The 230686-nt window shown below is 49.7% G+C and carries 215 protein-coding genes, 1 tRNA gene, 2 rRNA genes, 1 other RNA gene and 4 pseudogenes (2 of these 223 only partly in view); 122 read left to right on the forward strand and 101 right to left on the reverse strand.

What is annotated here, in order from left to right:
- From IPJ88_06225 to IPJ88_06240, 4 genes are all read left to right on the forward strand, one after another.
- A 23S ribosomal RNA gene (locus tag IPJ88_06225) occupies positions 1-549 on the forward strand (it extends 2324 nt beyond the left edge of the window).
- Between the two features lie 137 nt (positions 550-686).
- Positions 687-803 (forward strand): 5S ribosomal RNA (gene rrf / locus IPJ88_06230).
- 54 nt (positions 804-857) lie between these two features.
- Positions 858-1037 (forward strand): hypothetical protein, encoded by a 180-nt coding sequence (locus IPJ88_06235; GenBank protein QQR91320.1) that lies wholly within the window; start codon positions 858-860, stop codon positions 1035-1037.
- Positions 1038-1149: 112 nt separating this feature from the next.
- Entirely contained in the window at positions 1150-1503 is a 354-nt protein-coding gene (locus tag IPJ88_06240) for a four helix bundle protein (protein QQR91321.1), read from the forward strand.
- 27 nt (positions 1504-1530) lie between these two features.
- Here IPJ88_06240 and IPJ88_06245 read toward each other — a convergent pair whose 3' ends face one another.
- Positions 1531-2424: a DUF3800 domain-containing protein gene (locus IPJ88_06245; protein ID QQR91322.1), complete on the reverse strand. Its 894-nt coding sequence runs from the start codon at positions 2422-2424 to the stop codon at positions 1531-1533.
- A gap of 96 nt (positions 2425-2520) precedes the next feature.
- Between IPJ88_06245 and IPJ88_06250 the strand changes: the two genes are divergently transcribed.
- From IPJ88_06250 to IPJ88_06265, 4 genes are all read left to right on the forward strand, one after another.
- Positions 2521-3096 (forward strand): hypothetical protein, encoded by a 576-nt coding sequence (locus tag IPJ88_06250; GenBank protein ID QQR91323.1) that lies wholly within the window; start codon positions 2521-2523, stop codon positions 3094-3096.
- 242 nt (positions 3097-3338) lie between these two features.
- Entirely contained in the window at positions 3339-3629 is a 291-nt protein-coding gene (locus IPJ88_06255; protein ID QQR91324.1) for a type II toxin-antitoxin system RelE/ParE family toxin, read from the forward strand.
- 12 nt (positions 3630-3641) lie between these two features.
- Positions 3642-3905: a HigA family addiction module antidote protein gene (locus tag IPJ88_06260; GenBank protein QQR91325.1), complete on the forward strand. Its 264-nt coding sequence runs from the start codon at positions 3642-3644 to the stop codon at positions 3903-3905.
- Positions 3906-3996: 91 nt separating this feature from the next.
- Positions 3997-4194: a DUF2442 domain-containing protein gene (locus IPJ88_06265; protein ID QQR91978.1), complete on the forward strand. Its 198-nt coding sequence runs from the start codon at positions 3997-3999 to the stop codon at positions 4192-4194.
- Between the two features lie 547 nt (positions 4195-4741).
- Here IPJ88_06265 and IPJ88_06270 read toward each other — a convergent pair.
- The 3 genes from IPJ88_06270 to IPJ88_06280 all read right to left on the reverse strand — a co-directional run bounded on the left by IPJ88_06270 (position 4742) and on the right by IPJ88_06280 (position 5627).
- Positions 4742-4966, reverse strand: coding sequence for a type II toxin-antitoxin system MqsA family antitoxin (locus IPJ88_06270; GenBank protein QQR91326.1), 225 nt, complete (start codon positions 4964-4966; stop codon positions 4742-4744).
- Positions 4963-5244 (reverse strand): DUF4258 domain-containing protein, encoded by a 282-nt coding sequence (locus tag IPJ88_06275; GenBank protein QQR91327.1) that lies wholly within the window; start codon positions 5242-5244, stop codon positions 4963-4965. Before IPJ88_06275 ends, IPJ88_06270 begins: the two co-directional genes overlap by 4 nt.
- A gap of 242 nt (positions 5245-5486) precedes the next feature.
- Entirely contained in the window at positions 5487-5627 is a 141-nt protein-coding gene (locus tag IPJ88_06280) for a hypothetical protein (protein ID QQR91328.1), read from the reverse strand.
- 122 nt (positions 5628-5749) lie between these two features.
- On the opposite strand from IPJ88_06280, the gene IPJ88_06285 reads away from it, so the two are divergent.
- From IPJ88_06285 to IPJ88_06300, 4 genes are all read left to right on the forward strand, one after another.
- Positions 5750-5974 carry an AbrB/MazE/SpoVT family DNA-binding domain-containing protein gene (locus IPJ88_06285; protein QQR91329.1) on the forward strand — a complete coding sequence of 75 codons (225 nt, stop codon included), beginning with the start codon at positions 5750-5752 and terminating at the stop codon, positions 5972-5974.
- Between the two features lie 18 nt (positions 5975-5992).
- Positions 5993-6382, forward strand: a complete 390-nt coding sequence (locus tag IPJ88_06290) for a type II toxin-antitoxin system death-on-curing family toxin (GenBank protein ID QQR91330.1) — start codon at positions 5993-5995, stop codon at positions 6380-6382.
- 1156 nt (positions 6383-7538) lie between these two features.
- A complete protein-coding gene (locus IPJ88_06295) occupies positions 7539-8147 on the forward strand; it encodes a hypothetical protein (protein ID QQR91331.1) in 609 nt (202 codons plus the stop codon).
- The gene (locus IPJ88_06300; GenBank protein QQR91332.1) at positions 8144-8986 is read left to right on the forward strand and encodes a nucleotidyl transferase AbiEii/AbiGii toxin family protein; all 843 of its coding nucleotides are present in this window, start codon (positions 8144-8146) and stop codon (positions 8984-8986) included. The genes IPJ88_06295 and IPJ88_06300 overlap by 4 nt, the downstream gene beginning before the upstream one ends.
- 401 nt (positions 8987-9387) lie before the next feature.
- On the opposite strand, the gene rsgA is transcribed toward IPJ88_06300, so the two are convergent.
- The 4 genes from rsgA to IPJ88_06320 all read right to left on the reverse strand — a co-directional run bounded on the left by rsgA (position 9388) and on the right by IPJ88_06320 (position 13859).
- Positions 9388-10455, reverse strand: a complete 1068-nt coding sequence (rsgA, locus tag IPJ88_06305) for a ribosome small subunit-dependent GTPase A (protein QQR91333.1) — start codon at positions 10453-10455, stop codon at positions 9388-9390.
- Between the two features lie 189 nt (positions 10456-10644).
- On the reverse strand, positions 10645-11886 hold the full coding sequence (locus tag IPJ88_06310; GenBank protein QQR91334.1) for a hypothetical protein: 1242 nt from the start codon (positions 11884-11886) through the stop codon (positions 10645-10647).
- Positions 11887-12231: 345 nt separating this feature from the next.
- Complete coding sequence (locus IPJ88_06315; protein QQR91335.1) at positions 12232-13194, reverse strand: trypsin-like peptidase domain-containing protein; 963 nt, start codon at positions 13192-13194, stop codon at positions 12232-12234.
- Positions 13195-13646: 452 nt separating this feature from the next.
- A complete protein-coding gene (locus tag IPJ88_06320; GenBank protein QQR91336.1) occupies positions 13647-13859 on the reverse strand; it encodes a type II toxin-antitoxin system MqsA family antitoxin in 213 nt (70 codons plus the stop codon).
- 599 nt (positions 13860-14458) lie between these two features.
- Here IPJ88_06320 and IPJ88_06325 point away from each other — a divergent pair.
- Positions 14459-14596, forward strand: coding sequence for a hypothetical protein (locus IPJ88_06325; protein ID QQR91337.1), 138 nt, complete (start codon positions 14459-14461; stop codon positions 14594-14596).
- A gap of 74 nt (positions 14597-14670) precedes the next feature.
- Here IPJ88_06325 and IPJ88_06330 read toward each other — a convergent pair whose 3' ends face one another.
- The 4 genes from IPJ88_06330 to IPJ88_06345 all read right to left on the reverse strand — a co-directional run bounded on the left by IPJ88_06330 (position 14671) and on the right by IPJ88_06345 (position 18993).
- Positions 14671-14988: a hypothetical protein gene (locus IPJ88_06330; GenBank protein ID QQR91338.1), complete on the reverse strand. Its 318-nt coding sequence runs from the start codon at positions 14986-14988 to the stop codon at positions 14671-14673.
- Between the two features lie 272 nt (positions 14989-15260).
- A complete protein-coding gene (locus IPJ88_06335; protein ID QQR91339.1) occupies positions 15261-16853 on the reverse strand; it encodes a hypothetical protein in 1593 nt (530 codons plus the stop codon).
- Between the two features lie 341 nt (positions 16854-17194).
- Positions 17195-18484, reverse strand: a complete 1290-nt coding sequence (locus IPJ88_06340) for a hypothetical protein (protein ID QQR91340.1) — start codon at positions 18482-18484, stop codon at positions 17195-17197.
- Complete coding sequence (locus IPJ88_06345) at positions 18481-18993, reverse strand: hypothetical protein (GenBank protein QQR91341.1); 513 nt, start codon at positions 18991-18993, stop codon at positions 18481-18483. The genes IPJ88_06340 and IPJ88_06345 overlap by 4 nt, the downstream gene beginning before the upstream one ends.
- A 285-nt stretch (positions 18994-19278) precedes the next feature.
- Here IPJ88_06345 and IPJ88_06350 point away from each other — a divergent pair, with 285 nt between their 5' ends.
- Positions 19279-19536, forward strand: a complete 258-nt coding sequence (locus IPJ88_06350; protein ID QQR91342.1) for a hypothetical protein — start codon at positions 19279-19281, stop codon at positions 19534-19536.
- Positions 19537-20654: 1118 nt separating this feature from the next.
- On the opposite strand, the gene IPJ88_06355 is transcribed toward IPJ88_06350, so the two are convergent.
- The 3 genes from IPJ88_06355 to IPJ88_06365 form a co-directional block, all read right to left on the reverse strand.
- Complete coding sequence (locus tag IPJ88_06355; GenBank protein ID QQR91343.1) at positions 20655-20882, reverse strand: hypothetical protein; 228 nt, start codon at positions 20880-20882, stop codon at positions 20655-20657.
- 113 nt (positions 20883-20995) lie between these two features.
- Complete coding sequence (locus tag IPJ88_06360) at positions 20996-21469, reverse strand: threonine/serine exporter family protein (protein ID QQR91979.1); 474 nt, start codon at positions 21467-21469, stop codon at positions 20996-20998.
- Between the two features lie 3 nt (positions 21470-21472).
- A complete protein-coding gene (locus tag IPJ88_06365) occupies positions 21473-22261 on the reverse strand; it encodes a threonine/serine exporter family protein (protein QQR91344.1) in 789 nt (262 codons plus the stop codon).
- Positions 22262-22672: 411 nt separating this feature from the next.
- Between IPJ88_06365 and IPJ88_06370 the strand changes: the two genes are divergently transcribed.
- From IPJ88_06370 to IPJ88_06390, 5 genes are all read left to right on the forward strand, one after another.
- A complete protein-coding gene (locus IPJ88_06370) occupies positions 22673-23980 on the forward strand; it encodes a hypothetical protein (protein QQR91345.1) in 1308 nt (435 codons plus the stop codon).
- Positions 23981-24089: 109 nt separating this feature from the next.
- The gene (locus IPJ88_06375; GenBank protein QQR91346.1) at positions 24090-24263 is read left to right on the forward strand and encodes a hypothetical protein; all 174 of its coding nucleotides are present in this window, start codon (positions 24090-24092) and stop codon (positions 24261-24263) included.
- A gap of 49 nt (positions 24264-24312) precedes the next feature.
- Complete coding sequence (locus IPJ88_06380; GenBank protein ID QQR91347.1) at positions 24313-24489, forward strand: hypothetical protein; 177 nt, start codon at positions 24313-24315, stop codon at positions 24487-24489.
- A 245-nt stretch (positions 24490-24734) separates the two neighbouring features.
- A complete protein-coding gene (locus IPJ88_06385; protein ID QQR91348.1) occupies positions 24735-25094 on the forward strand; it encodes a helix-turn-helix transcriptional regulator in 360 nt (119 codons plus the stop codon).
- Positions 25091-26392 (forward strand): type II toxin-antitoxin system HipA family toxin, encoded by a 1302-nt coding sequence (locus IPJ88_06390; protein QQR91349.1) that lies wholly within the window; start codon positions 25091-25093, stop codon positions 26390-26392. Before IPJ88_06385 ends, IPJ88_06390 begins: the two co-directional genes overlap by 4 nt.
- 62 nt (positions 26393-26454) lie before the next feature.
- On the opposite strand, the gene IPJ88_06395 is transcribed toward IPJ88_06390, so the two are convergent.
- Positions 26455-27264: a hypothetical protein gene (locus tag IPJ88_06395; GenBank protein ID QQR91350.1), complete on the reverse strand. Its 810-nt coding sequence runs from the start codon at positions 27262-27264 to the stop codon at positions 26455-26457.
- Between the two features lie 220 nt (positions 27265-27484).
- On the opposite strand from IPJ88_06395, the gene IPJ88_06400 reads away from it, so the two are divergent.
- Positions 27485-28462, forward strand: a complete 978-nt coding sequence (locus tag IPJ88_06400) for a hypothetical protein (protein ID QQR91351.1) — start codon at positions 27485-27487, stop codon at positions 28460-28462.
- 58 nt (positions 28463-28520) lie between these two features.
- Here IPJ88_06400 and IPJ88_06405 read toward each other — a convergent pair whose 3' ends face one another.
- Together IPJ88_06405 and IPJ88_06410 are read right to left on the reverse strand one after the other, a co-directional pair.
- Positions 28521-28844, reverse strand: coding sequence for a NifB/NifX family molybdenum-iron cluster-binding protein (locus IPJ88_06405; GenBank protein QQR91352.1), 324 nt, complete (start codon positions 28842-28844; stop codon positions 28521-28523).
- 132 nt (positions 28845-28976) lie between these two features.
- A complete protein-coding gene (locus IPJ88_06410) occupies positions 28977-29390 on the reverse strand; it encodes a hypothetical protein (GenBank protein QQR91353.1) in 414 nt (137 codons plus the stop codon).
- Positions 29391-29625: 235 nt separating this feature from the next.
- Here IPJ88_06410 and IPJ88_06415 point away from each other — a divergent pair, with 235 nt between their 5' ends.
- Positions 29626-30456 (forward strand): dienelactone hydrolase family protein, encoded by an 831-nt coding sequence (locus tag IPJ88_06415; GenBank protein QQR91354.1) that lies wholly within the window; start codon positions 29626-29628, stop codon positions 30454-30456.
- Positions 30457-30628: 172 nt separating this feature from the next.
- On the opposite strand, the gene IPJ88_06420 is transcribed toward IPJ88_06415, so the two are convergent.
- Complete coding sequence (locus tag IPJ88_06420; GenBank protein QQR91355.1) at positions 30629-31996, reverse strand: hypothetical protein; 1368 nt, start codon at positions 31994-31996, stop codon at positions 30629-30631.
- A gap of 390 nt (positions 31997-32386) precedes the next feature.
- Here IPJ88_06420 and IPJ88_06425 point away from each other — a divergent pair, with 390 nt between their 5' ends.
- Both IPJ88_06425 and IPJ88_06430 read left to right on the forward strand, forming a co-directional pair.
- Entirely contained in the window at positions 32387-33070 is a 684-nt protein-coding gene (locus IPJ88_06425) for a hypothetical protein (GenBank protein QQR91356.1), read from the forward strand.
- A gap of 482 nt (positions 33071-33552) precedes the next feature.
- The gene (locus IPJ88_06430) at positions 33553-34668 is read left to right on the forward strand and encodes a PD40 domain-containing protein (GenBank protein ID QQR91357.1); all 1116 of its coding nucleotides are present in this window, start codon (positions 33553-33555) and stop codon (positions 34666-34668) included.
- A 5-nt stretch (positions 34669-34673) separates the two neighbouring features.
- On the opposite strand, the gene IPJ88_06435 is transcribed toward IPJ88_06430, so the two are convergent.
- The 7 genes from IPJ88_06435 to IPJ88_06465 all read right to left on the reverse strand — a co-directional run bounded on the left by IPJ88_06435 (position 34674) and on the right by IPJ88_06465 (position 42961).
- Positions 34674-34874 (reverse strand): hypothetical protein, encoded by a 201-nt coding sequence (locus IPJ88_06435; protein QQR91358.1) that lies wholly within the window; start codon positions 34872-34874, stop codon positions 34674-34676.
- Positions 34875-34889: 15 nt separating this feature from the next.
- Positions 34890-35498 (reverse strand): hypothetical protein, encoded by a 609-nt coding sequence (locus IPJ88_06440; GenBank protein ID QQR91359.1) that lies wholly within the window; start codon positions 35496-35498, stop codon positions 34890-34892.
- A gap of 193 nt (positions 35499-35691) precedes the next feature.
- On the reverse strand, positions 35692-37299 hold the full coding sequence (locus IPJ88_06445) for a DUF1592 domain-containing protein (GenBank protein QQR91360.1): 1608 nt from the start codon (positions 37297-37299) through the stop codon (positions 35692-35694).
- 1 nt (position 37300) lies between these two features.
- Entirely contained in the window at positions 37301-38755 is a 1455-nt protein-coding gene (locus IPJ88_06450) for a DUF1552 domain-containing protein (GenBank protein QQR91361.1), read from the reverse strand.
- Positions 38756-38931: 176 nt separating this feature from the next.
- On the reverse strand, positions 38932-40152 hold the full coding sequence (locus tag IPJ88_06455; protein QQR91362.1) for a hypothetical protein: 1221 nt from the start codon (positions 40150-40152) through the stop codon (positions 38932-38934).
- A 139-nt stretch (positions 40153-40291) separates the two neighbouring features.
- Complete coding sequence (locus IPJ88_06460; GenBank protein ID QQR91363.1) at positions 40292-42010, reverse strand: hypothetical protein; 1719 nt, start codon at positions 42008-42010, stop codon at positions 40292-40294.
- A gap of 66 nt (positions 42011-42076) precedes the next feature.
- On the reverse strand, positions 42077-42961 hold the full coding sequence (locus tag IPJ88_06465) for a hypothetical protein (protein QQR91364.1): 885 nt from the start codon (positions 42959-42961) through the stop codon (positions 42077-42079).
- Positions 42962-43378: 417 nt separating this feature from the next.
- On the opposite strand from IPJ88_06465, the gene IPJ88_06470 reads away from it, so the two are divergent.
- Both IPJ88_06470 and IPJ88_06475 read left to right on the forward strand, forming a co-directional pair.
- Positions 43379-44320 carry a hypothetical protein gene (locus tag IPJ88_06470; protein ID QQR91365.1) on the forward strand — a complete coding sequence of 314 codons (942 nt, stop codon included), beginning with the start codon at positions 43379-43381 and terminating at the stop codon, positions 44318-44320.
- 82 nt (positions 44321-44402) lie between these two features.
- Entirely contained in the window at positions 44403-45221 is an 819-nt protein-coding gene (locus tag IPJ88_06475) for a hypothetical protein (GenBank protein QQR91366.1), read from the forward strand.
- Between the two features lie 27 nt (positions 45222-45248).
- Here the strand turns inward: IPJ88_06475 and IPJ88_06480 are convergent, their stop codons facing one another.
- Positions 45249-46637, reverse strand: a complete 1389-nt coding sequence (locus IPJ88_06480; GenBank protein QQR91367.1) for a sugar porter family MFS transporter — start codon at positions 46635-46637, stop codon at positions 45249-45251.
- A 138-nt stretch (positions 46638-46775) separates the two neighbouring features.
- Positions 46776-47627 (reverse strand): hypothetical protein, encoded by an 852-nt coding sequence (locus IPJ88_06485; GenBank protein QQR91368.1) that lies wholly within the window; start codon positions 47625-47627, stop codon positions 46776-46778.
- A 263-nt stretch (positions 47628-47890) separates the two neighbouring features.
- Here IPJ88_06485 and IPJ88_06490 point away from each other — a divergent pair, with 263 nt between their 5' ends.
- The gene (locus tag IPJ88_06490; protein QQR91369.1) at positions 47891-49867 is read left to right on the forward strand and encodes a trehalose-6-phosphate synthase; all 1977 of its coding nucleotides are present in this window, start codon (positions 47891-47893) and stop codon (positions 49865-49867) included.
- A 7-nt stretch (positions 49868-49874) separates the two neighbouring features.
- Positions 49875-51647: a hypothetical protein gene (locus IPJ88_06495; protein QQR91370.1), complete on the forward strand. Its 1773-nt coding sequence runs from the start codon at positions 49875-49877 to the stop codon at positions 51645-51647.
- On the opposite strand, the gene IPJ88_06500 is transcribed toward IPJ88_06495, so the two are convergent.
- Both IPJ88_06500 and IPJ88_06505 read right to left on the reverse strand, forming a co-directional pair.
- On the reverse strand, positions 51644-53347 hold the full coding sequence (locus tag IPJ88_06500; GenBank protein QQR91371.1) for a S8 family peptidase: 1704 nt from the start codon (positions 53345-53347) through the stop codon (positions 51644-51646). The two genes, IPJ88_06495 and IPJ88_06500, sit on opposite strands and share 4 nt — an antisense overlap.
- Positions 53348-53463: 116 nt before the next feature.
- Positions 53464-54690: a threonine ammonia-lyase gene (locus tag IPJ88_06505; GenBank protein QQR91372.1), complete on the reverse strand. Its 1227-nt coding sequence runs from the start codon at positions 54688-54690 to the stop codon at positions 53464-53466.
- 195 nt (positions 54691-54885) lie between these two features.
- Between IPJ88_06505 and IPJ88_06510 the strand changes: the two genes are divergently transcribed.
- The 3 genes from IPJ88_06510 to IPJ88_06520 are packed head-to-tail and all read left to right on the forward strand — an operon-like array spanning position 54886 to position 57735.
- On the forward strand, positions 54886-56262 hold the full coding sequence (locus tag IPJ88_06510) for a DUF1592 domain-containing protein (GenBank protein ID QQR91373.1): 1377 nt from the start codon (positions 54886-54888) through the stop codon (positions 56260-56262).
- Positions 56198-56413, forward strand: coding sequence for a DUF1585 domain-containing protein (locus IPJ88_06515; GenBank protein QQR91374.1), 216 nt, complete (start codon positions 56198-56200; stop codon positions 56411-56413). Before IPJ88_06510 ends, IPJ88_06515 begins: the two co-directional genes overlap by 65 nt.
- Entirely contained in the window at positions 56410-57735 is a 1326-nt protein-coding gene (locus tag IPJ88_06520; GenBank protein ID QQR91375.1) for a DUF1552 domain-containing protein, read from the forward strand. The genes IPJ88_06515 and IPJ88_06520 overlap by 4 nt, the downstream gene beginning before the upstream one ends.
- A 5-nt stretch (positions 57736-57740) precedes the next feature.
- Here IPJ88_06520 and IPJ88_06525 read toward each other — a convergent pair whose 3' ends face one another.
- The 3 genes from IPJ88_06525 to IPJ88_06535 form a co-directional block, all read right to left on the reverse strand.
- A complete protein-coding gene (locus tag IPJ88_06525) occupies positions 57741-58442 on the reverse strand; it encodes a hypothetical protein (GenBank protein QQR91376.1) in 702 nt (233 codons plus the stop codon).
- Positions 58439-58612, reverse strand: coding sequence for a hypothetical protein (locus IPJ88_06530; GenBank protein ID QQR91377.1), 174 nt, complete (start codon positions 58610-58612; stop codon positions 58439-58441). The genes IPJ88_06525 and IPJ88_06530 overlap by 4 nt, the downstream gene beginning before the upstream one ends.
- A gap of 145 nt (positions 58613-58757) precedes the next feature.
- Positions 58758-59618, reverse strand: coding sequence for a hypothetical protein (locus IPJ88_06535; GenBank protein QQR91378.1), 861 nt, complete (start codon positions 59616-59618; stop codon positions 58758-58760).
- 211 nt (positions 59619-59829) lie between these two features.
- On the opposite strand from IPJ88_06535, the gene IPJ88_06540 reads away from it, so the two are divergent.
- The 6 genes from IPJ88_06540 to IPJ88_06565 all read left to right on the forward strand — a co-directional run bounded on the left by IPJ88_06540 (position 59830) and on the right by IPJ88_06565 (position 66052).
- Positions 59830-60270, forward strand: a complete 441-nt coding sequence (locus IPJ88_06540; protein ID QQR91379.1) for an OsmC family protein — start codon at positions 59830-59832, stop codon at positions 60268-60270.
- A gap of 115 nt (positions 60271-60385) precedes the next feature.
- Positions 60386-60910, forward strand: coding sequence for a hypothetical protein (locus IPJ88_06545; GenBank protein ID QQR91380.1), 525 nt, complete (start codon positions 60386-60388; stop codon positions 60908-60910).
- Positions 60911-61007: 97 nt separating this feature from the next.
- On the forward strand, positions 61008-62732 hold the full coding sequence (locus tag IPJ88_06550) for a Na+:solute symporter (protein ID QQR91381.1): 1725 nt from the start codon (positions 61008-61010) through the stop codon (positions 62730-62732).
- 287 nt (positions 62733-63019) lie between these two features.
- Complete coding sequence (locus IPJ88_06555) at positions 63020-64573, forward strand: DUF1592 domain-containing protein (GenBank protein QQR91382.1); 1554 nt, start codon at positions 63020-63022, stop codon at positions 64571-64573.
- Entirely contained in the window at positions 64570-65739 is a 1170-nt protein-coding gene (locus IPJ88_06560; GenBank protein QQR91383.1) for a DUF1552 domain-containing protein, read from the forward strand. The genes IPJ88_06555 and IPJ88_06560 overlap by 4 nt, the downstream gene beginning before the upstream one ends.
- A gap of 40 nt (positions 65740-65779) precedes the next feature.
- Positions 65780-66052 carry a hypothetical protein gene (locus tag IPJ88_06565; protein ID QQR91384.1) on the forward strand — a complete coding sequence of 91 codons (273 nt, stop codon included), beginning with the start codon at positions 65780-65782 and terminating at the stop codon, positions 66050-66052.
- Positions 66053-66150: 98 nt separating this feature from the next.
- Here the strand turns inward: IPJ88_06565 and IPJ88_06570 are convergent, their stop codons facing one another.
- Positions 66151-66588: a hypothetical protein gene (locus IPJ88_06570; protein QQR91385.1), complete on the reverse strand. Its 438-nt coding sequence runs from the start codon at positions 66586-66588 to the stop codon at positions 66151-66153.
- 249 nt (positions 66589-66837) lie between these two features.
- On the opposite strand from IPJ88_06570, the gene IPJ88_06575 reads away from it, so the two are divergent.
- From IPJ88_06575 to IPJ88_06595, 5 genes are all read left to right on the forward strand, one after another.
- Complete coding sequence (locus IPJ88_06575) at positions 66838-67740, forward strand: cation transporter (GenBank protein ID QQR91386.1); 903 nt, start codon at positions 66838-66840, stop codon at positions 67738-67740.
- 118 nt (positions 67741-67858) lie between these two features.
- Positions 67859-69505 carry an alkaline phosphatase family protein gene (locus IPJ88_06580; protein QQR91387.1) on the forward strand — a complete coding sequence of 549 codons (1647 nt, stop codon included), beginning with the start codon at positions 67859-67861 and terminating at the stop codon, positions 69503-69505.
- Between the two features lie 260 nt (positions 69506-69765).
- Positions 69766-70620 carry an MBL fold metallo-hydrolase gene (locus IPJ88_06585; protein ID QQR91388.1) on the forward strand — a complete coding sequence of 285 codons (855 nt, stop codon included), beginning with the start codon at positions 69766-69768 and terminating at the stop codon, positions 70618-70620.
- 122 nt (positions 70621-70742) lie between these two features.
- Positions 70743-71204 carry a hypothetical protein gene (locus IPJ88_06590; GenBank protein QQR91389.1) on the forward strand — a complete coding sequence of 154 codons (462 nt, stop codon included), beginning with the start codon at positions 70743-70745 and terminating at the stop codon, positions 71202-71204.
- A 160-nt stretch (positions 71205-71364) separates the two neighbouring features.
- Positions 71365-72270: a ParA family protein gene (locus IPJ88_06595; GenBank protein QQR91390.1), complete on the forward strand. Its 906-nt coding sequence runs from the start codon at positions 71365-71367 to the stop codon at positions 72268-72270.
- A gap of 3 nt (positions 72271-72273) precedes the next feature.
- On the opposite strand, the gene IPJ88_06600 is transcribed toward IPJ88_06595, so the two are convergent.
- On the reverse strand, positions 72274-73038 hold the full coding sequence (locus tag IPJ88_06600) for an NAD-dependent deacylase (protein ID QQR91391.1): 765 nt from the start codon (positions 73036-73038) through the stop codon (positions 72274-72276).
- A gap of 10 nt (positions 73039-73048) precedes the next feature.
- Entirely contained in the window at positions 73049-73939 is an 891-nt protein-coding gene (locus IPJ88_06605; GenBank protein QQR91392.1) for a hypothetical protein, read from the reverse strand.
- A gap of 31 nt (positions 73940-73970) precedes the next feature.
- Between IPJ88_06605 and hutH the strand changes: the two genes are divergently transcribed.
- Both hutH and IPJ88_06615 read left to right on the forward strand, forming a co-directional pair.
- Positions 73971-75494, forward strand: coding sequence for a histidine ammonia-lyase (hutH, locus tag IPJ88_06610; protein QQR91393.1), 1524 nt, complete (start codon positions 73971-73973; stop codon positions 75492-75494).
- Positions 75495-75701: 207 nt separating this feature from the next.
- Positions 75702-77213 (forward strand): hypothetical protein, encoded by a 1512-nt coding sequence (locus tag IPJ88_06615; GenBank protein ID QQR91394.1) that lies wholly within the window; start codon positions 75702-75704, stop codon positions 77211-77213.
- 122 nt (positions 77214-77335) lie between these two features.
- Here IPJ88_06615 and IPJ88_06620 read toward each other — a convergent pair whose 3' ends face one another.
- Together IPJ88_06620 and IPJ88_06625 are read right to left on the reverse strand one after the other, a co-directional pair.
- Positions 77336-78184 (reverse strand): OmpA family protein, encoded by an 849-nt coding sequence (locus IPJ88_06620; GenBank protein QQR91395.1) that lies wholly within the window; start codon positions 78182-78184, stop codon positions 77336-77338.
- Between the two features lie 12 nt (positions 78185-78196).
- Complete coding sequence (locus IPJ88_06625; protein ID QQR91396.1) at positions 78197-78544, reverse strand: DUF4398 domain-containing protein; 348 nt, start codon at positions 78542-78544, stop codon at positions 78197-78199.
- Between the two features lie 287 nt (positions 78545-78831).
- On the opposite strand from IPJ88_06625, the gene IPJ88_06630 reads away from it, so the two are divergent.
- The 8 genes from IPJ88_06630 (at position 78832) to IPJ88_06665 (ending at position 88730) form a co-directional block, all read left to right on the forward strand.
- The gene (locus tag IPJ88_06630; protein QQR91397.1) at positions 78832-80163 is read left to right on the forward strand and encodes a hypothetical protein; all 1332 of its coding nucleotides are present in this window, start codon (positions 78832-78834) and stop codon (positions 80161-80163) included.
- A 191-nt stretch (positions 80164-80354) separates the two neighbouring features.
- Positions 80355-81248 (forward strand): serine/threonine protein kinase, encoded by an 894-nt coding sequence (locus IPJ88_06635; GenBank protein QQR91398.1) that lies wholly within the window; start codon positions 80355-80357, stop codon positions 81246-81248.
- Between the two features lie 107 nt (positions 81249-81355).
- Positions 81356-81946: a PEGA domain-containing protein gene (locus IPJ88_06640; GenBank protein ID QQR91399.1), complete on the forward strand. Its 591-nt coding sequence runs from the start codon at positions 81356-81358 to the stop codon at positions 81944-81946.
- Between the two features lie 39 nt (positions 81947-81985).
- Positions 81986-82993: a PEGA domain-containing protein gene (locus IPJ88_06645; protein ID QQR91400.1), complete on the forward strand. Its 1008-nt coding sequence runs from the start codon at positions 81986-81988 to the stop codon at positions 82991-82993.
- Entirely contained in the window at positions 82990-84672 is a 1683-nt protein-coding gene (locus IPJ88_06650) for a putative metal-binding motif-containing protein (GenBank protein QQR91401.1), read from the forward strand. The genes IPJ88_06645 and IPJ88_06650 overlap by 4 nt, the downstream gene beginning before the upstream one ends.
- 3 nt (positions 84673-84675) lie before the next feature.
- Positions 84676-85104, forward strand: coding sequence for a cytochrome c (locus IPJ88_06655; GenBank protein QQR91402.1), 429 nt, complete (start codon positions 84676-84678; stop codon positions 85102-85104).
- A gap of 63 nt (positions 85105-85167) precedes the next feature.
- Positions 85168-86967 (forward strand): aryl-sulfate sulfotransferase, encoded by a 1800-nt coding sequence (locus tag IPJ88_06660; protein QQR91403.1) that lies wholly within the window; start codon positions 85168-85170, stop codon positions 86965-86967.
- Positions 86968-86972: 5 nt separating this feature from the next.
- Complete coding sequence (locus IPJ88_06665; protein QQR91404.1) at positions 86973-88730, forward strand: aryl-sulfate sulfotransferase; 1758 nt, start codon at positions 86973-86975, stop codon at positions 88728-88730.
- Here IPJ88_06665 and IPJ88_06670 read toward each other — a convergent pair.
- Positions 88694-89431, reverse strand: coding sequence for a sulfite exporter TauE/SafE family protein (locus IPJ88_06670; GenBank protein ID QQR91405.1), 738 nt, complete (start codon positions 89429-89431; stop codon positions 88694-88696). The two genes, IPJ88_06665 and IPJ88_06670, sit on opposite strands and share 37 nt — an antisense overlap.
- Positions 89432-89583: 152 nt before the next feature.
- Here IPJ88_06670 and IPJ88_06675 point away from each other — a divergent pair, with 152 nt between their 5' ends.
- The 3 genes from IPJ88_06675 (at position 89584) to IPJ88_06685 (ending at position 93194) form a co-directional block, all read left to right on the forward strand.
- Positions 89584-91383 (forward strand): long-chain fatty acid--CoA ligase, encoded by a 1800-nt coding sequence (locus tag IPJ88_06675; protein QQR91406.1) that lies wholly within the window; start codon positions 89584-89586, stop codon positions 91381-91383.
- 129 nt (positions 91384-91512) lie between these two features.
- Positions 91513-92112: a DUF4230 domain-containing protein gene (locus IPJ88_06680; protein QQR91407.1), complete on the forward strand. Its 600-nt coding sequence runs from the start codon at positions 91513-91515 to the stop codon at positions 92110-92112.
- Positions 92109-93194 carry a 3-deoxy-7-phosphoheptulonate synthase gene (locus IPJ88_06685; GenBank protein QQR91408.1) on the forward strand — a complete coding sequence of 362 codons (1086 nt, stop codon included), beginning with the start codon at positions 92109-92111 and terminating at the stop codon, positions 93192-93194. Before IPJ88_06680 ends, IPJ88_06685 begins: the two co-directional genes overlap by 4 nt.
- Positions 93195-93443: 249 nt before the next feature.
- Here the strand turns inward: IPJ88_06685 and truD (IPJ88_06690) are convergent, their stop codons facing one another.
- Both truD (IPJ88_06690) and truD (IPJ88_06695) read right to left on the reverse strand, forming a co-directional pair.
- A complete protein-coding gene (truD, locus tag IPJ88_06690; GenBank protein QQR91409.1) occupies positions 93444-93647 on the reverse strand; it encodes a tRNA pseudouridine(13) synthase TruD in 204 nt (67 codons plus the stop codon).
- A complete protein-coding gene (gene truD / locus IPJ88_06695) occupies positions 93560-94477 on the reverse strand; it encodes a tRNA pseudouridine(13) synthase TruD (protein ID QQR91410.1) in 918 nt (305 codons plus the stop codon). The genes truD (IPJ88_06690) and truD (IPJ88_06695) overlap by 88 nt, the downstream gene beginning before the upstream one ends.
- Positions 94478-94498: 21 nt before the next feature.
- Here truD (IPJ88_06695) and IPJ88_06700 point away from each other — a divergent pair, with 21 nt between their 5' ends.
- The 5 genes from IPJ88_06700 to typA all read left to right on the forward strand — a co-directional run bounded on the left by IPJ88_06700 (position 94499) and on the right by typA (position 100196).
- Complete coding sequence (locus IPJ88_06700) at positions 94499-94786, forward strand: hypothetical protein (GenBank protein ID QQR91411.1); 288 nt, start codon at positions 94499-94501, stop codon at positions 94784-94786.
- Positions 94787-94832: 46 nt separating this feature from the next.
- On the forward strand, positions 94833-96524 hold the full coding sequence (locus tag IPJ88_06705; GenBank protein ID QQR91412.1) for a hypothetical protein: 1692 nt from the start codon (positions 94833-94835) through the stop codon (positions 96522-96524).
- A 32-nt stretch (positions 96525-96556) separates the two neighbouring features.
- Positions 96557-97564, forward strand: coding sequence for an ERAP1-like C-terminal domain-containing protein (locus IPJ88_06710; GenBank protein ID QQR91413.1), 1008 nt, complete (start codon positions 96557-96559; stop codon positions 97562-97564).
- Between the two features lie 38 nt (positions 97565-97602).
- Positions 97603-98250 carry a radical SAM protein gene (locus IPJ88_06715; GenBank protein QQR91980.1) on the forward strand — a complete coding sequence of 216 codons (648 nt, stop codon included), beginning with the start codon at positions 97603-97605 and terminating at the stop codon, positions 98248-98250.
- A 140-nt stretch (positions 98251-98390) separates the two neighbouring features.
- A complete protein-coding gene (gene typA / locus IPJ88_06720) occupies positions 98391-100196 on the forward strand; it encodes a translational GTPase TypA (protein QQR91414.1) in 1806 nt (601 codons plus the stop codon).
- A gap of 7 nt (positions 100197-100203) precedes the next feature.
- On the opposite strand, the gene IPJ88_06725 is transcribed toward typA, so the two are convergent.
- Positions 100204-101022, reverse strand: coding sequence for a tetratricopeptide repeat protein (locus IPJ88_06725; protein ID QQR91415.1), 819 nt, complete (start codon positions 101020-101022; stop codon positions 100204-100206).
- 336 nt (positions 101023-101358) lie between these two features.
- The gene (locus tag IPJ88_06730) at positions 101359-101865 is read right to left on the reverse strand and encodes an OmpA family protein (protein QQR91416.1); all 507 of its coding nucleotides are present in this window, start codon (positions 101863-101865) and stop codon (positions 101359-101361) included.
- Between the two features lie 21 nt (positions 101866-101886).
- Here IPJ88_06730 and mutH point away from each other — a divergent pair, with 21 nt between their 5' ends.
- Entirely contained in the window at positions 101887-102546 is a 660-nt protein-coding gene (gene mutH / locus IPJ88_06735; GenBank protein ID QQR91417.1) for a DNA mismatch repair endonuclease MutH, read from the forward strand.
- Positions 102547-103002: 456 nt separating this feature from the next.
- On the opposite strand, the gene IPJ88_06740 is transcribed toward mutH, so the two are convergent.
- The 4 genes from IPJ88_06740 to IPJ88_06755 all read right to left on the reverse strand — a co-directional run bounded on the left by IPJ88_06740 (position 103003) and on the right by IPJ88_06755 (position 105672).
- Positions 103003-103410 (reverse strand): acyl-CoA thioesterase, encoded by a 408-nt coding sequence (locus IPJ88_06740; protein QQR91418.1) that lies wholly within the window; start codon positions 103408-103410, stop codon positions 103003-103005.
- A 3-nt stretch (positions 103411-103413) separates the two neighbouring features.
- Positions 103414-103656 (reverse strand): acyl carrier protein, encoded by a 243-nt coding sequence (locus tag IPJ88_06745; protein QQR91419.1) that lies wholly within the window; start codon positions 103654-103656, stop codon positions 103414-103416.
- 10 nt (positions 103657-103666) lie between these two features.
- Positions 103667-103921 (reverse strand): acyl carrier protein, encoded by a 255-nt coding sequence (locus IPJ88_06750; GenBank protein ID QQR91420.1) that lies wholly within the window; start codon positions 103919-103921, stop codon positions 103667-103669.
- A gap of 83 nt (positions 103922-104004) precedes the next feature.
- Positions 104005-105672 (reverse strand): fatty acyl-AMP ligase, encoded by a 1668-nt coding sequence (locus tag IPJ88_06755; GenBank protein ID QQR91421.1) that lies wholly within the window; start codon positions 105670-105672, stop codon positions 104005-104007.
- A gap of 145 nt (positions 105673-105817) precedes the next feature.
- Between IPJ88_06755 and IPJ88_06760 the strand changes: the two genes are divergently transcribed.
- From IPJ88_06760 to IPJ88_06770, 3 genes are read left to right on the forward strand one after another with little or no spacing between them, the layout of a single operon-like run.
- The gene (locus tag IPJ88_06760; GenBank protein ID QQR91422.1) at positions 105818-107059 is read left to right on the forward strand and encodes a beta-ketoacyl-[acyl-carrier-protein] synthase family protein; all 1242 of its coding nucleotides are present in this window, start codon (positions 105818-105820) and stop codon (positions 107057-107059) included.
- Complete coding sequence (locus tag IPJ88_06765; GenBank protein QQR91423.1) at positions 107059-108252, forward strand: hypothetical protein; 1194 nt, start codon at positions 107059-107061, stop codon at positions 108250-108252. The genes IPJ88_06760 and IPJ88_06765 overlap by 1 nt, the downstream gene beginning before the upstream one ends.
- Positions 108249-109478 (forward strand): pyridoxal phosphate-dependent aminotransferase family protein, encoded by a 1230-nt coding sequence (locus IPJ88_06770; protein QQR91424.1) that lies wholly within the window; start codon positions 108249-108251, stop codon positions 109476-109478. The genes IPJ88_06765 and IPJ88_06770 overlap by 4 nt, the downstream gene beginning before the upstream one ends.
- A gap of 74 nt (positions 109479-109552) precedes the next feature.
- Here IPJ88_06770 and IPJ88_06775 read toward each other — a convergent pair whose 3' ends face one another.
- Positions 109553-111667: an EAL domain-containing protein gene (locus IPJ88_06775; GenBank protein ID QQR91425.1), complete on the reverse strand. Its 2115-nt coding sequence runs from the start codon at positions 111665-111667 to the stop codon at positions 109553-109555.
- A 338-nt stretch (positions 111668-112005) separates the two neighbouring features.
- On the opposite strand from IPJ88_06775, the gene IPJ88_06780 reads away from it, so the two are divergent.
- Entirely contained in the window at positions 112006-112926 is a 921-nt protein-coding gene (locus IPJ88_06780; protein QQR91426.1) for an enoyl-[acyl-carrier-protein] reductase, read from the forward strand.
- Positions 112927-113052: 126 nt separating this feature from the next.
- On the forward strand, positions 113053-114075 hold the full coding sequence (locus tag IPJ88_06785) for a hypothetical protein (GenBank protein ID QQR91427.1): 1023 nt from the start codon (positions 113053-113055) through the stop codon (positions 114073-114075).
- A gap of 13 nt (positions 114076-114088) precedes the next feature.
- Here IPJ88_06785 and IPJ88_06790 read toward each other — a convergent pair whose 3' ends face one another.
- Both IPJ88_06790 and IPJ88_06795 read right to left on the reverse strand, forming a co-directional pair.
- Complete coding sequence (locus IPJ88_06790) at positions 114089-114889, reverse strand: ABC transporter permease (protein QQR91428.1); 801 nt, start codon at positions 114887-114889, stop codon at positions 114089-114091.
- Positions 114890-114906: 17 nt separating this feature from the next.
- Positions 114907-115398, reverse strand: coding sequence for a hypothetical protein (locus tag IPJ88_06795; GenBank protein QQR91429.1), 492 nt, complete (start codon positions 115396-115398; stop codon positions 114907-114909).
- Between the two features lie 61 nt (positions 115399-115459).
- Here IPJ88_06795 and IPJ88_06800 point away from each other — a divergent pair, with 61 nt between their 5' ends.
- Positions 115460-117511: a DUF4388 domain-containing protein gene (locus IPJ88_06800; protein ID QQR91430.1), complete on the forward strand. Its 2052-nt coding sequence runs from the start codon at positions 115460-115462 to the stop codon at positions 117509-117511.
- Between the two features lie 197 nt (positions 117512-117708).
- Complete coding sequence (locus IPJ88_06805; protein ID QQR91431.1) at positions 117709-120735, forward strand: protein kinase; 3027 nt, start codon at positions 117709-117711, stop codon at positions 120733-120735.
- Positions 120736-120740: 5 nt separating this feature from the next.
- On the opposite strand, the gene IPJ88_06810 is transcribed toward IPJ88_06805, so the two are convergent.
- Both IPJ88_06810 and IPJ88_06815 read right to left on the reverse strand, forming a co-directional pair.
- Complete coding sequence (locus IPJ88_06810) at positions 120741-121598, reverse strand: Hsp33 family molecular chaperone HslO (protein ID QQR91432.1); 858 nt, start codon at positions 121596-121598, stop codon at positions 120741-120743.
- Positions 121591-122610, reverse strand: coding sequence for an NAD(P)-dependent alcohol dehydrogenase (locus IPJ88_06815; GenBank protein ID QQR91433.1), 1020 nt, complete (start codon positions 122608-122610; stop codon positions 121591-121593). The genes IPJ88_06810 and IPJ88_06815 overlap by 8 nt, the downstream gene beginning before the upstream one ends.
- 324 nt (positions 122611-122934) lie before the next feature.
- Here IPJ88_06815 and IPJ88_06820 point away from each other — a divergent pair, with 324 nt between their 5' ends.
- The 5 genes from IPJ88_06820 to IPJ88_06840 all read left to right on the forward strand — a co-directional run bounded on the left by IPJ88_06820 (position 122935) and on the right by IPJ88_06840 (position 126950).
- Positions 122935-123531, forward strand: a complete 597-nt coding sequence (locus tag IPJ88_06820; protein ID QQR91434.1) for a hypothetical protein — start codon at positions 122935-122937, stop codon at positions 123529-123531.
- Positions 123532-123558: 27 nt separating this feature from the next.
- Positions 123559-124194, forward strand: a complete 636-nt coding sequence (tsaD, locus tag IPJ88_06825; GenBank protein QQR91435.1) for a tRNA (adenosine(37)-N6)-threonylcarbamoyltransferase complex transferase subunit TsaD — start codon at positions 123559-123561, stop codon at positions 124192-124194.
- 32 nt (positions 124195-124226) lie between these two features.
- Positions 124227-124589, forward strand: a complete 363-nt coding sequence (locus IPJ88_06830) for a hypothetical protein (GenBank protein ID QQR91436.1) — start codon at positions 124227-124229, stop codon at positions 124587-124589.
- Between the two features lies 1 nt (position 124590).
- Entirely contained in the window at positions 124591-125976 is a 1386-nt protein-coding gene (locus IPJ88_06835; protein QQR91437.1) for a cystathionine beta-synthase, read from the forward strand.
- A 233-nt stretch (positions 125977-126209) separates the two neighbouring features.
- Positions 126210-126950, forward strand: a complete 741-nt coding sequence (locus IPJ88_06840) for a hypothetical protein (protein QQR91438.1) — start codon at positions 126210-126212, stop codon at positions 126948-126950.
- A 15-nt stretch (positions 126951-126965) separates the two neighbouring features.
- On the opposite strand, the gene IPJ88_06845 is transcribed toward IPJ88_06840, so the two are convergent.
- Complete coding sequence (locus tag IPJ88_06845) at positions 126966-128090, reverse strand: pyridoxal phosphate-dependent aminotransferase (protein ID QQR91439.1); 1125 nt, start codon at positions 128088-128090, stop codon at positions 126966-126968.
- A 69-nt stretch (positions 128091-128159) separates the two neighbouring features.
- On the opposite strand from IPJ88_06845, the gene IPJ88_06850 reads away from it, so the two are divergent.
- The 10 genes from IPJ88_06850 (at position 128160) to ssrS (ending at position 138196) form a co-directional block, all read left to right on the forward strand.
- Positions 128160-129074 carry an EscU/YscU/HrcU family type III secretion system export apparatus switch protein gene (locus IPJ88_06850; protein ID QQR91440.1) on the forward strand — a complete coding sequence of 305 codons (915 nt, stop codon included), beginning with the start codon at positions 128160-128162 and terminating at the stop codon, positions 129072-129074.
- An 88-nt stretch (positions 129075-129162) separates the two neighbouring features.
- Positions 129163-131442, forward strand: coding sequence for a primosomal protein N' (gene priA / locus IPJ88_06855; GenBank protein QQR91441.1), 2280 nt, complete (start codon positions 129163-129165; stop codon positions 131440-131442).
- A gap of 181 nt (positions 131443-131623) precedes the next feature.
- Positions 131624-132223 (forward strand): hypothetical protein, encoded by a 600-nt coding sequence (locus IPJ88_06860; GenBank protein QQR91442.1) that lies wholly within the window; start codon positions 131624-131626, stop codon positions 132221-132223.
- Complete coding sequence (locus IPJ88_06865) at positions 132201-132641, forward strand: hypothetical protein (protein ID QQR91443.1); 441 nt, start codon at positions 132201-132203, stop codon at positions 132639-132641. The genes IPJ88_06860 and IPJ88_06865 overlap by 23 nt, the downstream gene beginning before the upstream one ends.
- Positions 132601-134031: a hypothetical protein gene (locus IPJ88_06870; protein QQR91444.1), complete on the forward strand. Its 1431-nt coding sequence runs from the start codon at positions 132601-132603 to the stop codon at positions 134029-134031. Before IPJ88_06865 ends, IPJ88_06870 begins: the two co-directional genes overlap by 41 nt.
- Before the next feature lie 556 nt (positions 134032-134587).
- A complete protein-coding gene (gene dinB / locus IPJ88_06875) occupies positions 134588-135748 on the forward strand; it encodes a DNA polymerase IV (protein ID QQR91445.1) in 1161 nt (386 codons plus the stop codon).
- A 144-nt stretch (positions 135749-135892) separates the two neighbouring features.
- The gene (gene def, locus IPJ88_06880; GenBank protein ID QQR91446.1) at positions 135893-136414 is read left to right on the forward strand and encodes a peptide deformylase; all 522 of its coding nucleotides are present in this window, start codon (positions 135893-135895) and stop codon (positions 136412-136414) included.
- Positions 136415-136419: 5 nt separating this feature from the next.
- Entirely contained in the window at positions 136420-137355 is a 936-nt protein-coding gene (locus IPJ88_06885; GenBank protein ID QQR91447.1) for a methionyl-tRNA formyltransferase, read from the forward strand.
- Positions 137352-137906, forward strand: a complete 555-nt coding sequence (locus IPJ88_06890) for a cob(I)yrinic acid a,c-diamide adenosyltransferase (protein ID QQR91448.1) — start codon at positions 137352-137354, stop codon at positions 137904-137906. Before IPJ88_06885 ends, IPJ88_06890 begins: the two co-directional genes overlap by 4 nt.
- A gap of 103 nt (positions 137907-138009) precedes the next feature.
- A non-coding RNA gene (ssrS, locus tag IPJ88_06895) (6S RNA) lies at positions 138010-138196 on the forward strand.
- A 59-nt stretch (positions 138197-138255) separates the two neighbouring features.
- Here the strand turns inward: ssrS and IPJ88_06900 are convergent.
- From IPJ88_06900 to IPJ88_06925, 6 genes are all read right to left on the reverse strand, one after another.
- Positions 138256-138696, reverse strand: coding sequence for a hypothetical protein (locus IPJ88_06900; GenBank protein QQR91449.1), 441 nt, complete (start codon positions 138694-138696; stop codon positions 138256-138258).
- Positions 138697-138767: 71 nt separating this feature from the next.
- Positions 138768-140021 (reverse strand): hypothetical protein, encoded by a 1254-nt coding sequence (locus IPJ88_06905; GenBank protein ID QQR91450.1) that lies wholly within the window; start codon positions 140019-140021, stop codon positions 138768-138770.
- Between the two features lie 12 nt (positions 140022-140033).
- The gene (locus tag IPJ88_06910; GenBank protein ID QQR91451.1) at positions 140034-140747 is read right to left on the reverse strand and encodes a hypothetical protein; all 714 of its coding nucleotides are present in this window, start codon (positions 140745-140747) and stop codon (positions 140034-140036) included.
- 44 nt (positions 140748-140791) lie between these two features.
- Positions 140792-141796: a ketoacyl-ACP synthase III gene (locus IPJ88_06915; protein QQR91452.1), complete on the reverse strand. Its 1005-nt coding sequence runs from the start codon at positions 141794-141796 to the stop codon at positions 140792-140794.
- 450 nt (positions 141797-142246) lie between these two features.
- A tRNA-Leu gene (locus IPJ88_06920) sits at positions 142247-142330 on the reverse strand.
- Between the two features lie 72 nt (positions 142331-142402).
- Positions 142403-144136: a protein kinase gene (locus tag IPJ88_06925; protein ID QQR91453.1), complete on the reverse strand. Its 1734-nt coding sequence runs from the start codon at positions 144134-144136 to the stop codon at positions 142403-142405.
- A gap of 167 nt (positions 144137-144303) precedes the next feature.
- On the opposite strand from IPJ88_06925, the gene IPJ88_06930 reads away from it, so the two are divergent.
- A complete protein-coding gene (locus IPJ88_06930; protein QQR91454.1) occupies positions 144304-146301 on the forward strand; it encodes a protein kinase in 1998 nt (665 codons plus the stop codon).
- On the opposite strand, the gene IPJ88_06935 is transcribed toward IPJ88_06930, so the two are convergent.
- Both IPJ88_06935 and IPJ88_06940 read right to left on the reverse strand, forming a co-directional pair.
- Positions 146290-146943, reverse strand: a complete 654-nt coding sequence (locus IPJ88_06935; protein QQR91455.1) for an HAD-IA family hydrolase — start codon at positions 146941-146943, stop codon at positions 146290-146292. The two genes, IPJ88_06930 and IPJ88_06935, sit on opposite strands and share 12 nt — an antisense overlap.
- 36 nt (positions 146944-146979) lie before the next feature.
- Positions 146980-147396: a cupin domain-containing protein gene (locus IPJ88_06940; protein QQR91456.1), complete on the reverse strand. Its 417-nt coding sequence runs from the start codon at positions 147394-147396 to the stop codon at positions 146980-146982.
- Positions 147397-147454: 58 nt separating this feature from the next.
- Here IPJ88_06940 and IPJ88_06945 point away from each other — a divergent pair, with 58 nt between their 5' ends.
- Both IPJ88_06945 and IPJ88_06950 read left to right on the forward strand, forming a co-directional pair.
- The gene (locus tag IPJ88_06945) at positions 147455-148321 is read left to right on the forward strand and encodes an N-formylglutamate amidohydrolase (protein QQR91457.1); all 867 of its coding nucleotides are present in this window, start codon (positions 147455-147457) and stop codon (positions 148319-148321) included.
- Positions 148322-148792: 471 nt separating this feature from the next.
- Complete coding sequence (locus IPJ88_06950; GenBank protein ID QQR91981.1) at positions 148793-149398, forward strand: thymidine kinase; 606 nt, start codon at positions 148793-148795, stop codon at positions 149396-149398.
- Here the strand turns inward: IPJ88_06950 and IPJ88_06955 are convergent.
- Positions 149362-149937 carry a hypothetical protein gene (locus IPJ88_06955; GenBank protein ID QQR91458.1) on the reverse strand — a complete coding sequence of 192 codons (576 nt, stop codon included), beginning with the start codon at positions 149935-149937 and terminating at the stop codon, positions 149362-149364. The genes IPJ88_06950 and IPJ88_06955 overlap by 37 nt on opposite strands.
- Positions 149938-150037: 100 nt before the next feature.
- On the opposite strand from IPJ88_06955, the gene IPJ88_06960 reads away from it, so the two are divergent.
- Both IPJ88_06960 and IPJ88_06965 read left to right on the forward strand, forming a co-directional pair.
- Positions 150038-150982 (forward strand): hypothetical protein, encoded by a 945-nt coding sequence (locus IPJ88_06960; GenBank protein ID QQR91459.1) that lies wholly within the window; start codon positions 150038-150040, stop codon positions 150980-150982.
- Between the two features lie 27 nt (positions 150983-151009).
- Complete coding sequence (locus IPJ88_06965; protein ID QQR91982.1) at positions 151010-152875, forward strand: bifunctional homocysteine S-methyltransferase/methylenetetrahydrofolate reductase; 1866 nt, start codon at positions 151010-151012, stop codon at positions 152873-152875.
- 12 nt (positions 152876-152887) lie between these two features.
- Here IPJ88_06965 and IPJ88_06970 read toward each other — a convergent pair whose 3' ends face one another.
- Positions 152888-153373, reverse strand: a complete 486-nt coding sequence (locus IPJ88_06970; protein ID QQR91460.1) for a transposase — start codon at positions 153371-153373, stop codon at positions 152888-152890.
- An 87-nt stretch (positions 153374-153460) separates the two neighbouring features.
- Here IPJ88_06970 and IPJ88_06975 point away from each other — a divergent pair, with 87 nt between their 5' ends.
- The 3 genes from IPJ88_06975 (at position 153461) to IPJ88_06985 (ending at position 155375) form a co-directional block, all read left to right on the forward strand.
- Complete coding sequence (locus tag IPJ88_06975; protein QQR91983.1) at positions 153461-153832, forward strand: transposase family protein; 372 nt, start codon at positions 153461-153463, stop codon at positions 153830-153832.
- A complete protein-coding gene (locus IPJ88_06980; GenBank protein ID QQR91984.1) occupies positions 153825-154235 on the forward strand; it encodes a hypothetical protein in 411 nt (136 codons plus the stop codon). The genes IPJ88_06975 and IPJ88_06980 overlap by 8 nt, the downstream gene beginning before the upstream one ends.
- Positions 154236-154478: 243 nt before the next feature.
- Positions 154479-155375, forward strand: a complete 897-nt coding sequence (locus IPJ88_06985; GenBank protein QQR91461.1) for a trypsin-like serine protease — start codon at positions 154479-154481, stop codon at positions 155373-155375.
- 245 nt (positions 155376-155620) lie between these two features.
- On the opposite strand, the gene IPJ88_06990 is transcribed toward IPJ88_06985, so the two are convergent.
- The 5 genes from IPJ88_06990 to IPJ88_07010 form a co-directional block, all read right to left on the reverse strand.
- Positions 155621-156535, reverse strand: a complete 915-nt coding sequence (locus tag IPJ88_06990) for a metallo-mystery pair system four-Cys motif protein (protein ID QQR91462.1) — start codon at positions 156533-156535, stop codon at positions 155621-155623.
- Positions 156507-157607, reverse strand: a complete 1101-nt coding sequence (locus tag IPJ88_06995) for a hypothetical protein (GenBank protein QQR91463.1) — start codon at positions 157605-157607, stop codon at positions 156507-156509. Before IPJ88_06995 ends, IPJ88_06990 begins: the two co-directional genes overlap by 29 nt.
- A 139-nt stretch (positions 157608-157746) precedes the next feature.
- Positions 157747-157980, reverse strand: a complete 234-nt coding sequence (locus IPJ88_07000) for a hypothetical protein (protein QQR91464.1) — start codon at positions 157978-157980, stop codon at positions 157747-157749.
- A 134-nt stretch (positions 157981-158114) separates the two neighbouring features.
- Positions 158115-158372, reverse strand: a complete 258-nt coding sequence (locus tag IPJ88_07005; protein ID QQR91465.1) for a transposase — start codon at positions 158370-158372, stop codon at positions 158115-158117.
- Between the two features lie 18 nt (positions 158373-158390).
- Positions 158391-158564 (reverse strand): transposase, encoded by a 174-nt coding sequence (locus IPJ88_07010; GenBank protein ID QQR91466.1) that lies wholly within the window; start codon positions 158562-158564, stop codon positions 158391-158393.
- Between the two features lie 423 nt (positions 158565-158987).
- On the opposite strand from IPJ88_07010, the gene IPJ88_07015 reads away from it, so the two are divergent.
- Positions 158988-159656 (forward strand): hypothetical protein, encoded by a 669-nt coding sequence (locus IPJ88_07015; protein ID QQR91467.1) that lies wholly within the window; start codon positions 158988-158990, stop codon positions 159654-159656.
- Positions 159657-159869: 213 nt separating this feature from the next.
- On the opposite strand, the gene IPJ88_07020 is transcribed toward IPJ88_07015, so the two are convergent.
- From IPJ88_07020 to IPJ88_07040, 5 genes are all read right to left on the reverse strand, one after another.
- Positions 159870-160505: a hypothetical protein gene (locus tag IPJ88_07020; GenBank protein QQR91468.1), complete on the reverse strand. Its 636-nt coding sequence runs from the start codon at positions 160503-160505 to the stop codon at positions 159870-159872.
- Between the two features lie 408 nt (positions 160506-160913).
- Entirely contained in the window at positions 160914-161264 is a 351-nt protein-coding gene (locus tag IPJ88_07025) for a hypothetical protein (GenBank protein QQR91469.1), read from the reverse strand.
- Positions 161265-161477: 213 nt separating this feature from the next.
- Positions 161478-162629 (reverse strand): VCBS repeat-containing protein, encoded by a 1152-nt coding sequence (locus tag IPJ88_07030; GenBank protein ID QQR91470.1) that lies wholly within the window; start codon positions 162627-162629, stop codon positions 161478-161480.
- 54 nt (positions 162630-162683) lie between these two features.
- On the reverse strand, positions 162684-162878 hold the full coding sequence (locus tag IPJ88_07035) for a BCCT family transporter (GenBank protein ID QQR91471.1): 195 nt from the start codon (positions 162876-162878) through the stop codon (positions 162684-162686).
- 32 nt (positions 162879-162910) lie between these two features.
- Positions 162911-163213: a hypothetical protein gene (locus IPJ88_07040; GenBank protein QQR91472.1), complete on the reverse strand. Its 303-nt coding sequence runs from the start codon at positions 163211-163213 to the stop codon at positions 162911-162913.
- Positions 163214-163553: 340 nt separating this feature from the next.
- Here IPJ88_07040 and IPJ88_07045 point away from each other — a divergent pair, with 340 nt between their 5' ends.
- Positions 163554-165734 carry a hypothetical protein gene (locus IPJ88_07045; protein ID QQR91473.1) on the forward strand — a complete coding sequence of 727 codons (2181 nt, stop codon included), beginning with the start codon at positions 163554-163556 and terminating at the stop codon, positions 165732-165734.
- Between the two features lie 462 nt (positions 165735-166196).
- The gene (locus tag IPJ88_07050; GenBank protein ID QQR91474.1) at positions 166197-169049 is read left to right on the forward strand and encodes a hypothetical protein; all 2853 of its coding nucleotides are present in this window, start codon (positions 166197-166199) and stop codon (positions 169047-169049) included.
- Between the two features lie 221 nt (positions 169050-169270).
- On the opposite strand, the gene IPJ88_07055 is transcribed toward IPJ88_07050, so the two are convergent.
- Positions 169271-169495 carry a transposase gene (locus tag IPJ88_07055; GenBank protein ID QQR91475.1) on the reverse strand — a complete coding sequence of 75 codons (225 nt, stop codon included), beginning with the start codon at positions 169493-169495 and terminating at the stop codon, positions 169271-169273.
- A gap of 18 nt (positions 169496-169513) precedes the next feature.
- Positions 169514-169717 (reverse strand): transposase, encoded by a 204-nt coding sequence (locus IPJ88_07060; protein ID QQR91476.1) that lies wholly within the window; start codon positions 169715-169717, stop codon positions 169514-169516.
- A 98-nt stretch (positions 169718-169815) separates the two neighbouring features.
- Here IPJ88_07060 and IPJ88_07065 point away from each other — a divergent pair, with 98 nt between their 5' ends.
- Entirely contained in the window at positions 169816-172203 is a 2388-nt protein-coding gene (locus tag IPJ88_07065) for a hypothetical protein (protein QQR91477.1), read from the forward strand.
- Between the two features lie 73 nt (positions 172204-172276).
- Here IPJ88_07065 and IPJ88_07070 read toward each other — a convergent pair whose 3' ends face one another.
- Both IPJ88_07070 and IPJ88_07075 read right to left on the reverse strand, forming a co-directional pair.
- The gene (locus IPJ88_07070; protein QQR91478.1) at positions 172277-172651 is read right to left on the reverse strand and encodes a hypothetical protein; all 375 of its coding nucleotides are present in this window, start codon (positions 172649-172651) and stop codon (positions 172277-172279) included.
- Between the two features lie 179 nt (positions 172652-172830).
- The gene (locus IPJ88_07075) at positions 172831-173178 is read right to left on the reverse strand and encodes a transposase domain-containing protein (GenBank protein QQR91479.1); all 348 of its coding nucleotides are present in this window, start codon (positions 173176-173178) and stop codon (positions 172831-172833) included.
- A gap of 219 nt (positions 173179-173397) precedes the next feature.
- Here IPJ88_07075 and IPJ88_07080 point away from each other — a divergent pair, with 219 nt between their 5' ends.
- From IPJ88_07080 to IPJ88_07100, 5 genes are all read left to right on the forward strand, one after another.
- Positions 173398-174219, forward strand: coding sequence for a DUF4292 domain-containing protein (locus tag IPJ88_07080; GenBank protein ID QQR91480.1), 822 nt, complete (start codon positions 173398-173400; stop codon positions 174217-174219).
- Between the two features lie 55 nt (positions 174220-174274).
- The gene (locus IPJ88_07085; GenBank protein QQR91481.1) at positions 174275-175264 is read left to right on the forward strand and encodes an ABC transporter ATP-binding protein; all 990 of its coding nucleotides are present in this window, start codon (positions 174275-174277) and stop codon (positions 175262-175264) included.
- Positions 175261-176238: an ATP-binding cassette domain-containing protein gene (locus IPJ88_07090; protein QQR91482.1), complete on the forward strand. Its 978-nt coding sequence runs from the start codon at positions 175261-175263 to the stop codon at positions 176236-176238. The genes IPJ88_07085 and IPJ88_07090 overlap by 4 nt, the downstream gene beginning before the upstream one ends.
- Before the next feature lie 6 nt (positions 176239-176244).
- A complete protein-coding gene (locus IPJ88_07095) occupies positions 176245-176898 on the forward strand; it encodes a hypothetical protein (protein ID QQR91483.1) in 654 nt (217 codons plus the stop codon).
- A 419-nt stretch (positions 176899-177317) separates the two neighbouring features.
- Complete coding sequence (locus IPJ88_07100) at positions 177318-177989, forward strand: Crp/Fnr family transcriptional regulator (GenBank protein QQR91484.1); 672 nt, start codon at positions 177318-177320, stop codon at positions 177987-177989.
- 9 nt (positions 177990-177998) lie between these two features.
- Here the strand turns inward: IPJ88_07100 and IPJ88_07105 are convergent, their stop codons facing one another.
- The 5 genes from IPJ88_07105 to IPJ88_07125 form a co-directional block, all read right to left on the reverse strand.
- Complete coding sequence (locus IPJ88_07105) at positions 177999-180485, reverse strand: glycoside hydrolase family 31 protein (GenBank protein ID QQR91485.1); 2487 nt, start codon at positions 180483-180485, stop codon at positions 177999-178001.
- Between the two features lie 54 nt (positions 180486-180539).
- Positions 180540-181646 (reverse strand): heparin lyase I family protein, encoded by a 1107-nt coding sequence (locus tag IPJ88_07110; GenBank protein QQR91486.1) that lies wholly within the window; start codon positions 181644-181646, stop codon positions 180540-180542.
- 163 nt (positions 181647-181809) lie between these two features.
- Positions 181810-182940 (reverse strand): VWA domain-containing protein, encoded by a 1131-nt coding sequence (locus tag IPJ88_07115; protein ID QQR91487.1) that lies wholly within the window; start codon positions 182938-182940, stop codon positions 181810-181812.
- Positions 182941-183065: 125 nt separating this feature from the next.
- Positions 183066-185474: a thrombospondin type 3 repeat-containing protein gene (locus IPJ88_07120; GenBank protein QQR91488.1), complete on the reverse strand. Its 2409-nt coding sequence runs from the start codon at positions 185472-185474 to the stop codon at positions 183066-183068.
- A 195-nt stretch (positions 185475-185669) separates the two neighbouring features.
- Positions 185670-186854, reverse strand: coding sequence for a carboxypeptidase regulatory-like domain-containing protein (locus IPJ88_07125; GenBank protein ID QQR91489.1), 1185 nt, complete (start codon positions 186852-186854; stop codon positions 185670-185672).
- Positions 186855-187095: 241 nt separating this feature from the next.
- On the opposite strand from IPJ88_07125, the gene IPJ88_07130 reads away from it, so the two are divergent.
- From IPJ88_07130 to IPJ88_07165, 8 genes and pseudogenes are all read left to right on the forward strand, one after another.
- On the forward strand, positions 187096-187902 hold the full coding sequence (locus IPJ88_07130; protein QQR91490.1) for a tetratricopeptide repeat protein: 807 nt from the start codon (positions 187096-187098) through the stop codon (positions 187900-187902).
- Positions 187899-188393 (forward strand): helix-turn-helix domain-containing protein, encoded by a 495-nt coding sequence (locus IPJ88_07135; GenBank protein ID QQR91491.1) that lies wholly within the window; start codon positions 187899-187901, stop codon positions 188391-188393. Before IPJ88_07130 ends, IPJ88_07135 begins: the two co-directional genes overlap by 4 nt.
- Positions 188347-189096 (forward strand): DNA repair protein RecO, encoded by a 750-nt coding sequence (recO, locus tag IPJ88_07140; GenBank protein QQR91492.1) that lies wholly within the window; start codon positions 188347-188349, stop codon positions 189094-189096. The genes IPJ88_07135 and recO overlap by 47 nt, the downstream gene beginning before the upstream one ends.
- A complete protein-coding gene (locus tag IPJ88_07145; GenBank protein QQR91493.1) occupies positions 189089-189430 on the forward strand; it encodes a DUF971 domain-containing protein in 342 nt (113 codons plus the stop codon). Before recO ends, IPJ88_07145 begins: the two co-directional genes overlap by 8 nt.
- 14 nt (positions 189431-189444) lie before the next feature.
- A complete protein-coding gene (locus tag IPJ88_07150) occupies positions 189445-190065 on the forward strand; it encodes a phosphoribosylanthranilate isomerase (GenBank protein QQR91494.1) in 621 nt (206 codons plus the stop codon).
- A pseudogene (gene trpB / locus IPJ88_07155) lies at positions 190058-191249 on the forward strand (tryptophan synthase subunit beta). Before IPJ88_07150 ends, trpB begins: the two are co-directional and overlap by 8 nt.
- Positions 191246-192043, forward strand: coding sequence for a tryptophan synthase subunit alpha (locus IPJ88_07160; protein QQR91495.1), 798 nt, complete (start codon positions 191246-191248; stop codon positions 192041-192043). The pseudogene trpB and the gene IPJ88_07160 overlap by 4 nt, the downstream one beginning before the upstream one ends.
- Positions 192044-192222: 179 nt before the next feature.
- Positions 192223-193494, forward strand: coding sequence for a trypsin-like serine protease (locus IPJ88_07165; protein QQR91496.1), 1272 nt, complete (start codon positions 192223-192225; stop codon positions 193492-193494).
- Positions 193495-193547: 53 nt separating this feature from the next.
- On the opposite strand, the gene IPJ88_07170 is transcribed toward IPJ88_07165, so the two are convergent.
- Positions 193548-193922 (reverse strand): DUF721 domain-containing protein, encoded by a 375-nt coding sequence (locus IPJ88_07170; protein ID QQR91497.1) that lies wholly within the window; start codon positions 193920-193922, stop codon positions 193548-193550.
- Between the two features lie 136 nt (positions 193923-194058).
- Between IPJ88_07170 and IPJ88_07175 the strand changes: the two genes are divergently transcribed.
- The gene (locus tag IPJ88_07175; protein ID QQR91498.1) at positions 194059-194427 is read left to right on the forward strand and encodes a helix-turn-helix transcriptional regulator; all 369 of its coding nucleotides are present in this window, start codon (positions 194059-194061) and stop codon (positions 194425-194427) included.
- A 302-nt stretch (positions 194428-194729) separates the two neighbouring features.
- On the opposite strand, the pseudogene IPJ88_07180 reads toward IPJ88_07175, so the two are convergent.
- From IPJ88_07180 to IPJ88_07190, 3 genes and pseudogenes are all read right to left on the reverse strand, one after another.
- Positions 194730-195883: pseudogene (locus IPJ88_07180) on the reverse strand (iron-containing alcohol dehydrogenase).
- A 96-nt stretch (positions 195884-195979) separates the two neighbouring features.
- Positions 195980-197340, reverse strand: a pseudogene (locus tag IPJ88_07185) (glutamine synthetase).
- Between the two features lie 21 nt (positions 197341-197361).
- Complete coding sequence (locus IPJ88_07190) at positions 197362-198831, reverse strand: aldehyde dehydrogenase family protein (protein ID QQR91499.1); 1470 nt, start codon at positions 198829-198831, stop codon at positions 197362-197364.
- A 195-nt stretch (positions 198832-199026) separates the two neighbouring features.
- Between IPJ88_07190 and IPJ88_07195 the strand changes: the two genes are divergently transcribed.
- The 3 genes from IPJ88_07195 (at position 199027) to IPJ88_07205 (ending at position 200814) form a co-directional block, all read left to right on the forward strand.
- On the forward strand, positions 199027-199683 hold the full coding sequence (locus tag IPJ88_07195; GenBank protein QQR91500.1) for a hypothetical protein: 657 nt from the start codon (positions 199027-199029) through the stop codon (positions 199681-199683).
- 133 nt (positions 199684-199816) lie between these two features.
- Positions 199817-200020 carry a hypothetical protein gene (locus tag IPJ88_07200; GenBank protein QQR91501.1) on the forward strand — a complete coding sequence of 68 codons (204 nt, stop codon included), beginning with the start codon at positions 199817-199819 and terminating at the stop codon, positions 200018-200020.
- Positions 200021-200148: 128 nt separating this feature from the next.
- The gene (locus IPJ88_07205; protein ID QQR91502.1) at positions 200149-200814 is read left to right on the forward strand and encodes a hypothetical protein; all 666 of its coding nucleotides are present in this window, start codon (positions 200149-200151) and stop codon (positions 200812-200814) included.
- 161 nt (positions 200815-200975) lie between these two features.
- Here the strand turns inward: IPJ88_07205 and IPJ88_07210 are convergent, their stop codons facing one another.
- From IPJ88_07210 to ligA, 4 genes are all read right to left on the reverse strand, one after another.
- On the reverse strand, positions 200976-205271 hold the full coding sequence (locus IPJ88_07210; protein QQR91985.1) for a DEAD/DEAH box helicase: 4296 nt from the start codon (positions 205269-205271) through the stop codon (positions 200976-200978).
- 219 nt (positions 205272-205490) lie between these two features.
- On the reverse strand, positions 205491-206525 hold the full coding sequence (locus tag IPJ88_07215) for a hypothetical protein (protein QQR91503.1): 1035 nt from the start codon (positions 206523-206525) through the stop codon (positions 205491-205493).
- Between the two features lie 202 nt (positions 206526-206727).
- Complete coding sequence (locus IPJ88_07220; protein ID QQR91504.1) at positions 206728-207324, reverse strand: methyltransferase domain-containing protein; 597 nt, start codon at positions 207322-207324, stop codon at positions 206728-206730.
- 6 nt (positions 207325-207330) lie between these two features.
- Complete coding sequence (gene ligA / locus IPJ88_07225) at positions 207331-209355, reverse strand: NAD-dependent DNA ligase LigA (GenBank protein ID QQR91505.1); 2025 nt, start codon at positions 209353-209355, stop codon at positions 207331-207333.
- Positions 209356-209609: 254 nt separating this feature from the next.
- Here ligA and IPJ88_07230 point away from each other — a divergent pair, with 254 nt between their 5' ends.
- Positions 209610-212186: a sigma 54-interacting transcriptional regulator gene (locus IPJ88_07230; GenBank protein QQR91506.1), complete on the forward strand. Its 2577-nt coding sequence runs from the start codon at positions 209610-209612 to the stop codon at positions 212184-212186.
- Here IPJ88_07230 and IPJ88_07235 read toward each other — a convergent pair.
- The 5 genes from IPJ88_07235 to IPJ88_07255 all read right to left on the reverse strand — a co-directional run bounded on the left by IPJ88_07235 (position 212181) and on the right by IPJ88_07255 (position 217427).
- Positions 212181-213053, reverse strand: coding sequence for a fructosamine kinase family protein (locus IPJ88_07235; GenBank protein ID QQR91507.1), 873 nt, complete (start codon positions 213051-213053; stop codon positions 212181-212183). The two genes, IPJ88_07230 and IPJ88_07235, sit on opposite strands and share 6 nt — an antisense overlap.
- Positions 213043-213543 carry a low molecular weight phosphotyrosine protein phosphatase gene (locus IPJ88_07240; protein QQR91508.1) on the reverse strand — a complete coding sequence of 167 codons (501 nt, stop codon included), beginning with the start codon at positions 213541-213543 and terminating at the stop codon, positions 213043-213045. The genes IPJ88_07235 and IPJ88_07240 overlap by 11 nt, the downstream gene beginning before the upstream one ends.
- Positions 213544-213612: 69 nt before the next feature.
- Positions 213613-215034: a L,D-transpeptidase gene (locus IPJ88_07245; GenBank protein QQR91509.1), complete on the reverse strand. Its 1422-nt coding sequence runs from the start codon at positions 215032-215034 to the stop codon at positions 213613-213615.
- Positions 215035-215144: 110 nt separating this feature from the next.
- Positions 215145-216428 (reverse strand): hypothetical protein, encoded by a 1284-nt coding sequence (locus tag IPJ88_07250; protein ID QQR91986.1) that lies wholly within the window; start codon positions 216426-216428, stop codon positions 215145-215147.
- An 18-nt stretch (positions 216429-216446) separates the two neighbouring features.
- Positions 216447-217427 (reverse strand): hypothetical protein, encoded by a 981-nt coding sequence (locus IPJ88_07255; protein ID QQR91510.1) that lies wholly within the window; start codon positions 217425-217427, stop codon positions 216447-216449.
- 431 nt (positions 217428-217858) lie between these two features.
- Between IPJ88_07255 and IPJ88_07260 the strand changes: the two genes are divergently transcribed.
- The 8 genes and pseudogenes from IPJ88_07260 to IPJ88_07295 all read left to right on the forward strand — a co-directional run bounded on the left by IPJ88_07260 (position 217859) and on the right by IPJ88_07295 (position 223418).
- Positions 217859-218092: a hypothetical protein gene (locus tag IPJ88_07260; protein QQR91511.1), complete on the forward strand. Its 234-nt coding sequence runs from the start codon at positions 217859-217861 to the stop codon at positions 218090-218092.
- Positions 218093-218129: 37 nt separating this feature from the next.
- A complete protein-coding gene (locus tag IPJ88_07265) occupies positions 218130-218627 on the forward strand; it encodes a hypothetical protein (GenBank protein ID QQR91512.1) in 498 nt (165 codons plus the stop codon).
- Positions 218581-219093 carry a DUF4230 domain-containing protein gene (locus tag IPJ88_07270; protein ID QQR91513.1) on the forward strand — a complete coding sequence of 171 codons (513 nt, stop codon included), beginning with the start codon at positions 218581-218583 and terminating at the stop codon, positions 219091-219093. The genes IPJ88_07265 and IPJ88_07270 overlap by 47 nt, the downstream gene beginning before the upstream one ends.
- 78 nt (positions 219094-219171) lie before the next feature.
- The gene (locus IPJ88_07275) at positions 219172-220047 is read left to right on the forward strand and encodes a site-specific DNA-methyltransferase (GenBank protein QQR91514.1); all 876 of its coding nucleotides are present in this window, start codon (positions 219172-219174) and stop codon (positions 220045-220047) included.
- A gap of 93 nt (positions 220048-220140) precedes the next feature.
- Positions 220141-221358, forward strand: a complete 1218-nt coding sequence (locus IPJ88_07280) for an outer membrane protein transport protein (GenBank protein ID QQR91515.1) — start codon at positions 220141-220143, stop codon at positions 221356-221358.
- A 49-nt stretch (positions 221359-221407) separates the two neighbouring features.
- Positions 221408-221698 carry a ferritin gene (locus tag IPJ88_07285; protein QQR91516.1) on the forward strand — a complete coding sequence of 97 codons (291 nt, stop codon included), beginning with the start codon at positions 221408-221410 and terminating at the stop codon, positions 221696-221698.
- Positions 221699-221710: 12 nt separating this feature from the next.
- Positions 221711-222642, forward strand: a pseudogene (locus tag IPJ88_07290) (ABC transporter ATP-binding protein).
- Positions 222643-222656: 14 nt separating this feature from the next.
- Entirely contained in the window at positions 222657-223418 is a 762-nt protein-coding gene (locus IPJ88_07295; GenBank protein ID QQR91987.1) for an ABC transporter permease, read from the forward strand.
- Here IPJ88_07295 and IPJ88_07300 read toward each other — a convergent pair.
- The 6 genes from IPJ88_07300 to IPJ88_07325 form a co-directional block, all read right to left on the reverse strand.
- Positions 223415-224272 carry a thiamine pyrophosphate-binding protein gene (locus IPJ88_07300; GenBank protein QQR91517.1) on the reverse strand — a complete coding sequence of 286 codons (858 nt, stop codon included), beginning with the start codon at positions 224270-224272 and terminating at the stop codon, positions 223415-223417. The two genes, IPJ88_07295 and IPJ88_07300, sit on opposite strands and share 4 nt — an antisense overlap.
- Complete coding sequence (locus tag IPJ88_07305; GenBank protein ID QQR91518.1) at positions 224191-225183, reverse strand: thiamine pyrophosphate-binding protein; 993 nt, start codon at positions 225181-225183, stop codon at positions 224191-224193. Before IPJ88_07305 ends, IPJ88_07300 begins: the two co-directional genes overlap by 82 nt.
- 176 nt (positions 225184-225359) lie before the next feature.
- Entirely contained in the window at positions 225360-226568 is a 1209-nt protein-coding gene (locus IPJ88_07310; GenBank protein QQR91519.1) for a HAMP domain-containing histidine kinase, read from the reverse strand.
- A 271-nt stretch (positions 226569-226839) separates the two neighbouring features.
- Positions 226840-227643, reverse strand: coding sequence for a hypothetical protein (locus IPJ88_07315; protein ID QQR91520.1), 804 nt, complete (start codon positions 227641-227643; stop codon positions 226840-226842).
- A complete protein-coding gene (locus IPJ88_07320) occupies positions 227630-228367 on the reverse strand; it encodes a hypothetical protein (GenBank protein ID QQR91521.1) in 738 nt (245 codons plus the stop codon). Before IPJ88_07320 ends, IPJ88_07315 begins: the two co-directional genes overlap by 14 nt.
- 17 nt (positions 228368-228384) lie before the next feature.
- A complete protein-coding gene (locus IPJ88_07325) occupies positions 228385-228666 on the reverse strand; it encodes a hypothetical protein (protein QQR91522.1) in 282 nt (93 codons plus the stop codon).
- Between the two features lie 281 nt (positions 228667-228947).
- Between IPJ88_07325 and IPJ88_07330 the strand changes: the two genes are divergently transcribed.
- Together IPJ88_07330 and IPJ88_07335 are read left to right on the forward strand one after the other, a co-directional pair.
- The gene (locus tag IPJ88_07330) at positions 228948-230258 is read left to right on the forward strand and encodes a hypothetical protein (GenBank protein QQR91523.1); all 1311 of its coding nucleotides are present in this window, start codon (positions 228948-228950) and stop codon (positions 230256-230258) included.
- A 134-nt stretch (positions 230259-230392) separates the two neighbouring features.
- Positions 230393-230686, forward strand: the 5' portion of a protein-coding gene (locus IPJ88_07335) for a hypothetical protein (GenBank protein QQR91524.1). 63 nt of this gene lie beyond the right edge of the window; the window shows 294 of its 357 coding nt (coding positions 1-294); its start codon is at positions 230393-230395; the stop codon falls past the right edge of the window.

Here is a 230686-nt window from a genome sequence, read left to right on the forward strand (position 1 = left end):
CCGACAGGTCGAACAGGAGCGAAAGCTGGTCTTAGTGATCCGGTGGCACTGTATGGAAGGGCCATCGCTCATCGAATAAAAGGTACTCTGGGGATAACAGGCTGATCGCGCCTGAGAGTTCATATCGGCGGCGCGGTTTGGCACCTCGATGTCGGCTCATCGCATCCTGGGGCTGGAGCAGGTCCCAAGGGTTTGGCTGTTCGCCAATTAAAGCGGTACGCGAGCTGGGTTTAGAACGTCGTGAGACAGTTCGGTCCCTATCTGCCGTGGGCGCAGGATACTTGAGAGGAGCTAACCATAGTACGAGAGGACCTGGTTGGACGTATCTCTGGTGTTCCGGTTGTCCTGCCTAAGGGCATAGCCGGGTAGCTATATACGGAACGGATAACCGCTGAAAGCATCTAAGCGGGAAGCCGGCCTCAAGATAAGGTATCCCTTGCTCTTCGGAGCACTGAAGACCCCTTGTAGACTACAAGGTGATAGGCTGGGTGTGGAAGTGCAGTAATGCATGGAGCTAACCAGTACTAATCGGTCGTGAGGCTTAACCTAAGCCTAAGGTGCGCATTGATACAAAACGCTCGAGACTAGAGTTGGAAGCAAGAGCTTCAAATCTTTCCTCAAGAAAGATTTGAGTGATGTAACTAACTAGTGTGTCATAAACAGCTCGATTTACGCTTTCTAAGATTTCCGGTGGCAATGTCAGAGGGGCCACACCCGATCCCATCCCGAACTCGGAAGTTAAGCCCTCTAGAGCCAATGGTACTGCACGGGAAGCTGTGTGGGAGAGTAGGACGCCGCCGGTTTAATTAACAAAAGCCTCCAAAGATTTTCGTCTTTGGAGGCTTTTTTCTTTTAACTTGGACTACCTCGACTTGGACCTCGACCCCGACCTCGACCTCGACCTCGACCTCGACCTCGACTTCGACCTCGACTTCGACTTCGACTTCGATTTCGATTTCGATTTCGATTTCGATTTCGATTTCGATTTCGATTTCGATTTCGATTTCGATTTCGATTTCGATTTCGATTTCGATTGATGGTGGCGCAACTGGATCTGCGTCTGGCCGATAACCCAGCGAATGGGCAATCGATCAAAGCTGAAGCATTTCCTCAATCTCCTTCCCGCGCGGGTGAAAGGAGATTTCGAAAATGCATGATTCACACGATGACAATCGCCTGCCCATTCAGCGCCTTGAGGTTTACGCCTTGGCGAAAGACTTTGCCCGCATGGTTCACGAAGCCGGTATCAAAGATCGAGAACTTCGCGATCAAGCAACCCGCGCGTCAAAATCAGTCTTCCTTCATCTCTGCGAAGGCTTGCCAAACAAAGGCACCGCCATGCGCCGCAAATATTTCACCGGTGCTCAAAACTCCCTGAATGAGACCGTCGGCGCCATCGACCTCGCCGAAGCCATCGGCTCAACCAGTCCCGAGCACAGCCAAGAACTGCAAAGCCTTGCACTGCGATTGCATCAGATCATCGCTGCTTTGATGAGGAAGTAGTTCGGAATCTTGCAAGTTAATTCAATTCTAGCCAACTTTGTCTATTTTTGCGGGATTTGACAGTTTGTTTGCAATGCTCCGAACGCCGGTAATTTCCTGTTCACTCTCTGAATAGATTGTTTCCACGGCAATATGCTTTTTTGTTTTGTCGCTAACTGTTTGAGGTTTTACGAACAGATTAGTGTAGTCGGTGGTACAGTGTTTTTCTTGAATTTCAGGAAACTTTTTCCAAGCTAGTCGAGTGTAAATCTTTTGGAACGACTTGGCGTAGAAACTCTTGGCTTCTTCGGGCCAGTCATCTCGGTGCCCCATTGCAAGCTCTGCGCACTTTCGGGATATATAGACAATCAAATCAGAAATCTGAACCATAGGATTCCTTCGCGAATCAACATGGTAGCCAAATTCCACTAGCCGCTTGAGGCGAGCATTTTTCGTCCCAAACCTTTTTTCTCTAAGCAGATCATGGATTTCGTGTTCTAAATCCTTTTTTTGGTCGAGTATGACCATTCCTCGAGCTGTGCTTCCTTTCCTATCCCTAATATATTTCTCGAGATATCCTGTGAGGTAGTCCAGTCCCAAAATGTAGGGAGAGCTTCCTTCAGAAAGACCTTTCTTTGGCACTATCGCAATGTGACAGTCGTGATTTAGATCGCTAATTAGATCTAGTACGTCCGTAGCAAACTTATTGCGCGTTTCTCTAGACCATCCTTCGAAATATCCTTCTCCGTCAGGAGAAAGAAGTTGATTAGCATGAAGTTCAAAGTTATCAGGAACGCCTTGGGGTAAGAGTTCCTCCAAAAGGTCATTGAAGTCTTTATTGGTTTTGAACCATCGCTCGTCGCTAACGGTGATCCCTCCTAATACAAAAATTGGTTCTTGATGATCTTTCGCTTGTTTGCCATCACAGCCGGATTCGTCCAAATAACAAAAATGCATCCTACAACTGTAGGTGAGCACTATGCTTCTTCGCAATTCTGCGCGTGTTGTCAGTAAGCTGTGGTGTGGCACTGTGCTTCGATGTCCCGTTCGAAAAGGAAGATTCTTGGGACGGGCCTAGCTTTTTGGTATTTGCAAACCGTTCCCGGAGCAACTGGCCATTCAGGCGAATGTGGGTTTGATCTTACTTCCTACGTCGGTAGCCCACCCAATTTTCCATGTTCAGTTGAGTTACGTCGTCGAGCTTGGCAAGCTTCATATATGGCATCAAAGTTTTTTCTAGTGTTGTTTGTATGTGGATCTGTTTTGTTTTGCGCATCGCAATGCTTTGCGTTGAGGACCGTAGGCGAGGTCTACTCTGATTGTAAAGGCCTCGATAAAATCAAAACAGTTGTCAAAAACAGTGGTATTGGCGATCTTAAGATCACCTTTTGTTTGGGTTACGTCAGAGGTGCTTTCGAAATGCTTGCAACCCTAAATTATGCACATGAACTTCGGTCGCTTTGCGTCCCCCCGAAAGCAGACGTGAGTACGGGAAAAATTGTTCGATTGTGGCAAAAATGGGTTGAGCAACATCCAAAGAGCATGCGTAAACAGCCTTTTAGCGTGAGTTTTATCCGCGCTATGGAAGACGCTTTCCCTTGTGAGAAACAATAGGAAAAGGTGTCAGGTAAGGTTTTTTGTATTTTTGATGTTGAATCCACTTGATCGCTAAGGCGGCCCGGGTAGTGCCCTTTCGAAGTCGAAGTCGAAGTCGAAGTCGAAGTCGAAGTCGAAGTCGAAGTCGAAGTCGAAGTCGAAGTCGAAAATTTACGAGCTAGTTCTGCCATTTGGGCCTGAGGAACAGGTCTTCCCAAAAACTGTTTGACGTGGTTATGGTATTATCGTATGCTGATAAAGTGATAAAAAGCTTTGGAAATCAGCTAGCGGAGGACCTGTACGACGATAAAAGCACAAGGGTGGTAAGGAAGTTCCCTGCAGAACTACGCCGAGTAACTCGACGAAAGCTTCTTTATCTTCACGATGCTGCAGAGCTCACAGATTTACGGGTTCCTCCAGGAAATCGATTGGAAGCATTGAAGGGAGATATGAAAGGCCTACATAGCATACGAGTCAATAAGCAATGGCGGGTAGTGTTTCGCTGGTCTGAAGGCGACGCATATGAAGTGCAAGTGTTGGATTACCACTAAAAGGAGTAAACGATGAGGCAACCGAAAAACCCATTCCATCCCGGCGAAATATTGCTCGAGGAGTTCCTTGAGCCGGCGGGAATTACGCAAACGGCCTTTGCTGAGCAATTGGGCTGGACGAAGGCTCGGCTCAACGAACTCATCAAAGGCAAGCGGGGCATCACCGCCGATGCGGCTTTGGACCTTGCCGAGGCGCTAGGAACGACGGCTAAGCTATGGATGAATCTTCAGGCGACTTACGATTTGGACCAAGCAAAGAAAAAACGGGCGGCATAGTTCGTTTGAGTGAGGTTGATTCGTGAGCACTGGAGCCAACACTTCGGTATTTGAGGCTAAGGCCAAATCAGTATCGTTCGATGCAGATTATATGTGGGTCGATTTGATTGATGGCCGTCGATTGGCGGTTCCATTGTCATTTTTTCCACGTTTACGTTCCGCCACAGAGGAGCAACGAAAAGAGCTTGTGATTAGTGGTGGCGGCGTAGGGCTGCATTGGGAAGTGCTTGACGAAGATATTTCGGTTCCACATCTACTCTCAGGCTTGCCTTCGGTCGAAGCCGCCTAACATCAATAGCTACCCGTGCAAGCTCGTAAACAAACCATCGCACGTGGTGTTTCGCCAGAAAAAGTGCTCCGGAAGATTGCACTGCTGCTTCCTGCGCATTGAAATTCACGAAGGTGTTTTTTCCGATGGTGACTAGCGCTAAAAGCTCACATTCACCTGTCTATTGCTTCCAAGTGTGACCTTTTTTTCTGAGACCGGTTCGCCCAACATAGGCTCTACAATCCGCAACAAAAAAGGTGTCGAAAAAAGGTGTCGGGTCGCTTCATGTAGACAGCTTAACTTTACTTGGACTTCCGGGAACACCTTACTTAATTCTTAGGATATGAATTGCGGAAGCAGAAACCAAAAAGGGGGCGGGCTGGGTTTCTATGTTTTTTGATGACGCGTGCGCTTGACGGATGAGGCGGTCGGGGTAGTTCTTTTTTCGAAGTCGAAGTCGAAGTCGAAGTCGAAGTCGAAGTCGAAGTCGAAGTCGAAGTCGAAGTCGAAGTCGAAGTCGAAGTCGAAGTCGAAGTCGAAGTCGAAGCCGAAGTCGAAAGGAAGTGGCTTAGGCGGCGTATTGCCGGACGTCGAGTTCTACGCCTGATTGGACGGACTGCTCTGCCAGCTTGAGGAGCGCTGCAGCTACTTCTTCATCGACGTACTGCTCGCCGCAGTTATCGCAAATCTGCGCTGGGACATTCTTTACGATCACTGTAACGTCGCCACGCTGTAGGGTTTGTGTCACGTAGCCCGCTGCTGTTTCACCATGGGCGCAAATTGTACATTTCATGTTTCTTTCCTTCTCACGCGAAACCCTGGTTGCCATTTTAGCACACTCGGCTCGTACACGGTAATCACTACTGTTTCCGAGGCTTTTTTGTTTTTTGCAGCGACAACATGAAGCATCCTATCCCCTAAATCTCCGAGATACAGAGCACTCGGAAAGGGTTTGTCATCGGAATAGTTCTCGATTTTATCGTCTTGCTCTAAAACTTGCCTGACGTCTTGCACAGAAACTGCGCGCTCGAACATTCTTTGAAGCGCATGTGCCCGAAACACCAACTTCATCTCGGAATTCTCCTACGGATCCTTTTGTTTACATTGACTAGGAGTCGGTTGAACGGTGATGAACGGACCAAAACACTGATAAACTTGGCCTCTTCGATATTTTGCTCTCGTCGATAGCTCAACAGTGCCTTCATCGCCGTAGAGCATACCATGAAAACAAGAAGACATATTAACTCAGAAACTCCAGCGGAAAAGTTAGTTTTTCGTGTTTGTTATGCTGAATCGCTTGACGAATTGGGTGGCTAGGATAGTTCCCTTTCGAAGTCGAAGTCGAAGTCGAAGTCGAAGTCGAAGTCGAAGTCGAAGTCGAAGTCGAAGTCGAAGTCGAAGTCGAAGTCGAAGTCGAAGTCGAAGTCGAAGTCGAAGTCGAAGTCGAAGTGCATCCCAATTCCGCCAATTTGTTCCTTGAAGGTTGGGACCTGCTTATTAAGTACTTGAAATTATTGTTGAAATAGAAATTCTCCCTAAGTTTTGCGCATGTTATAACATATGTTATACTATTAATATGGCGAAACTTAAAGTCACAGCGATTGGAAACTCTTCGGGGGTTATTCTACCGAATGACCTACTCGCCAAATTGCGAGTTAATCGCGGCGATCATCTCTACCTTATCGAGACACCATCTGGCTTTGAGCTTTCACCTTATGATCCGGACTTCGAAGAACAAATGGAAGCAGCCGAGAAGATCATGCGTCGTGACCGCACTGTGTTAAAGAAGTTGTCGGAGTAACGGTCGTTGTCCCGGAAGATGAACTGGGTATGGATCCGACAGGATGTCTTCTATGCCGTCCACAAAAGACAGCTGGCTGAACATGGTGGCCTAGGTGGTGTACGCGATCATGCGTTACTCGAGTCTGCGATGATCCGACCACAAAACTTGGCTCTGTATGAATCAACCGCGGATTTAGCTGATTTAGCTAGCGCATATGCAACCGGGATCGTGAAGAACCACCCCTTCGTGGATGGCAACAAAAGAGTCGCTCATGTCGTTTACCAGTTATTCCTTGAGCTTAATGGCTACACTAGTGGATGGGCGGAGACCGAAAAATACCAAAGGATGCTCCAGCTTTCAGCCAGTAAGATGACGGAGCAAAAGTTTGCTGAGTTGCTACGTCCCTCGCTGAAACCAAAGCAATAATACAAATCAGGTGATGGAACCCACGTTTGGTAAACCGAGCAGGTTTTATTCGCTACCGTTGCCGTGACGATCTCGGTTGTCGTTGCAGATTCTAAAAAGGTGCCAACGACTTTTGGACGGATTAGAGCAGCTCCGACTGTTTGAAATCGGAAAATCGAAGAAGGGATGTTTTCATTCATCGATCCTCCCGACATCGTCCAAGGTTATTTTTTTGTTTTGCAAGCAACTGCGGACTTGGGCGGGCGATAAGGGGTTCATGTGTACGAAGAAGCAAGGGGAGGAGCGAGACAGTCTAAGCCACTTCGCGCGAGTGAGCCGGATGCTGAAGAAGGAAGACTTACTGATAGTTGCCCTAGCGTTTGCATGTGCAGCAAGTCTAGCAACGCGACTTTTAGCACCCGGTTTAGTGTTGCTTATTTTGGGGCTTGTTTTGGTCGGATTGCCCCTTTTCCTTCACATCGTAGTGCACATGGTCGCGATCATTCGTGCGCAAAGTTTGGGCAAACGTTTGATTCCCAGGGTCCTGCTGTCCCATCTATTGCTGTTTCTTTGTTTCGCTACACAGACAGAATCTCGCGATATTGGCCCATCCTACAGCGGTCTTTCCATCTTATTGTCTCGGGTCGGCGTCGATTACCAGCCATCGTATGGTGAAATCCAATTGTTTGTTTCCGGCGGTTTCGGATTCCTCCTCGTAATTTCTTGGTATTCTATTTTCGCAGGAAGAAAGCGACTGCGAAAAGGCGACACGCACCAATAGGTGCAAAAGGTGTCGGGTCGCTTCATGTAGACAGCTTAACTTTACTTGGACTTCCGGGGACACCTTACTTAGTTCTTAGGATATGAATTGCGGAAGCAGAAACCGAAAAAGGGTCAGGCTAGGTTTCTATGTTTTTTGATGACGCGTGCGCTTGACGGATGAGGCGGCCAGGGTAGTTCTTTTTCGAAGTCGAAGTCGCTCGAATAGGGGACGAGAGGGAAAGGGCTAAGTACGCGGAGGTTAGCAACCTTCTTTATTATAGAATCTATCATTGTATAATAGGTTTTATCAGTAAAATCTGTAAAAAACCGTATTTTATTAGCATTACTATCAAACTATGATAGTATCTGTAATGTAATGCTGCATGCGGTAAAACTGTTGAGGGAGCGGGCTCCCGTGGATGTGTTCACGGAGGAAGATTTGGCGGTGGTGCTACCAGAGCTCCAAGGAGCAGCACGTCACAATAAACTTTCGCGTGAGCTTCGCAAAGGCAATCTGATTCGCTTGCGGCGGGGCGTGTATGCGCTTGGTGACAGTTGGCAGGAAAAAGGGCTGCACCCTTTTGCGGTGGCTAATCGTTTGTATATGCCAAGCTACGTGAGTTTGGAATCGGCGCTTAAACACTACGACTTGATTCCCGAACGTGTAGCGGAGACGAGCAGCGTTTCGCGCAGGGCAAGCTATACTTGCAGCAATGTGCTTGGCGCTTTTTCCTATCATTGGCTGCCCGAGCGGTTGTTTCGGGCAGGCTTTGTGCGTGAAGTCACACAGGGACATGCGTATTTAATTGCATCCCCTCTGAAGGCTTTCTTGGACCTTTGCCATCTGCGCGATAAAGGTTTTGTATCGCTTGATGAAATGGTGGATGATCTGCGCCTGGACACAGGGCGTTTTCGTGAGCTATTGCGTGAGCAGAGCAATCAATCAATTTTGGATCTGGCGGAGGTTTATCGAAGCGAGCGTTTGAGAAAAGTGATTGATGTGCTGCTTTGGGAGCTACGATGAAAGGTTACATTGAACAACGCCTAGAGCAGTACTCTCCGCGCAACAAAGTTGAGGAGAAAAATGCCCTGCAGGAAATCTTTCAAGAGATTGCGCTTTACGCCCTGCAGCGCTCAGGCTTTTTTGAGCATGCGGCTTTTTGCGGAGGTACAGCTCTGCGCATTTTGTATGGCCTGAATCGTTTTTCTGAAGACCTGGATTTCTCCCTAAAAGAAGCAGATGCAGGATTTTTACTCGATCCCTATGTCGATAAGGCCGCGGAGTATGCAAAAGATTTTGGCCTTAGTTTCGAGGCCTCAGGTCGCAATAAAGTAGACAAAGCCGTCAAAGGTCGATTTCTAAAACAAAATTCTCTTGGGCTAATGTTGGATTTGGACTATTTGAATGATCCGCGTGAAAAAATCAAAATCAAGGTCGAGCTCGATGCAAACCCTCCGGAGGGCGCAGGTTTTGAGCGGCACTACCATGATTTCCCCATCGACTTTCCCTTGTTGGCACATGATATGCCGAGTCTTTTTGCAGGAAAGATTCACGCTGTGTTGTGTCGTGAACCGAGCAAAGGCCGCGATTGGTATGACTTGTCCTGGTATCTTTCAAGACAGATTAATCCCAATCTGGGCTTCCTTAAAAATGCGCTCTGGCAACTTGGCCCATGGAAGGAAAAAACAATCAGCGTTGATTCTAAGTGGCTCAAACGCGCGCTTAGTAATTGTATCCACGATGCAGACTTCGAGTCACTTAGGCAGGACGTGCAGCCTTTGCTTGGAGTACAAGAAAGGCAGAGTCTTGAGCATTGGTCCGCTGACCTATTCCTTAGCAAGCTAAACAAGGTGGGCTTTTGACTTGGCACGTGAGGACATAGCTCGTGCTGCGGTCCAGAAATTTCGAGCCGTCTCGCTTGTTCTTGTTTTCGCTCTCTGCGTTGCTCGTCGTCAAAATATCCCCAATATTCTTCCTCCTTGCGCCGTGCGTGCGAAAACAAGCCCTGCGCGATCCGGCTCGAAATTTCTGGACCGCAGCACGAGGGCGAAATTCGCTTTCTTGATAACGGATCCGCTTGACTGATAGTGCGGTCGGGTTAGTGCTCTTTCGAAGTCGAAGTCGAAGTCGAAGTCGAAGTCGAAGTCGAAGTCGAAGTCGAAGTCGAAGTCGAAGTCGAAGGAGACGAGCTAAGCGTTTCCTGATTGCTGGAGTAGCTCCGATACAACACCCACTTGTTTATTTGATTCTTTGGAGTATGAGATTAACGAAATCCAGGTTTGCGTCTGCGTGCGTCTTCTTTGGCGCGTTTGTACATGCGGCCCAGTTCTTTGTCGGCCTGGCGACGTTTATGCTCGCTTTGGCGCTGTTCGACAAAAGCATATTCGCGCCGGAGTTTGAGCCAGCTTTCGTAGCGCTCTGAGGAGAGGGCGCCGTCTTGGAGCGCGGCTTGGATGGCGCACCCAGGCTCAACTTCATGCGAGCAGTCGTGAAAACGGCAGGTGCGAGCAAGCGCTTCGATTTCTGGGAATACGACATCCAGACCCTCATCCGATCCCCACAGACCGAGTTCACGAAGGCCCGGTGTATCGATACACAGTGCTCCATTTGGCAGGAGCCACATCTGGCGATGCGTGGTGGTATGGTGTCCCTTTTCAACGGAACTGCGAAGAGCGCCAGTTTGCATGCGTGTTTGCTCAAGCAGGCTGTTAGTAAGCGTTGATTTTCCTACACCCGAGGATCCAAGCAGAACAAAGGTTTGCTGAGCTTTGAGGTGGGTACGTAGCTCTTCGAGTCCCAAGCCTGTGGTGGCACTTACAGCGCATACGGGCATGTGTGGTGCAACCTGCTCGGTCAAGGTTATTTTGGCAGGTAGGTTGTCACATTGATCTGCTTTGTTTAGAACAATAATTGGTGATGCACCGCTGTTCATGACCAGCGTCAAAGCTCGTTCAATGCGGCGCAGATTGAAATCAGCATCTAGACCGCATACTAAAAGCACTGCATCGATGTTTGCGGCAAGTGCTTGCTCGGCGGTTTGTTCACCAGCTGCTTTGCGTGAAATGCTAGTTTTGCGTGGGAGCCTCGCGTGCATGATACCAAGACCGTTGTGCAGAGTAAGCGCGACCCAATCGCCTACGCAAACGTGGTCTGCGGACGTATCGCGAATTTTGCCGCTGAGCTCGGCTGGAATTTCACCGGATGCGGTCCAGACGCCAAATCGTTCCCGGTCAACCCGTGCGATGCGTCCGGGCGCCCAATCTGGGTGACCAAGCTGTGTGAAGTAGTGGTCTAGCTCAGCTGTCCATCCAAGTTCTTCAAGAGTAGGCATAGGTACGCTGGATTGTACGCGCGAAAGGAGTGAGCTTTCAATGCGGGTTTTAGAAATCGGGTGACGTGCGCTTTGTTTTCGTGATTATAAATTGGCATCCGTCCCTCGATTAATCTGTCGGGCGCAAGGAAATTACGAAATGTATGACTTGCCTGCGACAATAGCTCGCTTCAGTAAAAAAGTTCCGTGCTACGGGATTGTGCAAAAGTTGGTTAACTCGCCGGTAGGTGTGTGCACTATATATTCCGAAGGCTCGCATTCGATGGTTTTGTAACCAAGGTCCCTCAAAATGGCGAGATCAACGACGGATGGCATGTGCCGTTCCAGAGAAATAATTTCGGACATCACGGAATAGTAGTCACGACTATAGGGAAAATGTTGAGATGCACGGTTGAATTCAAGTTGGGTATTGGTTGCCTTGATAGTTTCCGGTCCATGGAAATAGGTACGGTCCCCTCGATCCGTTAGCCATCTTTGAAAGGAAACCCGGTTGTCGGAAATTCCTAGAGCATGTCCGATTTCATGGATGGCTGAGTTAATAAAATCTCGAGTCCCGTCAGGGCGGTATTGATCGAATGGATCTGCAGGAGTGGGATCAATCCACCAATCAACGTCTCTCGCAAATATTATAGTCGCTGCCCAAGGCACGGTTCGTTCCCGACAATACATGCGCTGTGAAACTAGTTCGATGGTTTCATTATTGCTATTGTCCGGATCGACTGCTTTGGATCCATCCGTGACAGCGAGTAAATCGTTTTCGTTTGTTCTGTTATAACTACCTAAAAAGATCCGTATATCGTCGATGTCATTTTCAACTGTGTGATACATCCATGGGTCGTTTCCACCAGTTAGATTGCGCAATTGTATGATTGTATCCTTGGGCCATACGTCGAAATCTGTTTTAATGCGTTTCGCCCATTCGTTTGCTGCGAGTTCAAGAGCGGCTTTCATCGCATCGCTAAAAAAGCCTTCGGTATCGTATCGATAGTCAAATTCGATATTGAATTCACCGTCAGTCGTGTAGTTATTATCATCGCATGTCGCTTCCAAGGTAATAGGCTTCTCTTGGCTGTAACCAAGACAAATGTCGCATTCGAGGTTGCCGTCTACGTAGGTTTCTCCATTAGTAATAAAAGACCATTCGGCGTTTGGTGGTTGTTTCGAATTGTATGTGTCACAAACCCATTTCTCATTTTTTACAACGCCTGTACCGTCGGAAGCTGTTTCCGTTCGCCCATCAACCCACAACGGATCGCATTGGTCGCTGTTTGGATCGGTACGCCGATAGCATCGAAGCTGGTCGTCGACGTACCCAAGCGCTTTTCCCAAGTTTCCGCACGTCTGTGTGCGTGCTTCCTGAGCTTCGTCATTTTTAGAAAGAGGTGGAGCCGAGACGCCACACCCTTGGGAAGCAAAAGCAGTGGTTATCATCCCTACAGATATTGATAATATTGATAAATTTTGGGGTTTGAGATTCATAAAGTCAATTGTATGCAACATTCATTCCATCGCGAAGATGCTCAATTTCGAACTATCTCAATCCGCGAAAGGGGGAAATCAGGTGACGGATACCGCGTTTGGGAACTAGGGTAAAAAGGTGTCGGGTCGTTGCATGATACTTGGGGACATGCTTACCGCGAATAAGAAATGCAATCTCATACAGTTACAAATCCGACCGCGAGACCTTTTTATCTGGATGGTTCCGCGGTTGCCAAGTGGGGAGGTTGTAGGCAGTGCAGTAAATCAGGTCGCAGCCATGCTTTCGTTAGATGGTGTTCACATTGCCTTAAGATGCATGGCTCCGCAATCCAGATTCGATAAGTAGCGATTCCGGTTTGCGGCCCAGTCACAAAGAGCGTTTACGGCGGGCTCAATGGGCATCACCATGGTAGTAAAACCGTTGACCTCGTCGCTTGAAACAAAACGCTGGCAATGGCCCTGTTCTGGACTTGAGGTTAAGGCATACGGAACCGCGCCGGAAAGGTTGCCTACCAGGCGACCCTCCGAATCGATGACGGCTGAACCGGACTCACCCACGAAACTGCGCTTGCTCACGGTATGCCAACTCGCATCTCTGCTAGTCATATGCTGCACGCCGTCATAGATGCCGGCAGAAAGCTTTGCGGGGGTGCCAAGTGGATAAGACGCAAATAACAGCTCGGAGCCCAACGTTGGCATGGGGGCCACGGGCAAGGGCGTGAAGTCTTCGGTGACCGGTCGTTCCAAACGACACACCGCGTAGTCCGCCTGAGCCGTAAACACCGAGACAATGGTCTCTGCCACGGGGTAGAATTGCTCCTGGGGTATAGAAGGCCAAGAGCTGTTTCCATCTTTGTAAAAACCAAAAACCGCACTTGCGCCCTCGCAACGACAGTGCCCAGCAGTGGCAATGAACTCATCGTCGATGAGCACAGCAGAACAACTCCCAAAGTCGGTAATGCTAAAAAACGATGGTTGTGCAAAAGAAGAAAAAGGCTGTTCCCTTTGCTCGGAGCAGAGGTTTTGGTCAAGATGCACGGGGCGGCTCGTCAAAGCATTATAGTCTTGGGTCGAGACCAAGATCGCCGTGGAACGCTGCAACCGTTGCTGCCAGGCGGGTGAATTTTCAAAATACTCCTTGAAGGTATTCTCGGGAATGCTTTGCGCTGCGCTACTTCCTGAAAGCACCGCATCATTCTGAACGGCACACGCAACGCTAAGTGCGGCCAATCCTACAAAAATCAAATTGGCTTGCTTCATGAGAGTCACAACCTTCCTTATCGCTTCTAACCCGTTGGATGCAATTGCCGTTCCACACCCAAGTTGGCTGAAAAGATTGTCTTTTTTATGATCAGGGCCACTGAATGTAAGGCAGTGTTGCCCGCCTCTGTGGCCTTCAGTTCCCACCCTGACCGAAAAAGGTGAAAAGGTGTCGAGTTGCTTCATGTCGACAATTTAACTTTACTTGGAGTTCCGGGGACACCTTAATTGATTCTTAGGATATGAATTGTGGAAACAGAAACCGAGAAAAGGCCAGGCTTGGTTTTTGTGTTTTTTGATGATGTTCGCGCTTGACGGATGAGGCGGCTAGCGTAGTTCTTTTTCGATTTCGATTTCGATTTCGATTTCGATTTCGATTTCGATTTCGATTTCGAAGTTATCCGTTTACAATCAGGACGGAAGAGTGCTACTGGTTATCGCCAAAAGATAGTTTAGGCGGCGTACTGCCGGACGTCGCGCTCTACGCCAGCTTGAACGGACTGCTCCGCGAGCTTCAGCAGCGCTTCATCGATATACTGCTTGCCGCAGTTATCACAAATCCGCGCAGGAACATTCTTGACAATTACTGTAAAGCCGCCGCGTTGCAGGGTCTGTGTGACGTGCCCTTCAGTTGTTTCCCCATGGGCGCAAATCGTGCATTTCATGTTTCTTTCCTTCTTTCACGAAACCCAGGTTGCCATCTTAGCGCACTCGGCTCATACACGGTAATGACGATGAATTCAGAGTCTTTTTCGTTTTTGGCGGCAACAACGTGCAGTTTCCTGGCTGCTGAATCCCCAAGATAAAGCGCGCTAGGGAAAGGGTTGTCATCGTTATAGTTTTAAATCTTGTCGTTCTGCTTCAAGGTTTGTCGAACAGCCTCCACGGAAATTGAGCGCTCGCACATTCGTTGAATGTCCATGAACTCAAAGCACCAATTTCATTCTGATGTTCTCCTATACATCGTTTTGATTCCTTTGGCCTAGTGTCGGCTCCTACACCCTTTTACTCCGAGATCTTGCACGCTTTGATAGGTGACTGGTGTCATCGTCGCCAGTGAACATACCATGAAAATGGATATGGAGTCAGGCTAGGTTCTAGTGTTCTGATGAGGAATCAGTTTGACCGATAAGGTAGGCGGCCTAGTGCCCTTTTCGAAGTCAAAGAAGGTGAATCAACCTTGAATTTGATCATGAGCATGTCCCCGCGTAAGGAGGAAAGCCGCATAGGGCCTGTGTGGCTTTGATATAGTCGAGGGCAAAAAATGACTCATCCACATCCGGTCTGCTCAGTAAAGGTGATTGGCGTTGCGATAGATACTATCGTTTTGCCATCGGTTGTATCGCGCCATAGTACGAACAAAATCATTCGTTATCATTGGTTTGGTCTTACCGCAGGGTAAAGGATTGTGGCCAGCCTCGCTTCTTTGACTTGTGATCAATCATGAGGGGCATTCGTGTTCCCTAGAAGTTTGTTTTATGGGCTGGAAGTGCCGTCGCAAACACATTTGTCATCGGGAACCGTGTCGGTACTGAGAAGCGCGTGCTCCGCCGATACGTCGAAGGTTGCGCAGTACGTCTCGCATGCTGTTTTAGCAATTCCAGTGCCGGCGCCACTGCAGTAGCATTCTACTAGCCCGCCTCCAAAATCCATTTCATCACCGCTATCGAAACCAGCAGTAGTGCACAAACCGGAGCATCCGGAAGCGGAGTCGGGGTTATCGCTTTCACTGTTGCTATTACTGCATGCAAGCAGAGTCAAAATAAAAAACAAGCCACATAGTTTTGCTAACATTCTAAAGGCTCCTGGTGTAATGATTCTTTTCTGATGTACAGTCAGAGACTGAAATTTTAGGTATGCTTTTCGAAGAAGTCAAACTTTTGTGATGAATAGGTCAGGCTGTTTTTCTAACACGAGTCTGGCTTATTTGTCGCTTCGGCATTGGCACTCCTTGAAAAATTAGGAATAGACAGCTCGACTTTTGCAGGTATCCAAACGTGACATACGTTCAAAGTAACTTAGGTATGGCTTGCGTTCCCGAACCTTGAGCTGAGTTGTCCCGAGATTCACTCAGGTGCCATAAAAAAATCATAAATAGCTTTGCCGTAAATGTTTTCTTCAGTGTCGCCAGCGATGGTCGTATGAGACGTATTGAATGCTTCGCAAAACATGAGACGGTTTGGTTCCGAGCAATCATGATAAACGTGGTAGCTCATCAAGTCGGTGTTTTGTTCCGCAGGGTTTTTCTCGCAGGAATACTTTTGAATAACCTCATCGCGTAGCTCTTTTGCACTTGCGTTTATAGTCATATTCTTCTGGGCATTGCCTGAGTTGACGCGGTCACCATCACCCACGCCCACAAAAACTCGGGGTGGAGTGTCACATTCATCGAAGGGCTCTGGCATGTATGGAGCCAAAGGGGCTATCATTGATAGATATCGGCTGTGAGTGTACCCAAGTAAGCTTGCAAAACCACCACCCGCGCTAAACCCACTCACTCCGATGTGGCCGGTGTTGATGCACATGGTGCCTGTAAGCTCTTCAAGTAAGGCATCAAAAAAAGCAAGATTTTGATCTTGGATCGCTTTGCTAGCGCGCCAATGAAAGCCTGCTTCTTGGCCGGGCGCTTCTTGTTCAAGTGCTTGAGGGTGCACGAAAATAACAGCATCCTTTTCTGCTTCACTGATGGCAGGGTCTTCGTAAATATAGCGGCCTTGAGCGCCGCTGACGCCATGGAATGTAAAGAGCAAGGGGTATGCATGTTCTGCATCGTAGTTCTCGGGGACGATCAGCTCATACTCGCGTTCGATATTGCCAACAGTAATGGTTTTTCTAAGCACGCCTGTTTGCACCGAAGCAATCCCGCAACCTTTGCTCGGCTCACCGATCGTTCCAATGTCTGGCAGCTTTTGCCGAACAGCCAAAGCAATCGTGCCGAGGGCAACACCCGGGGCAACACTCGTGTTATCGAGTTCGCTGCTTAATGCGAGAAGTTTTTCAGATACATCAGTCGGGTGCCGGTTTTGGCCGTCTTGTAATAAAACGTGTTGAAAAGTCGTAATGCACCGCGGAGCAGCTGCAGGATCCTCAACGAAAGAAGAGAGCTTAGTGAACAACGCTTGTTCTTGTGAGTTCAAACCCTGTTCTGCTTTGAATGTATGTGTTGGCGCATCGTAGCGGCGAACGTAAATTTCTTTGGATCCTTCTACACCCCGATAGGCTTGGAGCGCCTCAATACGGTCAGCCCACTCTATTCCCCATGAGGAAGAAATTATGATATTTGCTGTGACTGCGATGACTTGTTCGACCCCAATTCCGTTCCTTTTGCACTGACCGACGAGCATTGCTACGAAGTATGGCTTTGCGTGGGCGTCTTCGACTCGGGAAGTCAGTATGGATTGAGGATTTTCTAGATTGAATTCACACCTGCTTTCGGATGAATAAGACTCAATAAGTATCCGCAGCAAGTGGTTTTCTCGAAAAAACTCGGCGGCCTTCTCGTGATTCACTTTATATATAGAAGCCTCACTATTGGTGCTCAGTGGATCTTGCTGGGTAGTGATGCCGCAGGAAGCAAGAACAAAATAGGTTGAAAAACAGATCAATTTTCGGAGCATCGTAAGAAAAGCTTTCAGTGCCAAAGCGGTGTATGTCATCATCCGACATGCCTAGTATGATATAAAAAGAACCCCAAGCAAGCTTGAAAAAACACAAAAGGTATCAATGAATTAGGAATTCGCGGGTTGGGGACGAGTTCAAGTATGGGGATCCGAATTGAGGCCAGGATCAGGTAATATAGCTTGATGAAAGCACAAGAGTTCTGAAACAAGCTGTTACTTGGTACTTGGGGATACTTGGGGACATGCTCTTCGCGAATAAGCGATGCAATTTTAATCAGTTACAATCCAGGCCGCGAGACCTTTTTTATTAGAACGGTTCCGCAGTTGCATTTCTAAAAATTTGTAATCATTGGAAAATTGTAGATCGGGCATTTCCCCGGTTATTCTTCTTCAACAGTGATTCGGTAGACACCGTTTTTTTTGTCAACAACAACGTGAGCCATCGTCATATCCTGCCCTGGTTCCAAGGTTTTGCTGACAAGATGTTCGCGGCCATCGCTGGTCCTTATGTGGAGTAGTGCAGTTCTTGGTCCCTCGCCGTCATAGTATTCAACTCGAACAGAAAAACGGCCAATCATCAACTCGTCGCACGCTAGTGAGTAGTACTCTGACCTGCTACCGTCCTTACTATCACGATGCAAAATGCCTCGTCCTGTTAGGTTGCCCCAGAACACTTCTTCGCCGGTTGGCTCAGAAACATGCAAGTCTAGATCGCCACCGCCTGACCAATCCAGGGACACACTCATTACGCCTGACGACAGGATTGCTTCAGGATGCGAGACACTGGCAAGCTGTGTTTCGATGGCATCGGAAATCAGCGGCCGTGAAACGAGCGTTGGGTCCATGTACGAAGTTATCAGTTCATGATTGAATAAATCGCGATCGTCACCGAATAGCCCTGGGTCGTTATCAACGTTGGGCTTGAGCACCGGCTGAATCAAAGCAAGTGAAGCAATAACCCTATCATCATCCGCCGTAAAATACGCCGTATGTCCAAAAACCCGATCGGCCGGACTCGCAATACCCACCATAGCAAGGTGATCGCCGTAGTCCTGTTGCAAATCGCGCATCGCTAAATTGGAAAATAAGTTTCCTTGGCTGTGCGCGATGATAAGCACTCTGTGGCCAGCCTCAAGCGTTGACTTGACGGTGTACACCAAGTTGTACTCGTCTGCTACTTGGTTGAGCCGCCTGTTGATCGCATGCGCTATAAATCCCGCGATGTAGTCTCGATCATCGAGGAAATTCCAAAAGCCCGGAATGAACCATAATGACTTCGTAAATTCCCGAGTGATCGAATGCATCGTTAGCAAAATGATGAGCCGCCTCGCTTCGGTGCGACTTATCTGCACGCCGATACGTTCCTCGTATTTTTGCCTGAAGACTTCTAATAGATCTTCAACCCAACCGTAGCTGGTATTGTATATCGAAATGAATTCGAAGCTGTCTCCAGAAAATTTATTGTGCAACCGATCGCTAAAATGGTTTTTGATGTAGTCCCTTGAAGCACGTAGATCCGCGCGTGTGTTGAGCATGCCGTTCACAAAGAACACCGTATTCTTTCTTAAAGCATCGGAGCCACAAACTTGGGCGAACGCAATTCCATTTGCACTTGCAAGCACAACCATGACGAGCAGACATTTTATCGCCCAGAACTTGACGCTTTTCATAGCACGCCCTCGCATGGATTTTCATAATCACCAGCGGGCATTGCTTGCCCGGAGTACCACTTTTCCATCTTGGTAAAGGCTTTCTCGCGTGCATCAGTATCGACGAGAAACAGTTCCAAGATTTTGACGTTCTCTCCTGCTTCAATGCCGTCAATCTTATCGAAGAGGCACTGCATCGCTTTTGTTTCAACCTTGCTTGCTTCATCGATATCGGAATATTTTCCATACTCGGCAGCCAAAAGGACTCCTTGTGCAGCTTTCATGTAGTTCATAAACACTGCGCGTTTCACGCTATCGTCTGGATAGCGTTTGTGTGCGATGCGCTCCAAATCGTCGCGCACGCCGTTTTCGTTGCTATCGATGCCTTCGAGGGTGCTCCTTCCAGCCTCACCGGGATCTGGCGGCATTTCCCCACCGAAAGGGGCGCTCCCTTGTTTCGAGCTATGGCAGCCCAATGTAAATACCATCCCTAAAGCCAATAGCCCCTTGATTATGCACTTCGTACTCATTCCTTGCCTCGTATGTGAAATAATCATTGCTTGAGGCAGCTGTGCCTCACGGTAGTGTTATCGGCATGCTCAAACCCGAGTTGCTTTCGTAAAGCTATATTTCGACGAAAGCTCGGTGGCGCAGTGGATAGCCATACCAAGGCTTCCCCGAAAACGACGAGACGACGAAAAATTTTGGGTGCGCACGCAACTCGACCCTGCATGTGATCGATAGAGATAGGCGAAGGCCATGACGAATTCGGTTGGCCAGAACTCTAAAAGAATGCCAGCGAAGGAGACTTTTCCATGCGACCCACTCAAAAACGTTTATTGCGCAATCAGGACGGACTTTCGACTGTCGAGTACATCATCATTCTAGTCCTGATCGCGGTCAGTGGCATTTCCCTTTGGCGTCTATTCGGACAAGAAGTGAGCAAAAAAGTCGGCACATCCTCCGCCAAAATTCAAACCATGGAAGGCAAAGAAAAAAAGCGAAATCAAACCCTAACGATCGGATACCGTCACTGTGTCCGTATCTGTTACTGTTACCGAAGCAGTCTCTGAAACAGAAATCGATACAGTCAGGTTGGGGGTCAGGATTGTGTTATATAGGTTTCTGAAACAAACCGCGGCACCAGTTTTCGGACTTTAGGTTGCGCGGCCTAACTTGCAGCTCGATGAAATCGTATTTACTTGGGGACTTACTTGGGGACATGCTTGTCGCGAATAAGCAATGCAATCTCATGCAGTTACAAACCCGACCGCGAGACTTTTTCCATTTTGAACGGTTCCGCGGTCACATTTCCAAGCTACTGCAATCATTCCTGGATTTGAGCAGGAGCACGTCCCCGCCTATCACTGCCTAATTCTCGTTATAATCCCGAACCATCAGTCCCTGAGTCTGGTGTTTCATAGGACGGGCAACTTGCACAATCGTAGCCTTGTGTACAGCTCCACTTGCCATCAACGCAGTTACAGATCTGCGCTACATCGGAGCCACATTGACAACTGCGAATCAAATAAGAACAACTCTGGGTACTGTCAAATGTACACGCTGTGTCTTTTTCGGGAGCCTCTGAGGGGCAGGCGTCGTTCGAATCCGAGCACCCCCACAAAGAAAAAACAAGTAATGCAATAATCCACTTTCTTTTAAACATTGTACTCCTCCAAAGAAACATTTTGTACTTAGACAAGCAAAAGGCATGCCATTCTTCAGTTGTACGTAAGTGAATCACCAGCATCAAGAAACAGTGCCATGCTGTGCCAGCATGTCTCTTTCTGTACCCATGCTACTCGTCGTCATCGTGAAATAGGTAGGTGGTATAATGGGGCGTCGGGTGCCTGTTTGCTAGCAACTTAGATAGAGCCAAACTGCCCGGTGCACGGGGACATGCTTTAGGCGAATAAATAAAATAATATCAATAACTTAAAAGAAAGACCGCGGAACCGTTATACTTGTCGACGGTTTCGCGGTCGCTACTTGGGGACATGCTCGTCGCGAATAAGCAATGCAATCTCATGCAATTACAAACCCGACCGCGAGACCTTTTTCATTTTAAACGGTTCCGCGGTCGCATTTCTAATACATTGAAATTATTCATGATTTTTGGCAGGAGCATGTCCCCGGATATCCCCGGATAATGGCGGTCGACCTCCACCTTGCCAGTAGCGCATGTGTGGACTCATTCCAGAGTCGCTGCCTTCGGTGACTTGAGCTGAACTAAACTTTTCAGTTCAGCCCAGGCCATCTCTGGATCGAAGTGCCGATAGACGATGGCGTGAAAGCAGGAATCCCATAGCCACTGTTGCTTGTAGACATGTGGCGCGGGTCGGGTGTAGCGAAACCCCTGAGTGCTCATTTCGTTGTTACGCAAAACATCTGCGCAGCGATTTTGCCAAGAACGATCCATGTGTCAGCTAATATGGGGGTCAGAACAGCTTTTTGCTACAGGAATCACAGGCATCAAAGTCAATCGAAATCGAGGCGGGTAGTGTATCTCAGAAACGAGGCACTTGTTGTTGGCTAGGTTTTCTTTACGGATTCTTTTCTGGTTAGCAGCATGGGGATGGCTACACCGAGGGCCAGAGACAGTAAGATAAACGAGGCCGTCAAACCAGCATGGATGGTTTGTGCGATGATCTGATTGTAATTGTCAGTATTGACGCTTTTGGTCAGTCGCATTAGTCCAAGCATCATCCGGTAGATGGCTACACCGGGGACCATCGGGATCACCGCTGGAATTGCAAATACCATGGGTGGTGCGTGTTGAAGATGCGCTGCGTACCTACTTACCATGCCAACAGTCACTGCACCGGCCAATGATGCGATGGTGACGTTGATGCCAAACTTAAGCATTAAGAATTTTATCAGTCCACCCAGTGCACCAATCGCAAAAATTACTTTGAGGGTTCTTCTTGGTACATTAAAGAGTATGGCGAAACCAATGGCGGCCAAGCCGAGCCAGATGCCTTTTTCTAGAAATGTTAAGTATTCCATCATTTATAAATGCCACATCTGAATAGCAAGCAATAGGCCGAATGCGATTGCAAAGGCTATGATTAGGCCGTTCACGCTCCTGACAATTCCGTTCATGATATTGCCGTGTATAAAATCAGAGAAGGAATTGATAAGCGGAACGCCTGGAATGAGATACAAGATCGAAGCTGACAAAGCGTACTCCTGGACATTGTTGCCAAAGCTTACATACGCTCCGGCGATGAGTGATGAAACGAGCGAGGCTAAAAAGATACACAAATAAGGATTGAAGCTTCTTTTAGTCGCTTCCTGCCTGAAGAACAGTCCAACAAAGGTAGCAGCGAAAGCAACGAGCATGTCTTTGTAGTCGCCGCCAAACAGTCTGCAAAATGAAGCATCAGCCAAGCCCACCATGAGCAAAGTCACGATTCTTGGATAATGTGAAAGCGAAAGCAGTCGATTGAGTTCCGCGTTTATCTGCTCGACGCTCCATCCTTGTTGAACAACTTTCCAGCTCATTTTGCTTATGCCGGAAACAATTCTAAAGTTGACTCCGTGCGGAGAAGTTCGTTTTAAACTACTGTGAAACTGCTCGTCCTTTTCGTCACTGATAGTAAGCATCAATGCTCTGTGCATGATAAGCAGTTCGGTGGAGCAGTTGAAAGCCTCTGAAACCCGTTCGATCGTCATACGGATTCGTCGGGTATTAGCGCCACAGCTCATAAGGTGCGAGCCAATCCGCAGAAGGGTGTTGCCTAACTCACGAACATCGACCTCATCGGTACTGTGTGTGGCTGTGCTTTTTTCGCTCATTGGCTTCGATTCCAGGCTGCAACTTACTAAATGCTGTTGATTCCCTGCAACCGCAACCAGGTAGTGATATGTTTCTTTCGCTTAAAAATCTATTTTTCCGATCGTTGGGCATGTCACATGACTTGCTTTGATCATCAGGAGCAGAATTGCAACAGCCTGTTGTTGTGTTTGAACAGTACTTCAGTTCCAAAGCGGGTAAGGGAAAAGCATTATCGACTTGTTTACCCGATTCCCTGTGATTGCATGTCTCCTTGCAGGCTTAGGCAACGGTGTGCGTGGGGTTTAGGCTAGTGGTCTGGGGAGCGGATACCTCAGTTCCTTGCTGCTGATGGGGTCTGCGCTTCCTCAGCGAAAACCGTTTTTTTGTTCTTTTACTCGCCAAAGCCCCGTATTTAGCAGGTGGATTTCGGCATGACTTTTGCAATGCTATCTGTGACTATGAATTTTCTTCGTTCTGGAAGCTATGTCATCTTTGGATATTCGGTTGTTTTAGCGCTGTTTTTTACCAGTGCATGTCTCAGCACCCCTGATCTGCAGCAACAACAGGGCGCTTCAGTCTATGAAAGCATTTCCGTTCTCGATGCTTTGATTACACAAATCGAAACGGCCTATGCGGATGATCCTGAGAAGATCGAGTTGTGCGCACAAGGAGCTCGCGATTTTTTTGAAACTCCCGAAGGGTTTCTCTCGCGCGTCAATATCGACATCTCAAATGCAGCGCATTTTGTAAAGCCAGAATGGTTTGGTGAAGCGAGTGATAGGTGTTTTGTCGAATTTCTAAACGAACAAAGAGAAAGCTCCGATATCGAACTAGGTGACTGGCAAACCCGGAGTCTATCGAATCATCCTGGTGACTTGGCGTACCGCGTTCGTTTAGGATCTTGGTTTTCAAAAAACGCTTCGTCTATTGCCAATGCAAACCTAAGTGCTGAGGCTTTTAACGATTTAAATGTGGCACTCAACGAAAGTGCTGAAGTTGGTTTTTGGGGAGACTGGACCTCACTTGAAAATTGGAAATCAAATCACATTGGCGAAAAGAAAACTCTTGGCAAAAGCGGTCATAGCTCAAAGCGTATCAATGACGGTACGCAAGATCCCATACTAGGTATTGGCGTTGGTAGTTTGTCTGCGGCGGCAGTGGGCTATATTGTAATCGCTACCGTTTTGACCATCGTACTTAGCATTGCTATCTCACGAGCATTGTTAGCTTTGCAGTTTGATTGGGGCTTCCCCTCTGCGACGGTATCTCACGATCCAAACAGAATTGTTTTCATGAACTCTGCTGAACTAGGTGATGAGCTATTGGGAAGTATCGGAGGAGCTTATGATGCCAGCAACGACGAGATTAATTTGGAATCGATCCTTGCTCGTTACACCAACCTGCCTGTTCACCTCTGTTTGGCTTATTGTATCCCCGATGTTAATTCGCCAGGAACTTCACTAAGTGTAATTGGTCCTAACACGGCAGAAATGATTGATCCTGTGTTTTATGGTTTAGGCGTGGGACCAACTCGGGATTGGGCGCAGGCCGAGGCAATGCTTTGGTTGTGGATTGCTATTCAAATGGAGCGGTATTCCGAAGACGCTGCTCAAGCCACTTACAATCGAATCGGAAGGTTACTCACCTCTGCCGATATCGTTGAAGCCGTCAGTGATGAAGCCTTTGGGACATGCAATGACTTTCTCATTGAATGTACGGCAACCTCTGCAGTGAATTAATTCTATGTTGTAAACAAGTTGGGGTCTGTGCCACTTGTTTGGCACGAAGCTCCTCGATCGGTCAAACGAACATGATAGCGCAAAGGCTTATGCTTTGTGGATTTTTGCAGTGATAAAAAATGGACGAGAGATCAATGACGAGTTTGCTCCTGCAGAAGTCATCGCGGCTTATCCCAGCTGGAAAAGAAAACGTGTGCGGCTTGCACGCAACTTTGCCTTCCAGTGGCCGATGAAGCTCATGACAGCACGGTGCGGTCAAAAGGAGGTGCGTGATGGCTCGTAAAAAGAAACACAAAACTTCGCGACATAGGAGAAGTGCACCGCAGTCACAGATGATAACCATCGGAGATCACGACGGTGACTGTCCTATTTGCCAAGCGCTCAAGGCCAACGGGCCTAGCGTGGGAAAAAACTTTGGGCCACAGTTGGACATGGTGTCTGTCTCGCCCGAAGAAGCCGCAGACATGGTGGCTCTCATGGACATGGTCAACAAAAAATACCTGGACTAGCGGTGCTCTTCAAAAGTGCTCCCTAAGAGCCAGACGGTTCAATAAGCGGCTGGGGGTCACGACAATAAACCCATGCATTTGCGATTCAAGAATTTTTTTATCGTCATTTTTGACGCTTAAAGATATATTATTAAATATTATCGTCTATTTTGACGAATTAGAACATGTGTAGTATTTTTATTAACTCGTCTATTATGTCATAATAAATGTATGATCGGACGTTTTATCGTCGAATTAGGCAGTTTATGGGATTTGCTTCAGAAAACAGCGATCAAGCGCTTTTAAAAGAGTTCGGTGAGCGCCTGGCGCACATTCGCTTAGGGCGCAATCAAAGCCAGGCTGAGCTTGCGCGCGAGGCTGGTATCTCCAAACGCACACTTGAGCGCCTCGAAGCCGGGCAAGCATCGCAGTGGCGCAACGTGCTTCGCGTGCTTCGTGTACTTGGTTTACTTGGCAGACTCGATTCGCTTTTTCCGAAACCAGCGCCAAGTCCCATGGCCCAACTTAAGCTTCGCGGCAAGATACGCAAACGCGCCTCTGGCAGCCGAGCGCAAAAACCTGAAACCGAACCCTGGACTTGGGACGATACAGACGAGGGCAGGTGAGCAGCGTTGCGCGCGTTAAGCTCTGGGGACGCACCATCGGCGCTGTGCTGCTTGAAGACGGTAAACGCACCGCAGCCTTTGAGTACGACAAAGATTTTGCACAAAGCGGCATCGAAATCGCGCCACTTACCATGCCCTTGTCGCATCAAATCTACCGTTTTCCTGAACTTGATCATGGCACTTTTTTAGGATTGCCCGGAATGCTTGCCGATGCATTGCCCGACAAGTTTGGCAATGCAGTCATTGACGTGTGGCTCGCGCAGCAAGGACGCAGCAAGGAAAGCTTTAACGCAATAGAGCGCTTGTGTTACACGGGTCGCCGCGGCACTGGAGCGCTTGAATTTGAACCTGCCATCGGCCCTAGCAAGAATGAAGCGCGCACTTTAAAGGTCGATGCTTTGGTAGCGCTCGCAAGTGAGATTCTTAGCAAACGCGAGGCGTTTCGTGTCTCTTTTTCCGAAGACAGCAAAGAGCAGGCTCTTAAGGACATGTTGCTTGTGGGAAGCTCAGCTGGCGGCGCCCGGGCCAAAGCCTTGATTGCCTGGAACCCGCGCACAAATGAAGTGCGCTCAGGACAGTTGCCTGCACAAGGCGGTTTTGAATATTGGATTTTAAAGTTTGATGGGGTTCGCCGCAACCGCGACAAAGAACTCGATGATCCGGTGGGGTTTGGCGCTATCGAATATGCCTATCACCAGATGGCCAAGGCAGCTGGCATTCAGATGAGCCCGTGCAGACTGCTTGAGGAACATGGCCGGCGGCATTTTATGACCAAACGTTTTGATCGCTTGGACTCCGGCGGAAAACTTCACATGCAATCGCTGTGCGCGCTCGCTCACTACGATTTCAATCGCGCCGGCGCTCATTCCTACGAGCAAGTGTTCATGGTGCTAAGGCGTCTTGGGCTTAACATGGACAGCCAGGAAGAGCAGTTTCGCCGCATGTGTTTCAATGTCGTGGCCCGTAACCAGGACGATCACGTCAAAAACATCGCCTTTCTAATGGACAAAACCGGAACGTGGTCCTTGTCTCCTGCCTTCGATCTGACATTTAGCTACGATCCCACCGGCGCCTGGACCGCACAACATCAAATGTCGCTGAACGAAAAACGCGATCATTTCGAGCGTAGCGATTTCAAAGCCATTGGCAATCACGCGGGCCTAAAACGCGGCAGAGCAGAGCAGATTTTGGATGAAGTTATCGATGCTGCGAGCCATTGGCCCAAGTTCGCCAAACAAGCCGACGTCGATTCCGAATGGCAAAAGCACATCCAAAACAGCCTGCGCCTCAAATTTTAAGTCCGGGGACTGCGGTAAATTGCGAACACTCGCAACACTTCTCAAGGAAGCTATTACCGAGATCAACGGGTCGTCTTTTTTGTTTTCATCGAATTATTTAGCGAGGCTCGATTTTTCAGCATTCCGAAATGAAGGTGATGTTGATGCATTCCCTTTTTCAGGTCGGATTTTGTAAGCGCTTGCAACTTCATTGCGCGCTGCGTGCAGTAGCCCGCCCAATCGGACCAGTCTGCTGCTGCGATTTTGGCAAACGATTGGACACAAAAAACATAGGATCCAGCCGCTTGCATAGCATAAGGCCGAATCATGTTGTTTAGGGTCGAGCCATAGACTTGCAGTAGCTCCTCGTCGGATGCAACTTCACTTGGTATGGGCGCTCCGCTCAATCCGCCGAGAGTGTCTTCAAAAAGATAACCGGCTAATGCTGCTGCGACTGCGCCTTCAATCATGATGCGTTCCTCTTGTTTAGCTGCTTTGTCCGATGCGGCTTCGGCAACCTCATCGAGTGCAGCAACAGCCAAGCTCACTGCAACCTTGCGCTGTTCAAACCAATCGGTGAACGGTCCTTGCGCCCACTGCTTTACTGAATCCTGACTTGTGTCTTGGGGTGGCTCTGGCGGGCGAATCGCAATGGCTTTTTCAACCATCGTCCATGCTATTTGCAACATTTCCGTAAGCTCTTCACGCGCAACGGCGGGCTGGGGAACAGGGATAGGTACGGTGGTTCGAATCACCCTTACAGCTGTACTTGGTGAACTTTCTGTTTCTTCATGGCCTGTAGTTTGGGGCGCTGTGGATGAGACTGTATCGCTTTCGTTGCTGCTACACGCGCTCAAAGTAATAAGCAAAAAGAACAAGCATCGTACTGCCATGAAAGCAAGCTAGCAAAACGATCTTTGGACAGCAACAAAGGGCTTTCTGTTTTTGGGGTCGCATACGGTTGCTGAAAAAGTAAATCCAGGGACTTTACTAGACACCTAAGCCCCAGTTTCCTACGTGAACACACCTATCTTCTGTCCACAACTGTCTCCACCATGTGTCGAGATCATTGCCTTAATTAGATGGTACGTTTCTTGCTCTCTATTTGAACTCATGCGCTTTACTTCATGCTTTTGTCTTGGAATCGTTTTATTGGCTGCTTGTGCGAGTGAAATGGTGGACCTTGAAGACCACAAGTCCGCTAGCATTGGCTCCGATGCCGAGTGCAATAGCGCTAAAGAGTGGGGCCACGCGATCCAGTATGCGAACATGCTGATGCTTGAATCCATTCGTGTCAACAACTATGGTCTCGTCGATCGTCCCGGTATCTTCGAAAGCATTCTACGCTTTCATCATCGTCCTTTCACAAAGGCTGCGGGCTATGATCCAGACATCACAGATTTTACGTTGAGCGAAGACTTTGGGTACTTGGAGTCTGCGCCCTGGACTCTTGAAGTTCAATTCAGCGATGAAGTTACTTGGGCATACACCCTTATTCCAAATTTTGGCAAAGTAGACGTTGTTGCAATCGACACATCTCAAGGCGGAGAAGAGTATTGCTATCAAGATCCTGATTTTGAGCTTGACCCAACACAGTGCGCTCAGGATAGATACCACGAGCATGCGGTTTTGCGGGGACCGTTTGACGGAAATCTTTTGATAAATGATAGCCCCGATAAAATTCTTGGTATGCTTGGACCGAATGAGGCGGATACCATTTATGTTTCGATCAATAATCAAAACTGGTGGTGGTTGAGTAGGCTTGCTGTGAAACTGGAAACGCCGCAAGCTGTTCCAGAAAGCTTTGACGTCGACGTCGCTTTTGAATGCGATTCGGATTTTTACGATGACCGTGAAGTGTATAGCGAAATCACCTGTGATGGCACTTATGATCCTGAAAATAAACAGTGTTATGCGTTAGTGAGCGAAAACAAACGCGAGCGAAACGCAAACGTTGCCGCTGATTGCAAAATCGATGAAGGCATTGGAACACCATCTGAAGTGGGTCGCTTCATTGTCACCGTCCGAGCCAGAAAGGGTTTCAACGGCTGTATCCCCTATAAAATCGGTTTTGGTCTCGGCGGCTTTTGACGGATACCAATACGATACTCTTGTTTTTCCATGAACGACCTTTTATTCGTCCTGCTGTTCATCTAAGGGGTCGTAGTTCGTTGCAACTCAGTTTTTCTATGAGGCTTTCAACATCTTCGATGGCGTCGGAGTACCATCCGTGTATTTCAGCGTTATGAAGATGATTTGTTGCGCCTTGTCCTATCGACGCAAAAATAGCATCAGTGCATTGGTTGGTTTTCATAATTTCCACAACAGCTTTTCCATTGAGGCCGCTGTTTCGGAAAAACGCTTTGCTGCCGAGTTCTGTATCGTAGAGTACGACCCACTTTGCTTTACCAAAGTGTTCAGAAATTCGAGGCTTATCTTCTTTTTTTACAACAGGGATTCCAATTTTCGGCATGGCTATGTCCTGGTAGAGAGGCGAAGACATTCTTAGGGTAATGAAAGGTCACGAGCTAAATGATTGGTCGCAAGTCGAGGCCTCCCATCGTGTTTACGATGAGGGGCCGTCGAGATGTTTCGCGAAGTTCTTCTAAGACTGTTCTGCCAGTTTTTCCCTTTGCGCGGCGATGAGCTCTTCCAGCTCTTTGAGTCTATTTGCAATATTTTGTTTGCTCTGCTCTTGAATGGATTCGGCACTTTTTTCAATGGCAGTGAGATCTTGCTCTACTGAGTTTTCTGCTTTCTCAAGTTCCGCGTTTAGTTCTACTTTCTTTAGCTCAGCTTGCGATTCCAATGTTCGAAGGTCTGAGCGCAGGTTGTTTAATTTCTCGCGGCTGGTTTGAATAAACTCATCTTTCATCGCGTTGACTTGCGTTTCAGCCTGCTCTTTCATTTGAGTGGCTTGCTGCTCGAGGCTGGTTTCATTAATGTTTTCTGGCTCTTTCTTCGAGCAACTGAAGATAGAAAGGACCGATGCCGCCACTACCACTAGTGTTTTTTTCATAATGCCTCCTTTTAGGCTTTTTTTGACGCTTGGAACGGTGCCGTGCACAATTTGTTGCACTTTTGCTACCTCAAGCGTTGAGCTCAGCTTATACCACGAGGAGCCAGCCTTGACAAAAGCTGCCCTAGATTGCCCTTGCATGGATTCATGTTTCTCAGGTAGTCCTGCTGGTATGAACAACACAATATGGAGTGACATGTCTTTGCAAATTTATCGATGCGCTACGTTACTTGGAATGATTTTGTTTGTTGGATGTGGCTCTTCTCAAAGCAGACCGTCCAGCCGGCAGGAATCTAGTTCGGGGCAAGAAGCTGCAGTTGAGCAGCAGCCTAAGACAGGTATTCAGGGCGAAGAAGTAAGTTATCAAGCAGATGGCGTGACGCTTAAAGGCTATCTTGCTTACAATGCCGATCAAGCAGATAAGCGTCCTGGGGTGCTCGTCGTGCACGAATGGTGGGGGCACAATGACTATGCGCGTAAGCGTGCTCGCATGCTTGCTGAAATGGGCTATACCGCGCTAGCACTCGACATGTTTGGTGAAGGAAAAAACACTACGCATCCTGAAACTGCAAAACAATTTGTTGGCGAAGTGCTGAAAGATGCCAATGTGGGTGAGGTTCGTTTCAATGCGGCGCTTTCATTGCTTAAGGCACACGATACGGTTGATCCCGACAAGATTGCAGCCATCGGTTATTGTTTTGGTGCTGGCGTAGTGCTTCACATGGCCAGGGTTGGGGCGGATCTCAACGCGGTAGCAAGTTTTCATGGTTCGCTTGATACTAACACACCGGCTAAGCGTGGAACGATTAAAGCCAAACTATTAGTTCAAAACGGCGGAGCAGATCCTTTTGTTCCTCCGGCCCTGGTTAAGAAATTTAAAAATGAAATGAAAAAGGCTAAGGCTGATTTGACCTTCATCAACTATCCGGGTGCTAAACACGCGTTTACTAACCCCGAAGCGACTGAGCTTGGCAAAGAAAACAATCTTCCCTTGGCTTATGATAAAGCAGCCGATGAGAAAAGCTGGCAAGAACTTAAGCTTTTCTTAGAAAAAATATTTCACTGATTTATCGTCACTGAAGTTCGGTAGAATTTTTAGTTAGTTTTCCAGCTTCAGTTTCTCCGCTTTGTCCTGCGCGGTATTTCGATCAATTGTGTTGCAAAAAACACTCTAGTAGTGGGGGTAATGCTGTTGACTGTGTCTAAACTACAGCATGCCGCTATTGTTTTATGAATGCCTAACCGTTAGGGTAAATGCAGTTGATGTATTCTTCTATATTGGCGATGCCATCTCCGTTGCGGTCTGTATCTGCATCATTAGTGTTGGGGTCAAGGCCGATTGCTTCTTCCCATACATCTGGCATGCCATCCTGATCGTTGTCGGTTGGGGCATTTCCTGAGGGGTAACTTGGCCATCCACCAACGTCGGATTGTGAATCGATGATTTGACCCGTTAGCTGTTGGACGTCATCAATGACTCGAATATCCACTGCGTCACGATAAGGATGAATGGCTCCGGCATACGCCAGCACTTCGTCGTAGGCCGATGCTGCTTCACTTTGCGCAACACCGGATGGTTCGAATACCATCATATTCACACTTGGGTTTTGATCGCCGTTAATAAAGGTCCAATTGCTATCGTACTCATCGTTGTTTGGATCGTCACGTATGTTACCAAGGAGGTAGTATTTCGTGTTTGACGCTGGTGTATCGCTAAAGCGAAAAATGTCATGGCGAGAATCTGTCCCTGAACGATAGTAGTTCGCGAAAATATGAAGGGAGTTGGGGTAGCTGCCAGTGACCGTGGGACCATCGCCCCAATTGTAAACCACGTTGTTGATGAACTCTCCGCCAAGTGCACCTTTAAAGTTAGGGTTACGATCGTTGTTGTGAGCAAAAAGGTTGTGATGCACCGAAATGCTTTCTGTTCCTTCGCCGATCAACAACCCCATGCTGTGGGGACCAGGCTGGGTATCTCCTTCATCAATATGGATGCTGTTGTACAGACCTTCAGCGACAATGCTCCACTGAATGGTAACATGATCCAACTGACGAAAGGTTTCGGTGCTCCCGCTCACGGTTTTGGCCCATGTCGATATATTTTCATCGATGCCCCAACTTACCGATGAATGGTCAACGATCACATTGTATATAGGACCTCCGTTGTTGCCAGATGAGATCTTAATGCCATCACGATCAACACCAGGAGGACCGTTTGGGTTATCCCCAATGCGAAAGCGAATCCCTCGAATAATAACATCATGTGTTTTTACTTCGATGCCTGCATTAGCAAGGGCGATGCCTCCACCTGGGGCAGTTTGACCGGCCACGGTGATATAGGGGTTTGTTATCTTGATTGCAGAGTCGAGTTGAATCAGTCCTCCGACGCGAAAAATGACGATACGTGGCCCATCGGATTCTAACGCGTCCCGTAGACTACCAACACCGGCGTTATCGGTATTTGTGACAAATGTAACGCGACCGCCGCGACCACCTAGAGTGTGCTTTCCGAATCCCTCTGCACTGGGAAAGGCCAGTGATGCATCTGAATAGATATTGCAACTGTCGTTAACTTCAGTCTGAAGCGCGGCGGTTGAGGCACTCATTGCGTTGTTTTGTGCTGCTCCTGCAGCATGGCTGCCAGCGGCTGATCCCGATTCCAGTGTTGAGTTTCCGATGATACCGTTTGTGCAGCATACGCTCGTAATAAGCGCGCAGTAACATAACCAGCGCGACTTTGTGCCCAAGCTTTTTTGCCGTAGCGGGCTGGGCTTGGGCATAAAAAAATCGGAGATCAGGGTCATCAATCGTTAGGATTGCAAGGATCGTTCCAGCAAATTAGTCAATGATATTCGATATGGTTTAGAGCAATGCCCGCTCTGAAGTGATCTGGGATACCAAATGCTCCACGAGACCAACTACGCATCGAATTAACTGTTCGTGTTGAAAGTTTCTCTTCGTGTGATACCGCAAAGAAGCAGGAAGGGAGTTGTTGTATGAAGAAGTTGTACGTGCAAACTAAGTCGCTTGGTCTTGGTGTATGTTTGACGGTCTGTATTGCGTGTCAAGCTGATGTAGACCCAACCGTGGAGCGAAATGTTCAAGATGAGACGAGTTGCGATGATGCCGCCGATGTAGTGAATCTTGATAATTACTATACGAATGTCGACCGTTGGAACTGGGTTCACAAAATTAGTTATGATGGCAGAGTTAGTGCTGGTGACGTGGACTCTTATGCGTTGACGATTGAAGATTTAGATGGAGTGGCTGTTTGGGCCCCATACGTTGACCTCGATATTATTGGCGAGGCTGTACAAGATAACGCTAACAATGAAGATGAAAAACGCCTTGGATTAGACAATGCGGATGCAACTCTGAGTCTGAATTATCATTTTGAGTGCGGCGAAGTTGGCTCAATAGGCAAACTTAATTGTGATTCCTGGCCACCCAGAGTAGCGGCTGATGAAGATTGTTCTTTTGTCGGGCGTGCTACGCGCGATACAAGAGAGGTGAGCACTCTTTATTGCGTTGGCCCCAATGGCGATAAACGAAGTGCTAGTGGAATCCTATACCTCGATGTGACTGCGTCTACTGATCTAGTGGGGTGTCAGCCTTATCGTTTGCATATGACTCTAAATTGGGCGGTGGCGCATTCCGAGAATCTAAACAATCCAATGTAAACTAGTTATTGAATGCGAGAGACATTGTATTCCCAATTTTGCCCATCAAAAGGTTGAATATCAAACTCTGCAAGTTGAATGCTATCTAAGCAGCGTAAGTTGACGCTAAAGCCCGCAGGATGTGAGCGAGGGACATAGAAGGATTGCACTCCGCATCGTTTGCAAAAAGATGTTTTGCCGTGTGCGTGTTAAAAGTATAGAGATTTAAACGGTCGTGGCCTGATGTCAGAGTGAACTGTTCTTGTGAAACAATAAGGTGAAGAAAAGCCTTTTTGTGACACAGGGAACAATTGCAAGCATATGCGGTTTTTTCTGTCGTACGAACCTTGAAGCGAACCGCGCCGCAATGACAACCCCCTGCAAATTCGTATGTCGACATGACGGTAAGTTAACACGATTGTGTGATGTAGCGCCATGTATGTTTAGACAGGATACTTTTGGGCTTTCTTATTTCTTGTCGAAATTTGAGCTATACTAGTCTGATGGGGGTACGGAGTTTATTGCTTTGTTTTGTCGTGCTAGGCGCATGCAATTCATTCGATATCGTTGTTAATACGCCGGATGCGGGGACCAACCCGGATGGCAGTCTATCCAGTGATACGAATGGGCCAGGCGATGACTCTGGTAGCTCTACTGGAATGTGTGCCGATGGTGTAAAAAATGGCGATGAATCGGACGTTGATTGTGGCGGAAGTTGTGTTGCTTGCGTGCTAGGGAAATATTGTGGTCTGGCTTCTGATTGCGAGAGCGGCATGTGTCCAGGCGGAGTGTGCGTTTGCAACTACGGGCCTTTTTCTGTGCCAATCAATATCGGTGGAGGCGTTAATACTACAGGTGGAGAGTGGGACCCTGCTCTTAGCTCGGATGGCTTGATCTTGTACTTTGCAGGCGAGCGAAGCGGAACTCTGGGCGATGGTGATCTTTGGATGGCGACTCGACAGACCAGCAGTGGTAGTTTTTCGTCTGTGACGAATCTTACTGCTCTAAACACTGCGAATGCAACGGAAGGAAGTCCCACTTTATGGGGTTCTGGTTTGGAGATTCTGTATGATACATGGCAAACCTGGGGCCTGGAAGGCACGATAGTGCACGCTGCGCGACAGAATCTACAAAGTGATTTTGCTCCAGTAAACGATGCCATTTTTTCAAATATTAACGATGCCAATTCAGTCCAGCTAGCGCCCTGGCTTTCTGAAGATGGACTTTTGCTCGTGTACACCTCCGATGAAGGAGGTGACTTTGAACTGTGGCAGAGCACGCGGAGTAGTACATCTGAAGCATTCCAGACACCCACATCCCTTGATAGCCTCAATGGCATAGCGGGTGGATTTGCTCCAGCGCTTTCAAAAGATGGTCTCACCATCTATTTTGGAAGCAGTCGAGCAGGCGGAGTGGGCGATGACGATATTTGGAGTGCATCACGCAGTAGCGTGAATGGAACTTTCTCGACGCCTAGTTTGGTCCCAAACGTAAACAGTGCAAGCACGGATGGTGTTCCCTATATCAGCGATGATGGGCTCACCCTTCTTTTCACCAGTTTTCGTGCAGGGGGACAAGGTGGCGCCGATATATGGCAGGCTACACGCCAATGTGAGTAGTTATTTCAGGGATAAGGGAAGTTCAGCGGCTCAAGACTTTCCCAGCGTTGATTGAAGCTCAAGTTGAGCTTTACATGTTCTTTTGTATCAATGCTTGTCATTGGGATGTACATAGCGCTGGATTCAATCTTTACAAATTCATTACTGGACATTCCAGGCGCTGGTGGAGCTATTTTGCCTGCAATCACGGTGGCAATTACGCTCACCGTTTGACCTGTTTCTCAGTCGATTCTATAACCATAAGGTATAAACGCCGATATAGCATCTCTTTTTTGCTCTGAACAAAAGACAGCAGGAAGTATTTCTGCTTCGATGTCCCAAGTCCATGACCAAACCCAGCCATAAGGTTTTTCTTCTTGTGTGTAAATGAGGTGATCCTCTAGTTCTATGTGCGAGCTAAATGTAAAGGCGGGCGTCGGCGGCGAGTCGTCGATAGGATTTAGCGTATTTGGATCAATAGCTTGTGCTGAGAATGACAAGTTGTACTTTGCAATCCATGTTTCTACGGTCTGGCTAGTTTCATCTACAACTTCAGTGTGGAGTTGAGGTGTGCCCAGTCCAATGCTTCCGCTAAACTTGGCGTCTAGATACACAGGGGCAACTACTTCGTAGGGAATCGCGTCTTCTGCAGACTTGTAGAAATAGACTCCTCCAAAAGCGTTTGGGTATTCAAAGGATTTAACAACCGCATCCTCTTGAAAAAAGATTGCAGAATCCGAGGACTCAAAATCGTCTTCTGCTGCTACACAGCCCGAGCTGATTTTCAACAAGAGGCTGATAGCGCTAAATAGAACTGCTTTTCCTCGGTACATATCCAGATATACAAGCAAAATATATGCCAGGGCTGATAGTTAGTGCCAATTTTTGAGTTTCTCTTATGGTTTCGATGGCGCGCATGTGTGGTTGGCTAAGATAATGTAGTGGTGTGATCTTGCTAATTTCATGGGGTCTGCTGAACCCACGGTGAGCGATTTATGTTCCACTTGGCGTTGGTTATTCCAGGAAGAAATGCATATTCTGATCCTAGAACTCAGTGGTTCGGAAGCGAAATGCTGTTTGTGAGACCAATTCAAGGATAAGTTGATCGAGGCGTCCGCCTTGAGCGCCCATCGCATCCACAAGTTGCACGTGAGTGCTTTTGTCTTGATCATCAAGTGCACGGCCCAGAGCGAAGCGGCTGAACTGTTCGACTGCGCAACTTGCGAAGTCTGGTGTCTCGGCGAGGAGCTGTCCTAGTTCGGCAGGTCCATTGAAGTTGCCATAGCTCATCAGTTCTCCTTGGCCATCGATGGCGCATTGAGGTTTGCTGGCTTCAGCTTCTCGGTATTGACCGAAACCACCGAACTGCTCAAGTCCATACCCTATAGGATCTATCTGACTGTGGCAGCCAGCGCATCCACCAGTGGCATGAGCCATGAGATGATCTTTCTTACATTCGTTTTCAGCTGGTGGGGGTACGTTATCAACGTCAAAGTTAGGTGGTGGTGGCGGCACCTCGGAACAAAGCAAACGTTCACGTATTTCGATGCCGCGATGCACAATCGATGTATCTTCTCCTCGACCACCTACCGATAGGAAAGTGCCTTGCCCGAGGATGCCTGCACGCTTTGAGCCGGCCGTGGATATCCAAGCTCGCGAATCGCTGCTGTCGTAGGCGAGACCGTAGTGCTCTGCAAGTGGGGCATCGATCCATGTTTCCTGCAGCGTGACCAGGTCGGTCCATGGGCGTTGTTCATCGAAAACAACGCGATTGATGAGGGCGTTGCTTTCTTCGAGCATGCTTTGTTCGAGCTCCGGCATCATCACGGTATCGGCATAACCGAGCCACATGGCATGGAAGTTCTGAAGATTGCGTTTGCTTTTTTCATCGCCAAGCATGCGTTCGGCTTGAGCACGAATTTGATCGGCAGTATCAAGTTTACCCGCTGCGGCTGTTTCCAGAAGTTCGCTGTCCGGTGCCGAGCCCCAGATTAGATAAGAAAGGCGTGTTGCAATCTCAAATCCGTTGAGACGAAAGGTCCCTGGCTTGCTAGAAACGGGTTCGCCGATTTCGACGCGATAAACAAATTCCATTTGTTGAAAAAGTGCTTCCAGGGCGAGATTGACGGCTACATAAAAATCGTTGCTTGAACGTGCATAGTCAAGAAGGACCAAGTACTCTTGAATCTCTGCATCACTTACGGAGCGGCGAAGAACGAGGCTGCCAAAATCAGCTATAAACTGACGGAAACATGTTTCATCGTCTGTTGCCGCTGGCTCGCAACCTACTACCTTTTGCTTGCTGTCCGGGTTATCGAGGATCTGAATGCTAAGTCGTTGCGCCAATATACGTATACCTTCGACTAGTGCTGATGATGCGCGTTGGCTCTCGGCATCGTTGTCGAAGGGATCAAAGGCTTCCGAAGGAAGTAGATCAATGTCTTGGCCAATGTCGATGCCGGTTAGATCTATCAAAGTATTCTTGATCTCGGTGCGTGTTAATCGTCGTAGCGATAGACGTGAATAAGAAATGTCTTGATCTTGAAGTTCTTTGTCCGCGCTGCCGTTGGCATTCGTGTTGCTTAGAATGGAACCTTGGCACGCCGTCAACGCGGCTAGGAGCAATACAAGATGTGCCGTTCGTTTCGTCATATCACTCAAAAAGCTCATCAATGCGGGTTTGTACTTCGTGCAGGCCACCAGTGACCCCGACAGCGTTCATAGCGGATACAATGGGTGCGGAGGCGTGGCGCTGTGCGCCATCGATATGTCTTCCCTGACGCATGCCACCTGCATGTCCTGCTACCAATGCAGCCATGTTTTCAGTCGAATGCGAGCTTCTCTCAGCATCTGCCTCTGGATCGTAGCCATGTCCGCCTTCAAACACTAAGACAAGAGCCGAGTTATCGAGCAAGCTTCCTTCCACATCGGGCGTGTCTTTAAATGTACTTACAAGACGAGTGAAATGCTTTACATGCCAATCAATGACCTGATCATGTTGAGCGAGTGTTCCACCGCTGTGACCAAGCTCATGCATGTCGTTGTTTGCGCCAAATAGTTCACCGCAGTGCAGGTAAGATTGCATATGAGTAAACATCAACGAGCCAACTCGCGTCATATCACAGGCGAAGGCCATGCGAATCAGATCCACCATGACCTCGGCACGGCCTTCTTCGTTTGCATAGCCCATGGCAAGCGTTTCGCCATCGCCGTTGACGCGCGTGTAGGTTTCGATTGGGTCGTCTTGCCCCGGATCATCCAGTTGGTAACAACTCTCCGTGATGTCTGGGATATCTTTGAGACGGTTTTCCAGCGCTCTTATCTCATCAAAATGTTGTTCCATCCTTTGTCGATCATCGGTGCCAAGGTTTGCCATCAAGCGATTTCCTTGAGCGCTCACTAGATCGATGACGGATTGGTCCATGGCCAGCCTTGCTTGCCGTTCAGCTGCAAGAGCGGGATCGTCGGGAATGAATCCAGTAAAGAGACTGTCATACGCTACGCGGGGAGAAGCAATCGGATCGATGCGTGCAATGGAACCATCGGGCGCTTTACCATAAGACATCACGCCGGTAGCGCCGCCACCGCGGTAGTATGAAGCTTGCACTCGGTATTGTAGAGAATGAAAACGCCGGTCACTGCTGATTGCGTCAGCAACAATTTGATCTGAGGTTGGCGCATCTGCTTTGGGTTTTCGCGCTGTCGAAATATCTGCTCCTTGGTTTCGCATGCCGCTAAGGAGCGGTCCAAGCGAACTCTTGTGGAACTGAGCGATGCGTCCTCCAGCTGGAACACTTCCAAGATCTCCCCAAGGTAATTTCAAGTTGGAAACAACGCTGATATAGGGTCGCATATCTCCCGCAGCACCGTTGATGGATGCCATGCAGCCAGTCAGATCGTAGTTCTCTCCGTAAGTGCTTGGGGCAAAAGTAAAATCGTTGTTTCCTTTACCCAAGGAAACACCACCGAAGCAGACCAGATAACGCTTGGGCGTTGTGCTTGTTTGTGCATCGGCTTTGGGGCTGCGCATGATGTCCAAAAAAGGCAGTGCAACCACCGTGCCGCCTACCCCCGCCAGGAACGCTCGGCGCTGAAGCTTTTTCCTCATGCCCCTTAGAGGTAGCAAGAGTTATGCCTGAGCTTTTCATAATGATATCAATAGATATTGGCCGCACTTACACCCAAATTGGGCGCAGTTTGTGTTCAACAAGAACATGGCTCGCGCCGTATTTAAATGGTGACGAGCGCTATCTTGAGCTTAATTGGTCCGACACAGATAGGTGATTACGAGCTTGGTACGCCGTTTTCTGCAAGATCAACAAGAGCATTTAACAAATCGGCCCCTTCTTGCTCAAGGCCGTCGAGATCGGGAATGTCACTGAGCAAAATGCTTTGCTCGCAATCGTTTTCATTTCCTTCAGACGCAATGTCGGTACGATCATTGCTGTCGCTTTGGTTGACGCTCTCAATACCAAAGTAAGTGCGTTCTAAAAGTGTATCCCAACATTCTTGACCTTCAAGAAAGGTGTTGGCACCGTATGCCGCGGTGACGTCATCACCGTACACATCCAATCGACCACGGCCCACACCGTTAGTGGCAAAAGCAGCAAGAATACCAAAGTTTTCTTCCGTGGAGCCTGTTGAGGGATCTTCAAACGGGAATATGTTGCCATTCACATTGACGTTGATAAAAGAAAAGCTCTCACCCGCATCGGTTTTCACGCCACCCCATAGGTATTCGGCGTCAATCGCATCTGGTTTTTGCGCAGAATCTTCCCAATCCTCGGGACCTGGCACGAAATTACGGAAGGCTCCCACCACAATCGTAAGGTCAGCGTTTTCGCTGCTACTTTGTCCTGTGGCTTCCCGTTGTTTGACGTAGGCTACTGCAAAGCGTCCCTCAGCAAGGTTACCATGGCCTGGATTGTACTGATCCTCCCAAGCTAAGTTGGCTTGCAGATCATAGAGAATAGCGCCTTGCCCGTAGTCTTCATTGTTTGGATCAGGCGTGTGTCCTCCCCAAATCACAGGCTCCATGGTGCTAAGATCCCGGCTCATCCCTCGGAGTAAAGCGTATTCATAGCGCAAGTCTTCGTCTTGGAGCCCAATGTCTTCGCCTTTGTCACGTATATACACGGCGATGGTGTCATCCTTGAGCTCGCTATCGTCGTTATTAAACGGCCCCCATAGGTATTCGTTTGTTTCGCTATCGTAAAAGGTAGGCGGCGTATCTGTGATAGTTTTTAAAGAAGACAGAAGTGCAGCCACCTGCGTATTAATATCCGTTGCCACACCAATTGCCACAGGTGGAATAAGTGCATCATCACCCACCAGCGCTCCCGCTTGCGCTGTAGTTTCCGAAGGCACATCGGCTTTGATAGCGTCGATATCAGGAATCGCCCTGCGATGGGCTTCAAGATAGGTCTTGTCGATACCGCTATCGCTAGAACAATAAACGAGGAAAAGCAATACGGCAGCAATGGTAATTTTTTTAACGATTGCCATCTTGTGTTGTCCTTTCTAAAAATGACTTCGGCCAATGCACTAATCAGGTTGCGGTTATAGGCGTACCCAACAACTCTTAGATTGTCTACTCAGTGTGGCCGATGAAGCCATGCATGAAGTGGGCAAAACGAAGGCAAAACTAGTTGAGATAGTAGAAACGCGGATCAGAAATATCTTGCCAAAGCTCCGGAGGCAGCAAACGATTGAAAGCGGCTACTGGATCAGCTTCATCGAGCAAGCTAACAAATACATCAAGATATTTCATGGTGAAGCTCTCTTCCTTCCACCTGTTTTGAACTCGGACAAGAGATAGTCGTTGAACGATCCAATCGTTCGATACAACAGTCTGTCCTCCTTCAAAAAACAACCGATCACCTCGTACTTCTGTAAAAAAATGAATTGCATCAGTATAGAGATCATCGATAGGAATGCCTCGTTGTTGTGCGAGTTCTTCCAAGAAGGTAATAGCATCACCATGAATAAGGGGAGTCTTTACACTTTCGTTGATCCCTTGAATCATAAGGTTAGAGTTCCCCCCGGGGAGATGAAAGTCCAAGTAATGAAGGAGTTCCTCTTGAAACACTGTGGCGCTGCGATCCAAGAACGCATCATATGTTAGTGCACCTCGCGAACCAGCCGTCGTTACTACCTTGTGGGGAGCAACAAATCCTTTTTCTACAGCACTTGGAAGTGTTGAGGGATAGTCATAGGCGTATATTGTGCCTTCTCCAATTTTGCTTACTTCAACGGTACCATCTTGAACATGGTACTCGGTCATCATGTAGTATCCACCGCCCGATTGATAGACAGCATCCCCGTTCTCGGCGAAACGATAGTCTGTTGCAACGAAACCCATCCGTGGAACACCAAACTGTTCAACTGCTTCCAGTAATAATTCTTGAGGTTCCCCTCGAGATGCTAGATGGTGAAATACTTCTGAGCGGGAAAATCCATAAGACGAATTTGCATGAAGCGTTGTGTCCTTGAATTGATGCAGTATTTGGAAGTCAGTTTCATTAAGGGCTTCGAGCTTAGCAAATAAATACTCGCGCTTTTCCAAAGCATACACGGTTTCAGCCCTATAAAAACCAAAGAAACTCCGGATGCGTGTATAGATAGCGTCAAGAACACGTTCAGCATCGATACTCTCATCCAGCACTCCGATGCGTTGACCAAAACGTATAAGCTCGGGCATTGATTGAACCACACCGACAGCGCTAAACAGGACATCGGCCACGGTAGCTATGGCAGTGAGGCGTGCGTTGCTACGCAAACGTATCGCCTCAGAGGGCGGCAGCAGACTGTGCTCGATTCCCACATATGCCAGGGTCTGAGCGATGCCTGCAAGGTGCGCCAGTGCGGCGTATTGAATCGCTCCTACCACTGCTGCACCTGCACACCATGCAGCCGCTGGCCAGGTCTCAGGACCTAGAAAAACACCAAGCAGAATGCAGCCCCCAGCCGCACCCAAACCCACTCCTGGCATGGCAAACTCTTGTTCTTTGGCTTGAGCGAGCAAGGTGTTGTGAATGCTCTGATAGCCTTTGGGCTGGCCCTGCTCATCGTAGCCGCCATAGATGCTCATGAGCCCACTTTGTTCCATGATGAGCGCAAACTGCCAATCCTCGGCGCTTGAATCGTGCCCTGTCATGATTGCCGTGGCCTTTGCGTTGTTTTCCTTGAGGATACTGAGCACCTGTCCTAGGGCATTTTCAAACCACATCAAACGCTCACTTTGATCATACTGCGCAAAATACTGATCGGTGCTTGCAGCGATTTGGGCCCAGCGACCCAGAGGATAGCTGCCTTGCTCGGTTGCGCCTTGCACGGCAATGGCAAGACGAAGATGACCGTACATCTCAGCCGCCTCTAGCTCATCATCGATAAGCGTGTGGTAAATCGAAAGGACCGAGGCGGCCAGCTGTCAAGCGTGGATGTAAATCGCGCCATGGGCTTTGCTGAGGATAGCCGGATTGTCCTGCGTTTCTATGCCCTGATCAATGCTGCGCTGCCACATCAAGGCTTCAGCTTGGCTGCTCAGATACTGGGTCGTATCATAAGCATGGCTTAGCACTGAAGGATCGAGCTTTTCTCTTTTGGCGTTGATGTCCGAGAGTTTGGGCAGCAGATGGAGATACAACCCGAGGCAGTTCACAAGCTCGGCATCCGACAGGTCAATCTGTTCGGCTTCGTTGCTGAAGGGAATGAGACATTCTTCAAGACGCAGTGCCTTTTTCTCTTCCTTTTCAAGGGTGCTGGCAATGGGCGCTAGGATCGCGTCGTGGCGCACAAGGCGATTATATTGATCGGCCATGCCTTGCGCCGTGAGTTGTAGAAAACTAGTGCGGCCTTTAAAATTGGCATCGGCAAGGTCTTGCTCGAATGTATCGATGGCATTTTTTTCTTGAACTAACAAGGGCAGAGCGAAGTGTTGGGCCAGCAGCTTTTTGTAGCTGTCTTTGTGGATGCCTTCGGTGGGCCAGGCCCAATCTTCGGGGCCGTGCGACTGGGTAACCACCGGGTGCAAGGGCTTTGCGGGCATGGACTTGTACCCCGCGATGGGGTTTTTCTCGTAGATAAAAGTCTGCTTTTGGGCATCGACACACTGATGAAGCTCTTGGTCGCAGACGTATTGCACCTCACCGGTGGAACCAATACCATCGCAATCAGAAGGAAGCTCACAGACTTTGCCGAGTTGTCTCGAGCTATCACCTCCAAGCATGTCGCTAAGCGCAGGGATGCAGCCGGAGCTAGCACTCGACAGAAGGAAGAGAACAGCAAAGATTGTACGACGATAAGTTGAGTTCATATTTTCCCGCCAAAGCTAGCGAACGCAAAATCTGTGCCACGCCAAATCCACCAAGAAACGAAATAATCTATTAGAGTTATTGAGGTGATTTAACCTCAGTAAGTGGGATTTGCGGTCCCAATGCAGGTCAGTTAAGGCCTCAGTTGGCGATTGGAATGCTTCCCGGCCGTACAATGTAACTTTACGAATTCCTGACCCATGTGGGATGCACTGTAGCCATTAGATGGGGGCAATAGTCTGGTCTAGCAAGTACTCCTTGTATTGCAATGTGGTCTGTGTCGCTACATATATGTCTTAGTTTTTTTAGGGGATATCGCAGCGGTTTACTTACCCAGTGCTTGAAAATATTGGGGCGGTTTGCCCTTTGTGGGTTGGCCTCTTTTTTGCACAACATTTCTATGTCTCGAGGGGAGATGTATGATGTTTCGATTTAATGTTGCTGTCTTTTTTATTCCTTTGTTTGCGACAATGCAGTTTTGTCAGGTGTCAGTTTTGGACGATCCTGCTTCAGATGGGTCCGCCAGCCAGCTGGTAAGGAACTGTGCGATTACGCCTTTGGCAGACGATGAACCCTGCCCACTAGGTCAAGGAACAGTACTGACCGGCGCGAAAATATGGTCGTTGACAAATACACAGCGCGATACATTAGGTCGACACGACTCTGATACCGCAAACAGCGACGGATACGTCCTTGATGCAGCGGGATATATTCAGGGTGTAACCCTAGAAGCAAGCCTGCTTAAGGAGCAAAAGAACGTCCGTATTTATGGTTACGATGGTACGACTCGACTGGCGCTCATTTCATGGGACGGTGCCGCATCGGTTGAATTTGTTTCGATTGATAGCTTTGCTTCAGAGCCGGCACTAACCGCACCTGAACCATTCATTGCTTCGGACGATGTCAACCACGTTACGACGGCTATCGACAAAACACCAGTCTATGCGTTGAAAAGTAACTCAGAGGGTCAAGTGCAACTGCGCATGATTTATGATGGTTACGGTGCAGGAACGCCTGTGGGAGTATACGGGCACTATGGATCGCTTATTCTCAACTCTCCTTGGATCCAGTTTATGCGCGTGGAGCATATGAATTTGCAGAGCCAAGAAGCTATTGGATTTTTGAAGGACGGTTGTACCGATCCATCCGATCTCGCTTGTATCTGCGTTCCTGGAACCGGAGCAGGTCCTCTGCAAGAAACGGCAGAAACATCCTGCGATTTTCATACGATTGACGCTGAGGGGATTGCTAATCCGGGGCAAGGTTTTGTGCTCAATAGCAATGCTTCAGCGTTGCTGGTTGCACAACCAGCAAATGATGCCATCGCGGTTTCTCGTCTCGCGCCACTTTCTGGATGCTAAGCAGTGTGAGTCTTTCAAGCGTTTTGACTACCTTTGCGGTTAGCGCCAGCCTTGCAATGGAGTTACCACCGCAACCTGCGCCGTGTTTCCTAGTAGTAGCTATTGCGAAGGACTCACCGTTGAAGATCCTTTACAAAAGCGCTTGGCTCAACAGGCTTTTGAAGCGGGCGGTGCTTTGCTTTTTAGTGCTGTGCTTGCAGAGACCATTGAATACGTTCGCACGGAAGTACGCGAAAAACCGAGTCAATATAGTACCTGTGCCCAGCGGGTAAGATTGTTTGCACCCGGAACCAACGTTTTTCGCTTTGATGGTCTTACGGATATGATTGCTGCAACGAATTCACCAATTCCTCTCGTCGTGAGACAGGGTTTGCAGGAAGCTTCTGGCTATGGTGAGGCCATGGCGATGATGCTTTTGGCTTGCAAAGATAAAGCACCAGCTCTACCGCCAATGCTTGGGCCTTCCTTTACAGCGGTTTGGCCAAATCGCTTTGTTCTTGCTGTCGTTCTTAACGTTTCCGATCCTGGCGTGGTCAGCCCAGACCCCATTATGGGGCACGCCATAAGTAATCTCACAGTTAAAGTTCTTAGGCCAGGTAAGGAACCAAGCGTCGTTTCGCCTGGACACGGAGCTAACCACCCTTACATGGCTTGGGGCGCAGCCGCTGGCGAGTCAATTCTTGGCGGCGATGATGCAACTTTTATCACCGAGGGTTTTACGCGCAGATTTACTAACAGCATTGCATTCTCTGAAAATATGACAGGTGGCGCTTTTCAAAGTTTGTTGTTTTACCCACCCTACGCGATGAACCACTACATGCTGGAACCCGTTTTTAACACTCAACCGGGATCCACTGCTCTTGTTTATGGTTTTCAGACCGGTCCGCTTTCTGTAAACTAGGGTAACTCAGCATAAGCATAGCATGCCTCAAAGTTCCAACGGTTTGCGGCCCGAACGCCAATGCTCTTCGATGTCTTCGAGGGAGTGGCCTTTGGTTTCGGGGATGAAGAAGTAGCCCCATACTAAGCCGAGCACGCCAATGGCAGCGTAGAGCCAAAAGGCTCCTGCGACAGAAAAAGCATTAACGAGCTTGAGGAAGGTAAAAGCTACAATCAAGTTAAAGAACCAATTGGAAAGCGAGCCAATACTCATGCCGACCCCGCGAATGCTAAGCGGGTAGATTTCCGAGCATAGCAGCCAACCCAGCGGACCAAGGCTTACTGCAAAAAAGGCAATGTAAAGCAGCATCCCTCCCACGGTGGCGATTTTGATCGCATCGCCAAGGGTGTTTTCGAAGAAAAACCCAGCACCAATCGCCATAAGTGCGATTACCATGCCGCCTAAGCCAACGAGGTAAATGGGACGTCTTCCCACGCGATCAAGAAGAACAATCGATAACACCGTGAACAGTACGTTGACTGTTCCTACGATTACAGCAGGTAAAATTGAGCCAGTATTGCTTGCAAAGCCGGCCATCTTAAAGATCACCGGTGAGTAGTAAATGATGGTGTTGATGCCACTTAGCTGTTGAATGAGCATGATACCAACGCCAATAATCAAGGCTGAGCGCAGCCATGGTTTTAGAATTTCGCTGGAGGAGATGGGGGCTTCGTTTGATTTTTCAGCTTCGAACTTCATCTCTTCAAATACTTTGTCAACTAACGCCGGATCTTCGATTCGCTTTAAAACCGCTAAGCTCTCGGCATAACGGTTCTTACTCATGAGCCAACGGGGTGTAGCGGGAAGAAACAGCATGCCGATGAACAGGACTACCGCTGGGAAAAAACCTATCAAAAACATCCAACGCCAAGACTCTAGGTTGCTATCGTCCGCGATCACGTAGTCGCTAATGTAGGAAGCTAAAATACCGATGGTGATCATGAGCTGGTTCATGGTTACCAAAGCCCCACGGTTTTTTTTAGGTGAAATTTCCGAGATATAAAGGGGTACAGCAAAGGATGCGATACCGATTGCAACGCCAATAACAATACGGCCAACGACAAGCAACTCTACGGTTGGAGCAAGGCCTGTCATAATTGAACCAGCTCCGAAAATGAAAGCGGTAATCAGTATTACTTTCTTTCGTCCCAACATGTCGGTGATGCGGCCGCTGCTTGCTGCTCCGATGACGGCGCCTACCAAAACGGACGATGTAACCCACTCGAGTTGCGAGGGGCTAAGTTGCCAGCCTTCTTGAAGGAAGTTCAGCGCGCCCGATATCACGCCAGTATCAAAACCAAAAAGCAGTCCACCTGTGGCTGCAATCGTTGAAATCATGATGATAAAACTTTTACGCTGCTTCTGCTCTGCATTCATGAGCGAGAGTCTAACTTAAATTGAGGATGTGTTCTGAACGAATAAGTGCAATAAATCCAGTGGTTTGCAAATTCGATCGCGAGATCCCCTCTTGCAGCTTTGGTCGCCTCGATCCTTACGAAGATAGCGTCCCGATGATTAGAGCAACCCTGCTTGGGCGCAACCTTGTCGGTTGGCAGCAAGAGCGCTAGGTTTCGACAGTGTATCGATATTAGCGCATACGTAAGCGGGTACTTGGTGAATGGTTAGCTTCGAGCCGCCTTCTTGAGCAGAGGCTGCCGCGACGCGAGCCGCCGTATCGAGCATCCGGGCACGCACCACTTCTGGACTGGCTGTTTCAGGTCCTGTGCTTGTGCTTAGCGGGCAACCGCAGGATGCTTGTGCAGCTTCAGGGTCGGGGCGTGTTGCTTCGATTTCGGCTATTTCGGGTGCAGCGGCGGCATTCGCTTCTTCGGCAGCCGCTGCGATTTGGTCTTCGCACTCTGCGATACCGCCGTTTCCAAAAGTTAGCCTAAGAGTTAACCCAGCTTCGGTATAGGAAGCCGTGCAGGTAAGATGACCGTTCTTGAAGAAGCCATCACCGAAAAAACAAACTAGACTCTCCCCGCGCTGCGAGTTGGACGCATTAAATACCAAACCTGTTCCTTGCCCAGACTCCCAGATGACGTCGAAATTCATATCGATAGAGCCCCAAGTGTCTTTGAGGTAGTCGAGAGTCGTATTGGTCGTCCAGAATAAGTCGTATCGCTCTTTGAATCCATCCCACCAAGTGCTCAGTTGAAGGCCGCTTCCTTCTGTCGTTAGAAAAAAGGGATTGGCTTCCCACTCTACTTTGCAGGGGCTCTCATCGGTTTGGCCTTCAGCAGTGTAGGCGTTTGCCGTGCTGTCGAGAAAGCCGCCTTCCGCTGCGCCGGAATCTGTTTGCGGCTGACAGCCAACAAAGCAGGGCAAGAGGAATAACAACAAAAGAGGTGTTTTTATGTAGTGCATAACACCCTCATACCTAAGCAAAAACCATGCCGCTTCTTGAAGATTGGAAGGCCGTCACCAGAGTCCATCACCAGAACATCTAGGATGATGAAATCTATATGGTTTCATCAGATCTTGGGCTCCGCCTGTGAGCAATCAACCACAAGGCTGCAGATGCCAGTGAGGTCTCGGCACCTTAGCACTAGGTTCTATTGACCTAGACACGTTGGACTTAGGCGGAAAAATACGCGTTTTTCTCGGGTAAAAAGCGGTCGCTGTTAGGCATGGAAATTGCAGTGCTCCACTGCAGGAGAAGCAATACCATGTTGAAGCTCACACGAAGATTCTTACCACTTTTGGCGCTTTCGCTCGCCACGCTCTGGATCGGTGCCTGTCAGCCGATTAACCGCTTGGGAAACGTGTCCGGGACCGGCCTCGCTCAGGTGCAAAAAGACCATGTTGTCACCGAAGCGGAACTTCAGGCGATTACGACGAGCCTAATGGGTGAGAACAAATCAATCATCATGGCAAGCGATGGTGCTCCCTACGGCATTGTTAACAATGGATCAGGGTTCAGCACTCAAATCGGATCAGGTGGTGTTGTGACCGGTCTTTCCGGTATGCTCAAGTATGCTCCGGTAACGTGGGTGACTCGCGCAAAAGGCGGCTCCGAGGCTGACTATTTGACGACTCAGCAATTTGTCAGTGTTGCTACATCGGGATCAACGTCACCAACGCAAGTTGTTGATCCAGGATATAGCCATCCTCACTCCTTGCGCCTAGCTTACGTACATCCGAGCCCACAAGAGCTCGATTATTACTATGAAAATATTGCGAATCCATTTTTGTGGTTCGTGCAGCATCAAATTCCTCTAGCGGGTGTTCCACAGGATTACAAATGGCAAGACGGATACAAAGCGGTTAACGAAAAATTTGCAACGGCTATTGCGGATCTTGCGACCCGTGATGATACCGCGAAATATATTTTCTTGCACGATTATCAGCTCTACATGCTTCCAGGCATGCTGGAAGAAAAATTGCAGAATACAGGTTGTGCTTGCGTGAAAACCTTGCATTTCACTCATATCCCTTGGCCAGCAGCAACACATTGGCTAACTGTGGCAAACACCTCGTTTTTAAGTAATAGCGGGGGAACTCCGACGGCGAACAATAGCCGCACCTGGTTTCAAGAAATACTCGAATCCATGCTTGCGACTGATGTGCTCGGATTTCAAACTATCGATGACGGATATAATTTTGTAGAAACAGCAAAAATGTTTTTGGGAGCAAACAATGTTTCCTCGGTGCCGGCAGACCAAGGGTTGAAGGTTAGCTATAAAGGGCACATTACACGTGTTGATGCCTTTCCTATCTCAATTGATCCAGACTATATCATTGGCAAGTACGAAGAGGCGCGCGCAAAGCGAGAACTTCCAAAGGATGGTTCGAACGAATCGCTAACCGTCTATAAAAAGAAGATTTCAACGACAGAATACTATCGAAGTATTGTTAATAAACTGATCTTACGCACCGAAAGGCTTGATCCTGCAAAAGGTGTTTATGAAGGCCTTGAAGCCTATCGCGAACTACTCGAAAAAAAGAGAGCGAATGGAACTTTGTATGGCCAAGATGAGAACGACGGCCAATATGCGGTTGGTATGATAGCAATCTTGGTTCCTACGCGTGAAAACGTCGCGGAATACAGAGCCTATAAGGAAGATGTTTTTGCGCTTGTAGAGGAAATCAATCAAGAGTTCGCTGAGGATATAACTCATGCCGAAGGAGATGCCACTTTCTTTGAAGTGGGCCATGGTTGGCGACCAATCCTCTATTACAACTATAACGATTGGCTCTACGCTCTCTACATGATGGGTCTGTCGGATATGTTGATGGCAACGAGCCGTGCGGATGGAATGAACCTTGTAGCCAAAGAGTTTGCTTCTATTTCGCCTTATGCTGCAAAAAATTATTCCAGCTTTCCAGGAACCCTTTTCCTTTCGGACGGTTTGGGTGTTACCAAGGAGTTTTTGAACTCACGGATGAATGGTTTTCAGTTTGTGGGCGCTCCTCCGGACAGAAAAACCTCCCCACCTGCTTATAACCGCTGGGTAAGCAAGGTGGCCAACGACTTGGAAATGGGCCTGAGGCTTAGCATTCCTGATAGGCAAGCAAATGCTGATGAGGCTGCAGATTTCGTTCGAACGAATGATCTAAAGAAGTGGCTTTTCAGGCAGTTGGTTGCGTTTCAGCAGGTCAATTGAGGTGATCATGTTGTTGTTCTCTACTAAAATTACTTTCTTTCCTGCGAAGCTGAGAGCTGGTCTAGTTGCCCTGCTAAGTGTTGTTGTTGGCTGCTCAGTTGCAGCATCGGATGGGACTGGCAGTGATGATGAGTCAGCTTTGTTCTGTAATAGTTTCGAGATCAAAGGAAGCACTTGTCCTAGCGAAGATGCTGAGGTGCGAACACTGTATCCGATCGTGCTTGTGCCGGGTGCTGGTACCGTGGCCGATGATCTGGCTGGGATTGCCAAGCAGTTTGGGGCGAGTTGCGAGCCCTGTGAAAAATATCTTTCAGGTCCTCAGAAAGAGGATGCTCTGTCGCTTCTGAGCGTCTGCACTTCCCGCATAGACCCACTTGGCGGCATTTGTTGCGATGGCTCGAGCGATGCACCTGAGATCTATATTCCTAACACGCCACGCTATGTCCCGGTGGATGAAACTGGTGTATGCCTTAAGGCTCAAGTCGATGTTGCCCGCAGAATATTTGTATCACCATATAACGATCACACTGGTCCGGATGGTGAACCCGATGGCTTTGCAGACAAGGTGCATGGTATTGGTCATTCACAAGGTGGTCTAGACCTAAGAGATCTTGCTGCAACTGAAGCTGGTGGGGATTTGCTTATTTCGGTGACGACCTTGGCTTCGCCACATCAGGGGACAAGCCTTGCACAAGCACCAACTCTGATTGTGGATGGTGTCGTTGATAAGGTTAGTTGTGGGGGTGATGGTATATGCACCGTTGAGATACTACCTGCAGTTGGGGGTGCTACTTTCCCCTTCGATATTGATTTTGCTGGAACCGGTTTTATACCTGATCCCGATCGCTTGGATGAGGTTGAAGCATGGATCAAAGCTCGTGTGGAAACTCTAATGCTACTTGCTGGAGATGTGCATGGCGAAGAGCCAAGTATCGAGCAGGTGAGAGAGTGGCTACAAAGTATTTTGAGCCCACCACCAGCAGAGGTAAACCCAAATGTATTCTATCAAAGTATAGGTACTGTTTCAGCGCCTAGTGATAGTTTTTTGACTGGAATTGAAATTAGAGGCTCAAAATTAACCAACGGAGATCTATCGTTGTTTAACTATGAACGAGAGGCTGGAACTTTGCCGGCTGAGTTACTTAATTCATCTGGAAACCCAAAATGGAATGCTTTTGTCAAGTTTCCTGAAGCTTATCTCACAGGTTATGTCGATGAAGTCGAAGCAATTTGTGAAGGTTCCTACGTATGGCTGCCAGATGATTTAAGTAGTATCTCCGAGTCCAACGATTGGCTTCGATGGCTTCCGCGTTCGCGCTGGGAACTCGATGTGCTGTGGGCGATGGGACACACGCCTGTATTAAGTTTTCTTATGGACGAGAAGGTGCCAAATGACGGTTTGGTCCCGCTAAAAAGTGCGGCTTACGGTGAGGCCTTTGGGGTTCGTTTTGGCGAGGATAGCGCATTTATTGAGCAAGCTGCGCCAGGTCAATGGAACAAACGTTGTGCGCTTGGTGGTGATCACGGAGATATTGTAGGCAGAGAAGGCGCGTTGTTTGAAACCATTGAGAGCAAGCTAGTGCAATTGCTTGGCGGTTCTTGGGGGCTTTTATTTGAGGAGTTTAAGGCTTTCTTTGACAATGCTGGGGATAACATCAAAGGTTTGCTCTGCGGCGAAGTAAGCATTCCTTGCCTCTATCGCAGTATGTTTCACGAGTTGGTATTGCTTGAAAGCAAAGTTGACAGCAACGGCGACTTTTTGATGACTCAGAGTCCCTAGCGGCTAACGATTGGCAAGAAGATGGTTGAAGCTGCTTCAAGCGCTGTGAAATTGAGGATTTTGGGGTCTGTGCAACGGTTGAAGTAGTCGCAGAACGCTGCGCGCAAACGAACTGGGCCAGTCTCAAAGACAAAGGTCCATTGGTTTTGTTCGGTGCTGGAATCGACCAAGGTACGCTTAACTGCGTTGGTGTTTACATCGAGTTCTTCGAGTTTGATGCTGCCAAAGGCACAACTTTGCAGACCAAGGTTGATTGTAATGGGATTAACGACCGCTTGATTCTCAACGGGACTTACGAAAGATAGGGTGGGGCCAGGGGTGCTCGAGTCCTCGCTACTTAGGTCCTCCGTGACGAAATTGTTTATGGAGCTTCCAAAGTGGCGCATGTAAAGCAAGCGATCAGCTGTCTCGGGCGCAAGATTGCTAAGTGCGCCTGATGTGGCGCGGCATTTGACGTGTGCGGCCACAGTTCGGGGACTGATGGCTTGCTGATCAATGGTGAGGGCCCCTTCAAGAAGAAGTGCTGCCGCACCGGCGACATGAGGCGCTGACATGGACGTTCCGCTAAATGCGACGCTTCCCGTGAAGTTGTGGATATCCGCTGAAACGACTTGGTCGCCAGGTGCAAAAACATCGACGCAAGGTCCTTGGGATGAAAAATAAGTCACTGCGTCGTTTATGTCTGAAGCGCCAACGGTAAGTGCGTCCCTTACGCCACTTGGCGATCGATCGCAGGCACTGGTTGAGGAGTCGTTTCCGGCAGCCACAGCCACTGAAATCCCGGCACGAATCATGGATTCGACAGCGGTATCCACGCTTTCGGTACGCGGTCCACCCAAGCTCATATTAGCAACGGCAGGCCCGCCCAGCTGTTCGTGCAGACCAAGGACGTGTTCGATACCAGCCAGTATTAAGGCGACGGTCGGACGTCCAAGGTCGTCAACGTTAATAGGAACGAGAGTGATTTGTTTGGCAACACCATAAGTGAGGCCGCCCAAGATTCCCGAGACATGAGTGCCGTGACCCACGTAGTCGTGTTGGCTTGAATCGGGGAATGCGTGGTCGAGGTCAATGCGGTTTAGGCAATCCTCAGCGATGTAGTCTCTGCAAAACTCCGAATGTGGATTGATGCCAGAATCGATCACATAGGCACGTACGGCGCCTCCAGAAACACCTTCAGGCCAGACATAAGCAGTATCCGGAGCCAAGGAATCCCAAGGTCGCTGATCAATTCGTGCAAGATTCCAAACCGCGGGTTGTTGCATTTGATCGAAAAAGTCGGGGTCGTTTGGAGCGTTGGGACCCTGGGGTTGCTCGGGTATTTCGCTGTACTCAAAATAAAAATTTTGCTGAACGTATTTTACCGACGGATCAGCCGTGATGAAATAAAGCGAACTTTCATTGGCTGCACGTACCAAGATCGCAGGTAGTGCGCGCTGGTAGCTATCAAGTACACTCAATGACTCGTTAGTCGTTTCAGAATTCGCACTGTTGGCCAGACCTCGGTACAGTCCCCCGCTACTGTCCTTGAATACAACGATGTACTCGTTGTTGATGCCTTGACTGCCAGAAGGCAGTGCTCTGAGCTTTTCTTGAAAAGCTTGAGCTGCATTGCCTTGTTCGATATCGCTTGTTTGCAACGAGCAGGCAGCAAAAAGAAGGAGGAATAAAAAGAGGCTGAAAACTGATTTTGTATGCATGAGTGTACTTCCTAGACCGGCCTTGGGTATGACATAGCTTCTAGTGATATTCCAGTCGATTTTTTGCTCAATTAACAGCGAAACCAGATAAATAATCGACGACTGCTTCAGTGGCTTTACTTGCCGGGTTTTCCAAAAAGCGGAACAATATTAGCGTTGTATCCGGCCACATTCAGTTCAGCCAAGATTTCATCCACGTGTTCTGAGCCACGGGTTTGCAAGATAAACTCCACCTGGGTCGACTGTACCGGGAGACCTGAGAAGGCTCTGTGGTGGTGGATTTCTTCGATATTGGCATTCGCATGGGCAATGATGCCGACTACTTTGCTCAGTGCTCCGGGCTGATCGGGCAGACTAAGGTGAATGCGTACAAGACGGTTTTTCCGCACTAAGCCGCGGTTGATCACGCTTGCCAGAGCAATCAAATCGATGTTTCCACCGGACATGATGAGACATATTTTTTTGTTTTTGTAGGCCTTGGGCCGAGCAAGTAGTTCTGCAAGACTTGCGCCGGCTGCACCCTCGATGACTGCTTTTTCAATTTCAAGCATGAGCAAAATGGCTTGTTCAATAAGCTCTTCGCTGACAACCTGTACTTTGTCGACCAAACGCTTAATGATTTCTAAGGTTAGTTTTCCTGGGTGCTTGACGGCAATACCTTCAGCAAGGGTGGCTTTTCCGCAGCTTACTGTTTTTCCGGATAGCATTTGAGCGACCGCTGGGTAGCGTTCGCTTTGAACACCGATGATTTGTGTTTTGGGGCTAATGGCTTTGCTTGCCGTGGCGATGCCTCCAATAAGCCCGCCCCCACCAATGGGAACGATGATCATATCGAGGCCCTGTACTTGCTCAAAAATTTCTAGGGCCAAAGTTCCTTGCCCTGCGATGACATGCCGATCATCGTAAGGATGCACAAAGCTAAGCGCTTTTTCTTTTCCAAGCTTGACGGCGTAGTTGCGTGCTTCGTCAAGGTCGTCACCCACAAGTTCAACGTTGGCACCAAGGATACCTGTGTTTTTGACTTTGACGGTTGGTGTATAGCTCGGCATGACGATGGTCGATGGTATGCCCAGTCGTGTTGCATGATACGCCACAGCTTGTGCATGGTTGCCAGCTGACATGGCAATCACGCCGTGTTTTCTTGTTTTTGCGTCAAGTGTGAGCAGTTTGTTGAGTGCGCCACGTTCCTTGAACGATGCAGTGAAGTGGGCGGTTTCCATCTTCAGATAGACCTTGGCCCCAGTGATCTTTGAAAGAGTGGCTGAGTAGACACAGGGCGTCGGTTGAATCGCGTCACTAATGGCCTTGCGTGCTGCTTCAATGTCTTTGAGCTGGACAGTCACCGCGCGACGCTAGCATGTTGGTGGCTCCCCAATCAAAGAAGATAGACGGCACAAAAAATGAGCCTGATTTGAAGCCAAGAGCATTCGAGGTTCTCGATTGCAAGGGAAGATAGGGGCGCTAGTACAAAAACATGCGTAGTATCAACAAATCGAAAGATGGCGCTGCCGGCATGATTTTTGCTGAACTAGAGGGCCGTGCCCACTCACCTTAGGTATAGCTATGTGCTTTGTTTATGGATAATAGGGGGTTGTGTAGGCGTAATTGGTTCATCGGAGGCAAACAATAATAAGGTCCCATCGGATGCGTTATCGCGAGAGCTTTCTGAGCTCGCTTGGCTAAGGCTCACGAATGCACAGTACGACAATACGCTTCGCGACTTGCTAGGATATGAAGACTCCTTTTCCAAAGCGTTTCCCGACGACGAATACGTTAATGGTTTTGAGCTAGCGGGCAATGTTACAACGTTGAGTGCTGAGCAGCTTTCCTTATCAGCTGAAAAAATTGCTGAGCAGGCCGTGCAAGATATTCCCGGTCTTTTGAAATGCGATCCAACCGAGATTGGCGAACGACAATGTGTTGAACAATTTGTCGATGATTTTGTTATGCGCGCTTTTCGCAGGCCAGTGGAGAGCAGTGAAAAGGAAGCTCTGCTTGCGCTTTATGATGAGACCATACAGGCCTTTGATTTTTCGTCAGCGGTGCAGGTTATGGTGGAAACGGTTTTGCAGTCATCTGCGTTTCTCTATCGGAGTCAACAGGGCGTGTTAGCGGAGAGCGGCGCCCAAAGCAGCAAACTTAACAACTGGGAAATGGCGTCCCGCCTTTCCTATTTTCTTTGGAACACCATGCCGGATGAACCACTTTTTGCTGCGGCTGAAGCCGGCGAATTGCAAAGCCAAGAGCAGGTGGTTTCTCAGGCAGAGCGCATGCTTGATGACCCCAAAGCGAAAGAGGGGGTAGCTGATCTTTTTAGGCAGTGGCTGCATTGGGACAAAATCCAAAGCTTAGCGAAAGATTCAAGTTTGTATCCTGATTTTGACCAAGACTTTGCAAGCATGCTTCAGCAGAGTGTCGTGGCCTATGTGAATGATGTGTTTTTTGATCAAGATGCGCGTCTTGAAACATTGTTCACAAGCCCCGTTGTATTTGCCAACGCACGTCTGGCCGCGAGTTATGAATTTGAAGCGCCCGAGGGTGATGCGTTATCAAAGGTGGAGCTTGATGGACAGACCCGCTTTGGCCTTCTGGGGCAACCCGCTTTGCTTGCCATGCTTAGCAAAACCGATCAAAGCGATCCCATCCATCGTGGAGTGTTCGTCAGACAGCAGATTTTATGTCAGCAACTGCCGCCGCCCCCAAATAATGTTGTCGTTAATATTGAAGCGCCAGCGGAAGGTCTGAGTACGCGTGAGCGTTTTGCCGCGCATTCAACCGACCCAAGTTGCAATGGTTGCCATCGCCTGATTGATCCGGTTGGTTTTGGCTTTGAAGAGTTCGGTCCGATTGGTGAGTCTAGAGGTTGCAGATTGTGTTTCGAGGCGTTGGTTTCGCCAGGCGCTTGGCCGGGTTGAGCAGCAGAGCGATACGGAAATGCTTGATGCGCTAGAAAAAGAATTGGCATCGGAACAAGGCAATCTTCGCTTGTTGTTGATGAGCATTGTTGGCTCAGAGACCTTTCGCAGCCGTATGCTTGATCCATCAGAAACAGGAGTTTCGCCATGAACCGTATAGGCAGACGTGCGTTGTTGGGCGGAATGGGGGCCTCGGCTCTACTTCTTCCTTTTGCTCGAAACTTTCGAATTCATGCTCAAAACGAAATAGCCCCAAAGCGTCTTTTGATTTGGTTCACTCCGAATGGAACGATTCATGATGAATGGGCGTGGGCTGCTGGGAGCAGTTTCGAGCTTGGCCAAATTCTTGAGCCGCTGAGCATATACAAAGAAGATTTGTTGTTGCTGGACGGTGTAAATATTGATCCACAAGGTGGTCCGGGCGATGCGCACCAAAAAGGCATGGGTTGTCTTTTGACGGGGCGCGAGCTTTTGCCGGGAGATGTCGGTGGCGGCTGCGACAGCTGTGCACCTGTGAGCTGGGCATCTGGTATTTCGATTGATCAACGCATTGCTCAGGAGCTGGTCGGTCTTGGTCGTAGTTCTATTGAGTTTGGCCTTGCATGTGGAAGCAATGCCGATATCTGGACTCGGATGTGTTATTCAGGTTCGGGTCAACCCTTACCACCGGAGCAAAACCCCTTTGATCTTTTTGATCGTTTATTCGGTGGAGCGGAGCAGGATCCGGAACAAACCGCTCGGCGAAAGGCCTTGCGAAAAAGTGTGCTGGACTACTTGCAAAGTGATCTCGCCAAAGCACAAAGTCGTCTGGGTCAACAGGATCGGAAAAAGCTAGAAGTCCATGCTGAATCCTTGCGAGAACTTGAGAAACGCCTGGAAAGTGGGCTGGGCTCCGGACAAGCTTGTGCGCCCGTTTCGCCAGGTGATCCCATCGATCTTGGGAATGCAGAAAACTATCCAGTGCTGGGAAAACATCAACTGGATCTCATCGCCATGTCTTTTGCATGCGACATTACTCGGGTTGCGAGCATGCAGTGGAACCGCTCGGTAGGGAATCAGACTTTTGCTTTTGCTGGCGTTTCAGGTCAGCACCATACGCTCTCGCACGAAGCTGTGAGCAACCCCGATGCTCGTGATGATCTTGTTAAGATTAACCGTTGGTACGCTGAGCAGTTGGCCTATCTTGTGGCTAAGCTTAAGGCTATGCCTGAAGGGGACGGAAGCGTGATGGACAACACGCTCATTGTTTGGGTGAACGAACTCAGTGAGGGCGAATCGCACAGCCGCATTAACTTACCCGTGCTCATGGTGGGTAGTGCTGGGGGTTATTTTCAATCTGGGCGTTATCTGACTTTTAACAATCAACCTCAGAATAACCTCTGGGTGTCCGTCGCAAATGCGATGGGCGTAGACATCGATACCTTCGGCGATCCAGCTCATTGCGATGGCCCGCTCACAGGGCTTACTGGCTAAGCAGACTAAAGCGAAGGTATTCCGCCACCAAGGCTTAGACGTGCTGACCACATGTTACTGTCGCCCACGTTGCTTGGATAGGCGTCAAGATTCATCAAGAAATGTGCGGTGGCATAGAGCGGTCCGAGGTTGACTCGCACGAAGGGCTCGATGGCGGAGTAAAAAGAGTCGCCAAGGACTTGGTAGTCGGAAAGAAAGGCAACCGCTTGCAGTCGAAGTCCCGCCCTCAACATCGGTAGGATTTGCACGCCAAGGGCCGCACCGTATTGCAACACAAACTCGACGTCACGTGCGTCGGTATCGGCGGTTGGCACCATGGCAGCAACTTCCAAGTCGCCCGAAAGATAAAGCAAGGAAGGGATCAACGAAATATCGGCCCGCGCAGAGGGCAGGATGATGGACATGGTTTGGGCAGACCATAGCCAAATATCTCGCATGGCTCGTGCTGTTGCGCCGCGAAGTAGGGCAATCGCATCGGTATTCGATGGGGCACCGACGGTCGGCAACACCACGCCACCTCCGATCGACAGCTCGAGGATTTTCAGATCGAGGTTCCAGTAGCCCATGAGCTGAGGATTGGACAGAACTGTTGTGGAGTCCGATACACCGCCTCCTGAAGTATCGGTGTAGCTCATGCCCCATTGGCCTGCGACGGTTAGCATTGGTAAATGAACACTTGCGCGTAGCATGGGTAAGACGGAAGTCACGTTAGTGTTTCCGACGTCACCGGGATGCACGCCAATTTCCCTTCGGCGGCAAGGAGATAATCGCTGAGCATGCTGCCTGGATCTTGGTCGGGTCCTACCTGAGCATAAGCGAGAGTGGATGAAGCAAAAAGTAAACAAAGGCTAAGGCCGATGGTTTTAAAGGCACGCATAAAGGATCTCCTCCGACAAGACAGAGATGAGCAAAGCAGCTTCATGCTTGAATGTAAAGGCAAACCACCCGTGCTGGATAAAGGCATAAAAAAGCCACTGAGAATCTTCTCAGTGGCTGATTTTTGCCTTTATTACTTTGAGTTTTTAGCGACGACGACGCAAAAGCCATCCAAGGCCTATAATTCCAAAGAACAGCGATGAGCTTTGTGCTTCGTCTGAGCTCACAATACTGCAACTGCTGCTTGAGCTAAAACTCGCTTCTGCGCTGGCGCTTGCTTCATACTCAACTTGAAAGTTAGTGATCGCGTCGAGACAGTCTTGCACACCGCTGACTTGAACGTAGCTTCCATCGCAAAATAGCGCACCGGTTGAGCCACCTTCGCAGGAGGCTTCACATTGCACGTTAAGGTCGGCTTCGCATTGAGCTCGAAAATCTGCTTCGACGCTAGCATCGACGTCTAAAACACACTCAAAACTTGCTTCGGCTTTGAGCTGACCGGTGCAAGCAGCTTCACACTTTGCTTCTAAGCTTGCATTGGCAGTGGCTTCACATGACGCGTCACATTCGATGGCACCATTCTGTTCACAGTTGGCTTTGCACTCTGCGCTGTTTGCATCGGCAGAACATTTGGCACTGCAGTCAACCGCAACGTTCCCAATACATTCCGCATTGCAATCGAAAGTTACATCTGCTTCGAATTTTGCTTCGCAGTCCACAGTGCATTGTGGAACTTCAACATCGACATTCACGTCGCATTCAGCGATGACATCGGCGCGAGCTTCGAGCACCCAATCTGCGGTGCATTGCAGTTCAAAGGCACCATCGCAACTTGCCTGACATTCTGGAAGGCTTGGTGGAATGACTTCGCATTGAGCGTCGGTGCTGATACCGATGCCGCCACACGCATCAACTATGCCGGTCTGCGCTTGCGCTGGAGCGGCTGCATAGACTGAAGCTGCTAGTATTCCAACACCTAGAATAATGCTCTGGACCTTGTCTCTCATGCTTTTCCTCGCTTTTGAATGGGATCTGAACCTTATATAGGACTAAAATCCAAATGGAGACAAGGAAACGAAAGGAACTGTTTTGGGCCAGATGGGCTAGCGAGCAGCAAATCAGCGAATACTAGTAGTGCAATTGCACTCAAAATGCTAAAATTCACATCTTCCGGACACCCCGATAAAAATCTTCCCGCCGCCGGTAAAAGGAGAACATATGGAAGCTTTTCCACACCACTATAAAGTAAACACCGTTGCAAAAGCCGAAGGTGAGGTTGCGACGTCTAGCGAAGGCCTTGCGGATATTGCGGTCACTGCACCGGCTGAATTTGGCGGTGATGGAAAACACTGGTCGCCGGAAACGCTGTTGGTGGCAGCCGTGGCTGACTGCTTTGTGCTTTCCTTTAAAGCGATTGCACGGGCGTCACGTTTTGAGTGGCATGCTTTGCGTTGCGAGGTCGAGGGCGTTTTGGATCGCGATGAAAAAATACTGAGATTCGTGCAAATGAAAAGCAAAGCCACGCTGGAGGTCAAACAAGGTGCTGACCTGGATAAAGCACGGCGCCTTTTAGACAAAGCAGAGCATAACTGCTTGATCACAAACTCCTTGAATTCTGAATTTGTTGGAGAATTTGAGGTGCTTGAAATTGATGAATAAAAAAGCTTTTCGAGCCGTCTAAGATCCAGGCCCGTGAAATTGACCTGGCGTTCTTTCGATGCGCGTGCCAAAACAATTGCAGCGTCATCAGGCAGCGCCAGCAAGGAGGCGTGAGATGTTAAAAAGAGTGTTTCTTTTCTCGATGCTAGTCATGGCCGCCACTCTTAGTGGCTGTTACGCTTCGGCTGGTACAGGTCCTTATTATTACTACGCTCGACCGGGATCCTATGTGCAGACTTCGATGTACTACGATGCCTATGGTGCTCCGGTTTATTGGGGAGGTCCGTACGGCTACAATAGCTGGGGCTATTGGTCGGGTGGCTCGAATCGTTACTGGGTTTCGCGTCCAGCTCCAACCCAACATCGACGTGTTGTGGTGAGGCCGGGCTATCGTGGGAATGTTTATGTTTCTCCCAACCGACGCTACGCGACGCCTTCTCGATCGTACCGAGGTCCGAGCTACCGCGCTCGACCAAGTGCGCCGAGCGCTCCGCAAATGCATCGACGTCCCAACTCCTTTGGCACTCGACCCTACCCAGGCGGCAGCCGATCCTACGGCACGCGGCCTCCCATGGGCGGCAGCCGATCCTACGGCACGCGGCCTTCGATGGGTGGTGCTCGCTCCTTTAGAGCTCGCTAGTCGGTTCAGACATCCACTCATAGAGCGGTACCGGTTTTTTTGTAAACGTCCTGTGTTTTGATGGATTCTTTGTGTCCACCAGCTACACATTCTCGCCATGCTTCATACCGTTGATTGGTTTATCATCGTTGTTTATTTGTTGCTGTCTTTAGGTATTGGTCTTTTCTATGCTCGAAAGGCAAGCCATTCCAAAGAAGACTTTTTCCTCTCCGGCCGTACACTTCCTTGGTGGCTCCTCGGGACTTCCATGGCTGCAACCAACTTTGGCGCGGATGCTCCTTTAGCAATTACCGGTCTTGTGGCGAAGCAAGGGATCGCGGGTGTCTGGTTTAATTGGTGCTATGTCATTAGTTGGTCGCTGGCAATTTTTTTCTTTGCAAGACTGTGGCGTCGAGCTCACGTTCTTACCGATGCAGAGATTGTGGAGCTGCGTTACTCCGGAAAAAGTGCGAAAGTTTTACGCCTTTTTAAGGGATTTTATTTTGGCGTGCTGATCAACTGTTTTGTCATGGCATGGATGATGGTTGCCATGGCGAAAATCATGGAAGCAACTGTTGGCTTTCCAAAGCTATGGACGATGTTGGTCTTTTCAAGTGTCGCCATGACCTACACTATTATGTCGGGGTTTTGGGGAGTGGTGGTCACTGATTTTTTTCAATACATCATTGCCATTGTAAGTTCGCTGGCATTTTCGGTTTTGGCAGTAAACCACGTTGGTGGTTTCCCTGGTCTCAAAGAAGGTCTATCTCAACATTATGGAAGCGATCACCAGTTTTTGAATTTCTTGCCCGACTTTTCAAACACCTCAGCTTCGGAACTTGGTTCACTCACGGCATCGACCTTTTTTGTTTATGTCCTTGTTCAGTGGTGGGCACAAAAGTATTCCGACGGTGGTGGCAAACACATTCAACGCATGTCTTCGGCGAAGAATGAAAAGCATGCCATGTTGGGTACACTTTGCTTTGCCACCATGACCTATTGTCTGCAGTTTTGGCCATGGATTGTGACCGCCCTTGTTACCTTGGTTGCGTATCCTCATCTTTTGGATGCTGAGATGGGTTATCCGATGCTCATGATGGATGTGCTTCCTTCTGGTGTGCTTGGGTTAATGTTGGTGTCTTTGATTGCAGCTTTCATGTCGACCATCGACACACATCTCAATCTTGGAGCATCTTATCTTGTCAACGACATGTATGAACGCTTTGTTCATCCAAACGCCAGTCAAAAGCACTACGTGTTGGTTTCGAGGCTTTCCATTGTCTTTTTGCTTGCGCTAGCCTGCGTTGTTGCTTGGCAGATTGATTCTGTAGCTGCCATGTGGAAGTTTGTGATTTCGTTCACTTCCGGAGCTGGGTTAACTTACATCATTCGTTGGCTTTGGTGGCGTGCGAACGCATGGACTGAAATAAGCGGGATGATCGCCTCTGCTATCATTGCCTCGTACCTTAAAATTGCTCATCCGATGATGGACCACGGCAGTAACATGCTGATTGTGACATCGGGTTCTGCGCTTATATGGCTAACTGTTACGTTGTTAACCCCACCGGTTGCGCAAGACGTTTTGGTTGCGTTTTACGAGCGCGTGCAACCTGAAACGCCTTTTTGGTCAAGTATCGCCAAAATCAGTCAAGCTCGTTACCCAAGCTTTCCTTTTAGGTCGATGCTGATTCAATTCATTTCAGGTGCGGTGGGGATGTATGCCATAGCGTTTGGCATTGGCTACTTACTTCTTCGCAATGCGGCGGTTGGCGTACTTAGCGTGTTGGTTGGGGTTTTAATTCTCTATGTTTTAGTGCGAAAAGTTGAGTTGCATTCTAGCTAGCTCTCAACGTTTTTCAAATGGAGCGCTAGCCGCCAAGTCTTCTCTATCCATACTTCTATACTTCCCTGATTTCGCAGACTCTTTAATTTGCCGCAAATAGTGTTCTATGCCGCACAAAGTGCTCCGATTGGAATAGGGCTAAGCTAGGAAAATTGGAAAAATAGCGTGCTTTGTCCTTGGCATGCGACTTGCACTTGCAGACTTTGATGTGGCTAAGAGGGCTTAATTTATCACTTACATTTCCTTACTTTTTGCAGTCGTTGGCAAGCTTGGGTTTGGTTTTTGTTTTGTCGTGTTCGGGTGTCATCAGTAGTGGTGGCGCCAACAACGCTAGCATTCCTAGGAGCCTAACTTGTACCGCAGATGCACACAGTCCTGGACCCGCCCCAATTCGACGCCTAAGCAGAGAAGAGTACCAACAGTCGATTCAAGGAATTTTTGGGATCGATATAACGGCGCAACTTGGGCTACTGCCAAGTGATCCGGTTGTTAACGGGTATGATAATCAGAGCGAAGCCTTAGGCGTTAACCGCTTTCATGTTGAAGGCTATCTCAGTATCGCCGAATATCTTGCTTCTACTTTGATCGTAGATAACAGTTCCGTTGTAGCTATTGCTGGCTGTGATCCAAGTGTTGATATAACATGTCTTGAAGTTTTTTTGGACACTGTCGGAACTCGTGTTTACCGACGGCCTATGAGTACGGAAGAGAAGAGTAAACTCTTGGCCCTCGTGGCATCAGTTGCTGGTACCGATGTACCGATTCATTTCGTGTTGCGATTGAGGGCTCTGCTCCAAACTCCACAATTCTTATTTCGCCCGGAGTTAGGAAATGCAAATGATGAACGTCCTGATCTGTTGAAATTAACGGGTTACGAGATCGCGACACGTCTTTCTTACATGTTGTGGCAGAGCAGCCCCGATCAAACTTTGCTTGATGCAGCAGCATCAGGAAAGCTTGATGCGAAGGAAGGTGTGGCGGAGTTTGTCGGTCAAATGATTGCCGATGATCGATCACTTGGTGCTCGGAAAAAATTCGCTCATCAATGGCTGCATTTGAGTGAACTTGATGAAGTATCTCTAGCAGGACTAAGTGATGCTCTTCGGACCTCGGCGATGGCAGAAATCGATCGTTTGCTGGAAGAGTATTTGAGTGATGGCCAAGATACTCTAGGTGTTTTCACATCTCCTTTTACTTTTCTAGATCAAGAACTTGCTCAGCACTATAGAATAGAAGGAAGTTTTGGAGCTGAGCTTAGTAAGTATGAGTGGCCCGCTGGTTCACAGCGAAAAGGCTATTTTGGTACAGCAGCTTTTGCAATTGGTACCTCCGGTGGTCTTACTGAAACTTCGATTATTCATCGAGGCAAGTTCGTCCGCGAAATGATGTTGTGTGATCCTCTGCCACCACCACCACCTGGCATTATTACGGACGGGGTAGATAGGCTTGAATCAGAAAGTTGCCGAGGCTGCCATGAAAAAATGGATCCCATTGGAAATGGCCTTGAGGCTTTTGATGTTTATGGCGCGGAGCGGGATAGCTACGAAGACGGATCCCCTTTGCCTGCAACGGGCCAAGTGGTTGGCGCAGGCACGGAGAATTTTTCTGGACCCGCAGGTCTTGGAGAGATCGTGGCTAATGAGGCTGGTGCAAATCGCTGCATGGTGACTCAATATTTCCGTTGGGTGTTTGCACGTTCCGAAGAAGAACAGGCGGATTCCTGCACGCTTGATGCACTTGATGCGAACTTTACCCAGCAAGGTCGGAGTTTCGAAGATCTTATGATTGCAATTACTACCAGCGATGCTTTTCGCTTCCGCGTGCCGTTGGAGGATTTATGAATAAATGGAAAAAAATAAATCGTCGAACAGTGTTGCGTGCGATGGGTCTTACGGGAATTGCTATTGGGCTGCCGCCGCTTGAAGTGATGTTTAATGATCGAGGGGAGTACCGTTCGGTAGCCAAGGGTCAAGCTGCTGCTCCACCGAGACGGCTGTTTGCCTATTGGTGGGCCCACGGTGCTCCGATGGCTGATTTTACGCCCGCGCAAATCGGATCGGGTTTTACTCCGTCAGCGATCTTGGAAGGTCTCAATGAGATCTATGCAGGTGATGCTGCTAACCAAGTGAAGCAAAGTTACAGTGGCCTTAGCGACATTGCGGTCATTACCGGAATTAGCAATCGAAACGTACAGCGTAAGAATGTCGATGGAGAGATCATCCAGTCGCATGGCGAATGCATGATTACTTCGATGACCGGTACACAAAGCGATGGTGGAAGTGACCATAACGCCAAGGCTACGGCACCGTCCTTTGATGTCATGGCGGGTGATTTGATTGGAACGGGAACCCTGCGACGCAGCTACCAGATGGCGATGCGCGTGCGAGCACAACCGGGTGCGGGCCGATACTCGTGGAAAGAAGAAAACGGAAGCGTTGTCGGAATCGAGCCAGTGACCGATCCCAGACTATTTTTACGCATCTTTTCAGATGTGCCTAGCGGACCAGAAGCTCAGGCCGAACTAGAAGCTTTGCATGCACGACGACGAAGTATTCTCGACTTTGCTGGCGAGTCAATCCAAGCTTTGCAAGCAAAGCTTGGTAGCGAAGATAAAGCACGCCTTGAGCACCATCTCAGCTCCATACGCGAAGTTGAAGAAGCGATGAATGGTTATGTAACGGATTGCAGTATTCCTACTCAGCCAAGTCAGTCGGGTTCTCTTCCCGAAGATGGAGGCGATGCGCGTGCTCGATCAGAGCTTCTCATCGAGCTTGCTGTCATGGCGTTGCGTTGTGACGTAACTCGCGTGATGAATTTTTCTCTGCAACCTTCCGCCGATGGAACAACGAATTTAAATTTCGTAGGCGTGAGTGATGGTGGGGCAACGGATCACAATTTTTCACATTATTCGAGCGAAAGTGGGGAGCGTAGTGATTACGTGGCTACGACAAAGTGGAAAGTTTTCGCGATTTGGCCGGCTTGTCCAAAAACTTCGAGAGACTTTTGAAGGCGACGGCTCCCTGCTCGATAACACTGTGGTGCTGGGTATGAGTGAAATGAGTTGGGGAGGTGGCCATCACTCCGATAACTTACCGGTGCTTGTAGCAGGTCCAGGTATACAAGGTGCTGAGCACATAGTGGTGCCATACAGCGTACCGGGCGCTGCAGCCGAGTACAATTCTGGGCCGAAGTATGCGAATGGAGGCAACACGGAATTACGGTCGTTGCTTTTAACGGCCATGCAGGCTGCCGGTGTGCCTATCACCGAATATGCAGGGGAAACAACGACGATAGATGGTTTATGGACACCGCCTTCATAGAAGTTATCCTTTGGTAAAAAACGTTCGGCATTTTTTGTTTTGCCGATCATGGGTCGGGCGTGTCTCGAAATTCCTATTCAGTAGGGATGAATCCGCTTCTAGAAGAGTGCTGCTACAGCAAGGCCTAAAAGAAAACCAGCCAATACAAAAGCTCCGATGAGCCAAAATACTTTGTGGCTGGGAGGCGTGCTGATTCCGCAAAACTTAAGGAGTTTCATGGATGTTTGGGTGTGAAGGAGCTTCTTAAGAAAACGTGCGCAGTTTTGTGACACTGAACTCCACAGTCTAAGTATCGTGCTCGAGCCTAGAGCTGAAGGGCGATAATTTTGTGGTGGCTGCGGTATTGGAGTTCCGCGTTTGGGTGGGACCAAAATCTTTCCACCCACCGCTTTGATTCCGGGGGAGTCAGGCGGGGCACTTTCAAGGCGCTTACGGTCGCTGCTACCAAGGGGCTGAATGTCCGCGGCATCAAGTGCTCGCGTCGGGTCGACTTCGCGATCTTTTTTGGTAGCGTAAGGTTTCGTTTCTGACTGCATGTCTTTATCTTTCATGGGATGCAAAAACTATTCCAAGATACAGCGATAAGATCAAAGGGAATTTTCATACCATGCACATAAAAGACGCAAAAATAGTTCCAAATCGACAAAGTGTTTCAAACTCCGCGATGGAGGGGTTCGGAACGTGGTATAGGCGAATTCAAGCTTATGCGAGCGGTTTTGAGAGGATAGCTGACATAGCTGATGTTATCTACGAGCTTTTTCGTGTATCGCTACGAGACAATAGCTATGGAGTCGTCCGGAAAAAGCCCCATCGAGAATGAAGAGCGTCCCGTTTATGATCGGGATAAGGTCGTGCGCCGCGTCTTAATCCTTGAAGGTGGCGCCAACGTACTTGTTTTGTTAATGAAGATAGGCGTTGCTGTTATGACGGGGTCACTGGCGGTTGCAAGTGATGCGCTTCATTCGGTATCGGACATAGCCAATAACGTTGTTGCGTTAATTATCACTACCTATTCTTCACGACCTCCAGATCGCGAACATCCTTACGGCCATCGAAAATTCGAAACCGTGGCCGTGTTTTTTCTTGGTGCGATGTTATCGGTACTCGCGCTTGAAATTATCATGCGTGTGTTTCGAGAAGGTCCAAATCAGGCCGTGCAGAGTAAGTATGGTCTAGGGGTCATGCTACTCGTCTTAGCGATTAATATCGGCGTGGCATGGTGGCAGTCTCGCTGGGCCAAGCGAGTGCGTTCGGATTTGTTGATGGCAGATGCCAAGCATACTTTTTCCGATGTATTTGCGACCATCGCTGTGCTTGTCGGATGGCAATTGTCTTCTAGAGGATACTGGTGGCTCGATTCCCTTATTGCGGTCATTGTAGCGATACTTGTTTTGTATTTGGCATACGGGCTCTTTTCACGAGCACTTCCAGCCTTGGTGGACAAGGCAGCACTTGATCCGGACTCCCTTTACCGTGTGGTTGGTGATGTCGAAGGCGTACAGATGGTAAAGAGGGTTAGGTCGCGGTGGATTGGTCACGAGATTAGTGTCGATATTGTCGCCTCAGTGGATGCTCAACTAAGTGCGCTTGAAGCCCACGAAATTTCAAACCGAATTGAACAAACAGTGGAGCAGCGATTCGAGGCAAAGGACATTACCGTTCACATTGAACCAGCCCAAATACCCTAAAATAGATCGTTTTTTACCGAGCAGAGCTTTTCGCAGCGATGTTTTTGAGGAAGAAGGCCATTTGTCATTCCGAAACTTATGTAGACTTCGTTTGAGCAATGGGGTTAGTGTCTAGGCGATGAAACTATATGTCGTTTTGTCGTTGTGTTTGAGTTTCATAGGTACCGGTTGTGCTTCAACAAATGGCCGTGCTGGTAGCTCGAGCTACGAGTTAAACCAGGATGTTGCCAACGACGCCGGTCGAGCACAGCTTGTCGTTGTTTTGCTAATCGATCAGCTCGGGTCCTGGGTTCTCAAACGATATTTACCTTACCTTCCTAAAAATGGAGCCTTTCACTACGCGCGGCGGCGGGGCCGTGTTGCTTATTTGCATGCAGGCACTTTCACGGCGCCAGGTCATGCTGCGACCTTTACGGGTGCTCCGCCTGCGCACAGCGGAGTGATTGCCAATCTTGTTTGGAACAGGCGCACTCATAGTCTTCAAAATGTAGTCAACCAGCATCAGCATCCTTGGCTTTCAGATCCAAAACGTTTTTCGAGTCCCAAAGTACTGATGGTTCCTACGGTTGGCGATGCGTTATTTGCAGCGAGTGGAGGCAGAAGCCAGATCGTGTCTCTTTCTTTTAAAGATTATGCTGCTGTGCTAGCCGGGGGCCGGAATGCAAACCTCGTGTTGTGGTTTGATTCCAATAAGGTGCATCCCGAATTTACAACTTCAGACTATTATATGAATGAGCTACCTCAGTGGCTTGTGACTTGGCAAGAGCAACATCCTGCAAAGGACTATCTGGATATTTGGCAAGTACAAGATCCAACTTTGGCGCAAACGGTTAACGGGCCAGATGATGCTCCAAGTGAAGATAGTTGGGATGGTTTTGGCCGAACTTTCCCACACGATCCCAAAAACGCTCAGAATCCATATGAAGCCCTTATCGCAACGCCGCGAGGGGTAGACTATCTCTTGGACTTAGCTTTGGCCTCGATAGAAAATCTAGAGCTTGGAGTAGATAAAGCAGCTGATTTTCTTGCGATTTCAATTTCCTCGCCCGATGTCATAAGCCACCATTTTGGTGCAGAGTCGTGGGAATATTTCGAGCTGTTGCGCTATATTGATATGCGGCTCATGGTGTTTATTAAAGAGCTCGAAAAGCGTGGACCTGTTGCGTTTATGCTTACTTCCGATCATGGAATCGCACCGACTCCGGAAAAGCAAACCGAGGATGATCGTAAGGGCCGCATTAATCCAAGAGCCTTGCAGGGGCGTCTCGAGCGCGGTTTGGATGCAGCCTTGGGAGAACGCGATTGGATTGCAGCTTTTCAGCCTCCGTACATTTACTTTAACGATGATGTTCGACAGGGCGGGCTTCGAGATCGAGCTGCCAAGACAGTACTCCGTATCCTTGAGAAAGATCCGTCGATCGAGCAGGTTTTTGATGTGCGGAAGATTTATGGCAGTCGTGACGAAAACTCACTGATTGAGTACGCCGTCGCACTAAGTATTCCAGAGCACACGGATGCCGATATCTATGTGCTTCCAAAGTATGGCCGTGTGTTTAACGATGCAGAGGGAGCCGTTGGTAGCAACCATGGCACACCTTGGGACTATGATCGCGATGTTCCAGTTGTCATGTGGGGGCCGGGCATTTGGTCGATTCATACGACCGAGCGCATGGATCAACGTCGTGTTCCTGCAACCATGGCAGAAATGCTTCATATCCCAGCGCCTTGGTATGTACAAAAACCGCCGCTTGAGGGGGCTCGTTAGTGAGTGCATTGCGCACTACCTTGCTTTGGGCGGCAACGATGATTTGCCTTTCAGCTTTCGTATTGTTGCAGACCTTGGGGCTTGTCCCTCCTTGGGGGGGACAAATCGATTGGCCCATCCTCTTGGTGTTGTTTTTTTTTCTTGGGATTTTTCCCTTGCTAAAAAAAATATTTTCCTTTGGCATTTACCTTGTCTTGGCGAGTGTTGCTGTCTTGGGTACCTTCTGGGTAGTCAATTCGCTTTAGAAGCTGAGGCTCTCGATGAATATCCAAGAATTTTTTGATCCACGAACTTGGACCTTGAGTTACGTGGTGTGGTGTGAACACAGTAAAAAAGCACTGGTGATAGATCCTGTGCTCGACTATGACCCCATAGGATCAAAGATCTGGACAGAATCTGTAACTCAACTGTGTGATTTTGCATGCGAGCAGAAACTCTCAGTGGAATGGATTCTGGAGACCCATGCTCATGCTGACCATTTAAGTGGGTCACAACAAGCCAAGGTATGTTTCCCAGAAGCAAAACTCGCGGTTGGTGAACGCATCGTTGAAGTACAACAATTGTTTAAAAACTTTTTTGATCTTCCTGACGATTTTCCCACGGATGGGCGACAGTTTGATGTATTACTCAAAGATAATCAAACCCTAAAGATCGGCAGTTTGGATCTCAAGGTTTTGTTTACTCCGGGACACACTCCTGCATGCGTGAGCTATCTGATTGAAGATGCTGTCTTCACAGGCGATGCACTTTTTATGCCGGACATGGGAACAGGCCGTTGTGATTTTCCTGCGGGAAGTGCCGAGGATCTTTATCATTCGATTCATGAACTTCTTTATTCTTTAGCTGATAGTACGCGTGTCTTTGTTGGCCATGACTATCAACCTGGAGGAAGGCCCCTTGCTTTTCAGAGCACTATCGGTGAAGAAAAACGAAGTAATATTCAGCTTAACTTTAACAGCAGTAAAGATGAGTTTATTGAGTTTCGTGAAGCACGTGATAAAACGCTGCAAGCACCTCGACTTCTTTATCAAAGTGTCCAAGTCAATGTGGATGCGGGAAAACTTCCTAAACCGCATGCGAATCAAAAAATGTATTTCAATTACCAATTAATCTGAAAACAACTGGGTGATGTATGACTAATAATATTCAGCGCTTTCGCTGCTTTTTTCTTCTATTGCTTCTTTGTTCGAGTGTTTCGTGTGCAAGCTCGAATCATACCCAAAAGGACGTGCAAAGCTTGAACAAAGAAGGGGTAAGCTTTGTTAAGGTTTCGGACGACGTCTATGGTGGAGGTCAGCCTGCGCGGCATGATTTAGAACAAGCCAAAGCCATGGGGATAAAAACCATAATTAATTTACGAGATCCAAATGAAAAAGGTTTTGATCTCGCGGAACAGAACCATGCTGCTGAGCTTGGTCTGCGCTACGTGAGCGTTGTTGTTGATGGCCCAGAGGGGTTGACTGAAGCCTCGTTAGAAGCTTTTGTTGAAATTGCAGCTCAGGATAACCATCTTCCTTTTATGGTTCACTGTCGTACGGGTGAGCGCGCTGGGGCGATGCTTTCTTTGTTTTTTCGGTGCCATCGAGGACTTGGTGTAGACGAGTCGTTGGCGTTGGGACAAAAAGTTGGCCTGGATCGTCTTAGATCTCTTGCTCAAGAGCGCATGGATGAGTTTGTCCCTCGCCCTAATGGTGTTTAGAAGTGCTGCGCAATTCGAGAGAAAATGGAAAAAACACTAAGGAATTCATTTAGGCCTTCGCTAAGCTAGAAATAGATGCGTCATAAATTTGACTTCTCAGGCCGTCAAACCGGAATGCTCTTAACAGGGGAGAAGAGCGACACGTTTCTGGGAGGGGACCATGAAGGTAATCGCGATAGCAACCATCAAAGGTGGTGTAGGTAAGACCATACTTTCTACGCACTTAGCTGCGGCTTTGGCAAGAAATGGTCAAAAGACTTTATTATTGGATTTGGATCCGCAAGGACATGCCACAGCTTTAGCGGGTATTGACGCTCATCCTGAAGCTTTTTGTGTGGGCGATGTTCTTTTACGCGAAAGCAGATTGAAACTTGATGACATTCTTGTTCGTGAGCTTCGGCCTAACTTGGATGTCGCGCCTGCCGTACTTAAAATGGCAGCACAAGAAAGACAGCTCTATGCATGGGCTTTGCGTCTAAAAACTGTGCGACGCGCCTTGGACTCGCTTGAGCGTAAACCGGATGTTGTCGTGATTGACTGTCCTCCGCATATTGGTGGCTTCACAGAAGCTGCGCTTCATGCATCGGACCTTACTTTAGCACCCGTGCCGGCTTTGGCGGGTAGCACTCAGGGCCTGGAAGATCTGCGTTCAACATGGGCAGAAATGCGTGATGGTCGCGTTGGTCATCTAGCTTGTGTGGTGAACCTATGGGATCAGCGTACTTCAGTGACCAACGCGTTGGTTTCCGAGATGCTTGAAGCAAGCGAAGTGCCAGTGCTCGATACCAAGATTCCAAAAAGTGAAGTGGTCAACCAAGCTGCACTCAAACAAAGTCTTGTTTTTGATCATGCTCCAACACATCCTGTGGCCAAAGCCTTCGATAGGCTTGCTCAAGAGACATGGCAACTGCTTTGTGATCATGACGATGCATTGGATGAGCAAGACGGGCTTAGTACGTCTGATCTTGGTCAATGGATCCATGAAGCTTTGGAGCCAAGTCGTTCATGGGCTGTTCCGGCAGAAGCCATGCTGGCTGCTGACGGCTATTCTGTGATCCAAGATTAAGGTCTATCGAAGCGAAAAGAGCCGGGGAATGGCTTCGGTAGCTTTGCCTAGCCTGCATTGGTCGAAGGCGTAGGCATTATCTGGAGGTTCCGGTCCCACGTAGATAGTCGTGGGACCGGAACCTTTGCTGTTTTTGACATGACTAACGAAAGAGGCTGCTGGATAGACAGCACCGGAACTTCCCACGGTAACAAATACGGTAGCTTTGTTTAGAGCTGACATGATCGCATTCATGTGAAAAGGCACTTCGCCAAACCAACAGATATGAGGTAGGATTCGAGCTCCGCATTCGCATCGCGCAATGCTTTGCTTTGTTTCGTAATACCTTTCATCAGAAAAAGGAGCGCGCATGCAATCAGGATCCTCGCATCGGCTCATAAATAACTCGCCATGCATGTGAAGCACGCGTTTATTTCCTGCACGTTCGTGTAAGTTGTCTACGTTTTGTGTGCAAAGTAAAAAACGTTCTTGCAAGGCTTCTTCCATTTGAGCCAGGGCCCGGTGGGCTGCATTGGGCTCGACTTGGGATGCTTGCTTGCGTCTGGCTGAGTAAAAGCGCCAGACCAACTCAGGGTCACGCCGCCATGCCTCGGGCGTAGCCACATCTTCGATGCGGTGTTTTTCCCAAAGTCCATCGCCATCCCGGAAAGTAGCCAAACCACTTTCTACACTGACTCCGGCACCGGACAAAACAAAAACATAGTCATCGTTCTTGAGCGTGAGGGTCTCAAACTCGTTGTAGGGTCCTATGCGATTGTATTGAGCCATCTATTTTCGACTAAGGCTTAACAAAAGCAAACATGGCTTGGTTGCTGCCATCCGGAAATGCGGCACCAAGTGTGCTTAATAGCCGGATCGCGGGGACTGAAGGATCTGCTTTGATGCGTACGGTACATCGCTGTTTTCCGCAGCCTCGGCTGACTACTTCAGTGAGCGCAGAAGCTTCATCCATGACAGTTTTGGGACGGAAGGTAAACCATGCTTCCGTTCCAATATCCTGAGCGGCTTTTTTTGTAACCAATGTCTTAACTTGGCTTTCTTCGTTTGAGTTTGGATCAAAGTCCATCACTTGCACACGCTGAGAACTTTGCTCGGCTGGAGGATCAACTTGTTGAAAATTAACGCGTACACCTTGATGGCTTAGTGACAGCTCGACTTGGAGGCTGCCTTCTTGGGAGGGTTTTTCAAGCTGCGGAGTGCAGTCCTGACTCTCGGCACGGCAAATCTCATAGAGCGATCCCCAATGCTCGGTAAAAGAGGTCCACGGTAGTTTTTGTTCCTCCGCAATAGCAAGCTTAACCGGAACGCTACCCACCACACTAAAATCGCTTATCCTGAGCCAGCCTCGCGTAGGCGGATCCTTGGGGCTACGCACAGCGAAAAAAAGCTGTTGCGTGTGCTGCTTTTGAGTCTGCTCCAAAACGCCGTAAAGATCGGCATAATTGACCAATGGATGAACAGCGATTTTTAGCGCGCTGCCTTTAGGTATTTTGGCCAGATCTGGCGTCTGAGTGACATCCAATTCAGGACTACTTGCCGGGGCCGTGTCCTGGTAGTGTTTGGACGGTGCGAGCTCAAGAAGCCCAAGTTCAGTTTTGGGTTTTTCCGGAGCTTCTTCCTTTTTTTGACACGACAGCAAACACAGAACAATCAAAACTAAAATAGGCATAGATGAACGCCAGTATAACGAGGTTTTATTCATGAGCCAAACACTTGATCTTAACGCGACCTGGACCTTGCAGGACCTTAATGCTGTAGCCAAGCAAAAGGCTGTCCTCCGGCTTCCCTCAGACTGTCTAGAAAAAGTTAGAAGTTCGAGGGCTTTTGTCGAAAAGGTAGCCGCTGACAACGATCATCCAGTGTATGGCATCAACACCGGCTTTGGTGCACTGGCCGAAACAGCGATATCAGCCGGTGACTTAAAAACGCTTCAGCGCAACCTTATTCGAAGCCATGCTTGCGGGGTTGGGCCTCTGCTTTCAGCCGAAGTGGTGCGCGTGATGTTGGCGCTAAGAGCTCATACCCTATGCATGGGTGTATCGGGTGTGCGCGCCAAAGTAATTGAACTTTTGGTGCAGCTCTACGCCAACGATCTGCTGCCTTGCATTCCGGCTCAGGGTTCGGTGGGAGCAAGTGGTGATCTAGCGCCGCTTGCTCATCTTGCTTTAGTACTCATGGGCGAGGGCGAAGCGATGCTCAACGGCAAGCGCTTGTCAGCCAAAGAGGCGCTGGCTCGTACCGGTCTAGAAGCGATCGAGCTACAAGCGAAGGAAGGCCTTGCGCTCATAAACGGCACGCAGATGATGGCTGCATTGGGAGGTCTCGCGCTCGCGGATGCGCTCGTTCTGCTCGATTCTGCAGACGTTGTGGGCGCGATGTCGCTGGAAGCGTATCGCGGATCAAAACGTCCTTTTGATCCACGCTTGCATGACGTAAGGCCGCATCCAGGACAGATATGCTCAGCAGCGCATCTGCGCGCTTTGCTTGAATCAAGTGAAATCATGGAAAGCCATCGCGATTGTGACAAAGTGCAAGACCCTTATTCGTTTCGCTGTATGCCGCAAGTGCACGGTGCAAGCCGTGATGCTTTGAGCTACGCATGTGCTGTGACCGAGCGCGAGATAAACTCTGCCACCGATAACCCCCTTATCTTCATCGACGAGAAAGGACAGGGCGACGCCATCAGCGGCGGAAATTTCCATGGGCAGCCCTTGGCCCTGGCTTTTGATACCGCTTGCATGGCGGTAGCAGAACTTGCCAACATCAGCGAAAGACGCATCGAGCAACTCGTGAATCCTGCCCTCGGCAGCGGGCTGCCGGCTTTTTTGGCCGGCAAGGTAGGACTGGAATCCGGCTTCATGATTGCGCAAGTGGCAGCTGCTTCTCTTGTTAGTGAAAACAAAGTGCTTTGCCATCCAGCCAGTGTCGATTCGATTCCTTCCTCAGCAGGCAAAGAAGATCATGTTTCGATGGGCAGCATTTCTGCACGCAAGTTTGCTCAAGTGCTTGAGCACACGCAAAAAGTGTTGGCGATCGAAGCATTGGTTGCAGCTCAAGGTCTTGATTTGCGCAAACCACTCAAAGCTGGTCGAGGTGTGAGCAAAGCGCATGAATCACTGCGGGAGCATGTACAAGGCTTGAAGGGTGATCGTCCGCTCTATCGCGACATCGAGACAGCAACGCAGTGGCTCCGAAACCATGGCGCAAGTCATGTATTGAGTTAGGGATTGTTGTAAGCTCGGGTAGGAGGGACTCTTTGTCATCCAGCTGGTGTCTGCGGATGACATGGTGAGGGACTTGTACCAGTGCAATGCTCCACCCCTTGCAATTACGGCGTGTTTTTGATGCTTAAGTCAGCGATGTCATTTGGCATGGTTTTCGCAGTTTTTGGGCACTAGCTACCGTTCGTGTAGCGATAGGTGTAGTGAACAATGCGTATAAAAAAACTGATCTTTGCTGCCCTGAATAGCAGTCTTTCAACGACACTTTGTTTCAATGCCGTCCTGCTTTCTGCTTGCTCGGCAGCCCCGGATGATGATTTTGCATCAGCCAGCGGAGCATCCACCGGTTTTGAATACTACACGATTGAAGCCAAGTACGTTGGAGAGGGAAGCTATGAAGAGAATATCGATCAGCTTGCTGAGCCCTATAAAACACGAGTGAAAGATCAGCTCGATCTGTATTTAGCTCAGTCGTTTGATTCACAATCAGTCGGTCAGGCCGTGGCAGGGCCTATGTATCGCGCCTACAGTGATGGCCCCAAAGTTGTTCAATACACAGAATACAAAAAACTTATCGTTGATACTGCCTCCTATGAGATTTCGAATGTGATGATTGGTAGACGATTGGCCCAGACCGATTCATTTATTGACGATGGAAGCGTCGAATCGAGCGAATGCATTCAAGCTAAGCTTTGCAATGTTAGCGACGGTGTGCGTCACGAGTTTGCTAATTTCGCCCTTGGACAAGGTGCTGCCTTAGGCTTGGGAGAGCCCGTAAGCGAGGTGTTTTACAGACCATACTCGGATCCTGAGCAAAGTGCGATCAATCCCCAGACGCAAGTTGAGTATGTTTTAGCGCAATATTTCGACTTCGGACGTTTGGAGTACCGCAATGGCCAAGTGCAACTTGCAAAGTTGGGCTATCAGTTGTGGCTTGAAGACGAGGTTAACAAAGATCCAGAGATGGGTTACATGGATTCGGGTTTTTACTCGATCAATGGGAATACGTTCGCTTCGGGTTATCCGTTGTTTGTGGCGCGTACTTCGGAGTCTGGTTTCTCGCAGACCATAAGCGATCTGATCAAAAGCCCATCGGTAGCTTTTGGTTTGTCCATGCTGACGATTGGTGCTGCTGTGACATCCGTACCGCTCCCCGATCCGGTAACCAAAGCAGGTGGCCCAAGTCTTATGGTCGTAGGTGCGATCATTGTCGTCGGTGGTCTGGTTGGCGGAACGATCTATCTTGTGGGGCGTTCTTTGCGCGATGGTGCATTTGCGGCGGCCACGGCAGCAAACGATACTACTTTTCTACCTGGAAGCGATGGCAGCACGGGCGGGGTTTACGCTGGATCGCGTGAGGCTGCTGCAGCGGTTGCGGTTGATTTGGCGGAAGCACGATTTGCGGTTGAAAAATTGGATGACTGGCCTCATGTATGCATGGCCTGGAATTCAACAACGGATCGCAACGTTGGCGGCAATAATTTACTCGCAGACTATTTTACGCGTCTAACAAATGCGGGCGGTGAAGAGAGCTGGATTTTCGGTGATCCGGAACAGGGTATGCTGTTTGCTTTTGGTTTTGGTCTTAGCGAAATCGACGCAAGACAAAACGCAATCAATAATCTTAGAACGTTGAGGCAAAGGTTAACGATTGGGAGTGTTCAAGACCTTCTAGGCATCCCATGGGAGCAAAACGTTGAATGCTTTACTCCCATACACTAGCCACATTTTCCCAGTGCTCACGGAGTTCCTTAAACGAAAAAGCTGGCATGTTTTTCTAAGAACCATGCCAGCTTTGTCTTCTTTTAAGTGGTTTTAATGCCACTTCTGTCTGCTGATCTGCTTTAGATAGCTTCTTTTTCTTCGCCTAGGATGATCTCAACCCGGCGGTTGTTTGCACGGCCTTCAGCTGTTTTGTTGTCCGCAATTGGACGGGATGCTCCAACGCCTACAGCGCGAATGTCCTCGGGCGGCACGCCTTTACGTACCAAGTAACCAAGTACTGCTTGAGCACGGGCCTCAGATAGCTGTTGGTTGAAGTCAGCCTTACCACGTGAGTCGGTGTGACCTTCCACCACTACTTTGCGATTGGATGCGATGATCGCTTTGGCCACTTCTTCGATTTTATCTTGGGCTGATTCCATCAAGGTCGATTCACCCGATTTGAAAAGCACGCTGCCGCTCAAAGTAATGACTGTGCCGCGCTTTTCCTCTTGGACTTTACCAATGCGAGCTAAGCTTTCTTTGAGACGCTCAATAGCCTCTTTGGCGCGCTGTTCAGCAGCGATGCGGGCTTGCTTTTCTGCTGCAAGCTGCTGGCGCTCTTTGGCAAGCTGTTCACGCGTTTTTTGCAGTTCCCCAATGGTGCGCTTCTGGGCCGTTTCTTGGGCTTGCTCGGAACGATCCGAAGCAATGATGGCGCGTGCCTCGGCATTGGCAAGTTGGGCCTGCCTTAGAGCGACATACGATAAGGTGCGCGTTCGCTCGGTATCGCCGTCGTCTTCAAAAGACCACTCGGCTTGCTTGAGAGCTTGTTCGGCAATGTGCAGTTTTGCTGGATTGTGACGCGCTGCTGGGCCGTTGTTGGCTTCAGTGAGTGCATCGCGTGCATCGACAAGCTCTTTAGGCGGAGTAGCTGCACCACAACCGATGAGGAGAGCGATAAGGGTTATAAGAAGAAGTGTCTTTTTCATAGTGTTTTCCCTCTAGTTGGCAGTCTTGGTTTGGAGGCTACGGATTTGGTCCAAGGCTTCTTCAGCGCGGTTTTTGGCTTCGGTTTCGCGTGCCAGAGCAAGTGCAAGTTGCGCGTCCGCATCGGCGCGCATTAGCATGTATTCGGCCATTTCGTTTTCATCGTCAGCCATGAGAGCCTTTGCTTTTTCCAGTTGTTCCTCAGCCAGCTGCAAATGAAGCCCAGCTTGAGGGTTTTGCTGAACCCCAACTTCGCGCGCAGCACGAATCTGGGCCTCGGAAGACACCATCTTTTCTGTCGGTGCCGGGTAGCTCGCACAGGCCATACAGCCAAGAGCTATTAAGAGTGTGAATGTTTTCATCGTCTAAACCTCGCGGAAAATAACTTCGCAACGTTTTCAGGAAACGAAGCAAACTTCAAGCCCCGTTTGAAAAAAGCCTCAGTAATACTTACCTTTTACCGAGCAGGGCAGGCCCTTTTGAGTCCGCAAGGGGGCAATAAGGCTATGCCACCAAATTTTGCGATGCTTCCGTCCCATTTTGTTGTGCTTTGCGGTTTTGAGCTCTTTGTACCGTTTTTTTTCCCTTCTGCTAAACTCAACCTATGAGACTGCAAAGGTATGGGTGGGTCCTACTCGTAGGACTTTGCATGCGATGCAATTCGTTTGATGCACAATTGCTGGCTTCAAACGATGCCTCAAGCGCAGATGCCGCCGATAGCGATACACTCGATGGATCTTCGACGGACGGTAGTGTGGATGTCGATTCCGATGTCTACAACCCACCTTGCGTGAGCTTTCAAGCCGGGAATGAGTTTCAGATTAATACCACGACTGCGGGCACACAAGATGATGCCGTGGTTGCGGCAAAGGACACTGAGTTCATTGCGCTGTGGGTTGATCGTGACGATCTCGATGGGGCTGGCGATGGAGTCTTTGCCCAGCGTTTTTCTAAAAGTGGGAGCACGATTGGTGGCGAGTTCCAGGTCAATGGTTACACCAACGGAAATCAGTATGCCCCGGGTGTGACTTATGCTGGCAATGGTCGAATTATCAGCGTGATGAAAACCAGCCAGTTTGATAGTGAAGCAAACGATGCAGCCATTGCACAAATGTTTAATAGTTCGGCTCAACTGCTGAGCGAGTTTAAGCTCAATGACTATGCAACAAATATACAAGGCGATCCTGCTGTTGCAAGTTTAGGCGATCGTCTTGCTTTTGTTTGGTATAGCTATGGCCAGGACGGCGACGATCGAGGGATTTATTCCCGTATTATTGCTGATAGTGGCTCACTCATCAAAGACGAGTTTCAGGTTAATACTTACACCACCGATATCCAAAACATCCCTGCAGTCGCGGCGTTGGACAACGGAGGTTATGTGGTGACGTGGCACAGTAATCTGCAGGACTCTTCGGGTTACGGTGTGTACGGCCAGGTCATCAGTGCCGCAGGTGATGCTGTGGGCAGCGAGTTTCGCGCGGCGCAGAGCACTACCTTCCATCAACACTATAGCTCGGTGGTCGGTTTAGAAAATGGTCACTTCATTGTGGCATGGCATTCAGGCACAGATCCGGATACCGATGTCTATCTGCGTGTTTTTAGTAACTCCGGACTAGCAACCAGTGATGAGCTTCGAGTCAACCAAACGCTATCGGGCTACCAAGGCCTAAGCACGCTTCGAGGCGGCGGTCGGCTTGCTTCGTTAGGCGGCACACGCTTTGTCATCGTATGGGAAAGCGATGGACAAGACGGCTCGTCGATGGGTGTTTACTATCGGGTATTCTATCTTAGCGATCCTGCTACGATTGTTCCCGAGACCGATGAAATATTGGTGAACCAAACGACCACCGATAGCCAAAGCAGGCCCAAAGTTGCAGCCTTTGAGGATGGAAGTTTTGTGGTGAGCTGGCAAAGTGAAGACCAAGACGGCGATTCGACGGGAGTGTTTGGACGCATTTATTCAGCCGAGAGCTGTCAATAATCAAACAACTCGCGGCAACACAAACTCAAAATAGCCAAGCCAAAACGTCGTTGCCGGTGTGGATGCTGCGTTCTTGGAGCACACGGGCCTACAAAAAATGGCCTTTTTTCTCGTATACTTAGCTTCAGTGCGTTTTGTTTGGTAAAAAGGGTGTCAGGGACTCCTAGCTTTTGCTAAACTAACTAGCTGTGGTGTCTGAGGCTTCAAATATCAAGCCAGTGATTGATAACGATCCCAAGATTGGAACTATCTTGCAAGACCGCTATCGCATTGTTCGCAAGCTGGGCGAAGGCGGCATGGGCGATGTCTACGAAGCTGAACACACCCTGATCGGGCGTCATGTCGCGGTGAAATGCCTGTTGCCCGAGTTCGCGAAAAACCCAGAGGTTGTGGAGCGTTTCAAGCGTGAGGCTCGCGCCGCGACCATGGTGGGCAACGAGCACATCATTGATGTCACGGACATGGGCCAACTTCCCGATGGCTCCCCTTTTATTGTGATGGAGATGCTCGAAGGTCGTGAGTTTGCAGGCCTCATCGAAGATGAAGGTCCGCTTCCCGTGGGACGTACGGTGCGCATCATTCAGCAGGTGTGCAACGCACTTTCTGCAGCGCATGCCAAGGGCATCGTGCACCGTGATTTAAAACCCGAAAATATCTTCTTGGTAACCAAACACGGCAATCCCGATTTTGTTAAAGTGCTTGATTTTGGCATTTCCAAAGTCAAAGAACATAAAGACAGTGTGCAAAAGAGCCTGACGCGCACGGGTGTGATGATGGGGACGCCTCATTATATGTCTCCGGAGCAAGCTCAAGGCTTAGCGACAACCGATCATCGCACCGATATTTATGCGCTCGGTGTCATTTCCTATCTAGCACTTGCAGGCCGTGTGCCTTTTGACGGGGACACATTGCCATCGCTCATGGTTCAGGTGATGACGACCGAGGCTGAGTTTTTGACCGATCTACGCCAAGACATCCCCGAAGCATTGGATGCTGTCATTCGCAAAGCGCTTACCAAAGATCCTGCCGATCGTTACGCTAGCGCAGCAGATTTGCGCAGGCACTTGTGCCTTTTGCACAGGTGAACGTCGCGCCCAGTGTTTATCCTCAAGCGCCGACTTCTCTGTCGCATCCTATTGTTCCTCGTGAGTCAAAACGCCCCAAAATCAAATCTGGGCTTGGCCTGGAGACGGTGTCTCACATTCGGTCGATTCCAGGATTGGGCGACGCTGGATCAGGCAAAAAGAAAGTCCTTATTGCATCCGTCGTTGTTGCACTGGTTGTAATGGGCGCTGCTGCCTTTTTCCTAAAAGGTGATAAGTCCACAGACGAGCAAAGCTCCATGGGCGCAGATCAAGCGCAGCCCGTAGCGGCCGAGGCTAAGCTTGTTGAGCAATCCGCCGCTGAAGACAAATCCGCCGAAGCTCCTCAGGCCCCAACTCATCCGAGTGAGGTCGAGCTTGAAATACAGGTCAAGCCGAGCTCGGCTCGAATTTTTGTGGCAGGCCGCGAATACAGCAACCCGATGAGCGCATCCTTTCCCTATGCCGACAAAGCAGTCCCTCTGCGCATATCCAAGAGCGGTTACGAGGACATTGTTCGTGATATCTCGTTTAGGGAAAATCAGGTTTTCTCCTTTTCGATGGAACGAAACTCAAAGACGCATTCCAAAAAAGCCGTTCCGGCAGCTCAAAAACTTGAGATCAAGCGTGAAAAATCGACACCGAAGGCTCCATCGGTTATCACTCCAAAGAGTAACGATCGCTTTCGCGACGACTTCTAGACCGCTTTGCTTAGTGGCCTAGATAAAAAGGTAGGGGCTATGCGAAGATTGGTAGGACGTGGGCTATTCAAGTATGGCGTGAGCGTAGTGGTCATGGGACTGCAGGTCTCGTTGGCTTTCGCTCAAAGCGCAGAGACAAGTGATCCTGGCAAAGACGAAGCAAGGACACGCTTCAAGCAAGGTGTCGCCCTTGCGCGCAGTGGAAACTGCGAAGGAGCAACTGCCGAATTTGAAGCCTCTTATGCTCTTTATCAACGTCCCAACACCCTCTACAACATCGCGCAATGCCAAGAAACCTTGTTTCGTTACGATCGCGCAGTGGAGTACTATGAAAAGTTTCTTGCGATTGCAGCGCCAGATGATCCCGATCGTCCCGCAGTGGAAGCAACGATGCGTTCCTTGCAAAACCTGCTCGCCCGAGTCGAAGTTCAGTCCAACCTGCAAGGTGATGTGTGGATTGGCGATCGAAAAATCGGCGTAGCCCCAGGCACAGTGCTACTGCCAGCTGGACGGCATGTGCTCGAAGTCAGGCGTGACGGTTATTTGCCGGCGCGGCGCGAAATTCAAGCTGCTGGACGGCAAACCTTGAGCGTAAGCGTGGAGCTTAAGCAAAGCATAAGCGGCACCCCAGCTCAGTCCGATGAGGCTCCTCGGCATAAGCTTACGACGACAGTGACTCACGAGGAGGACTCTGGCGGGCTTTCGCCAGCCTTTTTCTGGGGAGCCCTGGGCGCGACGTTAATCAGCGCTGGCGTAGGTACTTTTTTTGGGCTTCAAGCGCTGTCTTTAAAAAGCGACGCCGATAATATTGATCCACGCTTGTCACGCACAAACGAAAAATCTGACATTGATAACACGGCTTTGATGGCGGACGTGTTTTTTGTTGGGGCTGCAGCTTTTGCGGCAAGCAGTGTGGTGCTGTTTATTCTTACGGACTGGGAGGGCGGCAGCAAACGAAAAGAACGCATGATGAGCGCCGAGGCCGCTTCAGTGACTCCGTGGTTTTCAGCCCAAAGCGCAGGCCTTAGTCTTAAGGGGGCGTTATGAAAAAGTATCTACTCCTCGCATTGCTACCTTGCCTTAGTGCTTGCAGTTTGATGGGGCTCAGTAATGGTCTTGATCCGCAGGGCTGCCTTGATAAATCACCAGACTTTTGCGACGACCTTAATACGCTCCAGCCTACAGGAGATGACTGCAGCGCATGGGCTTGCGATCCGAACGCTGGCGTTTGTGCGATTCTTCCTCTGGATGCCGATAAAGATGGCGCTCCAGCGGCGGAGTGTGCTCCTGAAGGCGTTGAAGGCGATTGCGACGATACCAATCCCAACAACGCACCAGGCCTAGCCGAAAGCTGCGATGCCGCGGATAACGATTGCGATGAACTGATCGATGAAGGTGCGTACGCCTTGCCTGACCCGGTGATGCTTGCAGCCCTCGCTGGCGATGAAGAAGCTGAGGATGCACGATACGCCACTGGCGATGAGACTGATCCTGTGGGGATTGTCTATACATCAAACAAAAAAGACATGAATGGGGGCATCATCAGTCGTCTCGGTTTTGCCTTTTCGGCACACTTAGACGAGACAACAAGCCGTTTTGGACAGGTGATCGAAGGTAATACTACGACCAACAATTCGATCATCCGAACACCCACAGCCATTACACGTATGGGTAGTGACTCCTTCATGGCACTTAGTGTGTTTTCGACGATTGGAAACTATTCCTACGGCCTGGTTCCAGGAGTGCTTTTGGACAACGATACGAGCTTGTCTTATTATCCTGGTTATCTGGGCTTTAGCGGAACGAATGTGCCACTTCCACCGGTTAGTCAACCTGCGGCATCCGCCGTGGGTGGTGATGTTCTTGTCATGTACCAAAACCGTGCGCCTGATCCACAAAACGATAGTTGTCAGAGCACAAACGAAGCCAGTTTGATCACTGGGCTTGCGGAGCGTCAACAGCCGAATTCAACATATATCTACGCCCGACAGGATAGTTCCACGCAGATTTATGTTGGCAATGGCACAACAGATCGTCTTTCTCCTCCGGCCATACTTGCCTTCACCAATTCAAATCCCAGTACCTGGATCGTAGCCTATGCTGGCTACAACGAAATCAGGGAACTTGGTATTTATATCTATCGCGTTGTTAAGACCTTTGATTCTGCGACCAACAACATCCCCGTCATCAAAGCGTATGGGCCTCTTTACAAGGAGGGGACTACTGATGGTGGCCGTCTCGGTGATGTTGGTTTGGCTTGGGGTGAGGCTGGCGATGGAGAACGACAACTGGGCTTGACCTTCCGGAGTGGTTGCGGCGCACAGGCTCAAAGTTATCTGCGATTGCTCAGTGCCACGGGAGGTTCTGCTGCTTTGGAACTCAGCCCGCAAGCCTTGGTGGCTGCACCAACCCCGAGCAATCAGGTGGAGCAGATTCATCCGAGTGCGGTGTGGCGCACAGCGGATGCTTCGGAATGGCTCATGATTTGGGAAGAAGAACGTAGCTTTGTTAAAGCTGCACGGATTAGCAAAGCCGGCGAGCTTATCGATAGCGAAGCCTATACGGTCTTGGGTGATGATGCTTCTGGAACTTCAGGGCTGATCCAAGAGGGCAGTTTTGTTAAGAGTACCGCGGATGGTTTTGCTCTGGTAAGTTATATTGAAGGCGATTCAAACAAAGCATTTTGGGCTCAAAGTCTAGTTTGTGATCCCGGAGCGGCGAAGTAAATCATGTTACGTATCTTCATTGTTCTTACCTTGTTGCTGAGTGCGTTGGCTTGCGGTCGAAAAGGCGATGAAGTTCGGGAATGGAGCCCACAAGATCATGGCCAGCCGCCCACCGATCCCAGCCGCACTCCGCAGGAGGCTGAAATGCCATCCGAACTGCAGGCTGCAGCGGCGATATGGACCATAAGCTGTTCACGTTGCCATGGTCCCAAAGGACAAGCTGATGGCCCTGAGCGTCCACCTTCTGTGGTGATGGCGGATCTCAGTTCAAGCGAATGGCAAATGGCACGCAGCGATGAAGAGATCGCGACTGTCATTGCAAAAGGCCGCAACCTTATGCCTTCCTTTGAAAAGCAAATTGGGGCCGAAGGCGTGCAAGCCATGGTTCAAGTAGTGCGCAGCCTGGGTCCAGCGGAAAAGCCCGAAGAGTAAAGCGTTGAGTTGTGGCTGAGGAGCCCTGTTTTACGATGTAAAAGTGAGGGTTTTGGTGTCGCTTTGCTCCCTTTTTCCAGCATGCTAAAGCTGGGCATGCGCGCTATTGTCATCGTCTTTGCTTTGATCTCACTTTTGTCGTGTAACGACTCAGGAGATAAGGCTTATCGCATAGGCGAGCTGAGACTTGATCCTTACGGCAATGCGCCCATGGCGGCGGTGGTGACGCTGAGCGCAGACCGTTTCTTGAGCGTTGAGCTAAGCATTGAAGCTGAGGGTCGGGATTCTTGGAGTACTCAATTTGATGTTCCAGCAGAACAAAACTGGGAGCTTCCCGTGATCGGTCTTTTTGCGGGTCGAGAAAATCATGTGACGCTTCGGTTTTTTGCAGAAGAAACGAGCGTAGGAGAAGAGCATTTTACGGTTCAAACGGAAGCCCTACCTGAGGATTTTCCGGAGATTACCGCAACGGGCGAACACAATGCACAAGAGATGACCTTTGTGTTGTGGTACCGCACCCCGGCAGCGCGTCTTGAGACGGTGGGCCTGTTGGTTGATAGCAAGGGTGAGGCGCGTTGGTATTCAAGTTTTGCGCAAGCCAACCTAGCGCCCATGGAGATCATCGATGGCTTGATTTACACCAGTGACGCTAAGAGCAAAGTCTTTGTCTATGATTTGCTAGGCAAAGAGCGACAAAGCGTTGACATTGCCGAGCACGGCTTTACTGGGATTCATCATGACATCGTCAAAAAACCAAATGGCAATTTGATTCTTCCTGTGGATGAACAAGACGGTGCTTATACAGAAGATTTTCTTATTGAGGTCAATCCGGATAAAAGCAGCCTTGAAGGTTTATGGGATCTGAAAGACGTTTTACCTGACGTTGCCGATGTGCTTGCGGGTACACCAATGACACAAACAGGTGGTGATACGGCAAACGAGAACCCGCTGCAGCGCAGCGACGATCCGATTCACAACAACGCCGTGTTTTATGATCCCAACGATGATGCCTTGCTTGTCACATCGCAGCGTATCGGTGTGGCAAAGCTCTACCGAAGCGGCGGTCTACACTGGCTTTTGGCGCCGCAGCTGATCAACTTCATCGATGATGTGGACCACAATGGCCAAAGCGATAGCTTAGAGGCTGGATACACAGCCGACGATCCAAGTACCTGGACTGGGGATTTTCTAACGGACAACGAAAAATCAGCCGCCTACAGTCAGCTGCGCTACCCGATCAATGGTAAACCTGCGCAAAACTATTCGGGCTTTGAGTTTGCTTATCAAGAGTTTCTGCTACAGCCTTTGGATGAAAAGTCCGACGCGATCAGCTCGGAGAGCGAATTGCTTGGTTTAAAAGACCATGCCGATTTTGCTTATCCCTTTCGTCCCCATGCGGCGATGGTCTTAGAAAATGGCCATCTTTTTCTTTTCGACAACGGCTTGAATCGCAATTTTGGAGCGCCGATGAGCTCTGGGTCTTACAGTCGTGCGGTGGAATACGAGGTTACGCCCGATAGCAGCGATGGTTTTGGCGGAACGGTAAAACAAGTCTGGCAATACCGGCTTTCAGTCGAAGCCGACTGGTACGGCTTTAGTCCGATTGTCAGCGATGTGGATGAACTTGCGAATGGTCATCGTCTGATCGTGTTTGGTGCTTTGGGTTCCTCGATTTTGCTGGGGCAATGGGCTGATGCGTACGGAAGTGGTCCCAAAGGAGCGTTGATCACTGAAATTGATCCAAGCACGGACGAAGAGCTCCATACGCTAAGCTTTGAGCGCACTATTCTTGATAACTATCCAAATACTGAACTTTCCATCTACCGGGCCGAACGTATGGATCCCTATCAAGCGTGGAGATAAAGACGATGAAACGATTCACAGTTTTTTTGTTTTCGTTACTGATGAGTGCTTGTTTCTTTTCGGGATGTTCAGGAAGTCGTGAAGCAAAATCTACCGAAGACAGTGTCGATGCTGGAGGAAAAGATGGTGCGGGTCCGGATCAGGTATTTTCCATTGAACAGCACGATCAAAGGCTTATTGTTGATCCCTATGGAGTAGCGCCTCTTTCCGCGATGTTGGTGATTAGCGATGCACGTCTTTCTCAAGAACAGATCGATGAGGTGCATATTTCCTTTTTGGACCCGGAACATGCGTTTTCAGTGGTGCTAGACTATAACGATGAACATTATGCACGTGACTATCTTGATCCGGATTTGCTAAGCGAATCCGAGATTGGTGTGCCTCTGTTGGGATTGGTCCCTGACGTTGTAAATGCAATCGATGTTTCCATTGTGACTGCCGATGCGACTTTTAGCACACAACTCAGAGTGCGACCTGCAGCCATCGACGTATCGTTGCCCAGTATTAGCATCGAGCGCAAAGACGAAAGCAAAATGGAGCCCGGCTTTAACATGGCGGCCTTTTATGGCCTAGCTACCGAACACCTCGCTCGTCCTCTGATCTATGATCATCAGGGTGTGTTGCGCTGGCTGCTGCTACTCGATCGGGCGATCTCTCCCGGATTCATCACGCCAGTGGAACGCCTGAAAAATGGCAATTGGATTTTGGGTATTTCCAATGTGATCTACGAGTACAACATGTTGGGGCGTGAGGTGGAGCGATGGGTTTTGCCGATTCGCTATAAACAGCATCACGATATTTTTGAGATGCCAAGCGGAAATTTCTTAGTGACGGTGACGAATAGTGAAGCGAGCATTTTGGACGATGGTGAGATGATTCCGGCCATCAATGATCATGTGCTTGAGGTGAAAAGAGATACAGGACAAATCGTAAACCTATGGAATCTTTCTGAGTTTTTGGACGTGGATCGTGACGACCTTACCGGAGCGGATAACGACAGCGATTGGCTCCATCTGAATTCCATGATCTATTCTGCTGACGACGACAGCATTGTAATTTCAGGCAAGCACCAGGGGCTGGCAAAAATAACGCGCGGTGGTGAGGCGGGCGATCAGGTCAACAAGAACAAACACTTGGTATGGATCTTGGCGCCACATGTGGGATGGAACAAAGCCGGCGCGCAAGGTAATGGGATGGATCTCGCACCCTATTTACTTAGCGCTGTGGACGAGCAAGGCGTGCCCTATGTTGATGACATCCAGAATGCTGTTTATGCCACCGATGAATTTGAATGGTCTTTTGGACAGCATGCGCCTTTGATTCTCCCCAATAGCCATCTCTTTGTGTTTGATAACGGCACCAACCGCGACATGGGAGATTTCCTTTTTATCGGTTACAGCCGAGGTGTCGAATATGAAATCAGACCAAGCATTTCAGGGCTTGGCGGCACCGTCCATCAAGTCTGGCAGTATGGCAAAGAACGAGGGCAAGAACTCTATGCGCCCGTCATTAGCGATGTTGATGTGGGCGCCAGCACCGGTAACCGCTTCATCATGCCCGGTTCGTACACGCAGAAACCCAACGGTGATGTGGGTGAGGTAGCGCGCATGGTTGAAGTGGCCTATCCGAATAAAGAAGTGGTCTTTGAGGCGCACCTGCGTATGCAAGGCGCCCATCCCTGGGAGAGTGAGATTTGCTATCGTCAAGAACGCTTGTCGCTATATCCCTACAGTAGGGCTGCAAGCCAGTCCCCAACTAAATAGAGTGCTAAGACGCCTAAGACACCTTCAAACAATCGGATAAACACATGCTGAGGGATTCTACTTAGCAGACGTTTTCCTAAGAGGGTGCCCATCATCACGCATGCGACCAGCGTTAGAAGAAGAGGCACATGGTCTTGATAAGGAAAGCCAAAAGCTAGGAATGCTGGAATCTTGAAGATGTGGGTCCACATTTGGCAAATGGCTTTTGTTGCGATGATTTGTTCTTTCTCCAAGTCATCGCGCAAGAAGAAAGGCGCCAAAAAAGGACCGATGGCGCCGACAAAAATGGCCAGAAATCCGGTAATGAGGGCTACCGGAACAAAGACCCACAGCTTAAGTTGTTTGAACTTTCGTTTGTGATGACGCCAGTACAAGAACGCCAAAATAAAAAGCCCAATAAAGGGTTTGAGTCCGTCGAGTTTGCTTCCAGACCATAGATAGGCGGCAAGGGTAATGCCAGGAATAAGACTAGGCGCGTAGATAAAGAAGATTTTCCAATAAACGTGTCTAAGGAAAACCATGACACGCGTGAAGTTTGAAATGAGCTGTACGGCTCCATGCAGGGGAACGACATCCTTGGCCGGTAATAAAACAGTCATTACCCCCACAAGGGTCAAGCCTCCGCCCATACCGAGCACGGCAGAGAGAGCTGATGTGAGCAGGGCAGCTATCGCAAGAAAGAACAGCACGGAGATGACCATAGCCCGTTGCCTGTACTGCGCCTAGTTTGACTCACTGCTAGGCGTTAGTGCCCCAACATGCCAGAATTGGCATGTTTTTTATACATTTAATGCCAGGTTTGGCATTAAACAGCTAATTTCTATGCATTCGCTGCTATCTGTATAATCGCATTATGAGCTTTGAAAAACGCGCGCGCTTTGTGGACATGTTGAGCATTTACCGAGAGGCCACGTCGCGTTTCGGATCCCGACCGTTGTTTGGAATCAAGCAAGAAGGTCAGTGGCATTGGATGAGCTATGACAGTTTTCATGGCACGGTGGAGATGTTGCGTTCAGCGCTGTGTGAGCGAGGGCTAGAGAGAGGTGATCGTGTTGCATGTATTAGCAACAACCGACCGGAGTGGGCTGCTGCTGCATACGCGACTTATGGATTTGGGGGCGTGTTTGTCCCGATGTATGAAACGCAGTTGGCTAAAGATTGGAAATACATTTTAAAAAATTGCGCTGCCAAGGCTGTCTTCGTAGCCAATCATAAAATTGCTGAGGCCGTAGCGGGTTTTCGTTCTGAGCTTCCGGACTTAAAGTGTGTGGTGTGCCTTAACTCTTGTGCGGATGTTAGCGGTTGCGTTGAGTTTGATAGTTTTCTTTTGGAAGGCAAAAATAAAACGCATGCGATGTTAAGAGTTGATCCTGAGGAAAGTTGTACTTTTATTTACACTTCGGGCACGACCGGAACACCAAAAGGAGTGATGCTGTCGCATCGCAATATTGCTTGCAATGTCAGTGCATGCATTGAAGTTTTTCCTGTCTCCGAAAGCGATCGTTCTCTGTCGTTTCTGCCCTGGGCTCATGCTTTTGGTCAAACGGTCGAATTGCATAGTCTGTTTGCTCAGGGCGCATCGATGGGCATTGCCGAAAGCGTTGATCAAATCGTGACCAATCTAGGGGAAGTTAAGCCGACCTTGCTCTTTAGTGTGCCTCGTATTTTCAATCGGATTTATGCGGCTTTGCACAAAAAACTCGAAAACGAGAAGTGGATTAAAAAACGACTTTTTGAGCTGGCCATTGAGAACGAAGTGGCACGAAAAAAACTCGCCCAAGACGGACGGAGCAGCATGGTGCTTGATAGCGCGCATCGCTTCTTTGATCGTGTGGTATTTAGCAAAGTACGCGAACGCTTCGGCGGGCAGTTGCGCTACGCGTTTAGCGGTGGTGCGGCGATTTCCAAAGAAGTGGCCGAGTTTATCGATAATCTGGGCATCACGGTTTATGAAGGTTATGGATTGACAGAAACTTCGCCGGTAGCAACTGCAAATCGACCGGGCGCACGAAAAATCGGCTCAGTTGGCCAAGCCGTTCCGGGCGTAAGCATTACTATTGATAGTTCAAAAGTCTCCGATGAGGGTCAGGGTGAAGTCGTGATTCATGGCCACTGCGTGATGCAGGGCTATTATGGGCTCGATGAAGAAAACGCTAAAGTATTTACAAAAGATGGCGGCTTTCGAAGTGGTGACATGGGTTATCTTGATGAAGATGGCTTTTTGTATCTCACTGGGCGTATCAAAGAGCAGTACAAGCTTGAGAACGGTAAATATGTTTCCCCTGGACCGCTTGAAGAGGAACTAAAACTTTCGCCCTATATTCTTAACGCTATGGTGTACGGTGAGAACCGACCCTACAACGTTGCGCTTATCGTGGCAGATCTGGGAGCGGTGTGCGACTGGGCAAAAAAGCAGGGACTTGTTGTGTCGGGTGGCAGTGAGCTGCTCGAGCAAGATGAAGTTAGGCAACTCTTTGAAAAAGAAATCGCTGCGCATGCTGCTGTTTTCAAAGCCTTCGAGAAAATTAGAAAGTTTGCGCTGGTTGCCGAAGATTTTACCACCGAAAACGGGATGTTAACGCCAACCTTGAAAATAAAACGCAGGGTGGTTTTGGCTCGTTACGGGGATGTACTAAATGCCTTGTATGGCTAGCAGTTTATAAGAACTCTATTTTTTCTATGTCAGATGCTGTCCGAGGCAGTATCTGAGTGAGACGCACCGTTGACTGACATTTTACATAAGAAGAGCCTGGGGCAGCGTATACGAACATTTGCATTGTTTATGTTGTTGTTCATCGCAGCGTTGTTTGGTGGGGCCGCTACATGGGGCTATTTTGCGATTTTTGGCAAGGCCGGCATGCAAGATGATGAGGGATTGCGGGTGCACCAAACTCCTGCAGTGGTTGTGGCAGTTCGCAAACTTGCTAGGCTCGAGAGTGCTCAGTTTAATGTTGAGCGCGTAGTGGACCTAAGCGATGAGCAGCGCACCTTGTTTGGTCTGCTTAAAGTCAAAGATGCCATTTTGCTTGTTGCGTCAGGAGAAGTCATTGCAGGCGTTGATCTTGCCGAGCTTGTCGATGGTGATTTTGTGGTGAATAAAGCAAAACGAAGTGCGAAGATTACATTGCCTCCACCACGTATTTTTTCGGTCCGTGTCGATAGTGAACGTACCTATGTTCATAGTCGGAAAACCGATTTGTTTGCGGATCGAAAAGAAGGCTTAGAAGCTAAAGCAAGACAGCACGCCGAGCAAAGCATTCGCAAAGCGGCTCAAGAGGGCGGGATTCTAGACCATGCTCGGCGCAACGCATCACGAACCGTAAAAAGTTTGGTGCAATCACTTGGCTATGATGATGTGAAAGTTTATTGGAGCGATCGATGATTGAAAAGGAACTTATATACCCCACAGACGACTTGCGTATTGATCGCTTGCGGCCTCTTATTCCGCCAGCCATCCTTATGGAGGAGTTGCCGCTTAGTGATCAAAGCGCGAAACTTGTTTGGCAGGCGCGCCATGAGATTACCGAGGTGCTTCATGGCAACGACGACCGTCTGGTCGTGATCATCGGACCTTGCTCGATTCACGATCCAAAAGCGGGACTTGAATATGCCAAGCTCTTGAAAGCGGCAGCCGATCAATACGATGAAGACTTGTTGGTGGCTATGCGTGTGTATTTTGAGAAGCCACGCACGACAACAGGCTGGAAAGGCCTTATTAACGATCCGAACTTGGACGGAAGCTTTGCGATTAATCAGGGCTTGCGTTTAAGTCGTCGTTTTTTGTTGGACATCATTGATATTGGTTTGCCAGCAGCGTGTGAGTTTCTTGATCCGATTTCACCGCAGTTTATTGCCGATCTTGTGAGTTGGGGCGCGATTGGTGCACGGACCACCGAAAGCCAAGTGCATCGTGAGCTTGCTTCGGGTTTGTCCATGCCGGTGGGCTTTAAAAATGGTACGGGCGGAAGCGTGCAAATTGCGATCGATGCAATTCGTTCGGCGGCAAGTCCCCACCGCTTTCTTTCAGTGACCAAGCAAGGTGTGGCCGCAATTGTCAAAACCAAAGGCAACGAGGACTGTCACGTGATTTTGCGCGGCGGTAGTACGGGTCCAAATTACAGTGCGGAGCACACTCAAAAAATCGCTGCGCTTTTGAGTAAAGCGGGTCTGCGGGAGAAACTTATTGTCGATTGCAGTCATTCGAACAGCGGTAAGAATCACGCAAAGCAGCCGGAGGTAGCGCATCACATTGCTAAACAAGTGAGTGATGGAGCATCTCATATCATGGGTGTGATGCTGGAGAGTTTTATTAAAGACGGCAATCAAGCACACAACACGCATGATAAACTCGAATATGGACTCAGCATCACCGATGCATGCATGAGTTGGGAGCGCAGCTTGCCTGTGCTTGATGAACTCGCTCAGGCGGTACGTACGCGCCGCAAGCCTAAGGCCAATCCGTAGTAAACTTATTCATGGACGGTGGGGCGCTGAAAGGCAACAGGTTCGCGTTCGCTCAACCTATTGCCTTTGACGCTTGACCGAGCATCTATGGAATTGTACCCAGGGTTTACTGTCTGTGACTCAGGGCAGGATGAAGAAAGTTAATACCGTTAGCGAAGTTCCAATTCGATAGTGGATGATTCAAGCGGCTACCTTGGTAGCTCGGCGCAGGCCGAGTTACCAAGGTAGAGCGCCAATTCGTAATAACATTTACGAACGCTTAAAAAGTTCACGTAGAACAACAGTGGCATAAGCGCCGCTGGGCAAGGTGAAACAAAGTCGCAAATCATTACGATCATCGGGGTGATGGTCAATTTCTAAATCGCTTAGGCCGACGCGCAGTGGTCGGCGAGTACCTTTACCAAACTTCGCAAAGTTTCGAAGTATAGCTTCATTGAGCCCCCATTGATCCATCGCAGCGCTTTCCCGCGCGAGCACTTCTTTGTGGCTGCACGCATTTTGATTCCAGGCATGGGGCCGGTGGGGCTTATTTCAAAGCTCTCGAGTCTGCGTTGAGCATCGGCGAGATTTTCGGTATCAAACATGCCGCCAGTGTCTTCTTTCCTATAGATATCGCCGGGCAGGGCTTTGCTGAGTTCTTTATTGCAGATGCGCTCGTTCAGAACGCTGTTAAAGACAGCCGATTGCAGGACCGAGACGTAGAGCTTGCGTTCAAAAGCTTTGCGTGGAGCCTTGCCGCCTTCGATGAGCCAGGCTTTTGCTGTTTCAAGGTTTCTTAGACCGAAACGTTGTTCTCCAAAATAGTTGGGGACTCCCTGCTCTGATAAAAGCTTTAGGAGGGCTTTGCTTTGCTCTAAAAATGGCCCTGCGTCGCGAATGCGCAAGCGAAAATGATTGCTTCTAAGATGACCTGTTCGCAGTTTGTGCGAGTGTCGAGCGCTTTGCAGCACACGGATGTTTTCCAGTTCAAGGCCATCTACAGAGACTTCTTGGGGACAGAAAAAACTTGCCCACTGACTAGTTATGGCGTGTTTATCTTTAAGGCCTGCATAGCCGCTATCTTTTGGATCACAGCCCAAAGCGAGCGCTATCGAACGGACGGCTTGTGGGGTGCTCAGTTCCTTTTTCTCGAAGTGTACAAATAAGTGCTCGCCTTCGCCTTCGGGCAGATATGCGGGCATTTCGTGGACTTCGAAATCTTCTGCTTCGATGCGTGCTCTGCCTGAAATTGCTGGAATCTCTGCGCTTAAAAAAGCAAGGGAGCTCGGGCTTGCATGGGACATGGTGAGGATTATAGTAACGGCATGATGCGGTTGATGGTTTGGATAGTCACTTTTGCGCTTATTTTCTTCGTTTGGCGAGTCACTTTTGCGCTTTTAGGACGCATTTTTTCACTTATCCCGCCTTGGGGCTGGGGTGTTTTAGCGCTTTTGGCTGGGCTCTGGTGGACCAAACGTCGCCGCGCACATCGAGCCATCCGAGTCAAAAGCACCATCCACGACCTGCACGGCTCAAAAACAGCAGGAAATTCTTCTGGCGCGGTGATTGATGCAGAAGGCCGCGTGATAAGTGAACATACAAGCAGCGCGTAGCGTTAGGGGGTTTCCCACTCGAGCGACAATCTTGTAAAAGGCAGTCATGTTTCGATCGATTGCTGGAATTCTTACCGTTTTTGTTACTTTGCAAGCTTGTGGGGCACCTGCTCCCGTGAGCGAGACGGCTTCGGCGCCTACGCTGCAAAAAAAACAGTCTTCGCGACGTATCCGGGAAATCGTGCCCACCGGACGATTGCCTCGTGATGTTCGTCCTTTGCATTACTATTTAGATCTAGAGGTTGATCCCGATCAAGCAACCTTTTCGGGGCGGGCTCGGATAGAGCTTTCACTCAAACGTAGGCGCCACCGCATTTGGATGCACGGCCAAGACTTGAAGGTTCGTTCGGTGACCGTCTCTGGCCAAAGAGTGGGCCGGGAGCATGCGACTTGGAAAGTTGTTAATAAAACTGGCCTTGTTGCATTGCGTTTTCCCAAAGCAATGGGTCCAGGAAAGGTGAACGTTGAAATTGAATATTCGACGACATTTGCGCCAGGTCTGGCGGGTCTTTACCGAGTTGAACAAGACAAACACAACTACGCCTATACTCAGTTTGAGCCTATCTCCGCGCGGCGCGCTTTTCCATGCTTGGATGAACCGGCTTTTAAGACCCCATTTGATCTAAGCCTTACCGTAGAAAGCTCGGATGTGGCGGTTGCCAACACGCCTGAGCTTCACAGTCGCGATTTGGGGAATGGAAAAAAGCGCGTGCGGTTTTCAACAACACGACCGATGCCTACATATCTTGTGGCGATGGCGGTGGGGCCTTTTGACGTAGTTCAGGCGCAGGACATCCCAAGCAATGAGCGACGAAATACGAAAATACCTTTGCGAGGTATCACGACCAAAGGCAAAGGAAAGCAGATACAGTTTGGTTTGGACAAACTTCCCAAGCTTCTTACTGCTTTGGAAGACTATTTTGATATTGCCTATCCCTATTCGAAACTCGATATCATTGCGATTCCGGATTTTAAGTCTGGCGCCATGGAAAACGTTGGAGCGATTACGTTTCGTGAACAATATATTATGATGGATAAGCAGGCTGCTTCTAGCGCGCAACTTCTTACTTACTATGCGGTTATGACACATGAGCTTGCGCATCAATGGTTTGGCAATTTAGTCACCATGTATTGGTGGCATGATTTATGGCTTAACGAGTCTTTTGCTACGTGGATGGCGGCGCGTACTCTTGACGAGCTCATGCCGGAGTTTAATATGAAGATGCAAGAGCTTCGAGCCGTGCATGCAGCCATGGACGCCGATAGTTTGGTTTCGGCACGTCAAATTCGTCAGCCTATTCGAAGTGATCACGATATCGAAAACGCTTTTGATGCAATTACCTATACCAAAGGCGGCGCTATTCTTTCGATGTTTGAATCATGGATGGGGGCTGAAGCGTTTCGTGATGGCATTCGTCGGTATTTGCGCGCACACGAGGATGGCAATGCGCGCACTGAGGATTTTCTAACTGCATTGGTGGGTGAAAAAAATAAAGAAGTTGCCGCTTCCTTTAGTAGCTTTTTACATCAGCCGGGTGTTCCACTGATTGAGTCAGAGCTCGAATGCAAAGGACGCGAAGCTAAACTCCGGGTCACTCAAAACGCTATTCGCCTAGCGGCTCAACGGCACGAGGAGGCCAACGTTGGCAGATTCCGCTGTGTGTACGTTTTGCTACGGGCAATAGCGGGAAAGTTGAGAGGAAATGTTTTCTTCTCACCCAAGCTCAGGAAGAGCTGACGCTCTCTGAAAAAGGCTGTCCAAGTTGGTACATGCCGAATGAGCATGGCGCTGGCTACTACCGTTGGCGTGTGCGTCCTTCTGAGCGTGCGGCGCTTAGCAAGCTTGCTTGGCGCAGGCTTGATAATGAAGAGCGGGTATCTTTTGGCGAAAGTCTTCGAGCTGGGTTTTCGGATGGATCGATCGAGGGCGCGGATGTGCTTGATGCCTTTGTTGCTTTTGGGTCAAGCAATCAAAGTCAGGTCGCTCAGTATCCGATGGCTCTTTTGGACTTTGCGGCAAGACATATGCTTGATGAGAGTCAGTTTGGATCGTTTCAAAACTATGCGGATAGACTCTATGGCCGTGTCTATCGCAAGTTGGGCTGGAAAGGGAAAACATCCGATGAAAATGATTCGTTCATGCGCCGGAACGTTGTACGTTTCTTAGCCCTCGTGAGCAAAGATCCCAAAGTAAGGAAACAAGCCGTACAGCTTGCTAATTCCTTTTTAGGTTTTGAAACCACCAAAGACAAAGAAGCAAAATTTGCTCCTGAACTCCGTGAAGTTGTCTTAAAAGTTGCGGTTCAAGAACAAGGTGAGGCCTTTTTCTCGTTTTTGGAGAAGGAGTTTGTTGAAAGTCAAGATGCATTGTACCGACAAGAGCTTCTTGCCGCACTGAGTGTGGCGACGAATCAAAAATTGGCAGAACGTGCTAGAAACCTTGCGCTTGGCCAAAAGCTTCGAGCTAACGAAAAAATGATACCACTGTACATGCAGATGGCGATGCCAGAGCTTAGGGACCAGGCTTGGGACTGGGTCAAAAAGCACTATGACGAATTGGTGGCTAAGCTTCCTGAGGGACGTGCTGGACAACTGCCTTTGCTTATGTCGGGTTTTTGTTCGACCAATAAAGCCGAGGAGATTGGCCAATTTTTTGAAAACAGGATCCATCAATTGCTAGGTGGTCCAAGAAACTTAGCTGCGGCAATTGAGTCGACTCGTCTTTGCGAAGCCCAGGTTAAGCGACAAGGACAGTCCGTAAGGGCTTTCTTTGATTAGCAAGCGAGTCTTGTTTTGATTGATTTGTGATGGTTACGATGCGAAGTCTGGTAGTCCATGAAATATATGCTTCTCTTCAAGGTGAATCTTCCTTTGCAGGAATTCCTTGTGCCTTTGTACGTTTAACGGGCTGTAATCTGCGCTGCAGTTGGTGCGATACGCCGCAGGCTTTTCATGACGGCAAGCGATTGAGCTTTGATGAAATTATTGAAAGCACTATTGCACTCAATACTCCCTTGGTTGAGCTCACTGGAGGTGAGCCATTGTTGCAAAAGCAATGCTTGGCTTTGTTAGAAGAGTTTGCTGATTTGGGAAAAACTGTTTTACTTGAGACCAGTGGTGAAAGAGATATTTCAGGGGTTGATTCAAGAGTGCATCGTATTATGGATCTCAAAGCTCCTGGAAGCGGAGAAGTCGATCGAAACCTCTGGGAAAACATCGCACACCTTACTAAGCGTGATGAAGTTAAAATCGTTGTAACCGATCGCCGCGATTTTGAATGGGCGATGCAAGTGAACAACGAACACGCGTTAAGCGAGCGCGTTGCTCATCTGTGGCTGAGTCCCGTGTTTTCCGTTCTTGATCCCAAAGAACTCGCAAGTTGGATACTGGCGGTGCCAAGTGGCGCTCGCATGCAACTTCAACAACATAAATATATCTGGGGGCCTGACACGCCAGGCGTATGAATACGGCTATTTATTGAAATCGGGCTGCCAAAGCGCTTCCTCAGCTGAAGTGGGAGGCATTGCGCTTTGGCTGGAGGGGTGCTACCTGGCCCTTCGTTTGGCCCTAGTTTAAGCTTGCCAATTTACCGAAGTTCCACGTTATGACTAAGAATTTACGCAATATCGCTATTATCGCCCACGTTGATCATGGAAAAACGACTCTGGTCGATGCCATGCTCAGACAATCCGGTGTTTTCCGCGACAACGAACAGGTCCAGGACCGTGTCATGGATTCAGGGGATCTAGAGCGTGAGCGTGGGATTACCATTCTGGCAAAGATTGCCTCACTGCAATGGGAAGGCACGACGATTAATATCATCGATACCCCAGGGCACGCCGACTTTGGTGGCGAAGTGGAACGTACGCTTCGCATGGCGGATGGCGCTTTGCTTTTAGTCGATGCTTCAGAAGGACCATTGCCCCAGACGCGGTTCGTGCTTGGCAAGGCTATTGAGTTGGGTATGCCTATTTTGGTAGTGATCAATAAAATTGATCGTCCTGATGCACGGCCTGATGAAGTTGTTAACGAAGCGTTTGATCTGTTTTGTGAGCTGCAAGCAAGTGAAGAGCAAACCGACTTTCCAATTCTGTATGCAATTGGAAAAGACGGACTCGCGAAACGGGAGCTAAGTGACGAGAGCAGTGATCTAAGGCCACTGTTTGAAGCAATTTTAAAGTATGTGCCTCAGCCTACAGACAATCCAGACGATGCTCTTCAAATGCTTGTTCATAATATTGAATATGATGAGTACGTCGGTCGTTTGGCAATTGGACGCGTGCGTCGCGGCAAAATAAAAACCGGACAGCAAGTTGTGTGTCTTGGCGAAAAGAAGACAAAGCAAGCGAAAGTTGCCCAGGTTTACCACTACAAGGGTATGGCGCGAATCAAGGTAGACCAAGCCGTAGCAGGTGACATTGTTGCCGTAGCTGGCCTCGATGAGGTTGAGATAGGCGATACCTTGTCTGATGTAGATCGTCCGGAGGCTCTCAAGCGTATTGAAGTCGAAGAGCCGACGATTCGTGTGCGTTTTTTGGTGAATGATTCTCCAATGGTCGGTAAATCCGGCAAGTGGGTGACCTCTCGTCATTTGCGGGAAAGGCTCTTTAAAGAAGCCAATCGCAACATGGCGTTGCGCGTGGAAGAAACCGCAACTCCCGATGAGTTTATTGTGTTTGGCCGAGGCGAGCTTATGTTGGCCGTGTTGGCGGAGACCATGCGCCGAGAAGGGTATGAGTTTGCGCTCGGTATGCCAGAAGTTGTCGTACGTGAGATTGACGGACAAGAAAGTGAACCCGTTGAGATTGCGGTGGTCGACGTCCCTGAGGACTACGTCGGCGCGGTAACGACGAGTTTTGGTGAGCGCAAAGGTCAAATGGTCAAGATGCACTCGCTTGGAAGTGGGCGTACACGTATGGAGTTTCGTGTTCCTTCACGTGGACTGATTGGTTATCGTTCGATATTCCTTACCGAGACACGAGGTACCGGCTTGCTTAACACTATCGTGGATGGTTGGCAGCCTTATGCTGGACCGATGCTGCGTCGAAATACGGGAGCGTTGGTAGCGGATCGTGGCGGTAAATCAACACCCTATGCTTTGTTTAACTTGCAACCTCGCGGGCAACTTTGCATTGGTTCGGGGACCGATGTCTATGAGGGCATGATTGTTGGGGAAAACGCACGTCCGAACGATATGGATGTTAACGTGACCAAAGAAAAGAAGCTCACCAACATTCGCGCTGCAGGTCGAGATGACAACGTTTTACTGAGTCCCCATCGTATTCACACGATAGATACGGCGATGGAGTTTATCGACCAGGACGAACTTGTCGAAATCACGCCAGATGCGCTCCGGCTGCGCAAGCGAATCCTAGCGGCTAACAAACGTCCTAAACGCCGCGAAACATAATCTTAGGCTAGAAGGTACCTGACAAGCTAATGCTTCCAGGAAGTATCCGAATGGAGGCTGTGGGCTCGTCAGGGCCTCCTTGAGCGCCTTCTTCTGTCTCGCCGTCGCTTTCATCGGTTGACGGTGATGACTTGCCCACGATATCAATGATGCCCCAGGTTACGCCTGCCGCCGTGATGACGCCGCCTGCAATGAACGCGGCAATCGCTGCCGAGTTTAGATCTTCAGACTGGTTTTGAAGATCGAGGGCAGTTTGTTGGACCGTTTCGTTCTTTGCATCATCGTGCTTGTTGGCCGACATGATGGCCAAAACACCACCCGCACCGAGGCCCACAACACCGACGGCGGCAATGACCCACGGCCAAGGGCTTAAGCGTGTGTCCGTGGGTTGATTGGAGCCAGTACTGCGCTCTTCGAGCAGTCTTCTTTCTGCTTCCTCTTGTCTTTTTTGGGCTTCGTCGCGTTCTTTTCGTATGCGCTGTTCTTCGTTAATGCGGGTTTTTAGGTTTTGTACACGCGATTCAATGGAACCTTTTTCTCGTTCGCCGGGTTTGCCTTCTTGAATATATTGCTCGTAGGCTGTGATGGCTTCTTCTAGCTTGCCGGCTGATTCAAGGGCACGCGCTAAGTTGTAAAGAAGGATAGCTTCTTTTTCGAGGTCGTAAGCTTCTTTGAGCAACACTGCGGCTTCAGTGAACTTTCCATCTTGGTAGAGTTTTTCGCTACGTTCAAAAAGAACTAGAGCTCGTTCACGATCTTTTGGTGCTTTTGATCGTGAACGGTTACGTTGTGCTTGCGCCGAAGAGCAGAGGCACAAGATGCTCAAAATAATGAGGAGTATTGAAGTAGATTTTCTAAGCACTGTCACAATAGTATCCCGAAATTAGGCCTTCCGAGCAACATGTTTTACCAGAAACTCCACCCGAAAAACTTACCAAAGCGCTTAGGGTACGATGAGTCTGAAGAGAAGATCCACAAATAGCGGGAATGGCAGGGCATTTTTAGTGCTCTGATCGGAAAGGATGGATCCGTCTCGCCGCAGTGAAGGCGAGATCTACCGCGTCAGAAAACCTTGAAATATTTGCGATATTTTTGAGGTTTTCTGCCTTGCATCTCACACCCTTGCTTTGCGATCTCGGCCCAATCCTTTCCAATCAGAGCACTAGTGTTTTTCGACTCGGAATTCGACTCGTCGATTTTGGGCGTGGCAGCTTAGAGTGTCCTGCCGGCACACGATTTGTTCTTCACCAAAGCCGTGGGTTTGCAATCGTTGCTTAACGCCCTTTTCACCAAGGTACTGCGCTACAGACAGAGCTCGTTTTTCGGAAAGTTTTTTGTTGTAGAAACTCCCACCTCGAGTGTCTGTGTGCCCCTCAATGTGGACCAAACTAATTTCGTCATGTTTCTTCAATATCGTGCTTACATCATCCAAGATTGGGTAGCTGTCTTCCAGGATTGTATCGCTCGAGGATGCGAAGTTGATGGGTTCCTTAAGAATGATGTTTTCTTTTTCTAGATGAGCACTTAGCACCGGAGCTTCGGCCTCGTGCTGGCTTTCTAAATTTAAGCTAGCAGTGGTTTTTCCGTGATAGTTCGCGCCGCAACCTGCAGCGGCAAAAATTACCGCAGCACAGATGTATTGATAATAACTGCTTTGAAATCCCCACATAGCGTATATATATAGTTTAGCATGCTCTATCCTGATCGCGCCAAGTTGCTCGACCGTGCCCAGCAGATGGTGGGCATGCGTGTAGGTGAAATTGCTGAAAGAAGCGATATGTCGGTTCCGAAGCTTCGGGATCAACAACTCAAGGGCATGGTTGGTAGTGTGATTGAACGGTTTTTAGGTGTAGAGGCGGGTAACGCGCCGCACGCTGATTTTCCAGAGCTCGGTGTTGAGCTTAAGACTATTCCTGTCAATGCGGCTGCCAAGCCAACGGAGTCCACTTTTGTTGCGACGGCTCCGCTTGATCTGTTGACTGAACAAGAGTGGCAGCACTGTAGCGTGTGGAAGAAGCTTCAATGCGTGCTTTGGGTTCCAATTGAGGCCGACAAAAGTATTCCCCTCGTGCAGCGTCGTGTCGGTCGGGTGTTTTTATGGGAGCCGAGCGAGGAGCAAGCTGCGCTCTTGCGTGACGATTGGGAAGATATCATGGGTCAGATGATCCTTGAAGGCGCAGGCTCTGTTTCGGCCCATTTAGGAAAAGCACTTCAACTGCGCCCCAAAGGAACCAATGCTGCCGCTCGACGCGTAGCAACGGATGTTCACGATGCGCCCACTCGTTTAGCTCCCCGAGCTTTCTACCTCCGTACTTCCTTTACGAAACAGCTCATCAACACTCACATCTAAGAGATTGACAGCGGATCAACGGTTTACAGAACTGAACCGCCCTCTCGAGTTGGGAACTAGCTTGCAACTAGACATAGGGTCCCCATGCTCAAACAGTCCTCGCTTCGCTGCGGAACTGCGCGTGGGGACCCTATGTCTAGTTGCCTCAAGATCTCAAAGCGAAAGATTTTGTAAAGCGCCGTATATCGTATACGCAGTGGTCGACCTTTTTTCGCATCCATACGTTGTCGATACAAATGTATCTTCTGCGCTTTTAGAACCTTGAAATAGCAATAGTGATGCTGTTCCGAGAACCGGTTGAGACACGGCAGAAGGAAAGTCTGTCAAAAGTCTTGATCATTCAAGTCTTGAGGCAAAGAGAGGGTAGGCTTGCACGCGCAGTTCCGCAGCGAAGCGAGGACGGTTTGAGCATGCAGGCCTACCCTCTCTTTGTTAAGCTATCTTAAAGAGACTAGGTCAATTGGAGCAGGCGTCGATGATGATTTGGGGCATGCTAGTGGGGCGGCCGGTGTCGGTACGAACGCAGGCTAAGGTGATCTCGCCCTCGTTTAAGAGCTCGTCTCCACGGTAAATCTTGCTGTCGAAACGCAAACGCGCTTTGCTGAACTCGCCGACCCAGATTTGGATTTCAAGTTCATCATCGAAATACGCAGGTCGCCTGTAGCGTACACGTGCTTCGACGACGGGTAGGGCGAGTTTTGCGTCGATTTCAAACTCTTTGTAGGAGACACCAAAGGCTCTTAGATACTCGATACGAGCCGCTTCGAGGTAGCGCACATAGGCTGTGTGGTGAACGACGCCGCCTTGATCGGTATCAACGTAGCCGACACGTACTTTATGCTTAAACTGTTTGTCGGCACTCACGGTCTAAAGCTTGGTTTGGACCAATTCGAAGACATTCTGGAGATTGGTGATTTGTTGAAGCTCTTGCTCCGGAACGGAGATTTTGTATTTACGTTCCACTTCAGCCACGATTTCAATGGCCATCATGGAGTCGATGCCAAGCTCCTGAAAAGGAGTCTCATCAGGGATTTCGTCGATTTCGCTTACCTCAGCAATAATCGAGCGAATCTCTTCTTTGAGTTTGTTTGTTTGTTGAAGGTCTGACATGAAAAGTTACTCAGGAAGCGTTGCTTAGCTCCACACGTTCGTCTACCAACTCAAGAAGTTGCTTAACCGTTTGAATCCCCACTAATTTCTCGTCGGGAATCTGTATTTTCAGTTCGCGTTCTAGGCAGCCAATCAGTTCCAGCATGCCAAGCGAATCAATACCAAGATCGGAAATGACACTTTCTTCCTTGATATTGCTAAAGTCTTTTTCGGCAATTTCAGTTGCCCATTTTTGAAAAAGTTTCAAGAGATCTGCACGTTCCATTGGGACTCCCTGCTTCAAGTGTCGATGGTGTGGGGCGCACTCTAGGTTGAAAGTCGCCGTTCGTCCAGTCGAAATAGGCCTTTTTACAGATGTTCAGGTAGTACGTTTTTCTCGAATAATTGCTTGGTCTTACGGCGCTGCGCTTTGCCGCTCGAGGTCTTGGGAAGGGTGCCGACGGGCACAATGGCCACTTTATGCACTTTTAGACCGGTGGTCTCGGTGATTCGTGAGGCAATATCATGTCGCAGCGATGCGGCATCCCCGGAGTTGCCTTCAGCGACCATGACGAGCCGCTCCTCGCCATCGATGATAGAGCTAAAGGCTACGACGTTGTTACGTCTCACGCCCGGAAGGCTGTCGACTTGCCATTCCAGATCCTGCGGGTAGTGGTTTGCGCCGTTAATGATGATGAGATCTTTGCTGCGACCGCAGATGAAAAGATTGCCTTCAGCGATATAACCAAGGTCGCCGGTATGAAGCCATCCCTTCTTCCAGCTCTCGGCGCTGGCTTCCGGGTTTTGGTAGTAACCTTTGGTGATACTTGGTCCTTGGGTGATGATCTCACCTACTTGGCGTTCAGCAAGCTTGTTGCCTTGTTCATCGACGATAGCGAGTTCATGTTCTGGAAAAGCTTTTCCGCATGAGACAAGTTCAAGTGTTGTTTCGGTGGCGTCTGTAGCTGGCGCAGCCTTGCCTTGTTGCAGAGCTTTAGCATCGACACGATCGGTCTTCATCCCTTGTCCTTGTGGACTAAAGGTAATAGCAAGGGTCGCTTCGGCCATGCCATAGGGGAGGAAGGCATTTGCGTTAAAGCCTGCTGGCTTAAGGCGGTCGGCAAAGGCGCGAAGCGTGGTTGCGTTGATGGGTTCGGCGCCGCATCCAGACACACGAATGCTGCTTAGATCCCATTTGGAAAGGTCCGCATCGCGCACGCGTTTGGCGACTAAGGCATAGGCGAAGTTTGGCGCAAAAGTGAGTGTTGCTTTGTGTTTGTTGATGGTCTCAAGCCACAGACGGGGATTGCGGGCAAAACTTGCTGTTGGAAAGATGACTACGGGAATATCCATGACAAGCGTACCCAAAATGAAACCAATAAGGCCCATGTCGTGGTAGAGCGGCAGCCAACTTACAGCCAAATCATCTTTGCGGCGATCAAGTCCATGGGGTCCTAGAAATGCGCGAGCGTTGGCGAGTAGATTTCCATGGCTGACCATGACCCCTTTGGGCTTTGAAGTGCTGCCGGAGGTAAATTGCAAAAAGCACAAATCCTCGGGACCAAGCGCGGGACATTCGATGGCGGCGACGTCGCTTTTTTCAAATAGGTCGACAGTGGCGATTTCGCTTACCTTAACGTCGTGCTTTAGCACTGGCTCAAGATAGGGTTTCATCGCCTCGGTACTTAGAAGCATCGTTGCCGTGCTTGCTTGGAGGATGTGAGCTACTGTGTCGTGGTAGCTTTCAATGGCTTTGAAGGTAGCTCGCGGAAAGATGGGCACCGGAATAATGCCGCCGGCAACCGCACCAAGAAAGCTGAGCACAAACTCGTGGCCATCCGGGATAACCAGCGCTAATCGGTCACCTTTTTTTAAACCTTTTTGATAAAGAACGGCGGCTCGGTGTTTGGCTTCCTTTTCAAGATCGCGGTAGGAGTAAAAACGCTCCTCGCCGAGGGCGTCAATGAAACGAAAACCTCGTTTAGGGTCCTTTGGAAGGCGTTCAATGCAGTCTAGAAGGGATTGGGCGTGCTCCATAACTCGGCCGGTTTAGGGTCTTGGGCAGGGGCTGTCAAGCATTTCGGGCCAAGCGGAAGGGGCCTTTTTGGGCAAAATACCGGCCAGACGGCCGGTGGGGGCGGCTTGCTCCTTCTTAGGAGCGTGAGGTATAGAGCCGTCCGCCATGCAACGTGTCTACGTCACGGGCCTTGGTGTCGTGAGTTCTGTCGGTTTTGGCATTTCAGATTTTTGGAATGCTTTGATTGCAGGAAAGTCTGGCATTTCAGAGGTCGACCTATTTGATACATCATCTTTGGACCGCCATTTGGGGGGCCAGGTCAAGGGTTTTCGTCCGCGTGATTTTCTAACGGCGGCAGAGGCACGTCGTGCAGGTCGCTGCTCAGCGATGTGTATTGCAGCGGCGCGCATGGCGATGGATCAAGCTGGGCTCACCGAGGAGCAACTCAAAGCAGACCGCACTTCTGTGGTCTTAGGCACCACGATGGGCGAAGCCGATGTTATTTCGGAACTCGAAGAAGCTTGGGTTCACGACGGTGCCGAGGCTCGCGTTATTGTTCCCAAAAACATTGTACGTTGTGGCGCAACATTAATTGCGATTCACGTTGCGCGATCGGTTGGAGCACGCGGTATGGTGCAAGTTCTTCCTGCGGCGTGTGCTGCTGGAAACTATGCGATTGGTTTTGCGGCCGATCAGATTCGCGCCGGCCGTGCGGATGTGGTTGTTACGGGTGCTGCCGAGGTGCTTGAAAAACTTGAGTACGCTGGTTTTTGTCGTCTCGGAGCGATGGCGCCCGATACCTGTAGACCCTTCGATCAGAATCGCAAGGGTCTGATCCTTGGAGAAGGGGCTGGACTGATGATTTTGGAATCTGAGGCGCACGCGATGGCGCGTGGAGCAACGCTTCTCGCTGAGGTCGGTGGTTTTGGTTTAGCGTGCGACGCGCATCACATCACAAGGCCGCATCCGGATGGCATTGGAAGTATTGCCGCCATGCGGCGCGCCATATCAAGTAGTGGTCTTCAGCCAGAGGACGTTGACTTCGTCAATGCACATGGCACGGGCACCTCGGCAAATGATGAAACCGAGTCGCGGGTGATGCATGAAGTGTTTGGGCAAAGAAAGGTTCCTATCTCGAGTGTCAAAAGCATGATCGGACATTGCATGGGCGCAGCAAGTGCTCTTGAAGCGCTGACTTGCGTGATGAGTGTTCAAAGTGGTGTTTATCCACCTACGATGGGCTATGAGACACCGGATCCGGCTTGCGATGTCAATGTGATTGCCAACAAAGCGCAAGCAGGAAAAGCCGATATTGTTTTAAACAATTCTTTGGCTTTTGGTGGCTACGATGCGGTGCTGTGTTTTGCCAAGCCAGGATGCTTGCCAGACAATGTGGGGCGGGCGTAATGGAAGCGTTGGCGGTCACCGGTTATGGGATAGCGAGTCCTCTGGGAGTGGGTAAGGCTGCGTTTGAAAAGGCTTTGGCAAAGGGCGATGCGGGCCGCTTTTTCAGAACCGACGGTCCGATCAGTGGCGAGCAAACGATTAAGGACGCCTGCGTTGCTTGGCTTGCCTCGTTTGAAGCCAAAGACTATCTAGGAAACAAAGGTCTTCGCAATCTTGATCGTCTGACCAAGCTCCTAGTGGTTGCAGCAAAATACGCGCTCGAAGATGCGAAAATTAAAAGCGATGGCAAGTTCATTGCGCTTAGTCCAGAGCAAGTTGGTTTGTGCTCATCAACGGCTTATGGTTCACTTGAGGCGATTACTGAACTTAAACTTGTCGCAGAGCTAGAAGATCCACGTTATCTGAATCCTGCGCGCTTTCCGAACACCGTGATTAATGCAGCCGCGGGCTATGTCAGTATTTGGGAAGATTTGCAAGCTCCCAATGTGACGCTTGTCAATGGCAATTGCGGCGCTCTTGATGCAGTGCTCAGTGCAGGCACTCATTTGGAACATTTGCGAGGTGATGCCTTCTTGATTGGTGGCGGTGAAGCGATTTCCGAAGCACTTTATCTTGCTTTCGATAAACTTGGCGCCGTTGCGCATGCCACTCAAAAGTTTGCTCCCGGTGATCCACAAAGCGAGGGAATGCGCATTGGCGAAGGTGCGGCCTATCTTTGTGTCGAACGACAAAACGATGCAAAGGCGCGTCAGGCCACGATCGAAGCGAACATTACCGGCTACGGATCTGCCTTTGAGGTTCCGCGTTCCGAAGTCGAGATCGTTCATGGTTCAAGCCTGGCTGTAAAACGAGCGATCTCTGGCGCGATGATCGATGCTGGAGTAGGTCCAAGCGATATCGATCTTGTTTGTTCATCTCTTAGCGGTATTCCGCTCATGGACAACGCTGAGCTTTCAGCGATTGATGAACTTTTTGGTTCATCGACTTCGGTTGTTGCTCCGAAGGCGTTATGGGGGGAGACTTTGGGCGCGAGTGGAGCTTTAGGCTTGGCGGCGACAGTGGCCTGGCTTGGTGGTGTTCCGCTTTGTGCCGTGTTGCGGCAAGGTTCCAGTTCAAAGATGAAACGAGCCGTAGTGACGACAATGGGTTATTACGGCAACGTATCTGCGGTGGTCATGGAAGGTGTAAAATGAGTTGGATAGAAGAAAAAGCACACAAGGAGCTTGAACGCGTTCGAGAAGCTCGCGACAAACAAGTTTACCCTTTTTTCAAACCCTTTGAGACGGGTGGTTTGCACACAACCATTGCAGGCTCACCGATTGTTAATTTCAGCTCAAACGACTATCTTGGCTTAACCACGCATCCCAAGGTTAAAGAAGCTGCGAAAAAAGCGGTGGATATCTTTTCGTGTGGTCTGAGTTCTTCGCGCGTGCAGGCGACAACTACTGCGCATGTTGAACTTGAAGAACGTCTCGCTCAATGGATGGGCTTCGACAAAACATTAATCTTTACGACAGGCTACCAAGCGATGCTTGGAACCATCATGTCGCTTGCCGATCAAGACACTACTTTGATTTTAGACAACCTAAGCCATGCTTGCATCTTAGATGGAACCTTCCTCGCCGCTGGAACCCCGACCCGACAGCCTGAAGTTCGGTTTTTCAATCACAACTCGGCGCGTTCTCTTGAACGTATATTAAAGAGCAAGAGCCGAAAAAATGCATTGGTATTGATTGAAGGTATTTACTCGCTTGATGGCGATATGGCCAAAATCAAAGAATTCGTCGATATTTGTGATCGCTACGATGCGGTGATGATTTGCGATGATGCGCACGGCACGGGCACGCTCGGCAAAACAGGCAAGGGCATTATTGAGCAATTTGGTCTTGAAGGCCGCGTGCCGATTGTGATCAGCACTTTTTCAAAATCCCTTGGCGGGATCGGTGGCATTCTCGCTGCATCGGAAGAGGTGGTTGATCTTGTCAAGCACACTGCGCGCTCATTTTTGTTTAGTGCATCTCTGCCGGTGCCCGTTGTTGCTGCGGCTTCTACGATCTTGACGATGCTTGAAGAGGAAGGCGAGGCGTTGCTTGGCGAGCTGCATGAAAAAGCGAACTACATGCGCAAGAGTTTGACTGGCCTTGGTTTTGATTTGGGTCTGAGCGATACGCACATCATGCCTGTGATGTGCCGGGATGAGCGTAAGGCTTTGTTCATGCATGTTGCCTTGCTTGAGAGCGGCGTGATGATGGTGCCTATTACCTATCCAGGTGTGAAGAAGGGTGAAGAGCGCTTGCGTGTTAATATTACCCGTGGCCATAGCAAAGACGATATGGACAAAGCGCTTGAACTTTTGGACTCCTATGGCCAGGCTTTCTATGTTCAATCGGGCGAAGATCTTGGTCCAATGGAAGCTTAGGGACGCCCCTAGTGCGTTTTTCTTTAGGCCGAATTTACTTTTAAAACTTCGACAGCTCTTCGTTCTAGATTGATCTAGGCTTTATCTTCCGACTTTTGAACTGGAAACTTACTCGCATGAGACTTCATGTAGAGATTGGTTAAGACAGAGGAAGGATTAGGGCGTCCGAAGAAATAACCTTGTGCCTCATCGCAACCGGCATCCCTAAGGAATTCTAACTGCTCCTTTGTTTCTACCCCTTCTGCAATCACTTGAAGGCCTAAGGCCTGTGCAAGATTGATAACGGCTAGAGAAATGGCTTCTGCCTCCGCTTTGATTCCAATGTCCGCGATGAATGACTGATCTATTTTTAAGCAGTGCACAGGTAAGCTCTTTAGATAAACTAGAGATGAGTAGCCTGTTCCAAAATCATCAACTGCTACACGGACTCCGATCTCACCGAATTGTTTCAAAACTTGGCTTGTTAGATCGAGATTTGCAATAAGGCTGGTCTCGGTGAGTTCCAGTTCTAAACAAGCGGGCGGGATTTTATATTGTTCAATGGCTTGAAGTACAGCTTTTACAAAATCTTCGGATTCAAGCTGTCTGGCAGAAACGTTGACAGCCACTCGAATATCGCGAATGCCACTTTCGTGCCACAGACGAATCTGTTTGCAAGCCTGTGTAAGAACCCATTGACCCACTTCTTGGATGAGTCCACTTTTTTCAAGAAGGGGAATAAACTCAGCAGGCGAAATAACTATATCGTTGTGGTGCCAACGCAAAAGAGCTTCAGCTCCAACCAGAGCCCCATTGGCTATGCGATGCTGTGATTGGTAAACTAAATCGAACTCTTGTCTAGTAAGTGCTTGGCGAAGATCTCGCTCCATGCGCTGAACGCAGAGCTCTCTAGCGTGGGTTTCAGCGCTATAGAATTCAACATGAACATCGTTGTCCCTATCGCGATGCGCTCTGCCGCGGTGCATCGCTTGTTCGGCATATTGCAAAAGCTCATCGACTGTGTTGCCATTTTCCGGATAGAGCGCCACTCCAATACTCAAAGGCAATTCATGGACGCCGTTATCATTGGCTTTGTTTTGGGCCCTCACGGTTCGAATTTTTTCAAGAACGGAGAGAGCTCTGGCCGCCGGTTTTTCTCCAGGACACGCAATCCCGAATTCGTTTGCTCCAAGCTTTCCGAGTTTATCTGGTATATCAATGCACAAACGAATTTGATCGGCTGTCGTTTGTAAGACGGCATCGGCCACATCGTAGCCTTTCTCTTCATTGAGCAGGTGAAATCGATCCATGTTGAGATACAAGAGTGCAACACCGGTATGATTCAAACGTGCGCGTGATATAGCCCGGTGCAGATGATTCCTGAAAAGTTTGCGTTTTGGGAGATGCGTAAGTTCGTCATAGTGAACAAGCTGAGCGATGCGCCGAGAGTTGGAGTGTCGTTCGATAGCAAAACCAATTGATCGTACCAAGGAGCGACCACTTGCTTCCCATTTGAATAAATAGTCTTCGGCTCCGCTTTGTACTGCTTTGATAGCGCGCTCTTCGTCTTCGTGTCCGCTAAGGACGACAATAGGTATTCCAGGATGACTGTGTCGTAGTGTCTCTACGCTTTCAAGTCCGTCTGCATCGGACAAACTGAGGTCCAATACAATCGCTGAAAAAGATTCTAGCTTTAGTTTTTGGATTGCTTCGGTCAAAGAGGTTGCTGAAGTGAGCTTTCCTTTCCAGTCGGTGGCTTGCAGCCTCTTTGTAACAAGCTCAATGTCAGTGGGGTTGTCCTCTATGAGAAGCACATGTTTCGTTTTTTCGCTGTGGCGTCGTTGATGGTAGCGTTTGATAGCGTACTCAAGACCACTTATGAGTTCTTCTGGAGCCCAGGGTTTATAAACGATTGAGGTAACTGCATCGGAGATAAAGACGGTTGATGGCTCAACTTCGAGCTTGCCAGTGACGACCATATAGGTGGCATGTGGTAGTTTCTTTTGAATTTTAGTGATGAGCTCCAGTCCGCTCATTTCCGGCATATCGAGATCGACTGCTACGACTGAGTAGCTATGCTTTGCAACTTGTTTGAGCGCATCGGATGGCAGAGCCGCTGTATCGATTGTCAAATGTAGCGGAGCGAGTGCCCGAGTTGCGGAACGTAATACTGCTGGTTCGTCATCGACGAGTAGGATGCGATCCTCCATAGCAACGCTAGTGTATCAGTAATAAGTGTTTAAGAACAAAAGGCGACGGTGTTCTGTGTGACAGTTTGTACATTGTGCGCAGCTGTGGTGCTTCCAAGAAGAATGAAAAGAATATATTGCGATGGACATTGGGTTAGCTGTGCGATGGTGATGTAAGCAATAGAAAGAAAAGTCTATCCATGTATGTGTCGTGTCAAAGAAAAAATTGGAGCAAACTAAACAGCTGTTTGTGATATTTTTATGTGGTGTTTTGGATGAGGCTTTCTTGGAATTCTTGGTGTTTTCGGGTAATTCTGAGTGCTTGCGCTTTTTGGGCCGATTTGCTTGACTGCGACGCTATGAAAATCGACCTCTCAGGAAAACGTGCCTTTGTTGCTGGTGTGGCGGATGACGGTGGTTTTGGTTTTGCCATTGCCAAAGATCTCGCGGAAGCTGGAGCGGAAGTTGTTGTTGGAACGTGGCCGCCTGCGTACACAATATTTACGAAACTGTTAGAGCGAGGACGAATGGATGACTCGCTTAAGTTATCGGATGGCAGCAAGCTTTCCTTTAAAAAAATCTATCCGCTTGATGCCGACTACGACACCCTTGAGGACTGCCCTGAGGAAATTCGGAGCAGCAAGCGTTACCAAAACCACAGTGATTTTTCGATCCAAGGTGTTTGCGATGCGATGGTGAAAGACTTTGGTCCCAAACCTGTGGACATTGTGGTGCACAGTCTTGCCAATGGTCCTGAGGTTAAAAAATCGCTCATCCATACTTCACGTAAGGGTTATCTTGCAGCGATCGGAGCTAGCAGCTACTCGTATGTATCGATGGTGCAGCGTTTCTCTCCTATCATGAACGCAGGTGGTTCGTTTTTGTCGCTTACTTTCATGGCTTCGGAACGGGTGGTTCCGGGTTACGGCGGCGGCATGTCCACAGCTAAGGCGGCTCTTGAATCCGATACGCGGGTGCTTGCGTATGAAGCGGGTCATCAATGGGGCGTGCGGGTGAACTGCATCTCAGCAGGGCCTTGGGCATCACGCGCTGCTAGTGCCATTGGTTTCATTGGCAATATGGTTGAATACGCTGCTCGAAATGCAGCTCTTCCGGAAAAGCTAAACGCTACCGAGGTAGGCTCAGCAGCCGCATTTTTGTGCAGTCCACTGGCTAGCGGCATCACGGGGACTACGGTCTATGTTGACAAAGGTTATCACAGCATGGGCATGGCCCTCGATGCTGTGCCCTCAGACATCGATACTCCCTGCCTCAAATAGGGACAGCTGTACCTCTTTTGTCTTGGAAATGTAGTCCAATGTTTCCAGGGCTGAGAGCGTATTGCAATAACTATTTAGTTTTTTTCGTGAATCTCACAGGTATGCTTTTTGCACACACTACTTGTTGTGAAAAGCTCGTGGACAGAACTGCTTTCTCTTGTTGCCCATGCCGCGGTCGTTGCCGGGTTTGCTCCTTGCTTTTCGAGTGGGTGTATCGCTCAAAGCGGAGCTGAGCCCATTGATCAGTTTAGTGGCGCGGTACAGAGACCCGCACAGATGGTACGTGGCGTAGATCAACCTGCTGAGCCTGGTGAGTGGTGGACGGCGGGTTCGGTGTTTGAAGGAACAGGGCTATATCCAAAGTTTCATACACGTCATGGGACCGACTGGTTCCGCCTTTACAGACATCCCAGTTTCAATCCTGTTCGTATCCTTTTTAACAATGAGGGTAGCAAAGGCGAGACTTCGCAAGCCACCGCTCTAGCTATTTATAACGAAACCGCTAGCGCAGCGAGCGAGTACTACCAAGCGGGTGCACGCGATTTTATTGTTCTCAATGAACCAAATATCGAAGGCTGGCCAAATCTTTGGTCAAGTGCTGAAGAATTTGGCATTGTGTTCAAAGAGCTCTGCCGTCTTTATAGCGAGACTTTTCCTAGTATTCATCTCTGGTTTCCAGGACTTTCTCCCTCATCGTCTGGTGGATATGGCCCTCCTCAAGACGAATTTATTGCGCGTGCGCTGAGTGCAGCATGGGGTAAAGAAAGCTTTGGGGAAGTGTACGATGCATTCGATGGAGCTCCTCCGTTTTACGGCGTGGCTATGCATGCTTATACGGATCGCGTTTGGGAGGGGCAGGAGCAAAATGCTGTAAATGATTTGATCTCGAAAGTATATTCCTTCCGAAGTAGACATCAATGGCGTTATGGACCTCTCCTTATTGGTGAGTTTAGTGTTAACCGTCCTGGGCCGTCTGAGTACAAGGCCAAGGTCTATAAGATGTTCTATGAAGAGCTAAGTTCGATAGGCAATGTGTTTGGTGCCTATAGCTTTACCGCAAGTTGGGGGCCGACGGATGATGCTAACCAAGAAGGATGGTTTCCGAACGGTATTCACTCTGAATACAAAAGGCTTATTGGATTTGAATAGTGGATACGTTTTGCTAAAACGACAAAAAGATTTGTGTTAGCAAGGCGTCGGCGACTAAAATCGTAATGGAGACAACCACCACTGCGGAGGTGGTTGAGCTGCCTACGCCTTCGGTACCGCCGAAGGTATGCATTCCAAAGTGGCAGCCTAAAATCGAAATCAAAAAGCCGAAAAAAGGTGTTTTCCCCAAACCGGCCATCAAATCCTGCATGCGAACGGTATCAAGTGCCGTAGCCAAAAAGAAAGGCGCCGGGATTCCAAAAGTGATCCGGCAGACAGTCAGTGCACTAAGAACTCCGAGCACAAGCGATATGCAGGTGAGCAGCGGCATAATTGTAATTCCTGCAAGTACACGCGGGACAACCAATTTGCGAATGGGATCTGCGCCAAGAGCTCGAATGGCATCAAGCTGTTCAGTGACCGCCATCGAACCGATTTCGGCAGCCATGCCTGAAGCGATTCGGCTACCAACGACCAGAGCGGTAAGTGACGGAGCCAATTCACGTACCTCCGAGAGACCAACAATACGGCCCACGGTGTCTTTGGCTCCAAACATTTCCAGGGAAAAAGCAAATTGAATAGCCATGACGATGCCAACAAAAATCGAGGTGGCTATGGCAATCCCAAGGGATCGTACGCCGAGTTGTTCAAGTTGATAGAGGTAGGCCCGAGGCTCGAAACGGGTAGTCACAAGCGCAACAATCGCGTTTTTGGTAAGCAGGGTCACCTGACCGGTCTGCTTGAAAAACACGAAAAAACGGCGACCCCATGGTACGTGGGCGCCGGGCGGCAGACTGTAGGTACTGTTGGCCATGGGCAGAAGCTTCTTTTCTATACCTGAAAACCAGACAAAAATGTCTGAAAATCACGGTGTGATTGCTCAAATTGTTCCGATGGTCGGCCAATTAAAGCAAAATCGTACACGCAGCCATCTTTTTTTAGAACAACCAGAACCAAGGCGCGTACTTGTCCATCAAGTTTCGCGGTCAGTTCGCTTTTGAGGGCTTCGCGCTTCACCAACATGATGGTCTGTTCATGTTGAAAACTCCGCTCGGTAAAACCTATTAATAAGTGGTTTCGTAATGCAGGTAGCGGAATATCCAAGCCTGGATCGCAGGACGCGTTGAGCTGAATCACGGCTCCGGAGCGAGCGCTTTGCCATGCCAAATCATTGCCATCTTCGATGTCGAGCTGCTTCCAATCAGCTGGAAGCTTGCCGATATCAAAACTGACTTGCCCGTCACTATAGTGGCTGTTTTGCAGCTGTGGGCCACCACATTGTACGCACAAGAGGGATACTGTCAGCAGGGTCCATACCTTCATTCCATACATTTACGACGGTTATATAGTGCTATGCAATGGCTTTCGGTACAATGGACAGAGAATGGCGGGAGCAAAGCTAAGCGGAAAAGATGTTGTCGATCGCCTTCTGGCCGAAAATCGTATCGACCCGTTGCAGTATGATTCTGCGCTCAGTCATGCGGAGCGACACGGGATCTCGGCTGTCGATGCTGTTATCGAGATTGGCGTGATATCCGAACATGATTTGCTGAGGCACCTTGCAGAAGTTTTTCGCACGCGTTTTGTTTCAACAGAAAAATTAGCGAAAGCTGCAATCAGCAAAGATGTCCTTAAATTTTTACCACACAAAGTTGCGGAACGTTTGAGTGTATTCCCTATTTTGTTTGATGTGAAAAGTGGGACACTTTCTGTGGTTGCCGCGGTGCTTCCTGATTCGGATATCGAAAAGCAGGTTAAGATCACTGCTGATGTAAGAGCGGTGCGCGTGTACATCGCGAGACCCGCAGCGGTCGATGCTCTCATCAACAAATTTTATCGCGGACAGACGCAGGCCTTTGCACGGTTCTTTGAACGGCAACAGAGTTCAGATCAGGGAATGAGTGCAGGGGATGTCATCGGACAGGACTTTGGTAACAATGCATTTTCGGGAAGAGGCGCGTCCATGGCCCCTTCAGCGACCCGCGCGGAACGTCCCAAGGCGAAGGGGGCGCAAAACCCTTCGCCGGCCATTGCACTGCCTCACATCGAGCTGCCTAAGATGGATGCTCTACCTTCAACAAGTGAAATAAGCGGAACGAATCTAAACAAAGCAAAGCTTCGTTCAACACCATTGCCGGATGGTGCAATTTCGCTCAATTCCTTCTTGGATACGCTGCGTGTCCTTGTGACGCTGCTGGAGCGCGATAGAAAGGGTTTGCGCGGTCATTCTCGCAAAGTATCGCAGCTTTGTTCACGGCTTGCGCGTCGTTTGAAGCTTGATGAAAAAGAGATTCGTTCTTTGGAGATTGCCGCGCTTTTGCACGATTTAGGCAAATCCTCGGCCGATCATCTAACGCCTCTTTATGCGAGTGAATACGAACCTCACAAAAAACAAGCGCAAACACTTTTCCAAAGTCCTATTGAACTGCTTGAAAGCGTTGAACTTCCGCAAGACGCAATCAGCATACTTCGTCATTTTTACGAACGCTATGACGGCAAAGGTTTTCCTGGGCATCTCAAGGGTGAAACTATTCCGCTTGGCTCACGTATACTTGCGTTAGTTGAGAGTTACTCAGATTTGGTTTCCAATGAGTTCAATCCGTATCAACGCAAGTTAAGTCCAAACGAGGCGCTTGAAGTCTTGTCGCAGTACTCAGAAACGCTTTTTGATGCAAAGGTTTTAGAAGTCTTCCAAGCAATCGCTATTGGCGATGGTTTGAAGGACAGTTTGCTTCCACCGAAACCCGGTGTGCTCTTAATTGATCCGAATCTAGATGAAGTTGCTGCAGTTGAGCTTCGTTTCATTGAGCAAGGCTATGTCGTGGAAGTAGCGCAAACGAGTGATGAAGCTCGCAAAGTTCTAAAAGAAAATTCAATCGGGCTTGTGATATCGGAAGTTGAACTCGAGCCGATGGATGGTTTTGCGCTATTGGCCCAGATTCGCGCAGAGAAAGTTAGTATCCCCTGGATCTTTTTGACAAACCGTTCCGATCGAGAGGCTGTATCAAAAGGATTTGAAAAAGGAGCTGTCGACTTTTGGGTCAAACCAACCACCGCCGAAGTGGTGGTCACCAAAGCCCAAAAATTGATGAGTGGGAGCTCGATTACGCCGACCGCATCGGGTATCGCGGGATCGCTTACTCAAATGGCATTGCCAGAAATCGTTCAGGTCTTTGCCCATGGCCGAAAAAGTGGGAAGCTGAGCATTGAATCGGGTGGCAAAAGCGCCGAGGTTCACTTTCATACCGGTGATGTCTACAACGCCCGCTTTGGCGACCTTGAAGGAGATAAAGCGTTTTACGCCCTACTTTTGCTTACCGAAGGCCAGTTTTCAGTGGATCCTAGTTTTTTGCCTGAGGAACGAAAGATACAGGCTTCTGCCGAATCGTTATTACTTGAAGGCATGCGCCTGCTCGATGAGGCCGAGCGAGCATAGCTCCGAGTGAAATACGTATCGCATGCTTGAAAATGCGCCTACATTTCCTCCGTTCATGGACGTTTTTCCTAGACCGGTCGCGCCAAGGTCCTCGGTTCGTTACTATTTATAACATAGTTTCCAATGTAGGCGCTGTTTAAGAGCAGAGAACTGGTTTCAGTACTCAAAATATTTCAAATCCGCTATGATGGGAGGCAGTGGTAGCTTGTCCAACATGCGGCGAAGATTTAGCCGAAGGCGCTCGTTTTTGCGCCCACTGTGGTGCTGCCGTCAGCGCTGCCGCTCTGGACGATCCACTTATTGGCCGTGTGATCAACGGGGCCTACCGTGTGGAGGAGGCCATCGGCGTGGGTGGTATGGGCCGAGTTTATCGCGCAACGCAAACTAACCTTGGCCGCACGGTTGCGATTAAAGTGATTCACCAGCATTTGTTGGGTGATGAGCCATCGGTTGCTCGTTTTTACACCGAGGCACGTGCGGCCAGTCGTTTGAATCATCCAAACAGCGTTGGCATCATTGATTTTGGTCGCACCGACGATGGGTTGCTACATCTGGTGATGGAGTATTTGCATGGCAAAGACCTCGCCCTGTTGATGCAGGATGAAGGCCCTTTTTCTTTTCCAAGGATTTGCCGCATTCTAGAAAACGTTTTAGCGGCGCTTGCCGAGGCACATGAGCTTTCGGTGATTCATCGAGACTTGAAACCAGAAAACATCATTATTCAAAAAAGCCGTCGGGGTGGTGATTTTGTTAAAGTTGTTGATTTCGGTCTAGCCAAAATATTGGAGCCTTCTGCGACTTCGGTAACGACCCCGGGCTTAGTGTGTGGCACCCCAGACTATATGTCTCCGGAGCAAGCGCGCGGTGAAGAAGTCGATGGTCGTGGCGATATCTACTCGGTCGGTGTGCTTTTGTTTGAGTTACTTTCTGAACGATTGCCCTTTGAGGATGAAACTCCAACTAAAGTAGCTTTGCGTCACCTCACGGATCCTGTTCCTGATCCACGTGTGCTTGCGCCGCATCGAAACATTCCAGACGAGTTGGCTGAGATTTGCATGCGTGCGCTATCAAAAGAGCGCGAGGATCGTTATGCCACAGCGGACGAGATGGCAGCCGCGATTCGACAAGCCCACGACCATCTTGGGGATGAGCACGATAGCAAAGGGTTAAAGTGTCCGGCCTGCAGTGCATCAGTAAAGTCACGTATGAAGTTTTGCGCAGAGTGCGGTGTGCGTCTTGGCGGAGCCGTCTCGTCGGTTCGCCCCTCAATTAGTTCAAGGCCTCCGATGAGTTTGCCTCCGGTCATGGACGTTCGAGGTCGACTTATTGGCCGGCACGCTGAAATCGAACAATTTGATGCCTTGCGTGATGAAGCTAAATCAAGACCGATCTTTGTTCACTTTTCCGGCGAGATCGGCATGGGAAAAACACGGCTACTTTCTGAGATAGCGGATAGAGCTTCTAAGAAGGGCGATGCTGTGGTGGCTTCCGGCCCGCATGCAAGCGGTGCTTTGGTTCCATACAGCACCATACGCTCTTTGATTGCGGGACTTGTTGGCGTTGAAGAAAGCAATCTGCGTAAGTTTTTGGAAAGCAACGAAGTCTTTGAGGATGGCCTTTCACGTGCGGGATTGCACGAACTGGTCCAGCCCAATGGACTTAGCGGTCTTGAAGGGCGCTCGCGTGCTGGTGCTGTGGCGTATTCGCTGGCGGCAGCTATGCGCTGGGCTTCTCTTCAAACCAGTACGCGGCGCGTGATTGTGCTTGTCGACGATCTAGGTCGTTGCGATGGACTCTCCCAACGCACTCTTGCCAAATTGCCGCAGTTTATCGAAGATCTTTCCGCGATGGTTGTGACCACAAGCGATCCTGCGTTTCGTCAGCTTTTGACGGAAGGCGTGGTTACAATTCCTTTGCGTGGTTTGGTCGGTGATGAGGCAAGCCAATTGTTTTCGGGTAGCTTTAACTTAGGTGCCAATTCGCAGCCTGCCTTGCTGCTACGACCTGAAGGGATGAGCCCGTTTTATATCGAGCAAATACGTGCTCTTGGCGTGATTAACAGCGAAGATGAAGCGTCGTTTCCCCGGCTTTCGGATGTGATTATTCAACGGCTTGAGCGTCTTGAGATTACCGCTCGTAAAGTTTTGCAAGCTGCCGCTGTTTTAGGGGAGCGTTGTACGCTTGAAGATTTACAAAGCATTGTTAATGACCCCGATATTAACTTGGGTCTTGATACCTTGCAGCGCAGTGAGCTGCTCTATGTACGCGACAACGAAATACAGATAGCGCACCCATTCATTCGCGACTTAGTGGAAGCTTCCATCCCCGCGGCTGCGCGTATGGATTTGCATGCTCAAGCTTTGCAAGTTGCCAACGCAAGACAAGCGCCGTTAGAGGTGCGCGCACAACATGCCTATCGCGGTGGTGAGTTTATGACAGCGATGGTGTTGTTGGAGCGTATGGGTACGGCAGCATTGCACCGGGGCAGTGCAGAAACGGCAATCGATGCTTTTCGACATGGGTTAGAGCTTGCGCGTCGTGAACTTCTTGAAACGGGTGATGACAGTTTGGATAAGGCCTTGGTGAGCTTTAGTCGTCGTCTGGGTGAAGCGCTTGAATTGCAAAACGATTACGCGGGCGCTGACGGTGTTTTGCGTGAAGCTATCGACCTGGCTGGCCCGAGTAGCGTGGAACGTGCACGGATGCTTAATGTACTTGGCCGGGTTGGTGCGCGCCGTGAACGACGCCGTGACGCCATGCGCTTGCTGGGAACTGCTCTGGAAATCGCGACCAATGCCGATGATGCTGAGGTAGCAGCTGATGCGCATCTTGCGATTTCAAAGGTCCGACTTTCGGAGGGCGATCAAATCGGTGCTGCCAATGCACTTAGACGCGCTTCGGAGCAGATTTTGGGCAGACACTCATCAAAAGAGGCTGAGATCGCTGTGCGCCTTGCTGAAACCCTTATTGATATCGGTGATGTTGAAGAAGGTCAAAAGGTATTGGAACGGGCCTATCAGTTGGCTGTGGATGCCGAGTCGCCTGCTCTGCTTGCTGCTGTGCTTGGTGTTACCGCAACCGTTGATGAACTTGAGGGCCAAATCGATACCGCCGCAAGACGCTACAAAGAGGCCGCACAACAGGCTGCCGAGGCAGGGGATGCCGATGCTTATTTCCGTTGGCGACGTGCTTCTTCGACGTTAAAAAAAGCAGTTAACGAATAGTCTCGCTAGTTTGAGTGTAGCAAGCTGCGCAATTTTTCTGGTGCGATGCGGTAGGTTTCGCCACAGTAGTCGCATCCAACTTCGACAAGCTTTTCGTCTTCAATGATTTTAGAAATTGTCTCTTTATCCAAGGTAGCTAAACTTCCGAACACCCGCGCTTCGCTGCATTGACACCCAAAACGCAAACTGGATTCATCCAAGCGTGTATAGGGCATGCCATACAAAATTTCATCAAGCAGGAGATCAATCCATTCTTCTTCTTGAACCCAAATTTTTTCTATACTTGGAAAATCATCCAAACGTTCAGTCATGATCATATGCGCTTCGCGTGTAGCTTCGGGCAAAAGCTGTACGATGTATCCGCCGGCGTGCAAAATTTCATTTCCATCGTGTTGCGCGGCAATCCTAATCACAGAGTTGACTTGCTCAGAGCTCTGCATGTAGCCCATAAAAGCCTCACTAATCGTTTGCTTTGTTGAGATGTCGACGATTCCTTCGTGTGTTTGTCCATTGGGCAAGCCGCGCATCACTTGCAGAAGGGAGCCTTCTCCAAAGGAGAAGCTAGCGTTGCCATTTCTTTGCAAAAGCCCTCGGTTTGACCCATCGGGATAGACATCTGCAACAAGACGATCCTTTCGATCTTTATTCGTTGCAATGGCTTGGGCACGCAACCATGGAGCCATCGTCTCACGAACGATGATGGTTCCGGTAAGGAGCTCAGCGAATTGATTGGCAAGCTCTCCTGTGGCGCCTTGTCGTTTGCAAAGTTCATAACAGGTGCTGGATGTGTTCATGACGATCACGCGAAAACTTCCATCGTCAGCCATGGCGCGAATCACTTTGTCTTTGTTTTCTCTATTCATGGATACGAACTACTATTTTCCCGAAATGGGTGGCCTTCTTTAGATGATGAAAAGCTTCGATGCTTTTGTCAAAGGAGTAAACCGTATCGATAACGGGCTCAATCTTTTTTTGCTCCATAAAATCAAGCATGTCCAAAAAACTCTTTTTGTGGCCGACAAACACGCCTTGAAGGGTGACTTGTTTCATAAGAATCGGGATCAGGCTGTGGCTTGCTTTGCTGCCAGATAAGACTCCAATAATGCTAATCGTGCCACCCTCTTTTATCGACGCAAGAGAGTTCTCGATGGTTTGGCTGCCACCCACTTCGATAATGTGATCCACTCCTTCGCCGCCGGTCAGTTCTTTTATTTTACTGACCCAGTTCGGCTCAAGACGGTAGTTGATGGTGCTCTTTGCACCAAGTGCATGGAGCTGTTGTTCTTTTTCTGCTGAACTGCTCATAGCAATGACCCGAGCACCTGCCGCTACGGCAAAGAGCAAGGCAAAAACTGAAACTCCTCCGCTGCCTTGACAAAGCACGGTATCATTTTCGCTCAGCGTTGAAAGATTGTGTAGTGCGCTCCAGGCGGTCAGTGCTGCGCAAGGTAGTGTGCAAGCTTGTTCATCCGATAAATAGTCGGGGACTTTTGCGACACCCTCTGCTGGTAGGGTGCGGTATTCTTGAAGCATCCCATCAAGAGGCCCTCCCAGGGTATGTTGGCGCATGAGCACTTTGCTTGGTTTGCCTTGCTCCCAGCCCTGAACCAGCATGCCGCACACTCGATCGCCAGTTTTGAATTGACGGACGGACTTACCGCAGGCCACGATGCGGCCGACGCCATCGGATACGGGGACCAACGGCAAGCTCAGCTTTGGGTTGTAGCGACCTTCAACCATCATGAGATCGCGATAGTTTAACGAAACCGCTGTGATCTTGACTAGCACCTCGTTATCCGCGGGTTCGGCCATGTCTCGTTCCACCCTTCGAAGGTGTTCAAGGCCAAACTGTTCTTGAATCTCCCAGGTTTTCATTGCTCCACCAACATTTCTCCTTTAGTGATCTGATCGGAAAGGATTGATCCGTCTTGCTGTGGTGAAGGCGCGAGCTGTGGTGTCAGAAAACCTTGAAATATTCGCGATATTTCTGCGGCTTTCTTCCCTGCATCTCACACCTTCACTTTACGATCTCAGCTCAATACTTTCCAATCAGAGCACTGGTTCTAAAAGTGTCGCACAAAACTGCTTTTCGTGCAGGTCCGAAGTGTTTGGTACTTGGATCACTCTGTTCTTGGGGCAAAAAAACAGCTTTTATTAACGGGACAGTATTCTTTGGATACGTTAGATTACTTCGGCGCTATGATGTATTCGCGAAACAAAATTTTTCTCATGGCCGGACCGTTGCGAGGCTATCTGATAGCTAGTTGTGCCGCTGCATTTATCTTTGTGAGCGCGTGCACCGAAGCAAGCGATCTTGGCGCAGGTTCGGCAAAGAACTATTGTGGCAATGTTGTAGGGAACGATGAGCCGGTGTCCAATTGCACCGAAGCAAACTGTTCATTCATTCGACGCGGTTTTGCTGTTGGCACGAAAATGACCATTTCTTTTTCGCCTGAAACAGCTGGTTGTGCCTTGGATAACGCGCCTGAAAATTGGGTAGGAGTACTTAGCAGTAGTGATGCTGCACTTGACTGCCAGTATTTTAGCGGCATTGATCCTCTGAAACATGATTTGCTTAGTTTGTACGAGTTTCCAGGAAGAGAACGCTTGCGCAATGAAATGTTTACTTTTCGACCCGAAGAAGGGCCGCTTGCTTTGCGTGATGTGATGTTGTTTGTATCGTATTTAGCAGGCGAGGAACTTGAGCTTCGGCTCATTGCCGGAAGTGGTGATGAAACAAAAGGCGACTACTTCGGGTTGTTTTTTATGCAGGCAAGCAACGGAAGCTGTTTTTAGAAAGCTCGTCGTACACGGTTTTAGATTATGCTTGTTCTTGGAATAGAGTCTTCGTGCGATGAAACAGCGGCAGCCGTCGTGACCGACGAAGGCGACGTGATCAGTGATGCTGTTGCAAGCCAGATAAAAGAGCATGCTGTCTTTGGTGGTGTGGTTCCTGAGATTGCTTCACGTGCGCATACCCGGGCTGTGATTCCGATGATTCGCCAGGCGCTTGCAGCGATTCCTTCGGGTTTAGATGGCATTGATGCCGTGGCGTTTACGCAAGGACCTGGCCTCATTGGTGCTTTGCTGGTCGGCGTGCAAACAGGCAAGGCTATAGCCCTTGCCAAGGATCTTCCCTTAGTCGGTGTGGATCATTTGCTGGGGCATTTGTTTGCGATTTTTTTGAAGCGCGACAAAGACACTGTTGCTGTTCCGGAGTTTCCCTACGTTGCCCTTTTAGTCAGTGGTGGGCACACTGCACTGTATGATGTGCACAGCATCAACGATGTGCGTCTACTGGGTCAGACACGCGACGATGCTGCAGGTGAGGCCTATGACAAGGTAGCCAAGCTTTTAGGCCTTGGTTATCCGGGTGGCCCGATTCTCGATCGGATGGCTCCGCGCGGAAACCCGGCTGCAATCCCATTGCCAAGACCGATGGCTGCAAGTAAAATTTAGAGTTCAGTTTTTCAGGACTCAAGACTGCGGTAGTGCACAGCGTTCGCGATCGAAAAAGCCCATGGGACGAAAAGGCGCTTTGCGATTTGGCTGCTTCCTTTCAAGCCGCGGTGGCAGATGTGTTGGTGGATAAAAGTGTGGCTGCGTTAAAAAAGCTCAACAGGCGCTCCTTGGTGATTACCGGCGGGGTAGCCGCGAACAGTGGATTGCGAAAGCGCGCAGAAGAATCAGCCAAAAAACATGGTTTTTCTTTGTATATTCCCCCTTTAGCATCTTGCACTGACAACGCAGCCATGATTGCTTACGCTGGCGCAAAACTATTGCAAACCAAGAATAGCTCAACGATTGCAGCGGTCGCTTATTCTCAAAGCCCGCTTAATCGTCTAGGAAAGTAAAATGCAGGGATCGGTAAACACAATTTTAGACGCCATCGGCCACACTCCTATCGTCAAGCTTGGCCGAGTGGCAAACGACGTTAAAGCAAGCATTTATGCCAAATGTGAGTTTCTTAACCCTGCGGGTTCAATGAAAGATCGCATGGCGCTTTACTTGATCAATCAAGCCGAGGCGCGAGGAGAACTCAAAGCTGGCGGAACCATTGTCGAGGCTACCAGTGGCAACACTGGCGCAGCGCTAGCGATGATCGCCGCAGTGCGTGGCTATCAATGCATTTTTGTCATGCCGGATAAGATGTCGGATGAGAAAATCGCGAGTTTGCGAGCTTTCGGTGCCCGTGTTGTCGTGTGTCCCACGGCCGTCGAGCCAGAAGATCCACGAAGTTACTATTCCGTTGCGAAGAAGCTTCATCGTGAAACTCCAAACTGTTTTTACACCAATCAGTATCACAACATGGATAACCCGGATGGTCATTACAAGAGCACCGGGCCGGAGCTGTGGGAGCAGACGCAAGGCCAGTTTGATGTGTTTGTCGCGGGCCTCGGCACCGGGGGAACCATCAGCGGAACTGGTAAGTATCTAAAAGAGAAAAAGCCAAGCATGCAGATGGTGGGAGTCGATCCTGTCGGTTCTCTTTATTACGATTTTGTTAAAGATAAGCGCATGACCAAAGCCTTTACTTACAAGGTCGAAGGTATTGGTGAGGACTTTATTCCTTCAACGATCAATCTTGATATTCTCGATGATATCGTTCGCGTGGATGACAAGGAATGTTTTATCATGGCACGTGATTTGGTGCGCTATGAAGGCTTGTATGTGGGTGGCTCCTCCGGCGCGGTTGTGGCTGGTGCCATAAAGTACGCAAAAGCTCGCGACAAAAAAGAAAACATCGTTGTCCTGTTGCCTGATGGTGCGGCGAAGTATTTATCCAAGATGTTTAACGACGAGTGGATGAAAGAAAATGGCTTTTTAGATGCACGTCCTAAAATGGGTAGCGTAGCCGATTTGCTCAAGAGCAAGCCAAAGCAAGAATTGATAACGGCTAGACCACATGATCGCGTACGCGATGTGATTGCTCGTTTGAAAGATCACAACATCTCGCAGATCCCCGTGATTGAAAATGGCAAAGTCATCGGCGCGGTTGCCGAAGTTGATTTGTTGCGCATTCTTTTTTCTGGAGAGCATTCCTTGGACAGCGAAATCGGTCCCATTGTTGAGCAAGACTACGTCACAGTCAGTCCAGAAACCGAAATTGAAATGCTCAATGGTCTGCTCAATCAAGCCCGTATGGCTGTGGTGAAAGACAAAAGCGGCGTTGTTGGCGTAATTACCAAAATTGACATAATTGACTATTTTTCACGTCAATCCATGCCAACTATGGCATAATTTTCGTAAAAACATGCCAGTCTTGTCAACTGCCTCATGCCTGCGTCTTTCCTCATTATGGATCTGGCATCGTAATATAGCTCGCTGAGCCTATAGCCTGTGGCGTCGCGAACACACTGTATCGGATTTTCACAACCATGGTGCTGCGCTCTGTAAGCGTGCGCGTTTGATTTCATTGAGTTTAGGGAACGCTTTAAGTCCAGGCACGCTCTTTGCTTTATCAAAAGGTTACGATGAAAAATTTAGTGTTCTACTTTTCCCTACCTTTGATTGTAAACGCGAGCATGTTTTCCAAGAACGTTTCGGCGCAAGAGGATTCGCAACGCACACATAGGGTGGTGCAGCCCCAAGAAAAGTCTGCGGCAAGCCAAGAAGATAAACAGTCAGCGGCAAACTCGGCGCAGGCTAGGCAGGCGTCGCCACCAAAGTCAGCGAACGCAACAACTTCACCGCACAAACAACGTTCCGACGAACATCGCTCGAAAGACAGCTATGCATTTTTGCGCATCGTCTCGGAGAATGTACTTTCTCTCGGTTCGGGAATTCTTGTTGGTATGCTCGCCGCGGAAATCAATAAGGATCCCGAAGACCCTTATGAAAGTTGTGATACGATTTGCATTAATAGAGGCGCACTTGGAGGTTTTGTTCTCGGGCTCACAGTGGGTATGCCTCTTGGGACCTACTTGGGCGGCGAGCTTTTTCCCGGTTCCAGTCATTTTGGCTGGACGATGCTCCCGGGGGTCGTGGGAAGCGCAATGATGCTTGGTGCGGCCAACATCGAGTGGAATAACGAAGGCACGATATGGGGGGTACTGCTGGGTTTAGGCGGCTTTCTGAGCAGCTGGATCGGCTCTATCGTTGCTTATGAAATTAACCACGAACTCCCTAAGCCGCAAAGCGTTCAAGTCGCATTGTCCGTGGCCCCTTCTGCGCGAGGAAAGGGTGCGACCCTTCAGTTGAATGGACGTTTTTAGCGTCTTTCACGATTCCTAGCAGGTTTGGTTCACGCTGTTCACGATGCGCTGAAGTCCTTGGCTGAAGTTCTCTGGCGTGCAGAGCAAACTAAGAACGAGCATGGCTTCTTCGTGGTAATCAAAAAGATAACCAGGCAGCACGTGGGTGTGCTGCTCTTGGAGCAATTCGAGTGTCCATTGTTCATCGCTTTTGATGGCTGGCAGCTGAAGGCTGAGATACCAGCCTCCCTGAGGTAGGCGAAGGGAGATAGGACTGTGGGCATTGTTGAGCAATCGCTTGGCATAGCTAAGATTCGCTTGGAGGCGACTCGTAATGATCGCTTGGACGCGATGTCCATAGCGCAATAGTTCTGGGAGTTGCTCCTGTACCGCTTGGTGGGTGGACAAAAACAGATCGGACAAACAAGTCAGGCGATGTAGACATTCTTCAAGCTCGCTTTGCGGCCCCCGGGCTATCAGCCAACTGCATTTAAGCTGTGGTAAGGCTGCAAACTTTGATAGACCTCCAAGCACAAAAACAAGTGGCATCGTTGAGCGAGCTGCGTTGAGAATGCTTTGCTGGTTTTTTGAATTGTCGGATAGCGCATAGGGTAGAAAAACCTCGTCGCACACGATGGGCAGGCCAAGCTCGTACAAGCCCAGAATCTCTGAGCGACTCACATAGTTACCTGTGGGGTTATTTGGATTAACTACGGCAATCGCTTTGCTCTTTGTAGAGATGAGCGATTTGAGCATTGGAAAATCGATGTGCCATTGCCCGTCCCAGATCAAGGGATAGCGCTTGAGTACAATTCCTTCACTTTGCGCCAACTGCTCAAGAAGAGGGTAGCTGGGCGCCGGGACCAACCACTCATCGCCGGGGCTGCAAAGTATCTTCATCAAATGCGCGTAAAGCTCGCTGGTGCTGGCGGCAAGGCAGATTTGCTTGGCGTCAAGTGGCTGAGCCGTTTGGGCGGACCAAAACGAAGCAAGAGCAGTGCGGGCCCGAAGAAGGCCCAGCGCATCGGGCGTGTAGCTTGCAGATGACAGCAGACTTGCCTTGACTACGCGATCCAAGTCCAAGGCAAGATCGGCTTGACTGGGATTGGACAAACTTAAATCAACAATATTCGTGCCTTCATTCTGCAGTTTTTCCAGCATGAGGCTTAGTTTGTTTTTTTTTGTTTCGAAGAGTGTGCGTGGGGAGAACATCGCGCTATTTTAGGGTTCATGGCAGAGAGTCGTACACACAAGCCTACCGCAAGGCGCATTAGGGAAGCTAGACGTTCTGGCGATGCGCCTCGATCGGCCGTGCTTGTCTCGGTGGCGGCCAGTGCGGCCGTTGTGGCTGTGCTTTTGTGGGCGGTGTGGCGAGTGCCATTGCTTTTTTCCGGGCTTTTTTATGCAGCGCTCGGACGTTTTGCTTCCAGTGTCGATCACGGGTTGGGATTGGTTGATCTTGGTCTTTCACTCGCGGTCTGGTGCCTTGCCCCGATCTGGCTTAGTGCCGTGGGTGCTGTCCTTGCCGTATCGGTTGCTCATTTAGGCTTTCCTGTTTCGTTTTCTTTTTTTCGATCGCTTTCGTTTCGTCGATCGGGCATGAATTTGTTTTCGAGAAACGCTTTTGTTCAAAGCCTCGAGCTTGTGATTGCGCTGTGTTTAGCCGTGCTCATTTTACTGTGGACGCTCTATGAGTTTCGATTGCGAATTTCATTTAGCCCAGCACAAAACCTAACCGATCAAAGCAACATGCTTGCGCAACTTTTTTTGGTATTTTCTTTTCGCATCATGCTTGCCTTTAGTTTTATTGCGCTTGCTGATTTTGCGTATCGACGCTTTGACTTTTTTGATCGCCTAAAAATGACACGTACCGAGTTTTTACAAGAGCTTAAACAAACAGAGGGCAACCCCCATGTGCTACACAAACAACGTGAGCGCCATCGTGAACTGGTAAAAGAAGACAATGCTGAGATTGCGTGTGTACTTAAAGACACTGGGTCAAAAGTAGTGGTTCTAAGCTATCACTCTGGCCAGGTGCCCCGATTGTGGCCATCGAAACAGATGATGCAAGCAAATCGTGGCTTGATCGAGCTCATCGTTCTCGGATCCCTGTTTATGAGCAGGCCGCGATTGTGGCGCGCATGAAGAAGTGTCATCCTGGCGATTTGATTCCCGAAGAGCTTTACGATGATATTGCCGCCCTTTTTGTTGGACAGGATGGCATACGACAAGCATGACACCTTCATCCGAAAATCAAGACAGCTATGTGGAGGTGGCCATACCGGTGCCGCTTCGTCAAAGTTTTACTTACAAAGTGAGGCGTGGAGGAAGCACTGATTTTTTACCTGGCATGCGCGTGGCAGTTCCTTTTGGTCGCAGAAAGCTTGCTGGCTTTGTCTTGGGTGAGCAGCTTGGGGAAATTAAAGCAGGCGTTCGATACAAACACATCGCGGACCTACTCGATAAAGATCCGGTGTTTTCAGAAGAACTCTTAACCTTTCTTAAAGCGGCGGCAGATTACTACATGCATCCAGTGGGTGAAGTATTGCGTGCTGCTGCGCCCGCGCTACCAAGCGAAGCTCTGAGCCGGTTGCGAGGGTCCGGCTTTCTTAAAGAGGGCGAGAAGCTCCCCGGTGCTCAGATGAGCCAACGCACGACTTGGCGTGTGTGTCTTGCCAAAGACAAAAAAGAAGCCCCTCGTCTTGGGCCTAAGCAATTGCGTGCTTTGCATTTGGTTGAGGAGCGCAGCGAGATTCTGTGGGAGGAGCTGCGGACTCTTGCAGGTTTAACGCGGAGTAGTTTGCGTGCAATGGTCGATAAAGGGGTGCTGCAAATCAGTGAATGTGAAGTTCTTCACGATCCCTTTGCAGGAAACTCGGCTGAAAAAGATGTGACGGTTCAACTGAATGATGCTCAGCTTCATGCGGTAGAGCGCCTGAAACAAGCAGTTATTGATCATGAAGCCAAAGCCTTTTTGCTTCATGGCGTCACAGGCTCCGGCAAGACCGAAGTGTATATGCATGCCATTGATCGAGTGCTGGAAGCCGGACGTGGCGCCATTGTGCTTGTGCCGGAGATTGCATTGACGCCTCAACTGGTGTCGCGTTTTCGCGCGCGTTTTGGTGAAGGTATTGCTGTCTTGCATAGCGGTCTTGGTGCGAGGGAACGCTACGATGCCTGGCAAAGGCTTAGCAAAGGTGAGCTCAAGCTTGCTATTGGGGCGCGCTCGGCGTTGTTTGCTCCGGTTCGTGATTTGGGCATGATTGTCGTTGATGAAGAGCATGACGCTTCGTTTAAGCAAGAAGACGGTTTCCGCTATAGCGCACGAGACATGGCCTTGCTTCGTGCGCATTTGGTAGGCGGCGTTTGCGTGCTTGGTAGTGCTACACCTTCACTCGAAAGTTATCATCTGTGCAAGCAAGGAAGGTGCGAGTTACTTGAACTGCCAGCACGCGCCACTGAGCACAAGCTGCCCGAGGTACATATTGTCGATCTGACAAAACAGGGCGCGGGGCTATCGGGCCATCCTTTGCTCACCCCAGTGCTTCACCAAGCGCTCCAGGCATGCTTGAACGACAAAGGTCAAGCCATTTTATTTTTAAACCGACGTGGCTTCTCCAGTTTACGTTGTGCTAGCTGCTCGGAGATTGCGCAGTGTCCTGCCTGTTCAGTGGCACTTACCGCTCATCGCAATGCGCAGCGTGCACGTTGTCACTATTGTGATTTTGCAACGCATGTCGATGCGCCTTGTCCGAACTGCAAAAGTCCTGGCCTCGAAGCTGTTGGTGTTGGAACCGAGCGTGTTGAAGAACTTTTGCGGGACAATTTTCCCGAAGCACGCATTGCCAGGCTTGATCGCGACACCGCATCTAAAGCCGGCGGTGTCGAAAAAGTTCTTGATCGTATGAAGCGGCATGAGCTCGATATTTTGGTTGGCACCCAAATGGTCACCAAAGGACATGATTTACCCGAAGTGACCTTGGTGGGAGTGGTGCTTGCGGATCAATCCTTGTTGTTTCCGGACTTTCGGGCCTCAGAGCGCACCTTCCAATTGCTTGCTCAAGTAGCAGGTCGCGCCGGACGAGGAGCTCGGCCTGGCAAAGTCATCGTGCAAAGCTTTCAGCCCGATCATCCTGCTGTACAACTCGCGTGCCGACACGATTACCATGGTTTTTTTACGAGCGAGATTAGAGTGCGTCAGCAAAGTTTGTACCCCCCTTTTTCTCGCCTAGCGGCGATTCGCATTGACGCGACAGACGAGCAACATGCACGCTCAGCTGCGGACAGACTTGCTCAAGTTGCTCGCTCACGTAGCTCCGATAAAGTTCAAGTACTCGGCCCCGCACCGGCACCCATTGCCCGACTAAGAGCGCGCTACCGTTTTCGCGTTCTGTTGCGAGCATCCGGCCGAAAATCACTTCGTGTTGTGCTCGATGCAGTAGCCCAACACATCGGCCAAGGCCTTGGCTCAGCCAGAGCATCCATCGATATCGATCCTGTATCGATGCTTTAGAAGGAAAGCTATTGGTGCACTCCTGCATAGAAAAGCAGGTTCTTAGCGCCTTTTATAATCTAAGATTCTGAAATTATTTGTCAATTCTTGCTTTCTATTTCTTTTGCCACTGCCTTTTTCCATTCAGTGAAAATGAATTGTTTTACTTATGCGGTATTTTCTGTCATGTTTAATTCTGCCCATGAATCAAGCACGCGGATACCTGCTGTTGATGTTCTTTTTTGCTGTATCAGCATGCGGGCGGCTGGGATACGACTCCGTCAACACACAGAGCTTGCTGCTTGATTCGGACCAAGACGGTGTTCCAGATAGCGAAGAGCTTTTTGGCGATAGCGATGGCGATGGCTTAGCGAACTTCCTCGATGATGACGATGATGGCGACAGTTTGCCAACGGCGTTTGAAGTCAGTGAAGAAGCAAAAGCAGGCGGTGATGTCGATGGGGATGGTACGGTGGCTTATCTCGATACCGATTCCGATGGCGATGGGATTTTAGATTCCGAAGAGCTGGGCGATGATTTGGACGGCGATGGTCTGCCCAACTTTCTAGATACCGACAGCGACGGGGATGGCATCCCTGATAGTGACGATGCCGACACTTTTTGTGCCGATGGTCGAAAAGATTTTAGTGAAAGCGATGTGGATTGCGGTGGTGCAGGCTGCTCGGGCTGCGCCGATGAAAAAAGCTGCAGCGTCAATACGGATTGTCAATCGATGGAATGTGGTTCAACAGGCACCTGCATTGCTACGTCGTGTAGCGATGGGCAAAAAGAGTGGGGATGAAACAGATGTGGATTGTGGTGGCTCGAGCTGTAGTGCGTGCGCGAATGGCCTAAGCTGTAATGCCGGCAATGATTGTGCATCCGGCGTGTGCACGGGCAACATCTGCCAGGTTGGTAGCTGCAGCGATGCTGTTGCAAACCAAGACGAAACGGATGTGGACTGCGGAGGATCGTCATGTAGTGCATGCACCGATGGGGCTGGTTGCCTTGCTGGATCAGATTGCAGCTCGGGAGTATGCACGGGCAACATCTGTCAAGCGGCAACCTGCACGGATACAATACAAAACCAAGATGAGACGGACACCGATTGTGGTGGCTTGAGCTGCAGCGCTTGCGGCACGGGGCAAAGTTGTGTGCTAGCGGCAGATTGCCAATCGAATGTGCACGGGCACCATCTGTCAGCTCGCGACCTGCGCTGATGGCGTGCTGAATCAAGATGAAACCGACACCGATTGCGGTGGAGCAAGCTGCGCAGCATGTGGTGATGGACTTAGCTGTCTTGCGCCGGGGGATTGCACTTCGGGCGTTTGCACGGGCACCATCTGCCAAGTAGCGACTTGCTCCGATAGCATACAAAACCAAGACGAGACTGGTGTGGATTGCGGGGGGGTGAGCTGTCCTGCATGTGGAGGCCCCACAATCACCCAACTCGTGTCTGGATCCGGCCATGTATGCGTCCTTCTAAGTAGTGGAAATGTACGTTGTTGGGGGCAGGGATTGTCAGGCAGGCTTGGCTATGGAAACCTCAACAACATTGGAGACGATGAGACGCCGGCTTCGGCCGGAGACGTCGACGTTGGTGGCACCGTAATTCAGATTACCGCCGGAGGAGCTCATACCTGTGCTCTTCTGGACACTGGAAATGTTCGCTGTTGGGGCTACGCCGCACAGGGACAACTTGGCTACGCTAATAGTCAAGACATCGGAGACAATGAACTGCCGGCCTCTGCCGGAGACGTCAACGTTGGTGGCACCGTTGTACAAATCTCCGCCGGAAGGTTTCATACTTGCGCGAGACTTGATACCGGAGCAGTTCGTTGCTGGGGCGAAGGCAATTTTGGGCAACTCGGATATGGTAACACCGCACGCATTGGTGACAACGAAACGCCAGCATCCGCCGGGGATGTTGACGTCGGGGGCACTGTTTCTGAGATTAGTGCTGGCTCTTCCAATACTTGCGCTAGGTTGAGCACTGGAACAGTGCGGTGTTGGGGATACGGAGCAAGTGGTTCCCTCGGTTATGGTAACACGAACAACATTGGCGACAATGAAACCCCAGCATTCGCGGGAGACGTTACCGTTGGGACCACCGTTAGCCAAGTCGTTGTCGGCCAGTATACCTGTGTAGTGACGAGTAGCAATAGCGTGCGCTGTTGGGGCGCTAGCGGCTTAGGGCAACTTGGGTACCCCGGCGCGACACTCATCGGCGACGACGAAACCCCAGCATCGGTAGGAGATGTTACCGTCGGTAGCAGCGTAACAGAAGTAAGGGCAGGTCTTTACCACACATGTGCGGTCACGACCACTGGAACTGTGAGGTGTTGGGGTCGAGGAAACGTGGGGCAACTTGGTTACGGAAACACGAACAACATTGGAGACGACGAAACCCCCGCCTCAGCAGGCGACGTAAACGTCGGAGGGACTGTTACGCAAGTTGCTGTTGGTGGCCTTTCCAGCTGTGTCTTGCTTGATACCGGAAACGTTCGTTGTTGGGGAGACGGCAGTCTTGGAACACTCGGCTACGGAAACACGAACACCCTTGGAGACGACGAAACTCCGGCCTCAGCGGGTGATGTAACAGTGTTCTAGAACTTTCTTTTAGTCTTTTAGTGACAGGCTTCTGTCTGAATCACTGAATGATTACATTCGCTTACAAGCACGATCGCGGGACCGTAGAATTCAAAATTATTTAACTAACGATCGATGAACAGCTCAAGGAGTTGTTTAGCGGCAGCCGCGGGGCGATTTGGCCGTTTCGGACTTGTTTTTTGATGCTGGGGATGACTTTTGTGGACGAGCGTCTGCTTGTGACGCACTAGGTGAATTCGGGTGGAAGGAAGCTTTACGCACAGGGTCCAGGGTCGATACGATTTAACTCGTCGATATAAATGATCTCTTCAGACAAATCGTGGGAGTTTACTGAGCAGCTTTCGCGGGTTGTCTGAAAAATCAACCTACATCAAGCGTCTAAGTATATTGATCCTGGACCCATGAAAATTTGAGCGATTTTCCTAGTGCGGACTTGGGTCAAAGAGATTTTTTCATTTTCGTGCTGCGTACACAGTTCCGCAGCGCAAAAAGCGTTTTAACTAGGGATAGAAGCAAGCAAGACCCTCGTGCGCAAAAGCGTGTACTATGCAGGGCGATGCGGCAGATTCTGCATATTGACATGGATGCCTTTTATGCCTCGGTCGAGCAGCGTGACCGTCCGGAGTTGCAGGGCAAACCCGTGGCAGTCGGCGGCGACTCCCCCAGGTCGGTTGTTGCGGCGGCGTCGTATGAAGCGCGACCTTTCGGTGTGCGCTCCGCGATGCCCATGCTTCACGCCAAGCGGCGCTGTCCAAGTTTAGTCGTCGTGCCGGTGCGCATGAGTCACTACGTGGCAGTCTCTGCGCAGATTTTTGAGATTTTTCGCCGCTACTCGCCGCTGGTGGAAGGCCTTTCACTCGATGAAGCCTTTATTGATGTCAGCGGCTCCGAGCGTTTGTTTGGTTCAGCAAAAAGCATTGCAAGCCGCATCAAAGAAGAGATCTATGCAGAACTTGGACTGCGCGCTTCAGCGGGTGTCGCATCGAGTAAGTTTGTCGCAAAAATTGCCAGTGACCTTGAAAAACCCGATGGACTGACCGTGATGCCACCGTATCCGGCAAAAGAACTTCAGCGTCTTCCCATTAAGCGCATGTGGGGCCTTGGTCCGCGTGCATGTGAGCGACTGCATAAGTTAGGATTCACGACTTTTGCAGATTTGCAAAATACGACCCCCGATGTCCTGGTGCGACTTTTGGGCACCTGGGGCAGACAAGTTCATGACCTTGCGCATGGACGCGACGATCGCGAGGTGAAAGCAGAGCGAATTCGAAAATCAATTGGAGCGGAAAATACCTTTGAAAAAGATAAAAACCATCCGAGCGAACTTGAGCCACAACTTTTGCAGCAGGCAGAGCGCATTGCAGAGCAATTGCAAAGAAAACAATTGCTTGCTGGAAACGTGAGCGTCAAACTCAAAGACCCTGATTTTAAAGTACAGAGCAAACAGAACAAACTTGCCGAACCGGTTTGCGATACGGTGAACTTGTTCGAGCATGCGAAAAAATTGCTTGCTCAAATGAGCTGGCCTACCAAGGGCGTGCGTTTGTGTGGTCTAAGCGCAAGCGACTTGGTGCCCAGAGCCCAAGAGCAGCGCCTCTTTGCCGACGCGCAAACCGACAAAAACCGCAAGCTGGACGAAGTCGCATTCGCCTTGAAGAAACGCTACGGCCCAGGCACCCTCAAACGCGCCACCCAACTCAAACCGGATGACAGCTAAGCGGCTTTAAAACACCTTTTTTTAGCAAAATTTGAATCAAACTCGGTCAAGCCCGATACAGGGCACTGCCGCCCGTTGCTAAATGGCGGTTTGTTTCAATTGAGCCGAGTTGCAAGGAGCGTCGCTGGGTGTTAAGAATTAAGCATGACCGTAAGGAGCATCTTGCAGTATCCCGATAAGCGTTTGCGTATTGCTGGGAAAAAAGTGACTAATTTCGGGCCGGAGCTACAGAAGCTTGTCGCGGACATGGCCGAGACCATGTATGCAGCGCCTGGTGTTGGCCTAGCAGCTCCTCAAATTGGTGAGTCTTATCAGTTGTTCATTGTCGACGTGGCTGTCGGGGATGAGGAGCCAAGTGATTTGCGGGTCTTTATTAATCCCAAAATCGTGCATGGCGAGGGTGAAGTAGCTTTCGAGGAGGGCTGCCTGTCCTTTCCAGGAGCTCGCGAAGAGGTTTTGCGCAAGGAGCGGGTGAAGGTTGTTGCGCAAAACGAATACGGTGAAAGCTTTGAGCTTGAAACAGATGGTTTGTTGGCGATAGCGATTCAGCACGAAAATGATCACTTGAATGGTCGTTTAATGATCGATCATCTGAGCCCCTTGCGCCGACGTTTGCTTCATCGGGCGATGGCGAAACGAAGCCCTGCGATTCAAGCGGCCCAATAGGATACATGTTACGCACAATTTTTATGGGTACCCCGGATTTTGCGGTGCCCAGCTTAAAAGCATTAGCTGAGTTGACCGAAGTCGTTGCTGTCGTCTCTCAACCCGACCGACCCTCTGGTCGAGGCATGAAGTTAAAGGCCACTCCCGTGAAGGCTGCAGCTCAATCATTGGGCCTTTCCGTCTATCAACCTGAGCGCGTAAAAAACCAAGCCTTTTTAGATTGGTTCAAATCACAACGGGCTGATCTTGCAGTTGTGGTTGCCTACGGACGTATCCTTAGCAAGAAAATTCTTGTTGCGCCTTCTTTGGGATGCTTGAACGTGCATGCATCGCTTCTGCCACGGTGGCGAGGTGCGGCGCCGATACAGTGGGCTATTTTTCATGGTGATCAACGTACGGGCGTGACCCTCATGCAAATGGATGAAGGTATGGACACCGGCGATATCCTCAGTCAGATGAGTACGGACATCGGTCCCAATGAAAGCACTGGCGAGCTTGCAATCCGGCTTGCCGAGCTTGGCGGTGATATTCTTAGGCGTGATCTGCTTGCTGTCGCCAATCATGCGATCTCGGCTCGAAAACAAGACGAAGAGCTTGTCACAATGGCGCCTTTGATCAGCAAAAGTGATGGCGATATCGATTGGCACAAATCTGCAAGCGATATTCACAATCAGATTCGAGCGATGCATCCTTGGCCGTGTGCAAGCACATTGGCTCGCGGAAAAAGAATTAAAATTCACCGTTCAAGAGTGTTAGTTTCCGAGGGACACAGCTCGGAAGTCGGCAAGGTAGTCCGGGCGGATGAGCACGGGATTGAAGTTGTGTGCGGTGATGGCATTTTAGTGATCGAAGAACTTCAACTTGAAGGCCGATCAAAGCTTAAAGCGGGTGCCTTTCTTAGTGGCTACCGCCTGCAGGCTGGAGACAAACTAGTATCATGAAAATTTACACAAAAGGTGGCGACGCTGGCGCAACAGGTTTGCTTGGCGGAACGCGTGTTTCTAAAGCAGACTTGCGCATTGAGACCTATGGAACCATTGATGAACTCAACACCGTTCTAGGCATGGTGCTTTGTGACACAAAGGATCAAGATGCACGTGAAACCCTTCTTCGCGTTCAAAGTGAGCTGTTTACGCTGGGTTCCGAGCTCGCGATTAGCCCCGAAAAGAAAAAAACAATTACGATTGCCTTGCTTGCTGAAGAAGCCGTTACTCACCTCGAGCAGAAGATCGATGCATGGGATGAGATCCTGGAGCCTCTGAAAAACTTCATATTGCCTGGCGGGACCCGTGCTTCGGCCCAACTGCACTATGCAAGAGCGGTATGCCGACGAGCTGAACGCTATCTCGTTCGTTTGAACGAAAACGAGCCGCTGCGGCCTTTGGTCCTCAGCTACGTTAACCGTCTAAGTGATTTTCTATTTGTATTCGCCCGCTATCTAAACCATCAAACTGAAACCCCCGAAGCCATCTGGTGCGCTCCCCAAAAATAAATAGCTCCTATGCCGGAATCTACCTACAACGTAGGTACATCTTACAAAAGACAGACGATAACTGCTTGACCCCTGACTTTGGAAAAAGGTAAATTAGGGTATGTTCCTTCTGTCGAGAATCGTGAACGGACCGTTTGTAAGAATCCCTTATGTGCATGAACCAGGGAGTGTTATTGAAGGCGGTGTGCAGGCCCGGCAAACATCACCGGGACGCCTAAAGCCAACGAAAAACACACCCACCTAGCGAAGCTAGGGGTTCTCATCGGCATCACGTCTAGGACGGTTGAGCATTAGGGGGGTTTGATAACCATCAGGCCCCTCGCTTTTAATTTCACGACTAAGATAGGTACTATTTTTTTACTGGTTTGGCTTTCAGTGAAGCTTTGCCGTCTTTTTCGTAGACGGTGAAGCGAACATGTTTCGCTTTGTGCCTTTTTTGAATCTGCTCTTTGTTTTTTGTAATCGCGTTCAAGAACTTGTCGTAAGTAAAGCCAGCGGTTGTTTCTCCGCATTTTTTCTTAAGTTCAATGAACTCTTTGTAGAGTGCCGGAAAATCAGCCGCGGTGGTTGGTGAAGGTTTTGAGTGCTTAGAGCCTGGTTTGCTCTTACTAGGGTTACTCAACGAGGAAGACGATGATTCGAAACTTTCAAAGTTTTGAGAGACTTCTGAAATGACAGTAAGATCCTCGTCCTCGGGAAGAAGTTGGTTTGCTTTTTTTATAAACTGAGATGCTTCTTCCGCTGAAACGGTCGCGGTAGGTATTTCACTGTCGGGGCCCTTGCGTGGCAAAGCGCGTCCTGGTGGAGGCGGCGGCGGTGCTTTTCGGCGAGTTTCGGGGACTTGTTTTTGGGATCCGAGAATTAGGGGCGTATCGTTGGGGCCAATGTTCTTGCCATCTTCAGCGAAAGCAAAAAATCACCTGAACTGCTTGGTGTTGGGCTTGATCCTAAAATGGCGTCCAAGGTGGTGGGCTTCTGCCGTCCTGAAGCTGTCCCGGAAATTACTGTATCAAGGGCTTGATTAACATCTTGAGCAAGACCTCGATAGATTCCCGAAAAATCCGTGAGCTTTAGACGTTCATGTTCTTTGCGGACGATGCTCTGAATTGCTTTTTGCAGCAAGCCCAATGTTCGATCGCGTTCCCACCAAATTAGTGCCATCCCAATCGCAACTAGAAACAGACACAATAACGACAAGCTAACGAATGGTATATTATTGATATCGTCGCTCGAAGCAGCGCTAAAGAGTGAACTGATCGATGCAATATTGGGTTTGGGTCGAGCAATAGCATAACCGATGTCGAAAGGCAGTGCTTGAGCAACCAGGGCCACATAAATGGCTTTGTCTGTATCGCCAATCGACTGCACTGCTGAACGCCATTCCTTCTCATAGTCTTTGCTTTTGATAGCTTTGGTAATCCCGGAAACAATTTTGTGCTGGCTGGTGGCATTTGGATTGTTGGCAGGTTCATGTGAGGCAATGATTTTAGTGCCCTGAAAAAAAGCAACCGATGTGCCTCCGGTAAGTTTTGAGAGCTTTTGTGCAAGGCTTCTATCAAAACTCTTTGCATGAACAATCACTCCCACATAGCTGCCGTGATAGACAACCGGGCGAGCTGCAATTCGGTATGGGACACCACCCAGCACCCAGAGACTATCACGAACGTGGCCTGACAAAGCAGCGGTCACCACTGGAAAATGTCGAAAACTATCACCGACCTGCACAGGAGTGTTTCCTGCGCTTGCAACGACTAAGCCATGGCTTTCTAGCGCGAAAAGAATGTCTGCTTTGAGTTCTGCGAATTTTGCGTTGTTGTTCTTTAGAAGACCTTCGAGGCTGCTCTGTAAGGTACCGTAGCGCTTGGGGTTTCGCTGACTTGCTTGTTTTAGGGCGATCCCGACACTGGGATTAGCCGTGATGACAGCGATATCGTCGAGACGCAGCCTTGCTTCATGTCGCAGAGCTGCTTCGATGGTGTTTCGATCTTGTTTGAGTTTGGCATCGACTTCTTCAGCAAGTTCACGTTGAATAAAATTACGCGAGAGTGTTCCAGCAGCCAGCGCAAAAGTAGCTGTGAAAGAAAGTAGGATTATCCAGAATCTAGATAAGAGCATTGCTTCTGAGCCTCACTTCTTCGTGCCGGATTTGGAAACGGCAAGGGTATCTAGTTTCAGTGTGCCTCTCGCTGGAACACTTATGTTTTTTTTAGCAATCAATTGATCTTGAAAATAGACTTGTACCGTATAACTTCCGGATTTTAGATCGGTAAAACGAAACGCCCCACTGTCAGAGACTGATGCTACGGCAGCAAGTTTTGATAGGACATGAATGTATCCTTGTGCATGTGGCAATGTTTTGTCTGTCACAAGCTGAGTTCCGGTTTCCAAGAGCTTGAGCGTTCGTGCGGTACGGGCTGCCATCGCTGAGCCGGATAGCTCTTTGCTGTTGCCTAGCAACGGTTTCCGCTCAAATGCATCGTCATTGCTAACACGAAGAGTACTCCCTACGCCGGCAACTAAAGTCGAGGGCTCTACTCCTCCGCCTCGTAAATGAAGGTCAAAGCTGTTTGGCGTGGTCTCTGAACTTCGTCCGATAGCTACAACGGCAATTTCATTGCTAAGCTCTCTGCTCAGCCGTTGACTGGCAACGACCCCATTGCGTTCATCCCAAAAGCAGTGTCTGTCTTTGCATGACCCGAGAGGTTTTTCATAGCTGATGGAGTCAGGCAAAGCCAAGGAGCCAGTGACGTCACCTGCTAGCGCTTGAGTTGTACAAAGCAGTGATGCCAGAGATAAGATCCATACAGTTGAGATTGTCGTCGGTTGTTTTTTTCTATGCATGAGCTCGTCGTGTTTGAAATCTAGTGTTCATACTGTTGTTTGCCCTAGAGTCTAACCAATGCTGAGCCCCATGTGAAACCTGAACCGAAAGCGGCAAATAATACAAGCTGACCGGGCAAAGCTTTTTCTTCTTCCCATGCACTGCTGAGAGCCATTGGAATGGAGGCCGCCGTGGTATTTCCATATTTTTCAATATTGTGTACCACTTTGTCTGGGTTAATGCCTAGTTTTTTGGCTACCAGTTCGTTGATGCGCATGTTGGCTTGATGTGGAACAAAGAGATCAACGTCATCAAGGGGTATCTTATTTTTTTTCAGAATGGAGAGGCTGACTTCAGGCATTTTTTCCGTAGCCCAGCGAAACACCTGCTTTCCATTCATGCGGGGAAATTGTTTTCCTTCATCAATCATAGCATGATCAATTCGGGGAAAATGCGCGCTTGTTGGTGCTTCAACCCAAAGTTCTTTAGCGCCGCTTCCATCCGCATGCAGTTCGATATCGATGATGCCTTGCTGTGGGCGTATGGCAGGGCCTACGATGACGGCTCCGGCGCCATCTCCAAATAAAACGGCTACATCTCGTCCCTTGTCGGAAAAATCCAGACCTGTTGAATGCACCTCAGCACCGACGAGGCAAACATGCTTGTACATGCCGCAACGCACCCATGCATCCGCGATTTGCAAACCATAAAGAAAGCCAGAGCATTGGTTTCGTATATCGAGAGCAGGCACCGTGCTTAGTCCAAGTTTGCGCTGCAAAAGGCAGCCACTTCCAGGAAAGTTATAGTCAGGTGAGAGCGTTGCAAAAACGATGGCATCGAGCTCGCTCGGGGCGATGCCAGCACGTTTACAGGCCATGGTTACAGCCGGTACCGCCAGATCGCTTGCTCCACAGCTGCTCTGTGGATCGATGAATCTGCGTTCAGCAATCCCAGTGCGCTTCCGAATCCAGTCATCGCTCGTGCTCATGATCTTTGCGAGATCGTCGTTGCTGACAATGCGATCGGGTACATGGTGCCCGACCCCCAATATCGCCGATGAGATAGTCATGCACTATCCTTCCCTTGACCTCGCCCAAAGGTCAAACCCACAAAAGCATTCCCCCATTTTCACCAAGCCAACCACCCACCCCGCGAGCAGCGCGAGCCCGCAGGGGAGCGAGCCAAGGCGCGAAGCGCCCTTGGGAGGGGATTGTCGTGAATCCCCTCTTTGGAGCGCTGCAACGCAGCGGTACAAACAGTTAAAGCTAAAGACTTAAGCAATTCCAAAATTTGCCAGCAAGCACCCCCGCTCGCAAAGCGAGCCCGCAGGGGAGGGAGCCGACGCGCAAAGCGCGTTCGGGAGGGGAGACGCGTGTCTCCCCTCTTTGGAGCGCTGCTACGTAGCGGTACAAACAGTTAAAACGAGCCGACGCGCAAAGCGCGTTCGGGAGGGGAGACGCGTGTCTCCCCTCTTTGGAGCGCTGCTACGCAGCGGTCCAAACAGTTAAAGCAAATTGGGTAGCCGAGGTCGGACTCGAACCGACACGCCCTTGCGGGCACCGGATTTTGAATCCGGCGCGTCTGCCAGTTCCGCCACTCGGCCAAAGGGGCCTCCTCGGTACTATAGCTTTGCAAAAGGAGCAAGCCTAAACGTCAGACCTAGCTCTGGAGGGCTTTACCTATTGCTTTGTGATGAATGACCCGAGGGTGTATTACTCGGGGCTTCGACAACGATGGACTGCTCTCGCGCCATTTCCTCAAGGAGTTCATGGCACTCGGGCCGGTCGCGAAGATGGGCGAGAAGCTGGGCTGAGACTTCGCTGAATTTTCGCTCAAAGTTAAGCGCTTCACGCACTCGGCCAGCAATTCGTTCACGGCCGGTCGCAAGATCACTCTCAAGCGATTCGCTATAACGTCGCAATTGTTGCCTAAGTTCTTCAATTTGCTTGCGTAGGTCACGTGCTATCGACTCACGTTGGTTGATGCGGTTTTCGCCGTCATGAGCCATGAGCATTACGGCATCCAAATTAGCTTTTGCTGCGCCCAGTTCCTCAAACACTGTTCGAAGCGCTTGCACGTCGTGCTGAGCTCCGCTGTGCTCGAGCTCTTCGACGCGTTTAAGGGCTGTTTTCAAACGTTGTTCTGCGTCCATTTGATTGTGGATTGGAAGACGTTTTTTCTCGGAGGCCGCATCGCGCAGGGCGCGGGATTCTTCGACAGCAAGCTCTTCAACTTTACGACCGATTTCGGCGCGTAGTGCGCGTCCTCGACGTTCAATCGCATCAAGTTTTTGGGAATGACTTGCAAGTTCTCCTTCGAGACGGGAGGCTTTCGCGGCCAGGTCCCACATGGTGTTCATGGCTTCATTGATTTCCGGTGGCGCGCCGCCATTTGCATAACCACGGGCTAGCAAACGACCAAACATGGCAGCACGCGTGCCCCATTCAACAACGCCTGGGCTTGGTGCAGGAGGAGGTGGCGGTGCAGCAATGGGCGTTTCAGACTGGTGGATATCCCAGTGTGCAGGGGGTAAGGCACGTTGTACCGCTTTGAGTTCGTCTTGCAGATGGTGACCATCTCGAAAGCGTTTGGCCGGATCTTTTTCCAGCAAACGCATGATGATGTCCTCAGCCGCTTGAGGGAGATCGGCACGAAGCATGCGTGGAGGCGTCGGTTTGGCGCTTCGCTGCATTTCAAGAAGTGTTTCACGATCGTTGGATCGAAAGGGGAGCTTTCCTGTCACCATCTCATAGAAAAGCACGCCCAGAGAATACAAGTCGCTAAGTGATATAGCATCATCGCCACGTGCTTGTTCGGGTGACATGTACTCTGGTGTTCCAAACACAGCTCCTTTAGGAGCGAGACGTGGGTCTCGTGCCAAAGCCGCCAAACCAAAATCAAGAATCTTCACAAAATCACGGCGTCCACCGCGTACGGTGAGCATGATGTTTTCGCTCTTTAAATCACGGTGAATCACACCGAGATCGTGGGCACGTGCCAGAGCTGCGCACATCTGCTCGATGATATCAACGGCCCGAGCAATGGGCAGTACGCCCCTTGCGCATTCCGAAGCTAAGGAAGCGCCAATTAGGTACTCCATAACGAGATACAGTTCACCGTCTTCGGCTTCGCCGACGTCGTGGATTTCCACAATATGAGCATGGTCCACGCGGTTGGCTGCACGTGCTTCGCGGAGCATCCAAGCTCGCAAGTGCGTCTCACTTTTCAGATCAGGACGTATAAGTTTTAGGGCGACAACGCGTTCAATAAGAACGTGTCTTGCTCGGTAAACGACGCCCATGCCACCTTCACCCAGTCTGGCCTCGATGCGGTATCGTCCGGCAATGACTTTGCCTAGATATGGATCACGTCGTTTTGATGAACTGCGGTTGCTATTGGCAGCCTGCACGATAATAGTCTCCCTGCGTTGGTATATCTTAGCCCAATGATACATGAACTAAAGCAAAGGAACATTCTTTCTGCGATCAATTCACTCCCCTGAAGTAGGAAGATGTATTCCATAGGCGGACGAAACTCGTATTTATCAGGGAACTCTGTACAATAGGGGTAGGACTCGTGGAAGCTCAGACCTTCGGACCATACGCTCTTGAACGTCGACTCGACAGTGGCGGGATGGCGGAAGTTTTTATTGCTAGGCGCACTGGTCCGCATGGTTTTGTTAAACGCATTGCGCTAAAGCGCATCCTTCCTCAATACGCACGAAATCCTGAGTTTATTAAGATGTTTGTCAGCGAGGCTCGATGGGCTGCGCAACTTGAACATCCGAACATTGTCCAGGTTTTCGATTTTGGAGAACAAGACGGGGAATTGTTCTTGGCGATGGAGTTGGTGGACGGCACCAATGTTAATAAACTTTTACGTATTACGAATACGCAGCACGCTGCGATACCCGTCGATATTATCCTGCACATTGTTCATCAATCGGCTCAGGCCTTGGCCTACGCACACCGTGCTTGCGATGAAGCTGGCAAGCCACTTGGTATCGTGCACCGTGACGTGAGTCCGGCTAATCTTCTCATCACGCGCAGTGGCCATGTTAAGCTTAGCGATTTTGGAATTGTTCGAGCGGCGGGTGAAAGCACAGAAGCGGAACCAAAGCAGCTGCGCGGCAAACTAGGGTACATGTCTCCTGAACAGGTTCTCGGAAGCCCTCTCGATTCCAAAAGTGATGTGTTTACGCTGTGTACTGTGTTTGCTGAGCTCTTGATTGCTGAGCCCTTGTTTGGGGTGGGCAGCGATTTAGAAATTTTGCTTCGTATACGTGATGCTGATTTACGTGTGTTGGAACGAAGCCATCGTAAGATTCCCTCGGATGTCATGGACCTTTTGCTGCAGGGTTTAGCAAGGCGTGCAAAAGAGCGAATTGACTCAAACTTCCTGGTACGCGAGCTTTCTCATTTATTGCGCCGACGTGGCGCTGCAAACGGGCCGACTCGATTGGCAAAATATATCGTTCAAGTTGGTTTGGTTGGTGCGACCGGTGATTTTCCAACCATCGATGAGGCGCCTTCGAGACCCACCGAACTTGTGCCGCTGGGCGGGTATGATAACGACGATGAAGATACGGCACGCATGATGCGGCAACTCGATGCGATATCACCAGCCATCTATGAACTAAAGCTTCAGGACGGCCATGAAATGGGTCCAGTTAGTTTTCCCAAGCTTGTCGAACTTATTACGAGCGGAATTGTGGATAGCATGACGCTGGTTGCAAAGCAGGGGACTGGTTTTCGTAAGGCACGTGAGTTCACGGAGATTTCTCGCTTCGTGACTTCTCCAGCATTTCGTTGGGATGCTGAAGAACTTGCCAACGCAACAAAATGGGGTGAGCTCGGCGAAGGAGTTTTGCTCTCTGTGGTCTATCAGCTGCTGAGCAAACGTGAGACAGGCGTACTGCATTTAAGGGATGAGCAACGACGTAAGAAAATCTATTTTGTAGATGGTCGAGCAGACTTTGTTGTATCGACTGACAAAACAGAGCTTTTGGGCGAATATTTAATCACAAACAAGCTTTGTTTGCGGATGGAAATTGAAATGGCTTTGGCGCTGTTGCCGCGTTTCGGTGGTCGCTTGGGTGATGCCTTGGTAGGGCTAAACATCTTGCGTCCGGTGCAGTTGGTGCGTGCGGTAACCGATCAAGTTCGTTCTCGCTTCCTTGAAGCCTTTCGATGGCAGGCAGGTCAGTGGGCCTTTGTTGTCGGCGCGCGCAGCGAAGAAGAGGCCTTTCCGTTGGGGACCGATCCGCATGAGCTTCTTAGGGATGCTTTGTTTCAGGTTCCCGCCACCCAAATCCACTCAACACTTGCGACTGGTGAATTTTCCGGTAAAATGTTGCTTGATTTAGGTGCACTTACCGCTTCGCCTTTTGATTTACCTGACGTTTGGATTAGTGTTTTTCGTGATTTCCAAGAGGCAGCGATAGCAACAGAGGTCATGCAGAGGCATGGACCGAATACAGGTCTTGATGAAGAGACCATAAAACGTGTGGTTTTTTTCGGAGCATCATGTGGATTTCTTCATCCGCAGGCGGCTACGCCTAGCTCAGCCAAGTAGCTGTGTGACAAGTGCAGGCAGTTCGGATGGCTTTTGCGCAATGGCATCGGGCTGGCGCTCGCCAGGGTTTTGTGCATAGCCCCAAGCGCACCAGATGGATTTCGCCTCGGCTTGCCGAGCCATGGAAACATCGCCTTCGCTATCGCCGATCATGACAACCTTGTTTTGAAGTCTATCGATGCCGCAAAGCTTGGCAGCGTGAATCAGCGGTTCAGGGTGGGGTTTGCTGTGGGGGCAAGTATCGCCGCCAACTACGGCATCAAAGAGATGTAAAACACCCAAGGTCTGAAGGAGCTGTCTTGAAATGGCCTCTGGTTTATTGGTGACAACCGCCAAAGTGTAGCGCTTGTGAAGTTGGTTGAGACTTGTTTCAATTCCTGAATAAAGGTGAGTCTGAGTCGCGATATGCTCCGAATAATCGGTGAGATAAGCTAACTTTGCTTTTTCAAATTCGTGCGCGGTGTCCGCGATTTCAGCAAAACAATACAGATACAAGTGCTGCATCCCTTTGCTTAGATGAGGACGAATTGCGTCATTTGATATCGCGGGCAACGCGAACATACGTCGTACACGTCGTACGGCCTCGGTCATGTCGCTGCGGCTATCTTCGAGCGTTCCATCCAGATCAAAAGCGACTAACATTGGCTGCCTCTCGTCTTGTTTCACAGCAACATTGCTTCATACTTTCTGTTGTTGCCTAGCCAAGTCTTCGATACTGCCTTTGCCGTCACCGAGTTCGCTTACTTTACGTGCGCCGCTGCGGGAACCTTTATAGGCAGAAAAATGATTTCCATTGTGACTTCGTACTTCATGAGCTACGCCCGCTGGAATAATTAAAACATCGCCGCCTTCAATCGTGATGGGGTATTCATCAAAATGAAACGTTGTGCAGCCTTCTACGGCACCGCGAATTTCTTCCTCGTCGTGACTATGACGGCTGCGTTCAAACCAAGGATCAATCGTTTGCAAGTCATAGACTTTAAAGCCAAGGTTTTTCATTTCTTGTCCCATGCTCTCAGGCGTGGGGCTTTGCTTGTGAGGCCATTTTATGAGTTTGACGCCGTTCGGAAAAACGTGAATGGGTGCTGTCTTCATGCCCTTTTACTATGCGGCTTTGGTCCATCCGTCAAACCACGCTAGGATGTCGAAAGGCATGACAGTTTTTGACTATTTTCATGTGAATCAGCCTGCTACGGATCACGCTTTGCCGGTGCTTGTTGAGGTTCCGCATGCCGGTTTGGCTTGGCCCGATGCGATCGCTGGAGGCTTTGAAGCGAAGCTTAACAGCATTCAAACTGCGGCGGATCTTTATATGGACCATGCGTGCCGTAGCTTGACTAAGAGTGGTGCCACGGTAGTGACTGCATTGGTTTCAAGAATGATTGTCGATTTTAACCGAAGCGCCGACGATCTAAGCCTTGGTATATTGAAAAGCCAAAGTAAGTTGTCACCGACCTGCTACGGGGTGCTTTGGACACAAGACACGAAAGGCAACGCAGTGCGATCGGTGCCGATGCTTCGTGAAGAGTTTAGGGACTGCTTGGATCGCTTCTACTTTCCTTACCATCGCAATCTGGAAGTGTTACTTGCTCAGATGAAAAGAAAAAGCCGGCAAGTCGTGTTTCTGGCCGTGCATTCGATGCCGAGTTACTCGGCTCCTAAGATGGATGTGGTGCTGGGAAGCCTAAAAGGCAAATCGGGGAACACCGAGCTTTTGTTGCGTTGTGCCGATTGTTGCAAGCTTGGAAGGCTTCGGGTTGGTTTTGATGATCCTTATCAGGGCGGTTTTAGTACACGAGCTTATGGAAAGCCTGAGCAAGGTATGCATGCCATTCAAATCGAGTTTAGCCGGGCGCTCTATATGGACGAGGACTCTTTGCGTCCAAATGAAAAGAGACTTGAGCATATACACTTATTGCTTGCCGATTTGATTGCTACCGCTGCTGACTGGGTTGGGTCTCAAATCGCAGAGGGCGCTTCGGCGATGAGCGAATCCGAAGAGCGTACTTCCATGCGGTAGCAGCTGTTCGCGGTCTGTAGATAGTAAACATCGCCTCCTGCCAAACGAAGGATGCGCTTGACTGGCGTTGTTACGTATTCATGGAGGCCATCGGGAAATTCAATTACCACGACTGTTCCAGCCCGGGGAGGCTGAAGGAGGCGACCAAACACCGCCCGACCAGAGGGGCGGCCAACTTTGCGGAGCACGACGTCCACCTAACAAAAGTAGCATATGGGGCAGCCGTGGCAAAGACAAAGACAAGTTCATAGGCCCTCGGGACTGAATGTATTGGGAAAAAACGTCAATTTGGGGGTTAGCTGCGACGAGAGGGGAATTGTGGGTTGATGTTTTCGAGCTTTGCTTGATTCTCAAGGCTCGAGCCCCGAGGAGGTAAGCCGAAGATCGGGAAAGCTCGAAAAAAGTGCTTGCAGCTGCCAGGGACTGACCAGTTGCCTTGCCTTATCGATGCAAGGCGCATAAATGCTTCGTATGCATCAACTCCCTCGCCAAGGACACATCGAAGTCATTTGTGGTCCTATGTTTAGTGGAAAGAGTGAAACGTTGATCGGGCGTTTGCGACGCAGTTTGATTGCTAAGCAACGTGTCCAAGTGTTCAAACCAAGTGTTGATGATCGCTATGGCGAAGAACGCATTGCAAGTCATTCTGAACTTTGGCTTGAGGCCAAAGCGACGAAGGACTCAACCGATCTTTTAACGCATGTCCTTCCGGAAACCAAAGTTGTGGGCATCGATGAAATTCAGTTCTTCGATGACGATGTTGTGGGTGTGGTTGAGCGGCTTGCAGATCAAGGAAAGCGTGTGGTGGTTGCGGGCTTGGATTTGGACTACAGTGCTAAGCCCTTTTCGATCGTTGCTGAGCTCTTAGCCCGAGCGGAATTTGTCACCAAGACCCTAGCGGTTTGCATTCAGTGTGGTGATGTTGCCTCGCGTTCGCAGCGTTTGATTGCCTCGGCAAATCGCGTTGTTATCGGGGCGAAAGATGCTTACGAGGCGCGCTGTCGGCACTGCCATGACCCCCGAGCTGAAGTCACTACCGCTCAGTTGTTTCCAGATTCTGAACCGTTAAGCAATTGAAAGCGAAACGAAGTACGGAGGCTTCGGTAGGGCAGAGAAGGTTTCACTTTCGTTAGTGTCCTGCGAAGGCATGCCAGCAAACTTGGTCCGTCTAAGCGTTTTTGACCTTCCCGAACCACGCCGCGTAGCTTAATACTCGTTGGCTTTCCTTCTTCGTAGTGGATGCGTAAATCTGCTTCGCCCACGGAGGGCTTGAATGCGCCGCATTGAGGGAGCTTTGCGATGTGCTGCCATACCGTTTCTTCAAATGCGAGATCGCGTGAGCAGCTGCTGTTTGTTACTGCATCTTTAAGTTTGCAGTCCAAGTACGCAATCCGACCTTCTTCCATGTGCAGTGACGATTCTGTTGCTCCAGCGAGCGCTTCGGTTTGAGTTTGCGCTTCTTGCTTAGGTGGGCTTGATTCTTCAGCCGGTGTTTCGTGTCGTTCTGCTGTTTTGTTTACGTCCACCGCAGAGTCTTCGGTGGACGATACCTCTGATGGGGAGGCACTGCTAAGCCATGCACTTGCTGTGAGACCAAGGCTAAAAGATAGGGTCACGACACTAACTAGCTTGCCATAGTGGATGCGACTTCTCTGAGACTCTGTTATACCCTGACGCATAGGTGGTTTATACCAATTTAAAATGGAGTGTCGTGTTTTGCGTTCTTTATTCTTTTCGTGCACCGTCGGTTTAGGCATCTTTTGCGGCGGTCTGTTGAGTTGCTCGGGTGATGATTTAGGGCGTTGCAATCTCAGTGAGGCCCAAACTTGGGTGTATGATGAAAACGGCACGCCGGCTACTGGTGGTCAGGCGCTGATCTATTCGTCGTGTGGACGCGGCTCTTTTTGTCACTCCGCTAAGGCAGAGGGTTCAGCTCGCTTTGGTGTGCCCGCAGGACTGAACTTCGATATCCAAGCTATTACGGATCCTGGCAGCGCCGAAGAAGCAACAGCTATCTTGCGGAGCGGGTTCTCAAAACTTTATGAATACCGTTTCCAAAACTGGGCATGGATCAAAGATGGAACGATGCCGCCGGGTAAAGTTGGCCGCGACTTACTCGCGGATGCGCCACGTTTTATATACGATGACGGAAGTTCATTGCCTGCTTTCGATACAGCGGAGGGCAAAGAAGCCGTTCGCAATTGGTTTGCGTGTGCGCCGCCTCTTCCAATCGTTGAGCGAACCAGTCCGCATCCCGATGTGAACTACATTGGCTTTGGTGACGTGGTCTCTCCCAAGAAAATCGATGCTCCCGATCCGAAGTGGGCCTCGATCTATCCGGTTTTAACGCGCACCGGTTGCAACAGTTTTCAATGTCACGATGATGAAAGCAAAGTCGCAGGTTTGGATCTTTCAAGCCAAGAGTTGGCGTATGCATCCCTCGTTGATCAAGCTGCAGCTGACGGAACGTCAGGTGCAGAGTGCGGTAATTCAGGGCTTCTCGTTGTAAAACCGGGCGATGCTGATGCCTCTTTGCTGGTGCAGAAGCTGGAAAACACGCAAAACTGTGGCTCAAGCATGCCGCTGGATGGGCCATTACTTAGTCCCATCTTTGTGAATCCCATTCGAGATTGGATTAATGCAGGAGCCCTCGACAACTAGCGGCTCACGGTTTAGACCGGCCGAGTGATGCAATCTGTACGTAAAAGTTTGATGGAAGCCCTCGAACAAGGTGCTTTGGTGTTTGATGGCGCGATGGGGACCGTGTTTTACGAGCGAGGCGTCCTCTATACGGTAAGCTTTGATGAGCTTTGCGTATCGCGGCCAGAACTCGTTCGAAAGGTCCATGCCGAGTATCTTGAAGCGGGTGCTCAGGTTTTGCAGACCAACACTTTTGGAGCGAATCGCTATCGGCTTGCAACGCACAGCCTGACCGACAAAGTAGCGGCTATCAATGAAGCTGCTGTGAAGCTTGCTAGAGAAGTTGCTCAGGACCGAGCCTATGTTGTGGGTTCGGTAGGTCCAACTGGCCTGGCGTTTAAGACGGTGGATCCCAGCGAGCATGCAAGTATTCAAGAGGCTTTTTCTGAGCAATGTCAGGCGCTTTGCAAGGCTGGTGTTGATGCGTTGATTCTTGAAACGTTTAGACATCCTGAGGAAGCCGCTCTAGCGCTTGCTGCGGCAAAGTCAGCCGCAGGATCTGCTACACCCGTGATTGCGCAAGTCTCCTTCGATGCCTTCGGAACGATGGCTGATGGTACGGGGCCCGAAGAGATGGCAAAAAGGCTGATCAAATGGGGTGCCAACGCGATTGGAGTAAACTGCGCGGATGGTCCTGCCGGGGTCTACGAAATGGCTACGCGTATGTTGGGCCTGGGCGTCCCCGTGGTTGCGCAACCCAACGCAGGCTTGCCGCGTCGTGTGGAAGGACGTTTTGCTTATATGGCAACGCCTGAATATTTTTTGCTTTATGCCAGACGTCTGTTTAAGGCAGGGGTTTCGGCTGTTGGCGGTTGCTGCGGAACGACGCCTGAGCATATCCAAAAGATTATTGCTGCGGCCCGTATGGTTGGCGGGAGCGATCACCCGGAGCTCGGTGGCGGCATGCGTGACTTTTCCGACGTTCAAGAAAGTGCAGCACCAGGTGTCCGTGTTCTTAGTCTTGAGGAAAAGGGCGAACTTGGGAAAAAGCTCAACAAAAAGTTTGTCGTATCGGTCGAAGTTAATCCACCGCCGGGGCTTAGCCTGCAAAAAGCTCTTGATGGGGTAAAGATACTTAAAGAAGGCGGCATTGATGTGATCAATGTCGCTGAAAATGCACGCGCCACGATGCGTATGGGCAACCTTGCTTTGTGTCTACGCATTCAAGAACAGTTTGGCATGCCAACGTTGATGCATCTGACCACTCGCGATCGCAACTTGCTGGGTCTGGTTTCGCACTTGCTGGCTGTGCACGAGCTTGGCGTTCGCAATCTCGTGGTGATTACTGGTGATCCACCAAAGATGGGTGATTTACCGGACGCCACGAGCGTCTATGATTTGGATTCGATTGGCCTGTTGCGGTTAATCCGTGGGTTCAATCATGGCTTTGATCCCGGAGGCAAACCGCTTGGTGGCGCAACCAGCTTTTTGTGCGCCACTGGAGCAGAACCCGGTGCGGCTGATTACGCAAGAGAAACGCGTCGCTTGCGGAGCAAAGCTGAAGCCGGTGCAGAGCTTATTATGACTCAGCCTGTCTACGATCCCGAGTATCTGGAACGCTTTCTAAAAGATGTGGAGCCCTTGGGGGTCCCAGTGCTTGTGGGCCTGTTGCCTTTGGCGAGTTATCGAAACGCTGAGTTTCTGCACAACGAAGTTCCTGGGATGCAAGTGCCTCTTGTGATTCGCGAACGCATGCGCAAAGCCGGCAGCGGCCCCGAAGGCCGTAAAGAAGGCATCGCTATTGCTCGTGAAATGTTAGCTGCCGTCAAAGATCGCGTCGCAGGTGCGTATATTATGCCCCCCTTCTCACGCTACGAAAGTGCGCTTGAAGTGATCGATGGTCTGGTTGATTAATTGGTCTTAGTTTCAGCTTTCTATGCGACCCTTTAAGATCCAATCGATGACCAAATCCAGTAATTCTGCATCGCTTGCCTGATCCAGCTCGTCAAGCATTTCGATGTGGCGTGCAAGGTCGACAGCGTTATCATCATACAACTGGTTAATTATGTCGCGCAAATCGGTAGGCAGTTCGAGAAGCGCTTCAAAAATGAGTTGGATTTCTGCGTTGCTTAGGCTTGCTTCCTTCACAAAGCTGATGCGCAAAGGCGAGCAGCGTCGTTTTTGCGCGACGCTTAGTATCCAGTAACGAATCAAGTTCTGAGCAAGCAGCATGCCCCAAAGCTCTTGTTTGACACCCTCAGGTTTCTTTGACCGCAAGGTGGACGTGGCATCCAGCAGATGTGTTTTCATGTCATCATAACCAAGTTCAATCTCCCAGCGCTGCCGGTATAGCTTTGTCATGTGCGAGCGAGGATAAAGCTTCGGGTCCACAAGCGAGGTCAACAACCACATCTGTTTGCCCGTCTTAGGATGACGCAGCCAAAGTGCTCGACACTGCTGCCACAAGACTTGTGAAAAAAGCGCACGAGGCGCTACCGGCTGGCTGCAGAGTGCAGCACCTATGGTGGCTACTTTGGACCGAATGCGTGCTGGTCTGCTGATTACAAAGGAGAGTTTGCGCTTTCAAACCACCGCCTTTACTACCCGCTGACGATTTGCGATGTCAGAAGCCGTTATCTGCTCAAGTGCAAATCACTGCCTCATACGCGTACGCACAAGGCGAAAAAGGTCTTCGAAAAAGCTTTTTGTGAGTATAGCTTGCCGGATGTGATTCGCACGGATAACGGCGCACCTTTCGCTAGCCTCGCTCGTGCATGGCTAAGCGAACTGAGTATCTGGTGGCTACGTTTGGGCATTCGGCCGCATCGTATCGATCTAGGACGGCCCACCCAACAAGGACGCCATCCATGAACGTATTCATAAAATCTTGCTGAATGAGTGCTCCTTTGCAATGAGTCATACCGAGCAGCAGCTTCTCTTCAATCGTTTCATGCACATCTATAACACCGAGCTACCTCATAAATCACTGAGCGATAAAGTACCCGCGGACATCTACGCTTCATCGAGCAAACGCTATCCCAGAAAAGACAAAGACCCCGAGTATCCCGATGACTTTTTCCTCGAGCGCGTCGATAAGCGAGGTGGCATTCGCTTTGCAGCGAACCACGGAATGCTCAGCCCGCTTTTAGCTGGCCAAATCATTGGCCTAAAGTGCATCGAACAACGCAGTTTTGACCTCTTCTTCGGAACAGTCTATCTAGGAGAGCTAACCCACAAAGGATTCAAACCGCTCAGACACAAATCATCAACATAAACCCCAATTCTGTTACCCATCAGGGTTTACGCTTTTGTAACCCATCAGCTTTCTGTGCACATATTTGTAGCCCAAGGTAGGCCAAATGACCCCATCTACGGGTTTTGGGATGGGACAGACGCGAGAAGTGTACTGCGGAAATATTGTGTATGTCGATTGATTTTACAGCAGAAGATGTTTCGTATTGCTAAAAACGCTGCTGGTATGGTCTTTGCAGAGTCGTAGAGTGTTTGTCGATAATCCATGATGCGCCTAAACCATTTTGTATACTTTTCCCTACCTGCTTGTCTTTATTTTACAGCATGCTCGGTAGCTGGTGATTCCACCGTTGAAGGTGACGAGGGTGCACTCGTCGGAGGTAGCATCGCCAAAGACAATGAGTTTACTTCAATACTCAATATCTCCGGTGTGTGTAGTGGAGTGAAGCTTTCCGATCATAGGTTGTTGACCGCGGCGCATTGTGTCACCGAAAAATCGTTGTCAGAGACTTTTGGGGCGAATCTTGCTGAAGGATATAAGCCAGGCGCCATCGAGTACATGACTGCTCAGCATGATCTAAACCGTGCAGATGTCCCATGGTCTAAGATGACTATCGTCAATACATTTCTTCCGCTCTGGTGGAAGGAAGAATGTCAAGATGGATGTACCGTTGATGACTATATTAGTCGCGCGCCTGACCTTGCAGTTATTCAAACTGTGGAAGAATTGCCGGGTAGAGCCGCTGAGCTTGATTCCAGCGCTGTTAATCCAGGAGACGAAGTCATCATTACCGGTATGGGTTGCGAAGGCGATCCCAATAGTGTTGATGAATATGGTCGACCGATTCGTCGGCTCAAATTTGGCATGTCCAAGGTCATCCGCGATGAACGTTACATACCTTCAGTCTATGAGGGCTACATACAAACCAATGGCTCGACCAACGATGCGTCCGCTCCACTGCTATGCCCAGGCGATTCAGGTGCGGGCGTATTCCGTTATGATCCTGCTGATCCTTCGCGTGAGCAGCTCATTGGTATCAACTCGACGTTTCCTTATGATGGCAAAGTCAACCTTCATACGCGTTTATCTGCAACGAGTGCCTATGGTGTTGCTCAGTGGTTGGAATCGATGCTGAATCCGCCACCGATCAGACCCATGTGAGGATAACTGGGGCCACATAGCTTTTCTTTTTAGCCAAGGATCAGTCGACTTCGAATCGGCGGCTTTGGCAAGCGCCCTCATGATAAGTAGAAGCTAAACTATCTACTGAGAAAGGAAGGCTATGCCAGATCAAGCGAGCGTCTCTCATGTTTTGTTGATGTATACTGGATCGATGCGGTCTTTACCGAAACGCCTTCGGTTACCATTTCGTGCAGCGCACACCCTAACGCTCAAGCACTTACGAACTATTTGGCGTGAAAAACGGTCTGAGCACTGGCTGCTTGACTGCCCGTTGAAAAATCCAGACCGAGTTGTTCAAAAATGCTTGGGCAGTCCGAGTCGTCAAACTCAGACATGCAACCTGGGGCTCCATATGCATTTTTGAGATCGGTTTCGGCCATGAGTGCTGCATAGTCAAACACAATGGTATTTTTGGAGGGGTCGAAGCCATGGAGTTCAATGTGAGCAAGGTTTTCATGAGAGCAGCTCTTGACCTCACCTTCTTCGGGCCATCCTGTGCACCCTGTACTTCCCAGGTGAAATGGAAAAACAACTGGATTCCCGTCGGTGACACCCACTTCAATTCGTGCGAATTTATAACCATCGAGCCAACTCCAAAACATGGAAGTCAAACTTAGCGGGGGCGGAGCATTCGAAAGGTCAATGTGGTTGTGCACGAAAGGAACTCCGAATTTAAACGAGATTCCGTCATAGTTCCCTTCGGGAACGTCGAGCTCAACAACAGTGTTGAGATCTGGGTTTCCACTTTCACAAAGACCTGTTCCGTCTTCAAAATCAAGCAGGACTAGATTGTCGTATTGCCATTTGCTGTTTTCATTGAGTGTCACATCAGTGTGATGGCCGTCAGTATCAATGAGCTGAATGTCATTTATGTAGAAACGAAAATCAGCAAATTCAACAGTCGCCTGGCTAAGACCCACGTCGTGATAAACACTTCCGCATTGGATAGCTTTTCCTGAAACCTCGGCTGAGAACTGCAAAGAAAGGTGGGTTACAGCTCCCTCCGTAGACTGGGGCTCGTTTGGGGAACTTGTCGGTGAGTCAGGATCGCTTTGTGAACAAGCTATAGAGAACAAAGCTACGACCAAACAGATGTTGTACAAAAAGCGCTCAAGGCGAAACGGCACTGCAATCTCCATGATCTCGAAGAGCAAGTATCTCGAAATCCGAGCCTGCGAAGTTCTTAGCTTGCACAAGCATGATGAGACAGCTTATGCCGCTCTGCCCTGAGTTTTTCAAGCTTTGAAGTACCTGTGCAGATGATGTGCCGTCTTGAGAGCTCTCGAGGTTAACTTGCAGGTTTACAGAAAAAGGCATGCTGCTCATCGCAGAGTGCATGGGATTACCGTCCGGCAAGTTAATGTCAGCATGTGCCATATTCACATAGTCGATGACGGTGCCATTGGCTAATATTTCATCTGGCATATCTGATTGCCAGATCGCAGTGACACAGGATTGTACTCCTTTAAAACCTTCAGCAACGGGCCACTGTATCTCATAGGGCCAGAAGCGTGCGCAGGCATGGTTAACGGTGGGCTCTTCGGGTGCAGGCTCGAGCTCTTCAGGGACAGTCGGTGAGTCGTCGATTAAACTATCAGTCGGCATCGTGTTGCTTTGTGGATCAAAGCTGCATTCTGCCACTTTGCTTTCTGGGAGTTGGAGCAGGGCTGCAAGCGGTGTAACCTCAACGTTATCAGGCCCATGCCCGTAACGAAATACCGCTCGTTCAAACACTTGAATGCCCTCGCCAGTGCCACAGGCAAATTCCTGGCTACGGCAAAACGGCGACATCGGGCGGCCCCAACGCATCAAAGCAGAGCTATAGATGCAATCGCGGTCATTGGGGCCACATTCACCTGTTGGAAAGTCGATACCGTTGCTTTTCCAAAGATCGAGGAAAGCTTTATAAATCCCAAAAGTAAAAGGCTGATCAATATGGTAGGGAGATTCCGTAAACTCACTTGAATAGTTTGATGGGTCAGTTTCACATTCATACAATGCACCGTTTGCGTAGGAGCTTTCGATAGCCGGCAGGTTGTCCGGGTCAAACAGATTAACAAGCCCGCCAATCACACCCGTACGTGGACGTCTTAGATATTCGTCAAAATCGCCATCGTTACGGCCGATGGCTTTGAGATCTTGAACCGAGCGTAGGCCGATCATGCCACCCATTTGAAGCGCTAGCCACTGTGCTCCTGTTCGCGTCAACATGACTTTATAAGGCTCTTCATGGCCAGGTTGATACTCCAGCTGGCCGTAAGGGAGTCTAAGGGTAATGATCTCCGGGCCCCAATCCCATGATCCGTCGTGAGCCCACGGCAAACTCTGTAGAGCGAGCCAGGCATTGTGCTCAACCTTTTTGCACGCCGGAAGGCGCCTTGAGATAGTGTGATCGTTTCAGGAAGGAATCGAATGCGAGTAGCGCATCGTTCAAGTAGTGCGAATCAACTCCGTCTATCAAACATCCGGCGTTAAGACCGTCGTTTACCGAGTTAATTTCATTATCATTCGACTGGTTTATTGCCGTGCAGGATCCTAACCAGAGCAACGCAACCGTGTGGCAAAAAGGCATGAATAATTTCATAAACACGGGTCTATACTGCAAGTAGTTAGTGATGGGCATGCGGCATTTCGTCGCATGGCTGATGGTCTAGTGCAGCGAACTTTTGTGTCTGGAAGAGAAAGTTAGGAGTTATGGAAGTGAACGAGGTCAAGGGGCTAAGGGTGCTTGAAGAAGAAAGTCGGCATTTGAACAAATGCTGGACATTGATACGCCAAAAGATTTTGACTTACAAAGAGGGAATAGCCGGAAAAGCCGCAGGTAGCTGGTGGATGCCGTGCCTGTCGCCAGTCCTTGCAGCATCGTTGCTCTTTGGCATGAGCGGCCAGCACGCCGTGGTAGCGCAAAAGATGAGACCGCGGCGGCGGCACCAAGGCGCAGAGGCTGGTTGTCAAATCAAGCGGCTCAAACACCACCGCTTCGGTCCCGTCCGCCTATTGTCGCTTGAGTATATAGATGAGCTTGCCATAGCGATAGCGACGCAGGTGTTTGGTGGCCACAGGCGGCCTGGACAAGTAGGGGCACAATCGGGTGCGAGCACGCTTGTCTTGGGCATCGATGCGGCTGTCGGAAGCCCATCGGCCACAATCTCCAGTGAATAACACCAAAAATAGTACGATACGCCAACAAGACAGACGTCCCTAAAATGTCGCATAAAACATATATGTTGTAAAAATACAATTTTAATGTCCACTGCAGGACTCGCCATGGTAAACTGAATCGCAAGCTCAAACCTAGCTTTGCCAGTGGGATCGAGGCGATCAGCTGTCTAAGCAAGCAGTAAAAGTCCGGGTAGAGTCACGGGAAACCTTCGGGATCAAGGGTGAGATAACGCGAAAACCGTGCACATTGGACGAACTCCATGAACATCCACGACGATGCGCTGCACTCATGCCAAAGGACCCCAGTGGGGTCGCCGCAGACCCAGACGCCTTGCCTTGGTTGGATAAAAAGACATGCATTTCAAGGGGTAGTGTTGGCACGTGCTTTGCAGTGATCAGGAAATGTCCATCCCAGCACCGAGGAGAGCCATGAAATTATCAGATTTGCAAACCGGCCTATCTGCAGCCGTGCCCTTGGCCACGGCTTTGTTATGGAGCGCTTGCGCTATGGATGCCAGTGATCAGCAGCTGAGCACCGATCAGGGGGCCAGTGAAGCCAACCAGCAGGCTTTTTATGCGAACTTCGACTTGGCGTTTGAGTCGGATGGCGTTGTAGCGCCTACTGTTGACAACTTCCGGCTGGATTTTATTTTTGAAAAGAGCTCAACGGATGGGAATATTCAATATATTGTACGCGTCGAGCGCGTAATCGATCGTGATGTCATTGCATCTTTTGAGTTAGTAGCCGAGCCAATTGACGGCAAACCGGAACAACCTTCCCGGAGTTACCGAATGAGACCGCTCCAGGCAGCAGGAGTCGACTTTTTTGCTGACTTGCCCATGCTTGAAAATCCCATTGAATGTTTTTCCTATCCGAATGGCGATGCCAAGCAAGTTCCCTGTGAAGATGGTGCGGTCGACATGAAAGTTACTGTGACTGCCGCATCCGAAGAGACTGCCTTGTTGTCTGAAGGTAGTTCGATTGAGCTTGAAACGGCCATCACGTTACCCCATGCGAGCGAGCAGTCTGCGCAAACGTATAAAGCGATATCAACAAGCACACTTCATTTGGCCAACACCATTGAACCAAAGCCTTGAGCAGCTTTGCTTGAATGGTTAGGGAAACCACCGAGCAGATTAAATACTTTTACGTCATTCTAACAAGTTTTTCCCGAGCAGCGTGGAATCTTCCTGCAGTCCCATTAGGGCAAGAACCGTCGGAGCCAGGTCCAAAATGTGGCTGCCCGTTTTGCAGACGAATTGGCGTCGTCGCCGCCACCTAGGTGCCAACCTGGGGTACCTGCGTGGCCATCATGCGGTAGACATCGAGCCTCTGCTCAACGCGGCAAAAATCAAATGAACCAAAGCTGAAGGTCTTTCGCCAAAGCTCGGCCTGGTATGCAAAATTACGCTGGCCCAGGTGTATTTCGTCACGGTCTGCCCAGGTTCATCATAGCGGATGTCTGTATTGGGTAAGCGCAACCCTATCATGTCGGAACTGCCCAGAGATATCCCATCTTGTGGACTATATTCAAACTCTGCATCGATATGCGCGCACGGAATCCGATCCGTCGGACCTATCTCCAGAGGCGGATACCAATCCAGGACGGCGGCGTCCAAATAGTCATCCGGATCGAGCGGTGTAACATCCGGTTGTCCATTTTCGTCCGTGCTCATTGTGGAAAGAACCACGCTTAGTCCCATCGACTCCAAGGTACCGCCCAACTCCATTTCTTGCTCGAGTGCTGGGATACAAGCATTGATAAATGTATTTTTTTCCAGAAGACATTGATAACTCTTCGCATCGTCTTGCCATGTTTCAATATCTTGACACGGCGCTTGCTCATACACCTGTTCGCAAATCCATTTTTTACTATCCATGAACTCCGGATTACGAATGACAGCACCCATTTGATTTTCAATCGAGTTATCCTCCGCGCCGCTCACGGCACAGGCTCCGACGTGAAGCAAAGATAGACTTTACAGTGCAACAAGAATCAAATTAGAGACATACGTCATCGCCCTCTAATCAACGCAAGAAGCGATCCATGTAAACACTTGACCACTTGTGGTTGTAGGGATGACTGAAAACAACATCGCTTTTTCGATAAACAGACTTGCTCGGAGGGTACTTTCGAACGATCCAAGGACTTGACTGAAAAGCTCTGAGGTCAACGCTTGGACAGCGGAGTCGTCCGACGAATTTCTTGTCCCCACATACTTTTGCCCAACCTTTTTTGTAAGCTTCGTACTCGGTCGTAGTCTGGTTGCTTCGAGCGCTTCTCGTGAGCTTTCTTAGTGGCTAACTTTTAACCGCGACTGAGCAATTACCATACGTAGATCGTCCGCAGTTACCTAACGCGAAACAACACTTCTACGAGCGGGCCCGAATTTAAACATCGGCCAGTCACTCAAAATGGCGCCATCTGGCAAATCCCAAGCGTAGACTTTGTCGGAAAAAGCCACCATCTCAAGATATCCGTCACCATCTAAGTCGCCCACAGCAGGGGTATTCAGCAGCAACGCTCCAGTAGTGTAGACAGGGCCATCGTTACTCGGTGATTTCGTCAACTGGCTACCATTTCCATCAATGATGTGAACAAACCAACCGCTTGAAACAACAATTTTCCATATCGGCGTCACAATCATAGTCGGCGAGAACAAAACTTCGCGGAACATCGTAATTGCCAATATTGCCAGCTTCATCACGCGGAACCATGGGAAACCCACTCACAGCAATCCCATTGAGATGCCAAGCGTAGACTTTTCCATCCTGTGTACCCATCACTACATCGACTTGCCCATCTCCAGTGATATCTCCCAGAACCGGAGAGGCAGACGGCGCACCTGATGTGGGCTTTCCTCCAGTCCAACCCGAAAGCGTCATCCCGTGCTGATCTACTGCATTCACCAAAAAACCTAGGGTTGGATGGTCGGGACTTGCGATATTATAAAAGCTTCCGCTTCCAAAAAAGATCGAAGTTGAACTATTTTGCTGGAGCAATGCTGGAGAGGACTGAATGATCTCAAAATAGTAACGTGGAAACCCTGATAATCGAATACCATTGTCATCGACTCCATAGATAGATCCGCCACAATAACCAGCTGACCAGCCACCGGGCAACTGGTACGGACAAGACCAAGCTCCTCGCCACCTACCTCGAAGTTGCCTTCGTCAGTACCTATAAATACCTCAAGTTTTTGGTCACCATCGCTATCGGCCAGCGCCGGGGAGCTCCATATCGAATCGGCGAGAAGATTCGTCAAACTTGGTATCTTATCCACATGTGCGCTAGCCGGCGGAAAACCGGAAACCATCACACCGTTGTGATGCCAAGCATAAATGCGCTTATCAAAACCACCGACGACAATTTCCATGTCCCCATCATTGTCGATGTCGCCCAATGCTGGTGTTCCATAAATCGGATCAGCGCACCCTGAAGGTGGAATGCCCTCATCTACAGCAAGCTTGGGCCAACCTGATTTCAACACCCCATTGTCCTCAAGTACAATCACTCCCCCGCGATGGCAGGTCGATGCTTCAGATTTGCCGACACCCACAACGATTTCAGCTTTTCCATCCTTATCAATATCAGCAGCCGCTGGAGACGATTCAATGGATTCGCTGCCCGCTGCCAGACCAAAGGCGGTCGCGGTGTCGTAGCTCCACAACAAACTCCCACTAGCATTCAATGCTACGATATGACCAGCATTGGTAGCGATCACCACTTCAAGTGTCCCGTTACCATCAAGGTCAACGATGAGTGGCGATGATGAGTTGCATGCATAGCTTGAAGGGTTTCCAGGACACGCCCTTAACCATGTGGTTGGTACGGTGTACGACCATTTGGCATTGACGTTACCCAACGGAATCTGTGGCGTAACCGGACACATAAAAGGCTCAGAAGGCCACGGTGAGTTGTCGGCATCCAAAACATCCGATGCCCCGTCGGTAGCCAAGTTATCCATTGCTCCATCACCTAGACTCGCGTCGTCCAACTTCCCAGAAATATTGCCCGAACCACAGGAATTGATGAGCAACGAAAAAAATACAAATGCCGAGCATCTCATAATCAAACAACCCTATCGTGGTACGGGGTTCTTCAGCAAATTATGAGATACCTTCTAAGGTTCGGGTATTTTTTCAGTTCGCAAGCTACGAACAATACCCCAACACATCAAAACGATAATGACACAAAACGGCAGTGCTGAAGTAATCGTTGCTGTCCGTAACGCTTGGAGGCCACACGCATAAGGATTCCAAAGGTAGTTTTTGAGTTCGGGAACAGTGTTGGCATCCACAAATTCCTTAATTTTCATGTGGCCACTGCAAGATGGGCACGCGCTCGCATCTATCTAGAACACAGTTGCCAGGAATTTGGCCCAGGGGTTTCTGCAGGGTCATCGCCCCACAAGTGGAGCTGCGCTCCGGGCTCTTCGTCCAGCGGACCTGGCACGACTTGACCGTGCTCTTTGGCATGAGCGGCCATCATCCGAGGCCCCAAACGACGCCCCGCCACCAAAAAGTCATCGTTACCTTTAACTTTTTTCGAGGCGTACCAGCCCATGCCAAGCATGGCCGCCATGTAGAACAAGACAATAGCAATAACGATAAACGACGGGCTCAGAACACCCTTCAAGAATGCAGACTGCATACTCAATTATGCGCTCGATTTCTACTGGCATAATTATTCACGAGACATGCCATGGATGTCTATTCGTCATCATAAAAATGCCAGAGTTGGCATGTTCGGCCCTCCGCGTTCCATCGCATTTTTACACCCACATCGGCTTCTGAGAGGTGCTCATGCATGCGAAAAAGTGGGTGACCACTAGCTGCGCATCGCGGAGTACAGCAAAGCGTAAGCCACACAAAGTTGAAATCGATATTCACTATCTTACCGTTTTGTTCACTGGGCTTCAAAATGAGGCCTCCGCACCGCCACAATGCTAGACTCAATCAATAACAGCCCTTCTAGACTCATAGTGATTGCAATGAAAACTTCGCTACTTCGTTTAGTCATTGGTATTAGCTTTTTGACTATCAGCATAAACTGCGGCCGAATCGGCTTCGATGCTGTGGCGCAAGACGCCGGAGTTGACAGCTCGGGTTCCGATAGCAATAGCCCTGCAAGTTGCTCTGACAACCTAAAAAATGCCGCGGAAACCGATATCGACTGCGGTGGTGGAAGCTGTGCAGCTTGCAATGTTGATCAGCAATGCGTTCTAAACAGTGACTGTCTAACTCAAGTATGCAGTGCAAACCGTTGTGTAGCAGTTAGCGCAACCTGTTCTGATGGGGTGCTCAATCAAGACGAGAGTGATGTCGACTGTGGTGGAAGCTGTGGACCCAACTGCAGCGATGGACAGGACTGCTCTCAAGCAACGGATTGCGTATCACTTGTGTGCTCGGGGCAGGCGTGCCAGGCGGCAACCTGTTCTGATGGGGTGCTCAATCAAGACGAGAGTGATGTCGACTGTGGTGGAAGCTGTGGACCCAATTGCAGCGATGGACAGGACTGCTCTCAAGCAACGGATTGCGTATCACTCGTGTGCTCGGGGCAGGCGTGCCAGGCGGCAACCTGTTCTGATGGGGTGCTCAATCAAGACGAGAGTGATGTCGACTGTGGTGGAAGCTGTGGACCCAATTGCGTATTTGGTAGTGGTTGTCTTTCAAACGGCGATTGCATTTCTAACGTCTGTACGATCAACATCTGCCAAGCCTTAACCTTTTACTTGGATTCTGATGGCGATGGTTATGGTGACCTCAGTAATCCAACTCAAGCCGACACCCTGCCGGCAGGCTATGCCAACAATAGTAGCGATTGCAATGATGGCGACAACGGTATCCATCCAGGCGCAGCAGAACTGTGCGATGGAAGTGATAACGATTGCAATGTCGGCACCCTTGACGGCTCGGATCAATGTGCTGCAAATGAAAGCTGCGATGGCAGCAACTGTATTGCCCTTGCCGCAGATTGGGTGCGTGGCCTCAATGTCGATAACCAAGATATTCCAGCCGATGTTACTGAGCTTGCCGATGGAACTCTTGTTACGATTGGAACACTCGACTCGACGGAACCCTATCTTGCTCTTTGGGCACTTAATAGTGCCGGTAATGAGATGTGGAAAATGCAGTATGATACTGCGTTAACCGATCAGGGGAAAAGCATTTCTCCTGATAGTACTGGTGGATTCGCAGTGGCCGGACAGTCGCTTGTTGTTAGCGGATCGGACATGGACATTTATGTGGCCAAAGTCGATAACTCCCGTAATACCTTGTGGGCCAATTACTACGGGAGTGTTGCCTATGAAACCGAGCCGGAAGTCTTTCAAATGTCCACGGGTAATATTATTATAGCTTTTAGGACCACTTCATATGGTGCAGGCGTGTCATGGGATTCGATTGTTGCCGCACTTGATAGCTCAGGCAATGTGCTATGGACAGTACAAATAGGAACTCCTGGTCGAGAAACAATTTACGGATTGACTGAGATCAGTACGGGCGACGTGATCATTGTTGGTTCTACAGACGGAGTAGGCGCAGGAGGACTTGATATTTTGCTTGCCTCGCTGAATCCAACTGGAGCGGTTAACTGGATCGAACTGATCGGAGATACGAGTTCTGATGTAGGTTATAATATTGATGCCCTGCCAGGGGGTGGATTTATCATTGGAGGAATGGTCACATTTGGGGCAAGCCGCTATTTTGTTGCCAGTGTTGATAGTTCCGGGGCATTCACTTGGTCCAAGCACTACACGACAGCTATTATTAACGATATTGTTATTCGTGACGATGGCAATATCAGCACTTTTGGCTATACGACGAGTGCTGCCCACGTCCTTACCGTTGACTCCGCGGGCACTCCCTTGTGGTATCGGCGTTTGTCACAGGGTTTTGCCAACTCGATTTTGGGAGCGTTGACAGACACCCAAGATGGCGCGTTGGTCGCAAGCCTTTGGGGTACAGGTCGAGACTTTACACTATGGAAGCAAATTGATTCGGGCGCTACTGTATGCGGGACATCGACCACTACAATAACCGAAACCGTAATTTCACCAACGCCCGTTGACGCTTCTGCTCTTGTAAGTATTTCAAGTCCATTGCTCGAGACCAATCCTACCACCGGTTTAGTAAACACTTCCCTTGGAACCTACTCAGCAACCTGCAACTAGTGCACTAATCGCAAACCAACGATTATGGATTGACTCGCGGCAAAGACACACCCGTTATGGCATGTTAGCAGAATCGGACCAACAACGTTGGTCCCGACTCAACATGTCTAAATAGAGTGAGTGATGGCGATGCATAAGGATTCCAAAGGTAGTTTTTGAGTTCGGGAGCTGCAAGGCGTTTTTACTACGATAGCAACTAGTCGCTACATCCACAGGTAATGGGCTTCAATCTCGCACGCAGATTGAGAGGATACCGTTAGCGGCCGACCCACTCTGAATCCCGTTTGCTTCAACGCTTGTTCTTACGGAAAGCGGCTGAATTTAACCGTCAGACTCTCAAAGCTGCCTTTCATTTCAACAATCTCGTGTAGGGAAAAAGACACCACGATGTTGTAAGCCTCACATCAATTAGTCCTCCTTTTCACTTTGACTATAGTGTTTTTTTCTGTCACAGTTGTAATTATGATAAAAACTACCATCTCCATTCTGACGTTTCTTTTGATGGCAACTCTCCTTTCAGCATGCGGTCGTATCGGTTTCGACGCTGTAGACACTCAAAGTCTTCAAGTTGATTCCGATAACGATTCCGTCTTGGACAGTGCAGAGCTTGCGGAAGACACCGATGGAGACGGTATCCTGAACTTCTTGGACAATGATGACGATGGCGACCGAATCTTAACCGCTATCGAAATCATTCAAGAGCAGGATAATGCTGATGGTGATGAAGATGGTAGACCTGCTTATCTTGACACTGATTCTGACGGCGATGGTTTGCTTGATATTGACGAAGGTCAAAGTGATCTCGATGCTGACGGAATCCCAAACTATCTCGATGTCGACTCCGATGGTGACCAAATCAGTGATTCCATCGATGCCGATACTTATTGTAGCGATGGAATACGCAATTTTAACGAAAGTGATGTCGATTGCGGTGGTTTGGCATGTCTACCGTGCAGTGAAGGATCCTACTGCCTGTTTCCATTCGATTGCAGTTCTGGGATCTGCACCGGAAATACTTGCACTACATCCAATTGCTCCGATGGCCTAATAAACCAAGATGAGACCGATATCGATTGCGGTGGCTCAACCTGCCCGGCGTGTACGGATGGGGCTACTTGCGACTCGGGTTCCGATTGCAGTTCTGGGACATGCACCGGAAATATTTGCACTACATCAAACTGCTCCGATGGTTTAATGAACCAAGACGAAACAGATGTAGACTGCGGCGGAAGTAGCTGCAGTGCATGCTCCGATGGTCTGAGCTGTACAGTAGCAGGGGACTGCACATCGGGAGTATGCACGGGAAACATCTGTCAAGCAGCAACATGCTCAGATAGCACTTGGAACCAAGACGAGACGGATGTGGACTGTGGGGGCTCGACGTGTAGCACTTGTGCGGATGGTCTGAGTTGCACCGCTGGTGGCGATTGCGGCTCTGGAGTGTGCACAGGCAACGTCTGCCAAGTGCCAACCTGTACCGATACAGTGCAAAACTTTGATGAAACAGACGTGGACTGCGGCGGATCGACCTGCAGCGCATGCGCCGATGGTCTAAGTTGCGCAGCTGGTAGCGATTGCATTTCAAGTGTATGCACAGGCAACATCTGCCAAGCGGCAACCTGTAGCGATAGCGTCAATAATCAAGACGAAACCGATGTGGACTGCGGCGGAAGCAGCTGCTCAGTGTGCACCGCAGGGCAAGGCTGCTCGGCTGGCAGCGATTGTGATTCAGGGGTTTGCAGCGGAAGCATTTGCCAAGCGCCCACGTGCAGTGACAGCGTGCAAAATTTTGATGAGACGGATATCGATTGTGGCGGAACGATATGCGGCGCTTGCACAACGGGCCAAAGCTGCGGGGTTGGCGGTGACTGTGACTCTTCTGTGTGCACAGGCAACGTGTGTCAAGCAGCGACTTGCTCCGATGGTTTTTGGAACCAGGACGAAACGACGACTGATTGTGGCGGAAGCATTTGCTCGCCCTGTCCTCCGGGAGGTGGCTGCTCGGCTGGAAGCGATTGTGACTCCGGTGTGTGCACGGGCAACGTATGTCAAGCGCCGACTTGCTCCGATAGTGTGCAAAATCAAGATGAGACGGGTGTGGATTGCGGGGGATCTATATGTGGTAGTTGTTCCAGTGGAACTGTTGTCGAAGTTTCGGCGGGAGCTAGCCATGTATGTGCGATCACGAATTCGTCCGCTGTACGATGCTGGGGATATAACGGTAGTGCTCAACTTGGATACGGACATACCAACAACATTGGTGATGATGAACCGGCATCTGCAGCCGGCGATGTCAGTGTTGGTGGCAACGTGATTCAAGTGAGCGCTGGTGGAGTGCACACTTGTGCTCTCCTTGATACTGGTACAGTGCGTTGTTGGGGAGCAAACAGTTTTGGACAACTTGGTTATGGTAATACCACGATTATCGGTGATGATGAACTGCCCTCTAGCGCTGGCGATGTAAATGTAGGCGGCACGGTGACGCAGATTGCTACTGGATACCAACATACCTGCGCATTGCTAAGCACCGGCACGGTGCGGTGCTGGGGGTTGAACGCATGGGGACAACTTGGTTATGGTAATACCACGACTATCGGCGATGATGAATTGCCCTCTAGCGCTGGTGATGTAAATGTGGGCGGCACGGTAACGCAGATTTCTTGTGGTCGCTACCACACCTGCGCTCTCCTTGACACAGGAGCGGTACGTTGTTGGGGAGGAAATAATCATGGACAACTCGGTTATGGGAACACCAATACCATTGGCGACAATGAAACACCGGCTTCAGCTGGCGATGTTTCCGTAGGGGGAACGGTAACGCAAGTCAAGGCTTCGGAGACATTGTCTTGCGCGTTACTCGATATAGGAACGGTGCGGTGCTGGGGCTGGGGATTTACTGGTCAGCTCGGTTATGGCAACACCAATAGCATTGGCGACAATGAAACACCGGCATCAGCAGGCGATGTTTCTGTTGGAGGAACAGTTAGCAGCATCGATGTAGGTTCAGGTCATGTTTGTGCGCTTCTCGATACAGGCACAGTACGTTGCTGGGGGACTTCCGCAGACGCACAACTTGGCTATGGAAACAAGTTGGCCATCGGTGACAATGAACTACCCTCTAGCGCTGGTGATGTCACTATCGGTGGAACGGCAACCCAAGTAGTCGCTGGCTACATATTCAGCTGTGCATTGCTTGATACGGGAGCCTTACGTTGTTGGGGCTATGGAGGATACGGAACACTTGGTTATGGCAACATAAACATGGTTGGCGATAACGAAACGCCAGCATCCGTAGGCGATGTACCTCTTTTCTAAGAAAGCCATTCTTGGTTTCAGGGGTGCCATTGGCGTCGTCCGTTGATCGACGGTGGCGAAGTGACGAAGGTGAAGTAGAGACCGCCCCTAATGTAGGCGGAAAACGCACCCCTGTGACGCATAAGGATTCCAAAGGTAGTTTTTGAGTTCGGGAACAGTGTTGGCATCCACAAATTCCTTAATTTTCATGTGGCCACTGCAAGATGGGCACGCGCTCGCATCTATCTAGAACACAGTTGCCAGGAATTTGGCCCAGGGGTTTCTGCAGGGTCATCGCCCCACAAGTGGAGCTGCGCTCCGGGCTCTTCGTCCAGCAGACCTGGCACGACTTGACCGTGCTCTTTGGCATGAGCGGCCAGCACGCCGTGGTAGCGCAAAAGATGAGACCGCGGCGGCGGCACCAAGGCGCAGAGGCTGGTTGTCAAATCAAGCGGCTCAAACACCACCGCTTCGGTCCCGTCCGCCTATTGTCGCTTGAGTATATAGATGAGCTTGCCATAGCGATAGCGACGCAGGTGTTTGGTGGCCACAGGCGGCCTGGACAAGTAGGGGCACAATCGGGTGCGAGCACGCTTGTCTTGGGCATCGATGCGGCTGTCGGCAAACACGGAAAACCCAGCCACTTCGATACGTGGTGTTGAGGAAATACCCAGCGGTACTGGCGCCATCTCCGCACCCAGTTGCCATCATCGACTGCATATCAAACAAAGTATTCTCGCCGAGAAATCAACTCGACTATTGGCTTCCGAGTGCTAAGGTAACTTATGTGATTGATTTGCAAAAAACACTTGTTCGATTGACTCTGCTGATAGGCTTGTGTCTCAGTGTTTCGTGTGACGGACAAATCCCTAGACTGGGTCCGAGCTCGCCGGATGTTTCGTTGCCAGATGCTGACCCATTACCAACCGATGCCTCCATTGACGATCAAGACACGAACTATCCCATTATTGTGTATGATATCCGTCATTTTGCCAACAAGGGGCAAACCCCCTCTCTGGCTCTTGAGTATTTCGATCGCATGCTCACGCTTCAAACTCTGCAAGGCATCGTCAACCGCAATGTGCCGCGCTTGTATTTTGTTTACGTTCAGTTGCGTCGCGACGAAGGCACCATCAATGTGGATGAAAACTGGTTTTCTGAGCTTTGTGACCCGAGCTCAACTTTCGAATGCAGGTCTGATTTTCAGGAACTTGATGGACGAGCCATTCTACGCTTTAAAGAAACCGACCAAAGCTCCGATGCAAGCTTGTCGATCGACGATCTGATTGCGAACTATTTTCTTGATGATCTTCAAGGCCTTGTCGTTTGGGATTCGCGCGTTCATGCGACCTCCCTGGCCGCTGCCAGCATCGCCGGCGCAACTTCTTCGCTTGCCGTTCGTTATTCGATGGACCCTAGCTCTTTGTATCAAAAGCTTGGGCACGCGCTTGCGTTGCCTGTCACCGAAGATTTATACGCCTTGGATTTTACACAACCCGGTATTCCGAACTACCCGGCTTTGGGCGACTTTGGACCTAAAAGCAACGTTTACCGCTGGCTAACCGAAACTTATATCAACACGGCCAAACTTGATACACGACACGTGGCATGGTCGCTGGATTCTTTTTCAACAACCGTCACAAATGAGTCATGGCTCAACAACATGACCAGCCACATCAACTACTACGTCTCCAATAGAGCCATCATCGTTGATTTAGCCGTTCTGCAAGATTATACGCCCTGTGACGATCCTCTGGCTTCAATCAATTCGGATTGGCACACGGCCAATCATGTTCTACAGGCTGCCAATCGAATCACAAGTGGACTTAAGTATGCTTATGGCTTTCCGCCTTGGCCTTACAAATACAGCAGTTGGAGAAACTGTGGTCTGTCCACAGATAACCTTCCTCCCCCTTATGTCAGCGAACATCGGTTCGTCAATTTACTATCTAGCTATGGTTACACCAACGTCCTTGAAGCTGCCGAAAGTGGCGCTTCGGGTGACTCCATCGGCCAAATGCCTAACATGAGCTTCTTTTCCCATCTGAAAAACGATCAACACCACTACAATCTCAATGCTCAAGCGGTTGCGCCCGCACAAGGAAGTAATGCAATCAATGGGGTGGTCTATCTCTTGGTCGCCATGGCCGACTATGAATCGGCGGGCCCCGCACATATTGCGCTGCAGGATTCAAAGATTTTGAAGCAAAGCACAAGCCCAAGTTTCCCAGTGGCTTGGCTGATTAACCCCAACACTTTTGACCTTGCACCACAGCAATTGACGTTCATTTTAAGAACCAAAACCCAACACGACTATTTTGTTGGCGAAGCTGGTTACGGCTACTTTGATGCCAATCTTTTTTCAGAAAAGATAGCCATGGCACAGCTGGCTTCTCGAGCCTACGACCGTTACGGCTTAAGCATTACTGGTTTCACTATTTTCACACATAACATAGACCAAAAGGCCCTCCTGAGCCCCGAAGCACTTGACATGATGTCAGCTTTTAGCGGTGATGGCCTAGGCACCAGCCCCTCGGACGGCGATGGCGGAGATATCCGGATACAAAACCGTGTACCAATGATCAATGTCCGAGCCTATTTTCATCCCGAGGATGATCCTGTCGTGGCTGTCCAACAGTTCCTCGCGCAACACACGTACCATGCGGGTGCGCCTAACTTTTGGATCGCACGATCGATCTTCATGGGTCGAGCTACAGTCCAAACCTATATCGACGAACTGAAAAGGCAAACGCCCGGTCGTGACTACCGGATTGTCGATCCCTACACTTTCTTTTATTTGCTTCGGCAATACCTGGGTTCCAACAACAACTATCGAGCCAGCTACCTGCAAGACACCTTTCCAAAAACGGTTAAGCCCAATCAGCTCGTGGCATTTAGTGTAACCATTCGGAACGATGGCTGGGATACTTGGCAAGCTAGTGGCGTCAATCCTTATGGCATAGGAGCTACCATCGACGGACAAAGCCCCTATCCCATCGCACAGCTACTGTCCCAAGACGTCGCTCCGTCCCAAAGCATCACCGTTGACTTGCAAATTCAAGCACCCTCAAGCCCCGGAATGCACGAATTGAAGATCGATCTCAAAAAAGAAAACATCACCTGGTTCGAAAGCCAGCTTGATATACCCAGGTATATTCCCTTCACGGTCGAGTAATCCTCATGAACAGTCCCTGCGCAGCCAAAATCACATAGGTAAGAAAAGCGTAAAGTTAGATAGTTAAGTGTTTTCATGGGGGCATGGAGGAGCCATGCGGGTCACTTAAGGCCCCAGGTGGCGAAAAGTGGCGGTTTCTCGGGTATTTGGAAGACTTGGATTTAAGCGCGCGTGGACAGCTACTTTTCTTCTTTCGAGTGGGTAAGATGAAGAGTTCGGTTTGTTTCTGCAGGGCAATGAGTTTTTTCGGAATACTTCCCGGAGTGACGATGGCACAAAACATCCACTCAAGGGCAATCATACGCATGACAATCACAAAGCTGATGCGCAAAGGCGAGCAGCGTCGTTTTTGCGCGACGCTTAGTATCCGGTAACGAATCAAGTTCTGAGCAAGCAGCAGGCCCCAAAGCTCTTGTATGACACCCTCTAAACGCAGCTGCCGTGACAAGATGGGTTTTCACCGAACTGAGCATGACCATCGGGCACAAGGGATAGCCGCTCGGGCCATAATCCCCAGCACTCGCTGTGCCAAAGGCTTTGTCGTTCGTCGCGCTTTCGTCGCAATGAAATAACGAACCATCCATCGTATAGACCTTCAGTCCATGAAAGTCCTTATGCTCCGCTTGCTTATCCCAGTGCAATGCGCTCGGTTTCGCAAAGCCACTGCAGTGGCTCGACTCCCACGGGCTGCCGTGCCTGGGTGATGCTGCTTTTGGCGACTTCCTTGTCCGAAGGCAGCGACAAATCTAACTCGCGCACCACTTCGCTGGTGGGGCGGTCGCGAACCAACGCCATCCCGATGAGCACCCAAATCACCTGCTCCATCGGTAAACGCAGACGTCGAACCGTGGCACTGCCTGTTTGCTCCAAAGCCTGCCCTATCCATTCATACGGCAACTGCTTGGCACGCTTATCGGCTCGCAGCACATGCCCGTACATCCCGTATAAGGTCTCGATGCTGGTCTCGCTTGGCATACCCCCTTCATCCGATCACGCCGTTTTGATCCCAGCACGCTTTTTTCGCAATTTCACACCCTCGGAGCTCTTATCCGATCGGCAGTGGGTTTCGAGGCCCCACTTTGGTAGGCTGTGTTTGACTGAAGTGGCATAAATTGGGGCAAAAAATTGCCACAATTGTCATCTTTTGGCTTTTTTGTTGTCTAATTTGGCATGACTGCTTAGGGTGCCGGGCATATGATTCGAGTGCTTTTTTTCGTGCTTAGTTGCGCGCTTCTTGGTTGCGGCGCGCGTTCTTGTCCTTCGAAGTCGCCTCGTTCGGTAAAGCAGGCGTTGCAGTTGCATCAAAGCATGCATGCCTATTTGTCATCGCTCAGGGCTGAAGCACGCGTGGAGCAATACGATCGTCATGGTCGCATCAAAGGGACGGTGATGATGTTTGTTATGCGGCCTGATCGTGTACGCTTTGATATGCTTACGCAGTTTGGTCCGGCAGCTATTCTGACCAGCAAAGGTCCGAGTTTTCAGTTCAGTGATTTTAAGGCCAAAAAGTTTAGCTCTGGCTTAACGTGTCCGGGCAACATTGCACGGCTGATTGGGATGAATCTAAGTGCTGAAGAGCTTGGCAAACTGCTTTTTGCTGAAGTGCCTGAGATGCCTGCAGCGCGCACGAGTATGATGTGCACTTCCGAAGGCTACTATCGTTTGATGCGTTATTCAAAAGATGGCCGTCGCCAAGAAATCGACTTTGATGTGCGCGGAGCCGATCGCGATAAAAGTATTGAAGAGCAGCGTCTAAGGCTTGTGCGCATTGAGCTTTATGACTCACAAAACAGGCGGCAGTGGAAAGTACTCTACGATGAGTACAAGGTGCTTTCTCTGCCCGGCCATGCCATGGGGATTGCGATGCCACATCGCGTTGAGTTTTTTGATGGTTACCGAGGGAGCGAGGTGCTTTTGAAGTTCAAAAAAATCGACCTCAACGTTTCGATAGAATCTACAATCTTTGATCAAGAGGCCCGGCCCGGTATGACACTCGAGGAAAACCTGTGCGAATGAAGAAGTTTATCAAAAGATGAGCGAATAGCGCCAAAATGCTATAACGTTCGAAGCTATGGATAGTCCTCTTTTAGACATACAGAACCTTGCGGTTGATTTTCGTACCGACGAAGGGGTGCTGCGTGCCGTCGATGGCGTCTCTTTTCGCGTCAATAAAGGGAGCGTTGTTGGCGTGGTCGGCGAGAGCGGGTGCGGTAAAAGTGTAACCTCGCTGGCCATTATGAGACTTATTCCTGAGCCGCCTGGCAAGATTGCTCGTGGCGAGATTCGTTTCGATGAGCAGCCACTGTTGGCTCTTTCGAATAAAGCGATGCGACGTTTGCGCGGCAACCGTATGGCAATGATTTTTCAGGAGCCGATGACGTCTCTTAATCCTGTCTACACGGTAGGGCAGCAGATTGTTGAAGGCATCCGGGTGCATCAGCGCATGACTCGAAAAGATGCATATAAGAAAGCTGTGCGACTGCTTGGTTTAGTCGGTATTCCGTCGCCATCGGAGCGCGTTCACAGTTATCCACACGAACTCTCTGGCGGGATGCGCCAACGTGTGATGATCGCGATGGCGCTTAGCTGCGATCCTGAGCTTTTGATTGCCGATGAACCCACGACGGCGCTTGATGTGACTATTCAAGCGCAGATTTTGGAACTGCTCAAAAAGCTACAAGCGGAGCGGGGCATGAGCATTTTACTTGTGACTCATGATCTCGGCGTGGTCTCTGAGTTTGCCGATGAAATTGTGGTCATGTACGCCGGCAAAGTTGTAGAACATGCTCTTAGTCGTGATTTGTTTAAGAACCCGTCGCATCCTTATACACAAGGCCTTTTGCGAAGCGTGCCGGGCTACAAAGACAATACCAAAGCGAAACGATTGCCTACGATTGCAGGTGTCGTTCCAGATCTTCGCGATTTGCCCAAGGGCTGTCGTTTTCAGGATCGCTGCTCGCGTGTGATCGATCGCTGCCGCGAGAAAGAGCCCGATTTATTGTCCATTGAAGAGCATCATGAAGTGGCATGCTTTGTTGCGCAGGCGGAGCAGATTTCATGACTGAAGCCTTGGTTCACGTTGATCATCTGAGTAAGAAATTTAAAGTACGGAGTGGCTTTCTCGGAAGAAAGCCGGTCTATCTTCAGGCTGTCGATAGCGTTAGCTTGGACGTTTTTCCGAAGGAGACCGTTGGGCTTGTGGGCGAGTCAGGCTGCGGGAAAAGCACTTTTGGACGTTTGCTTCTAAGGCTGCTCGAGCCCACGGCGGGGCGCATCTTTTTTGAAGGCAAGGAACTTACCGAACTTAGCACTAAGGCCATGAGACCACTGCGCAAGCGCATGCAAATCGTGTTTCAAGATCCTTACAGCTCGCTCAATCCGCGGATGTCGATTGGCTCTGCGCTAAGCGAAGCCATGCATGTGCATCACTTGGTTGAGTCACGTAAAGATGCAAAAGATCGCGTTCAGAAACTGCTCGAACGTGTCGGCCTTCGAAAAGAACATGCGAATCGCTATCCACATGAGTTTTCCGGTGGTCAGAGGCAGCGCATAGGGATTGCAAGAGCGCTTGCTGTCGAGCCTTCGTTTATTGTGTGCGATGAGCCGGTGAGTGCGCTTGATGTTTCCATTCAAGCTCAGGTGGTTAACTTACTCAAAGACTTGCAGGAAGAATTTGAGCTGAGCTATTTATTTATTGCTCACGATCTAAAAGTAGTTGAATTCATGTCAGAGCGCGTGGCGGTGATGTACTTGGGCAAAATCGTTGAGCTCACCTCCTCGCAACGGCTCTACGAAGAAGCAGCGCACCCTTATACGAAAGCCCTGCTGAGTGCGGTTCCAGTGCCCGATCCAGACCGAAAACAGACCCGGTTGATATTGAAGGGCGATGTGCCGAGTCCGATTACACCGCCGAGTGGCTGTCATTTTCATCCACGTTGTCCCATCGCGCAAAAGGGTTTGTGTGATGTGCAAGCACCTGAGCTTCGCGAGCTTCAAGCAGGACATCAAGTGGCTTGTCATCTTGCAGAAGGTTAGTTGGCGATGGCGCAGCGAGTGTTACGCGTGCTGTTTATCGGTAACAGCTACACATTTTATCACGAGATGCCAAAGTTAGTGCAATCACTTGCTCAAGGCCAAATCCCGATGGAGTGCGAGTATTCAGCGCGTGGTGGCGTGGACTTACGTTTGCATTGGCGCAAGATGAAGAGTCGAAAAAGAGTTGAAGAGGGCGATTGGAATCACGTTGTTGTGCAGGAGCGTAGCAGCGACCCTTTGCATTCGGGATTGAAGTTTTATTGGTATGGTTTGCGCTTTGTGCGGGCAGCGCATCGCATTGGAGCAAAACCTCTCCTTTTTCAAACTTGGCCACGCAAAGCCGGTCACGAGCTGTATCAATCGGCATGGTCTGGTGAAAATCCTGAACGGATGCTCGAAAAGATAAGTAGTGCCTATCAAAAACTTGCCGCGATGTCTGATGCAAGCGTTATCCCGGTTGGCGAGAAATGGTGGAAGGTCTTGCAGCATTTTCCTGGTATTGAGCTTTACGATGAAGATGGTCATCACGCCTCATTGGCTGGCGCCTATCTTACGGCCTGCACCTTTGCTCAAGCCTTCGGCGTCGACCTCAAGCAGACAGACTTTGTACCAAAAGATCTAAACCCAGAGTTAGCCCGCTGTCTTCGTGATTCAGTGTAGACATATACTTCCTAACCCCACACCCCCGCGAGCAGCGCGAGCCCGCAGGGGAGGGGAGCCGACGCGCGAAGCGCGCTCGGGAGGGGATTGTCGTAAATCCCCTCTTTGGAGCGCTGCTACGCAGCGGTCCAACCAGTTAAAGCTAAAAACTTAACCAGTTCCAAAATTACCTACCCAATCACCCCGCGAGCAGCGCGAGCCCGCAGGGGAGGGAGCCGACGCGCGAAGCGCGCTCGGGAGGGGATTGTTGTGAATCCCCTCTTTGGAGCGCTGCTGCGCAGCGGTACAAACAGTCAAAGCTAAAGAGCCCACCAACTTAAAAAATGTTTATCGAACACCTGGCTTGCAAAGCAACGAGCCAAATAGCAAATCACCAAAAGCACTTGCAAATCTGTGGCTCTAATCGAATACTGGCGAGCATGCAGCAACAGCTGGATGAAGTAGAACGAAAACGGCTTTTTGAGTCCTACGGGCGTGAACATCGCGCTGGAGAGAGCATTTTTCACGAAGGTGATGCAAGTGACCTTTGCTATTTGCTTCAAGAAGGTCGCGTTCGCCTCGCCAAACAAATCCGTGGGATTGAGCGCGGGATGTCGGTTTTACGGCCGGGTGAGTTGTTTGGTGAAGATGCGCTCGTTTCAAAAGGTGTACGGGCAAATAGCGCGATTGCGCTCAGTGACGTCACCACCCTTGCTTTCGATCGAGAAACCTTTGGCATGTTGCTTTCCAATAACCCGGACGTTGGATTTAGGCTGCTTGAGCAATTGGTGCATCGCTTGCGGGACGCAGAGGAACGTCTCGAAAACAGCATGCTTCGTGACCATCCTTCACGCGTGATCAATACATTACTCAAGCTCGCTGGCGCTTCAAAGTCTAAAGCAAGCCCTTTGACTTTGGATCTTTCACCCTTGGAACTGTCCGGTAGAGCGGGGCTCGATGTCGATGCTGTTAAAGCAGTAGTATTGCAACTGCGAGAAGGCGGCTACATTAAAATTCAACAAGAACAGTTGGTCATCATGGACGTTGATGCACTGAAGCGTCTTTATGAATTGCTAGGCGTCAAAGAAGAGGTGCGTGGCGATCGCGAATAGAGAATTTGTTTAGAGCTGTATTTTTATTTCTTTCGACTCTAAACTGTCTTTAAGTGGCAAGGTTAGCGTTCCATTGGACTCAACGCTAAAGCTTTTGCCGTTTTTCTTGTCGAGGATTTTACCATTGATTTGAACGGTTTTCGGAGAGCCCTGCAGGCCATGAATCTGTAAGATTAATTGCCGTGTCTTTGGCTGAAACTCGCCCTCAATTTTTTCGATTTTAATGTCAATGTGCTCTTTGTCGCGATGTTGCGAAAAACGTCTTAGCAAATAATCGCCAGCTTTATAGGCCATACTTAAAGCGTCATCTTCATAATACTCCTTGGAAGAATCGTTAGCAGGAAAGATATCAACGCGAAGCGCTTTGTCGGCAAGCGCATCACTGAATTGCACTTGATCTTTTGTAAATATAAAAGCGCCCTCTCGGACAAAAATAGGGATGCTTTTTAGTGTGACTTGAAGTGTATGTGTCTGAGCTCCTTCGTAGGTAGTGGTGCTTTGCAGATCGAACCACGTGCCTTCTGGAAGGTAGACTTCACGGGTATTTACGCCTGGCCAAAGTACCGGTGCAAGCAAGAGTGAATCTCCAAACATACTAAGTTCACTGTTGCGCCAGCTTTGTTCATCGAGCGGAAACTCCATAAACAACGGACGAAGTGCTGGGATGCCTGTCTGCGATGCCAGTCTCATTTCGTTGTAAATGTGAGGTAAAAATCGGTAACGCATCTCGATAGCAGCACGGTTTAGCGCTTCGTGGTCTTTGCCGTAAGACCAGGGTTCTTGATCGGGCGTGCCAAAGGTCGTGTGCGCTCTAAAAAAGGGGCTAAATACGGCCGATTGAAGCCAGCGTGTGAAAAGCTCGGAGGTAGGCGCCCCCATAAATCCACCAACATCGCTGCCGACAAAAGCGAAGCCTGAAAGCCCTAGTCCCATATGCATGGGGATGCTTTGCCTTAGTGCGTTCCAACTGCTTTGATTATCCCCCGGCCACACCGCTGCATAGCGTTGTCCACCAGCAAAACTGGCGCGACTAAGGACAAGGGGTCGCATTTCCGGTCGAAGTTGTTTGAGACCGCTATGGGTGGCTTGTGTCATGAGCATGCCGTAGACATTGTGAATCTCGCGGTGGTCCGTGGGTCGTCCGTCGTTCTTATGTTGGACATCGAGCGCAAAGGTGCCCGTGGCTGTATTGAACACAGCAGGCTCGTTCATGTCGTTCCAAATGCCGGCAATGCCGATGTCGAGCAAAGGTTTGTAGAGACTTCCCCACCAATCACGCGTTTTACTGGAGCTAAAATCCGGAAAGACGCTATCTGCCGGACTGTTCTCCGCCATCGAGGGCCAAACGGGGGCCTCGTAAATGCTTCCATCTTTGTTGGTTACAAAATGCCCGCCTGCGATCCCTTGATCGTAAACGTGATAGCCGACTTCTTTTTTGGGATGCGCATCAATGATGCTCACCACGCGAAAATTTTGCTTTCTTAGATCCGCAATGAGTTTTGCTGGATCGGGAAAACGTTTTGTATCCCAAGTGAAGGGTTTATAATCCTGGAGATAGTGGATATCAAGCCACAAGGTATCGGCCGGTATGTTTCGCTTTCGAAAATTATCCGCAATTGCGCGCAGCTTTGCCTCGGGATAATAACTGTACCGGCATTGATGAAAACCGAGCGCCCACATCGGCGGCAGCTGCATGCGTCCCGTAAGCTCAGTGTATCGTTCGGTGACTTTCTTAGGTTCCGGGCCCTGGATAAAATAGTAGTCGAGTTCGCCTCCGCCAATACTCATCGAGAGCAAATCGGGTTGTTCCTTGCCGATGTCAAAATGAGTGCGATAGGTGTTATCAAGAAAAATGCCGTGGCTGCGGCCTTCGCGCATCACCATAAAAAAAGGGACAGAGATGTAGAGCGGATCGGTTGAACCATCGTAACCCGGTGTGTCTGAGTTCCACATGGTGTAGCTTGCTCCACCAAGCTGCATGCCACGTTTATCGAGTGGACCCGATTTTTCGCCGAAACCATAAATATGTTCATCGGGAAGCAGGCGTTTCCAGACTTTGCTTTGGTGTCCTACATGGAAGACTCCTCGCGAAGGATCGTCTGTATCAAGAGAGCGGCCTTTGTGATCAAAAAACTCAACGCGAAAGGGTTCGTGATGAACGATGACGCGTAAAGCCGAGCTTTGTATTTCGGTCGAGCTGCTGCCGGTTGTTACGCGTGGAGATACCGGTGCATTTTTTTGGTCGACAACTGCGAAAGAGCGCAAATGCTCTTTTTCACCATTGGGCAAATAGCGTACGCGCACCACGTTCTCGTTTACAAAAGCAACGCGTGCTACGCCACGGTCGTTTTGGAACACAACAGTGTTACCCTGTTGCTTGGGCCTTTGCATATTCCCGATGGCCCACATTTGCTGTGTCGTAAATTCACTTGTTCCGGAGCCTGAGCGCGAACAAGCCATCCCAAAAACGAGAACCAAAGCAACGCTACGAATCATGCCAGGAGCATAGTCAAAAGAGAGCGAAGTGAGAAGGTAAATTAACAACCGCAGCTAGCGCGGAACAACTGCGCTAAAGCTTTGGCCGATGCGGGGGCTTTCGATCCAGTGGTAAGCCTCGGTGCCGGCTTGAGCGTCATCGAGATCGAGACTGTAAAGACCCATTTTAAGACGTACGTACTGGTCATCGGGACACATGGTGGCGACATTGATTGACTGATCGCCGTTGATCATTGTTTGTTTTATGCCGTCGTACCAGATTTCTACCATACCCTCGTTTTCGTTTTTACTGAAATGCACATGAATCACAAACTCATGCCATGCCCCTTTGTAATCTTCGATCAAAGGACCTTGCCAAATGCGATTGCCGGAATCGTAAGCATTATCGAGTTCGGTACGTAGGGTAAGATGGTCGTCTTTGACAGTTAGACCCACGACTGGCCCGCCGCAGCTTGAATCGCCTTTGAATTGAAGAATGTTTCCGGAGTTTGAACTGCTGGCCCGAAAATAAGTTCCTTGGCTGACAAAGCTACGAAAACCAAAATACAGATCATTGTAGCCGCGCTCGCTTCCATCAAAGGATCCAGTCGTTGCAGTTCCTGCGATCTTGTTTCCGTTTGAGTCTTCGGCGCCGCGGAACTCAGAGCGATATTTTCCGCCATTGTATACGCCTTTTTGAAGTTTTGCTTGATAGACTTGTCCAAACATAGAGCTGGGATCGGATACGAGGCTAAGACCATCTGGAGCACCTTCTTCTTCAGCCTCCCAGACGCTCAGACCGAGGGTGTCTGCATCAGCAAACCAGAGTGGCTCGTCACAGGCTCCACAGTCGCTTTCACAATTGCCGCAGGTCTCGGCGTCATCGCACACACCATCGTTACAAGTGGATGGCTGCATCATCACTTGGCAAACTCCGCAGTCCTCTTCGCAGTTGTTGCAGGTTTCTATGCCGCCGCAAATGGTGTCACCACAACGTGCAGGGCTATCTTGATTAATGGTTTCGGTTTTCCCTCCCAGAGAGCCAGTCGTGTTGATAACGTCATGATCGCCTGGAGAAGGTTCAACCAACTGGCCTGTGCAGCTTGCAATACTCCAAATGACCGTCAGGCTAACTGCATAAGGGTGTCGCACGATCCATTGATTTGCAATTATTGTGCCCACGAATGCTGACTGAAATTACGTCTCAATATCGTCATACTACGTCGAAAATGGAGCAGACCATGTTCCTTTAAAACGCTTTGATACCAAGCTACAAAGGAGCATTTGCTTAGACGACATTTCGGTCTGTAGTGCGCGCGCTGCATCAGCGCGCGCTCGACGTTGGCTAAAACACACCACGCGGGCAGTAGTAGGAAATGCTTACGCTCTGGACAGTGCCGTCTTTGATTTGATCGCAGGCAGGGCCGTGGAAAGTGACAGTGGTTGTCTCGGCATCGTAAGTCCAGCCGTCGGAGGCATTTTCTGCTACTTCATCGTATGAGTCATCAAAATAGACGTAGAGCTGACTGTTTGCACCAGGTATATTGTCTTTTAATGTGAAGGTGCAGGTGAGGGCAGCTGATGCGGCAATCTCGCCAAGCGCTTGCTCGAGGGCGTTGGCGCTGTTTGCTTCATAAGCATCGCCAGTGCCTCCGTTTGCTGCGATAGAATCCAGAGTATTCATGTCGAGAGAATTGACATCGCCACTGAAACCAACCGTAAAGGTACGTATCGAGGGATCGCTTGCTAGGAGCGTGGTGGCGACCGTAGGGCCACTGTTGCCGCAGTTATCGACGCCGTCTGTAATCACTAGCAATGCGTGCTCACGCCCATCTTGTATCCAAGAGCTATCGTTTCCAAGAGAATCCATGGTGGTGCCGAGGCTGGTTTCGTCCACACCACTTTGGCACAAGTAATCGATATCCTTGCTATCCAAGAAGGTCACGATGTCACTGTTGGAATCAGCAACGTCAACCGCAATTTGTCCCGCACTGCAGGCTTGTCCATTAACGCACGAAGAGAAAGGTGCGAGCCCAAAACGGATATCTGCTCCGAAGTTTGTGACAATCTGATTGACAGTGCCTTTGGCAATGTCCCATTTTGTTTGCCCTCCGATGGTTTCGTCCATCGAGCCGCTTCGATCAAGCACGATGATCACATTGGGTGGCAAGCGTTCCGGAGCAAATTCGTTGTTGCAGTCTTCACCAGGAATGCAGGTTCCAAATTGGTCGCTGGTTTTGTCGGTGACGCAGTTTTGACCACTGCGGCAGTTATCCTCAAAAGCAGCTCCGGTAGAGTCGACGCAACTCTCCATGAGCATGCATTCCATCGAAGCAACGCCACACTTTAAATCCACAGCGCAGCTTCCTTCTTCGCAATGATCGCCGATTTGTCCGCCCTCCGGTGCATTGTTTGGGTCAACACCGCAATGCCATAAAAAGGTGGCGCAAGTGAAGAATATCAGATGAAATTTCATGGAACAGCTCCTAAGGAAGTTGAAATAGGTCATCGTATCCAAGTATGACATGAATGACCCGCGCGCGCCGCTTCAATTATGCTACCGAAAAACGAAAGCAATATAAGGACTTTGGAAGTTCGTAGCTAAAAAACCGGATCGGGTCCGGGCCCGCAGCCTTCGTCGATTGTGCCGTCGCAGTCATTGTCCAAGCCATCACAGACTTCGTTGCTAGGGATAGTGCAACTAATGCAACCCTCATCAATCTGGTTGTTGCAATTGTTATCGACGCCATCACACACTTCACTGAAGGCTTGGCAATGCGCGGTGCAGCCTTCATCGATCTCGGAGTCGCAGTCATCATCAACGCTGTTGCATATTTCTGCGGTAGGCATGCAGCATTCCGATGCCGATGAGCCATGGACATCTTCACAGCTCAAGTTGGGACTTGTCGAACATCCTTCATCAACATAACCGTCGCAGTCGTTGTCTATATTATCGCAGCTTTCTTCGTTTAGGGTACATGCGCATGCCATAAGCACTTCGACACGGGCCGTGGCGTCGGTCATTACTGCACTCTCAAGAGTCTCACAGGCGGTTCCATTCAAGGTTAAATCACTTCCACTCAGGGTGTAGCCATTACTTGCATCTTGGGAAAAAGATTGAGTAGCGGTACTATCGCCAGCGAGCTGTACGGTAACTAAGTCCGGGTTTCCAGGCTCTGCTCCTGCGAGCGTCAACTCGCAGCTTGCCGTTCGTGCAACAATCGAAGCAACAGCTGACACGATGGAGTTGACGTCGCTAATTGAAAACCAGTCGCTCTTGCTGAGACTATTCCAAGGAATGCAACCTGTGGGTCGATAACGTGTATTGTTGGGCGTTCGGTTTACAATGCTTTGGCTTCCGGTGCCGTCGTTGCAAATGCATCCATCTCCCGAAGCATTGTATCCATTGTTTGTATCGCAGAGCTGATAAGGTCCAAAATGACCTGGATCCCCTGCGTTCGCCATAAGCTGCATCATGTCCACGTTGACATTGTCAAACCCGAGGACATAGACAGGTACAAAGTTTTCTTTGATGGCATCGGGATCGGTGTCCGTTCGAGCAAGCGCCAAGGCTGCTGAAATCGTAGCACGCATGGTATTGTTGAGGGGCCCTGTGTTGTTCGTGCCGGAGTCTGGGCAGGCCGTGGGCACACCGTCGGTAACAAGCAGCACAGCTTTGGCACGTCGGGCGCTGTCGGGATCCGTGTTCGCGTTGCCGTTGAGCTCGTACAATGCTCCGTTGAGCACGCCTTGGAGTGCTGCTGGTGTGGGAGTTGATCCGCTGGGATTAAGGTTTGCGGCGGATTCGAAACATGTGGCGTAGCTCCCGGCACAACTTGGGTTTAGAGTTGAAAAGTTTGTTGGCGTGCTTAGTTGCATGGTTGTCGTAGGAAAGGCGCTACAGTTGTTGCTCCCGGCGAAATGACTGGCGGCGAGATTGTAGTTTCCGTTGCTGAGTTGCTCAGCCAATCCCCCACCACTTGAAGCAACCGGCGCCAACGCGGTCTCCCATGTATCTTCTCGGCTGCCATCCATGGATCCGGACTCATCGATGACAAAAACCAGATTGGGAGCAATCACGTTGGTATCGCTGCTGGCGCTTTGACATGCTTCTGCCGGGTTAATCACTTGGCAATATTCAATCTCTTGGCCTGGATTGTAGGTGTCTGGGCAATTGTCGCAACCACTGCCGATGTTGTCATTGTCCGGATCGAGATGGTTTGCATCGCCGGCACTTCCGGAAATCAGCGGGCAACGATCTTCGCCATCGGACATACCGTCACCGTCGGCGTCCTCGAACACAACACCATTGCATGCATCCGATGGGTCGTAGTAGGTGAGACAGCTATCGCAAGCATCGCCTATGCCATCTCCGTCTGAATCGCTTTGGCTTGGGTTGCTTAGCTCCGGACAATTGTCAAAATCATCCGATTTTCCGTCGCCATCGCTATCGTCATTGGGATGGTTTGCGCTTTGACACACATCGCCTACGCCGTTGTGATTTGCATCGACTTGATCTGTGTTTGCGATGTAGCGACAATTATCACACAGGTCTCCAATCGAGTCTTGGTCGGTATCCAGCTGATCGATGTTCGGGGTAAGAACACAGTTGTCGAGGTAGTTGAGGACACCGTCTTCATCATCATCGGCGGTAGCAAAAAGTGTACCTGTGCAAGCATCGCCTAGACCGTTTTGATCCGCGTCGCTTTGATCGTAGTTGGCAACGGTGAAACAGTTATCACATGCGTTACCGATGGTATCGCCATCGGTGTCTAACTGATTGGCGTTGGCGACAGTTAGGCAATTGTCTTCGCTGTCCAGTACCCCATCGCTGTCGCTATCTTCGCTGCTGCTGTTTGCATCGTTGGTATCCAATCCAAGCGTATCGTCATTTTGCCCGCCGTCCGGATCGTTTAGCCCCGTGCTATCAACACTGCAGGCCGATGCTAGCAGCATGCAACACACGATCAAGACTCCGTTGAAGCACATGATTCCAGCGGCACGCAGCATGGCGAACTCTCCTGGGCTGATAGCCCGTCTACCTTTTTGCTAACTATGACACGAAAAAAGTTAAACGCTGGCGTACCATAGAGAAAAAAGGGTAGCCCAAAACGAATTGGCGTTGTGGGTGGGCCCGAAAGCTACACGGTGGTAGCAAAGGTGAGGTGTGTACACACCTCACCTTTGTGCCATGCGATTCGCTACTTACTCGCAGTAAAGTGAGCTAATCCCGAGCTCTCCAAGATAGCGAACGGAGCCAGGGCTGCCGACGCGTTGCACTTCGATGTACGTCAGTCCTTCATAATTGACTCGTGTGAGTGCATCGTCAGGATCCCAGGTGCCATCGGTGCCAGCTAGACCGGTTGCTGGATTCCAAGAAAGCACAAGCTTGTTGCCATCTACCGTGATGGCGGAGCCGTTATCGGTGCTATCAAGGGTGTTTCTTTCCGTATCGATGTCGGTATCCGGTGATATGATACTGAAATAGTCGCTTACATATCCTTGTGCATCGCTTTCGCTAACAAGTTCGATGTCGGAGGTGAAGGTCAGAGTGATCTTAGCCGAAGCAGCGTCTGGCAAGGAGGCTCCACTAATATCTGGGAGCACACAACCGTCTGCATCGTTGCTATCCAGTTCCACCGGGTTATCAGCCTGTGGTGATACAACAATGGTCACCGCAAGTGTGCTTCCAGAAGTCGCGCTATAGTAATTTGCACTGCGATAACCAGCAACGCCGAACACATCAATAACGTAGGTTACGCCGTAGACTAGACGGCCCGCTTCAAACGAAATTTCACCCTCGGCAAAGCTGTCTGAAATAACCTCTTGTTGCAAATCAAGATCGTTACCCCACACTTGACCGCTCACGCTGCTTGCGCCGAGCTCAACCTCGGATGCGCCAGAAGGTCGAAGTCGGATTGTTCCGCTGAGCTTTTTGTCTGTATCGTCACTGGCACGAATCGAGACATCCAGCGCAGGTGCTTCAATGGACGTCGGAAACAAATAACTCTCAAAGAATAAGGTTTGATGTGTTTTGGTTTGAGCAATATCTTGCGCACCATAGAGCGAATGCGGAACACCGACCATGCTATTGCGGGATTCAAAAGCCCGGTACCCATCAGCGACGATGCTAACGACATAATCATCAAATGCACTCAGGCCTTTAACGCGAAAGCGACCAGTATCCGTGTCGACCGAACCTTTTAGCGTCCGATCTCCCACAATCACTTCAAGCGTGTAATCACTTAACGTTGTGCCGTTTGATCCATCATAGATTTGACCGACGAGCGTTACGCTATGCTCAGCGCTCAGTTGATCGTCGTCACATGCACTGAGCGCGACTGCCATCCCGATCAAGGCGAAGCTACTCATTAATTTCATTCTAACCATAGGAAACCTCCCTCCAACAAAAGCCGGTGCTTCTGGTGGGAATTCAAGTTGTTTTTCTCCTCAGCCGGTTGCGGTCGAAGCTTACGAAGAATAGAAAAAAGAGTCGATGAGCTGAGGGCCAATATGACAGAAGTGGCAAAAAAATGAGGTGAAAACGGCCATGAATGGCAAAAAATGGCCTAAAAACATGACATGTCTGTCTTGTTGAACCTTGAGCGTTTCGATCGTAAGATGTGCCGCTATGCGTCGTAGACCTACATTGTGCATGCTAACCCTGGCTTTGCTTTTTATGCTCTTAAGTGCTTGCGGAGGCAGACAGGGACAAAGTGATGCCGAGCGATCCGTGACCGAAATGCATTTGGCTGCCGGTATGCGTCAAGAAAGCAATATCCCAGGTGCGCTTCAGCACTATCAAACAGCCTTGGAGCTTGATTCGGAAAATGCCGAAGCTCATTTGCAACTTGGCCATTTGTATTTAACTGAAGTTGACTACCGTGATTTGAGCAAAGCAGAAGTGCATCTTAAAGAAGCTTTGAGACTCAGAGACGAACTTGAATCCGTGCGGCGTGGCTTAGCACCTGAAGCACAGACGATGCTTGGTGCGCTCTATATTAATGAAAAGCGCTTTGCCGATGCCGAGAAAGTGCTTCAAGAGGCGATTGCTGACGTGAACAACATGCAACCTCATTTTGCATGGGGTAACCTCGGATGGGCCCACTTTGAGCAAAAAGATTATCAGAAAGCTGAACAGGCTTTAGGGCGAGCTGTGCAACTGCAACCTCGTTTTTGTGTGGGCCATTACCGCCTCGGGCAAATCTATGTCGCGATGAAGAACTACGAGCGTGCTGAAGAAGTCCTTACAGGAGCGATTGAAAACGATGCGCGTTGTAAGAGTTTTTTCCAGGACGCCTGGCGGTTGCGTGGAGAGATTCGAGCGGAGCTTGGCCATCGCGAAGATGCCATTTCCGACTTTGAACGCTGTGTAGAGATTGCGAAGAGTACCACAACCGGCAAAAGCTGCCGTCGTTATCTGGAGGCTTCACGATGACCATTCGTAGCGAAATTCAGATGCTTGGAGTAGGCGGTTATTTGCGTGAGCGCCGTGAACGGAATCGCATGTCGCTGTCCGAAGTTTCAAGTGCAACGCGTATTCCTGAGCGTGCGCTGCGTGAAATTGAAGAGGACCGTTTTGATGCTTTGCCAGGCTCTGTGTTTGTTCGGGGCTATTTGCGAAGCTACGCACGTCTGCTAGGAGAAGACGATGCGATTATTGTTCGGGGCTACACCTTGACGAACGATGAGCCAATGGAAGCGGAGTCGACGAGCATTTCATCGGTGCCTGCACCGGCAGCCAGCAAACGACGTTTTGCTTTGATTATTTCTCTTGTGATTTTAGCTATCTTGTTTGCGCTTACCGCTTCGATTGTTACGAGGCCACGTCATCGCGAGCATAAAATTGAACTTTCTTTCAATACGGGTTCATCATTTATAAATGCAGGGTCTAAAGCGCAGCAGAGCATTTGTCCTTCGATCGGTTGATCAAGGTGAATCCAATCGAGTGATTTCACTCTTTTGCGAGGATGGTGGGCGTATTAGCGCGATTGCAAAAGGTGCTAAGCGCAGCAATCGTCGCCAACTTAAAACGCTGCAAGCTTTTACCCTGATGAGTGTGACGCTTCGAAGTGGACGGAATGATCTTTTAACCATCGAAGAAGTCAGTCCTATTTGCCTTTATCGGCAGGTACTATCTGATTTAAGACGTATGGATGTAGCGGCTTACGTCCTTTCCTTGCTGCGGGATACCTTGCCAGTAGCTCATCCAGAGCCGCGTTTGTTTGCGGACTTGGTGCGCTTTTTTGAGCTGCTTGATGGGGAAGAAAACAAGAGTGAAGAAATGCTTCTTGTTTTTATGCGGCATATTTTGGCTGTGTTGGGGCATGCTCCGTGTTTCGATCAATGCGGGCATTGCGGCCGAAGGCCAAAGCTTTCGCAGTCGGTTCGTTTTGATCCTTTGCTAGGATCGCTGGTGTGTAGTCATTGTGGCCATGGCAAGTTCAAGCTCAATCCACGCTCACGAGCTCTTCTAAGTTCCGAATGGTCCTTGCATACTGAGGATCAGAGTGCTTGGATACACAGCCAAGAAGAGTTGGCTGTTGCGCAAGAGACACTCACGGCCTTTGCGCAAGCCCAGTTAGGTCGAGCCATGCCAGCGCGCTTTATGCAAGGAGAGTTAGGTGTCTAAAAAAGAAATCACGGCGATTGAACTTAGGGCCCCGAAAGGAAGTTCTGAGCTGCAGATCGATTGGGCCGATGGTCATACTGGCATCTATCCGCATGAGGTTCTGCGCGGGTATTGTCCATGCGCGGATTGCCAAGGCCATGAAGGACCGATTTCCTATGTTGAAGGCGGCAATCTCGAACTTGTCGATATTCAAGAAGTTGGAAACTACGCGCTTCGCCTTGTTTGGGGAGACAAGCATGGCACAGGTCTTTATAGTTTTAACTTCCTTAGACAACTTTGCACTTGTCCGGAGTGCGGCAAATATCCATTGCGTGAGCGGGTCTTTCCGCGCTAACTCTTTCGTTAACCGTGCCTGTTAAAGTTAAAATCTGTGGTGTGTGTAGCCTTGAGGATGCTTCGGCGTGTGTTGATGCCGGTGCCGATTTTTTGGGTCTAAATTTTTGGCGGCAAGGCAAGCGTTACTGCAGCCCTGAAACAGCCAAACGCATTGTCAAAGAGCTTGGATCCAAAGTGGAGATTGTCGGTGTATTTGTCGATGAGGCTTTCCAAGACATTGCAGTGATGCGCCGTGATTTAGGTTTCGATTGGGTGCAATTGCACGGCCATGAAAGCCCACAGCTACTCGAGGCGCTGCTTCCAAAAGCCTACAAAGCCTTGAGGGTGCAAGATAAATCGATTTTGCAAACACATGAGGCTTTTGCGGGAGACTATCTTTTACTTGATGCCTATACGCCCGACGTGCCAGGTGGCGGTGGCGTGCAGTTTGATTGGTCGCTTGCTAGGGAAGTTGCCAAACAGCGAAATATCATGCTTGCAGGTGGGCTTCGTTTGGACAATGTGGCCCAAGCTGTCCGCGCTGCAAAGCCCTTTGCTGTGGATGTAGCCAGCGGGGTGGAGTATGCGGCTGGTAAAAAGGACATAGAACTAGTAAAGGCTTTTGTGACCGAGGCGAAGAAGGCAAATGACTGAACTGCAACAAACAAAAGCAGGACGTTTTGGCGTGTATGGTGGGCAATATGTTGCTGAAACACTCATGCCTGCCCTGCGAGAACTAGAGCTTGCATATCGAGAAGCGCGCGCCGATCCAGTCTTTGAAAAAGAGCGTTTAGACTTGCTTTGCCACTATGTGGGTAGACCCACCGCGCTCTACCACGCTAAAAATCTTTCTAAAGCATGCAATCTTGATGTTTGGCTCAAACGCGAAGACTTGTGTCATACGGGTGCACACAAAATAAACAACACGGTCGGTCAAGTACTGCTGGCAAAACGCATGGGCAAAACACGCATCATTGCCGAGACTGGTGCAGGGCAGCATGGAGTGGCTACGGCTACGGCCTGTGCACTTTTGGGCTTGCCTTGCGAAGTCTTTATGGGCGCAGAAGACGTGCGCCGGCAAGCGCCCAATGTTTCGCGCATGGAGTTGCTTGGCGCAAAAGTTCATGCGGTCAAAAGTGGCTCGCGTACGCTTAAAGATGCGATGAATGAAGCGTTGCGCGATTGGGTAAGCCATGTGCAGAACACTTATTACTGTGTGGGTTCTGCGGCAGGACCGCATCCGTATCCCGAGCTTGTGCGCGATTTTCAAAAAGTGATTGGCGAAGAAGCGCGCGAGCAGATGTTAAAGCAAGTTGGAGCTTTGCCCGATGCGGCCGTGGCCTGTGTGGGTGGCGGCTCTAACGCTATTGGGATGTTTTATGGTTTCTTGGATGACAAGGACGTTAAAACTAATTGGCGTTGAAGCAGCAGGAGACGGCGTAAACACGACCCGACACGCCGCCACGCTAAGTGCTGGACGGATTGGTGTGCTTCATGGCTCAAAAAGCTATGTGCTTCAAGATGAGGCAGGGCAAATCACCGAAGCGCATTCGATAAGTGCGGGACTCGATTATCCAGGCGTGGGTCCGGAACATGCTTATCTGAAAGATACTGGCCTCGCTCAGTATGTGGCTATTACGGATACAGAAGCGTTAGAGGGCTTCAAGCTTTTGGCAAAGAGCGAGGGTATTTTAGCTGCTCTTGAAAGCAGCCATGCCATTGCCTATCTCTCTAAGCTTAGCGGCGATTTTCCTTCCGTGCGCAGCGTATGCGTGAATCTTTCCGGACGTGGCGATAAAGACTTGGCAACCGTGTTAGAGGAGCTGAAAAAATCATGAACGCCATTGCCAAAGCGTTTGACAAAGCTAAGCATGAGAATCGAGCCGCGTTGGTGATTTATCTGTGTGCAGGTGATCCGGACTTAGAAAGCACGGCTGAGTTGATTAAAGTGATTGCTGAAGCAGGCGCTGATGTCATTGAGCTTGGTGTGCCCTTTAGCGATCCCACAGCTGATGGCGAGGTCATTCAGCGCGCAAGCGAACGTGCCCTTGCCCGAGGCACTACGCTTGGTAAGATTTTTTCTCTAGTTACAGGTTTGCGATCCGAAGGGCTGCGCACACCCATCTTGCTTTTTGGCTACTACAACCCTTTGCTTGCTTTCGGCGAGAAAGAAGCTGTAGCAGCCGCTAAAAAATCCGGAGTGGATGGTTTCCTTGTGGTGGATTTGCCGCCGGATGAAGAAAACCTACTTTATAAGGAGGCCATTGCCAATGACTTGGCAGTTGTCCCCTTGGTTGCGCCGACCAGTACCGAAGAACGCAAACAAAAAGCAGCTGAACTCTGTAATTCCTTTTTGTATTACGTTTCGGTCACCGGCGTAACCGGTGCTAAGACGGCCAATTTAGCTGAAGCCGCTAAAAATGCTGCCGCCCTCGCAAAACAATATGGCAAACCCGTTGCTGTAGGCTTTGGCATCAAAACCGCTGCTGATGTAAAAGAAGTTGTCAAACACGCTGATGCTGTTGTTGTCGGAAGTGCTATTGTTTCTGTCATAGAAACACATACCGACAAGGTAGAACGCTGCAGCAAAGTCAGTGCGCTGATTAAAGAACTGCGCAACGGACTAGCCTAAAAACAGGCTTCTACCTGTCGGCTCTGGCACGAACAGAGCGTCAACGATCGCAATTGTTAGATTTTTCGAATAAAAACAAATGCTTACGTGATGGGCCGGATTGATGTCTTTGTTGCTTTTAGGGTTGCTTTGTTAGCAAAGCGTACTAGGTGAATTGATATGCTTAAGGTGGTGAAGGTATGAAAAAAAGAATTGGGTTGGCATTGTATCTATTCACTGGTTTGACGAGTGCATGTTTGCTGAGTTGTAGCGCTAACAGTGCTGAAGATAATCTACAATCCGTAACGCAAGGCGTTGAAGGCTTGTGTCCGGTTGACGACTACCAGAGCGGCGTGGTGCGTATCGAGAGTTTTCATGATGTAAATGGGGAAGGTCGTTGTACGGGCACGTTGATTGATTCACGGCACGTGCTAACTGCGGAGCGCTGTACCTACAACAAAAAAGAATATCTGGATCGCGAAGATCTATATGTCGTTTGGTCGCGGAAACACGACTGGGAAAGTGATCATTTTGCCTATGTTCAAGATATTTGGCGTTCAACATCAGACGATGCTAGCGGGCTTGCCCTACTTACTTTGGATCGCGAAGTAAGTCCGGCGACCGCGCAGAGTATACCGCTCTCCAACGTATCGATGGACAATTTAGCATTCGACGCAACACTTGAAATCGTAGGATTCGGAAAGCATCACGAAGACACCTACCCTTGGAAGGCAACTCAGTGTGTGCTGCCAACGACGCGCGATGACTTTAGCGCGGATGACACTTATTTCTTAGCTGCCCGTGCCTGTAGTCAGGGTGATGTGGGTGCAGCTGTGTTGTATCAAGGAGCACTTTTGGGTGTGGTTAACAATGAGTTCATGAACAGAGGTGCGTGCATGCAGGCGCAGTTTTTGAGTGTGGCTGACTTTTCATTAACTATTCAAGACGGGCTGGAGCAAAGCTCTGTGTTTAGCTGCCACGATCTTAGCGTTCCCATCGATCCATATGATAATCAAAGCGAGAACAATAACCTCGATAGCGCCACTGTTCTTGCTGACCTCGATCAGAATAATTGGCAAAGTTTGCAAGCCAGTCTTGATGCTTCCACGGATGCGGATTGGTATGTCTTGAGGCTAAACGATACGTTGGCGCTCGATTTGCTGGTTCCGGAAGTAGCACTGAGTTCTGAGACGACGGATGAAAAAGGAGCAACTTTCGAAGTATGCAGCTTTTTTGTAAAAGATGGAGAAACGGAGTCCGCTGGACGTTGCGAGCAACCGGAGCTCGAACGCGACATTCAAGGTCATCGTGCATGTTGCGGCAGACGAAATCGCTCGGATTCTATTGAGCGTCTTCGAATATTTGGCGTTCATAGCATCGGCGATGACAGCGGAACGCTGTATATCCGCGTAAGAAGCGTTGAGGGTAGCGATAGTTGCGGAAGTTATCGCTTAAGCTTTGGCGATAAATAATCCCTTGGGCTGCAATGCGGTGCAGGATTGCAGCGATACTGTGCAAGATTTTTTCAGCCTTGCTTGTCCATGTCGGGTAAGACGCGGCCTTGGTTGATCAGGGTGGAAACCGAGTGGTAGGGCATTTTGCCGACGTGAAGACGGATGTCAGTGACGATACCGGGACCCATGTGCTGTCTGGCTGAAGCAAGGAGTTCATCGCGCAGATAGTGAAGATCGTTGGCGAGGGCAGAGTTTTGGGTGTGAACAGTCAGCACTCCCTTTTGTAAGCGTACTGGCCAGGCGAATTCGTTGACCCGTTCCGGGACTTTGTAGATCCACCATCGGAGCACCCTAGGATCAGGCAAGCCCTTGGGTCCAAACTTGCTTTTGGCAATTAGCTCACCCAAAAAGGAGCCATTTTGGTAGTTACGTCGTGCTCGAGCCATGCTCTGTTCTAGCATATTGTAAAAAAAAGACTGTCCGGCAGAACGCAGAATTGGGCTTTTGGCCGAAAACTGCAAAATTGCCAAACTTGACAGAATAGGCAGTTTTTTGTTTTATCCATGCCAGGAGTGGCAAGTTATGGTAGCAAAAAACGTCATCGCGAATAATCTAAGAACACTTCGCAAGGTTCGTGGGCTAACCCAACCGGAGCTTGCGGGTATCGTCAATATGTCTCCACGTACAGTGGCACGCCTCGAAGCTGGCCAAGTCTCCGACCCTGGGATCAACCAGGTTCGCAGCCTTGCTCAAGCCCTGGGTGTGACTGTGGATTTGCTTAGCGGAGCAAAGCTCACACCGGTGACCGTGGCAGCACCTGAGCGTCTGAAAAAAGTGCTCGAAGGTCCACAAGGTCTTGAGTTGCTTACGGAGCTTGCAGACTACGACCGTGTTAGAGGTCGCAAAGCCGTGGTCTCTGCCCTAAAAGAAGCCGCCGGCAACCTCGAGTAGTTGTTAGGCTGAGTTTATTCCAAATACTCAGGTTAACCTATTGCAAAGGTAGCATTCCAAAGCTTTGAAAGACTTGGCGCGCTGCCTTGATAACTCTGCACAAGCAGAGTTATCAAGGCAGCCGCTTAAATTATCCACCATCAGATGTAACTTCGCCAACGGTATGTTTTCTGCATCGAGTTACGAATCACTGATGGTAAATCGTGGGTACAATTCCGAAGATGTTTTGTTTTAAGCTTCGAAGACAATAGCTTGAGCGCACGCGGAGCTATTGTCTTCGAGCGCCTTAGCGTAATAGAGAATCACAAAGAAGCTTCGTAAAGCGAAGCCATGTCATCAATCGTGCAGCTTCGCGGATTCGAACGATGGCAGCTGTCGACAAACGCAAGCTGAGCCAACTCTGGAATATCCGCCTCATCAATATCAACTGAGTTAAGACCTTCAGGTAAACCCACTGATTTTCTCAACTTGCGAATCGCGCCGGAGCATTCAAAGGCCAGGGTCTCCTCGTTGTCACCACGTGCACCCAAAAGCGTAGCAAGTCGTGCGATGCGGCCAGCAATGGCTTTGCGATTGAAGTCGAGGACAGCAGGAAGACATAGCGCATTGGCTAGGCCGTGATGCAGGTCGTATTTTGCCGAAAGTGGGTGAGCGAGCGAATGACATGCCCCAAGGCCTTTTTGAAAAGCCACCGCGCCCATCATGGACGCTTTGAGCATCGCGCCGCGTGCTTCAAGGTCATCACCGTTTTCAACGGCTTTCTCCAAGTTGGCGGCAATGAGCTCGATGGCTGCAAGGGCGATGCCGTTGGCCATGGGGTGATCGCCTTTGGAGCAATAGGCCTCGATATTGTGAGTCAGTGCATCAAAACCGGTGGCTGCTGTAGTGTTTGCAGGCATGGTGGCAGTTAGTTTGGGGTCGAGTATAGCTACATCGGGGATGAGTCTTGGCGAAAAGAAGACAGTCTTGCTGCCTGTTGATGCCAGAGTAGCCACTGCGCTGCGTCCCACTTCGCTGCCTGTTCCAGCCGTTGTGGGGATGGCAATCATGGGGGCCATGCTTTCAGTAATACGTTCTTCGCCACCTTTAGCATCATCGTAGTCTTCCAGGGGGCCGGTGTGCGCTGCGCAAAGACGGACGAGCTTGGCAACATCGATGGCGCTACCGCCTCCGACTGCAACGACGATGTCTGCTTTTGCAGCAACAAAGGCTTCTGTTGCTTTTCGGACTTCGCTTTCTTTGGGATTGCTGCTGATGGCATCAAAGGTGCCATAGGAGATTTCGGCGAGTTTCAGGGCTTTGCCGGCTTCGTCTGTGAGGCCTGCGGCAACGACACCCGGATCGCTCACGATCAAGGCATGCTTAGCACCGAGACGTTTGGCTTCTCGCCTAAATCCTCGACGCAGCCTTCACCAAAAAGCACCTTGGTAGGAAAATTCCAGACGACAACGCTCATGCGCGAAGCCTCCGCTTTTCAAACCGACACGTCAACTCAAAAGCATCAAAATCCAGCAAAACAATAAAAATACATTTTCTGGCTAAAATCACGATTTTAAATCGATTCAAAATAGCGCTCGAGTTCCCACTGGCTGACGGAAAGCTCGTATTGTCTGACTTCCCAGTCGCGGGCTCGACAGTAGTGATCGACAATTCCGAACCCAGCAGTTGGGGTGCAAGTTTGCTTTGCTTTAGGCAATGCAAAGCATCCTTGAGGCTTGATGGAAGTCTATTTTCCTCAGTGATGGCGGCGGTCGCATCACCCGTGACAGGGGGCGGAGGTGCGATTTTATTCTCTGCGCCGTGCAGTCCTGCAGCAAGCGAAGCTGCAATGGCAATGTGTGGCTGAATATCGGCGGCCGTTTGACGGTATTCACTGCGATTGCCTTTGCCTGTCGGGTCCGTGATGGCACGGATGGCGCAAGTGCGATTGTCATAGCCCCAAGAGGCTGATAGGGGTGCCCAGACTCCGGGCACATAGCGTTTGTAGCTATTTATTGTGGGTGAATAGAGCGCGGTGAATTCCTTCATCATAGCAAGTTGGCCGCCCACGTAGTACTGGCCGAGTTCGGAGAGTTGCTTTGCATCCTCAGGGTTGGCGAACAGGTTTTGTTTTCCTTCGCGATCCCACAAGCTTTGATGCAGATGACCACTTGAGCCCGGCAATTCGGGATGCCACTTTGCCATGAAGGTCACACTTAATCCGTGCTTGGCACAGACTTCTTTAAGTAGCGTTTTAAAGAGCGCGCCTTTATCGGCTGCCATAAGTGCATCGTCGTAGCGAATGGCCACTTCATAGACTCCGGGTCCTGTTTCGGTGTGCAAGCCTTCAAGGCCAATGCTGAAGTGCTCACATGCATCCATAATGTCATGCATCAGCTCGGAGTGCTGTCCTTCGCGAAGCCAAGAGTAACCAAACATACCGGGGCTTAGAGGATCGAGATCGCGAAAGCCTTTTTCATGTAGCGACTGAGGCGTTTCACGAAAAATCCAAAACTCAAATTCCGCAGAGACATAAGGGCGGTAGCCCATCGCGTTTGCTTTGCTTAGCACCTTTTTGAGCAATCCTCGTGGACAGGCCGGGAAGGCATCCCCGTTGGGCGAGTAAAAATCAACCAAGAAGGCAGCTGTGTTGGCTTCAAAAGGTAGCAGTCTAAAGCTTTCCAGATCAATTTGTGCAGCGAGAGCGGGATAGCCGGTGTGCCAGCCGGTTAGTTTGGAGTTGTCATAGAGGGTATCGGTGATGTCCCAGCCAAAGATGACATCGCAAAAGCCGAAACCGTTTTCAACGGCTGAGAAAAATTTTTCCAAGGAAATGTATTTTCCTCGCAAAATACCATCAAGGTCAAAACCGCCGACCTTAACTCGCCGGATTTGGTGTTCTTCAAAGAGATTGCGTAACTCGCTTTTGGTCATTGTTGTGTTGTCCCACGAGGATTAAATATTTACCCAGACACATTTATCGGTAGTGTAAAGGTCTAGTGCGTTTTTACCAAGCTCGCGGCCCCAGCCGCTTTGCTTGTTGCCACCAAAGGGAGCTGCGCTATCAAAGCCATTCCAACGATTGATCCAAACCACGCCAGCCTTAATCTCTTTGGCTAAACGATGGGCACGCGAGATGTCTTTCGTAAAGATAGCGCTGACCAATCCGTAGCTTGTACCATTTGCGATCTGTATTGCTGCGGCTTCATCAGCAAACTCAAGTACCGAGAGCACGGGTCCAAAAATCTCTTCCTGCGCGATGCTCATATGGCTTTTGACTTCATCGAAGATGGCGGGTCGCAGGTAGTAGCCTTTGTCAGGCATGCTGTTCTGCTTTGCTTCGCTTGTGATTAAGCGGGCCCCTTCGGTCTTGCCTTTTTCGATATACGATCGGACTTTTTCATATTGGGCTTTGGAAACAAGAGCGCCCATGTGATTGTTCGTATCAAAGGGATCCCCCACTTTCATTTGCTCGCAGCGGCTCGTCAGTTTATCGAGCAATTTGTCTTTGATAGACGATTGCACCAAAAGTCGGGTGCTGGCGCTACATACTTCCCCTTTGTTGGCAAAGCTTCCCGCCATGGCAGCTTGCACGGCGCCATCGATATCGGCATCGTCAAACACAAGCAAGGGTGATTTGCCGCCGAGCTCGAGGCTTACTTTCTTTAAATTACTTTCCGCGCTGGCCTTGAGTAGCAGACGGGCGGTGCGAATAGAGCCCGTAAACGCAATTTTATCCACGTCCATGTGTCTGCTGAGCGCTTCGCCTGCAACGGAGCCATAACCAGGAACGACGTTGAGCACGCCGTCCGGCAGCCCTGCCTCTTTGGTAATCTTAGCCAGTTCAAGTGCTGTAAGTGGCGTCCATTCGCTTGGTTTGAGTACGATGGTGCAGCCGCAAGCCAATGCTGGCGCTACTTTCCAAGCAGCCATAAGCAGCGGGTAGTTCCAGGGCACAATCTGTCCGCACACACCGACGGGCTCTTTGAGCGTGTATACAAAGTTGCCGCCATCCACAGGAATGGTCTCGCCATAAATCTTGCGAGTCCATCCGGCATAGTAACGAAACGCATCGGCGCTTGGTTCTACATCCCCAATGCCTTCACGAATTGTTTTGCCGTTGTTCAAAGTCTCGATCGTGCCAAGGCGCTCGGCGTTCTGTTCCAACAAGTCCGCAATGCGTAGCAAGATCTTTTCTCTTGCAGAAGGATTCATTCCCTTCCATGTAGAATCTTCAAACGCGCGTCGGGCGGCCTGGACTGCTAAGTTAACTTCGTTCTCGGTTGCGGCATGGACCTGGCAAAGAATCGATTCGGTGGCTGGATTGACGACATCAATGAGCTCGCCGTGATTTGGCACGTAAGCTTTACCGTCGATAAAAAGTGGTTGAGGCTGTTTGAGTTCGTCTTCAATTGCCTTGCGCATGAGAGCTAGCTTCGGTGAGCTTTCTTAGCTTGTCAAACTGATTTTTCATTCCTGTCATCGCAAGTGCCTGTTTTGCAACAGCTGTGAATCTGAAGCACGTGGGACATGTACGCATGGCCGAAATCTCAGCAATTTTTCTTTGGCACGCAAGCTGCAATCTACCTCCATCAACATCTTTTTTATTTGAGGTAAACCATGACTTCTTCACAACGTTTTGTTCATTTTTTTCTAACTTTTATTTTTACGTTAACAGTGATTTTTGCTCATTCCGTACTTGTGAGTGCACAGGATGCTAGCCGTGAAACAAGTGATTCATTTCAGCTTCAGCGCAAATCCGAGCCGCCTCAAAAGCAGACACATCTCGCACCCGAACTTCTTGGTAGCCTGGCTGGCGGTGTTTTAGGAGCAGCTGTGGTCGGCGGAATCGCCGCAGGACTCTATGTAGCGAACTGCGATCGAAGTTCTCACGACGAAATTAGCTGCGATGGCCGAGCAACGATTCTCGCAGCTTTTGTTACACCTCTGGGATTTGTGGCTCTTGCGCCACTTGGGGGCTATATCGGAGGGCGAGCGGCTCAGGGCACAGGAAAACTTGGTTATGCCTATCTCGGTGAGCTTGTTGGTTTGCTCGTAGGCTCGATTCCTTTAATTTTTGCTGCCGCGATGCACTCCGATGCGCTTGCATACACCGGAGCGATTACAACAACCTTGGGTGCCATCATTGGTCCTGTCGTTGGCTTTGAACTTTCGCAAGACAATCCACAAACGAAAGACCAGCCGAAAGTGACAGCAGGGCTAGCTCCAGCGTCAAAGGGATTGGGGGCTCAGGCTATGATGCGCGTCGCTTTTTGAGCAACTTTGGGTATCAACGACCGATAAGCAGGTATGAAAATGCCATTTAGTTTCAAGGTGCTCAAAACGTTTGCTCTTAGCGCCGCACTTGGTGGTGCAGCAGTTTACGGGATTTCAGAAGTAGGACCCGAGATTGCCCAAGCCAAACAAACTCTACTGCGACATGTTGATTCGGCGAATGCGAGTTCAGAATTTTTCGGGCCTGTTTTCCGCTCTTCGTTCCTTGATTCAAGCCATTCCGGAACCCAAAGACATCGAAAAAATCGAGCAGCGCATCCAGGTCGGCCAAAGCCAAGAAAAACAAACAGTGACAACAAAAGTAGCCACTGAGCAGTGAAATACTGGGGATAATAGCTCCCCCAATATGAGAGTTTTAGTTAAAAACACGAGCAATTTCAGACGGCAACTGCTGGCACAGTTTATGCTTGTAAGTTAAGGATGCAACTTATTCTCAAGGATGGATCAATGAAAAAAAACATTGCTTGGCTTATGAAAAGCAGTCTGTTGACGCTCTTAGTTCTTTCGGCATGTGGCTATGAAGGCGCTTCTGATCTCGATGAGCTTCAGGGAGCTTCAGGTAAAAATGATCTTGTTGAGCTGAGTCTGTGGGCTGTCGAGTGGAGTAACAGAGTAATTCATAATCCATCGGGAACTCAGAGTGAGAACCTCGAGAGCAGCAACGAATTTTGGACTATTGCTACCGAGCAGAGCGAAAATGGACCTGTACGTACAGCACATTATTGTGTTTTACATGACGATGAAACTATCACGTGCGATGATTCGATCGCCGTTGTCATTCCGACTGCAAGCGATGGAATTTACTTCATGACTGAGCGCTTTCCTTTTGCAAACGCTGAAGGTGCGGAATGGCGAGACAGTTTCATCCTCTATGAAACAGGCACCTCTGACGACGGTACACCATTCATGAGTGGTACTGCTTCAGAGGCGCAGTGGTTGGATGGAGAGCCTTACGCAAAGATTACCGCAGATTGTGTTTGGCAGAAAGTTGCCGAGCAAGTTTATTCAACATCTTCATCAGCAGAAGGAACCATGGTTACATTCCGAAGGGATATGACCGAGGGTTTAGAGTTAATTTCAAACATATCCGCTAGCAAACATTTAATTCCTTAAGCGCTGTGCGTTAGTGTTCGTTTAAGAAAATCCTGAGCCATTCGGCTTGTTCTTTGCTCTGCTACCTGCGTTGCCATTCCTTGAATTATCAAGGGATAGTCCTGCGTCATGGCGCCTTGGCATTAGAGCAAAGCCCGGCGCCTCGGTGGCTCAGGACTTTCTTAAACGAACACTAGTTTTGCTTGTTTGCTGAGCGTTCGAGCGGAGGCTACACGCAACAGAGCATTTTGAAAGGCCCAGCGCATGTGCTCAGGGATGTTTTCGAGCCAACGAATTTCGCCATGTTCTGAAACGGCAATAACTTTTCCGTCTTTGAATAGAATGCGGTTTTTAGCTGAAGCTGTTAGGCGGGATTCGTGATCGACGATGCCCAGCAAGTTAACCGGATCGGCGGCGCTCAGTGAAATAAGCCCGCTGCTTGGCGCTTCACGTTTGACCTTGCGTAAACTGACGACAGCTTCAGGGAGTGCATATTGTTCACCAGAAAAACCAGAAACAAAACGACCGCCGCGAATCTCGCCGCGTGCTTCCATGCGGCGCAAAGCGTAGAGAAGTTCTCGCCAGGGTAGTATGTTGCTTTCGCGAGCAAGCAGGGCTCTGAAGATGATTCCATAGCGGAGCAATAGTGTTTTGGCTTGTGAGATGGCCAGGTTGTTTGTCTCTTGTTGGGATCGATGAATCAACGACCAGCGTCCTGCATTTTGCATGCTGGTGGCAAAGTCGGTGCCCTTGCTTTTTCGCGTCGCTGCATCGCGTTTGATTTGCGGTAGTAATAAAGCGCGTAAGCCTGAAAAACTATCGGCATGTACAAGCCCAAGGGAGCTTAGTTCACTTAGGGCGTTTTCAAGCTGACTTGAAAGCAGCCCGGTGATCTCCAAAAGCTGCTCGAAAAAGTTTGCGCCATGATCTTGCAGGGCTTGCAGCAGCTGTTTGGCCTCATGGCTTAGTGTTTCGCTTTGCTCAGGGGAGCTGAGCCAGTCTTGGAGATTGCTCCGCAAGCACAGTGCCATAGGCGTGCTGCGAATCGGGCCTTGCTTGGTTTTGTTTGCGGCTTTTGAAGGCGCAAGCCGAGCCCAAGCTATTTTTCCGCTTAGACAAAGCTGATCGATCCAACTTGGATCATAGCGTTCAAGTCGTGCCGGAAGTACATCGTTTTCCCAAGCGCTCGCAGCGACGGAAAATCCCTGAAGCTGCTCGACAATTGCAGAAAGTCCGGCCGGGCCTTGAAGCCCAGTTCCCGGACACACATGCTGCCAGTGCAAAAGAAAATGCATGAAATCAGCTTTGCTGACGGGTTTGATTTCTTTGCGCAATCGCTCGATGCTGCCGTGTTGAATGCGTGCAAGCAGGCGTCGATCGCACCATTGCAGAGCTGCGACGTTTGGCTCAAAGCTTCCGCGCATGGCAAAGCCTTCGGCCTCAAGCGCCAGCAAAGCTTGCTCAACCTGTTCAAGTGCGATGCCGCTTAGCTCGTGCAGATGCTGAGCGTCAGTAGGTCCCATTGCTTCAAGTCGTGAACGGATGATTTCTTTGCAGGCTTGCTCGCGGTCGACTGATTCCTGTTCGGTGGCTGTGATCATTGGGCTAAGCGTTAAGTCTGGATCCAAGGTGCGCCAGTGGTGCATGCGCTCTGCTGCAACCCAAAGCTCCTGGCCGCAACGATCCACTCGGGTGGCGCGCTTGTCTTTGATGAGTGCTTCAAAAAATTCTTCGACCTTTTGACCTTCTTGACTGGTCCAAAAAGCACATAGGACCAGGGCATCGTGCAGCTCATCGGCGTTTCGAGCCTCGGGCCAGGCCTGTTCTTTAACCCGGGCAATCACGGAAGGATCAAGTGCGCCAAGCGATGCGGCGTCTTCCGGTGCGATGAACCGTCGTGAAGAAATAGCGCGTGTACGTCGCTCTTCCAGAGGCGTGTCATCCAAAAAGGCATAGGGACGTGCTCCGAGAATCTCTTGCGCCAGCGGTGAAGGCTCCGAGAGATCACGGCCGATGCACTGGACTTTGTTTTGCGCGACCTGCTCGAGCAGCGCTTCAAGCCCTTCAATGTCCATGGCCTCGGTCAAACAATCGTGGATGGTTTGCTGAACCAGTGGGTGATCGGGAATCTCACGATCGCCTGCAATGTTTTCAAGGCAAGCGAGCTGATCCGGAAAACACACAGCAATCAAGTCTTCGGCGGCAATGCGTTGCAGTTGCGGCGGGACTTTTTTGCCACCGCGAAAGCGCAACACCGCAAGCGCGCGCGATGCATTCCAGCGCCAACGGGTTTCAAACATCGGCGCATCGAGCATGGCTTGAATAAGAATCTGTCTTACGCTTTGGCTTTTAAGAAAGGCAAAGACATCTTCAAGCGGAAAACTGTGGGTGGGGCCCAAGGAGAGAATAATCGCATCGTCGGTCGCTGCAGCTTGAAGCTCAAAGTTGAAAGAACGGCAAAAGCGTTTGCGCAACGCAAGGCCCCAAGCGCGGTTGATGCGATCGCCAAAGCTTGAGTGAATGACAAAATGTTGATTGCCGGCTTCATCGAAAAAACGTTCGGCCACAATAGCCTGTTGGCTGGGTAAGGTGCCAAGCGCCAGCATGGCGCTGTGCAAATAGTCCACAAGTTGTCTAGCTGCGCTGTGCTCTAGTCCGACCTCGTCTTGAACAAAAGCCAGTGCTTTGCTTAGGCCATCCGCAGGGTGGGCTTTGAGGCGCTCTTCGATCTGCTCTCTTAGCCGTGATACAGCAAAGGAAAGCTCTTTGCTTCGTCCCGGGGCTTCGCCAAACCAAAAGGGGATGTTCGGAGGCTGTCCGGCGGCATCGATCACTCGAAGTTTGCTGTTTTCAATGCGCACGATTTGCCAAGAGCAGTTGCCCAGCTGAAAAATATTGCCCGGCAGACTCTCAATCGCAAAGTCTTCGTTGACGGTGCCGACGACGGTATCGGTGGGCTCAAGTACGACATCGTAATCAGCATTGTCCGGAATGGCGCCGCCACAGGTCATCGCCGTGAGGCGGGTGGCGGGTCGCGCTCGCAGGATGCGGTTAACAGCGTCGTGATGAATGAGCGCAGCACGCCTGCCGCGGCGCGTGCTAAAGCCGCGAGCAAGCATCGTGACGACTTCATCAAAGGTGCTTTTTTCTAGATTGCAAAAACTAAAGCTTTGCTTGATCACATCAAAGAGCTCATCTTGCGACCATTCTTCAGCTGCTACGGCGGCACAAATTTGTTGAGCAAGAATATCAAGCGGAGCTTGCGGTATTTTCAATACATCAAGTTCCTGACGGCGAACAGCGTCAAGCAATGCTGCGCACTCCACAAGCTCATCGCGACTTAGTGGAAAGAGCCTGCCTTTGGGTGTGCCTTTAAGGTTATGGCCAGAGCGACCAATGCGCTGCAAAAGAGCAGAGATGCTGCGAGGGGATCCAATCTGGCAGACCAAATCGATGTCGCCAATGTCAATGCCCAGTTCAAGTGAAGCGGTAGCCACCAAGGCTTTGAGTTTGCCTTGCTTGAGTCTTTGCTCGGCATCGTAGCGTAGTTCTTTGGAGAGACTGCCATGATGCGCGGTGACTTGATCTTCACCAAGGCGTTCACTTAGCGCGCGGCTCATGCGTTCGGCTAACCTGCGCGTATTAACAAAAACCAAGGTCGTGTGGTGCTCGAGAATTAAGCTTGTGAGCCTGTCGTAGACTTCACCCCAGATTTCACCGGACATAACGGCTTCAAGAGGGGAGGCTGGAAGCTCGATGTTTAAGTCACGCTTTCGGTTATGTCCTGCATTGATAATCTGACAGCTTCGTTTTTCTCCGACTAAAAACTGCGCGACCTTATCAATCGGTTTTTGCGTGGCTGAAAGACCGATGCGCAAGAGCGGCTCATCGCACAAGTGCTCGAGGCGCTCCAAAGACAAAGCCAGGTGGCTGCCGCGTTTATCGGGTACGAGTGCGTGGATTTCATCGACGATCACGCTGCGCACGGTGCGCAAGATGGCGCGTCCTTTTTCGGAAGTGAGCAAGATATAGAGCGACTCCGGTGTGGTGACCAAAATATGCGGTGGTTTTTTGAGCATGGCTGCGCGTTGGGATGGCGTGGTATCGCCTGTGCGCACAGCCGTGCGAATTGGCGGGGCCGGCAAGCCCATGCTCTGAAGCGCCTGGGCAATGCCTTTAAGCGGAATATCGAGATTTTGCTCAATGTCGTTACTTAGGGCTTTAAGCGGAGATAGATACAAGACAGTTGTGGCATCTTTTATGGTATTTTCATGACAAAACTGTCTTGTTAAGCCATCAATTGATGCCAAAAACGCCGCAAGGGTTTTACCTTGGCCGGTGGGCGCGGCAATTAGCGTGTGCTTGCCTTCCTTAATAGAGCGCCAGCCAAGCCGTTGGGCCTCGGTGGGCTCACCGAGCTCCTCTAAAAACCACTGCTTAACCGCAGGGTGAAAGAGCTCAAGGCCTTCTGCATCCATCATGGGGACCATCCCCAAAGTGCTAGCAGCAAACAAAGCGCCTGTACAGTTGTTCACCAAGCAGAATCATCAACCTCAATTTGCCAGCAGCCACCCCGCGAGCAAAGCGAGCCCGCAGGGGAGGGAGCCGACGCGCGAAGCGCGTTCGGGAGGGGATTCGCGTGAATCCCCTCTTTGGAGCGCTGCTGTGCAGCGGTACAAACAGTAAAAGCTAACAACCTAAAACAAATAATACAGCTGCATACCGATGGGGATGGCGTAGATGCTGCGATCGACGTTTGCCGTGCTGCTTAGGTTATTGCTATTAAGATTGAAAAAAGGAAAGTCGGCACGAAAGGCGAGGCCAAGTCGTGAATCGTGCAGTCGCAATGCTTCAACGCCGATTTCAACACCGGCACCGAGTCCACCATTTTCGTAGTTTGTGCCCGCAGTATCAATCTCCAAGGCATAGAGATTCATGTTTGCGCCGATGAAGGGTGAGATATTGCCGGGCAATACAAAGAAGCGACCTCCCACGCCAAAACTAGCAAGAAGCATGTCGCCTCCCATAAATCGTGCTTGTCCTCCGATGGAAAAGCGAGGCCCCTGATGTTGTAGGGTCAAATCAAGACCGTAGCTGGTATCGTTGCTTCCCTCGCCAATATTTATCGCGCCGTCGATTCCCAGGCCCCAGAAAAACTGCGAGCTAATCGAGCGCTGGCTTTCGGTTTCAAGTTCAACGAGATTGTCTACCTGTTGAGTTTCTTCGATGCTTTCGTGTTTGAGCAGAGCACGAACCAAGCGGTTCACTGCTCTAGGAAATTCTTCAATGCGAGCGAGTTCGATACGACGAGAATCGACAACGGTGCCAGCGGGTTTTTCATAGCTAAGTTTTGCGATGATCAACGAGCCGAGTCGATCCATTTCGATTCGGTAGACTTTGTCGCTTTCGATGGCAGAAAAGTAAGGGCCTTGGACCGCAACACCTTGTTCTCGGATTTCAGAGCACAGCAGATTAGCTGCGCTTTGAGCGTCTGGTTCGGGGATGCCAAAATGATTGCCCAGCAAACAGGCGGAGCCACTAACATGCTCAACCGCCGGCGTTTGTGCTTCGGGCTCCGCGGGCACAACTTTTGGCGTTTGGATCGTCTCGTTTGTTTTATTCGTGGTTGAGGCGTTGTTTGCTGGCACATCTTCTGGCAGGGCTTGCTGCGCGAAGACAGGCAGGCTGATGAACCATCCAGCAAGGACTAAGTATGGCAGTGGAAATTTCAAAACAAGGGTCTTATTCAATGGCATATATTCCAAGTATGCAATGATCGTGCCACAGGCCAACGACCGTTTTTTTTTCTGAAAATCGTTTCGGCGCTTATTGGAGTGTGACAAATCTTTCACACTAAGGCGAAAAACCGTGAATAAAAAACAACAGGTCCAACCGACACTAGGACACACGACTTCTGGATAGTGAGTGTCCCCTTTACCGCGTAGTTTTTGGTGTCCAGCGACCGAGCCATTCTTTTCCAACGCGAGCGGGGTGCGAGTGCTCGACTGGCTCTAAAAGGGAGACTTGAAAATAGGAACTCAGCAGCGTTTTGATTAGCTCAGGGTCTAAAGGAAAGGGTGGCCCCTGATCTTTGGGACCCGAGGTGACGGGGAAGAGCAAAGTAATCAGTTCGCCCTTTGGGCTGAGCAGCTCTTTCATTTTTTTGGCCCACGCCTGCCTTTGCTCAGGTTGGATGGCACATAAAAAGGTGTAGTCCCAAATTAGATCAAAGGGGCTTTCGCTATGAAAGCTAAAAAAATCGTGCACTATCACGGAGGCCTGCTCGGATGGAAGGTTTCGTTCAAGGCGCTTTGCTTCAAATATCTTTTTTGCGGTTGGCGCTACTTCAAGTCCGATTGCTCTGCGTTTTTCTGAAGCAAGTTCAAAAACATCATAGCCACTACCACAGCCGGGTACTAAGGCACGGCCTTCAGGAAGCGTGCCACTTTTGACAAGTTCCTTTAGGGTGGGAGATGCATCGCCTGCATCCCAAGGTGTGTGGTGTTCGAGCCAGTTTGTTTCCCAAGACATGATTCTTCAGCCTTCTAGATTAACACCCATCTCTTTGAGTGCGTTTTCATCTACGATCTTTGCACCACGTTTCTTTGCTTTTTCGATTTTAGTAGCACCTACATTACTTCCAATGACCAAATAGCTCGTATCTTTTTTTACGGTGTCGTGGATTTTTCCGCCTGCTTGTTCAATGGCTTCGTGCACGACTTTCCGTGGTGATGACAAAGTCCCTGTTACGCAAAAAGACAAACCCAGGAGTGGGCCATTTTTGTTGATTCTAGAAGGTATCGTTTTTGACTTAAGTCCGGCATCGAGTAGTTTTTTTAAAGTGTCGCGTTGTTCTGTGTCAGAGAAAAATGAAGCAACGCTTGCTGCAATTTTGGGACCGATACCATGCATGCTACCAAGAGTTTGCTCAAGTTCTTGAGGACTGGCATCTAACAGCGCTTGAAGGGTTGGGTAGCTTTCTGCAATAAGTTTAGCTGCAACCCCTCCAACAAGTGGAATGCCAAGAGCAGTGAGCAATTGAGCAAAACTACGATTGGTTTTTGCATCTTCAATCGAAGCGATGAGTTTGTGTGCGCTCTTTTCGCCCATGCGTTCAAGCTTGAGAAGTTCTGCGCTTTTGATGGGCAAAACAAAGATGTCGGCGATGCTCTGGACGAGCTTGGCATCGACAAGTTGCTCCACTAACGATTTGCCAAGGCCTTCGATGTTCATGCCGGTGCGGCGGGTGAAATACCACAAGGAGGCTTTGATTTTGCCTGGACACTTTGGATTGCTGCAGCGCAGTGCTGCTTGCCCTTCAAGTCGTTCGGTCGCCGACTTGCAGACGGGACAGCTATTGGGCGCTTTGTAACGTCGAGTGCCCTTGGGACGGAGCTCTTTGTGCACAGCGAGCACTTGAGGAATGATCTCCCCTGCCTTTTCAATGGTGACTGTATCGCCGACGCGAATGTCTTTTTCCTCGATGTAATCGAGGTTGTGAAGGGAGGCGTGTGAAACGGTAGTTCCGCTGAGAGAGACGGGTGTGAGGTGCGCTACGGGGGTAAGCACGCCGGTGCGCCCGACATCGCAATGAATGGCTTCAAGCACCGTTTTCTTGTGTTCTGCCGCGAATTTATAGGCCGTGGCCCAGCGTGGAAAGCGTGCGGTGCTTCCGAGAATGTCACGAGAAGCAATGCTGTTTACTTTGATCACAACGCCGTCGGTTTCATAGGGCAATTCGTGTCTTGAGGACTCGAACTCTTCGATGTAGACGAAAACTTCGTCAATTCCAGCGCAGACGCGTTCCAAACGATGCGTCGGCAACCCAAGCGCTTCAAGTGCTTTGAGCATATCGAGATGGCTTTCAAAATAGGGCTCGACCAGATCGTATAAAAAGACACGAAGCGGTTTGTCAGCGGTCTCCTTGGGATCAAGCAAGCGCAGCCAGCCCGCCGCAGTGTTGCGAGGGTTTTTGAAAAGAGCTTCTTCTGCCGCTTTGCGTGCTTCATTGATGCTTAAGAAATCATCGATAAAAAGCAGCACTTCGCCTCTTAGACTTAGCGTGCGTTTATCTGAAATTTGCAAAGGAAGATTACGGATCGTGCGGGCATTGCGCAGAATGTCTTCGCCTATGCGTCCATCTCCTCGCGTTGAAGCTTGCACAAGCCTTCCATCTTTGTAGACGACCTCAATGCTGGCCCCGTCAATTTTAGGCTCCGCAACATAGACAATACTTTCGCTTTCCAAGATCTCGCGGGCCCGTCGATCAAATTCGCTCAGATCATCTCGGTTGAAGCAATTATCGAGCGAAAGCATCGGTGCCGTTCGTTCAATTTTCTGCACGTTTTTTGTGGGAGCAGAGCCAACGCGTTGCGTTGGTGAATCCGGGTGGACCAGCTCAGGGTACTGCTTTTCTAGAGCAACAAGCTCTCTAAAAAGGCGATCGAAGTCAGTATCCGACACGGAAGGATCGGCCAGCGTATAGTAGCGGTAGTTATGCTCCCGAATTTGTTTGCTCAACGCCAGATGGCGTAACTTAGGGTCTGATTCGTTCACTGGCACCGAGGCCGCTCCTTTGATCCGAGTTCTTCGACAAGAGAATCTTTAGATCCTTGAAGACAAATCATTGCTCGAGCTTTTTCTAGCCACGAGCGCGCCCGGAGCCGCGACGAGGATGGTACACCAGTACCGGACGAGGAGTGGCAAGGACGTAAGCCGTGGATAGGAAAAGCTCGCGCAATGCCCTTTTCATCTATAGGAAGGTTATCTTTTATTGTCACTGGCACCTTTGGCGAAGGATGATACCATCGGATGCCGTGGCACAAAGACGTATTTTTACATTGTTTGCTCCGATGGCCGTGCTCTATAGCTTGGCTCTCATTGCCTCTTTTGGCGGGATCCATGGCGCAAAATCTTTGATGTTTTCTGGATTTGCGCTGCTTTGCAGTTTGCTTCCGCTGCGCTTATCCACTCAACAGCTCCGTGGGTATCGCCGTATTTCATCGTTGTCCCTGATGAGCGCCATTGTTCTTCTTTGTTGGGTGGCGCCACCTCCGCTTGCGTGGCTAAAGGAGACCATCTTGCCCGTGGCGCTTAGCGGCATGGCCACGCTGCTCGTTGATTTGGCACTTAGCGTACCGGAGCATCCTGCCTGGGCAGGGAAAATCAAAAGCTTTCGTCTGCTCAATGTGGTTGTCGGCATAGTTGTTGCGTCGCTGTCCGTGATTGCGGCTGCTCCGGCCTTTGGTGGCCGTGCAGAGCCTTGGATGCTTTCCTCTCGTTTTTCGTATTTGTCGTGGTGGCTTTTTGCTATGGCGCTCGGCGTAGGCTTGCTGTTGCGGGTTTACCGGCAGTGGTGGAGTAGGGATGGCAAGAGCGGGTCGGCCACCTTATGGACTACCTTAGGTCTTATCGTAGGCTGGGCTGGTATCGTTGCGCTTGCTGTTTTGTTTGTGTTTGGTGAAGGGAAAGATCAAAGTTCTGCCTTCTCTTGGCTTCTGTTGGCGGTCATTGTTTTTATCAATGCATCCCATACACTTCTAGTAGAGAGCCGTTGGCGGCTAAATGCGAACAAGTCCTTACGCAAATCCTTAGCACTTGTTTTTTCTCTAGTTGTTGTAGGCCTTTTTGCAGCGTCACTTGGCTCGCGTTTTCCAACGCGACCGCTGCCCTTGTTTGCGATACTTGTTGCTCTGATGTTAAGCGCCGCGATTGTTTTTCGAGTGATTGAACGGATTGTGCAATTTGTTTTTCGGCCAGATCGTGGACGCTTGCTTGATGCAGTCGAGCGCAGTTACAAGGCCTTGATTCACAACTCGGATTCTGAGGCAGTATGTCAGAACATCCTAAGAGAATTCCGCCTCGCGAGTCGTGCTCCCAGTGCGCAGCCATGGCTTGTTGTGTTTGCGCCTGATAACGAAATGACACTGGGTGCTGCGGGCTGGCTACAAACCACTCACGGTCATCGCTTTTCTGCACTCCAGCATTACTTCTTGGATCAAATCCAAAACGATCCTGGCTCATTTGAGGAAAAGCGATTGGAGTTGACCCTTGTTGCGGCTAAACCGCCATCAAGCCATCCAGTTGTGCTTCGTTCGAAAATCCAAGCTCTTGAAGTGAGGCGCCCCGAGTTGCGTGCTGTGATCGCTGAGATTGTTGGGGTGGACGCTTTGTGCGTGATCCCTCTGGTGGAACAAGCTGAGCTGCAGGGTTTCGTGATGATTCCAAAAGGGAAGCGCAAAGCTGAACTGAGCGAAGAAGAGAGTGATGAATTGCAGGTTTTTGCAGAGGTGCTTGCCACACGGCTTTCACTGATAGCGATGCATGAACAGGTGCTTTCGCGAGCTCTTTCGGAGCGCATCCAGCGAGAAGCAAAAGAGGAGCAGCTTTTCCAACTGCAAGACGAAAAAAATCGTCTCACAGACTTGGCTCGTTTTGTGGAATACCCGTCGGAATCAAGAGTCTCGCCTTCGGCGCTCATATCCTACAGCCCCCCGATGCGTGCGCTTCAAAAACAGATTGAGGTGTTGGCTCCCTTGGACATCGCTGTGCTGATCGAGTCAGCAAGTGCAATCGAAGCAAAACAACTGGCCTTCGCGATTCACAACAAACAGCGAGCTGAAGTCGGTCCGTTTGTGTGGATCGATTGCCATGAACTTAGCCATAAAAGTAGCGACGATTTTTTCTCGACGTCTGCCGATGCCAATCATGCTGCTCTGCTTCAAACCGCACGCGGTGGAAGCTTGGTGCTCCATCAGGCTGCTGCCTTATCGGTGTCTGTTCAGCAGATGCTTGCTCGGGTATTGGCTGAAGGACAGCTTCCAAATGGGGAGCCACTGTTTACGCGTATCATGATCTCGCTGCCACCTGTGGATGATTTTGATCTTCCTATTCTGGATGAATCATTATGGAGCAGGATTGTGTCAGCACGGTGCGTCGTTCCGGCTTTACGGGATCGGAAAGAAGACCTCGAGTCACTCTTGCATTTTTACGTGCAACAAAGTGCTCTCAAGTTTGCTAAAAAGGTTCCTGTGATTGAAGGTGACGTGCTCGATTGTCTAGCGGCTTATGATTGGCCCTTCGATCTTGAAGAGTTCGAGCTGGTCGTTTCTTCAGCTATGCGACGGGTAAAAAACCGGTTTACCTCGAGTCTTCTACCACCTCACATACGTCAAGCACGCGGTCAGCACACTGAAAAGCATCCTTTTGATGGAAGCTATGCTGAACTCGAGCAGCGTATTCTTATGCATGCTTTAGCTAAGGCCAATGGGAACAAGAGCAAAGCTGCGCGCGCGCTTGGACTTAAGCGAACGACCTTTATCGATAAGCTTAGACGTTTTGAGCTTGATGAAAACGAAAAGACGCAGGCTCAAATGCCAGATCTCTTTTCATAGCAATTCATCGCAGGATCGCTCGACTGAGCTCAGGTAAGCCGAACCAAACAAGTTAACGTGCACGAGTAAAGGATAAAGCTGATACAGGGGCACGCGTTCTTCGTACCCGGGATCGAGTGGGTTGATTTCTTGGTAGGCGTCCATGCAGCGACTGGAAAAGCCGCCAAACAATTTCATCATGGCAAGGTCGATTTCAGGATGCCCTCCGTAGACCGCGGGATCAATAAGAACGGGGTCGCCTTTTTCATCGCTGATGGCATTGCCGGACCATAGATCCCCGTGCAGTCGTGCTGGCCCTCGTTCCGGTCCGCACAGGGCATCGAGCGCACCGAGAACCTCATCGAGTTTGCTTTGCACCGAAGCAGGCATAAGATTCTTTTCCTGCGCGAGCTTTATCATGGGCATCAGTCGTTCTTCGCGATAGAAGTCAATCCAAAGCAGGTGTTTCGCATTCGACTGATCGAGCGAGCCGATGTAGTTTGAACTCGTAAAACCGTAGTGCTCCGTTTTGTAAGTATGAAGCTTGGCAAGACCGTGGCCGAGTTTTTCGTCATGATCCCTGCTTGATGGACCTTGTTCGATAAACTCCAGTGCAATAAAGCCTGGAGTGCTTGCGCTTGCTTTGCTTGCCGTGAGCACTTTAGGGATACGAATCGCTTTTGCTTCATCGAGCCAAGCAAGGCCTTCAGCTTCTTTTTCGAAAAGATCATACGCGGCATGGCGTGCCGTTTTGATAAAGACGCAGCGTCCATCATCAAGTTCGGCTCGAAATGAATCTCCGATATCACCGCCGCCCAAAGGAGAGCTTTTTTTTATGGGGCTGCCAAGAGCGCTGGCTAGCGAGCTCTGTAGCTGTTTAGAGATCATAATCCTCTCGGATTTTTTCTAATAGTACTTCACAGCTTCGGAAACACATTTGGAAAACCTTCTCAAATCCGTTTGAGCCCCCATAGTAAGGGTCAGGTACGTCGAGCTCGCCTTTGGCGTGTGGATCGAACTCACGAAGCCTGTGTATTTTTTTGCGCTGCTCATCGTTTGTGGCAAGCCGCAACAGATTATCAAGGTTGCTTTGATCCATCGCTAAGATCAAGTCAAAGCGATCAAGGTCGTGTGGATGAAACTGACGGGAGACTTGGTCGATGATGACATCGTGTTCGGCGGCAGTTTGTCTTGAACGTTCATCGGCGCTCTCACCAGCGTGGTAGGCACTGGTCCCAGCGCTGTCGATGGCAATGCTCTGAGCTAAACCGGCTTCATTAACCAAGTGCTGCATAATGCCCTCGGCCGTTGGTGAGCGACAAATATTACCCAGGCATACAAAACAAAGTCGAAGCCTATGTTTTTGAGGATCTGTCATTTATGTCCTTTTTTAGCTCGATTTAATGCCAAGTTTGGCAATGTTTATACTAATTTATTGCCAGTTCTGTCAGTCGCTGATCCATACTAAGCTACCTTTTTCTCCGATGCTAGGGGCGTGGATGCCGTGCCAGCCTTCAGGAAGTTCTGGCTTGGTTTCGTTAAAGACAACATGGGCATCCTTCGGTGCGAGATTGATACAGCCGTGTGAGTTGCGTAAACCAAAACGGTTATGCCAGAAGGCGCCATGAATCGCCACGGAGCCTTTAATATATTGCGTCCAAGGAACATCTTCAATGCTGTAGGAGTTGTCGAGGTCGGCTCCGATATTCGCCATGGTGTCTGCAACGCGTTTATCGCGCACATGAAACTCGCCTGTGGGCGTTTCAAAATCGGTAACGCCGGTTGAAATTAGCGTGGCGTAAATTGGTTTTTTCCCGTGGTACAGCACCAACGTTTGCTGATTTAGGGCGATATGGATCCATGTATCGGAATCTTTGACGCCTTTTGGTGGTTTCACTTTTTTGGCGACCGCAGCATACCAGTTTCGCAAATAAAGCTCGTCTCCAAGCTCGTGGTACACTTTACCGTTGATGTTTTTTAGACCTTTCCAGTCGAGTTTGGAAAGACGTGCGATGCCGTCATGGCTTTCATCTTTGATCAGCTTGATACTTCCATCTTTGCTTTCGTGTTTCTTTAGAGGCGATGCGCCTCGGATGGCCCATGCAATCGGCAAGCGATTCTCGTCGTTTATCCACTCGCCATGAAAGTCTGAGCCAGACCGTTCGGCTAAGTGAGCTTCTTTGATATAACGGCCACTGACGGTGCGAATGAAATTTCGTTTTGCACGTGTTTCGATGCCGGCTGCTGCCAGAAAAAAACCATGACGCAACAGGCGTCGGACGACCGAGGGCCGCTCGATTTCGTTTTTAAGTTCGCCATCCAAAAAACGTTGAGCGCGTTTTTCATCTTTTCCAAGCAGTTCAAGATAATGTTTTGAGTAAGCGAGGGCGGCGCGTTGCTCGTTGCGTGAAGGAAGCCGGTGGTATTCAGGCACACCCAAATCTTTAACCATGTAATAGCGGTAAGGAAGCGCGGCATCTTTGGCTGGTGGATTTGATGCGATATCGCTCGAAGGCGGGGTGTTTGAGACGCTGACTCCTTCGCCTAGGCATACCCAGCCCTGAGGATAAAGAGGATGCCAGCCGCTTTGGCAGGTTGCGCTGCCTTTTTTATCCTTGCCCAGACGAATCCGTGTGCCAATACGTAACCATCCGATGGTTTGTGCTTCCGGATCGGGTTTATCGCGTATGCTCAATTGAACACCGGTCACAAGACCGTGAAGCGGAAAGTGTTCGTTCAAAAAAAGTTGAAGCTTTTGTGCATCTGTGGGGCCATGAGGCGGCTGGTCGTGCTCAGTTTTGCCGCAAGCAAACAGCAAAAGAGCCATTGCAGCGGCAAATCGAAGTGATCGGACAGAAAAGCGAGACATGGCGATGCGTTGTACTACGAAGCTGCTGCTAAGAAAATGACTCGCTTCTCAGCTAAAATCGCTTTCAAAGCGTCGTAAAGGACTGGGAAGCGCCGGTGAGGGCCATTTCTCTAAACAGAAATGCTATCTTGGCTTTTGCTTTCATCAAAGAGCACGGGCTCTCCTGAAAAGTTTCGAGCGCTATGAATCATGATGGTAGTGGGTAGTTTATCGAGCATCTGGTTAATGTGCTTGAAGAAATTTTCAGCAGAGATGCTTTCCGGGGGCATGGGAATACCCATGATAGCAAGATCGGCATCGGCACTTTCGGCGTACATGATATCGGAGATGCTGCGACCTTGTTTGAGAATGACGCATGGGGTCGCTGAGACGCGGGCCGCTGCAATTATTTTTTGCAAAGCTTCTTCGGCTTCGCGTTTTGCAAGTGCATCATCAACGGCTGTCATGATGTTAATGGTAGTCCCATGCCATTCATGACCGTTGCTAAGCAAAAAGGCGATCAATAGCATGAGTCCTCCGTTGCCTTGCAGTCCGCCCCACCAGATGTGAATTTCTTTTTTCTTACTGCGTTCGCTTTTCCCGGTATCGTTTGTCTTTTCTTTGTGCCGGACAAGCAAAATAGATCGGTCGAGTCGTACCAAATCACGCAGCATCTTGAGATAGCCTTCGGCGCGATCGTCCTTGCTGAGCCAACCGAGCATCACCGTGTTGGCTTGAAAGCTGCCGATGCCGTAACTTTGCGCCACCGATACCACGCCGGGATAAATGTCATCGACGATATCGACGCGATAAAAAACATGAGGAAAACGCTCAGCGACTTCGCTGTCTTTTGTTTCTAACAGTTCGCGACGTTCTTCTGCTAAATCAAGCACTGGGCCTTTGAGTAAATGAAAGTAGCTCACAATGCCGCGTTCTTGAACGATGGCACTGCCAAGCTCTAGAAGATGAGGGCGTTTCTCGGGGCTGCCTCCCAGGATAAGTAGGTTAGGTCGCCAGTTTTGCGGATGAAAGGTAGCACGCCGCAAGCGGTAAAGCGCACTGCGAACCAAAGCAGACCAAATACCATGACGTGCATCGCCATAGGTGGTGCCCAAGGCACGTCGTTCAGCGACCACAAAAATCAATCCGCAGATGGCAAATGCTCCAAACATGGCTTGCATGTTGATCATGCTCATCACGTAAAAACAGCTGATGGCACCGGCGAGGCTAATCCACCATGGTACTCGAAAATCAGGCCTGAAGCTGGGCGAGGCAGCCCAACGCTCAAGCCCACAAGCCAGGTTGGTAAAACCGTAAGTCGCGAGGAAAAACATGGTTAAGATAGGCGCGATGGCATCAAGGTCGCCCAGTAAAATTCCAATCTCGGCAAGTACGAAGGTAAAAATAATACCGATGCGTGGCTCGTTGTTCGGTCAGTAACCTTTTTTAAATAGACCAGGGGCGAGTCCATCACCTGCAAGAGCTTGCAGTGTGCGTGGTGCTGTTAGAATGCTACCGACGGCGCTCGATATTGTTGCGCCCCAAACTCCGACAAAGATGAGCGATGGAAACATCGCAATACGCCAGATGATGTCTTTGTGTTCAATCATCTCGGCGTTGGATGCATTCATCGCCAAGAAAATTGGGAAGCTCATATAAATGACAAAACCAGTCCCGATCGCTAGCAATGTTCCAAGCGGTATGGAGCGTCTTGGGTTTTTTAGCTCGCCCGACATGCCGACGCCCGCCATGATGCCCGTGACGGCTGGGAAAAACACGGCGAACACTTCACTAAAAGATGCAGCAGTAGGATTCGTATTCACCCATTCGACGGTGGCTGAACTTTCGCTGACGGGCTTTCCTAAGAACAAAGAAACAATGGATAAGAGAATCATGCCCATGACGAAGTACTGAGTTTTGATAGCCAGATCGGCGCTTTTTAGTGAGACAAGCGTAAGAAGTACGCACACTGCCGTGCCCACACCTGTGGCCGGGAGCCAAGGAGGAAGCCACTGAGCAAGTGACTCAGTGAAGCCGACGATATAAAAGGAAACGCTTAGTGCTTGACCGAGAAAAAGCGGAATGCCGATCGCGGCACCAGCTGGAGCTCCCAAAGAGCGACTGATCATGAAATACGCACCGCCGGCACCCACCGTGCGATTGGTTGCGATGCTGGCTACTGAAAGTCCCGTGGCCAAAGAGATCAAATGGGAGACAAACACGATGACTAAGACACCCGTTAGTCCCACATTGCCTGTTACCCAGCCAAAGCGCAGGTACATGACCACGCCTAGAATGGTGAGGATGCTGGGCGTAAAGACGCCGCCAAAAGTTCCAAAGCGGCCGCGGCCACTGCCGCTCTCGCCCGGAGGATTCGAGTTTGGATGAACGTAGGAAACAGTAGCCTCGGTCATGGGCTCTAAAGCTTGGCATGCTAGTGCTCTGATTGGAAGTATTGAGCCGAGATCGCAAAGCGAAGGTGTGAGATGGCCGCTAATCTTGCAATTGCATTCGTAGCTGTTGTCGTTGTCCTGAACGCAGGGAATGGACATTTCGCTGGTTAATTAAGGTGAACCGTTCTCCTGCTCCTAAACGTTGGTGAAAAGAACTTGGGGATGAAGTCTCCATTGCTGGGGGGATCCAATGCCCTTGTAGCATGGGTTCATGTCCTAAATTGTAGGTCCTTTTTTGGGGAACGCTGGCAAACAACCGCTGGGATAATTCCAATGAATTGATTCCGTTACGCCAAGAGCACCTTTCCACAACCGCGTACTCATATAAATGGCATAAAAGTTGCTTCACTTTGAACAAGTACATCACGTGAATGATGTGACGGGAGTATACAATGTCCTTTGCCTTTCGCTGCATAGCCACTTTTCTATCTGCTTCTTTGATTGGCAACATGGCTGCATGTAGCGTCAGTCCGAAGGGCAGTGACGTTGGCACTGATGACGCTGCTTCTCTGGCAACCGAAGGTGAAGTCGCTCACATTATCACCGAAGCGCTTTGTGAAAAAGGCATATTTTGGCAACTCGACCGCTACGGGGACTGCGCGGAAACTGCGGTGCAAAAAAGCTGACTCATTTTTTAACAAAGCAGATCAAAGTGGTGAGTCGTTGAGCCTTGCTAATTTTTGGGATGAACAAGCGCGCCTTGATTTTCCCATTTGGCTTTTGGCTAACTTTAACACAGAGATTCGGCCCAGCTGGTATCGCCCAGAGTACATCATTAACCTTCCAGATCCCGAGCAGAGCATCCGAGATCTTGCGTTAGAGCACAGTCCTAGTGTTGAGAACTTGCTTTCCAAAGCACGTGAACTCATCAAAGGCTTTGAATCTGCGGATCTTGTTTTATCACTCACTGAAGCGTTGGATGATTCCGTAGTGGCACAGCCCAAAGACAACGTGCTTGCAAAACCTTCTGGACAATTCGGTCTGGAGCTTGCATGGGTTCCTTTGTTAGTTGTTGTGCTATTATTAGCGTATGCACTGTATCTGTGCCTTGAAGCGCTGGCACCGGTATTTCTGTCAGTGTGGGATTCCATTCTGCAAACAATCAATCAATCAGTTGAACCATCCGACCGCTGTGCTGCAACTCGAAGCTGGAGACATTGAAGTCGACGGAGAAACGATCACACTATCTTTGCCAGGCGGAAGAGAAATCTCTGTAAACAAAGATGACCCCGATGCTGCTCAAAAACTTGCGGCCGCCATTCGCCAGGCACTCGAAGAACTCACTCGACTCCTACAGCAAGCTATAGCCGATGGAAAATCAAGTTCAGAAATTAACGCCTTGGTTCAGGAATATACAAAATTTTTTGAAAACCTGCTTCACAGCCTTTGGGACTTCGACCTGCAGGAAGCGCTTGGCGACGATTTTTTGTGCGCTTTACAACCTCTGTTGTTAGAAATTTTTCCGCCAAACCCTCCTGAGGGAAGCGCCTATTTTGATTTCTTCGGCGTGCACGGCGATGAGGACAGCTCTCGCCCTAGTACGAGAAACAGCATTCATATAATTCGCAATAAAATCGTTGTACTAGCCGTTAATGTACAACGAGGATTCGTCACATGCCCTGAATGAGCCACCCTTGTCTGAAAGCGACGCTAAAGCAGTATTGTTGTCTTGAGCCCTAAGCGAGGGTCGTGTTAAAGGACAAGAGTGGATATTGTCGAAGCATTGGGCGGTCTATCGGGCGCAGTTTATCTTGCGGATAATCTTGAGATACTGAGCAAAATACCCGACGGGAGTATTGATTTAGTTTATATCGACCCGCCATTTAATACGGGACGTAAGCAACAACGTGAGGCGCTTGTCACGCGCCGGGACGATGCTGAAGGGGATCGTGTTGGCTTTGGCGGCAAGCGATACCGGACCGAGAAGGTCAGTTCAGGTTCATACAAAGATAGTTTCAATGACTATGCGGCATTTCTAAAACCTAGACTTCAAGAGGCCTATCGTGTGCTGAAGCCAACAGGCAGTCTTTATCTGCATCTTGATTATCGCGAAGCACACTACGCAAAAATTTGGCTTGATGAAATTTTTTCTCGTGCATGTTTCATTAACGAAATTATTTGGGCCTATGATTACGGTGGTCGACCAAAAAACAAGTGGCCTTCCAAGCACGATACAATACTTTTTTATGCCAAAGACACCGAGCGCTATTTCTTTGATAGTGAAGAAGTAGAGCGGATTCCTTACATGGCACCGGGGTTGGTTTCTAAAGAGAAGGCTGCTCGAGGTAAACTGCCGACGGACGTATGGTGGCATACGATCGTGAGTCCTACGGGCAAAGAGAAGTTAGGCTATCCGACGCAAAAGCCTATTGGTGTTCTCAAGCGGATTGTTGCGGCGAGTTGTCCGAAAGAGGGTGTGGTGTTGGATTTTTTTGCTGGCAGCGGCAGTACGGGCGCTGCTGCTTTGAGTTTGCGGCGACGGTTTATTCTCGTGGATATTTTACCGGAGGCTTTTAAATTAATGCAGCGTCGTTTTGGGGATCGTCAAGATCTTGCCTACTATCCAAAGCAAGACGCCTAGCGTATTTTCAACGAAGTTCACTAAATTCGCTATTTACCAATGTTATGTCCATAATGACACGCGGTTGAGGTCTGAACACACAGAGGGGGAGTGATGAAAGCTGCTTTGATCGGTAAAGTAGTCGTATCCGTTGTAGTTCTTGGTTTTGTTTTTTCATCGTCGGCTTTTGCTGACACTGAACCTCCGCTTTTACATGATGCACGGTCAGTTGGCATGGGCGGCAGTGGTGCTGCTTTTATCGATAGTCCTGCCGCGGCTTTTCATAACCCTGCAAATATCGATGGGACCAAACATTATTCATTGATGCTTTCTGCTACACCGGCTTTTGGGCAGTTGAGAGCTCCTTTTGACGGCAATCCCAACGACAACATCGCTCCGATTTCGGAGAAAAGTTCGGTGACTGTCGCTCCTATTTTCTTCCTTGGTGGAAGTTATCGAATTGACGATCGTCTAAGCTTGGGCCTGGCTGCATATACCCTGGGTGGGGTGGGTGGAAAATACAAAAACATTGATGCGCTCGGTGGCGTGGATTGGAATCTCGCTGTTGCGCTTGGTGAAATATCCCTTCCGATCTCTTTTAGGATTACGGATAAGCTTGTGCTGGGTGCAAGCTTTAGGCTTGGTTTTGCGATTCAACAATCGGACACTCCCGACCCCACTACCGGCACGCCGCTTAAACAAAACACCTTTGATTTTGGAGCACCCGGTGTTCAGTTTGGTTTTGTTTACAAGCCGATAAAAATCCTTCGCCTTGCCGCAACCTATCGCTCAAAAATGAAGTTCGAGCCTACGGGTGATTTACAAACCCCCGCAGGAAACGTGGATGTTAAAACGGAATGGTATAATCCGCATGCGCTTCGTTTTGGAACGGCTTTGTCGTTGCTCGATGAGAGATTGCTCTTAGCACTTGATGTTAAGCTTCAGTTTTATGGAGAGTCTCACAATATTATTCCCTCGACATACAATGGTGCGCCTGGACCCAGTCTTGTCTTGAACTGGAAAGACACCGTCACCTTCATGTTGGGTGGCGAGTACAAGCTAACGGATGCTTTTTCACTTCGGGCAGGCTACGCGCTTGGTACATCCGGTGTGAAGGAATCAACTGCCTCGCCGTTTTTGCCTACGCCTGGATTGCTCCAAGCGGTCACTCTTGGAGCGGGACTCGATCTTGATCCTTGGGAACTTGGTCTGGCTGCGGCCTACAACTTTGCTGGTTATGATGTGGGTCAAGCCACTGCCAACGGCGGCGCACCTGGGCACTATGGCGCTAAAAATGTGTTTGTGTCCTTGTCCGGGACATACCGCTATTAAGCAAAGCGAGTGGGTAGACAGTTGCTCGGCTTTTGCGTAGACCTAGATCATGTCTAGCGAAAATCTTCATGCGCCGCGTGAGCGGCTTCAAAAGAAAACTATTCTGATTCATCAAGCGATAAGCTCTCTCATTGAGGAACTTGAAGCGGTCGATTGGTACAATCAGCGTGCCGATGATTGCGATGATCCTGAACTAAAAGCCATCCTCATTCACAACATGAAAGAGGAGATTGAGCATGCCACCATGGCCTTGGAATGGTTGCGTCGTCATGATGAAACCTTTGACCATGAGCTCAAAGAGCGTCTGTTTAAGGATGGTCCAATTACGCATCATGATTAAGCTATAACCTGCGTGCTACCGATTATATCTATATCGAAGCTTACCAAGACCTATGCGTCGGGTTTGCAAGCTCTAAAAAGTGTTGATCTCGATATCAACAAGGGAGAGATCTTTGCGCTGCTTGGTCCAAACGGCGCAGGAAAAACCACCTTGATTAGTATTGTCTGCGGAATTGTTACCTCAAGCAGCGGTCGCGTGTTGGCGGATGGCCATGATATTGTGCGTGACTATCGGTTTGCTCGTTCTAAGATCGGACTGGTCCCTCAAGAACTTTCCACAGATATGTTTGAAACAGTGTGGGCAACGGTTTGTTTTAGTCGACAGCTTTTTGGCTGTCCGCCCAACTCAGCTCACATCGAGAAAGTACTAAAGGACTTATCGTTGTGGGAAAAGCGGCGCGACAAAATCATGACTCTGTCAGGTGGGATGAAGCGGCGTGTCTTGATTGCAAAAGCGTTGGCTCATGAGCCAAGTATCCTTTTTTTAGATGAACCAACCGCTGGGGTTGATGTCGAGCTTCGAAAGGATATGTGGAAGCTCGTGAGCGCTATGCGCGAGCGAGGAGTAACGATTATCCTAACAACACACTACATCGAAGAAGCGGAACAGCTCGCAGACAGAATAGGTGTGATCAATCATGGTGAGCTTATTCTTGTAGATAAAAAGAAGAGCTCATGAAAAAATTAGGCAAGAAACAGCTCACTGTAACACTGCAAGAAACAATGTTGGTCCTTCCAAAAGAGTTAAGCACGAATTTTAGTGCTCAATAAAGACGGAAGCGAGCTACAATACAATTTGACATTCATGCTGAACACACAGGCATTCCGGCTTTGTTAAAGATGCTTACTGATTTGGGCATTGGATACAGCGATCTTCATACGAGTGAAAGTTCTTTAGAAGATATTTTTGTGGGATTGATTACTCAAAAGGAGAAGGCTTCTTGAACAGGGTATTGGGGCTGAACTTCCATGGGGTTTGGGCAATCTACAGATTTGAAATCGCCCGAGCTTTGCGCACGGTTGCCCAAAGTTTTATCACGCCCGTAATCACGACAAGTCTTTATTTTGTCGTGTTTGGATCAGCTATCGGTTCGCGTATGGCTGAAGTCGACGGAGTCCCTTATGGCGCCTTCATAGTGCCCGGGCTTGTTATGCTTTCATTGTTTACGGAAAGTATTTCCAATGCATCTTTTGGGATCTATTTTCCAAAATTTACAGGGACGATTTATGAACTTCTTTCCGCACCCGTTTCTTATTTTGAGATCGTATTAGCGTATGTTGGAGCAGCGGCGACCAAGTCTGTGGTGTTGGGCTTCATTATTTTGGCCACGGCTTCGATGTTTGTATCTATCCAGATTGCTCATCCCCTATGGATGATTGGGTCTTTGCTGCTTACGGCAATTACCTTTAGCTTGTTTGGTTTTATTATAGGTGTATGGGCCAATAGTTTTGAGCAGCTGCAGTTCGTGCCGATGCTTATCGTCACGCCGCTCACCTTTTTGGGTGGAGCGTTTTATTCCATTGATATGTTGCCCCCAGCATGGCGAACAGTAACGCTGTTTAATCCTGTAGTTTACCTTATAAGTGGTTTTCGTTGGAGCTTTTATGAAAGCTCAGACGTGGAAGTCGGGATTAGCCTATTCATGACCCTTGCGTTCTGCCTTGCCTGCATGTGTGTTGTGGCTTGGATTTTTAAGACTGGGTATCGGCTGAAAAGCTAACTTTTATCTTCGGCATTTGGACTTGGGCGACTACTTATAAAGCCAGCAATGGATCGTGCTCGATCACCCAAAGGAGGCGGTATATACGGGTCTACCAACACTTCAATCAAGGTTGGCCCAGGATAAGCCAAAGCAGCACGCATCACGTCTTGGATTTGTCCTGCTCGATCAACCATGTATGATCGGAGGCCCATGGCTTCGGCCATTTTGGCAATGGGTAGCGGACGTTTGTTTTTGACAGAAGAAAGGCCCAGCCCTTTGCCGACAAGACGACTTCCGTGCCAAGTAATGCCGTGCATCTGGTTGTTTTCTACAATCCAGATGACGGGGATGTTTTCCTCGGCGGCTGTAATAATCTCCATACCGTTCATCATGAAACAAGCATCACCAATAATCGCCACGATAGGGCGATCTGGCACTGCTAAAGCCGCACCAATAGGCGCAACGGTACCATGTCCCATCGAACCAAAACCCAGGTTGATGATAAAACGTTGATCGTCTTTGATGCAGAGGTTGTGAACATTGAAGAGCATGTGTCCCCCAATGTCAGAAAAAATAATAGTGTCGTTGGGGAGTACTTCTTCCAGATCACAGCGCCAGCGTTGAGGCGTGACCGGGAATTGCTCAGAAATGCGCAGGCCAGGCTCGATATAGCGTTGGTGTCCACGGACTAGCGGCTCTTCTTTTTCCCAGACCGAAGCCGGAGTGACGCCGTCTCGAATGAGTCGGTGCACGTGATAAACCAATTCAGTTAGAATCGTTTGAGCGTCGCCTACAAGGGGCACATCGACTGGGAAGTTTCGTCCAATGCGCCCTGGATCGATATCAAGTTGGATGAGCGATTTTGCTGGCAAAAATTGGGATGCCAGTTCAGGGTGGTTGTTTCGTTTAACGAGGCGCCAATCGTAAACAGCACATCGACTTTCTTACCCAAGATAACTTCACGCGCATCCGCGTGTCCTGCAAAACCAAGCACCCCTAGTGACAGGGGGTGTGCCTCAGAAAACAAACCTTTTGCTCTTGGGCTCGTAGCAACCCGCGCTGGGAGTAGTTCAGCGAGAACACGGAGGTGCTCTTCAGCGCCAGCAATGCCTACGCCGGAGCCGGCTAGAAAAATCGGGTTGCTGGCAGCAAGCAACGCTTTTGCGGCCTCTGCAACTGCGTTGCGGTCAAATAGACGTGTGTCAGGCCTGTAGCTATGTGGCTCGAACCAATCTTCTTCAAGGGGGTGTGACCAAAAATCCACAGGAATATTGAGATGAACAGGTCCAGGGCGTCCGGAAAAGGCTTCACGCAACGCGCGGCGCAAATGATGCGGAACGCTTTCTGGCGATGAAACCATCGTCGAGTATTTGGTGACTGGTGAAAACATTTGCACCACGTCAATGTCCTCGCGATTGGTTTCCTGGGCTGCGCCTTTGCCGAGCGCAGAGCTTGCTGCTTGGCCAGTCACGACCATCATCGGTACGCCATCGGCGTATGCCACGGACACTCCTGTAAGAAGATTGGTTGCTCCTGGCCCTGAGGTTCCTGCGCACACAGCGAGTTTCCGAGTGGTACGTGCATAGCCGTCTGCCATGAATGCGGAGCCCTCTTCATGACGGCTTACGACAAGACGCATATCCTTGTGATTTTCAACAGCCTCAAAAAACGGATGAAGCAATCCTCCGGGTATGCCGAAGACAACATGTGCGCCTTCCGCAATGAGGTACTTCAAAAAGACGTCGACTACCTTTTGAGCTTGATGCAGGGTCTCGTCTTGCATAATCGTGCTTTCGTTATTTAGTGTTCGTGTGAATAAGTTTTGAGTCAGTTGGCTTGTCTTCGTTTCCGCGAGCTGCGTTATTTTTCCTCAAAATATCCTCAATATTCTTCGTCAAAATGCCTTGCTCACAAAAACGAATCCGGCGCCCATTGGCTCAAACCCTATTCACGCGAACACTAGGGTGATGAATGCCTTATATTTACGACATTTGGCACTATTTCGACAACGTCTTTTGCCTCTGGCGTGTCACTTAAGCGAAGCTCTGGTAATTTCAAAGGAAAATGAGCCCAAAAGGTTGTTCCTTCACCCTCTTTGGACATCACATCAAGTTTACCTCCCAGTTGCGACAATAATTTGACGACGACTGAAAGACCTACCCCAAAACTGTTTTTGGCACGCTCGTTTTTATCAGAGCCGCCAGGTTCAAAAATCTGCTCAATTTTGTTCTCGGGAATTCCCCGTCCTGTATCAGATACTTTAATCGTAAGGAATTGGGGATTACCAGCAACCTCGATCACAATACTGCCGTTGTTCGTGTACTTAGCCGCATTGGTTAGCAGATTGTCTAGCACGCGATCTAGAAGGAGGGGATCTGTTATAATTGATTCAGGAGCTTCACGCGTACGCATAACGCTAACGCGAATATCTTTTCCATGGACAAGCGCTCGCATGCGACGTTGAAGTCGATCCGCTAGCGGTGCGACATCAAGTCGTTCAGGAGTAAGCTGTACCATCGCTGTCTCAGATGAAGCGGCGCCCATCAGCTCTTTTAGCATCTGCTCCATTTTGCCGGTGGCATCGACCATGTCATCAAGGACTTCTTTGCCCTCAGGAATATCGGCGGCGTAATCTTTGAGGTACTCGGCGTTGGATTTAAGGACTGCTAGCGGGTTGCGAAGGTCGTGCGAAAAACCACGCAAACTTGTAACGCGTTCTTCGCGTAGTTTCTGAATACGATTTACCACACCTTGCATGGTTTGCGTTCGTTCTTGAATCTGCTCCTCAAGCATTTGCGTCCATTGCCGCTGCCGCCTGCTGTATTCAATCAGTTCGCTACGTGCATCTGCTTCGTCTGAGGCAAGTTGTTGGAGGGCCGTTTGTATATCGGCTCCCACTCGAAGATTAGCCTTACTTGCTATAGAAGTTTCCAAAAGCAATCCGATGGACACTCCCAGCATTGTTAGGGCCGCCCACGCCACCAACGTGATCGGAATAATTTTCGCCAGCCCAAAAGCAATCGCAATGCCAAGGGCTAGTCCAATCACTGGGTAGCGAAGGTGGTTTTTACTGAGCCATCGGATTTCCCCTTGTACCGTGCGCGTCCCAGCGCTGTAGTTCTTATTGGAAGTAAGTTGGGCAGGAGGAAGACCCCAAAGGGTTGTCATATAAGCCAATTGAGTTTGGCGAGAGAGATGCATCAATTCACTTTCTGAATTGGTGGTTGTGTATTCGTATGTAATGCTGTTTCGAGTTTCGTGCACTACACGTGCTTTAATGGTCGAACACACCAAATGCGAATTGCAACCCTAATATTGACTTTGCCAGCAGATTCTTCTGGGTTTGCTATCGTCTTTTCTGTGCTTTCCGCCATATGTTTCAAGCTAACCGATCATAAGACCATGTGTTTAGTAGGTTACGTTGCTTGGGTACAGTTGGTCAATCGGCGTTTCTTGAACGAGGCGATTGTTGGAGTTCCTTACCTTCGTACTGGATCAAAGTGTCAGGAAACCGTTGAAGCAACGGCGAAGCTTTTTGAGCTCCCTCGTGTGCATGCGCGGCAAACACATATTGAGCTGTTGTCGTGCAAAAAACGGGAATGTCCTTAACCTGAAACCCAAGATCTAGGAGAGCGGCTGATGTGGGTAATGCAATATTGGGCGACAGTCCTTTTGTTTTTCCTAAGATGTGCCATAGCAATTCGAAGGTTCGCCAGTATGTAAGTCTATTTCTCTTACCAAGTTGTTCAGCAGCAAGCCGTAAAGCGTCTATGCGTTCATCAGTTTCCCGAAGTGGAACCCCAAAACCAGCCAAATGTTTTTTTGTTTTGATGAGTTTATAGATTTTTTCTTCAACCTGGTTGTCTGAAGTGTGCTGCGCTACACAATTGACTTCCTTTAGCAGCTGAGCGGCTTCTCCAAGCACGTGAAACCCAATTCGTGCTTCACCAAGGCAAAGGTTCGCAGTAGCCAGTCCAGCGAAAAAGCATCCGTAGGAAGCAAGAATTCGTGCAGCTTTAAGGGGCCAAATTCGGGGATCGGGCGGAGCAGTAATCATCGCAAGGGCATTTAGGAATTTTTTTTCCTCTTCTGTGAGGGTGTTTTTGCCAGTGGACAGGGCGATAATTTCGACAAGATCCTTTTCCCAAATCAAGTGCTCGAATAAAGGTTGCCCAAAAAAATAGTATTCGCCTTTGACGAGGTCGGAATAAGCAACGGATGTTGTCATCTCAGTGTTCGTCATCGGCTTCCCTTTTTGTATATACAAAGTTTGGAAGATTAAACGGGTAGTTCGTTAGACTACCAGTCTCATGGGCAAAGGCTTCGGAACAGACGCCTGAGAGTTTACTAAGAACGCATAGGGTTTCAATTTGCCACATTTCTTTTAGTCCAAGATCAAGCAGAACGCAAAGCGCTGCAGAATCTGCCTTCAAATGAGGTAGGTATGGGGGGATGTTAAAGTTGAGTTTGTCGACCGCTTCAATTAAATTGGCCGTCACGTTTTTTTCTTCGTTTTGAGCCAAGTATTGTTTAGGCAAAGGTTCCTTTTGGAACTTGTGCCACTCAATAAGAGGGACGTGTTCTGTTACAAAAAAGTGCGCTTGTTCAGTTAGGCCCAGTGCGCCGATGGCAATGACGCTTGGATCCCTGGTTCCACTCAGCCTAGCTAGCATTGCTGCGTGAACCGGAGCCTCACCGATGTGTGATGGAGTTAAAAACTGAAGTGTTTTTTCGAATACTTTGCTTTCGGTTGGACTTGGAAACCGAGCAGTTAGTGTAAAGTAAACTTGTTCAACGAAGGTGTAGAAAGTTACTAGATCACTGTAGATAGAAATTCCATGAATCGCTGGGTTCGGCCCTGGTTTTGAAACTAATGCTTTGAGTTTTGATGGAAAGGAGATGCGAGCAATAGGATCATCGCTGGCTGCACTGGCGTCTACCGTGTCCGATTGTTCCTTCTTGGCCATAAATTCCTATAGCTTTTTCATACCGAACCAAGTTTCTTCTTAAGTACTTCAGCCTCGCCATTAAGAATCTTCTCTGCTTCGCCGTGGATGAGTCGTTCACCAATGGGAGCAAGAGGTTTGAGTAAGAAAGGTAAGTTTAGTTTTAGTTCCCCTTCAGCAATACGCTCGGTTTTTCCATTTCCGAGGTCGTTCAACGAAATCGTGCCACGGTTGATGAGATATTTTTTTACCGTGTTGCTGGTGGGGATATTTTCGAACTGTAGCTGGAAGTTTTGCTTGTTCCAAGTGGAATGTTCCACAAAAGGCAAACCAATGGGGCGGCACCTTTTTGCCACCGACAGATTTGATAACGGGTTTTGGCAAGTAACGGATCGCGCGTTTTATGTTTTGCTCGTCTTCTTGGATGTCTTGGACATCTGCTTCAAGCAAGGTGTCGTGGTGATCGACCAAAAATTGGATAAAACTTGGCTCAAACATGGCCTCGGCGACCCTTTGCCTGGGAGCCTCAAAAATGTGTCTAAAATGAAAGTGCACACCAGGAACCTAGCATAAAATCGGCCAAACCAGTATGGTCCTTGTCATGCAAAAATTCACAAGTGTTTTGGTAGGGTTAATGTTTTGGGCCTGCGCAACCGTGGCGCCGACGGCAGTCGACCAAAGTGTACAAAAGGGTGACGTGCAATCGGCCATACTGGCTTACGAGAGGCATCGCACTGTCCATGGTCCGGATACGAAGGAATTGGCCAAAGTTGCAGGGTTGGTGCTCGAAAGTGAAACTTTGGTTGGCGGCGCCAGAAGAAACGATGCGCTCCAACAACTCGCTTTGGCTGGCATTGCTGCAAAACCAGTTCTTGAGCGCTTGGTATCAAGGCAAGAGCCTAGAGTGGCTCCAGCCCGTGCTTCAGCGCTTGAACTCTTATCTCAGCTTGGGGATGCCGAAGCGCAAAACCAACTGCGTTCGATGAAAGTCAGTAAGGATGAAGAAGTAAATGCTGCACGAGTCGGGGCGCTTGATCCGGATGCCGACGTCAATAATCTTCTTGAAGCTTTGAAAAGTCCTCAAGGTTTGGTGCGTCAAGCCGTCGTCAATAGGCTCGCACACTCGAAACCCCAGCCCAATATCTACGCGGCCGTGCTTGATACGGCGAGGCGAGATCCCTTGGGGGCCGTTCGCGTCGATGCCATGGCGGCACTTTTGCCCTACGGCCTGAGAGCTGAGCCTGCGATTGTTACCGGTCTAAAAGATCCGCATCTCCCGGTGCGCTTAGTTGCGATGGACATCGCCGCCAAGAGCAAAGAGCCGAAGCTTCTTTCGTTGCTTGTGCCCTATCTGGAAAACCCGCCTGATCAAGAAAGCATTGAAGCTGCCCGGCAGCTTGCTTTGAACGCTGAACAAAAGTTAGCAAAGAAAGCACGGGCTTTTATCTTTGCTGCGCTCGCTTCGGAAGACAGTATGGTGCGGCATCAAAGCATTGTGGCGTTGCAAACTTTAAAGCTTAACGACAAAGAGCTTGCCGTTATTTGGGATAAGGTTGCGAGTGAAAGCGAAGCCGATATTAAGGTCGCTCTTTGCGATACCTTATTGAGCACTTCTTCCTATAGCGAAAAACTTGTTCCAATGCTCGAAGAGTTGAGTCAGGCCGAGAGCCTTGCTGCTGTTCATGCAACGCTTGCGCTTTCTAAGATTGGGAAAAGCGAGTTTGCTGCTAAGCGTCTTATGGAACTTGTCGATAGGGGACCCATTGCTGCGCGAGCTAATGCGGCTCGGGCCTTGGCACGTGATTTAGGTAAACCTGACGAAGCACGTGTGGCTCTGAAAGCTGCACATCCTCGGGTTCGCATTGAAGCGGCAGGGGGCATCTTAGTTGCAGCGCAGCCGGAGGCCATTTGAGTCTTGGCAAACATGACAGAAGCGGCGTTTTTTTCGCGAAAACCAGACAGCTTTGTCTTCTTTTGTGCCTATTTAATGCCAGTTTTTGGGCCACCGCCTGCGGTTCAAACGAGCAGCAGGAAGCCAGAGAGTTTTTGGCGAGGTATAATGCCATCGATATTGCCGCGCCCACAGCTGAGCGTCGCGAGCAAGTCGCAGCATTGCGGGCACTCGAACTCACTCAAAAAAACGTGCAAGCTGCTGCGAGCATCTGCCTTGAAGCGCATAGCGCACTTTTAATCTCTGAAGAAGAACAAGAACAGGCCAACCATGCGCTACAAGCCGCAAGCTCGCAGGGCAGCGCAAAAGATTTTACTTCCGAACGTGCAGCACGGCTACATGATATGATTCAACGTTCCAACGAAAATGTTGTTCGAGCTCGGAAACTT

Source organism: Myxococcales bacterium (assembly GCA_016699535.1).
Classification (GTDB): Bacteria; Myxococcota_A; Polyangia; order Polyangiales.

Coding starts and splice junctions, on each gene's coding strand:
- typA (QQR91414.1), top strand. CDS start 98,391: ATGACTAAGAATTTACGCAATATCGCTATTATCGCCCACGTTGATCAT.
- IPJ88_06620 (QQR91395.1), bottom strand. CDS start 78,184: ATGAAAAAGACACTTCTTCTTATAACCCTTATCGCTCTCCTCATCGGT.
- IPJ88_06315 (QQR91335.1), bottom strand. CDS start 13,194: ATGAAGCAAGCCAATTTGATTTTTGTAGGATTGGCCGCACTTAGCGTT.
- IPJ88_06285 (QQR91329.1), top strand. CDS start 5,750: ATGGCGAAACTTAAAGTCACAGCGATTGGAAACTCTTCGGGGGTTATT.
- IPJ88_07220 (QQR91504.1), bottom strand. CDS start 207,324: ATGTCTTGGGAAACAAACTGGCTCGAACACCACACACCTTGGGATGCA.
- IPJ88_07085 (QQR91481.1), top strand. CDS start 174,275: ATGGATAGTCCTCTTTTAGACATACAGAACCTTGCGGTTGATTTTCGT.
- IPJ88_06275 (QQR91327.1), bottom strand. CDS start 5,244: ATGAAGTTGGTGTTTCGGGCACATGCGCTTCAAAGAATGTTCGAGCGC.
- IPJ88_06350 (QQR91342.1), top strand. CDS start 19,279: ATGCGACCCACTCAAAAACGTTTATTGCGCAATCAGGACGGACTTTCG.
- IPJ88_06410 (QQR91353.1), bottom strand. CDS start 29,390: ATGAAAAAAACACTAGTGGTAGTGGCGGCATCGGTCCTTTCTATCTTC.
- IPJ88_07165 (QQR91496.1), top strand. CDS start 192,223: ATGAAAAAAAGAATTGGGTTGGCATTGTATCTATTCACTGGTTTGACG.
- IPJ88_06595 (QQR91390.1), top strand. CDS start 71,365: ATGAAGGTAATCGCGATAGCAACCATCAAAGGTGGTGTAGGTAAGACC.
- IPJ88_07205 (QQR91502.1), top strand. CDS start 200,149: ATGAAAAAAAACATTGCTTGGCTTATGAAAAGCAGTCTGTTGACGCTC.
- IPJ88_06290 (QQR91330.1), top strand. CDS start 5,993: ATGAACTGGGTATGGATCCGACAGGATGTCTTCTATGCCGTCCACAAA.
- IPJ88_06675 (QQR91406.1), top strand. CDS start 89,584: ATGAGCTTTGAAAAACGCGCGCGCTTTGTGGACATGTTGAGCATTTAC.
- IPJ88_06650 (QQR91401.1), top strand. CDS start 82,990: ATGAAAAAGTATCTACTCCTCGCATTGCTACCTTGCCTTAGTGCTTGC.
- IPJ88_06645 (QQR91400.1), top strand. CDS start 81,986: ATGCGAAGATTGGTAGGACGTGGGCTATTCAAGTATGGCGTGAGCGTA.
- IPJ88_06630 (QQR91397.1), top strand. CDS start 78,832: ATGCGATGCAATTCGTTTGATGCACAATTGCTGGCTTCAAACGATGCC.
- IPJ88_07100 (QQR91484.1), top strand. CDS start 177,318: ATGCAGCAACAGCTGGATGAAGTAGAACGAAAACGGCTTTTTGAGTCC.
- IPJ88_07040 (QQR91472.1), bottom strand. CDS start 163,213: ATGCAGTCTGCATTCTTGAAGGGTGTTCTGAGCCCGTCGTTTATCGTT.
- IPJ88_06800 (QQR91430.1), top strand. CDS start 115,460: ATGGCGGGAGCAAAGCTAAGCGGAAAAGATGTTGTCGATCGCCTTCTG.
- IPJ88_07135 (QQR91491.1), top strand. CDS start 187,899: ATGACCATTCGTAGCGAAATTCAGATGCTTGGAGTAGGCGGTTATTTG.
- IPJ88_07160 (QQR91495.1), top strand. CDS start 191,246: ATGAACGCCATTGCCAAAGCGTTTGACAAAGCTAAGCATGAGAATCGA.
- IPJ88_06965 (QQR91982.1), top strand. CDS start 151,010: ATGCAATCTGTACGTAAAAGTTTGATGGAAGCCCTCGAACAAGGTGCT.
- IPJ88_06885 (QQR91447.1), top strand. CDS start 136,420: ATGTTACGCACAATTTTTATGGGTACCCCGGATTTTGCGGTGCCCAGC.
- IPJ88_06820 (QQR91434.1), top strand. CDS start 122,935: ATGATGTATTCGCGAAACAAAATTTTTCTCATGGCCGGACCGTTGCGA.
- IPJ88_06905 (QQR91450.1), bottom strand. CDS start 140,021: ATGCTCTTATCTAGATTCTGGATAATCCTACTTTCTTTCACAGCTACT.
- IPJ88_06615 (QQR91394.1), top strand. CDS start 75,702: ATGCGTATAAAAAAACTGATCTTTGCTGCCCTGAATAGCAGTCTTTCA.
- IPJ88_06325 (QQR91337.1), top strand. CDS start 14,459: ATGACTCATCCACATCCGGTCTGCTCAGTAAAGGTGATTGGCGTTGCG.
- IPJ88_07045 (QQR91473.1), top strand. CDS start 163,554: ATGAAAACTTCGCTACTTCGTTTAGTCATTGGTATTAGCTTTTTGACT.
- IPJ88_06340 (QQR91340.1), bottom strand. CDS start 18,484: ATGAAAAGCGTCAAGTTCTGGGCGATAAAATGTCTGCTCGTCATGGTT.
- IPJ88_07115 (QQR91487.1), bottom strand. CDS start 182,940: ATGAAATTTCATCTGATATTCTTCACTTGCGCCACCTTTTTATGGCAT.
- IPJ88_07320 (QQR91521.1), bottom strand. CDS start 228,367: ATGGCCAAGAAGGAACAATCGGACACGGTAGACGCCAGTGCAGCCAGC.
- IPJ88_07120 (QQR91488.1), bottom strand. CDS start 185,474: ATGCTGCGTGCCGCTGGAATCATGTGCTTCAACGGAGTCTTGATCGTG.
- IPJ88_06240 (QQR91321.1), top strand. CDS start 1,150: ATGCATGATTCACACGATGACAATCGCCTGCCCATTCAGCGCCTTGAG.
- IPJ88_07175 (QQR91498.1), top strand. CDS start 194,059: ATGGTAGCAAAAAACGTCATCGCGAATAATCTAAGAACACTTCGCAAG.
- IPJ88_06915 (QQR91452.1), bottom strand. CDS start 141,796: ATGACTATCTCATCGGCGATATTGGGGGTCGGGCACCATGTACCCGAT.
- IPJ88_07235 (QQR91507.1), bottom strand. CDS start 213,053: ATGATCTCTAAACAGCTACAGAGCTCGCTAGCCAGCGCTCTTGGCAGC.
- IPJ88_07170 (QQR91497.1), bottom strand. CDS start 193,922: ATGGCTCGAGCACGACGTAACTACCAAAATGGCTCCTTTTTGGGTGAG.
- IPJ88_06655 (QQR91402.1), top strand. CDS start 84,676: ATGTTACGTATCTTCATTGTTCTTACCTTGTTGCTGAGTGCGTTGGCT.
- recO (QQR91492.1), top strand. CDS start 188,347: ATGCAGGGTCTAAAGCGCAGCAGAGCATTTGTCCTTCGATCGGTTGAT.
- IPJ88_06745 (QQR91419.1), bottom strand. CDS start 103,656: ATGTCAGACCTTCAACAAACAAACAAACTCAAAGAAGAGATTCGCTCG.
- IPJ88_07210 (QQR91985.1), bottom strand. CDS start 205,271: ATGGATGCAGAAGGCCTTGAGCTCTTTCACCCTGCGGTTAAGCAGTGG.
- IPJ88_07260 (QQR91511.1), top strand. CDS start 217,859: ATGTCCTTTGCCTTTCGCTGCATAGCCACTTTTCTATCTGCTTCTTTG.
- IPJ88_06445 (QQR91360.1), bottom strand. CDS start 37,299: ATGACGAAACGAACGGCACATCTTGTATTGCTCCTAGCCGCGTTGACG.
- IPJ88_06770 (QQR91424.1), top strand. CDS start 108,249: ATGAGTTGGATAGAAGAAAAAGCACACAAGGAGCTTGAACGCGTTCGA.
- IPJ88_06985 (QQR91461.1), top strand. CDS start 154,479: ATGATGCGCCTAAACCATTTTGTATACTTTTCCCTACCTGCTTGTCTT.
- IPJ88_06320 (QQR91336.1), bottom strand. CDS start 13,859: ATGAAATGCACGATTTGCGCCCATGGGGAAACAACTGAAGGGCACGTC.
- IPJ88_06280 (QQR91328.1), bottom strand. CDS start 5,627: ATGCACTTCGACTTCGACTTCGACTTCGACTTCGACTTCGACTTCGAC.
- truD (QQR91409.1), bottom strand. CDS start 93,647: ATGGATCAATGGGGGCTCAATGAAGCTATACTTCGAAACTTTGCGAAG.
- IPJ88_07190 (QQR91499.1), bottom strand. CDS start 198,831: ATGCGCAAGGCAATTGAAGACGAACTCAAACAGCCTCAACCACTTTTT.
- IPJ88_06495 (QQR91370.1), top strand. CDS start 49,875: ATGTTGTTGTTCTCTACTAAAATTACTTTCTTTCCTGCGAAGCTGAGA.
- IPJ88_07305 (QQR91518.1), bottom strand. CDS start 225,183: ATGCAAGACGAGACCCTGCATCAAGCTCAAAAGGTAGTCGACGTCTTT.
- IPJ88_07330 (QQR91523.1), top strand. CDS start 228,948: ATGCAAAAATTCACAAGTGTTTTGGTAGGGTTAATGTTTTGGGCCTGC.
- IPJ88_06715 (QQR91980.1), top strand. CDS start 97,603: ATGCGAAGTCTGGTAGTCCATGAAATATATGCTTCTCTTCAAGGTGAA.
- IPJ88_06760 (QQR91422.1), top strand. CDS start 105,818: ATGCAACGTGTCTACGTCACGGGCCTTGGTGTCGTGAGTTCTGTCGGT.
- IPJ88_07050 (QQR91474.1), top strand. CDS start 166,197: ATGATAAAAACTACCATCTCCATTCTGACGTTTCTTTTGATGGCAACT.
- IPJ88_06835 (QQR91437.1), top strand. CDS start 124,591: ATGCAGGGATCGGTAAACACAATTTTAGACGCCATCGGCCACACTCCT.
- IPJ88_06705 (QQR91412.1), top strand. CDS start 94,833: ATGTTTCGATCGATTGCTGGAATTCTTACCGTTTTTGTTACTTTGCAA.
- IPJ88_06250 (QQR91323.1), top strand. CDS start 2,521: ATGTCCCGTTCGAAAAGGAAGATTCTTGGGACGGGCCTAGCTTTTTGG.
- IPJ88_06870 (QQR91444.1), top strand. CDS start 132,601: ATGTGCACGGGCACCATCTGTCAGCTCGCGACCTGCGCTGATGGCGTG.
- tsaD (QQR91435.1), top strand. CDS start 123,559: ATGCTTGTTCTTGGAATAGAGTCTTCGTGCGATGAAACAGCGGCAGCC.
- IPJ88_06405 (QQR91352.1), bottom strand. CDS start 28,844: ATGCCGAAAATTGGAATCCCTGTTGTAAAAAAAGAAGATAAGCCTCGA.
- IPJ88_06415 (QQR91354.1), top strand. CDS start 29,626: ATGATTTTGTTTGTTGGATGTGGCTCTTCTCAAAGCAGACCGTCCAGC.
- IPJ88_06850 (QQR91440.1), top strand. CDS start 128,160: ATGGCAGAGAGTCGTACACACAAGCCTACCGCAAGGCGCATTAGGGAA.
- priA (QQR91441.1), top strand. CDS start 129,163: ATGACACCTTCATCCGAAAATCAAGACAGCTATGTGGAGGTGGCCATA.
- IPJ88_06520 (QQR91375.1), top strand. CDS start 56,410: ATGAACCGTATAGGCAGACGTGCGTTGTTGGGCGGAATGGGGGCCTCG.
- IPJ88_06795 (QQR91429.1), bottom strand. CDS start 115,398: ATGAAGGTATGGACCCTGCTGACAGTATCCCTCTTGTGCGTACAATGT.
- IPJ88_06685 (QQR91408.1), top strand. CDS start 92,109: ATGATTGAAAAGGAACTTATATACCCCACAGACGACTTGCGTATTGAT.
- IPJ88_07125 (QQR91489.1), bottom strand. CDS start 186,854: ATGGTTAGAATGAAATTAATGAGTAGCTTCGCCTTGATCGGGATGGCA.
- IPJ88_06370 (QQR91345.1), top strand. CDS start 22,673: ATGACTTTTGCAATGCTATCTGTGACTATGAATTTTCTTCGTTCTGGA.
- IPJ88_07285 (QQR91516.1), top strand. CDS start 221,408: ATGTCTAGCGAAAATCTTCATGCGCCGCGTGAGCGGCTTCAAAAGAAA.
- IPJ88_06470 (QQR91365.1), top strand. CDS start 43,379: ATGATGTTTCGATTTAATGTTGCTGTCTTTTTTATTCCTTTGTTTGCG.
- IPJ88_06865 (QQR91443.1), top strand. CDS start 132,201: ATGGGCAAAAAGAGTGGGGATGAAACAGATGTGGATTGTGGTGGCTCG.
- IPJ88_06860 (QQR91442.1), top strand. CDS start 131,624: ATGAATCAAGCACGCGGATACCTGCTGTTGATGTTCTTTTTTGCTGTA.
- IPJ88_06550 (QQR91381.1), top strand. CDS start 61,008: ATGCTTCATACCGTTGATTGGTTTATCATCGTTGTTTATTTGTTGCTG.
- IPJ88_07075 (QQR91479.1), bottom strand. CDS start 173,178: ATGCCAAGCGAGACCAGCATCGAGACCTTATACGGGATGTACGGGCAT.
- IPJ88_07000 (QQR91464.1), bottom strand. CDS start 157,980: ATGAAATTATTCATGCCTTTTTGCCACACGGTTGCGTTGCTCTGGTTA.
- IPJ88_06570 (QQR91385.1), bottom strand. CDS start 66,588: ATGCAGTCAGAAACGAAACCTTACGCTACCAAAAAAGATCGCGAAGTC.
- IPJ88_06995 (QQR91463.1), bottom strand. CDS start 157,607: ATGTTGACGCGAACAGGAGCACAGTGGCTAGCGCTTCAAATGGGTGGC.
- IPJ88_06665 (QQR91404.1), top strand. CDS start 86,973: ATGAAACGATTCACAGTTTTTTTGTTTTCGTTACTGATGAGTGCTTGT.
- mutH (QQR91417.1), top strand. CDS start 101,887: ATGCTCTATCCTGATCGCGCCAAGTTGCTCGACCGTGCCCAGCAGATG.
- IPJ88_06260 (QQR91325.1), top strand. CDS start 3,642: ATGAGGCAACCGAAAAACCCATTCCATCCCGGCGAAATATTGCTCGAG.
- IPJ88_07095 (QQR91483.1), top strand. CDS start 176,245: ATGGCGCAGCGAGTGTTACGCGTGCTGTTTATCGGTAACAGCTACACA.
- IPJ88_06335 (QQR91339.1), bottom strand. CDS start 16,853: ATGATGACATACACCGCTTTGGCACTGAAAGCTTTTCTTACGATGCTC.
- IPJ88_06330 (QQR91338.1), bottom strand. CDS start 14,988: ATGTTAGCAAAACTATGTGGCTTGTTTTTTATTTTGACTCTGCTTGCA.
- IPJ88_07060 (QQR91476.1), bottom strand. CDS start 169,717: ATGGCGCCAGTACCGCTGGGTATTTCCTCAACACCACGTATCGAAGTG.
- IPJ88_06605 (QQR91392.1), bottom strand. CDS start 73,939: ATGCCTATTTTAGTTTTGATTGTTCTGTGTTTGCTGTCGTGTCAAAAA.
- IPJ88_06425 (QQR91356.1), top strand. CDS start 32,387: ATGAAGAAGTTGTACGTGCAAACTAAGTCGCTTGGTCTTGGTGTATGT.
- IPJ88_06945 (QQR91457.1), top strand. CDS start 147,455: ATGACAGTTTTTGACTATTTTCATGTGAATCAGCCTGCTACGGATCAC.
- IPJ88_06840 (QQR91438.1), top strand. CDS start 126,210: ATGAAAAATTTAGTGTTCTACTTTTCCCTACCTTTGATTGTAAACGCG.
- IPJ88_07315 (QQR91520.1), bottom strand. CDS start 227,643: ATGACGAACACTGAGATGACAACATCCGTTGCTTATTCCGACCTCGTC.
- IPJ88_06490 (QQR91369.1), top strand. CDS start 47,891: ATGGAAATTGCAGTGCTCCACTGCAGGAGAAGCAATACCATGTTGAAG.
- IPJ88_06950 (QQR91981.1), top strand. CDS start 148,793: ATGCATCAACTCCCTCGCCAAGGACACATCGAAGTCATTTGTGGTCCT.
- dinB (QQR91445.1), top strand. CDS start 134,588: ATGCGGCAGATTCTGCATATTGACATGGATGCCTTTTATGCCTCGGTC.
- IPJ88_06730 (QQR91416.1), bottom strand. CDS start 101,865: ATGTGGGGATTTCAAAGCAGTTATTATCAATACATCTGTGCTGCGGTA.
- IPJ88_06360 (QQR91979.1), bottom strand. CDS start 21,469: ATGGAATACTTAACATTTCTAGAAAAAGGCATCTGGCTCGGCTTGGCC.
- IPJ88_06565 (QQR91384.1), top strand. CDS start 65,780: ATGAGTGAAATGAGTTGGGGAGGTGGCCATCACTCCGATAACTTACCG.
- IPJ88_06485 (QQR91368.1), bottom strand. CDS start 47,627: ATGCACTACATAAAAACACCTCTTTTGTTGTTATTCCTCTTGCCCTGC.
- IPJ88_06670 (QQR91405.1), bottom strand. CDS start 89,431: ATGGTCATCTCCGTGCTGTTCTTTCTTGCGATAGCTGCCCTGCTCACA.
- IPJ88_07280 (QQR91515.1), top strand. CDS start 220,141: ATGAAAGCTGCTTTGATCGGTAAAGTAGTCGTATCCGTTGTAGTTCTT.
- IPJ88_07195 (QQR91500.1), top strand. CDS start 199,027: ATGACTTCTTCACAACGTTTTGTTCATTTTTTTCTAACTTTTATTTTT.
- IPJ88_06545 (QQR91380.1), top strand. CDS start 60,386: ATGTTAAAAAGAGTGTTTCTTTTCTCGATGCTAGTCATGGCCGCCACT.
- IPJ88_06935 (QQR91455.1), bottom strand. CDS start 146,943: ATGTTAGTCGCTTTTGATCTGGATGGAACGCTCGAAGATAGCCGCAGC.
- IPJ88_06450 (QQR91361.1), bottom strand. CDS start 38,755: ATGAGGAAAAAGCTTCAGCGCCGAGCGTTCCTGGCGGGGGTAGGCGGC.
- IPJ88_07245 (QQR91509.1), bottom strand. CDS start 215,034: ATGTCTCGCTTTTCTGTCCGATCACTTCGATTTGCCGCTGCAATGGCT.
- IPJ88_06585 (QQR91388.1), top strand. CDS start 69,766: ATGAATATCCAAGAATTTTTTGATCCACGAACTTGGACCTTGAGTTAC.
- IPJ88_06355 (QQR91343.1), bottom strand. CDS start 20,882: ATGGATCGTTCTTGGCAAAATCGCTGCGCAGATGTTTTGCGTAACAAC.
- IPJ88_07025 (QQR91469.1), bottom strand. CDS start 161,264: ATGAAGCTGGCAATATTGGCAATTACGATGTTCCGCGAAGTTTTGTTC.
- IPJ88_06465 (QQR91364.1), bottom strand. CDS start 42,961: ATGAACTCAACTTATCGTCGTACAATCTTTGCTGTTCTCTTCCTTCTG.
- IPJ88_06265 (QQR91978.1), top strand. CDS start 3,997: ATGTGGGTCGATTTGATTGATGGCCGTCGATTGGCGGTTCCATTGTCA.
- IPJ88_07255 (QQR91510.1), bottom strand. CDS start 217,427: ATGACCGAGGCTACTGTTTCCTACGTTCATCCAAACTCGAATCCTCCG.
- IPJ88_07240 (QQR91508.1), bottom strand. CDS start 213,543: ATGACAGATCCTCAAAAACATAGGCTTCGACTTTGTTTTGTATGCCTG.
- IPJ88_06430 (QQR91357.1), top strand. CDS start 33,553: ATGGGGGTACGGAGTTTATTGCTTTGTTTTGTCGTGCTAGGCGCATGC.
- IPJ88_06540 (QQR91379.1), top strand. CDS start 59,830: ATGGAAGCTTTTCCACACCACTATAAAGTAAACACCGTTGCAAAAGCC.
- IPJ88_06310 (QQR91334.1), bottom strand. CDS start 11,886: ATGATAACCACTGCTTTTGCTTCCCAAGGGTGTGGCGTCTCGGCTCCA.
- hutH (QQR91393.1), top strand. CDS start 73,971: ATGAGCCAAACACTTGATCTTAACGCGACCTGGACCTTGCAGGACCTT.
- IPJ88_06345 (QQR91341.1), bottom strand. CDS start 18,993: ATGAGTACGAAGTGCATAATCAAGGGGCTATTGGCTTTAGGGATGGTA.
- IPJ88_06750 (QQR91420.1), bottom strand. CDS start 103,921: ATGGAACGTGCAGATCTCTTGAAACTTTTTCAAAAATGGGCAACTGAA.
- IPJ88_06775 (QQR91425.1), bottom strand. CDS start 111,667: ATGGAGGATCGCATCCTACTCGTCGATGACGAACCAGCAGTATTACGT.
- IPJ88_06815 (QQR91433.1), bottom strand. CDS start 122,610: ATGAAAACCTGGGAGATTCAAGAACAGTTTGGCCTTGAACACCTTCGA.
- IPJ88_06365 (QQR91344.1), bottom strand. CDS start 22,261: ATGAGCGAAAAAAGCACAGCCACACACAGTACCGATGAGGTCGATGTT.
- IPJ88_06420 (QQR91355.1), bottom strand. CDS start 31,996: ATGAGTGCCTCAACCGCCGCGCTTCAGACTGAAGTTAACGACAGTTGC.
- IPJ88_06460 (QQR91363.1), bottom strand. CDS start 42,010: ATGTACGGTCATCTTCGTCTTGCCATTGCCGTGCAAGGCGCAACCGAG.
- IPJ88_06625 (QQR91396.1), bottom strand. CDS start 78,544: ATGAAAACATTCACACTCTTAATAGCTCTTGGCTGTATGGCCTGTGCG.
- IPJ88_06940 (QQR91456.1), bottom strand. CDS start 147,396: ATGAAGACAGCACCCATTCACGTTTTTCCGAACGGCGTCAAACTCATA.
- IPJ88_06700 (QQR91411.1), top strand. CDS start 94,499: ATGATGCGGTTGATGGTTTGGATAGTCACTTTTGCGCTTATTTTCTTC.
- IPJ88_06810 (QQR91432.1), bottom strand. CDS start 121,598: ATGAATAGAGAAAACAAAGACAAAGTGATTCGCGCCATGGCTGACGAT.
- IPJ88_06910 (QQR91451.1), bottom strand. CDS start 140,747: ATGCATAGAAAAAAACAACCGACGACAATCTCAACTGTATGGATCTTA.
- IPJ88_06530 (QQR91377.1), bottom strand. CDS start 58,612: ATGCGTGCCTTTAAAACCATCGGCCTTAGCCTTTGTTTACTTTTTGCT.
- IPJ88_07310 (QQR91519.1), bottom strand. CDS start 226,568: ATGACAACCCTTTGGGGTCTTCCTCCTGCCCAACTTACTTCCAATAAG.
- IPJ88_06300 (QQR91332.1), top strand. CDS start 8,144: ATGAAAGGTTACATTGAACAACGCCTAGAGCAGTACTCTCCGCGCAAC.
- IPJ88_06780 (QQR91426.1), top strand. CDS start 112,006: ATGAAAATCGACCTCTCAGGAAAACGTGCCTTTGTTGCTGGTGTGGCG.
- IPJ88_07130 (QQR91490.1), top strand. CDS start 187,096: ATGCGTCGTAGACCTACATTGTGCATGCTAACCCTGGCTTTGCTTTTT.
- IPJ88_06845 (QQR91439.1), bottom strand. CDS start 128,090: ATGCTGGAAAAACTGCAGAATGAAGGCACGAATATTGTTGATTTAAGT.
- IPJ88_06580 (QQR91387.1), top strand. CDS start 67,859: ATGAAACTATATGTCGTTTTGTCGTTGTGTTTGAGTTTCATAGGTACC.
- IPJ88_07030 (QQR91470.1), bottom strand. CDS start 162,629: ATGAGATGCTCGGCATTTGTATTTTTTTCGTTGCTCATCAATTCCTGT.
- IPJ88_06765 (QQR91423.1), top strand. CDS start 107,059: ATGGAAGCGTTGGCGGTCACCGGTTATGGGATAGCGAGTCCTCTGGGA.
- rsgA (QQR91333.1), bottom strand. CDS start 10,455: ATGCCTACTCTTGAAGAACTTGGATGGACAGCTGAGCTAGACCACTAC.
- IPJ88_06680 (QQR91407.1), top strand. CDS start 91,513: ATGTTGTTGTTCATCGCAGCGTTGTTTGGTGGGGCCGCTACATGGGGC.
- IPJ88_07080 (QQR91480.1), top strand. CDS start 173,398: ATGATTCGAGTGCTTTTTTTCGTGCTTAGTTGCGCGCTTCTTGGTTGC.
- IPJ88_06480 (QQR91367.1), bottom strand. CDS start 46,637: ATGAATGCAGAGCAGAAGCAGCGTAAAAGTTTTATCATCATGATTTCA.
- IPJ88_07105 (QQR91485.1), bottom strand. CDS start 180,485: ATGATTCGTAGCGTTGCTTTGGTTCTCGTTTTTGGGATGGCTTGTTCG.
- IPJ88_06755 (QQR91421.1), bottom strand. CDS start 105,672: ATGGAGCACGCCCAATCCCTTCTAGACTGCATTGAACGCCTTCCAAAG.
- IPJ88_06455 (QQR91362.1), bottom strand. CDS start 40,152: ATGGCAATCGTTAAAAAAATTACCATTGCTGCCGTATTGCTTTTCCTC.
- IPJ88_06890 (QQR91448.1), top strand. CDS start 137,352: ATGAAAATTTACACAAAAGGTGGCGACGCTGGCGCAACAGGTTTGCTT.
- IPJ88_06535 (QQR91378.1), bottom strand. CDS start 59,618: ATGAGAGACAAGGTCCAGAGCATTATTCTAGGTGTTGGAATACTAGCA.
- def (QQR91446.1), top strand. CDS start 135,893: ATGACCGTAAGGAGCATCTTGCAGTATCCCGATAAGCGTTTGCGTATT.
- IPJ88_06710 (QQR91413.1), top strand. CDS start 96,557: ATGCCGAATGAGCATGGCGCTGGCTACTACCGTTGGCGTGTGCGTCCT.
- truD (QQR91410.1), bottom strand. CDS start 94,477: ATGTCCCATGCAAGCCCGAGCTCCCTTGCTTTTTTAAGCGCAGAGATT.
- IPJ88_06575 (QQR91386.1), top strand. CDS start 66,838: ATGGAGTCGTCCGGAAAAAGCCCCATCGAGAATGAAGAGCGTCCCGTT.
- IPJ88_06600 (QQR91391.1), bottom strand. CDS start 73,038: ATGGCTCAATACAATCGCATAGGACCCTACAACGAGTTTGAGACCCTC.
- IPJ88_06395 (QQR91350.1), bottom strand. CDS start 27,264: ATGGCAGTACGATGCTTGTTCTTTTTGCTTATTACTTTGAGCGCGTGT.
- IPJ88_06790 (QQR91428.1), bottom strand. CDS start 114,889: ATGGCCAACAGTACCTACAGTCTGCCGCCCGGCGCCCACGTACCATGG.
- IPJ88_06270 (QQR91326.1), bottom strand. CDS start 4,966: ATGAAATGTACAATTTGCGCCCATGGTGAAACAGCAGCGGGCTACGTG.
- IPJ88_06970 (QQR91460.1), bottom strand. CDS start 153,373: ATGTGGTTGTTGACCTCGCTTGTGGACCCGAAGCTTTATCCTCGCTCG.
- IPJ88_06990 (QQR91462.1), bottom strand. CDS start 156,535: ATGGAGATTGCAGTGCCGTTTCGCCTTGAGCGCTTTTTGTACAACATC.
- IPJ88_07035 (QQR91471.1), bottom strand. CDS start 162,878: ATGAAAATTAAGGAATTTGTGGATGCCAACACTGTTCCCGAACTCAAA.
- IPJ88_06500 (QQR91371.1), bottom strand. CDS start 53,347: ATGCATACAAAATCAGTTTTCAGCCTCTTTTTATTCCTCCTTCTTTTT.
- IPJ88_06380 (QQR91347.1), top strand. CDS start 24,313: ATGATAACCATCGGAGATCACGACGGTGACTGTCCTATTTGCCAAGCG.
- IPJ88_06400 (QQR91351.1), top strand. CDS start 27,485: ATGCGCTTTACTTCATGCTTTTGTCTTGGAATCGTTTTATTGGCTGCT.
- IPJ88_07090 (QQR91482.1), top strand. CDS start 175,261: ATGACTGAAGCCTTGGTTCACGTTGATCATCTGAGTAAGAAATTTAAA.
- IPJ88_06560 (QQR91383.1), top strand. CDS start 64,570: ATGAATAAATGGAAAAAAATAAATCGTCGAACAGTGTTGCGTGCGATG.
- IPJ88_07015 (QQR91467.1), top strand. CDS start 158,988: ATGAAATTATCAGATTTGCAAACCGGCCTATCTGCAGCCGTGCCCTTG.
- IPJ88_06385 (QQR91348.1), top strand. CDS start 24,735: ATGGGATTTGCTTCAGAAAACAGCGATCAAGCGCTTTTAAAAGAGTTC.